At 55.1% G+C, this 230686-nt stretch carries 163 protein-coding genes, 1 tRNA gene and 1 pseudogene (2 of these 165 only partly in view); 75 read left to right on the top strand and 90 right to left on the bottom strand.

Going from position 1 to position 230686, the window contains the following annotated elements:
• The 4 genes from C4S72_RS03430 to C4S72_RS03445 all read left to right on the top strand — a co-directional run.
• Nucleotides 1-613: the 3' portion of a DsbA family protein gene (locus C4S72_RS03430; RefSeq protein WP_104001653.1), read on the top strand. 20 nt of this gene lie to the left of the window's left edge; the window shows 613 of its 633 coding nt (coding positions 21-633); its start codon lies off the left edge, out of view; its stop codon occupies nt 611-613.
• Nucleotides 614-1182: 569 nt separating this feature from the next.
• Entirely contained in the window at nt 1183-1641 is a 459-nt protein-coding gene (locus tag C4S72_RS03435; RefSeq protein WP_104001654.1) for a (2Fe-2S)-binding protein, read from the top strand.
• 34 nt (nt 1642-1675) lie between these two features.
• Nucleotides 1676-3892 (top strand): xanthine dehydrogenase family protein molybdopterin-binding subunit, encoded by a 2217-nt coding sequence (locus tag C4S72_RS03440; RefSeq protein WP_235009033.1) that lies wholly within the window; start codon nt 1676-1678, stop codon nt 3890-3892.
• 133 nt (nt 3893-4025) lie between these two features.
• Nucleotides 4026-4658, top strand: a complete 633-nt coding sequence (locus C4S72_RS03445; protein ID WP_104001655.1) for a FecR family protein — start codon at nt 4026-4028, stop codon at nt 4656-4658.
• A gap of 296 nt (nt 4659-4954) precedes the next feature.
• On the opposite strand, the gene C4S72_RS03450 is transcribed toward C4S72_RS03445, so the two are convergent.
• Complete coding sequence (locus C4S72_RS03450; protein WP_104001656.1) at nt 4955-5866, bottom strand: LysR family transcriptional regulator; 912 nt, start codon at nt 5864-5866, stop codon at nt 4955-4957.
• A 136-nt stretch (nt 5867-6002) separates the two neighbouring features.
• Here C4S72_RS03450 and ttdA point away from each other — a divergent pair, with 136 nt between their 5' ends.
• The 4 genes from ttdA (at nt 6003) to C4S72_RS03470 (ending at nt 10880) form a co-directional block, all read left to right on the top strand.
• On the top strand, nt 6003-6902 hold the full coding sequence (gene ttdA / locus C4S72_RS03455) for a L(+)-tartrate dehydratase subunit alpha (RefSeq protein ID WP_104001657.1): 900 nt from the start codon (nt 6003-6005) through the stop codon (nt 6900-6902).
• On the top strand, nt 6899-7507 hold the full coding sequence (gene ttdB / locus C4S72_RS03460; protein WP_104001658.1) for a L(+)-tartrate dehydratase subunit beta: 609 nt from the start codon (nt 6899-6901) through the stop codon (nt 7505-7507). Before ttdA ends, ttdB begins: the two co-directional genes overlap by 4 nt.
• A gap of 79 nt (nt 7508-7586) precedes the next feature.
• Nucleotides 7587-8564, top strand: coding sequence for a TAXI family TRAP transporter solute-binding subunit (locus tag C4S72_RS03465; protein WP_104001659.1), 978 nt, complete (start codon nt 7587-7589; stop codon nt 8562-8564).
• A gap of 84 nt (nt 8565-8648) precedes the next feature.
• Complete coding sequence (locus C4S72_RS03470; RefSeq protein ID WP_104001660.1) at nt 8649-10880, top strand: TRAP transporter permease; 2232 nt, start codon at nt 8649-8651, stop codon at nt 10878-10880.
• 424 nt (nt 10881-11304) lie between these two features.
• On the opposite strand, the gene C4S72_RS03475 is transcribed toward C4S72_RS03470, so the two are convergent.
• Nucleotides 11305-11628 (bottom strand): AzlD domain-containing protein, encoded by a 324-nt coding sequence (locus C4S72_RS03475; RefSeq protein WP_104001661.1) that lies wholly within the window; start codon nt 11626-11628, stop codon nt 11305-11307.
• Complete coding sequence (locus C4S72_RS03480; protein ID WP_104003036.1) at nt 11625-12353, bottom strand: AzlC family ABC transporter permease; 729 nt, start codon at nt 12351-12353, stop codon at nt 11625-11627. The genes C4S72_RS03475 and C4S72_RS03480 overlap by 4 nt, the downstream gene beginning before the upstream one ends.
• A 382-nt stretch (nt 12354-12735) precedes the next feature.
• Here C4S72_RS03480 and C4S72_RS03485 point away from each other — a divergent pair, with 382 nt between their 5' ends.
• The 8 genes from C4S72_RS03485 (at nt 12736) to C4S72_RS03520 (ending at nt 22256) form a co-directional block, all read left to right on the top strand.
• A complete protein-coding gene (locus C4S72_RS03485; protein WP_104001662.1) occupies nt 12736-13662 on the top strand; it encodes a dihydrodipicolinate synthase family protein in 927 nt (308 codons plus the stop codon).
• On the top strand, nt 13662-15158 hold the full coding sequence (locus tag C4S72_RS03490) for an aldehyde dehydrogenase (protein ID WP_104001663.1): 1497 nt from the start codon (nt 13662-13664) through the stop codon (nt 15156-15158). Before C4S72_RS03485 ends, C4S72_RS03490 begins: the two co-directional genes overlap by 1 nt.
• Before the next feature lie 123 nt (nt 15159-15281).
• Nucleotides 15282-16622 carry an NAD(P)/FAD-dependent oxidoreductase gene (locus C4S72_RS03495; protein ID WP_104001664.1) on the top strand — a complete coding sequence of 447 codons (1341 nt, stop codon included), beginning with the start codon at nt 15282-15284 and terminating at the stop codon, nt 16620-16622.
• 420 nt (nt 16623-17042) lie between these two features.
• Nucleotides 17043-18074, top strand: coding sequence for a TRAP transporter substrate-binding protein DctP (dctP, locus tag C4S72_RS03500; RefSeq protein ID WP_104001665.1), 1032 nt, complete (start codon nt 17043-17045; stop codon nt 18072-18074).
• Between the two features lie 87 nt (nt 18075-18161).
• A complete protein-coding gene (locus C4S72_RS03505; RefSeq protein ID WP_104001666.1) occupies nt 18162-18674 on the top strand; it encodes a TRAP transporter small permease in 513 nt (170 codons plus the stop codon).
• Between the two features lie 42 nt (nt 18675-18716).
• Nucleotides 18717-20015 (top strand): TRAP transporter large permease, encoded by a 1299-nt coding sequence (locus C4S72_RS03510; RefSeq protein WP_104001667.1) that lies wholly within the window; start codon nt 18717-18719, stop codon nt 20013-20015.
• 118 nt (nt 20016-20133) lie between these two features.
• Nucleotides 20134-21174 carry a GlxA family transcriptional regulator gene (locus C4S72_RS03515; RefSeq protein ID WP_104001668.1) on the top strand — a complete coding sequence of 347 codons (1041 nt, stop codon included), beginning with the start codon at nt 20134-20136 and terminating at the stop codon, nt 21172-21174.
• 107 nt (nt 21175-21281) lie between these two features.
• Entirely contained in the window at nt 21282-22256 is a 975-nt protein-coding gene (locus tag C4S72_RS03520; RefSeq protein ID WP_104001669.1) for a LysR family transcriptional regulator, read from the top strand.
• 112 nt (nt 22257-22368) lie between these two features.
• Here C4S72_RS03520 and C4S72_RS25580 read toward each other — a convergent pair whose 3' ends face one another.
• Together C4S72_RS25580 and C4S72_RS03525 are read right to left on the bottom strand one after the other, a co-directional pair.
• A complete protein-coding gene (locus tag C4S72_RS25580; RefSeq protein WP_146071853.1) occupies nt 22369-22710 on the bottom strand; it encodes a type 2 periplasmic-binding domain-containing protein in 342 nt (113 codons plus the stop codon).
• Between the two features lie 46 nt (nt 22711-22756).
• Entirely contained in the window at nt 22757-23368 is a 612-nt protein-coding gene (locus C4S72_RS03525; protein ID WP_104001670.1) for a LysE family translocator, read from the bottom strand.
• 105 nt (nt 23369-23473) lie between these two features.
• On the opposite strand from C4S72_RS03525, the gene C4S72_RS03530 reads away from it, so the two are divergent.
• Together C4S72_RS03530 and C4S72_RS03535 are read left to right on the top strand one after the other, a co-directional pair.
• Entirely contained in the window at nt 23474-24463 is a 990-nt protein-coding gene (locus C4S72_RS03530) for a GlxA family transcriptional regulator (protein ID WP_104003037.1), read from the top strand.
• Between the two features lie 238 nt (nt 24464-24701).
• Nucleotides 24702-25361, top strand: coding sequence for a trimeric intracellular cation channel family protein (locus C4S72_RS03535; RefSeq protein ID WP_235009034.1), 660 nt, complete (start codon nt 24702-24704; stop codon nt 25359-25361).
• A 353-nt stretch (nt 25362-25714) separates the two neighbouring features.
• On the opposite strand, the gene C4S72_RS03540 is transcribed toward C4S72_RS03535, so the two are convergent.
• The 3 genes from C4S72_RS03540 to C4S72_RS03550 form a co-directional block, all read right to left on the bottom strand.
• A complete protein-coding gene (locus C4S72_RS03540) occupies nt 25715-26482 on the bottom strand; it encodes a glucose 1-dehydrogenase (RefSeq protein WP_104001671.1) in 768 nt (255 codons plus the stop codon).
• 240 nt (nt 26483-26722) lie between these two features.
• Entirely contained in the window at nt 26723-27133 is a 411-nt protein-coding gene (locus C4S72_RS03545) for a hypothetical protein (RefSeq protein WP_104001672.1), read from the bottom strand.
• A 70-nt stretch (nt 27134-27203) separates the two neighbouring features.
• A complete protein-coding gene (locus C4S72_RS03550; protein ID WP_104001673.1) occupies nt 27204-28472 on the bottom strand; it encodes a multidrug effflux MFS transporter in 1269 nt (422 codons plus the stop codon).
• A 159-nt stretch (nt 28473-28631) separates the two neighbouring features.
• On the opposite strand from C4S72_RS03550, the gene C4S72_RS03555 reads away from it, so the two are divergent.
• Together C4S72_RS03555 and C4S72_RS03560 are read left to right on the top strand one after the other, a co-directional pair.
• Nucleotides 28632-29558: a LysR family transcriptional regulator gene (locus tag C4S72_RS03555; RefSeq protein ID WP_104001674.1), complete on the top strand. Its 927-nt coding sequence runs from the start codon at nt 28632-28634 to the stop codon at nt 29556-29558.
• A gap of 9 nt (nt 29559-29567) precedes the next feature.
• A complete protein-coding gene (locus tag C4S72_RS03560; RefSeq protein WP_104001675.1) occupies nt 29568-29861 on the top strand; it encodes an HNH endonuclease in 294 nt (97 codons plus the stop codon).
• Between the two features lie 18 nt (nt 29862-29879).
• Here the strand turns inward: C4S72_RS03560 and C4S72_RS03565 are convergent, their stop codons facing one another.
• On the bottom strand, nt 29880-32162 hold the full coding sequence (locus C4S72_RS03565) for an ATP-dependent DNA helicase (RefSeq protein ID WP_104001676.1): 2283 nt from the start codon (nt 32160-32162) through the stop codon (nt 29880-29882).
• A 153-nt stretch (nt 32163-32315) separates the two neighbouring features.
• Between C4S72_RS03565 and C4S72_RS03570 the strand changes: the two genes are divergently transcribed.
• A complete protein-coding gene (locus C4S72_RS03570; protein WP_104001677.1) occupies nt 32316-33320 on the top strand; it encodes an Abi family protein in 1005 nt (334 codons plus the stop codon).
• 137 nt (nt 33321-33457) lie between these two features.
• Here the strand turns inward: C4S72_RS03570 and C4S72_RS03575 are convergent, their stop codons facing one another.
• From C4S72_RS03575 to C4S72_RS03600, 6 genes are all read right to left on the bottom strand, one after another.
• Nucleotides 33458-34588, bottom strand: a complete 1131-nt coding sequence (locus C4S72_RS03575; protein ID WP_104001678.1) for a 5-methyltetrahydropteroyltriglutamate--homocysteine S-methyltransferase — start codon at nt 34586-34588, stop codon at nt 33458-33460.
• Nucleotides 34589-34771: 183 nt separating this feature from the next.
• Nucleotides 34772-35350, bottom strand: coding sequence for an ABC transporter ATP-binding protein (locus C4S72_RS03580; RefSeq protein ID WP_104001679.1), 579 nt, complete (start codon nt 35348-35350; stop codon nt 34772-34774).
• Nucleotides 35343-36188 carry an ATP-binding cassette domain-containing protein gene (locus tag C4S72_RS03585; RefSeq protein WP_104001680.1) on the bottom strand — a complete coding sequence of 282 codons (846 nt, stop codon included), beginning with the start codon at nt 36186-36188 and terminating at the stop codon, nt 35343-35345. The genes C4S72_RS03580 and C4S72_RS03585 overlap by 8 nt, the downstream gene beginning before the upstream one ends.
• Nucleotides 36185-37048, bottom strand: coding sequence for an ABC transporter permease (locus C4S72_RS03590; protein ID WP_104001681.1), 864 nt, complete (start codon nt 37046-37048; stop codon nt 36185-36187). Before C4S72_RS03590 ends, C4S72_RS03585 begins: the two co-directional genes overlap by 4 nt.
• Nucleotides 37045-38025, bottom strand: a complete 981-nt coding sequence (locus tag C4S72_RS03595; protein ID WP_104001682.1) for an ABC transporter permease — start codon at nt 38023-38025, stop codon at nt 37045-37047. Before C4S72_RS03595 ends, C4S72_RS03590 begins: the two co-directional genes overlap by 4 nt.
• A gap of 27 nt (nt 38026-38052) precedes the next feature.
• Nucleotides 38053-39648: an ABC transporter substrate-binding protein gene (locus C4S72_RS03600; protein ID WP_235009035.1), complete on the bottom strand. Its 1596-nt coding sequence runs from the start codon at nt 39646-39648 to the stop codon at nt 38053-38055.
• A 125-nt stretch (nt 39649-39773) separates the two neighbouring features.
• Between C4S72_RS03600 and nikR the strand changes: the two genes are divergently transcribed.
• From nikR to C4S72_RS03620, 4 genes are all read left to right on the top strand, one after another.
• On the top strand, nt 39774-40211 hold the full coding sequence (gene nikR, locus C4S72_RS03605) for a nickel-responsive transcriptional regulator NikR (protein ID WP_104001683.1): 438 nt from the start codon (nt 39774-39776) through the stop codon (nt 40209-40211).
• 524 nt (nt 40212-40735) lie between these two features.
• Nucleotides 40736-41194 carry a hypothetical protein gene (locus tag C4S72_RS03610; protein WP_104001684.1) on the top strand — a complete coding sequence of 153 codons (459 nt, stop codon included), beginning with the start codon at nt 40736-40738 and terminating at the stop codon, nt 41192-41194.
• 103 nt (nt 41195-41297) lie between these two features.
• Nucleotides 41298-41804 carry a superoxide dismutase, Ni gene (gene sodN / locus C4S72_RS03615; RefSeq protein ID WP_104001685.1) on the top strand — a complete coding sequence of 169 codons (507 nt, stop codon included), beginning with the start codon at nt 41298-41300 and terminating at the stop codon, nt 41802-41804.
• Entirely contained in the window at nt 41804-42097 is a 294-nt protein-coding gene (locus C4S72_RS03620; RefSeq protein ID WP_104001686.1) for a S24/S26 family peptidase, read from the top strand. Before sodN ends, C4S72_RS03620 begins: the two co-directional genes overlap by 1 nt.
• 35 nt (nt 42098-42132) lie before the next feature.
• Here C4S72_RS03620 and ilvY read toward each other — a convergent pair whose 3' ends face one another.
• A complete protein-coding gene (gene ilvY, locus C4S72_RS03625; RefSeq protein ID WP_104001687.1) occupies nt 42133-43041 on the bottom strand; it encodes an HTH-type transcriptional activator IlvY in 909 nt (302 codons plus the stop codon).
• Nucleotides 43042-43242: 201 nt separating this feature from the next.
• Between ilvY and ilvC the strand changes: the two genes are divergently transcribed.
• Both ilvC and modF read left to right on the top strand, forming a co-directional pair.
• A complete protein-coding gene (ilvC, locus tag C4S72_RS03630) occupies nt 43243-44715 on the top strand; it encodes a ketol-acid reductoisomerase (RefSeq protein WP_104001688.1) in 1473 nt (490 codons plus the stop codon).
• A 101-nt stretch (nt 44716-44816) separates the two neighbouring features.
• Nucleotides 44817-46244 carry a molybdate ABC transporter ATP-binding protein ModF gene (modF, locus tag C4S72_RS03635; protein ID WP_104001689.1) on the top strand — a complete coding sequence of 476 codons (1428 nt, stop codon included), beginning with the start codon at nt 44817-44819 and terminating at the stop codon, nt 46242-46244.
• Nucleotides 46245-46443: 199 nt separating this feature from the next.
• On the opposite strand, the gene efp is transcribed toward modF, so the two are convergent.
• The 5 genes from efp to C4S72_RS03665 all read right to left on the bottom strand — a co-directional run bounded on the left by efp (nt 46444) and on the right by C4S72_RS03665 (nt 50943).
• Nucleotides 46444-47031 carry an elongation factor P gene (gene efp / locus C4S72_RS03640; protein WP_456085537.1) on the bottom strand — a complete coding sequence of 196 codons (588 nt, stop codon included), beginning with the start codon at nt 47029-47031 and terminating at the stop codon, nt 46444-46446.
• 27 nt (nt 47032-47058) lie between these two features.
• The gene (earP, locus tag C4S72_RS03645) at nt 47059-48177 is read right to left on the bottom strand and encodes an elongation factor P maturation arginine rhamnosyltransferase EarP (RefSeq protein WP_104001691.1); all 1119 of its coding nucleotides are present in this window, start codon (nt 48175-48177) and stop codon (nt 47059-47061) included.
• Between the two features lie 313 nt (nt 48178-48490).
• On the bottom strand, nt 48491-48991 hold the full coding sequence (locus C4S72_RS03650) for a hypothetical protein (RefSeq protein WP_235009036.1): 501 nt from the start codon (nt 48989-48991) through the stop codon (nt 48491-48493).
• Nucleotides 48992-49386: 395 nt separating this feature from the next.
• Nucleotides 49387-49836: a hypothetical protein gene (locus C4S72_RS03660; protein WP_104001694.1), complete on the bottom strand. Its 450-nt coding sequence runs from the start codon at nt 49834-49836 to the stop codon at nt 49387-49389.
• Nucleotides 49837-50571: 735 nt separating this feature from the next.
• Entirely contained in the window at nt 50572-50943 is a 372-nt protein-coding gene (locus C4S72_RS03665; RefSeq protein WP_104001695.1) for a thiol-disulfide oxidoreductase DCC family protein, read from the bottom strand.
• 179 nt (nt 50944-51122) lie between these two features.
• On the opposite strand from C4S72_RS03665, the gene C4S72_RS03670 reads away from it, so the two are divergent.
• The gene (locus tag C4S72_RS03670) at nt 51123-52271 is read left to right on the top strand and encodes an exonuclease SbcCD subunit D (RefSeq protein WP_104001696.1); all 1149 of its coding nucleotides are present in this window, start codon (nt 51123-51125) and stop codon (nt 52269-52271) included.
• Nucleotides 52268-55333, top strand: coding sequence for an AAA family ATPase (locus C4S72_RS03675; RefSeq protein WP_104001697.1), 3066 nt, complete (start codon nt 52268-52270; stop codon nt 55331-55333). The genes C4S72_RS03670 and C4S72_RS03675 overlap by 4 nt, the downstream gene beginning before the upstream one ends.
• A 315-nt stretch (nt 55334-55648) precedes the next feature.
• On the opposite strand, the gene scpA is transcribed toward C4S72_RS03675, so the two are convergent.
• The 9 genes from scpA to C4S72_RS03720 all read right to left on the bottom strand — a co-directional run bounded on the left by scpA (nt 55649) and on the right by C4S72_RS03720 (nt 64470).
• Nucleotides 55649-57721, bottom strand: a complete 2073-nt coding sequence (scpA, locus tag C4S72_RS03680) for a methylmalonyl-CoA mutase (RefSeq protein ID WP_104001698.1) — start codon at nt 57719-57721, stop codon at nt 55649-55651.
• A 2-nt stretch (nt 57722-57723) separates the two neighbouring features.
• Complete coding sequence (locus tag C4S72_RS03685; RefSeq protein ID WP_104001699.1) at nt 57724-58602, bottom strand: Pnap_2097 family protein; 879 nt, start codon at nt 58600-58602, stop codon at nt 57724-57726.
• Nucleotides 58603-58618: 16 nt separating this feature from the next.
• On the bottom strand, nt 58619-59911 hold the full coding sequence (locus C4S72_RS03690; RefSeq protein WP_104001700.1) for an MSMEG_0569 family flavin-dependent oxidoreductase: 1293 nt from the start codon (nt 59909-59911) through the stop codon (nt 58619-58621).
• A 43-nt stretch (nt 59912-59954) separates the two neighbouring features.
• Nucleotides 59955-60239 (bottom strand): MSMEG_0570 family nitrogen starvation response protein, encoded by a 285-nt coding sequence (locus C4S72_RS03695; RefSeq protein ID WP_104001701.1) that lies wholly within the window; start codon nt 60237-60239, stop codon nt 59955-59957.
• A gap of 70 nt (nt 60240-60309) precedes the next feature.
• Nucleotides 60310-61293: a sll0787 family AIR synthase-like protein gene (locus C4S72_RS03700; protein ID WP_104001702.1), complete on the bottom strand. Its 984-nt coding sequence runs from the start codon at nt 61291-61293 to the stop codon at nt 60310-60312.
• Nucleotides 61290-61889, bottom strand: coding sequence for an MSMEG_0567/Sll0786 family nitrogen starvation N-acetyltransferase (locus tag C4S72_RS03705; protein WP_104001703.1), 600 nt, complete (start codon nt 61887-61889; stop codon nt 61290-61292). The genes C4S72_RS03700 and C4S72_RS03705 overlap by 4 nt, the downstream gene beginning before the upstream one ends.
• A gap of 16 nt (nt 61890-61905) precedes the next feature.
• Nucleotides 61906-63006: an MSMEG_0568 family radical SAM protein gene (locus C4S72_RS03710; protein ID WP_235009037.1), complete on the bottom strand. Its 1101-nt coding sequence runs from the start codon at nt 63004-63006 to the stop codon at nt 61906-61908.
• Nucleotides 62963-63973: a Nit6803 family nitrilase gene (locus tag C4S72_RS03715; protein ID WP_104001705.1), complete on the bottom strand. Its 1011-nt coding sequence runs from the start codon at nt 63971-63973 to the stop codon at nt 62963-62965. The genes C4S72_RS03710 and C4S72_RS03715 overlap by 44 nt, the downstream gene beginning before the upstream one ends.
• Nucleotides 63974-63987: 14 nt before the next feature.
• Nucleotides 63988-64470, bottom strand: coding sequence for an MSMEG_0572/Sll0783 family nitrogen starvation response protein (locus C4S72_RS03720; RefSeq protein ID WP_104001706.1), 483 nt, complete (start codon nt 64468-64470; stop codon nt 63988-63990).
• Between the two features lie 370 nt (nt 64471-64840).
• On the opposite strand from C4S72_RS03720, the gene C4S72_RS03725 reads away from it, so the two are divergent.
• Together C4S72_RS03725 and C4S72_RS03730 are read left to right on the top strand one after the other, a co-directional pair.
• On the top strand, nt 64841-66241 hold the full coding sequence (locus C4S72_RS03725) for an aminotransferase-like domain-containing protein (RefSeq protein ID WP_200826658.1): 1401 nt from the start codon (nt 64841-64843) through the stop codon (nt 66239-66241).
• A 13-nt stretch (nt 66242-66254) separates the two neighbouring features.
• Nucleotides 66255-67106 carry a thymidylate synthase gene (locus tag C4S72_RS03730; RefSeq protein WP_104001707.1) on the top strand — a complete coding sequence of 284 codons (852 nt, stop codon included), beginning with the start codon at nt 66255-66257 and terminating at the stop codon, nt 67104-67106.
• 3 nt (nt 67107-67109) lie between these two features.
• Here C4S72_RS03730 and C4S72_RS03735 read toward each other — a convergent pair whose 3' ends face one another.
• From C4S72_RS03735 to ccoG, 4 genes are read right to left on the bottom strand one after another with little or no spacing between them, the layout of a single operon-like run.
• Nucleotides 67110-67226: a DUF2474 family protein gene (locus C4S72_RS03735; protein WP_104001708.1), complete on the bottom strand. Its 117-nt coding sequence runs from the start codon at nt 67224-67226 to the stop codon at nt 67110-67112.
• Between the two features lie 13 nt (nt 67227-67239).
• Nucleotides 67240-68265, bottom strand: coding sequence for a cytochrome d ubiquinol oxidase subunit II (gene cydB / locus C4S72_RS03740; protein ID WP_104001709.1), 1026 nt, complete (start codon nt 68263-68265; stop codon nt 67240-67242).
• A gap of 2 nt (nt 68266-68267) precedes the next feature.
• On the bottom strand, nt 68268-69650 hold the full coding sequence (locus C4S72_RS03745; RefSeq protein WP_104001710.1) for a cytochrome ubiquinol oxidase subunit I: 1383 nt from the start codon (nt 69648-69650) through the stop codon (nt 68268-68270).
• 17 nt (nt 69651-69667) lie between these two features.
• Entirely contained in the window at nt 69668-71026 is a 1359-nt protein-coding gene (gene ccoG, locus C4S72_RS03750; protein WP_104001711.1) for a cytochrome c oxidase accessory protein CcoG, read from the bottom strand.
• A gap of 130 nt (nt 71027-71156) precedes the next feature.
• Between ccoG and C4S72_RS03755 the strand changes: the two genes are divergently transcribed.
• From C4S72_RS03755 to C4S72_RS03790, 8 genes are all read left to right on the top strand, one after another.
• Nucleotides 71157-72560, top strand: coding sequence for an aminotransferase-like domain-containing protein (locus C4S72_RS03755; RefSeq protein WP_104001712.1), 1404 nt, complete (start codon nt 71157-71159; stop codon nt 72558-72560).
• 137 nt (nt 72561-72697) lie between these two features.
• Complete coding sequence (locus tag C4S72_RS03760; RefSeq protein ID WP_104001713.1) at nt 72698-74416, top strand: nitrite/sulfite reductase; 1719 nt, start codon at nt 72698-72700, stop codon at nt 74414-74416.
• A complete protein-coding gene (locus C4S72_RS03765) occupies nt 74413-74937 on the top strand; it encodes a DUF934 domain-containing protein (RefSeq protein ID WP_104001714.1) in 525 nt (174 codons plus the stop codon). The genes C4S72_RS03760 and C4S72_RS03765 overlap by 4 nt, the downstream gene beginning before the upstream one ends.
• Before the next feature lie 158 nt (nt 74938-75095).
• Nucleotides 75096-76016, top strand: coding sequence for a DMT family transporter (locus tag C4S72_RS03770; protein WP_235009038.1), 921 nt, complete (start codon nt 75096-75098; stop codon nt 76014-76016).
• A gap of 248 nt (nt 76017-76264) precedes the next feature.
• The gene (locus C4S72_RS03775; protein ID WP_104001715.1) at nt 76265-76744 is read left to right on the top strand and encodes a YHS domain-containing (seleno)protein; all 480 of its coding nucleotides are present in this window, start codon (nt 76265-76267) and stop codon (nt 76742-76744) included.
• A 39-nt stretch (nt 76745-76783) separates the two neighbouring features.
• Nucleotides 76784-77107 (top strand): thioredoxin, encoded by a 324-nt coding sequence (gene trxA, locus C4S72_RS03780; protein WP_104001716.1) that lies wholly within the window; start codon nt 76784-76786, stop codon nt 77105-77107.
• Nucleotides 77104-77382 (top strand): BufA1 family periplasmic bufferin-type metallophore, encoded by a 279-nt coding sequence (locus C4S72_RS03785; protein WP_104001717.1) that lies wholly within the window; start codon nt 77104-77106, stop codon nt 77380-77382. The genes trxA and C4S72_RS03785 overlap by 4 nt, the downstream gene beginning before the upstream one ends.
• A 113-nt stretch (nt 77383-77495) precedes the next feature.
• On the top strand, nt 77496-77978 hold the full coding sequence (locus tag C4S72_RS03790) for a DoxX family protein (protein WP_104001718.1): 483 nt from the start codon (nt 77496-77498) through the stop codon (nt 77976-77978).
• Between the two features lie 83 nt (nt 77979-78061).
• Here C4S72_RS03790 and C4S72_RS03795 read toward each other — a convergent pair whose 3' ends face one another.
• Complete coding sequence (locus C4S72_RS03795) at nt 78062-78895, bottom strand: helix-turn-helix transcriptional regulator (protein ID WP_104001719.1); 834 nt, start codon at nt 78893-78895, stop codon at nt 78062-78064.
• 236 nt (nt 78896-79131) lie between these two features.
• Between C4S72_RS03795 and C4S72_RS03800 the strand changes: the two genes are divergently transcribed.
• Both C4S72_RS03800 and C4S72_RS03805 read left to right on the top strand, forming a co-directional pair.
• Nucleotides 79132-80037, top strand: a complete 906-nt coding sequence (locus C4S72_RS03800; protein WP_104001720.1) for a DUF692 domain-containing protein — start codon at nt 79132-79134, stop codon at nt 80035-80037.
• The gene (locus tag C4S72_RS03805) at nt 80027-80779 is read left to right on the top strand and encodes an HvfC/BufC N-terminal domain-containing protein (RefSeq protein ID WP_104001721.1); all 753 of its coding nucleotides are present in this window, start codon (nt 80027-80029) and stop codon (nt 80777-80779) included. Before C4S72_RS03800 ends, C4S72_RS03805 begins: the two co-directional genes overlap by 11 nt.
• A 17-nt stretch (nt 80780-80796) precedes the next feature.
• Here C4S72_RS03805 and C4S72_RS03810 read toward each other — a convergent pair whose 3' ends face one another.
• Nucleotides 80797-81702, bottom strand: a complete 906-nt coding sequence (locus C4S72_RS03810) for a LysR family transcriptional regulator (RefSeq protein WP_104001722.1) — start codon at nt 81700-81702, stop codon at nt 80797-80799.
• A gap of 144 nt (nt 81703-81846) precedes the next feature.
• Here C4S72_RS03810 and C4S72_RS03815 point away from each other — a divergent pair, with 144 nt between their 5' ends.
• Genes C4S72_RS03815 through C4S72_RS03825 form a run of 3 tightly spaced genes read left to right on the top strand, consistent with a single transcriptional unit; the run spans nt 81847 to nt 83545 of the window.
• Nucleotides 81847-82395: a carboxymuconolactone decarboxylase family protein gene (locus C4S72_RS03815; protein ID WP_104001723.1), complete on the top strand. Its 549-nt coding sequence runs from the start codon at nt 81847-81849 to the stop codon at nt 82393-82395.
• Between the two features lie 54 nt (nt 82396-82449).
• Nucleotides 82450-82914: a nuclear transport factor 2 family protein gene (locus C4S72_RS03820; protein ID WP_104001724.1), complete on the top strand. Its 465-nt coding sequence runs from the start codon at nt 82450-82452 to the stop codon at nt 82912-82914.
• A gap of 16 nt (nt 82915-82930) precedes the next feature.
• Entirely contained in the window at nt 82931-83545 is a 615-nt protein-coding gene (locus C4S72_RS03825; protein ID WP_104001725.1) for a pyridoxamine 5'-phosphate oxidase family protein, read from the top strand.
• On the opposite strand, the gene C4S72_RS03830 is transcribed toward C4S72_RS03825, so the two are convergent.
• Entirely contained in the window at nt 83537-84463 is a 927-nt protein-coding gene (locus C4S72_RS03830) for a LysR substrate-binding domain-containing protein (RefSeq protein ID WP_104001726.1), read from the bottom strand. The genes C4S72_RS03825 and C4S72_RS03830 overlap by 9 nt on opposite strands.
• A gap of 176 nt (nt 84464-84639) precedes the next feature.
• Here C4S72_RS03830 and C4S72_RS03835 point away from each other — a divergent pair, with 176 nt between their 5' ends.
• Both C4S72_RS03835 and C4S72_RS03840 read left to right on the top strand, forming a co-directional pair.
• Nucleotides 84640-84891: a DUF1127 domain-containing protein gene (locus C4S72_RS03835; RefSeq protein ID WP_235009039.1), complete on the top strand. Its 252-nt coding sequence runs from the start codon at nt 84640-84642 to the stop codon at nt 84889-84891.
• 29 nt (nt 84892-84920) lie between these two features.
• Nucleotides 84921-85799, top strand: a complete 879-nt coding sequence (locus C4S72_RS03840) for a PhzF family phenazine biosynthesis protein (protein WP_104001727.1) — start codon at nt 84921-84923, stop codon at nt 85797-85799.
• A 161-nt stretch (nt 85800-85960) separates the two neighbouring features.
• Here C4S72_RS03840 and C4S72_RS03845 read toward each other — a convergent pair whose 3' ends face one another.
• Nucleotides 85961-86518, bottom strand: a complete 558-nt coding sequence (locus C4S72_RS03845; RefSeq protein ID WP_104001728.1) for a carboxymuconolactone decarboxylase family protein — start codon at nt 86516-86518, stop codon at nt 85961-85963.
• Nucleotides 86519-86628: 110 nt separating this feature from the next.
• Here C4S72_RS03845 and C4S72_RS03850 point away from each other — a divergent pair, with 110 nt between their 5' ends.
• The 3 genes from C4S72_RS03850 to C4S72_RS03865 all read left to right on the top strand — a co-directional run bounded on the left by C4S72_RS03850 (nt 86629) and on the right by C4S72_RS03865 (nt 89292).
• A complete protein-coding gene (locus C4S72_RS03850; protein WP_104001729.1) occupies nt 86629-87216 on the top strand; it encodes a TetR/AcrR family transcriptional regulator in 588 nt (195 codons plus the stop codon).
• 541 nt (nt 87217-87757) lie between these two features.
• The gene (locus tag C4S72_RS03860; protein ID WP_104001730.1) at nt 87758-88018 is read left to right on the top strand and encodes a helix-turn-helix domain-containing protein; all 261 of its coding nucleotides are present in this window, start codon (nt 87758-87760) and stop codon (nt 88016-88018) included.
• Nucleotides 88015-89292 carry a HipA domain-containing protein gene (locus C4S72_RS03865; protein ID WP_104001731.1) on the top strand — a complete coding sequence of 426 codons (1278 nt, stop codon included), beginning with the start codon at nt 88015-88017 and terminating at the stop codon, nt 89290-89292. Before C4S72_RS03860 ends, C4S72_RS03865 begins: the two co-directional genes overlap by 4 nt.
• A 96-nt stretch (nt 89293-89388) precedes the next feature.
• Here the strand turns inward: C4S72_RS03865 and C4S72_RS03870 are convergent, their stop codons facing one another.
• Nucleotides 89389-90114, bottom strand: coding sequence for a sulfite exporter TauE/SafE family protein (locus C4S72_RS03870; protein ID WP_104001732.1), 726 nt, complete (start codon nt 90112-90114; stop codon nt 89389-89391).
• Nucleotides 90115-90259: 145 nt separating this feature from the next.
• On the opposite strand from C4S72_RS03870, the gene C4S72_RS03875 reads away from it, so the two are divergent.
• Nucleotides 90260-91141: a LysR family transcriptional regulator gene (locus tag C4S72_RS03875; RefSeq protein ID WP_104001733.1), complete on the top strand. Its 882-nt coding sequence runs from the start codon at nt 90260-90262 to the stop codon at nt 91139-91141.
• 74 nt (nt 91142-91215) lie between these two features.
• On the opposite strand, the gene C4S72_RS03880 is transcribed toward C4S72_RS03875, so the two are convergent.
• Together C4S72_RS03880 and C4S72_RS03885 are read right to left on the bottom strand one after the other, a co-directional pair.
• Nucleotides 91216-92922 (bottom strand): potassium/proton antiporter, encoded by a 1707-nt coding sequence (locus C4S72_RS03880; RefSeq protein WP_104001734.1) that lies wholly within the window; start codon nt 92920-92922, stop codon nt 91216-91218.
• Nucleotides 92923-93120: 198 nt separating this feature from the next.
• Complete coding sequence (locus tag C4S72_RS03885; protein ID WP_200826660.1) at nt 93121-94326, bottom strand: MFS transporter; 1206 nt, start codon at nt 94324-94326, stop codon at nt 93121-93123.
• 679 nt (nt 94327-95005) lie between these two features.
• Between C4S72_RS03885 and C4S72_RS03890 the strand changes: the two genes are divergently transcribed.
• The 6 genes and pseudogenes from C4S72_RS03890 (at nt 95006) to C4S72_RS03910 (ending at nt 103660) form a co-directional block, all read left to right on the top strand.
• The gene (locus tag C4S72_RS03890; RefSeq protein ID WP_104001735.1) at nt 95006-97309 is read left to right on the top strand and encodes a type I restriction-modification system subunit M; all 2304 of its coding nucleotides are present in this window, start codon (nt 95006-95008) and stop codon (nt 97307-97309) included.
• A gap of 127 nt (nt 97310-97436) precedes the next feature.
• Nucleotides 97437-98297 (top strand): restriction endonuclease subunit S, encoded by an 861-nt coding sequence (locus C4S72_RS03895; RefSeq protein WP_200826661.1) that lies wholly within the window; start codon nt 97437-97439, stop codon nt 98295-98297.
• A 15-nt stretch (nt 98298-98312) separates the two neighbouring features.
• A pseudogene (locus C4S72_RS25880) lies at nt 98313-98720 on the top strand (restriction endonuclease subunit S); the annotation flags it as partial.
• A gap of 126 nt (nt 98721-98846) precedes the next feature.
• A complete protein-coding gene (locus tag C4S72_RS03900) occupies nt 98847-99800 on the top strand; it encodes a DUF5655 domain-containing protein (RefSeq protein ID WP_104001736.1) in 954 nt (317 codons plus the stop codon).
• A 32-nt stretch (nt 99801-99832) separates the two neighbouring features.
• Nucleotides 99833-103084: a type I restriction endonuclease subunit R gene (locus C4S72_RS03905; RefSeq protein ID WP_104001737.1), complete on the top strand. Its 3252-nt coding sequence runs from the start codon at nt 99833-99835 to the stop codon at nt 103082-103084.
• A 24-nt stretch (nt 103085-103108) separates the two neighbouring features.
• Nucleotides 103109-103660: a DUF6933 domain-containing protein gene (locus C4S72_RS03910; protein ID WP_104001738.1), complete on the top strand. Its 552-nt coding sequence runs from the start codon at nt 103109-103111 to the stop codon at nt 103658-103660.
• Nucleotides 103661-104322: 662 nt separating this feature from the next.
• On the opposite strand, the gene C4S72_RS03915 is transcribed toward C4S72_RS03910, so the two are convergent.
• The 5 genes from C4S72_RS03915 to C4S72_RS03935 all read right to left on the bottom strand — a co-directional run bounded on the left by C4S72_RS03915 (nt 104323) and on the right by C4S72_RS03935 (nt 112932).
• Complete coding sequence (locus C4S72_RS03915) at nt 104323-105624, bottom strand: tyrosine-type recombinase/integrase (protein WP_104001739.1); 1302 nt, start codon at nt 105622-105624, stop codon at nt 104323-104325.
• A 373-nt stretch (nt 105625-105997) separates the two neighbouring features.
• Complete coding sequence (locus C4S72_RS03920) at nt 105998-108109, bottom strand: TonB-dependent siderophore receptor (protein ID WP_104001740.1); 2112 nt, start codon at nt 108107-108109, stop codon at nt 105998-106000.
• Between the two features lie 196 nt (nt 108110-108305).
• Entirely contained in the window at nt 108306-109055 is a 750-nt protein-coding gene (locus C4S72_RS03925; RefSeq protein WP_104001741.1) for an NYN domain-containing protein, read from the bottom strand.
• A 150-nt stretch (nt 109056-109205) separates the two neighbouring features.
• The gene (locus tag C4S72_RS03930) at nt 109206-111680 is read right to left on the bottom strand and encodes a heavy metal translocating P-type ATPase (RefSeq protein ID WP_104001742.1); all 2475 of its coding nucleotides are present in this window, start codon (nt 111678-111680) and stop codon (nt 109206-109208) included.
• A gap of 232 nt (nt 111681-111912) precedes the next feature.
• Nucleotides 111913-112932 (bottom strand): TRAP transporter substrate-binding protein, encoded by a 1020-nt coding sequence (locus C4S72_RS03935; protein ID WP_104003043.1) that lies wholly within the window; start codon nt 112930-112932, stop codon nt 111913-111915.
• A 348-nt stretch (nt 112933-113280) separates the two neighbouring features.
• On the opposite strand from C4S72_RS03935, the gene C4S72_RS03940 reads away from it, so the two are divergent.
• Entirely contained in the window at nt 113281-113754 is a 474-nt protein-coding gene (locus tag C4S72_RS03940) for a MerR family transcriptional regulator (protein WP_104001743.1), read from the top strand.
• A complete protein-coding gene (locus tag C4S72_RS03945) occupies nt 113744-114175 on the top strand; it encodes an NUDIX hydrolase (protein ID WP_200826662.1) in 432 nt (143 codons plus the stop codon). The genes C4S72_RS03940 and C4S72_RS03945 overlap by 11 nt, the downstream gene beginning before the upstream one ends.
• A gap of 9 nt (nt 114176-114184) precedes the next feature.
• On the opposite strand, the gene C4S72_RS03950 is transcribed toward C4S72_RS03945, so the two are convergent.
• The 15 genes from C4S72_RS03950 to C4S72_RS04020 form a co-directional block, all read right to left on the bottom strand.
• Nucleotides 114185-114472, bottom strand: coding sequence for a hypothetical protein (locus C4S72_RS03950; RefSeq protein WP_104001745.1), 288 nt, complete (start codon nt 114470-114472; stop codon nt 114185-114187).
• 100 nt (nt 114473-114572) lie between these two features.
• Nucleotides 114573-115244: a response regulator gene (locus tag C4S72_RS03955; RefSeq protein ID WP_104001746.1), complete on the bottom strand. Its 672-nt coding sequence runs from the start codon at nt 115242-115244 to the stop codon at nt 114573-114575.
• Nucleotides 115245-115307: 63 nt separating this feature from the next.
• A complete protein-coding gene (locus C4S72_RS03960; protein WP_235009041.1) occupies nt 115308-115754 on the bottom strand; it encodes a response regulator in 447 nt (148 codons plus the stop codon).
• Nucleotides 115755-115799: 45 nt separating this feature from the next.
• The gene (locus tag C4S72_RS03965) at nt 115800-116468 is read right to left on the bottom strand and encodes a DNA-binding protein (RefSeq protein WP_104001747.1); all 669 of its coding nucleotides are present in this window, start codon (nt 116466-116468) and stop codon (nt 115800-115802) included.
• A gap of 216 nt (nt 116469-116684) precedes the next feature.
• A complete protein-coding gene (locus C4S72_RS03970) occupies nt 116685-117566 on the bottom strand; it encodes an efflux RND transporter periplasmic adaptor subunit (RefSeq protein ID WP_104001748.1) in 882 nt (293 codons plus the stop codon).
• Nucleotides 117567-117568: 2 nt separating this feature from the next.
• Nucleotides 117569-117787, bottom strand: a complete 219-nt coding sequence (locus C4S72_RS03975) for a DUF1656 domain-containing protein (protein WP_104001749.1) — start codon at nt 117785-117787, stop codon at nt 117569-117571.
• Nucleotides 117777-119720 carry an FUSC family protein gene (locus tag C4S72_RS03980; RefSeq protein WP_104001750.1) on the bottom strand — a complete coding sequence of 648 codons (1944 nt, stop codon included), beginning with the start codon at nt 119718-119720 and terminating at the stop codon, nt 117777-117779. The genes C4S72_RS03975 and C4S72_RS03980 overlap by 11 nt, the downstream gene beginning before the upstream one ends.
• Nucleotides 119717-120181, bottom strand: coding sequence for a MarR family winged helix-turn-helix transcriptional regulator (locus C4S72_RS03985; RefSeq protein WP_104001751.1), 465 nt, complete (start codon nt 120179-120181; stop codon nt 119717-119719). Before C4S72_RS03985 ends, C4S72_RS03980 begins: the two co-directional genes overlap by 4 nt.
• A gap of 209 nt (nt 120182-120390) precedes the next feature.
• On the bottom strand, nt 120391-121524 hold the full coding sequence (locus C4S72_RS03990) for a response regulator (protein WP_104001752.1): 1134 nt from the start codon (nt 121522-121524) through the stop codon (nt 120391-120393).
• Between the two features lie 30 nt (nt 121525-121554).
• Nucleotides 121555-122664, bottom strand: coding sequence for a response regulator (locus tag C4S72_RS03995; RefSeq protein WP_104001753.1), 1110 nt, complete (start codon nt 122662-122664; stop codon nt 121555-121557).
• 27 nt (nt 122665-122691) lie between these two features.
• Nucleotides 122692-123090 carry a response regulator gene (locus tag C4S72_RS04000; RefSeq protein ID WP_104001754.1) on the bottom strand — a complete coding sequence of 133 codons (399 nt, stop codon included), beginning with the start codon at nt 123088-123090 and terminating at the stop codon, nt 122692-122694.
• A gap of 3 nt (nt 123091-123093) precedes the next feature.
• Complete coding sequence (locus tag C4S72_RS04005) at nt 123094-129546, bottom strand: response regulator (protein ID WP_104001755.1); 6453 nt, start codon at nt 129544-129546, stop codon at nt 123094-123096.
• Nucleotides 129543-130328 carry a substrate-binding periplasmic protein gene (locus C4S72_RS04010; protein WP_104001756.1) on the bottom strand — a complete coding sequence of 262 codons (786 nt, stop codon included), beginning with the start codon at nt 130326-130328 and terminating at the stop codon, nt 129543-129545. The genes C4S72_RS04005 and C4S72_RS04010 overlap by 4 nt, the downstream gene beginning before the upstream one ends.
• Before the next feature lie 342 nt (nt 130329-130670).
• Nucleotides 130671-158405, bottom strand: a complete 27735-nt coding sequence (locus C4S72_RS04015) for an LEPR-XLL domain-containing protein (protein ID WP_160115436.1) — start codon at nt 158403-158405, stop codon at nt 130671-130673.
• A 684-nt stretch (nt 158406-159089) separates the two neighbouring features.
• Nucleotides 159090-160034: an AsnC family protein gene (locus C4S72_RS04020; RefSeq protein ID WP_104001758.1), complete on the bottom strand. Its 945-nt coding sequence runs from the start codon at nt 160032-160034 to the stop codon at nt 159090-159092.
• Nucleotides 160035-160249: 215 nt separating this feature from the next.
• On the opposite strand from C4S72_RS04020, the gene C4S72_RS25985 reads away from it, so the two are divergent.
• The 5 genes from C4S72_RS25985 to radC all read left to right on the top strand — a co-directional run bounded on the left by C4S72_RS25985 (nt 160250) and on the right by radC (nt 164313).
• Complete coding sequence (locus C4S72_RS25985; RefSeq protein ID WP_104001759.1) at nt 160250-160582, top strand: hypothetical protein; 333 nt, start codon at nt 160250-160252, stop codon at nt 160580-160582.
• A gap of 134 nt (nt 160583-160716) precedes the next feature.
• Nucleotides 160717-161769 (top strand): YqaJ viral recombinase family nuclease, encoded by a 1053-nt coding sequence (locus C4S72_RS04030; RefSeq protein ID WP_235009042.1) that lies wholly within the window; start codon nt 160717-160719, stop codon nt 161767-161769.
• Between the two features lie 150 nt (nt 161770-161919).
• Nucleotides 161920-162903 carry a recombination directionality factor gene (locus C4S72_RS04035; RefSeq protein ID WP_200826663.1) on the top strand — a complete coding sequence of 328 codons (984 nt, stop codon included), beginning with the start codon at nt 161920-161922 and terminating at the stop codon, nt 162901-162903.
• 83 nt (nt 162904-162986) lie between these two features.
• A complete protein-coding gene (locus C4S72_RS04040) occupies nt 162987-163802 on the top strand; it encodes a DUF932 domain-containing protein (RefSeq protein ID WP_160115437.1) in 816 nt (271 codons plus the stop codon).
• Nucleotides 163803-163815: 13 nt separating this feature from the next.
• Complete coding sequence (radC, locus tag C4S72_RS04045) at nt 163816-164313, top strand: RadC family protein (RefSeq protein WP_104001762.1); 498 nt, start codon at nt 163816-163818, stop codon at nt 164311-164313.
• A gap of 145 nt (nt 164314-164458) precedes the next feature.
• Here radC and drmC read toward each other — a convergent pair whose 3' ends face one another.
• The 18 genes from drmC to C4S72_RS04135 all read right to left on the bottom strand — a co-directional run bounded on the left by drmC (nt 164459) and on the right by C4S72_RS04135 (nt 201351).
• Nucleotides 164459-165220, bottom strand: coding sequence for a DISARM system phospholipase D-like protein DrmC (drmC, locus tag C4S72_RS04050; RefSeq protein WP_104001763.1), 762 nt, complete (start codon nt 165218-165220; stop codon nt 164459-164461).
• A 1-nt stretch (nt 165221) separates the two neighbouring features.
• The gene (gene drmB / locus C4S72_RS04055) at nt 165222-167084 is read right to left on the bottom strand and encodes a DUF1998 domain-containing protein (protein WP_104001764.1); all 1863 of its coding nucleotides are present in this window, start codon (nt 167082-167084) and stop codon (nt 165222-165224) included.
• Between the two features lie 2 nt (nt 167085-167086).
• Entirely contained in the window at nt 167087-171106 is a 4020-nt protein-coding gene (drmA, locus tag C4S72_RS04060) for a DISARM system helicase DrmA (RefSeq protein WP_104001765.1), read from the bottom strand.
• Between the two features lie 12 nt (nt 171107-171118).
• On the bottom strand, nt 171119-173074 hold the full coding sequence (locus tag C4S72_RS04065) for a BbrUII/HgiDII family restriction enzyme (RefSeq protein WP_104001766.1): 1956 nt from the start codon (nt 173072-173074) through the stop codon (nt 171119-171121).
• Nucleotides 173071-177144 (bottom strand): Eco57I restriction-modification methylase domain-containing protein, encoded by a 4074-nt coding sequence (locus tag C4S72_RS25890; protein WP_200826665.1) that lies wholly within the window; start codon nt 177142-177144, stop codon nt 173071-173073. Before C4S72_RS25890 ends, C4S72_RS04065 begins: the two co-directional genes overlap by 4 nt.
• Nucleotides 177141-180281 (bottom strand): DISARM system SNF2-like helicase DrmD, encoded by a 3141-nt coding sequence (gene drmD / locus C4S72_RS04075; protein WP_104001767.1) that lies wholly within the window; start codon nt 180279-180281, stop codon nt 177141-177143. The genes C4S72_RS25890 and drmD overlap by 4 nt, the downstream gene beginning before the upstream one ends.
• 48 nt (nt 180282-180329) lie before the next feature.
• Entirely contained in the window at nt 180330-180842 is a 513-nt protein-coding gene (locus tag C4S72_RS04080) for a very short patch repair endonuclease (RefSeq protein ID WP_327332444.1), read from the bottom strand.
• Complete coding sequence (locus C4S72_RS04085) at nt 180766-181800, bottom strand: DNA cytosine methyltransferase (RefSeq protein ID WP_235009103.1); 1035 nt, start codon at nt 181798-181800, stop codon at nt 180766-180768. Before C4S72_RS04085 ends, C4S72_RS04080 begins: the two co-directional genes overlap by 77 nt.
• Before the next feature lie 75 nt (nt 181801-181875).
• Nucleotides 181876-182088, bottom strand: a complete 213-nt coding sequence (locus C4S72_RS04090) for a helix-turn-helix domain-containing protein (RefSeq protein ID WP_456085538.1) — start codon at nt 182086-182088, stop codon at nt 181876-181878.
• A gap of 295 nt (nt 182089-182383) precedes the next feature.
• Nucleotides 182384-185059 carry a DEAD/DEAH box helicase gene (locus C4S72_RS04095; protein WP_104001771.1) on the bottom strand — a complete coding sequence of 892 codons (2676 nt, stop codon included), beginning with the start codon at nt 185057-185059 and terminating at the stop codon, nt 182384-182386.
• A gap of 3 nt (nt 185060-185062) precedes the next feature.
• The gene (locus tag C4S72_RS04100) at nt 185063-192682 is read right to left on the bottom strand and encodes a sacsin N-terminal ATP-binding-like domain-containing protein (RefSeq protein WP_104001772.1); all 7620 of its coding nucleotides are present in this window, start codon (nt 192680-192682) and stop codon (nt 185063-185065) included.
• Nucleotides 192683-192763: 81 nt separating this feature from the next.
• Nucleotides 192764-193702, bottom strand: coding sequence for a phospholipase D family protein (locus C4S72_RS04105; RefSeq protein ID WP_104001773.1), 939 nt, complete (start codon nt 193700-193702; stop codon nt 192764-192766).
• Between the two features lie 264 nt (nt 193703-193966).
• Complete coding sequence (locus tag C4S72_RS04110) at nt 193967-194194, bottom strand: hypothetical protein (protein WP_104001774.1); 228 nt, start codon at nt 194192-194194, stop codon at nt 193967-193969.
• 159 nt (nt 194195-194353) lie between these two features.
• The gene (locus C4S72_RS04115; protein ID WP_104001775.1) at nt 194354-195226 is read right to left on the bottom strand and encodes a DUF7281 domain-containing protein; all 873 of its coding nucleotides are present in this window, start codon (nt 195224-195226) and stop codon (nt 194354-194356) included.
• On the bottom strand, nt 195216-196448 hold the full coding sequence (locus C4S72_RS04120; RefSeq protein ID WP_104001776.1) for a hypothetical protein: 1233 nt from the start codon (nt 196446-196448) through the stop codon (nt 195216-195218). The genes C4S72_RS04115 and C4S72_RS04120 overlap by 11 nt, the downstream gene beginning before the upstream one ends.
• Nucleotides 196448-197086, bottom strand: a complete 639-nt coding sequence (locus C4S72_RS04125) for a hypothetical protein (protein WP_104001777.1) — start codon at nt 197084-197086, stop codon at nt 196448-196450. Before C4S72_RS04125 ends, C4S72_RS04120 begins: the two co-directional genes overlap by 1 nt.
• Before the next feature lies 1 nt (nt 197087).
• Nucleotides 197088-200780 carry an ATP-binding protein gene (locus tag C4S72_RS04130; RefSeq protein WP_104001778.1) on the bottom strand — a complete coding sequence of 1231 codons (3693 nt, stop codon included), beginning with the start codon at nt 200778-200780 and terminating at the stop codon, nt 197088-197090.
• Nucleotides 200781-201081: 301 nt separating this feature from the next.
• Nucleotides 201082-201351 (bottom strand): DUF4258 domain-containing protein, encoded by a 270-nt coding sequence (locus tag C4S72_RS04135; protein ID WP_146071854.1) that lies wholly within the window; start codon nt 201349-201351, stop codon nt 201082-201084.
• Between the two features lie 128 nt (nt 201352-201479).
• Here C4S72_RS04135 and C4S72_RS04140 point away from each other — a divergent pair, with 128 nt between their 5' ends.
• On the top strand, nt 201480-202388 hold the full coding sequence (locus C4S72_RS04140; protein WP_160115438.1) for a helix-turn-helix transcriptional regulator: 909 nt from the start codon (nt 201480-201482) through the stop codon (nt 202386-202388).
• A 30-nt stretch (nt 202389-202418) separates the two neighbouring features.
• Here the strand turns inward: C4S72_RS04140 and C4S72_RS04145 are convergent, their stop codons facing one another.
• From C4S72_RS04145 to C4S72_RS04170, 6 genes are all read right to left on the bottom strand, one after another.
• Complete coding sequence (locus C4S72_RS04145) at nt 202419-203909, bottom strand: ATP-dependent DNA helicase (protein WP_146071855.1); 1491 nt, start codon at nt 203907-203909, stop codon at nt 202419-202421.
• 74 nt (nt 203910-203983) lie between these two features.
• Complete coding sequence (locus tag C4S72_RS04150) at nt 203984-204271, bottom strand: hypothetical protein (RefSeq protein ID WP_104001782.1); 288 nt, start codon at nt 204269-204271, stop codon at nt 203984-203986.
• A gap of 247 nt (nt 204272-204518) precedes the next feature.
• The gene (locus C4S72_RS04155) at nt 204519-204959 is read right to left on the bottom strand and encodes a helix-turn-helix domain-containing protein (RefSeq protein WP_327332445.1); all 441 of its coding nucleotides are present in this window, start codon (nt 204957-204959) and stop codon (nt 204519-204521) included.
• A 147-nt stretch (nt 204960-205106) separates the two neighbouring features.
• Complete coding sequence (locus tag C4S72_RS04160; protein WP_160115439.1) at nt 205107-205796, bottom strand: YagK/YfjJ domain-containing protein; 690 nt, start codon at nt 205794-205796, stop codon at nt 205107-205109.
• A 265-nt stretch (nt 205797-206061) separates the two neighbouring features.
• Nucleotides 206062-206253: a helix-turn-helix transcriptional regulator gene (locus C4S72_RS04165; protein ID WP_104001784.1), complete on the bottom strand. Its 192-nt coding sequence runs from the start codon at nt 206251-206253 to the stop codon at nt 206062-206064.
• A 50-nt stretch (nt 206254-206303) separates the two neighbouring features.
• Nucleotides 206304-207716 (bottom strand): hypothetical protein, encoded by a 1413-nt coding sequence (locus tag C4S72_RS04170; RefSeq protein WP_104001785.1) that lies wholly within the window; start codon nt 207714-207716, stop codon nt 206304-206306.
• 137 nt (nt 207717-207853) lie between these two features.
• Between C4S72_RS04170 and C4S72_RS04175 the strand changes: the two genes are divergently transcribed.
• Nucleotides 207854-208582 carry a hypothetical protein gene (locus C4S72_RS04175; protein WP_146071856.1) on the top strand — a complete coding sequence of 243 codons (729 nt, stop codon included), beginning with the start codon at nt 207854-207856 and terminating at the stop codon, nt 208580-208582.
• A gap of 33 nt (nt 208583-208615) precedes the next feature.
• Here the strand turns inward: C4S72_RS04175 and C4S72_RS04180 are convergent, their stop codons facing one another.
• The 5 genes from C4S72_RS04180 to C4S72_RS04200 form a co-directional block, all read right to left on the bottom strand.
• Complete coding sequence (locus tag C4S72_RS04180; protein WP_104001787.1) at nt 208616-209839, bottom strand: tyrosine-type recombinase/integrase; 1224 nt, start codon at nt 209837-209839, stop codon at nt 208616-208618.
• Nucleotides 209840-210023: 184 nt separating this feature from the next.
• Nucleotides 210024-210109, bottom strand: a tRNA-Leu gene (locus C4S72_RS04185).
• 185 nt (nt 210110-210294) lie between these two features.
• Nucleotides 210295-211041 carry an enoyl-CoA hydratase-related protein gene (locus C4S72_RS04190; RefSeq protein WP_104001788.1) on the bottom strand — a complete coding sequence of 249 codons (747 nt, stop codon included), beginning with the start codon at nt 211039-211041 and terminating at the stop codon, nt 210295-210297.
• Nucleotides 211038-211610, bottom strand: coding sequence for a DUF2889 domain-containing protein (locus C4S72_RS04195; protein WP_104001789.1), 573 nt, complete (start codon nt 211608-211610; stop codon nt 211038-211040). The genes C4S72_RS04190 and C4S72_RS04195 overlap by 4 nt, the downstream gene beginning before the upstream one ends.
• A gap of 234 nt (nt 211611-211844) precedes the next feature.
• Nucleotides 211845-212450: a TetR/AcrR family transcriptional regulator gene (locus C4S72_RS04200; RefSeq protein WP_104001790.1), complete on the bottom strand. Its 606-nt coding sequence runs from the start codon at nt 212448-212450 to the stop codon at nt 211845-211847.
• Nucleotides 212451-212614: 164 nt separating this feature from the next.
• Here C4S72_RS04200 and C4S72_RS04205 point away from each other — a divergent pair, with 164 nt between their 5' ends.
• The 10 genes from C4S72_RS04205 to C4S72_RS04250 all read left to right on the top strand — a co-directional run.
• On the top strand, nt 212615-214624 hold the full coding sequence (locus C4S72_RS04205) for an NADPH-dependent 2,4-dienoyl-CoA reductase (protein ID WP_104001791.1): 2010 nt from the start codon (nt 212615-212617) through the stop codon (nt 214622-214624).
• A gap of 520 nt (nt 214625-215144) precedes the next feature.
• Entirely contained in the window at nt 215145-216767 is a 1623-nt protein-coding gene (locus C4S72_RS04210; protein ID WP_104001792.1) for a DUF1302 domain-containing protein, read from the top strand.
• Nucleotides 216768-216814: 47 nt separating this feature from the next.
• Nucleotides 216815-218176, top strand: a complete 1362-nt coding sequence (locus C4S72_RS04215) for a DUF1329 domain-containing protein (protein WP_104001793.1) — start codon at nt 216815-216817, stop codon at nt 218174-218176.
• A gap of 203 nt (nt 218177-218379) precedes the next feature.
• Nucleotides 218380-219570: a WD40/YVTN/BNR-like repeat-containing protein gene (locus tag C4S72_RS04220; protein ID WP_104001794.1), complete on the top strand. Its 1191-nt coding sequence runs from the start codon at nt 218380-218382 to the stop codon at nt 219568-219570.
• Nucleotides 219563-221998, top strand: a complete 2436-nt coding sequence (locus tag C4S72_RS04225) for an efflux RND transporter permease subunit (RefSeq protein WP_104001795.1) — start codon at nt 219563-219565, stop codon at nt 221996-221998. The genes C4S72_RS04220 and C4S72_RS04225 overlap by 8 nt, the downstream gene beginning before the upstream one ends.
• On the top strand, nt 221991-222848 hold the full coding sequence (locus C4S72_RS04230) for a universal stress protein (RefSeq protein WP_104001796.1): 858 nt from the start codon (nt 221991-221993) through the stop codon (nt 222846-222848). The genes C4S72_RS04225 and C4S72_RS04230 overlap by 8 nt, the downstream gene beginning before the upstream one ends.
• Before the next feature lie 61 nt (nt 222849-222909).
• Nucleotides 222910-226419 (top strand): indolepyruvate ferredoxin oxidoreductase family protein, encoded by a 3510-nt coding sequence (locus C4S72_RS04235; protein ID WP_104001797.1) that lies wholly within the window; start codon nt 222910-222912, stop codon nt 226417-226419.
• A 183-nt stretch (nt 226420-226602) separates the two neighbouring features.
• Nucleotides 226603-228414 (top strand): DUF3604 domain-containing protein, encoded by a 1812-nt coding sequence (locus C4S72_RS04240; protein WP_104001798.1) that lies wholly within the window; start codon nt 226603-226605, stop codon nt 228412-228414.
• Nucleotides 228415-228502: 88 nt separating this feature from the next.
• The gene (locus C4S72_RS04245) at nt 228503-230377 is read left to right on the top strand and encodes a DUF3604 domain-containing protein (protein WP_104001799.1); all 1875 of its coding nucleotides are present in this window, start codon (nt 228503-228505) and stop codon (nt 230375-230377) included.
• Between the two features lie 3 nt (nt 230378-230380).
• On the top strand, nt 230381-230686 hold the start of the coding sequence (locus C4S72_RS04250) for a peptidyl-prolyl cis-trans isomerase (protein WP_104001800.1). It continues 567 nt past the right edge of the window; only the first 306 of its 873 coding nucleotides appear in the window; its start codon is at nt 230381-230383; the stop codon falls past the right edge of the window.

Consider the following 230686-nt stretch of genomic DNA (forward strand, 5'->3'; position numbering starts at 1 on the left):
TTTCGACCCCATGTGCGGCTGGTGTTACGGCGCGACCGAACTGGTCGCGCAGCTGCAGCAGAGAGCTTGGCAGGGTGAGCTGGCGCTAATGCTGCACCCCGGTGGCATGATGCCGCGCCGTGCTATCGACCCCAGCTTTCGTCAGCATATTCTGCAGGCCGACCAGCGTATCGCTGAGCTTACCGGCGCTGAGTTTGGTGAAGCCTACCAGCAGCGCGTCGCCAGTAACGGCCCGCTGGTGCTTGATTCGCTGATCACCGCGCAGGCGATTATTGCGGGCCAGACCCTGGGAATTGATGGGGTGGATCTGCTGAAATCGATTCAGCAGGCGCACTATCAGCACGGTCTTGATGTGGCCGATGAAGCAACCCTGGCAGAACTGGCAAAAGACTTGGGTGCAGACGCCACGAAGTGGAAGGATGCGATGGCCGCAGCGGCGCCAAAGCTTGACGGCGCAGTGCAACAGACCCGTGAGCTGATGGGGCGTTTCGGTGCCCAGGGTTTTCCGACGCTGCTGGTTGAGAGCGATGCCGGCTGGCAGAGCCTGGCGCACCAGTCTTACTACGGAAACCCCGCGGGCTGGTCCCGTGTGCTGGACGAACTGATCGACTAAGCCACGCTGGGCGTTTGCGGTCATACCGGCGCTTTGTAGCTAGCAACCGCGCTCAACGCGATATTTCCCCCAATACGTTGACGCTTTTTTCGCCTTTCCGGCCCCACACAGGGCTGGAAGGGCTTTTTTGTTTTCGCGTCTGGCAAGTCGCCTATCGGCAGTTGCCTCACTGCCTGAAGATCGATTTATGAATATTCCCCGGGGGCGGATCCGGCGATTCATGAATAAGAGAGATAGTCTTAATGAATCCCTGCCTCTTAATGCCTGTAAGCCGAATCTTTTATAGTTTCGCGTTCAGCGTGACGCGGCCGTTTACATAACGCTTGGATCCGGCGCGCCGAACCCACCGCCGGAAGGGTGGATTCCGGCGGTGGGCGCTGACCTGTCAAAACCGGCCTGGCGTATACGGCGTCGAAAGCGGCCCCCATCAGGGTGGCTATACTTTCTGGACCTGTCCGCCTGGCCGAACCGCATACCGCTGATGTCAATGGCGAAAGCCCGCTGCGGGAAAAACTATAACGGCGCTCTGTGAGCCGAGGGCGCCTCGATATCTCATCTGGAGGTAAGTCATGTCCGTGACACTTAACGTCAACGGGGTCGATCACACGATCGATGCGACGCCCGATACACCGCTACTCTGGGCGATCAGGGACTATCTGAATATGACCGGCACCAAGTTCGGTTGTGGCATGGCGATGTGTGGGGCCTGCACCGTACATATGGATGGTTCGCCGATTCGCTCCTGCTCGACACCGATCCAGATGGCCGAAGGCAAAAAGATCACCACCATCGAAGGGGTGGAGTCTCCGGCAGCCGTCGCGGTTAAAGAAGCCTGGACCGAGATTCAGGTGCCGCAGTGTGGCTACTGCCAGTCTGGTCAGGTGATGTCAGCGGTGGCACTGCTGGAGGGCAACCCCAACCCCAGCGATGAAGAGATCGATGCCGCCATGTCCGGCAACATCTGCCGTTGCGCCACCTACGTGCGCATTCGTTCAGCGATCAAGAGTGCGGCCAAGCAGCTTGGTTAACCCCTAACCCTACAGATTAAAAGGAGGCTGTCTCATGCGTTTCATGTCTGAACTTACGTCGAAGCTTGTTTCAGAACAACAGCCACAGGGCGGCACCAGTCGTCGCGGATTCTTAAAACTGATGGGTGGGGCCGGTGTCGGTCTGACTCTCGCGATCAACACACCTTTCTCCCTGGCAAACGCCAGCGAGTCCCCGGAGGCGCTCAACGCCGACGGCGACTTTGCGCCTAATGCGTTTGTGCGCATCGCTCCGGATAACAGCGTATCGGTGGTGATCAAGCATATCGAGATGGGCCAGGGCACCTTTACTGGCCTGTCGACCATCGTCGCGGATGAGCTGGATGCGGCCTGGAGCCAGGTGGTACCGGTTCCGGCACCGGCCGATGCCAGCCGCTACAACAACCTGGCGTTTGGCCCGATGCAGGGCACGGGCGGCAGTACCGCCATCGCCAACTCTTGGGAACAGCTGCGCTTCGCCGGCGCTACTGCGAAGGCGATGCTCGTTGCAGCAGCGGCCCAGGCGTGGAACGTGCCTGCTTCAGAGATCCGAGTTTCCGAAGGCGTACTGAGCCACGCCTCAGGTCGTGAAGCGACCTTTGGGGAAATGGCTGACCGCGCTGCCCAGCTGCCGGTGCCAGAGCCCAAGAGCATCACTCTGAAAACGCCGGATCAGTTCGTGCTTATCGGCAAGTCCGTCAGCCGTAAAGACGTGGGCAAGAACGATGGCACCGCGATCTTCACCCAGGATTTCAAACTCGATGGCATGCTAACCGCTCTGGTGCTGCATCCGCCACGCTTTGGCGCCACGCTGGTCAGCTTTGACGACAGCGAGACCCGCGCCTCCAACGGCGTTGTCGATGTGGTGCAGATCCCCAGCGGTATCGCCGTGCTGGCGAAGGATTACTGGAGCGCCCATGTGGGTCGCGGCAAGCTGAAGGCACAGTGGGACGAGTCCGGCGCCATCAGCCAGAGCAGCGACGAGATGATGGCGGAATACCGCGAGCTGTCTCAGAAAGAAGGTCTGCCCGCGCGTAACGATGGCGATGCGGCGGCTGCGATCAGCGATGCGGCCACCGTGGTTGAAGCCACCTACGAGTTTCCGTACCTGTCCCATGCACCCATGGAGCCGATGAACTGTGTCGCCCTGGTCAAACCGGACGGTTGCGAAATCTGGAACGGCGAGCAGTTTCAGACCGTGGATCAGAACAACATCGCCGCTGTACTCGGTATCAAGCCGGAGCAGGTGAAAATCAACATGCTCTACGCCGGTGGCAGCTTTGGTCGTCGTGCCAACCCGCACTCCGACTACCTGGTCGAAACGGTGCATATCGCCAAGGCGAAACCCGGTGTGCCAGTCAAACTGGTCTGGAGCCGTGAGGACGATGTTCATGCCGGCTATTACCGTCCGGCCTACGTGCACCGTCTGCGTGGCGGCTTGGATGCCGAGGGCAACATCACCGGCTGGCAGCAGCATATCGTTGGCCAGTCCATCGCCCAGGGCACCCTGTTCGAAGGCGGCATGATCAAGGACGGTGTTGATGACACCTCCGTGGAAGGTGCCTCTAACCTGCCGTATGCGATCCCGAACCTGAACGTGTCGCTGACCACCACACAGAAACAGGTGCCGGTGGTCTGGTGGCGCTCGGTAGGCAGCACCCACACTGCTTATGCCACCGAAGCGTTTCTGGATGAACTGGCGGCAAAAGCGGGCAAGGATCCAGTGGAGCTGCGTATGCAGTTGCTCAAGGGTGAACCGCGCTGGCAGGGTGTACTGAAACTGGCCGCTGAAAAAGCAGGCTGGGGCAGCGAAGTGCCGGAAGGTCGCGGACGTGGCGTTGCCGTGCACAAATCCTTCGGGACCTACGTCGCTCAGGTCGCGGAAGTATCACTGACCGATTCCGGTCAGCTCAAGGTGGAAAAGGTAGTCTGCGCCGTGGATTGCGGTGTGGCGATCAACCCGGACGTGATCCGCGCCCAGATGGAAGGCGGCATCGGTTTTGGTCTGTCACCGGCGATGATGTCTGCCATCACCCTGGACAAGGGCAAGGTAGTGGAATCCAACTTCCATAACTATCAGGTGCTGCGTATCAACCAGATGCCGGAGATCGAGGTGCATATCGTACCCTCCGCTGAAGCGCCCACCGGCGTTGGTGAACCGGGCGTACCGCCGATCGCACCGGCCGTGGCCAATGCACTGGCTGCACTGACCGGCAAGCGCTATCACCAGCTGCCGATCAAGCTGGATGCTTGATCCGATCAGCTGAAAAGTAAGCCTGGAAACGGCGGTCTCCTTCGGGAGCCGCCGTTTTTTATTGGGCTGCACTATCCTTGCAAGGGAAGCGCTTGAGAAGGAAACGGCTTACTAATGGAAAGGAGAACCACCCATGCCGATTCACCTGCACACGCTGATGTTGACGTTTTGCCTGTTTATTCTACTCCCGGCTCAGGTCCTGGCCGATGAGATAGGCAGGGTAGTGGCCGTGCTTGGAAGTGCGTTGGCGGAACGTGGAGAGCAGAGGATTAATCTCAGCCGCGACGACAGGCTATACGAGGGCGATCGGCTGGTGACCCTGGAAGGCAGTCGATTGAAAATCCTGTTGCGCGATGAAACCACACTCGCACTGGGCCAGAATACCGTGCTTGAGCTATCGAAGTATCAGTTTGATGCGCAGCAGTCAGACGTGAGTCTGAGCTTTTTGCAGGGCGCCTTTCGCTGCAATACGGGGCAGATCGGCCAGCAAAAGCATCCCAATTTCAGGATCGAAACCCGCTCCGCGCTTATCGGTGTCAGAGGTACCGACTTTTGGGGCGGATTTATCTTTGACGATGACCTGGGTGTCGCCATGCTGGAGGGGAAGGGCGTCTATGTCGAGAACGAGTATGGGCGTGTGGAGCTAACCCAGGCGGGCGAAGGCACAACGGTAGTTCAGGGCCGGTCACCCTCTAACCCTGTTCAATGGAAGCCCGCAAAAATTGAGCGGGCGATTGCAGAGACCGAGGTACCGGAGCAGCTCTAAACCGGGCTTCTGCTTGGCGCACATAGCGGACGTTATAAGGGGTGTATGGCCCACGATAACTTTCGACACAAAGTCGCCTTTCACGAAATTAATCATGAAACTGTATTCCCAGAAACACATGCGGTCACCATGTTACTCTGGAGAATCTCATTGCAACTCGACAACACGCCGCGTTTTCAGACAGCCTGGTCCCTTAGCGGACCATAGGTATATGGCGCTCTGCACGGGCTGCGCTTAGCGTCCTTGTCAGGATGTAGGTTAAAGATAGCTTCTCGAAAGATAACTTCGGTGAGGCGCTACCAATAATCACTGGTTGTTGTTTTTGTTAGAAATGACGCTTCCAGGTAGTCAAGGAATAGTGATACCCGGGTTGCGAGCCGAGCTTTCTGCAAATATACCGCGTAGATATCGGCTGGTGGTGTTTCGTATTCCGGCAGTACTAGCTCCAACTCGCCGCTCCTCAAATGTTTAGCGAGATCCCACTGAGCTCTCATCAACAGTCCGTGGCCTTCGATCGCCCACTGGAGTGCAACATGTCCATCGTTCGTGCTTAGCTTAACCGGCACGCGTACAGCCTGGGTCTGATTGTCTTTAGTTAGTCGCCAGAGATTGGCGGTTTCATCATTCTGGCGTAGTGCTATCGCCTTGTGACTACTTAGGTCCTGTGGCGCGGCAGGGCGCCCCATCTTATCCAGGTAGCGGGGACTGGCGCTGATAAAGCGCCGGTTTGGTGCGATCTTGCGGGCAATTAAGCGTGAGTCCGGTACGTCGCCGAAGCGAATCAGGATATCCACGGCATCATCTGGTGGCGAGACATGCCTGTCGCTCAGGGTGAGTCGCACAACCAGATCTGGGTGTTCTGAAACAAACTCGGATACCAGCGGCGCAATGTATTTTCTACCGAAGCCCAGCGGTGCGTGAATGTTCAGTTGACCGGTCGGGCTTTCCGACTGGTTGCGAATCACATCCTGCATCTCCTCCATCTGGGCGAGGATGTTCTGGGCATATTCAAGATAGATCTCACCTTCAGGCGTCAGTGAAATATGCCGGGTTGTCCGGTTAACCAGCTTTACTCCAATCCTATCTTCTATCTGTGCTAGGCGTTTTGTCGCAGCGGACGGGGACAGGTCCAGCTCTTGCGCGGCGCCCGACAGGGATCGCTTTTGGGCCAGACTGACAAAGAATCGCATCGAATCTTCGGCATCCATAATGCACCTTTAGGAAATTGTATATTTACTTTTAGTGCATTTTTACACGCTTTCTACCCCCTATGATAGCCACACGTTCCATCCGGTTTGTTCCTTTAAGGGGCAATCCGGGACACTAAAAGAAGAGGATACAAGCGTGGAGAAAGAAGCCGCAGTTCAGTCCCTGACTGACACTCTCGCGAAATTCACTGCCTATATCGGAAAACGTCTTCCAACGGACGTTAAAGAGAAACAGGCGGAGTTGCGTGCCAAAGAAACCAACCCCATGGCGATCGAGATCTTTGACGTGATGGCGGAAAACCAGGACGCGGCCGACAAGCTGGATCGTCCTAGCTGCCAGGATACCGGTGTCATTCAGTATTTCATCCAGGCAGGCTCATCCTTTCCGTTGCTGGGTGAACTGGAGTCGATTCTGGAAGGGGCGACCCGGGGTGCAACCGAAATTGGGCCTCTGCGCCACAACGCCGTTGAGTCGTTTGTCGAGAAGAATACCGGTACCAATACCGGCTCCAAGATCCCCTGGCTCGATTGGGAAATTCTTCCTGGCGAAGACTATGCGATCATCGATGTCTACATGGCCGGTGGCGGATGTACTCTGCCGGGCGCATCGACTGTATTGATGCCGGGACAGGGCTACGAGGGTGTGGCGGAGTTCGTTCTCGATGTAATGACCTCGCGCGGCCTCAACGCCTGCCCGCCGCTGCTGGTTGGCGTGGGTGTCTCCACCTCGGCGGAGACCGCTGCACGGCTTTCCAAGAAGGCGATTCTTAAACCGGTCAACGCCCGCAATGCTAATGAACAGGCCGCTCTGCTCGAAGATCTGTTGACTGACGGTATTAACGATCTGGGTATAGGCCCACAGGGACTCACCGGCGACAACACCGTGATGGGAGTGAATATCGAATCATCTGCGCGCCATCCTTCTACTATCGGCGTGGCCGTTTCCACCGGTTGCTGGGCGCACCGTCGTGGCCAAATCAAGGTCAATGCAGACCTCTCCTACGAAATTATCTCCCATCAGGATGTACAGCTATGAAGAAGGTACTGAAGACACCGATTTCAGCCCAGGACCTGGAAGACCTTAAAGTCGGCGACGTTGTTTACCTCGATGGAACCCTGGTGACCTGCCGGGACGTGGCGCACCGCCGTTTGATCGAATATGGCCAGGAGTTGCCCGTTGATATTGCCGGCGGCGCCATCTTTCATGCGGGCCCGATCGTGCGGGAAAAGGATGATGGCAGCTATGAGATGGTCTCCATCGGACCAACCACCAGCATGCGTATGGAAAAATTTGAGCGTGAGTTTATCGAAAAAACCGGCGTCAGACTGATCATCGGCAAGGGCGGCATGGGCCCGGAAACAGCTGCCGGCTGTCAGGAACACAAGGCAGTTCATGCAGTGTTCCCAGGCGGATGCGCTGTTGTGGCGGCCACTAAGGTGGAAGCGATAGAGGGAGCTGAGTGGAAAGATCTGGGTATGCCGGAAACGCTCTGGATAAACCGAGTAAAAGGCTTTGGTCCGTTGATAATTTCCATCGATACACATGGCAACAACATTTTCGAGATCAATAAGAAAACCTACAACGAGCGTAAATCGAGCGTATTGGAAAAGATTAGTGAGCAGGTAAAGTTTATCAAATAACGTCTGCGTGATTATTTGATCTTAATTTTCATGACCCCAAGTATTTCAATCTAAAAATAAAGTGAAGCTGGAGATACCTATGAAAATAATTAAAACCCTTGGTCTGTCTGTAGCGGTAGCGGCTGCATCCACATCCCTGATGGCGGCTGACAAAACTGGCTGGCCGGAGAGTTTTACGGTGGGTACCGGCTCCCAGGGTGGGGCCTATTTTGGATACGGTACCGCCTGGGCCAATATAGTGTCGGAAGAAACCGGTGTGCCAGGCGGCGCCGAGGTCACTGGCGGGCCGATGCAGAACATGGCGTTGGTGCATACCGGTGATAACCATTTCGGTATGACCACATTGGGTCCGGCCCGTGAGTCGATGGAGGGCAAGAACGCTATCGCGCCGGGCCTGCCGATGGACAATGCCTGCGCCATGTTCCCGATGTACCAGACGCCGTTTTCAATCACCGCGCTGACCTCATCCGGTATCACTTCTGTGGCCGAGATCCCGGCTGGGGCTAAGATCGGCTTTGGCCCGGCGGGTTCCACCTCGGATACCTATTTCCCGCGCATGCTGGAAGAGTTGGGCCTGACGTTTGAACGCCGTAACGGCGGCTGGTCGGATCTGGGTGGCCAGTTGCAGGATGGCTTGCTGGATGTAGTTGCCTTTGCGGCCGGTGTGCCGGTACCGGCGGTGAGCCAGCTCGAAGTCCAAACCGATATCAACATTATTGAATTCACCGAGGAGGAGCAGAAGAAAATTACCGGCGCCTTCCCTGTGACCAACTATGAGATAGCGCCCGGAGCTTATAAGAGCATCGATGCGCCGGTACGTTCGGTATCCATGTGGAACTTTGCCATCGCAAATTGTGACCTTCCCGAATCCTTCGTGTACGAAGCGGTAAAAGCGGTGATGGGGGACAACGCGCGAATGGTTCAGGCACATAAAGGTGCGCGTACCACGCTGCCTGAACATTGGGATAAAAATACCTTCCTGCCATGGCACCCGGGCGCAGCGCGTTGGTTCAATGAAAATGGCGGCAATATTCAAGCGGAACTGATCCATCAGTAATCAGCTTTTAGCGTGGCATCGTTAACACGATGTCACGCCTTTTTAAACATGTAATCTCGCGCTATATAAAGCGAAGGTCTAGCCATGAATAACGATAATAATCTGGCTAAAGAGCCAGACCATCTCATCGCCCACGGGGTTGATGATGAGCCTGTTGAGTCCAATCTCAGAACCTATAAAGGGCGCTCATACCAGGTTATAACGCTTATCGCAGCGGTCTACGCTGCATTTCATATGCTGGCCCTTAATGGACTGGGCTTAAAGGCATTAACCGGTGGCCTGGTTGATATCCCGTTTCTGCCGGACTTTCCTATAGAAACCTGGAACTTCCGTATTGCTCATGTGGCGGGTGCGTTGGTTCTGGGTTTCCTGATGTTCTCGGCAACAAGCTTTCCTGAAGAGGCACAGACCCGCCCGAAGGCGGTGCGTTTTCTCGCCTATCCTCTGCTGCTCAGTGCACTGTTCTCGCTGGGCATGGCGTTCTATTTTGCTTGGGAAATTGCATCCGGGACGATGTGGAACGGTATCGACAAGGGGATCCGCTTCAATGAGATCTGGTTGTACGGCGTGCCTTTATGGGTGGCAGCGACCGGTTCGATCATTCTTTCCTGGTTCGATAAGCAGAGCCGTGGCCGGTTTGCGCCCCACGACTTTGTACTGGCCGCCTGTGCACTGTCTGTGGCTGTCTATCTGATCACCATCTATGGCACCCTGATGCGAAACTCGACCGGTACTCCCTTTGCACCGGTGGGGATCTCCATGGCAGCGTTGGCCGGTACGGCCCTGATTATGGAACTGACCCGTCGGGTGGCCGGCATGGCGTTGGTCGTGATCGCCACGGTGTTCCTGATTTACGTGTTTGTCGGTGAATTCTTGCCCGGTTTCCTGAGCTCACCTGCGATTACCTGGGAGCGGTTCTTCAGCCAGGTTTACACCGATGCCGGCGTACTGGGACCGACCACGGCGGTCTCCTCAACCTATATCATCCTGTTCATCATCTTTGCGGCCTTCCTACAGGCATCCAAAGTGGGTGATTACTTCGTCAACTTTGCCTTCGCTGTTGCCGGTAAGGCACGAGGCGGTCCAGCAAAGGTGGCGATATTCGCATCTGGTCTGATGGGCATGATCAACGGTACCTCTGCCGGTAACGTTGTTGCCACAGGGTCACTGACCATACCGCTGATGAAGAAGGTCGGCTACGAGAAAAATACCGCCGGTGCCATCGAAGCGGCTGCATCGACTGGCGGCCAGATCATGCCGCCGATCATGGGGGCCGGTGCCTTCATCATGGCGGAAGTTACCGGTATTCCTTACTCGGATATAGCGATAGCGGCGATTATTCCTGCGATCCTTTATTTCGTGTCGATCTTCTTTATGGTCGATTTCGAAGCAGCCAAGATGGGCATGAAAGGGATGCGCAAGGAGGAGTTGCCGCGCGTTGCCACCATGGTGCGTCAGGTGTACCTGTTTGTGCCGATACTGATCCTGATCGTCGCGCTGTTTCTGGGCTACTCGGTTATTCGTGCAGGTACCCTGGCCACGATTGCGGCGGTTGTCGTGAGCTGGTTCACGCCCTATCGCATGAACCTTAAGCGAGTCTACAACGCATTCGAGATCGCCGGTCACATGTCGATTCAGATCATCGCAGTTTGTGCCTGTGCCGGTATTATCGTCGGTGTTATCTCGCTCACCGGTGTCGGTGCGCGCTTCTCCAACCTGCTGCTGAGCCTGGCGGATACCTCGCAACTGCTGGCGATGTTCTTTGCCATGTGTATTGCGATTCTGCTGGGTATGGGAATGCCCACCACAGCGGCCTATGCGGTTGCCGCCTCGGTGGTTGCGCCCGGTCTGGTGGATCTGGGAATTCCGCTGCTGACAGCCCACTTCTTCGTGTTCTACTTCGCGGTGGTCTCTGCCATTACGCCCCCAGTGGCCCTGGCATCGTTCGCGGCGGCGGGTATCTCGGGTGCCAACCCGCTCAAGACCTCCGTGGCATCGTTCAAGATCGGTATCGCGGCCTTTGTGGTGCCCTTCATGTTCTTCTATAACTCCACTCTGCTTATGGAAGGAGAGTTGATCGATGTGCTGCGCTCAGGGCTGACTGCGGTATTTGGTATCTTCCTGCTGGCTTCGGCGGTGCAGGGTTGGTTTATCGGTAACCGCGCCAATCTGGCGGTTCGCGTTGCGTTGACGGCTGCGGCCTTCCTGATGATCTCCGGAGGGCTGATGACCGATCTGATTGGTCTGAGTCTTGCTGTTGCGGTGTTCCTGCTTCGCAAGATGGTCGGTGCGAAGTCAGCAGTGGCTGGAGCCTGAGCAGCCATTAGCTGACGCATTAAACAAAAGGCGATTCTGTGCCCGGGGCGGGATACCCGGGTGCAGAATCACCGCTTATCCAGCCTGCCTTAACCATGGCGCGTCTTGACGACATCATTGTCCCGCTTGCCTTTATCCCGCTATTTCAGAATTTGCTATTAGCATCTGGCTTTAATACTCCACTCTTGCACCTGCGTATTAAGTGAAATTTGTATAGACAGACAATGCAGCAACCCGGGCCAGGGCGATAGGCTGCTGTGGGTAGACTTTCCCGGTCTGTACGATAACGCAGCGACGACATTCAGCATTTAAAAACAGGCGCGGTTTGCAGTCAGGCTCGCTACGAAATTCTATGGCTGGCGTTTATTAAACCTTGCGTTTTCTTATCTGAAAAGGCGGTCCTTCGCCAAGCAAGTTAATGAACTCAAATTAGTGTCTGCAAGGCCCATAGCGTGCCCATGCCGGCTAAGATCGTTAAGAGTGTGTTGTGGCTTTTCCAGGCGATCAGGGCGGCAACTGCCGCCGCAGGAATCCTCAGGTTATCCAAGGCAAAACTCTGCTCGGGCCCACTCAGGCTAACTGCTGGCAGAACTAGTGCTGCCAGGACGCTAGCTGGAACATAGACCAAGGCTCGCTTCAGCGTCGGAGGTAGATGCAAGCGACCGTGAAGTCCGATAAACGAAAACCTCAGGGCGAATGTCCCAAGGGCAACAGCAATGAATAATCCCCATAGTGTGAACTCGCTCATTTGGGCTCCTTTTCGTTTTTATCGGCGCTGGCTGCCGGCCTGCACCGCTCTGCGGTCAGCCCCGCAGCGATGCCGCAGACGGCGGCCAGGAATAAGCCCAGGTTATAGGGTGTATCCGCGGCCATAACAGCTACTACTCCGCCAACGCAGGCGGCAGCCAGGTGCGGAAAACCTCTTATCGCAGGCATAAGAATTGCGAGGAAGGACAGCGGTATCGCAAAGTCCAGTGACCAGGTTTTCGGAATACCGGTACCGAGCACGACGCCTAACACGACCGAAATGTTCCAGGCGAGCCACATGGCGATTGCAGTTCCGGCAAAAAAGAAACGGTCGGTACTCTTTGAATCGGTCGACGTGAACTTGACGATGCTGAGTGCGTAGGCCTGATCGGAAAGCATGTAAGAGAGTAGCCACTTCCACCGTCTTGGCAGGGAATGCACATAAGGTGCTATTGATGCACTGTACATCATGAATCTCAAATTGATGATCAGCGTTGTGAATAGAATCACTAAAGGGAATACGTCTTCGCTTAGCAACTGTAAAGCTACCAGCTGTGCAGATCCGGCATAAAACAACAACGTCATCCCGATGGTGGCGATGAACGAAAATCCTTGGTCTGTTGAGCTGATGCCTGTGACGAGGCCAAAGGGAATGACGCCTGGAACCAGGGGTAAAAGGGCGCGAACACCGGATAAGAAAGCATGTGATTGCGGGTTGTTACACATGGCGTCCAACTTCGGCTGATCGTCAGGGCTAGGGGACATAGGGTTCTACACAGGAAAAATGGTTCGGTTGTATTAATGAGTCTGCAGGTAAAGGGGCGAGACTCCAGCTAGCTGGGCGCTGCTTGGTCGTTGCGTTGCGTCGAAGGCAGAACAATACCTTAAACAGCTGCCACCTTCTTATAACAGCAATAGCAATAAAACAACCTGAATATTCTATCTGAGATCAGCGAATTGCTATCAATAACTTCAGGTTATTTTTAAGACTTAAAAAAGGTTGATTGTGGCTTGGGTGTCGCAATGGCTAACATCAATCTCAAGGCGGTTCCACTATTGCTGGCCAGATTAATTAAAAATTAATACCGGTAGTTAGAAGGTAAATAAAATGAATTTTGAAGGTATCTATACTCCCGTAATCACGCCGTTCAAGCAGGATGGCTCAATTGACTTTGATGCTTATGCTATCCATGTAAAATACTTACAGGAGTCTGGTGTAAATGGTTTGATGATTGGTGGTACGACGGGTGAATACTACGTTGAAAGCCATGAAGAACGCGTTGAGTTGCTGAAAATTGCCCGTCAAGCTGTGGGTAACGACCTGACGCTTATTTTCGGCACTGGTTCTGTTGATCCGCGTGCATCGGTAAAGCTGGCTGAGGCTGCGTCTACCAATGGGGCTGATGTGGTGCTGGTCGCAACTCCTCCCTATTCATTGCCTACCCAGGCAGAGCTGGCGGAACACGCGCTGACGATAGATAAAGCTTCGGGTTTGCCTGCAATGCTTTACAACTACCCTGATCGCATGGGTGTCAACATGGAGTCTGAGTTCTTTGATCGTATCGCTGAAGCCAAGAACTTTTGCGCGATTAAAGAAAGCTCTGGCGATATCAATCGTCTCCATATGCTCGCTAATGATTACCCCAATATCCAAGTGTCTTGCGGTATGGATGATCAGGCGCTTGAGTTTTTCGCATGGGGAGCTAAAAGCTGGGTCTGTGCAGGTTCCAACTTCATTCCGAAAGAGCATATCGCGCTTTATAAGGCCTGCGTTATCGAAAACGATTTCGCCAAAGGTCGTCGAATCATGTCTGCAATGATGCCTTTGATGCATGTTCTGGAACAGGGCGGCAAGTTTATTCAGAGCGTGAAACACGGAGTAACTGCCGCTGGCCGTTTCGCGGGAGAGGTGAGAGCGCCTCTGAGCGGTCTTAGCGATGCGGAAAAAGTGGCGCTGGAAGACGTAGTGGTCACGCTTAAAGCGACTATTGCCGATATTGAGCCTGAAAGTAACCAACCAAGGGGGATTAAGTAATGTCGAGCCTGCTTAAGTATGAAGAATATAAAGCGATCGCCTCTGATCTGAAACTGCCATCTCTAAGTTTTGTTGATGGTGAGTTTCGTCCCTCGGTGAGTGGTGAAACTTTTCAGTCTATTAATCCTGCAACGGGACAAGTTCTTGCGAATATCGCGTCCTGCAATGCTGACGATGTAGATTTTGCGGTCGCAAAAGCTCGCGAAGCTTTCGATGATGGCCGTTGGTCCAAGATGCACCCGGGTGAGCGTAAAGCCGTTCTGCTTCAGCTTTGCAAGCTGGTTGAGGAAAATCAACACGAGCTTGCCGTCATGGAGAGCCTGGACTCCGGTAAGCCGATTCATGACTGTGAAACGATCGACATACCTGAGTTTATACATACCCTGTCCTGGCATGCTGAGCTGATCGACAAGATCTACGATCAGACAGCTCCGGTAGGTTCAGGTGCTATTTCGATGGTGGTTCGCGAGCCGATCGGCGTTGTCGGTGCTGTTCTTCCCTGGAATTTTCCATTGTTGATGCTTGCCTGGAAGATCGCGCCTGCACTGGCTGCGGGCTGTTCCATGGTGATCAAGCCTGCTGCTCAAACCACTCTTACCGCACTCCGTATCGCCGAGCTGGCGGTCGAAGCTGGCCTGCCAAAGGGTGTATTGAACATCGTTACAGGCAGCGGCGCAGGGGTTGGCGAGCCGCTTGGTCTGCACATGGATGTCGACATGGTGACCTTTACAGGTTCTACCGTTACAGGGCGTCGCTTCCTTCGCTACTCAGCGGATTCCAACATCAAGAAAATAGTACTTGAGCTTGGCGGAAAAAATCCCTGTGTCGTATTGGATGATGCGGAAGACCTGGATTCAGTTGCCGAGCAGGTTTGTGCTGCGGCGTTCTGGAACATGGGAGAAAACTGTTCTGCGGGGTCTCGCCTTATTGTCCAGTCCGGTGTTAAAGACGAACTGATGGAACGTATCAAGGTACATGCGAAAGCCTGGACCTTGGGCGATCCTCTGGACCCTTCGAACCTTCTGGGAGCAATGATCGATAAGGGACATTTTGAGAAAGTCGCAAGCTACCTTGAGGTCGGCAAAGAGGAAGGATATGAGCTAGTTCTCGGCGGAGAAACCATCGATGGCACTTACATTCAGCCGACCATCTTCGACGGTGTTTCTAATACTGACCGTATGGCTCGCGAAGAGATCTTCGGTCCGGTTCTATCTGTAATCACGGTATCCAGCTACGAAGAAGCGATCGCGGTTGCTAACGATACCGAATATGGCCTGGCGGCTTCTGTATTCACTGCTAACGGGAAGAAAGCGCTGCGTGCTGCCCAGGCGATTAAGGCAGGAACGGTCACGGTTAACTGTTTCGGCGAAGGTGATATCACTACACCTTTTGGCGGGTACAAACAGTCAGGCTTCGGTGGGCGCGACAACTCTGTCCATGCTCATGACCAATACACAGAGTTAAAAACCATCTGGGTTGATCTCAGTACCGACTGATCCTTCATGGCCAAAAGTGGTATCGGGGAGATGTAGTGGTTTGGGCGGTGTTCTATAAGTTCGCAGACCCGCCCCTTTTTCAATGCTCCCTGATTCGGTCCCTCGCGAGAGCGCACCAAGAACATGACTAAGATAACTGTTAAGCGTTTGCCAAAAGATCCAGGGCCAGCAGCCTGGAATCGAATTCTCCCTCCAGCGCCTGAGTATTCGCCACTAACGGAAGATATCAAGGCCGATTGGGTCGTGGTGGGCGGTGGCTTTGCGGGAATTGCAGCCGCACGTCGTCTTGCTCAGCTTGTAGAGGGCGAAAGCATTGTATTGCTTGAGGCGGGACGTCTTGCTGATGGCCCAGCGGGACGCAATAGCGGCTTTATGATCGACTTGCCCCATGAGCTGAATTCAGAAACCTATGCAGGGGCAATAGACAAAGACCTTCAGCAAATTCGCTTGAATCGCACTGCTATAGACTTTGCTCGAGATATGGCGTCTGAGTACGGCATGGATGCAAAGGTGTTTGATTCCTGCGGTAAAGTGACCGCAGCGGGGACCAATAAGGGTATTGCTCATATCGCGAGTTATAAAAAGCACCTCGATGCGCTGGGAGAGCCGTACACGCTAAAAAGCGAAGAGGAGATGCAAGCTTGGACAGGCAGCGATTTCTATCGCTTTGGACTGTTCACTCCGGGAGTCGTAATGATTCAACCTGCCGCCTTCATCCGTGAGGCGGCGAGGGGACTAAGTAGTCAGGTTAAAATCTACGAAAATACGCCGGTTACTTCCATAGAAGAGGAAAGAGTCCTGGTAACCCCGAAGGGACGTATTCGTGCCGGAGGCATCATTCTGGCGGTGAATGGACATGTACAGTCGTTCGGTTATTTTCCAAGGCGACTGCTTCACGTATTCACCTATGCTTCGATGACCCGCCGGTTAACTGAGTCGGAGGTTAAAAGACTGGGCGGAGTGCCGGATTGGGGAGTTCTGCCTGCAGATCCGCTTGGTACAACAGTACGACGATGCTCGGATTACAGCGGAAGCGGTGACCGCATTGTCATCCGTAACCATGCGACCCTGAACCAGTCACTCGAGGCCAGCGATCGTAATTTGAAAAATGCGGCCGTCCTTCAGGATCGCTCCTTCGAGAATCGCTTCCCCATGCTCAAGGGGGTCGAAATGGAATATAGGTGGGGTGGACGATTATGCCTCTCGTGGAACTCAGTGCCTGCCTTTGGGGAACTAGACCACCGAATCTGGTCTGCTTGTTGCCAGAATGGGTTGGGAACGGTGAAAGGTACTCTGTCCGGAATGATGGCTGCTGAGCTCGCTGTATTAGGGGAGAGCTCGGAGATGCTTAAAGAATTTATGGATCATCAGAAGCCGCGCATGTTACCACCAGAGCCTTTCTTGTCTATGGGGGCAAACCTGACCATGCGATTAAAAGAGTGGCAAGCAGGTAAAGAGCTTTAAAAATTATCATTATAAAAAACCGGCTATATGCCGGTTTTTTATTTTTTGAATTTGTTTTTTGGTAGGAATCTATTTCATATAAAAGACTTCTGCTCGTGCATTCGAATTCCATCGATAATCCTGACCGATTGATTGGTTTTTCCTTTGTTGAAAAAAAATGTTGATTATCAATTACCTATCGATCTAATTTGCTAGTAATTATGAGAATAAATCTGCCTGATAACTTCAGGTTATGGATAGTCTGACAAATATATCATTGGATATTTTTTTATAAGTATAACTATACTCTGGTTAAGGCATCTGGCTGATTTTTTAGTTTATTACTGTTTTTTCGTGGTTTTAAATTTAAACTTAAGAAGCCAGCACTTAAACAATAAATATTTAATATTAAAATCTGATGAAGAAGGCCGGGGTGAAAGCATGCTAACAATTAAACAAAAGCTCCTGAAGTCGACTCAACTCATTGCCATTTCGACGGTGCTCGGCGTTACGGGTACTCTGGATGCAGTAGCCAGTGATGAAAGCTATAAGTTCAATCTAGCATTGGAGTCGGGAGATAGAGATTCGGCGTCGGGCAAATCGATGATGATGTGGAAGGAGCTGATCGAGAAAAACTCTGATGGCAGAATGAAAGTAAACATCTTCTACCAGGGTGAACTCGGTGGTCAGCAGGAGCTGTTCGACCAGTTGGTCAAGGGCAACATCCAGATGATGCTGACTTGGCCTCAGACCTCTTACGATGAACGACTGGCCGTGAACTATATCCCTTACCTGACCCTGGGTTGGGACGATGCTCTGAAGGCCTACGGTGAGGATGGCTGGTTGAAAAACATCCTGGGCCCTGTTTATTCAGATATTGGTCTCCACTACTTTGGTCCTTACCCTGAGGGCTTCGGAGGCATCGCTACGAAAGGTAAGTATGCGACAAGCTTCGAAGCGGCTGAAGGGATGAAAGTGCGCTCGCAGCCAGTATTCCCCTTACCTCAGACGATGAAGGCGATGGGCTTCCAGGCTGTACCGATTGACTGGGCGGAAGTTTACACGGCTATCCAGACAGGTGTGGTCGATGGCGATTCCAGTAATGTTATCTACTGGGATTACCAGTATTTCCGGGACCAGTTGGATTACTTTGTTCACTCGAAACATAACTTCTCGTCCTATGCTTTGCTGATGAACAACGAAACCTGGGAAGAGTTGGATGCAGAGGATAAGCAGATCGTTTCCGATGCTGCGCAGGCGGTAATCGATAAGCAGTTTATCGATGCGAAAGCGGAAGACGAAAAATGGATCAAGGCTGCTCAGGATTCAGGAATGGAATATATCGTTCCTACGACTGAGGAGATGGCCGGATGGGTTAAACGCGTACGCGCAGACGTATGGCCTATGGCTGAAGAAACGCTCGGTAAAGAGTTGATGGATAAAATCCGAGAAAACGCCTCCGTGCCTCAATAATAAATTATTATATTGCCCCACGATTGTGAGAGTAGATAGTCGGCTCTTGTTAGCTGGCTATCTTATTTTTAACCCCAGGAGTAGTTTATGAATGGTATACTCTCATTGATATCGAAGTTGGATGTCGTAATAGGTATTTTAATAAAGCCTATCGTTATCATCCTTAGTGCTTCAGTCGCCGTCATGATGGCGTACGGAGTCATAACTCGAGCTATTTTGGACCAACCGGTCTTCGGACTGGAAGAGATTGTCCTGATGTGTGCGATGTGGCTTTATATGTTTGGTGCTGTCTTGGCATCCCGCGAGCGTTCTCACCTGACTGCTGATTTTATCCAGGTCGTTTGTAAAAACACTTCAGTAATTAAGTTTTTCCACCTTCTTGCGACGATGATTTCTCTGGCTATGGCCGTTATGTTCTCTATATGGGCTTACGACTTGCTTGATTGGGCGCTGCGAAAAGGACAATCGACCACCGTTTTTCATCTTCCTTGGTACATATCCCAAAGCAGCCTATTCGTTGCGAGTGTGTTGTTTATTTTCTATTTGATAAGAGACTTCTTCGAAGATCTTAACAGCTTTCTGAGTAGGAAAACTGCTTAAATAATGATGATAAAAATATTGTAATAGTTTAAAGGTGTATTTATGGGTGCTTTACTCGCAATTGCTGCTGTTGTAGTGCTGATGATGATCGGTGTTCCGGTAGTATTTTCATTCGCAGCGATGACGCTGATACTGTCGATAGTCTACGATGTGGATGTGTCTTCATTGATGACTACCGGCTTCTGGTCGGTGAACTCTCTTATACTTCTAGCTCTGCCCCTTTTTGTTATGACCGGATACCTGATGCAGGCTGGTGGTTTGGCGTCACGGCTAGTCAACTTTGTAGAAGCTCTGGTTGGCAAATCCCGTAGTGGAATGGGGACTTCCATGGTAATGGCCTGTGGCGTTTTTGGCGCTATATCAGGAACCGCCTCAGCCGCTGTTGCGTCGATAGGGACCATCATGATTGGCCCGATGGAGAAACACGGTTACAAGCGTGAATATACAAGTGCACTGCTTGGTATATCATCGCTCCTGGGGTTGCTGATACCGCCAAGCATTACGATGATCCTGTATGCTGTGGTAACGCGCCAGTCTGTTGCTGCTTGTTTCCTTGCGACGATTGGGCCTGGAATTCTGTTGATCTTCATGCTGTGTTTTATGAACTGGCTGAAAATGAGAAATCATCCAGACCCTGCTGCCGAAAAATTATCCTTTAATAGCCGAATGCAAAATATAGGAAATACGGGCTGGAAAGCGTTACCGGCACTTGTATTACCAGTGATAATTCTTGGTGGAATCTATGGCGGTGTATTCACGCCGACAGAAGCAGCGGCGATCGCTGTTGTGTATTCCATCCCAGTAGGAATGTTCATCTATCGCGAGCTTAATTTGAAAGCGATGGGACGCTGCTTCATTGAGGCTGCTGCAACGACCGGCGTCATTATGGTCATATTGGTATTCTCGTTTGTAGCGAGCCGAATCTTCACCTTTGAACGAGTTCCACAAGAGCTCACAGACGTCCTGATGGATCTGTTCAAAGACAAAATTATGATCCTGCTTGTCGTGAATATATTCCTAATTCTGCTTGGCATGATCATGGATGACGTAAGTGTTGTCGCTATCATCAGTCCGCTTCTACTCCCTGTGATGGTTCATATAGGTGTTGAGCCTGTGCATTTCGCTGCGATTGTTGGTACGAGTGTCGTAATCGGATGTAATAGTCCGCCAATGGCTCCGATACTCTTCATGACCTGTCGTATCGGCAACGTAGGCATGTCTCAGGTGATCAAGCCGGCATTAAGCTTCATGTTTTTCGCTGCATTACCTGTAATGCTTGTAACCACTTACTGGTCACCTCTAGCACTGTATCTTCCTAAGCTTTTTGGCTACATCGATTAACTACTAATGAAGACAGCAGTTCGTACTATTGTGCGAGCTGTTGGTCTGTATCACGATATAATATTGATTTAAATATAGCTAAGGAGAAGCATATATAAATCAATTTTTTGGTATCTCCATGTCTAATAATTATGCTAGGCGTAATAGCCGTTTTTCTAGCCCTATAAAGCACTCCAATAGGCGTTTCACTAAAGACCTTGAGTTTGAAGGTGGGCAACGTCGAGTTGTATTTTTTCTTGTTGAAAATTTTTCTATGGCATCATTCACCAGTGCTATAGATGTTTTGGTAACAGCCAACTTACTTACAATTGAACCGATATTTAAAACAGTTACAGCAAGCAGTGATGGTGGCGTTGTAAGTAGCGATCTAGGAATTGATATATCAGTCGATACATGTTTCTCAGAAATCGATTTGGATAGGAATGATATTATTGTTGTATGTGGCGGATTAAGAGCTCCATTAATTAAATGCAAACTAATTAATAAACTAGTAAAAAGTGCTATTTCAAAAGGTCTTTGGATAGGAAGTCTATGGAATGGTGCATTTTTCTTCTGTGATGCTCTCGATTTAGATCAACAAGAATTTTCTATACACCCCGACTCTAGAGAGATTATTAAAGAATATTATCCAAATTTTAGGATATCTAAGGAATCAAATATAATCGATGGTAAATTCTTTTCATCTGTTGGCTCTAATAGTTCGATTCGCGTAATGCTTAATCTTATTGAAATACTTTTTGGTATCGATATAAAAAGAGGTGTTAATGGGATTTTGATTGGAGATAATAATCGACCTTTAAACTCGGCAGAAATAAATGGGGTTGGATTTATACCTGAAAAATTGAAAAATATAATTGAATTAATGGAAAATAATCTAGAAGAACCACTACCTATCGAAGACTTTTCTATTTATACAAGTTTGTCTAGGCGACAAGTAGAGAGACTGTTTTCAAGATATTTAAACACAAGTCCATCCCGCTATTACTTGGAGCTACGCTTAAATAAAGGGCGAGAACTATTATTGAAAACTAATTATAGCGTTGGTGATGTATCTGTAGCCTGTGGTTTTTTGACTGCTACCCATTTCAGTCATAGCTTTAAGATGGTATTTGGCGCTTCACCAACGAGTGTTCGATTTGAAGGTAAAGAGATCCATTAACCTTTATGGTCATCTCCGCGATAGAAAGTTTTACTCATCATTGGAATAGCGGCTAAACTATGCTGCTAGATAGGGAAAGTTTCAGACACTGAGTAGAAGGCGTCCGAATGGTCAAGCACGCAGATCCAGATAAGGTGTTGGTGAAAATGCCTTCACTTAGAGCGGTGAAATCTTTCGTTGCGGCTGCAAAATATTTAAATTTTACGAGAGCCGCTGAGTCGCTTTGTGTCAGCCAGGCGGCTATAAGCCGTCAGATTCGTGAACTCGAAGCTTACTTGGGGGTTTCCCTCTTTAAGAGAGTAGGACGAGCGGTCGAGCTAACGGAAGCAGGTACAATATTCTATGATGCGGCGTATCTTTCTTTCGTAAATATTGCGCAAGCTGCTGAACGCATTCAGGATGTAGGCTCAAGTAAAAAAGTTTTGACGATATGCTGTACGCCAGCGTTTTCTTCACTTTGGCTGACACGTAGACTACCCTCATTCTTTGCTGATAATCCTGACATTGATATCAATGTAGTAACGACAGAAAATTTTCTCCAGATGGAGCCTGGTGTCTATCCTGATTTGTTTATTAACAAGGTAGCTGATACACGGGAAGGATACAGTTCAATCGCACTATTCTACGATCTTATCTATCCAGTTTGTACTCCCAACTTCTTAGAGAAAAATCCGGAAGTGGCGACTTTAGACGGAATATGCCACTCGGCACTACTAAATCTCAGCCCTTATGGTCGCTCTCAAATTGCTGAACATGTCGATTGGGGTGTTTGGCTCTCGTTTTTTGACAAAGACGTAAATGATAAAAGTGACAGTAAGCCTCATATATTTAATGCTAACGACTATAATATGCTGATACAGATGGTCCTAAATGATCAGGGGGTTTCATTAGGCTGGAATCATCTGGTCTATCCTCTTATCGAGTCTGGTAGATTAGTTAAGCCAGTTGATGAGACCGTGGAGCTTAAAGAAAAACTACACTATTTAAGCTTTCTTGAGTCGAAAGCAAGTAATGAAGCATTTATCCGCTTTAAAGAGTGGATCCTCAGCGTTATAACTCTAGAGAAAACTTCTGTAGTTTAAGTTTATTATCACGGTTTCATTAGTTGCGCTGAGGTCAGTGATTAATGTCTGCTTTGTGCCGTTAGCCCGCGTGAGAACAGGACCAACCTGACGTCTGCTTTCGGCTGTGGGTTCAAGCGGTGCATTGAAGGCAGCGATACTGAATGACGAACGGAGTGGTCAATTCAGACTGCAGTACAGAAACGAACCGCGTCAGCACCGGGTAGGCGGCATCCTGAGGCGGATGAATGCGAGCGGCATAGGGATCGATAAGTCTTTTATACGGAAAAGTTGACCAGGGCGGGCGGCCCAGATTGGCGGAATTGACTATCGCCGCGCCAATTTCCGCGCAGACCAAAGAGAGGAGGGCCGCCTCTGTGGTGGCCTCTTGCACCACATTCAGTTCAATGCGGCATTGCTGGCAGGCACCGATCAACCGGTCGTAATGACTGGCATAGGTGCTGCGTGGGAGCATAACGAAAGGGCGGTCGGCCAGTAGCAGGATATCGGGCGGAAGAGATTCATCGCATCAACGGTAACGCCACTCCAATCAGTGCAAATAGACTCCCGCAGGAGCGGTTAAAGCCTTTTCCTGCACGTTGCAGCCAAGGCCTGAAGAAGTGAGCAAACTTGGCCACTTGATACTCGACCACAAATTCGATGACCGCATAGGTTATTGCCATTACGGCAAATTGCGGAACCATCGGCCTTTCAGCGTCAAGGAACTGAGGCAGAAAGGCGGCATAGAAAACCAACACTTTCGGGTTCGACAACGCCGTAAGAAGCCCTTTCCGGAACAGGGAGTGATTAGGAACAAGGCTATGTTGCCCCTCAATTCCCAGCTGGAGCACCGGAGCCCGCCAGAGTTGAATACCTAACCAAAGCAGGTAGGCAGCACCCACCCACTTCAGAATCAACAGAGTGTCAGAAGAGGTTTGGATCAGCGCCCCCAGTCCAAACATGGAAAGCGCAATCAAGCAGGTAAACCCCAGCACGCCGCCCGCCACGGTATAAACAGCTTTTCCAGAGCCATACAACGCACCATGAGTCAGTGCCAATAATCCATTGGGCCCAGGGGTTATAGCCAATCCGATAACTGCTAGGGTGTAGAGCAGCCAAGAGTGAAGATCCATTACAACCATCTCCGATTAATTTCGACTGGGCTAGTCTAGACGTACAGCAGAACAAACACGCGGTAATATTTGGACTAAATCTGGGGTTTATTGGTCATCATGCACATGTACAACACAAGTCCTAAAACCGATGTTCGGTTTCTGTTATTGCCCCTGCCAGAGTTCGCAATGCTGCCGTTCGGCGGCTTTGTAGACAAATTACGTTTTACGGCTGATGAAGAGGACTACAGCCGGCAGCACTATTGTTCCTGGCTAATTTTGGGAGACATGCCGGGCTGCATCATTTCGAGCAGTGGGGTCGCGGTGCAGGTACAAGTGACCCTGCCTGAGATCCAGTACGCCGATTTCGATTATCTAGTGGTTTTTGGCGGCCGATCCGCTATGGCCACCCAAGGGTTGGCCCCTCGATATAGATCGATCTTGAGTGCCGCCGTGCGACAAGGCGTGAAGCTGGTTAGTATCGATAATGCCTGTTTCCTGCTAGCAGCCTGTGGGCTGCTGGATGGACATAAGGTGGCGATTCATTGGCGCCACGAAGCTGAGTTTCGAGCCTGTTACCCCCGCATCGAGACTCTGGCCAATCAGATCTATTGTTTCGATGGGGATGTGATCTCTTGTTCGGGAGGGAGCTCGGCCATTGATCTGGCGGTGGAGATCCTGGCGCGCGCCTGCGGACGGAGCAAAGCCCTCAAAGGTCTCTCGGACATGCTGGTGGATGAGGCACGTAGCAGTGTGCATCTGCTTAAGTCCCAGAACAGGGAAATGACGGCAGTACCGCACCTCGGACATGCCATTGCGCTTATGCGCACCTGGATGGCCTCAAACAAGACCACCACCGAGCTATCTGAAATGGTCGGCATCAGTCGACGGCAACTGGATAGATTGTTTGTCGATTTTCACCACGTCACAGCCCGACAATACTGGACCGAAATGAAGCTTCAGCATGCGAAGTGGCGATTGCTAAACTCAAGCCACAGTATTGCGACAATCGCCGATGAAATAGGCATCGCCGATACAAGTTATTTCGGCAAACTGTTTAGCAAGCGTTTTGGCGTGCCGCCTGCGACCTTCCGACGAAATGGACTGAATGAATGATTACCAGTCTTGCACCGTCGGCTTGTACCGATAGCCGCACCTTGGTGCTGTATACCTAATCTCTGCAAAGGGGCAGTTTCCGTCCCCAGCTCAGGCTCATAAAAGTTAACGACCAGCGCTGAGCCACCATTCGTGATAGTCAAACATCGGTGATGTTCACCGATTAGCGAACTCATGGCAGCTCCGCCAATGACGACTGATTCGGCGGGCTAGAGCATCATTGGATCGGGTGATATAAATGGCGCTTCCATTCGCCTTTTATCTCTATCAGGTCTCTATGCCTTTCGATATTACCGCTGCTGTCAACATCATGGGGCTCACCGCTGTCGGTGTATTTGCCATCTCTGGCGCATTGGAGGCCGCAAGGCAGAGGATGGATATCCTTGGCTTTATGCTGATCGGCACGGTCACTGGAATCGGTGGCGGCACCCTGCGTGATCTTCTTTTGGGTAGCGTTCCGGTGTTCTGGATTCGCGAGCCGATCTGGATCATCGTCTGTCTCGTCGCGTCGGCCATAACTTACTTCGTTACACCCATGTTAGCCTCGCTCTCAAAAGCTCTGCTGTGGATGGATGCCGTAGGCCTGGCTCTCTTCGCAGTGGTCGGTACCGAGGTAACACTTAACTTCGGCGCCACACCGTTGATCGCCGTCTGCATGGGGGTGATGACCGCTTCCTTCGGAGGTATCGCTCGGGATGTGCTCTGTCGCAGCAATCTGACGTTGATGAATGATGAACTCTATATCACCACCGCGCTGGCAGGCTCTATCGTTTATCTGATGCTCGATAGCCTTGGCCTGCCATCCAGCTATGACCTGATCGGCGGCTTTTGCGTGGCCTTCCTGCTGCGTGCATTGGCAATGCGCTTCAAAATCAAACTGCCTAACCTTTACAGGTAGCGGGCCCTGGATCGACCGATCGATCGGCAGGCTCTGGGGAAGCTAGGCAGAGTGCGGACTGCTGCGATAAGTGAAAGGCTTGCCATCAGATTTTTATCGATAACCACGCCTGACTCTAACAGAGCGAATATCTGCTTCATGCCACGACCAGCCGATCACATTCAAATCCGGCTTAGCTGAATACACATGCCGCAACGGGCTGAAATAGATTGCACCGCGACGAAGAGATCCTTCACGTCTGGAAGGCTGTCGTTTAAATAACCGACGCGATCAGCGCCAGCTCAGGGGGAGGGGAATAGCAGAGAAAGGTTGGCAGGGCGGCAGAGCGAATCCGCCGTCCCGCCAGGTGCTCGTTAGTGCGCGGTGAACCCGCCGTCGACCGCCATGGCGTGGCCGACCAGGAAGGAGGAGTCCGGGCTGGAGAGCCAGAGAACCGCCTTGGCGACTTCTTCCGCTTTACCCAGACGACCGATCGGCTGAGCCGCAGCGATCATCTCTTCGGTCAGCGCGCCTTTCTTCAGCATGTCGGAGACCATCGGTGTGTCGATCGCGCCCGGGCAGACCGCATTGATGCGGATGCCGCGCGGGGCGTATTCCAGTGCAGCGCTCTTGGTCAGGCCGATAACGCCGTGTTTGGAAGCGTGATAAGCCGCCAGACGTGCCAGGCCAACCAGGCCGCCGGTGGAGGAGCAGTTGACGATGACGCCGGCGCCCTGTTCACGCATCTGCTGCAGCTCGTGCTTCTGGCAAGCCCAGACGCCACGCAGGTTGATGGCGTTGACCTTGTCGAAGTCCTCGGCGGTTTCTTCAGCCGCATCGCAGGCCGGAACCTGAATGCCAGCGTTGTTGAAGGCGATATCCAGGCTGCCGAAAGTTTCAACGGTCTGTTTTACCAGTGCCGCTACCTGAGCTTCATCGGCCACGTCGCAGGCGAAACCGGCGGCCTTGCCATCAGCGGCTTTGATCTCTTCAACAACGGCGTTCAGCGCAGTCTCGTTGATGTCCGACAGCATCACTGCGGCGCCGGCTTCGGCAAATGCTTTGGCGGTCGCGTAGCCCATGCCTGATGCGGCTCCGGTTACCAGTGCGACCTTGCCTGAAAAATCATAAGTGACACTCATTACTGAATCCTTGGAAGGGTTAAAAGTAGTGTCTCTATTATCCACGCAGGGTCGTGCTTGAGAGGGGGGCTAGGTTGATAGCAGCTATGAGCTCGTTCGATAAGTCGCGAGCTGGGACGGCATACAGGAAGCAGGCGCGGCTTAAAACAGGGCGACTGAAGAGAGTGCAGCTTAAGAGAAGGGCTGGTGCGGGGGGCGGAAAGTCAGCGGCACCCTGGTGTGACAGAGTGCCTGCGCAGGTCAGTCCCGTTTTAAAAACGGAAACATCATCGTCCAGGGCATCATTGCAGCCTGCATCAACGTATTCATCTGCTGCTGAAGCTCCTGTTGGAGGAGAAGCTGCATCCGTTCTGCCGCCTCGACAATCTGTTCGGCGGGTATGGATGCGTCTATCTGTCGGGCAGCGTGCAGGCCCCGGTCGAAGCGACCCTGTTCACCAAGAATCCGCACCTGGTCATCTTCCAGGCGCACCTCTAGTTTCAGGTATTCAAACTTCAGCCAGGGAAACATGGCTGCCCAGGGCTGCAACGGATTAAACCCGCCCAGGCTATCCAGCTCCCGGCTGCTGTTCGTGTTGTAAGACGTGCTTTGAGTGCTTTTAGCGCCGGGTAGCCACTCACCCGTTTTAACGTTCTGCGTGTGCTCGGCCATATCTCGCCTCCCGATAGATGGTTAAGGCTAAAGATAGGCCGGATTTCGTGAAAATGTATGACAGGAGTACTCAGTAAGCCTGGCGCGCCGCCTGTCGGCGGTTGGTGGATACCAGCAGGCCGTAGCAGAGCAGGGAGCCTGCGCCGGATATGGCGATCACCGTGCCCATGGCGCCGGGCGTGCCGTCGGCAAACAAGCCAACCAGGCCGGTACCGGCTATGCCGCCGCCGTACTGCAGTGAACCGACCAGCGCGGACACTGCTCCCGCCTCCTGGGGGACATCGGCCAGCGCGCCGGCGATGGAGTTACCGACGATAAAACCGGTGCAGGAGACAAAGCAAAACATCGGTACCGCCAGGCCCCACAGGCCACCCCAATCGGTCAGTGACGCCAGGTAGATCAGCAAACCGCTAATCATCGCGCCGGTGGTGCCGATGCCGAGCAGGCGGTCCACCGAGGTTTTCATCACCAGCCGGCTGTTTAGGATATTGGAGCCCATGATGCCGAAAATACCGGCGCCAAACAGCAGACCGTAATACTCCGAAGGCACGCCGTAGTAATCGATATAGGCAAAGGGCGAGCCGGACACATAGGCGAACATGCCGGCATAGAAGAATGAGCCGAGCCCCAGGTAAGCCAGAATGCGCGGCTGGACGATGATCTGTCCGTAGCGACGCAACGTGCGGCCGGCGCTCTCGTGACGGCGTACCGAGTCGGGCAGGGTTTCCGGGATGGTGGTTAGCGCGGCCATCGTCAGTACACCCACGGCGACCAGCACCCAGAAAATGCCGCGCCAGCTGCTCATCGCCTCAACCTGGGCGCCGATGATCGGCCCGAGCAGCGGGGCGGCGGTCATTACCGCCAGCAGCGTCGACATCATCTGTGCGGCCTTGGGCCCCTCATAAAGATCACGCACCATGGCGCGACCGAGTACCACACCCGCTGAAGCACCCAGCGCCTGCACGATACGCCAGCAGATGATTTCAAAGATGGTGTCAGACAGGGCACAGCCCATGGCGCCGATGATAAACAAACCGAGTCCGAGCGCGATTGGCAGCTTACGCCCGAAACGGTCGCTGATAGGCCCCCAGAACAGCTGACCGACACTGAAACCGATCAGGTAGCCGGTGATGGTGAACTCAATGGAACCGTGACCGGCACCGAAGGCTTCCTCCATGGCGGGCATCGCCGGCAGGTAGAAATCGGTGGAGATGGAGGCAAAGCCCATCAGTGCGGCGAGTACGCCGAGGATATGCCAACTGATATTGCTGTTGCGTAAACTGGCGGGTTGACCGACAACGCTGGGGTCGACGGTCAGTGTTTTACTGCTGTCTGACATCTGATTTTCGTACCTGGTGAAATAACGGTCGGGCCGGTAGAGAGGAGGATCTATTCGGTTGCGAATAGCTGGACTGCGCCCGCGGATTGTCAGTGTATTGATTTATGAGATAGATTAGAAATGCGATTTTTAAATTATATTTATGCTGGTATTTCATAAATGAAAAGGGATGAAGTGGGCGATCTGCTCACCTTTCTGGCGGTGGTCGAAGAGCGTAGCTTCACCCGTGCCGCCGCCAAGCTGGGAACCTCCCAATCCGCGGTTAGCCACACCATGCGCCGTCTTGAAGAGCGCCTCGATATCCGCCTGCTGACCCGTACAACACGCAGTGTGTCGCCCACGGAGGCGGGGCAGAAGCTGGCGGCAACCCTGGAGCCCGCGTTCGCGGATATAGCAACCCAGCTCGATCGGCTTAATGACTATCGTGACAAGGTCACCGGAACGCTGCGCATCACGGCTACCCGCACAGCGGCGGAGTTTATTCTGCTGCCTGTCTGCACCCGTCTGCTGCGCGAACATCCAGAGCTGAATATCGAGATCTCGGTGGAGGCTCGGATGGTTGATCTGGTGGCTGAGGGGTTTGATGCCGGTGTGCGTCTTGGCGAGCATGTCGAGAAAGATATGGTCGCGGTGCCTATCGGGCCCGATCTCAAAATGGTTGTGGCCGGCTCGCCGGATTATCTGGCGAGGATGGGGCGACCGCAAACCCCGCATGACCTGACCGACCATAACTGCATCAATCTGCGTATGCCGACCTCCGGCGGGCTCTATGCCTGGGAATTCGCAGAGGATGGGCGCGAGTTTAATGTGCGGGTCGAAGGGCAGTTCACCAGTAACGTGGCGAACCTGATTATCCAGTCGGCGATCAATGGCGGCGGCCTCTGCTGCCTGCCCAACGATACGATGAAAGAGGCGCTGAGTAGCGGCCAACTGTTACCGGTGCTGGAAGAGTGGTGCCCCTATTTTCCGGGTTTTCATCTCTATTATCCGAGCCGGCGTCAGCACTCCGCTGCGTTCAAGTTGTTTCTCGATGCGTTGCGTGAGAGCGGGGTTGCATCTGGGCCTTTAGAACGGGGCGAGGAGTAATTAGAGGCGATGCGAAAGAGTCCCGAGATCAAGCATTGCGAGCTTTGTCAGCGCGAGGCGCCGTTAACCTTTCATCACCTGATTCCGCGCAAGGTACACAGGCGTCCGCGCTTCAAAAAACAGTACAGCACGGAGGAGCTGCAGCAGGGCATCTGGCTTTGTTACCCCTGTCACAGGGCGGTGCACAAATTCCATGACGAGATGACACTGGGGCAGGAGCTGAACAGCCTGGAAAAGCTGCTTGCTGATCCCGAGGTCCTGCGCCATATCAGCTGGGTAAAGAAACAGAAGATCCGCCAGTAATCAGGTTATAGCGGCCGTTCAGTTCTTAAACCACCAGGTCGGCAGCAGTGCCCATATATCAGGCTTACGGAAGCGGTCATCGATCAGGTGGATAACGCCGCGATCTTCGGGTGTACGGATCAGACGGCCCGCGGCCTGAATCACCTTGCGTATCCCCGGATAGAGATAGGTGTAAGCATATCCCTGGCCAAAGCGGAGCTGCATCTGTTTCGATAGCTGCTCCTGAAATTCGTTATTGGGCGGCAGCCCGAGGGTCGCAACAAAGACACCCACCAGCGCATCGCCCGGCAGGTCTATCCCTTCGGAAAAGGCGCCACCAAGGACCGCAAAGCCCACCAGGCCGCGTTCGCTTCTGAAACGTTCGATAAAAGCCAGTCGCTCCTCTTCGCTCATGCCGGCATGCTGAACCGCCACAGGAATATCCGGGTTTTGCTGCGTAAAGCGTGCGCTGATCTGTTCCAGGTAGGCGAAGCTGCTTAGGTAGACCAGGTAGTTGCCGGGTTCGGCACGGTACTGTGTCTGGATATCCGCGCAGATGGGCGCCACGGACGCGGCGCGATCACGAAAGCGGGTGCTGATATCCAGCGTGTGCAGATCGATCTGTGAGGAGGAAAACGGACTGGCCACCGTCTGCCAAAGGCTCGTATCCGGCAGTCCCAGCAGGTCCTGGTAATAGCGCCCCGGATTCAGCGTGGCGGAAAACAGCACCGATGAGTGTGCCAGCGCGAAGCGCTCTTTGAGAAAGTCCGCCGGAATCAGGTTCTCCAGTGCCAGAGACGCAGAGAGGCGGCGTCGTTTTCCCTGCGCCTTTCCAGCGGTGACGGTTAGCGTACACAGGGAGTGATCGCCAAACTGCTCCGCCAGCTTCATAAACGCGATGGTATCGAACAGCACCCGCTGCAGCTCCGGATCGACCGGGTTATCGGTCATATACTCGGTGAGGTCACCTACAAGACGCAGCAGGCTGCCGTTCAGTTCAGTAGGTACTTCGGTCAACTGCAGGCGCCGGGGCTCCAGGCTTGGTAGCGATTCCGTATCGATATGGGCATCCACCAGCTTGCGCCAGGCGCGCTGCACGCCACGAAAGCTTTTGGTCAGCGCCTCTGGCGCATTGCGGGCGGCTTCCTTGAACAGCCACTGGCTGAGATCCGCCGAGTACATGGAGCGGGCCCGGTCGATCAGGTTGTGCGCCTCGTCGATCAGAGGCACCACCCGCCATTCGTTCTGGCGGCTAAGACCATGCAGTAACGCCTGCTGGTCGAAATAGTGGTTTACATCGCCGACTACGACATCACACCAGCGAGCCATCTCCTGCGCCAGGTAATAGGGGCAGATGCGATGCTCCGCTGCGAGACGCTGCACCGCATCGCGATCCAGCCAGCGCAGTTCTGTGGCGGCCTGGCGGGCTGCCGGGAGTCGATCAAAAAAACCATCCGCCAAAGGACAGGACTCGCCATGACAGGCTTTGTCGGGATGCTCGCAGGCTTTGTCCCGGGCGGTCAGTTCCAGGATGCGCAGCGGCAGGGAGGTGTCTCGGTTAAGCAGCTTCAGGCTATCGAGAATCAGCTGGCGCCCGGTGGTGCGGGCGGTGAGCAGGAACAGCCGGTCCAGGTCCCGCCGGGGCATGGCGGCCAGGGAGGGAAACACCACACCCAGGGTTTTACCGATACCGGTGGGCGCTTCCATCAGCAGGGTGCGGGACGTGCAGACGCCTTTGTAAACGGTTTCACTGAGCTGGCGCTGGTTCGGCCTGAAATCCGGATACGGGAACTTAAGCGAAAGCAGCGCCTGATCACGGCTGTGGCGATGTTCCTCCTCCTGCTGATGCCAGGCTCGGTAGCGAAGGCAAAGATCATTGAGGAAGCCGTTTAGATCGGCGGCGCTCCAGCACTCATCCAGTGGCGTTTCCAGGTCTTTGGCCACATCGTAGTAAACCAGCCGCAGCCGAACTGCAGGCAGATCATCACGCTGACAGAGCAGGGCGCCGTAGACCTTCAGCTGTGCCCAGTGCAGCGCCTGCTGGCCCTCGCCAACGCGGGACAGGTCGCCACGGTGGGTTTTGATTTCCTCCAGCAGCGGCGAGGGCTCTCCGGCCTGATAGCCGTCGGCGCGACCGCGCAGCTGAATCCCTTCGCATTCCCCTTCAAGCAGGTACTCAGGTTCGTAATCCGCACCGCGACGTTTTTGCAGCGTCTTGTGTCCGCGGATCCCCTCATCAGCGGTGGGCGAAGGCGTATATCGGTACTCCAGACCACCGGAGCGCGCGGCAAATTCACACAGGGACCGGACGGCCACCTTCATACGGGAATCCTTAGAGCAGGTACTTCAGTCAGACGCACAGCTTAGGGGGAAGTGGGAGTTTGATCCAGAGGCCAGGTGTTGCTTTCCTGTCACGGTCGGACATCAGTTTATTTCTCATATAGACTGACGAAAAAATGATCAAGGAAGTGTCCCATGGGTTATGGAAAACCTTGGCTCAGTATTGAGGAGCAGTTGGCAAAGCTTGAGCAGAATGGCTTGAGTGTGACGGATCACGCCAAAGCGCTGCAGTACCTCCAGCGTGTTGGATATTATCGTTTGAGTGGGTATTGGTTTCCGTTTCGTGAGCGTACGGGAAAGGCTTGTCGTTATCCCGAAAAGCCTGGCAAGCCCAGCAAACTTGAAAAGCGTGTTCAGTGTTTTCCTCTAGACAAGTTTAAGTCGGGCCTGAGTTTTCAGGATGCGGTTGATCTGTATGTGTTCGATAAACGGCTAAGGTTATTGGTAATGGATGCGCTGGAGCGCATCGAGATTGCTTTGCGTGTCGATATTTCGCACACGCTGGGGGCTAGAGACCCGTTCGCCTATCTTAATCCAGAGCATCTGGATCAGACGTTTACCCGCTTTATCGACCCTAAAACGGGGTTAAGCCATCACCACGCCTGGCTTGCCAACCATGCCCGGCTTATACAGCGTTCGAGAGAAGACTTTATCAAACACAACAAGGAGCGCTACGGATTCCCGATCGCAATTTGGGTGGCCTGTGAAGTATGGGATTTCGGCTGTATGTCGAAGCTGTTTGACGGGCTTAAGCCGGGTGATCAAGATCAGATTTCCCAACGTTATGGTATTAGCAACGGCGGTGTGTTTGCCTCTTGGCTGCGTAGTCTTAATTACCTGAGAAATGTGTGCGCCCATCACAGCCGGTTATGGAACCGAAACATCGTTGACCAGCCGAAAAAGCCAGGAGCAGAGGAAGCTTTGTACTTTGCCGTTGGATGGGAAAGTCCGCATATCCAGGCAAGGCCTTTTCTGCTGTTATGTATCGTGCAGTTTCTGTTGCAGACGGTTAATCCGGCATCAACCTGGTGGCAAAGGTTAACTGCGCACTTGATAAGCTTTCCGCTAAACAGCAGTGATCCGGCGCTAACACTTGAGGCAATGGGAGTAATAAAAGGCTGGAACGACTGGGAGTGGTGATCGGAGGGCATTAAAAAACCCCTCAGCAGCTACTTCCGCAAGCAGAAGCAGCCGATCGGGGCCGTGTTGCCGTTAACACTAGTGACAGGCGCTGGGCCTGTCAACCAAGTTATTCATCCTTGCGGCATTGTAGGCGTTTAACCCCAAACCTCTTCAGCAATAGCGCAGATCAGTTTGATCTTGTCCCACTGAGCTTCTTCGCTGACCTTGTTGCCTTCTTCGGTGGAAGCGAAGCCGCACTGTGGGCTCAGGCAGAGGTTTTCCAGCGGGATGTACTGGGTGGCTTCCTCAATGCGCGCCTTGAGCACTGCGGCATCTTCCAGTTCGGCGAACTTGGAGGTCACCAGGCCGAGAACGACCTTGCTGCCGTTGTTGGACCAGTGGCGCAGCGGGGCAAAGTCGCCGGAGCGGTCGTTGTCGTACTCCAGGAAGAAACCGTCGTAGGCGGTGGAGAACAGCTGTTCGGCCACCGGCTCGTAGCCGCCGGAGAAGAGCCAGGAAGAGGCGTGGTTACCGCGGCAGATATGGGTGGTGATCACCATATCGGCCGGCTTCTCTGCCAGGCATTCGTTGATGATGCGAGCGCAGATGGTGGCGATCTCCTGCGGATCCAGGCCCTTGTCCTTGATCTCCTGCTGCTTGGTGGCATCGGCCAGGAACGCCCAGTTGGTGTCGTCAAACTGCAGGTAGCGGCAGCCGGCGGCGTAGAACGCTTTGACCGCGTCGCGGTAGGTGGCGGCCAGGTCGGCGTAGAATTCGTCCAGTGACGGGTAGATCGCCTGCAGACTGGAGGAACCATCGTTGGCCAGCATCTCCTGGCGCAGGATCATGGTCGGGCTCGGGATCGTTGCTTTAGCCACGGAACCATCACCGTTTTCCGCCAGCTTTTGCAGAAACGCGAAGTGGTTCAGGAACGGGTGCTCAGCGTTAAAGCTGATCTTGCCGTTAACGCGGATGTTGTAAGAGGGCGCTGCCTTGCCCTTGAACTGCTGGTTGTAGCCCGCTTCCGGCACGTAACCTTCAACGCCGTTCAGGTTTTCCAGGAAGTCGATGTGCCAGAACGCACGGCGGAACTCACCATCGGTGATCACCTTGAGCCCGGCGGCCTTCTGGTTTTCGACCAGTTCGGTGATAGCGCGGTCTTCGATGGCGGTTAGTGCTGCCTTGTCTATAGCGCCGGAGGCGAAGTCGCGGCGGGCCTGATGCAGGTAGCTGGGGCGAAGGTAGCTGCCGACGATATCAGCGTGTGCAGGGAATGGCTTGGCCATGATGGGTACCTCTTGCGTCCGTTCAAAAAACGCAATGGTAACGGAAGATGAATCGTTTGTAGGCGCAAATGTTTCATTGCACCATGAATGAAATTCAGTGAAGTGCTACCTAATATTAAAATTGTTAATTTGGTGTGGTTACTAACTGCTTGGGTATGAACTAAGTGGGTACGAGTTGGACGGTTATAGCGATATCTCGTTGGACGCGATCCGCTGCAGCAGGTGACGGTCGTGACTGATCGCCAGAATCGACAGGCCCTCACGGCTGCGCTGCATCAGGAAGGACCAGATATCGGCCTGGGTGATGGGATCCAGCATGGCGGTGATCTCGTCTGCGATCAGGTAGCGAACCTCGGGTGCCAGCGCTCGCAGGATCGCCACACGCTGTAGCTCGCCGCCGGATATCTCATGGGGAAAGCGGTTATACCAATCCCTTGATACCCCAAGCGCCTCACGGGTGGCCTCGTCCGGAGCCCAGGCTTCTTCGATGATCCTGCCGATGCGCCAGCGCGGGTTCACGGCGAAGATCGGCGACTGATGCAGGTATTGAACCGGGTTTACGCCGCCTCTGGGCTCGGCCAGCTGAATAGAGCCGCTCTGGGGCTTCAATACGCCCGCCAGCAGACGGCCGAGGGTAGATTTTCCGCAGCCCGAGGGGCCGGTAAGGCCGGTAATCTCACCAGGCCTCAGGGTCAGGCTGACCCCATCGACAATGGCGGGCTGGCGCGGATAGCCAAAACTCAGGTTCTTCGCCTCAAGCATAGGCGGGCTCCTGAACAGGCTCCAGGATGGGTTCCGGGATCTGAAGCGCCGGGTTTAGATTGAAATCACGCTGCGGTAGCGAGCGCCAGAGATTTTGCGCATACGCGGAGTTAAGCCTGTCGCCGTTTTCGATAAACGCGGAGGTCGCTTCAAGGCTGACCAATCGGCCGTTGCTGAGTATCGCCACCTGGTCTGCGAAAGGCAGGCTTTCCGCCAGGTTGTGCGTGATCAGCAGCACCGCCTTGCCTTTATCCGCCAGTGCTCTCAGTTCCTGCAATACGATAGTGGCGGTTTCTGCATCCAGACCGCTGGTGGGTTCGTCTGCGACCACCAGCTCAGGCTCGCCGATGGTGGCGATGGCCAGCATCAGCCGTCGCGCCATGCCGCCGGATAGCTGGTGCGGATAAAACCTTAATACCTCTTTGCCCAAGCCGTATCTTGCCAGTGTTGCGCCGAGGGTTTGTGCGTTTGCCTTGAGACCCGCGCGCCGCGCCGCCCATTTCAGTTGCTGACCGCAGCGGGCCAGCGGGTCCAGTGAACTGATCGATTGCGGCACCAGCGAGATACTTCTGCCGCGGTGACGTTCCTGACTGCTGGCGCTGAGTGCTTCGCCGGCAAAACTGATGCGACCATTCAGCGCAATATTCGGCGGCAGTATGCCGAACACCGCGTGTGCGAGCAGGCTCTTGCCGGCACCGGAGGCGCCGATCATGGCGACGATCTCACCGGGGGCGATACTGAGTGAAATATCGTCCAGTACCGGCTTGATGCTGCGCTTAAGCGGGCTGTCGTAACGTTGAAAGCCGAGGGAGAAATTTTCAAAGGTCAGCAGGCTCATACTTCACTTAACCTCGGATCGGTGAGTTTACGGGTGCCGTTGCCGATGGCGTCAAAACTGAGCACGAGTAGCAGCAGTCCCAGGCCGGGAAACAATCCAAGCCACCAGTTGCCGGCCATCAGGTAGCGCATGGAATCGGCCAGCAGGGTGCCGATGGCGGGTTTGCCGGGTTCCAGGCCAAAGCCAAGAAAGGTCAGCGCCGCTTCATGCAGGATGGCGTGTGGGAACAAAAGCGTGAATCCCACCAGTGTCTGCGGCAGCAGATGGGGCAGCAGATGGTGCCGGCCGATATACCACCAGGATTTACCAAACTGGCGTGAGGCCTGCACATACTCAGCGCTGCGTACCTGCAGAATCTCGGCCCGCAGGATACGGGTCAGGCGCGGCCAGTGGGTCAGGGTGACAGCGATAATGACGGCAGTGGTACCGCCGCCCAGAGCGAAGGCGATCAGGATCAGCAGCATCAGATGCGGCAGCCCGAGGGTGGTGTCGATCAGAAAGGAGACCACCGCGTCAGCCCAGCGCCCGCCAGTTGCCGCCAGCATCGCCAGCACAACCGCTATCGCTGTTGAGAGTGCGGCGGTGATCAGCCCCACATTCAGGCTCAGACTCAGGCCGTGCAGCGTGCGCGCCAGCATATCGTGGCCAAACTGGTCGGTGCCGAACCAGTGCTGCCAGCTGGGCGCCAGCATCCGGGCGGAAAAGTCCATGGTGATACCCCTGTCGCCGATCAGGACAGATCCCAGAGCCACCAGCAGAATACCGCCCAGTCCCAAGGCCGTGAGCATCAGGGTACTGATGCGGTTATTGCTGCGGATAACGAGGCTATTCATGGCTTGAGGAGCGACGGCATGATTCATGGCTGCGACCACTCCAGGGTTTCGGCCTGGCGCATACGGGGATCGACAAGCCGGTAAAGCAGGTCGGCTATCATGTTGCCGCTGGATACCAGCAGCGTCATGAACAGGGTGATGGCAAGCAGCAGTGGGATATCACCCCGAATACCGGCTTCCACCGTTGCGCGGCCAAGGCCTGGGTAGGCGAACACTTGCTCGGCCAGTACCGATCCGCCGAACAGCTCGCCAATCGACGCAAAAAGCACGGTCAGTGCCGGCAGCGCCGCGTTACGGGCGCCGTGGCGCAGGGCAATATCCAAACGCGATGCGCCCTGTGCCCGGGCGTAGAGTGCATAGTCCGACTGCATGATCTCCACCATTTTCGCCCGGGTGTGCAGAGCGATCTGCGCCACACCAAGCAGTGTCAGTGTCGCCAGCGGCAGAAGCAGATGATGCAGCCGTTGCCAGAGGCTGACTTCGTCGGCCAGCATGCCAGGTGGCGCCGCGCAGCAGACCGGAGTCCACTGCAGCGAGACGGAAAACATCACCAGCAGGAGGATCGCCAGCCAGAAGGTGGGCGTGGAAGCGAGCACAAAGGAGTAAACACGAATAACGCGGTCCAGCAGCGAACCGGAATAAGCGCCTGCCAGTATGCCCAGCACAAAGCCGAGCAGTCCGGAGAGCAGCCAGGCCAGGCCCATCAGCGGCAGCGATGCGAGTACACGGCTGGCCAGCACCTCCGCCACTGGTGCGTTATAGGTCATGGAGAAACCCAGGTCGCCGCTGAGCAGGTTGCGAGCCCAGTGGCTGAACTGTTCGATGGGCGGCTGGTTAAGCCCCCATTTCTCGGCGATCAGTGCGCGCTGTTCAGGTCCGACCCGGGCGACATCCGGGCCAAGATAGGCATCCACCGGATCGATCGGCGACAGCTTGGCCAGCGAGAACGCCACAACCGCTACCGCGGCCAATACAAGCACAAGCCGCAGCAGTCGGGTTAACATATAACGAAGGGAAGAGGTCACCGGCAGTTACTCGCAGGTCCAGGTCCAGTTCTGGATCAACGAGGTGATTGGCCAGCCGTGGCCGTGAGGTTCAATCTGGGTTTCGCCCAGGTCGAGGCACTCGTTGACGTAATAGATGTGCTCCAGATTGACCAGCCAGGCCCAGCCCGCTTCGCCTTTGGCGCCATATCCGGTGGTACCGTCCCATTCCGCTGCCTGCCAGTCGGGATAGGAGGCTTCCAGGGTGGGCGCCGCCTGGGCCGCAGCGAAATGGGCGTCCACCGCAGCATCGGAAAAGTAACCCACATTGTAATAACCGGCACCCGCCCAATCGGACTGATAGAGGCTGTAAACCTCCAGCGGCGTGTGGCTGCCCCAGCCGAAGACCACCGGCTCGGAATGGAAGATCTGACCCAGGCTCTCCCAGCTTTTACCGATGGCGATTGCTTCTATTCCGAGTGCTTTCAGTTGCTCCGCCAGGGTAATCGCCAGCGCCTTGCGGGTGGAGTCTGAAGCGAGATAGTTAATCGGGAAGGCGGCGCGGACACCCTCTTTTTCACGCACACCATCTTCGCCACGCAGCCAGCCGGCCTGATCGAGTAGCGCGTTGGCGGCATCCAGATCGTATTCGACCGCTGCTTTCGGGTTGGACCAGGGCAGGCCGTCGGCGGGGCCTGAAGCGGGCGTACCGTGACCGAAGAGTGCGACCTGGACCAGCAGATCCCGATCCACGCCCAGGTTGATGGCGCGGCGTATCGCCCGGTCAGAGGTGACCGCGTTACCGAGCTTGTTTCCCTCCGCGTCGGTTTTGCCCTCATCGGCGAGAATAGGGAAGGTGATGCCGCGATTATCGACGGACTCAACGACCACCTGTTTGAAGCCGCTCGGCGCTGCATCGGCCAGGGCTGGCGGTACCGCAGCCATATCCACCTGACCGGCGCGGGCCGCCGCGAGGCTGGTGTCTTCACCGGTAAACAGGAAGGTGATCTTAGAGAACTCCGGCTGTTTGCCGTAATACTCGGTGTTGCGTTCCACGATTAACTGTTCGCCTTCGGTCCAGGAGATCAGCTTGAACGGGCCGGAACCAATAGGATGACGGCCATAATCCTGGCCATATTCGGCAGCGGGTACGATGCCCAGTGAATAGAAGTTCTCGGTAAAGGTGATCCAGGGCTTTTTAAGGTGGATCACCAGGCTGAAATCATCAACGGCTTCAGCGGATTCAAACGCGCTCAGGTCGAGGGCGCCACCGGCACTGGCCGCTTGATTAAAGGTAAACGCCACATCGTGCGCTGTCAGCGGTGTACCGTCGGAGAAAACCGCATCGTGGCGCAGCGTGATGGTCCAGGTGAGACGATCATCTGACAGTGTCCACTCGGTCGCGAGATCTGGCTGGCTCTCAAGTTTCGCGTCACGGGTCAGTAGCGTAGACTGAAACAGCGGATGGCCGTACTGTCCCCATCCCAGCAAAGGATCGAAACCCTCCTTGGGTTCGCCACCGATGGCCAGCACCAGTTCGCTGGGTGCCTTATCTGATGCGATCGCAGCGCTGAATGTCAGTGGTGCTGCCATTGAAACAGAAAGGGTGGCAAGCGCGAATGCGCGCAAGGGGGGCATTGCCATGTGACAGCTCCTTATGATGGCGAATCGTCCGTTGATTTGGCTGGTACCCGCGGGCGGTTCCGAGACAATAAAACCAAAGGGTATGATGTATAAGGCAAAACATCATACTCAAGCAGGAAGAAGATATGCAACGTGTGACGGTCACTTTGGATGATGACCTTATGGAAGAGCTCGATCATCTGATCGAGGAGCGCGGTTACCAGAACCGTTCTGAAGCGATCCGTGATCTGGCCAGGGCAGGGCTCGGGCAGGCTAAGCGTGAAACAGGCAATCAGTCGAACTGCTTCGGTGTACTCAGCTATGTGTACGACCACGCTGCCAGAGACCTGGCGCGCCGTCTGACCAGCACTTTCCATAGCCACCACGATCTCACCATTGCCAGCATGCATGTGCATCTGGATCACGATAACTGCCTGGAGATCGGTATTCTCAAAGGCCCGACCTCCGAAGTGCAGCACTTCGCCGACCACGTGATCGCCGAACGTTCGGTGCGCCACGGCTCGCTGCAGATTGTGCCCCAGGCACCGAAAGGGGACACCGAAGGCGAGTCGCACGAGCACTGAGCAGGGTGGAACCACCGGGTTTTCTGTGCATCCGCCCGTGGCTGTTGAAGCTTCAACCACGGGCGGGCGAGCCCTGCATAAGGTCTGCTTTACGGTCAGGCGAGTCTGGTGAGATGCATCGTGAACGTACGAGTGATAAAGACGATTTCCAATTCTTAATCAAATAGATAGACAACACTCTTAAACCCAGATTCCATTTCTTTTGTTAACCTTTCTTTTGTTAGCTACCCCGGTTAATCCTGCGCAGTAGCTTCCGCCTGAGGCATTTCCAACGAACGGCTGTCCGTCCGGTTCTCGACCGTCTAGGCTTCGACCATCAGTACCTGTTGTCTTACCAGCTGTCGTCTTATTAGCTGGCAGCGTTACCTGCCCCGATGCGGTAATTCGTTTTGATAATAACCTAACTGATATGTATTATCATTACTGTTACGTAATTGGTTGGTCCATTTCAGTGGATCTCGCCGGCAACGAGGCGGTGAACCAGGTTGGGTGGATAACGGCTCACTAGCGAGAGGGTTACAGGGATGAACTGGAAAGAGGCGGCTCGGCTGGGCCAGCAGGCATTTCGGGATAATCAATACCGCCAGGCGATCGCCCACCATTGCAAAGCCAGGGAGTTGGCGTTGGCTGAGTTCGAACAGCTGGCCGTTCAGCAACCGGATCCTGCGGTCGCGGCGGTGATGGTCTGTGAGATTAATCTGGCCGAGAGCTTCGTGGCGCTGGAGGAGTGGTCAGCCTGCAACGCCTGCTTCGACAGTGCCGAGCGCTTTCTGGATGATGCTACGGCGGTGCTTATGGATACGGGGCTTGAAGCCTGCCTGCGTGGCGCTGCGTTTCTCCGGCAGGAGCGTTGCCTGTTATGCCAGACCCATCCGCAGCTCACTCAGGCCTCAAAAGCCTCAGCGCTTTCCAGTACCGATCTGCTCTCGCTGCATTCCCGCCCCGGCCCAATCGCCGAACATCTAAAGAAAGGACTCCACTAAAACCGGCTTCGGGATACGCCCCGGAGGCCGTTCGCTGGCGCAAGTCGCCAAACACCGAAATAACCAAATACACGGATCCCACCGGAAAATAAGGACAGAGAAAATGCTGCATAACCTGCTTGCGAAAATGGATACCCTGGTCGGCTTTGAAGAGGCGTCGGCCCATTGCGATATCCCCTGCAAGATCTACGATCCCGCTACGGCTCAGATCGCTGCGCTGACGGTGATTCGTCTGGTCGACCTGCTCGAAGAGCTGAAGTCAGCACCGGCAGACGTCAATACCATGGCCAAGGTCAGCCGCCTGGCAAAAGAGAAGGAGGCGCACGGCCTAATCGTAAAAGAGGAGATTCGCGTCATCTGGGGTGACTACTTCAAACAGCCGCAGATCGAGAAGTTCCCGCAGATTCACGAGTTGACTCATAACATCATGCTTGCCGCGTCCAAAGCCAAGCAGGAGATCAACCGCGATGATGCCGTGAAGCTGCTGGAGCTGGTCAACCAGTTCGCCGAGATCTTCTGGGAGACCAAGGGTGTCGCCACTTTTCGCGCTAAATGCCCGTACCTGCCGGAAGAGATTACTGTCTACCCGCAGCTTACCCCTGAGGCCTGATGATCAGAATCGTCAGGGTCAGTGGATTAAGCATGTCGCCGGGTATGATGCCCGGCGATTTTGCAGCGGCTTTAAACTGGCCGGCCTCTCTTTACCGGCCCGGGCAAAGGGTGCTGGTTCAGCACCCGGCATTTGGCCTTATCATCAAGCGGCTGGATGCCGTGGAGGAGGGAGTCGTCTGGTTAAGCGGTGACTCCCCGTTAAGCAGCACGCGAGAAGCGATGGGTTGCCAGCCCCTGTCTGCGCTGCGTGGCCGGGTGATTGCTGTGGTACGTCGCCGAAGACCCGGTTAGAAGACACGACTGATCGAGCTTTTGACAGCTTCGATTCAGTGCTGCATCTCTCTTTGCTCTCGCGCGTCTATCAGGTTCCAGAACGCCTCGACCAGCGGGTTTGCCAGGTTCTTTTTCAGCGTGAACAGCCCGATATCGTAGGGTTCCAGTTCCGGCGTTACATCGAGTACGTGGATTCTGTTTGCCAGCGGGCTGTTATCCAGCACGATCTTGGGCACCACGCCGATGCCAAAGCCGAGGCTCACCATGCTGACTATCGCCTCGTTACCGGTGACCTGGGCGTAGATCTTTGGCTTGATGCCATGCTGCGCAAACCAGTCATCGACGCGGTACCGGGAAACACCACCTTCCGACAGGATCATCGGGATATCCGCCCACTCTTTTGGGTCCAGCGGCGGATTGGTCGGTACGTTGGGTACCTGCTGCTCCACCGGCGCAATAAACAGCAGTGGTGAAATAGCGATCGGCTTGAAGGCGATGCCTCTTGGAAGTTTGGAAGGGCGTGCTGCAATCGTAATGTCTTCGCTACCGTCTAGAATATGTGCGATGGCGTGCTCCGGGTCGCCGGTGCGCAGCTTGATCTCGATACCGGGGTGGGCGATACGGAAGCGGCTCAACAGGTCAAACAGAAAGCTGTAGCTGGCGGTCACCGAGCCATACAGGCTGATCTCGCCGCGCAGCTGGTCGGAGTTATCGGCCAGCTCGTAGCGGATCATGTCCCATTGATGGCAGGACTCGCGGGCATACTTGAGAAACTGCTTACCCTCCTGGGTCAGCACAACGGTGCGATTATCGCGTTTGAATAAAGGTGCACCCACGGCTTCTTCAAGCTGTCGGATGTTACGTGACAGGGCAGAGATGCTGATATTGCACTCGTCGGCGGCACGGCCGAAGTGCAGTGTTTCGGCCAATGCGAGGAAGTGTTGCAGGGCTCGGATATTCATAAAATGAAGGATAACTGAGTATTGCAGAATAAGGGACGTATCATTGCAGATATGTCAATTTACGCAAGGATCTATTTTCTATAGAGTGGCGTCACTTATCCGGGGCAGGCGTTAATACCACCTGCCCACAGGGTGCAAATTTTGAGCATCGGCAGCCCCGGCCGGCGATGCTTTAATCATGTAAATCAGGATACAAGTCACATGGCTAACTACTTCAATACACTGCCGCTTCGCGAGCAGCTGGAACAGCTCGGCAAATGCCGTTTCATGGCCCTTTCTGAATTCGCTGACGGCGTTGAAGCGCTGAAAGGCAAAAAGATGGTCGTTATCGGTTGTGGCGCCCAGGGTCTGAACCAGGGTCTGAACCTGCGTGACAGCGGTCTGGATGTATCTTACGCGCTGCGTCCGGAAGCCATCGAGCAGAAGCGTCAGTCCTGGAAAAACGCTACCGAAAACGGTTTCACCGTTGGTACCTACGAAGAGCTGATCCCGACTGCAGACGTAGTCCTGAACCTGACTCCTGATAAGCAGCACACCTCTGTTGTTAACGCTGTTATGCCGCTGATGAAAGAGGGCGCTTGCCTGTCTTACTCTCACGGTTTCAACATCGTTGAAGAAGGCATGAAAATCCGTGACGACCTGACCGTTATCATGGTTGCTCCGAAGTGCCCGGGTTCTGAAGTCCGCGCTGAATACGTGCGTGGTTTCGGTGTTCCGACCCTGATCGCTGTTCACGAAGACAACGACCCGAAAGGCGAAGGTCTGGCTCTGGCCAAGGCTTACGCTGTCGGTACCGGCGGTCACAAGGCTGGCGTTCTGATGTCTTCCTTCATCGCTGAAGTGAAGTCTGACCTGATGGGCGAGCAGACTATCCTGTGCGGTATGCTGCAGACCGGTTCTATCCTGTGCTTCGACAAAATGATCGAAGAGGGCATCGACGCTGGCTATGCTTCCAAGCTGATTCAGTACGGTTGGGAAACCATCACCGAAGCGCTGAAATACGGCGGCGTGACCAACATGCTGGACCGTCTGTCTAACCCGGCCAAGATCAAGGCATTCGACCTGGCTGAAGAGCTGAAGCAGATCATGCGTCCGCTGTACAACAAGCACCAGGACGACATCATCGACGGCACCTTCTCCCGCGTTATGATGGAAGACTGGGCTAACGACGACAAAAACCTGCTGCAGTGGCGCGCTGACACCGCTGAAACCAACTTCGAAAAGACTCCGGCTGGCGATGTAGAAATATCCGAGCAGGAATACTTCGACAACGGCATCCTCATGGTTGCCATGGTTAAAGCGGGCGTTGAGCTGGCGTTCGAAACCATGACCGCTGCCGGCATCATCGCTGAGTCTGCTTACTACGAGTCTCTGCACGAAACTCCGCTGATCGCCAACACCATCGCGCGTAAGAAACTGTACGAAATGAACGCTACCATCTCTGATACTGCAGAGTACGGTTGCTACCTGTACAACCACGCGTGCGTACCGCTGCTGGGCGACTTCATGAAAGGCATCAAGTCTGACGTTATCGGCAAAGGCCTGAGCGTAGAAGACAACGGCGTCGACAACGCTCGCCTGATCGAAGTCAACGCTGCTCTGCGTAGCCACCCGGTTGAAGCCGTTGGTTCCGTACTGCGCGGCCACATGGCTGACATGAAGAAAATCGTTTAATCGGCTTCTAGCCCGTTAAACAGAAAAAGCCGGGCCTCCTTACAGGAAGTCCGGCTTTTTTGTCTGTAAATTCTTAATACCTTTTGCCTGGATTCGTAACGATGACTGCTTCTATCTGCCTGCAAAATTTAACAGTGAACTTTGATGATCGCTTTAAACTGAGCGAGATCGACTGGAGCATCACATCCGATCAGCATTGGGTGATTACCGGCACCAACGGCGCCGGCAAATCCGCATTGGGCGCCGTACTGGCCGGTGCGGGAGAGATAGAAAGCGGCACGCTGTCCGGTGTTCCGGGCAAGGTTGGGCTGGTCTCCTTTGAGGCCCAGGCCGAGCTGATCGCCCAGGAACTTAAAAAAGATGACGCCGATATCATGGACGTTATTGCCGAGGGCACGCCTGTCCGCGAAATGATTTTTAACGACTGCGCCGATCCTGATCTGGCCAGCGAACTGGTCGAAAAATTCGGCCTCACCGGGTTGCTGGATCGAGCCTTCCGCAAGCTCTCCACCGGTGAAACCCGCAAAATGATGCTGATCCGCGCGCTCTCCAGCAAACCGGATCTGTTGATCCTGGATGAGCCGTTCGATGGCCTCGATGCCAATACCCTGGTGATGCTGCAGGAACATCTCGCCGCCATCGTCGATGACGTGCCGATGATTCTGGTACTGAACCGCTTTGACGAGATGCCTGCATTCATCACCCATGTGGCCTATGTCGACAAGGGCCGGCTGAGCCACACTGTCGATCGTCAGGATGAAACCGCCTTCAACGAGCTGTATCAGCTGCTGCACCTGAAAACCACGGACCTGGATGTGCCGGAAGCGGACCCCGCCAGCAAACTGCCGGATCTCGATCCGGCGCAGCCGCTGGTGAAGCTGAAAAATATCCGCGTTAAGTATGGTGACGATGTCATCATCGATGGCCTCGACTGGACCATCGAACGCGGCCAGCACTGGCAGCTGAGTGGCCCCAACGGCAGCGGCAAAACCTGCCTGCTGTCACTGATCACCGGTGACCACCCGCAGTGCTACGTGAACGATATCTTTGTCTTCGGCTTTCAGCGCGGTAACGGCGAGAGTATCTGGCAGATCAAGCAGTTCATCGGTTACGTCTCCACCGCGCTGCAGTGGGAGTACCGCGTCAGCACCAGCTGCAAGAACGTGATCATCTCTGGCTTCTACGACAGCATCGGCATGTACACCAAGTCCACCGACAAGCAGAAGGAGATCGCCGATCAGTGGCTGGCGCTGCTGGGTATGAGCGATCGCGCTGATCAGCCGTTCAACAAACTCTCCTACGGTGACCAGCGCCTGCTGCTGATCGCCCGCGCCATGGTCAAACACCCGCCGTTGTTGATCCTCGACGAACCCTGCCTGGGTCTGGATGATATGAACCGTCAGCTGGTGCTGGCGCTGATCGAGAAGATCTGTGAAGCGAAAAACACGACAGTTCTTTACGTGAACCATCACGCCGAAGACCAGATCGCCGGTATCGAGAACTTCCTGGCGCTCAGCAAAGCTGGTTGAGTGCCGGTGCGAGCGAAGAGCATCAACTCGACGCTGAGATACAGGTAGGCGATTGGCGAAATTGCCAGTGGGCGACTGAAACGCAGGTCGATGATCGGAAGGGCATAACGTGACAGGCCCCGCCGGAAGGGTAACCGGCGGGGCCTGAATTTGTCTGATAGCTAGAAGCTTGGGGCGACCTTTAGCGGGTCACAAGCTATCAGGCAGGGGCTTTGGCTCGTGACTTGTATTCGCCGGTACGAGTGTCAATTTCGATCCAGTCACCGACTTCACAGAAATCAGCCACTTTTACAGCGGTGCCATTGCTGAGATTGGCCGGCTTCATGACTTTACCGCTGGTGTCACCGCGAGCAGATGCTTCGGTGTAATCGATCTGACGGACAATGGTGGTCGGCAGGTCGACCGAGATCACTTTGCCCTGGAAGAATACCGCATTGCAAACATCGCTCATGCCATCAACGATGTAAGGCAATACGCTTTCGATGTCATCAGCGCTCAGCTCGTACTGGTTGTACTCTTCGTCGACGAAAACATACAAGTCATCAGACTTGTAGGAGTACGTTACTTCGATCTGGTCGAGGATGACTTGTTCCATCTTGTCGTCGAACTTGTAAACGGTTTCGGTGGTCGAGCCGCTCAGTAGGTTCTTCAACTTCATTTTCATGATGGCGCTGTTGCGACCAGACTTGGTGTATTCAGCTTTCTGAACAATCCAAGGTTCACCACCAATAAGTACGACGTTGTTTACTTTAATGTCTTGTGCTGTTTTCAAGATGGTTCTCAACAAAAGAAGAGAGGGGATTTCGCCGGCTTTTTACCAGTTTTCCGCAAATAGAACCAGTGTTTCCGCAAGACTTTTCTTGCCCGCCAGTTCACTGCACCAGTTTTCAGCATGTTGCTCCAGCTTTGCTGTCTGTTGCCGCCACAGATCCCAGCTCAGCTGTAATGGTTTTTGCCGGTTCCAGTCCATCCATAACCTCTCCACCGCGTCTGCCGCATCCCGATCCAGGCCTTGCAGGTAAAGGCGCAGGAATGCGGTGAGCTTATCCAGGTGAATGTATTCGTCCTGCTGATAGATGTGCCATAAAAAGGGCTTTCCGGCCCACTGGGCACGTACGAAAGAGTCTTCTCCACGCACGAGGTTCAGATCGCAGCACCAAAGTAGAAAGTCATATTCCTGTTGTGACAAAAAAGGTATGGCTTGAATCCTGACCTGTCCCTGAACATAGCATTCACCGGTAACGAAACTGTCGACTTTCAGCCAGCGCTTGATGTCATTTTCTATGCGCCCGGGCGGCACCAACAAATGATAACTGCGCCCGCTTTGCAGCAGGGCATCCAACCATGTGGTGATTTGCGGGTTTTCATAGGTAAAAACTGAAATCAGCATGCTATCTTCAGCGTGGCTTACTCCCAGCTTGCGCAGAAACCTGCTTTTTTCATGGGTGCCAAACTGCTGTCGACAATTCAGTAGATTGTTTTCTCTGAGCAAACCGCCTGTGTTTTCGCCGAAGCCGGGAAAGAAGAAATATTTTTCAGGGCCGCATAGTTGTGGCGATGATAAGAGGTGGCAGCTCTCCACCCAGTCTTCAGCGCTCAGATATTCAAGATTGATCCAGAGCGAAGGAGGTGTTCGTTCTGCCATTGCGGCTATAACGGCTTCAGGCAACGTGCAGGCAAAGGCCTCTATCACTATGTCGGCTGGCGCGATCTGTAGATTCGGGTGCCAGAGGACTATCTCCACACCCATCACTTCTTGCGATTCACGCGCAGGGTCAACGTCAGGGCATAGATGCTTGAAAGCCCCAAGGTCATCCACGAACAGGCGTATACGCTGATTGAATTCGATCGTGAGTTGTCGCGCCAGGCGCCAAGTCACACCGATATCACCGTAGTTATCGACTACGTGACAAAAGATATCCCAGGATTTCATTCAGCAAAACCTGCGTTATAGGTAGACCCACTATTGTAACGAATCTACGCCGCTCCTTGCCCAGCCGGTACGCAAAGCCATTCGAGAATCGACCCTGCATTCCCAGACAATTCTATAGCCCAAGGGCAAGCGTTTTTGCGAATTGCGAAGGGAGAGGCCCGTAGGTGAAGGTGCCATCTGGCAGATTGGTCTGGCCCAAATCTGCCGGCTTATCAGGAGTTGGTTCGAAGAGGACGTTAGCGGGAGTGGTCATTAACGCCTGAATTAAGACGAGCCAAGAAGCGGTGTCGGCTTGAATGAATTGTTAGCACTTTTAGAAAACCATTACATGGTCACAGCGATACTCACCGTTTTGCTGAACTAAGACCATTTCCGCTACAAACTCACCTTTTGCTTTTGTGAAGGATTGTTTCCATATAATGGCCGCAGAATCGGGGCGCTTGAAAACCGCAACTGGCGTTCTCGCTGAAAAGAACCCTTTTTCTTTTTGATATTGTTCACAAACTTTCTGAAGGTGTTCCTCGGTAACGATTGCCTTCATTCGATCAGTAAAGTCTCGCGTATGTGCTTTATGATCAATGCGAGTAGAAGCATCCATCAGGTTATCCATGATTGGATTTGCTATGTCGAGGATTTCTTTATCTGTCATTGCTTCAAAGCTCATGAATTCTCCTTTTGAGTGATAGCGCCGCACACAGAGGTCGGCAAAAAAGCGCAGCGTTTTGACGGTCCCAGCGACCAACGGGAGCGACTGCTGTGCCTTGTTATGAATCACTTCTTGCCCTTGAGAAATAATAGCCTGCGACAGAACCAATGATGGCACCACCAAATGCCAAAACCTCCGAAGAGTAGGGACTCTTTGTAAGAGTAGCAAAAGCGATTAATGCCAATATTCCAAACGTGAGCAGAAGAGCTAGAACAGGAGCTGCTCGCTTATTAAGCCGTTCTGTCATTGGTTCGGCTTTGCCTATACCGCCGCAGGAACCACACATTAGGCCATGTTGATTTCTGAGCTGCCAGAACCAGAGTTCATTCCTCTTAGCGCATGCCAGACAGGAGGCTCCATCCTTTCCATTGGCACACGTTCCTTTACCAGAGCAGTGCTTACAGTCATGTAGATTAGCGGTTACTTGCACGATATTCCCTTCGATTTATAACGATTAAGCTGTGGGGCGCGCAGCGAAGCAAGCGTCCCGCACGAGCGCCTTGTTAGCCGTTTTCTACTTCGATTCCAACTGCATTGTAACGTGCCCATACATCTTTTCTATCCCAGTTTGAAGGCATTTTTGATCTTAGACCTGAAGCATTTAGCCTTTGGTGCTCTTCCTTTGTAACTAATAAAACTCTGAAGTAGTTTTTTAGAACACTCTCAACTTCTTGTTTTGATAATGGATTCATATCCATGAGCATATTTACAATTTCCATTTGCGGCACGACATGCTCTACATCACAGTTAATTAACTCCATTCCGACTGCAGCTTTTGAACGGGGTATATTTTTCTTCTGAAACTGGCCATGCAGTCTCATAGTTTTATTTTGCCAGTATTGATGAAGGGCTGTTTTTAAATTCCGACAGCATTCATTCCTAGTGAAGCCATAATTCTCTGCTTCTTTGGCCTGCTCAATTGCAAAAACGATGAAATCTAAGTTATCTGGCATGTTCTTTTTATACGGCTAAGATTTTGATACTGAGCATGCGTGTTTTTGCTCAGCGGGTCGAAAGAATGATTCAGCATAAGTGTCTGAAATATATCTATCTTTCAATATCACAGTCTTTTCTCCTCCGTGAAAAACGAGCATACACGTTTGTATGAAGCGCTGTGCGTAGTATCACCCAGCGGCCGTTCCTTAATCCCTTGATCTAGCGCCAGTTTTTCGGGAGCTACCGCTTAAAAATGAGCACATTCAGGTTGAAAACGAGCAACTAGACCAATCTGCACTCAATATACTGTATGAAATTACAGAGAAACGAGGTGTTTTGTCCACACGGCATCGACGGCTTTGGCTCAGAGGTAGACCTTGCGCTACGCAGTCTTTTTTGCGTGGAGGGCAGTTTGCGTACAACTGCTTGATGAGGGCTATCTTCGGAGTAGACCTGGCGTGTAGGTACCCGATAACGGTGCGGATACCTGTTCAGTTATTTCCCTTGTGGCACGGATTACCGTACCGCCTCGAAGCTGCAACTCCATCGCGTGTAGCGGGCGGCAGAGCCGTATGCCAAAGCCCGGAGCAATAAAGCCTGGTTAATAGCTTCTTGAGAAATATTGTGACAGCACTATCTGATCGCTGCAGTGGCAAAGAGGTCTGTGGCTGAAAGGACAGGGGGCGGTGATCGATATTCCCAAGTGCTCGATAAGGCAGCCAGGCATATCAATGACGTAGTGCTGGCTCTGTTCAAAGACGCCCCTGCCGCCGAAGGCGCCGGGTTACCGACCAGCGGTAAATATGGCTGGCCAGCGGCCTTATCAAGGGCAAACCCATAAGCCAGCCGAGTAAACGGTAGCGGGGAATGCGGGCCATCAACACCTGATAGGCATCGAGCTCAGAGAGGATGCGACCATCGGCGGAACAGATGTGCAGCTCGGTCAGCGCTTTGCGCGGGTCGATACCCAGCGCGACGAGCTCCGGGTCACGACCGGTGATATCGAACCACTGCACATCTTTGGCCGCATCGGGATCGAGTCTCTCATAGCTCTGCCGATCTCGAATGCAGCGTGGGCAGGCGCCATCATAAAACACGGTAATTTTGTGGTCTGAATCTGCCATAGCTTTTAACAACGTAGTTTCAGTGCAGTCCAGTGCGCCGTGATCGCCCGCATCGCACTGATGAAGGTGATGTTTAAGAGAGAAGTCGCCGGCATCCAGTCTGAAAAACTGTACACTTCACTTCCCTGATATCGGCGTTCTGATTTTGATCGAACAGGTTGTACCCGCAAGGAAGGTATATGGCTAAGTTTCTTCACACCTCTGATTGGCATATTGGCCGTTTATTCCAGAATATTTCGCTTCTCGATGACCAGTTGCATGTATTAAAGCAGATCCATCGCTATGCGGCGGAACATCAGGTCGATGCCCTGGTGGTTGCCGGCGATATCTATGACCGTTCCGTGCCACCGGCGGATGCCGTGGATGCACTGAATGCCTTTCTTGCGCGTTTCACTGAAGAGCTTTCCATTCCGGTGATTATGATCTCCGGTAACCATGACAGCGCGAAACGGCTGCGTTTTGGCGCCCAGTTCATGTCCGGCGCGGGTGTGCATATCCTTGGCGATATCCGCAAGGTCGCCACACCGGTCGAGGTGCAGACACAAACCGGCGCGATCCAGTTTTTCGGTATTCCATACCACGATCCGGTGGAGGTGAGGGAAGCGTTCGACGTGGAGGTGAAAACCTACGACGAGGCGCATACCCATCTGGCCGAGCTGGCAGCGCAGGCGCGCAGCGCCGATGTTCCCGCCGTATTGATCAGCCACTGTTTTATCGATGGTGCCGAGGAGAGCGACTCTGAGCGTCGTCTCTCCATTGGCGGCGCGGACCGGGTTTCCTATCAGTCGCTTCAAAGCTTTGATTACGTGGCCCTGGGCCATCTGCACGCGCCGCAATACAAGGGGGCGGAGCATATCCGCTATAGCGGCTCGCTGCTGAAGTACTCCTTCTCTGAACATAAACAGCGCAAGGGCGTGACCCTGGTGGAGATCGGCGAGCAGGGCACCTCCTGGGAACATCTGCCGCTGATCCCCCGACGCGATATGCGCGTGATCGAAGGGACGCTTGCAGAGCTGGTTGAGCAGGGGCGCAGTGATCCTCACGCCGATGACTACATTCTTGCTCGCCTGACCGACAAACAGGATCTGCTTGAGCCCATGGCGCAGCTGCGCCAGGTGTATCCGAATACGCTGGAGCTGGAGCGCACTCAGTTCAGCGTCTCCCACGGCAGCCAATTGGTGGCTGATGTCAGTGCCAAACGCAGTGAAGACCTGGTGTTCAAGGACTTCTTCACCCAGGTGATGGGCGATGAGCTGACCGAGGAGCAGAACAAGCTGCTGCTGGAGGTGATCAATGAAGCCCAGGCCGCCATGGAAGGACAGGAATGAAACTGCACCAGTTAACATTGACCGCCTTTGGCCCGTTCGCCGGCAAGGAACAGATCGATTTTGCCCGGCTCGGCAACAACCCGCTGTTCCTGATCGACGGTCCCACGGGTGCCGGTAAGTCCTCCATTCTGCACGCGGTCTGCTACGCGCTGTATGGCGAAACCACCGATTCCGAGCGCAAGGAGCTGGGTATCCGCTGCGACTACGCCGAGCCCGAGACGCTGACCGAGATCGAACTTGAATTCAGCATCCGCGGCCAGCGCTACCGTATCCATCGTGTGCCAACGCAGATGCGCCCGGCCAAACGTGGCGGTGGTGAGACCGAGCAGAAAGCTACCGCACATCTGCTGCGTATCGCCGACGACGGCAGCGAAGAGACCCTGGTACCGAAAAAGAAAACCGATGCCGATGTTCGCATTAAAGAGATTCTTGGCCTGACGGCGGACCAGTTCCGTCAGGTGATGGTGCTGCCCCAGGGCAAATTCCGCGAGTTGCTGCTGGCCAAGTCCGACGATCGTCAGGCGATCCTGTCGACCCTGTTCCAGACCGAGATCTACCAGCGCATCGAACAGCTGCTGAAAGATCGTGCAGGGGATATCGAGCGCCAGCACAAGAAGTTCGAAGACAGCAAAACCGAAGCGCTGCTGGAGCTGCATCTGGAGGATGTGGACGCGCTGATCGAGGCGATTGCCACTGCGGGCGAAACCGTTGCGGCGAAGAATCAGGTCAAGTCCGACGCTTACACCCTCAAGAGCGTGCAAGAGCAGAAGCTGAAATCGGCTGAAACGCTGACAAAGAGCTTTGAACAGCAAAGGCTCAAGCAGCAGGAGCTGGCTGAGCGTCAGTCGCGTAAACCCGCCGTTGATAATGCGCGCGACAAACTTCGCCGCGCGGAAAAAGCGGCTGCCATAGCACCGGAGTGGAAGGCGTTACGGGTACTGGATCAGCAGATTCAGAAGCGACAGGAAGAGCACGAGCGAGCGGCAGTTACCGCCCAGCAGGCCTCAGCCGAAGCGGTATCAGCCACAGAACATCTCAAAGCCACAGAAGAGAGCTACAAACAGCGTGATGGGTTAAAAACGACAGAGGTGCGCCTGACTGGCTATCAAAAGGTGCTGGCCGGCTATGAATCCCTGAGGGATGAGGTGCGTAAGGCAAACGCAGCCCAGGCTAGTGCCGCCGCCAGAATGAGCGAGCTCGAGCAGGGTATTGCAAGGTTCGACGAGTCGTTGAAAGAGCGCAATGCCGAGATTGAAACGCTCACCGGGCAGGTCGGCCAGAAGGCCGAGCTTACCGAGCAGTTGCTGAGTGCCAGGCGCCGTTGGGAGCTGGCCGTCAAACTCGATGGCGCTCTGGCTGAGCAAACCAGGCGTGAGCAGGCGGTTACCGAGGCTCAGGCGGCGCTGGATCAGGCGAACAGGGCGCATCAACAAGCCAGCACCCAGGCGGATCGTCTGGAGATGATCTGGTTTGCCAACCAGGCGGCCGTACTGGCAAGAAAGCTGGAACTGGACCATCCCTGTCCGGTTTGCGGCAGCCTGGAACACCCCAATCCCGCGCAGTTTGCGGACGATTCCGCGCAGGTTGATCAGGATGCGGTCGAACAGGCCCGAGCCATCGCCAGTGCTCGTCTGACCGACCGTCACACTGCCGAGACGCGCGTGGCTGAGCAGCAAAGTGCCGTGCAGAACCAGCAGCAGTTGATAGCGGAGCTCCGGAATGAGCTGGAAGTCGATCTGTTCTTTTCGGCAGAAGCGTTGAAGGATGAGTATGCGCGGCTCGAGCAACAGCTCAATCAGATCGGTGCCTGCGAACAGAGACTGGATTCGCTTAAAGCTATACACAAATCGGAGGAGTCCAAGCGTGAGCTCCTCCAGGTTGAGCAAACGGAACTCAACAGGACGCTGCCGAAGCTGTCTGGCGATAAAGCCGCGTCCGAGAGTCGCCTGATCTCCGCCGAAAACGAACTGCCGGAGAACTATCGCAGCCTGAATGCGCTGAGTACGGCGATTCGCGATACTCAGCTGGCTATCGAGAAACTGGAGCAGGCCTATCAGGCGGCGCAGAAGCGCCATTCAGAAGCATCCAACCGTTTAACGGCGGCAAACTCGGCACTGGATTCGCTGACGCGACAGCTCGATGAGCTACAGGGCAACCGGGCGGGGCAACTCAAAGCCTGGCAGAACGCTCTGTCCGAGAGTGAATTTGAATCCCTGTCTGACTTTGAAGCTAGCCTGATGGACGAGGCCTCGGCCGAGACGTTGCGCGCCCGCATCGTCCAGTACGACGAAACGGTGAAGACACTGCAGGCGCAGCTGGCATTGATGGCAGAGCAGCTGAAAGATCAGCCGCCGCCGGAGCTTGAAACGCTGCAAGAGCGCTATCAGGTGGCGGAAAGCGCCTATCAGCAGGCCGAGCATAGCTGGGCCGAGGCCCAACAGCAGAAAGCACTGTTTGAGCGAACCTTGGTGAAGATCCGTTCACTGGAGGAGCAGCAGCAAGCGGTGAAGCAGCAGTACGAAGTGGTCGGCAAAATGGCGAAAGCAGCCTCAGGCAGAGGGGAAGTACGCGTCAGCCTGGAGCGCTTCGTGCTCGGCAACCTGCTGGGCTCGGTACTCAGCGTGGCCAGCCAGCGCCTCTATACCATGAGCAAGGGGCAATACCGCCTGGTGCGCCAGAACGAGACCGAGCAGAAGCGCAATGTTACCGCAGGTCTCGACCTGGCCATCGACGACGCCTACAGCGGCAAGGCGCGCCCGGTGGCGACCCTGTCCGGGGGGGAGTCGTTCATGGCCTCGTTGTCATTGGCACTGGCGCTCTCTGAAGTGGTGCAGCAGCGCTCCGGCGGTATCCAGCTGGATACACTGTTTATCGACGAAGGCTTCGGTAGCCTCGACCAGGATTCCCTGCAACTGGCCATCGATATGCTGGTGGAACTCCAGGCCACCGGCCGCACCATCGGTATTATCTCCCACGTCTCTGAGTTGAAGGAGCAGATGCCGCTGCGAATCGATGTGAAGAGCGGGCGGAACGGCAGCTACGTTTTGATGAGCCAGGCTTGATGACCTAAGCGGTGAAATACCAGCCGCCTCTATCGGTATTCGGAACAGGGCGCCTCAAGACTCCGTTTAAGGTATAGAGGCGCTGTGCCCTAAAAAGTCATCATTGAGCGAGTGGGCTCCGCGATACCTGATTGAGTAAATCTTTGCTCAAAATCCTGCGTGCATCGTTATTAATGGGCAGATATTTGCACAATACCCCCTGGAGCCCAAACCCGCTCTGCCACTGCCTGGCGGCAGGTTACAGGTGGCCATGCTGAAAGAGTGACGTGCAGGCATGCAGGGGTAGCGGAGATGCCGCTTCGGCTCCTTGAGTGATCAGCGGTAACTGACCGATTTGAAGCCCAGCGCTGAACGCTTATCGGCCAGCACAGTGATCAGCTTTCTGATAATCGCTTCCATGGAACTTCCCGGCGGAAAAACCGCATCGACGCCCATCGCGGTGAGGGCCGGGATATCCTGATCGGGAATAATACCGCCAACAAACACGCCCAGTCGGTCGCAGGATTGCGGCCCAAGTGTATTGAGCAGCTGCTCTACCAGCGGCAGGTGAGCGCCGGATAGCAGCGAGATACCCAGGGCATCGTAGGGGGCTGAATCGAGCATGCGCTGCACCTGCTCTGGCGTGCTGAATAGTGCACTGATATCCACGTCAAAACCTGCATCCTTGAGCCCTGAGGCAACCAGGCGAACGCCACGGTCGTGGCCATCGAGCCCCAGTTTTACCAGCAGGGCGCGGGGCGCTCGGCCCAACAGTTGGTGGTAGGCATCAACCTCCCGGCGGACGCTGCGCCACTGGGTATCCTGGCGACGCTCCAAGCCATAGCGGCCGGCGAGGTAATGCGCATCTGCCTGATGGCGACGCATCTGTTTCAGCAGGGCCTGGGTGCACTCGCCAAGCGTGGCGCGGGCGCGGATCGCCTCAATGGTGAATGCCAGCAGGTTGGCCGTTGGCGAAGCGGCGGCCGTGGTAAGATCGGCCAGCGCCGCTTCTACCCGCGAGGTGTCGCGCGTCTCTTTTAGCCGTTGCAGGCGCTGGCGCTGCTGATGCAGTACCTCGTCGGCATCGATAGCGCGCACAGGCGGGCGAGCCTCATCATCGCTGACAAAACGGTTAACGCCGATAATCGGCCGCTGGCCGTTGTCGATACGGCTCTGGGCTCTCAGTGCCTGGCCGTGGATCTGCTCGCTGACCCAGCCTGATTCCAGCGCGGCCAGAATGCCGCCCATGGCATCGATCTGGCGAAGGTAATCGCGCACTTTATCGGCCATCTGCTGGGTCAGGGATTCCATCATGTAGGAGCCGCCCCAGGGGTCGGCCACATCGCAGATGCCGGTTTCCTGTTGCAGAATCAGCTGGGTGTTACGTGCCAGGCGCGCGGAGTGCTCTGTCGGCAGTGACAGCGCTTCGTCGTAGGCGTTGGTGTGCAGCGACTGGGTGCCGCCAAAGACGCCGGCCATCGCTTCGATGGTAGTACGAATCAGGTTGTTGTGTGGCTCCTGCGCGGTCAATGACCAGCCGGAGGTCTGGCAGTGCATCTTCATCCGCTTGGCGCGATCCGATCTGGCGCCGCGATGTTCAACCTCTTCGCACCAGAGCAGGCGCGCCGCCCGCAGTTTGGCGATTTCATCAAAAAAGTTCATGCCAACGCCGAAGAAGAAGCTGAGCCGGTGGCAGAAATGATCCAGATCCAGACCCCGCGCGCTGATCGCATCCAGGTAGGCGCGGGCGTTCGCCAGTGTCAGTGCCAGCTCCAGCGCGGGTTCTGCTCCCGCTTCCTGAAAGTGATAACCGGAGATCGACATGCTGTTGAAGTTAGGCAGTGCGTGGCTCAGATAATCCACCACATCGGCGCAGATCCGCAGCGAAGGCTTGGGTGCAAAGATATAGGTGTTGCGCACCATGAACTCTTTGAGAATATCGTTCTGAATGGTGCCGCGCAGCTGCTCGCGGGCCACGCCGCTCTCTTCGCCGGCGACGATAAACGCGGCCATGATCGGCAGTACCGCACCGTTCATGGTCATCGACACCGACACACGGCTGAGGTCGATGCCAGCAAACAGTCGCTTCATATCCTCAACGCTGTCGATCGCTACACCGGTGCGCGCCACATCGGCCTGGGCGGCGGGGTGGTCGGAATCAAAGCCCAGGTGCGTTGCCAGGTCAAAAGCGACGGATAGCCCCTGACCACCCTCAGCCAGCGTCTGCTTGAATGCGGCGTTGGAGGCTTCAGCATTGGCAAAGCCGGTGTACTGGCGAATCGTCCAGGGCTTGTGCCGATACATCTGCGTAAACGGACCGCGCAGAAATGGCGCTTCGCCCGGGCGACTGTGTTGATACTCCAGATGGCGAATATCATCGGCACTGTAAAAAGGTTTGCGCTCTACCATGCTCACCCCCGGTTGGCCCAGCGATATTCCGCGCCGTTCAGGCGCTGTTTACGGGTCAGGATATCGGCGATCTTCTGACCGTCTGAGTCCCGGCGCACGCTGAGCCAGTGCAGCAGCGTGCGTTCATCGGATTTCAGCGTGGCGAAGCTCAGGTGCAGCGCATCGCCGATATTGATATTGCCGTAGTAGTTCAACTGCCGGTCGGCGATCTGCCACAGCTGGCGATTGCGATTCCAGCTCCACTCGGCGCGGTCGGCAGCGGCCTGGAAATTGGCGAAGTAGAGAAAGTCTGCGCCGTTAAAATCGTTATGGGGGCAGGGGTGGTGAATGATACCGGGCAGCTTGGCGCAGGTGTCGGGCCTGAGTTCCAGCCACTCCTGCCAGTGTTCGTTGCGAAAGGCTTTGGCGGAGTCCGCCAGCCTGATCGCTTGCGCGTTCAGTGTCAGTCGTGCATCGCTGGCTGAGTCAGTCGAAGTCTCAGTGGCCAGCTCGGTACGCACTACACTCTGGTTGTTGCCCGCTTCCCGCCGGCTCACCTGGGTCGAGAGCATCTCCACCCGCGCACAGGTTTGGCCATTGCAGAGCAGTTGATGGCTGCTGAAGAAACGCGCCCGGCCGATGGGGATCAGGCGGGTTTCGATGCAGAACTGATCGTTTTCGTTGATCAGCTGCAAACGGGCATCATCCAGCTTTACCGCCACAAAGGCGGCATAAACCGGTGAGCCATCCGGCGCCCTGAAATCCGGCAGGGTTTCGCCGAACTGCTTTGCCAGCACGAACCAATGCTGATTGCCGCACTCCTTGAGCAGCCAGTTCTCACTCAAGCCGCACAGGGACAGGTTGGGCATGCCGGCGATAAATTGCGCGTTACAGCTGATCATCGCGTCATCTCTCCATTCAGGCCGTGACGGCGTCCTTGGCGTTAGCGCCACTTTTCACCTGCGCCTGATAGCGCTCGATCTGATGGGCCAGATGTTCTGCGTCTTGGCGTACGCCGGAGAAGCGCCCGGAGCCCCAGGTGTGCAACCAGGGCAGGCCGATAAAGTAGAGGCCCGGTTGCTGGGTGACGCCGCGCTCATGCTTGGGATGGCCCTGGCCATTGAACACGGCGGCATCCAGCCAGGCGAAATCGGGACGGAAACCGATGCACCAGAGAATACTGGTGATGCCCGAGTCAGCCAGGTTAAGCGAGGTACGCTCCTGTTGCAGCTCCCACACCGGGGTGTAAATGGAGGGACCTTCCTCGGTTTCGATGCCCTGTTTTTCGATCCAGGCATCAATGCGGGCGTTGATGTTGTTGAGGGTGGCGTCCGCCTTGTTCAGGTTGTCCGCTAGGTTGGGCTGGAAGATCAGGTTTTCACCATCAAACTCGCTCATCAGGCCGTAGAGCTCCATCCCTTCCTTGGCGAATTCACGCAGGTCGATATCGCGACCGCCATCACGGCCGGTGACGTAGTGGTTGGTGTTGTTGCGAACGTTCTTGCCCAGCGGATGTTCGTTGACGGATATCTGGTAGTAACCCATGTCGTCCAGCCACTCCACCACATCCTTGCCACGGTAGAAGCGTGAGACGCGCGGCGCATTGCCGGTGGCGAGGAACACCTTGCGCCCGGACAGGTGCAGATCTTCGGCGATCTGCGCGCCCGACTGGCCTGAGCCCACCACCAACACGGCACCTTCGGGGAACTGGTCGGCGTTCTTGTACTGCGCCGAGTGCATCTGAAACACCGCTTGCGGCACCCGTTCCGCCATCCGCGGAATCACCGGAATGTGGTAGCCACCGGAGGCGACCACAACCTGGTCGGCACTGAAGTCGCCGTGCGAAGTACAGAGCTGGTACACGCCGTCAGCGTCGGTCTCAACGCTATTGACGCTCACGCCTTCACGCACCGGGGCGTTCACCTTCGCGGCAAAGCGCTCCAGGTAGCCGATGGTTTCATCGCGGGTCATAAACCCTTTGGGGTCATCGCCATCATAGGGGTGGCCGGGCAGGTCGCACTGCCAGTTGGGCGTTACCAGGGTGAAGGCGTCCCAGCGCTCGTTTTTCCAGCCATGCATCAGGGTGTTCTTCTCAAGCACGAGGTGGTCAATCTGCAACTGCTTAAGGAAGTAGCTGATCGACAGGCCCGCCTGGCCTGCGCCGATAACAATAACGGGGTAGTGCGGTTTGGTTGTTTGCTCGTTACTCATGTGGGTATCCATTGTCTTTACTGAGTCTTTATCGGTTGTCGGTTCAGGAGATGTGGGTGATCTCAATCTCGGGGTGCTCGCTGGCTTCAAAACGCGCGGCTTTTGCCTTGATGACAGCCAGCTGGTCCATGGAGCTGGAGCAGGCGTAGCCAAATTTCTGCTCGACGCGCTGGCTGGCGGAATCGAGCGCCACCTCGGCTTTGCTGACGAACTCGGCCAGTGGCATTGTGTCACCCGTCTTGAAGTGGTCGCGCACCACGGTCGAGGGGGAGTAGCAGCTGTCTTCGCTGCCGTCGGGCCAGCGGACGTTGAAGTTAATTGCGGGCATTTTTACTTCTCCATCAATGTCTTAGGGGCATATTCAAAGGTATTGTTTAAGGCATTGTTTAAAGGCGTCGTCAGGGCGCTGAGGCCGTGTCGCTCTCCGGGCGAAACCCCATCAGCGGTTGGCTGCCAAGGTCGCGCACCTGCACCTTTTGCGCGTCATGCCTCACCCAAAGCTGTTTGTCATCGGTGATTGTGCCGATGGCTGAGGCGCTGATATCACGGCTGTGGAATAGCCCCAGCAGCGCTGGCAGTGACGCCTGATCTGTCGTCAGCAGGTAGCCAAAGCTTGGGAAAGCGCAGAGCCAATCAGCCCAGCTGACGCCTTGTGGTTTTTCAATCGCATCCAGCTCGATGCGCGCGCCCACGCCAGAGCTCTCCAGCAGCATCAGCGCGGTGCCGATCAGCCCCGCCTGGCTGATATCCTTGGCGGCGCTGGCAAGCCCTCGCTCGGCGATTTCGGGTAGTAGTGCGATATCACCGCGCAGGCGTTGGGCCGGTGCCTGCGTGGCGGCGTTCCAGTTGAGGTAGGGCGCACGGAAAGCGCCCCGATGGTCGATGGCGGCGACCAGCACCTGCCCGGGTTGTGCCGCAAACGCACTGAGCAGCTGTTTCGCCTGGCCGAGAATAGAAACGGCCAGTTGCGCTTGATTGGCGCGCAGGTTGGTGTGGCCGCCGATAATCGGTACGCCGAATGTTTCGGCGGCGGCACTCATGCCGGCGAAAATCTGCTGGGCGTGATCGATATCGTGATTCCAAAGCGCGTTGACCACCGCCAACGGCCGCCCGCCCATGGCGGCGATATCGCTGATATTGACCATCACGCCACACCAGCCGGCAAACCAGGGGTCCTGTTCAACAAAGGCGTTCAGAAACCCCTCCATCGCCAACAGTGAGTAACCCTCGGGGCCGGGAATCGCCGCTGCGTCATCGCCGTTGGGGTGCCAGCCTTGCGGCAGCGGTGGCAGTTGTGGAGCCAGCCGGGCGATATCCTCTTTATGGGCGATGCCGGCGTACTGGCTCACCTGTGCCATCAGCGTGCGCAGCTCCATGCTCATGCCTCTGTCTCCAGGGCGCGGGTCAGCTCAAGCAGTCCCGGTGCAATCTCCGCCGTTGAGCGGCGGTTACGAGCGCGCAGTACAAAACCGCCAAAGGGGGTGTGGCAGGGCGGATAGTGGCTGAGGTCCGCCTGCATGATGACGTGGGGCAGGTCACGCACGCTCTCTTCGCCGATGCGCGCCCAGTGCAGGCGACGGAACAGGGTTTCGTTCTGCGACTGCACCCGGGCCAGAAAGCAGCGACAACCCAGTGCATGGGCACTGGACACCGCCAGCTTGATCAGCGTGGCCCCGAGATAGCCCTGGGTACGAAACGCCGGATCAACCGCCAGGCGTGAGCCGTACCAGATTCCCGGCTCCTCCTCATGGATGCGCACGGTGCCCACCACCTGCTCATGCCAGCCACCGTGACCGCCAAGCGCTACCAGCAGTTGTGCCGATTGATCGGTGAGATCCCGGTCGTCCTGCTCAAACAGCGACTGCTCGTCGCAGAACACGCGTCGGCGCAAGGCGTAGGCCTCGTTGGCCTCCCAATCGAGGCTGGCCCATTTAATGGTGTATTCGGAGTAGGCCGGATGGCGGTTTTTACTGGTCATAGCGAAACCCTCACACTCAGTGTTCGTACTCGGACAGGGTGGAGCAGGCACCGCAGCGGCCGCAGCCCGCCTTGATATCGCTGGAGCGCATGCTCGCCCGCTGCAGGCGTTTGCCCAGAGGCGCCAGGATCGACTCCATAAACTCGCTGCCGGGCGGTGTCAGATCTTCCAGCGGCGTACCGGTGATCGGCACGAACGGCACCACGAAGGGGTAAACGCCGATCTCGATCAGCTGCTCGCAGATCTCAAGAATCGCCTCCTTGCTATCCCCAAGGCCCGCCAGGATGTAGGTGCTGACCTGGCCACGACCAAAGACTGCAACCGCATCGCGAAAGGCCAGCAGATACTCCTCGATGGAAACCTCCGCCTTACCCGGCATCAGCTCCTTGCGCAGCTCAGGGGTTACCACCTCCAGATGCATACCGAGGGTGTCGATACCGGCATCCTTCATGCGCTGATACCAGATGGGATCATTGGGCGGTTCGCACTGGGCCTGCAGTGGCAGATCCACCGCCGCGCGGATCGCCTGCGCACTCTCGCAGAGAATGGCGGCACCACGATCTGCGGTCGCAGGCGTCCCGGTGGTCATCACCATGTGCTGCACGCCATCGAGTTCAACCGCGGCTTTTGCCACTTCAGCCAGTTGCTGCGGTGTTTTACGGGCGATGGTGCGACCCGCCTGCAGCGACTGACCGATCGAGCAGAACTTGCATGCCTTGCGCCGGCTCTCATAGCGGATACAGGTTTGCAGCACGGTGGTGGCGAGCACGTCCTTGCTGTGCAGCGTGGCTATCTGCGAGTAGGGGGTGCCATCCTCGGTGCTGAGATCGTAAAAACGCGGTGTCTCGGCAAAGGTGATATCCGCCAGCGGAATCGCATTCTCGACCAGCCGGTGACCGCTCTCGTCGGACTCCACTGCAAAAGGGGAGCGCCAGGCCGACTGGGTATAGATCGGTACCATCAGTGTGGTGCCATCGATGGTCACCGCCTGATGATCGGAAGGGCCGGCACCGCCACGGCGGCTAACGTGGTCCTGATCGACACTGTTCAGGCGCAGACCCCGTGTCTGCAGCTCAGTAATCAAATGCTGGCGCTGGGTTGACTTGCTTGGGCTCATCATCGGCTCCTTGGAGGCTTTCATCCGCAGTGGGGGCAAGTGGACGGCTATAGCGGGCGGGCTCGTCGTTGATCGCCAGGCTCAGCAGTTCAGGGCGCGCGTAGTGGCCAACGGAATCCATCATCCGTTTGCGCTTGGTAATGAGGCTGAAATCGAGATCGGCAATCACCAGCCCTTCACCCTCGGTCAGCGGCGTCGCCAGGTGCTTACCCTCCGGCGAGATAATGGCTGTGTTGCAGCCGTCGCGCAGGGCTTGCTGCAGCTTCTCGTCAGGGGTGATCGACTCGATCTGCTCGTCATGCAGCCAGCCGGTGGAGTTGACCACGAAACAGCCGGACTCCAGTGCGTGGTGGCGAATGGTCGCTTCGATCTGATCGGCAAACACGGGGCCGACCAGTGAGCCGGGGAACTGGCTGCAATGGATCTGCTCATGCTGGGTCATCAGTGCATAGCGGGCCAGCGGGTTGTAGTGCTCCCAACAGGCCAGTGCACCGACCCTGCCGACGGCGGTATCGGCAACCTTGAGGCCCGCGGCGTCGCCCTGGCCCCAGATCATTCGCTCATGGTAGGTGGGCGTGATCTTGCGGCGCTTAAGCAGCAGTTTGCCGTCAGCGTTAAAGATCAGCTGGGTGTTGTAGAGGCTGCCGTGATCACGTTCGTTCACGCCAAGCACGACCACCATGGCGTGCTTGTGGGCACGCTCGGCTACCGCGTCGGTGATAGGCCCCGGCACCACAACCGCTTCTTCATACAGACGCAGGTGCTCGGCGCCGCAGGCCACGGCGGGGTATACAAAAGAGAAGTAGGGATAGTAGGGGACAAAGGTCTCCGGAAAGACGATCAATTCGACGCCTTTCGCGGCCGCTTCATCCATTGCATTCAGTACATTGGCCAGCGTGCCGTTCGCGCTCCGAAGATCCGGAGCAATCTGAACGGCAGCGGCCCGTACCACTTTAGAGGTGGTCATGGCCGCTACGCTCCTTACAGGGTCCAGGTATCGAGGATGACCGCGTTGTCGCGCATGTGCAGGAGTTTCAGGTCCATCACATCCAGCGGATTGATCGGGCGGATCCCCTCAACCAGAGACGGCTCGCCGTGGCCATAGAGCGCCTGCAGGGCAAAGCGGCAGGCGTACACCTTGCCGCCTTCCGCCATGAACTTCTTCAGCTGGTTGGCGTAGTTCTGATGACCCGGGAACGCTTCATCACCGATGGTGGGGAAGCCACGCTGCAGACCCAGGGTAACGCCGGGTCCGTAAAGCAGAATGGAAGTCTCGTAGCCTTTGCGCTGCAGGCGGGTAGCCTGAAGCATGTTGACCAGGCCGATGGAGCCTTCAAAGGCAACGGTATGGAAGGTCACCAGCGCTTTTTCGCCAGGTTTCGCCTGAACATCTTCAAACACTTTCTCTTCGTAATCGACGAAGAAATCACCGGCTTTGTGCTGTGGCTGGGTTACGGTTGGCATAGTCTGTTACTCCATCTTTTTTGTCTTGAGTTGAACCAAAAGCAAAGTCGCGTTTGATTTGGTGCAATCAGGATGGAGCAATCGATATGCCAATTGATTTGGGTATGATTGCAATCAATATGCAATCAATGATTGGTGTCTAACTCAAAAATCGGATAAAAAATTCAGATGCATGCGTTTTGTATATTATGCATATTTTCTAATTTAACTGACTGATTGTGCAGTATTAGTGCGTTAAGTCTCTATATGCTCTCTGTTGGGGCGCTCTATCCAATCAATTGGTTATTGTCGGTAGATATTTTCGATATAACAAATGGAGTAGAATGCCTGGTTGCAACTATCCGATTTATATAAAGAGTTGATTGCATTAATGAGTACACACGAGCTTCAGCGTTGGCGCCATCGGTTGGAATCAGAGAAAGGGACGCCTGCTTATCGCCTGATTGCCGATCTGATAGAAGAAGACGTCGATAGCGGTCGTCTTCAAGCAAGGGACCGGCTGCCCACCCTGCGTGATCTGGCCTCGGCAGTCGGTATCAACTACACCACGGCGGCGCGAGCCTACAACGAAGCTCGGGCACGGGGATTGATCGACTCTCATCCCGGCTCTGGCACCTTTGTGAAGGGAAGGACAGTTAGCGTTCAGCCCAGCCGAGGTGACTATGAGATGACCATGAACCTGATGATCGAGCCGTCGATTCCGACGCTGGTGGAGCAGGTGCGTGACAGCGCGATTTCGGTGATGGCGCAACATGATCTGTACTCCATGCTGCGCTATCAGGCGTTTGGCGGCTCTCCACGTTCGAAAGAGGCGGCGCTTAAATGGCTGGATCAGCGACTGAGTCGTGCGGTGCCTGAGCAGGTGCTGGTCTGCCCCGGTATTCACAGCGCGCTGGTGGGGCTACTCACTAAACTGGTCGATCCCGGTAAGCTGGTATGCGTCGAAAGCCTGGCCTATCCCGGCATTAAAGCGATCGCGGCGCAGCTGGGGCTGACCCTGCACTCACTGGAGCGCGATGCCGATGGCCCGCTGGTGCGCCCGTTTGAGGAGGTGTGCAAGCAGGGTAACGTCGCCGTGCTGTATCTGAACCCGACCATTCAAAACCCGACCACCACGACGATTCCTCAGAGCCGCCGCGAGGCGCTGGCAGATGTGGCGCTGCGCTACAGCATTCCGATCATTGAAGATGATGCCTATACCTTGCTGAGCGAAGAACCGGTGACCCCGATCGCCGATCTGGCGCCGGAGCTGACCTACTACATCATGGGTACGGCGAAGTGCTTTGGGCCTGGGCTGCGCTCTGCGTTTGTGCATGCACCTTCGCGCCGTCAGGCGCAGCGCTTTGCCGGCGCCATGCGCGCGCTCTATGTGATGTCGAGCCCGCTGGTGGATGAGCTGGTGAGCAGCTGGATTCTGGATGGTACCGCGGAGGCGATGCGCAAGGCGATCCGCAACGAAGCGATCGCACGGCTGAAACTGGCCGAACAATACCTGGGGCGCCAGCGTATCGCCTCGGCCAAAGGGGCCTTTCATCTCTGGCTGAAACTGCCGAAGGCATCGAACTGGAACCCCTCGGAACTGGCCGTTCAATTGCGGGGTCACGGCGTCAGTGCGGTATCGAGCGCAGCATTCAGCACCGATAACAACCCGCCGGACGCACTGCGGCTATGCTTTGGTGGTCCGATCAGTCGCGACATATGGGAAGAGGGGCTACAGCATGTGGCCGACCTTATCGATCAGCCCGCCTACCTGTCATCACTGACAACCTGAACCGGAGCGCCTGATGAAACAGTACCTGGATTTATGTCGACGCATCATCGATGAAGGCGAATGGGTGACCAATCAGCGCACCGGCAAGCGCTGTCTGACACTGATTAACGCGGATCTCAGCTATAACGTAGCCGCCAATGAGCTGCCGCTGATCACGACCCGTAAAAGCTACTGGAAAGCGGCCATCGCAGAGCTGCTCGGTTATATCCGCGGTTATGACAATGCCGCCGACTTTCGCAAGCTGGGTACCAAAACCTGGGATGCCAATTCCAACGAGAATGCCGACTGGCTGGCGAACCCCTGCCGTAAAGGGGCGGACGATATGGGGCGGGTTTATGGTGTTCAGGGGCGTCACTGGCGCACGCCTGAGGGAAAAGAGGTCGACCAGCTGGCCAAGCTGGTAGGTAATCTGAAACGGGGCATAGACGACCGTGGCGAGATCCTGAGCTTCTATAACCCCGGTGAGTTTCATCTCGGTTGCCTGCGACCCTGCATGCACACCCATACCTTCTCGCTACTCGGCGACACGCTTTATCTGACCTCCTATCAGCGCTCCTGCGATGTGCCGCTGGGTCTGAACTTCAATCAGGTGCAGGTGTTTGCGCTGTTGCGACTGATCGCGCAGATCACCGGCCATAAGCCGGGTACCGCCTTTCACAAGATCGTCAATGCGCATATCTATGAGGACCAGCTGGAGTTGCTGCGCGATGTGCAGCTCAAACGGGAACCCTTCCCGCTACCCAGCCTCGAGATCAATCCGGATATCCGCACCCTGGATGATCTCGAAAACTGGGTCACCCTCGACGATTTCAAGGTCGAGGGTTACCAGAGTCATCCGCCGATCGCTTATCCGTTTTCGGTTTAAACCTCAGGCCGAAGGGATCAGGGCCCGCAGTATCAGTGCCGCCAGATAGGTGACACTGACACTGGCGCTCCAGATCGCAACCAGCCACAGCAGTTGATGCAGGTTTTTTGATTTCAGCATGCAGTAATACCCATCAGTGATACGCGTCTTCAGCGCTCACCTTGCCGCGGAACACATAATAGGACCAGGCGCTGTACATCAGGATGATCGGGATGATCACCAGCGCGCCGACCAGCGCAAATCCCTGGCTGGCAACGGGGGAGGAGGCTTCCCATATGTCGATGCCCGGAGGCCAGAAATTGAGGGCGGGTGGAATCACGTTGGGCCACAGGCTGATACCAAGACCGATAAACCCAAGCATCACCACCACCAGCGTCATCAGGAAGGGCGTCGCTTCGCCCTGTTTCACCGAGCACAGCAGCCACACGCAGGCGAGCAGCGTCACAATCGGCAGCGGCGCTAGCCAGTAGAGGTTGGGCAGACTAAACCAGCGCTCGGCGATTGCCGGATGTCCCAGCGGCGTCCAGATCGACACCACCAGCATAAACACCAGCAACATGATGACCAGCGGGTAGGTCAGGCGACGCATCAGGCTCTGCAACAGGCCGTCGGTTTTCATGATCAGCCAGGTACTGCCCAGCAGTGCATAGGTTGCCGATAGTGCGACACCGCAAAACAGCGAGAATGGGCTGATCCAGTCCCAGGCGGTGCCGGCAAACTGCCCATCCACAACGCGGATACCGTTGAGGTAACTACCGAGGGTGACCCCCTGAGAAAAGCTCGCCAGCAGGGAGCCGGCAAAAAACGCCTTGTTCCACAGATGGCGGCTGGCGTCGCTGGATTTAGCCCGCGCCTCAAACGCCACGCCGCGCAGTATCAGGCCGATCAACATAAACACAATGGGAAGATAGAGGGCGCTGAGCACCACCGCATAGGCCAGCGGGAACGCCGCCATCAATGCCGCGCCTCCCAGTACCAGCCAGGTTTCGTTGCCATCCCAGATGGGTGCCACGCTCGCCATCATGCGATCGCGATCTTTTTCGCCGTTAACAAAGGGGAAGAGTAGCCCCACGCCCAGGTCAAAGCCGTCGGCGATGACGTAGAGCATGACACCGACGAGGATGATGACGGCCCAGATAGCCGCAGTATCGATACCCATGGTTATTCTCCTTGCTCTGTGTTGGAAAGCGGCGCTTGGCGTACAGTCGACAGGGTGGTCTCAATGTTGTGATCCGGCCCTTGAGCGATCAGGCGCAGCATGTAACGAATGCCGGTACCAAAAATCAGCCCATAGACAATCACAAACAGCACCAGTGAGATTGTCAGCTCAAGCGCCTGATGGGGGCTTGCCGCATCCGCGGTTTTCAGCAGCCCATAAACCACCCAGGGTTGACGCCCCAGCTCCGTGGTAAACCAGCCGGCCAGCAGCGCAATCAGCCCCGTCGGCCCCATCAGCAGGGCAAAACGCAACAGTCTGCGGTTGCTAAACAGTGTCCGTCGCCACCAGGCCCAGACACCCCAAACACCCAGCAGCAGCATCAGCGTGCCAAGGCCCACCATGACGCGGAACGACCAGAACACAGCGGTAGCATTGGGGCGCTCGTCAGCGGGAAACTCCGATAACCCTTTGAAGGTTCCATCCCAGCTGTGGGTGAGGATCAAACTACCAAGATGCGGAATGCCGAAGGCAAAGTGAGTGGTTTCCGCCTCGTTATCCGGCCAGCCAAACAACAGTAGCGGTACCCCTTCGCCTGCGGACTCATTGCGCCAGTGCCCCTCCATGGCCGCCACCTTGGCGGGCTGGTGCTCCAGCGTATTGATACCGTGCGCATCGCCGGCGATGATCTGCAGTGGCGTAACAACCATCAGCATGCCGATCGCCATCATCAGCATGGTGCGAATCGCAGCGCTATCCCGTCCTTTCAACAGATGCCAGGCGGCACTCGCGCCCACCATCAAAGCGGTGCTAAGAAACGCCGCAAGGCCCATGTGCACCAGGCGATAGGGGAAGGAGGGGTTGAAGATGATTGCCAACCAATCGGTGGGGATCACTTTGCCATCCACAATCTCGTAGCCGGCCGGTGTCTGCATCCAGGAGTTGGACGCGAGAATCCATGTTGCGGAGATCAGCGTGCCAATGGCGACCATAAGGGTGGCGAAAAAGTGCAGCTTTTCGCCCACTTTACTCCAGCCAAACAGCATGACGCCGAGAAAGCCCGCTTCCAGAAAGAAAGCGGTGAGCACTTCATAGGTCAGCAATGGGCCGGTAATGCTACCGGCAAAGGCGGAGAATCCGCTCCAGTTAGTGCCAAACTCGTAGGCCATCACCAGGCCAGACACCACACCCATTCCGAAGTTAAGGGCAAAGATGCGACTCCAGAACTGGTACAGCTGCTTGAACACCGGATTACGGCTACGCAGCCAGCACCCCTCCAGCACCGCCAGATAACTGGCCAAGCCGATGGTGATCGCCGGGAAGATAATATGAAAGGACACGGTGAACCCAAACTGGATCCGCGCCAATAATAAAGCGGTTTCTTGCACGTGCGCTCCTAGGTCGATTAGATCGACTGGGTCAGGAAGGTTGTCTCTTTGGTGGCGTGAACCTGACGCCCCTGAAAATGGAAGGTGAGTGGGGATCTCGCTGGCAGGCTCTGTTGGTTGCACACCCGGAAAGGTAACCAGGTGGCGTTGTTTTCAGCGAGGTTGATCGCCTCGGGGCCAAACAGCTCAAACTGCCCCTCTCCCTGCACGGAGACACGAATCAGCGATTCGCCTGGGGCAAAACTTTCAACCTTGAGGCGGTAATGGTTGCAGACATGCTGCGCATCTAACTGGGTAAAGAGCGCGCCACGATCGCGGCGGATCTCCACCAGCAGATCGGTGGTACCGGTGAAACCGTAAACGACGGCGCTGCAGGCTGTGAGCATCACCGCAGCATATCCGGCCAGTCGCGGGCGCAGCAGCGGTGAGGGCTTCTGTTCAAGCTGGGCTTCGGAAGCAAAGCGGATCAGCCCGGTGGGGCGGTTCAGTTTGCTCATCACCGTATCGCAGGCGTCGATGCAGGCAGCGCAGTCGATGCAGGCCGCCTGCAGCCCGTCACGAATATCGATACCGGTGGGGCAGACCTGCACGCAAAGGCCGCAATCGATGCAGTCGCCACTGTTGGCATCGGCGTTGCGCCGGTTGGCGCGGGGCTCGCCGCGGACGGCATCGTAGCTGACCGTGCGGGTATCGCGGTCGAACATCACCCCCTGAAAACGGGAATAGGGGCAGGCGTGCAGGCAGATCTTCTCACGCACCAAGCCGGCATTGGCGTAGGTCAGCCCGGCCATGATCACCAGCCAGCCGGCAACGCCTGCGCCCATCTCAAGCTGCAAGACGCTCGCGACCAGTTCACGCATAGGTATGAAATAGCCGGTAAAGGTGAGCGCGGTTAAGGTGGCGAGAACTATCCAGAGCAGGTGCTTGGCGCTGCGGCGTAGCAATCGCTCTGCGTTCATTGCTTTGTTTTCGGCGCGAGCCCTGACGCTGGCGCGCCCCTCGGTCAGATCCTCGATACGGATAAACAGCCAGGTCCAGATACTCTGCGGACAGGCAAAGCCACACCAGACACGCCCCCAGGCGACGGCGAGAAAAAACAGCAGGCAGGCGCCGGCGATCATCAACCCGGCCAGCAATGGCAGGTCATGCCAGGAGAGCGCATTACCGAACAGGATCAGCTTGCGCTGCGCGAACGAGAACATCAGCCAGGGTTGCCCATCCACCTGTACCCATACCAGGCCAAAGAACAGAGCGAGCATCGGCCAGCTGCTGAGTCGGCGCAGATTCTGAAAGCGGCCTTTGGTAAGGCGGACGTGAAACTTGCCATCTCGGGCAAAGGGCGGCGTGTAATCTTGAACGACGGGTATCTTTTCCATTGCGGTTCATCCCCAGCTTTTTTAACTGGGCCCAGATTACGCTTGTGGGTTTAATAGGTTCAGGTATAAATAAATTAAACTTAATCGGTACAGATTAAGAGAAGCCACAAACTGGAAAGTAGAGAGCGAAATGGAATCTGAGTATCGCTACCAGCAACTGGAGAACTGGCTGCTGCAGGGGATTTTGGAGCAGCGCTGGCGCCTGGGAGAACGTCTGCCTTCGATTCGTACCCTGTGTCAGGAGCAGGGGCTGTCCAAGGCTACGGTGCAGCATGCGCTGCAACGGCTGGAGGCTCAGGGGCTGCTGGAGGCGCGTCCCAAGGCGGGCTATTTTGTCGCGCTCCAGCCTGACGGTGTAAAAAAGCCGCTAAGCCGCGCCCGTATCGAAGCGCCGCGCCCGGTCAGTGTCAGTGATCTACTGCTCGATATCATGCGGCGCAGTGCCGCGTTTGATCTGCTGCCGGATCTGCACAGTGGCGATCTGCCGCCCGGCATCGTGGCGCTGAACCGCTCCATCGGCCGTTCGCTGCGGCGTCAGAAGGGTGAAGACTATCAGTATTACGATGAACCGGCCGGGGATCGGCAGCTGCGCGAGCAGCTTGCGCTGCATGCCGCACGGCGCGGTTGGAGTGTTTCACCGGAGCAGCTCTGTATTACCTCAGGCTGCCAGCATGCGCTGTTTCTGGCGCTGATGGCATGCTGCGAGCGCGGTGATGTGGTTGCTGTCGAGTCTCCCGGCTTTTATGGCGTGCTGCAACTGCTGGAGCAACTGGAACTGCGTGTTGTCGAGGTGCCCACCTCGGCGGAAAGCGGCATGGATATCGATGCCCTGGAAGAGGTGCTGGAGCGCTGGAAGGTCAGGGCCTGCATCGTCTCTCCGGCGTTCGGCACCCCCGGCGGGGCGTTGATGCCGCTGGCGTCGAAGCAGCGGCTGCTGGCACTGGCGGAGCGCCATAATCTTGCCGTGATCGAGGATGATATCTACGCCGATACCGCCCAGGGTTCGGCGCCTGATCCACTCAAAGCACTGGATAGCGATAACCGCGTCATTCTGTGCAGTTCCTTCTCCAAGTGTCTGTCGCGAGATCTGCGCCTGGGATGGGTGTCCGGGGCACGCTGGCATGATCGCATTCAGCACCTGAAACTGGTGACCCAGCTGGCCAGCAGCCGTTATCTTCAACAGGGCGTTGCCGAGTTCATGGCCGATGGCGGTTTCAGTGCCCATCTGCGCCGGCAGCGCAATGAACTGCGTGTTAATCGCGACCAGCTGATCGCAGAGCTCCATGCCTGGCCGGGCGAGGTGCGCGTAACCGCGCCTCAGGGTGGGTTGGCCGTATGGGTGGAGCTACCCGAGCATGTGGATACGCTGTCCGCCTATGGCGAGGGACTTGAACAGGGCGTGGTGATTACACCGGGTCCGCTGTTCTCGGTGTCTGGGCAGTTCGCCAACTGTCTGCGCATCAGTTTTGCTCATCCGTGGAACGCCTCCCGAACCCGGGCGCTGAGACGCTTGCCAGAACTGCTGCGGGTCTGAGACTCATCACTGTACCTGTTTATAACTGTACCTATTTATAACTGTACCTATTCATATTAAATATTTTGAGCCTGATCCTTATCTGTTCCCGCCGTTAGTCTGCGAGCCTGACCACCAACTTTCAGGGGGAAGATCAGGTGTACCACTACGATTCCTACGACCGCGCCCTGGTTCAGGCGCGGGTCGAACAGTTCCGCGATCAGGTTTCACGCCGACTCAGTGGCGAGTTGAGCGAGGAGGAGTTCCTGCCGCTGCGCTTGCAGAACGGCGTCTACCTGCAGCGTCATGCCTATATGCTCAGGGTCGCCATTCCATACGGCACCCTGGCGTCCAATCAGTTGCGCACGCTGGCCAGGATTGCCGACGAGTACGACCGCGGCTATGGCCATTTCACCACGCGGCAGAATATTCAGTTCAACTGGGTTGAGCTGGAGCAGGTGCCCTATATCCTGCAGGTGCTCGCCAATAGCGATATGCACGCGATCCAGACCTCTGGTAACTGTGTGCGCAATATCACCACCGAAGCCTTTGCCGGTGTCGCCGGGGACGAGCTGATCGACCCGCGTCCGCTGGCCGAGATCATGCGCCAGTGGTCCACGGTAAACCCGGAGTTTCTGTTCCTGCCGCGTAAGTTCAAGGTCGCGATCTCCTCGTCCGATTCCGACCGGGCGGCAGTGCGTTCGCACGATATCGGCCTCTATCTATACCCAGGCGAAAGCGGTGAAATGCTGCTGAAGGTGATGGTGGGTGGCGGTTTGGGTCGCACGCCGATACTGAATGAAACCGTGCGTGAAGGTCTGTCCTGGCAGCACCTGCTGACCTATGTCGAGGCGGTTCTTCGCGTCTACAACCGCTACGGTCGCCGCGATAACAAGTACAAGGCGCGTATCAAAATTCTGGTAAAAGCACTCGGGGTCGATGCCTTTGCCCAAGAGGTAGAACGGGAATGGGAGCAGATTCGCGATGGCGTCGCGGAGCTGACCAACGAGGAATATGACCGCGTGGCGAGGGGCTTTGCGCCGCCAGCGTATGAACGCATCGATGCGCTGGATCCGGAATATGGCGCCTGGCTGGCACGTGATGCCGCCTTTGCCGTATGGGCGCAGAACAACACCCAGGCGCATAAGGTGCCGGGCTACGCTTCGGTGGTGCTATCAACCAAACCGGGCGCGGCGGCCCCGCCGGGAGATGTCACCGGTGAGCAGATGCGCACAGTGGCGGATCTTGCCGACAAGTATGGCTTCGGCGAGGTCCGTGTGGCCCATGAGCAGAACCTGGTGCTGCCTGATATCCGAAAACGCGACCTCTACCTGCTCTGGAAAGCCCTGCAGGCAAGTAACCTGGCGACGCCTAACGTGGGGTTGTTGAGCGATGTGATCTCCTGTCCGGGTGGCGATTACTGCTCGTTGGCCAGCACCCGGTCACTGCCCGTGGCGCGCGCCATCCAGCAGCGTTTCGATGATCTCGATTTCCTGCATGATCTGGGTGGGCTGAGTCTGAACATCTCCGGCTGCGTGAACGCCTGTGGCCATCACCATATCGGCAATATCGGTATCCTCGGCGTCGACAAAAAGGGGGAGGAGTTCTTCCAGATCACCATCGGTGGCTCCCAGGGCAAGGAGAGCGCCATCGGCAAAGTGCTGGGCCGGGCATTCCGCGCAGAGGAGGTGCCGGAGGCGATCGATCGCCTGCTGTCCGTGTACCTTGATTACCGCGAACTGGAGGAGCGGTTCGTGGACACGGTACGGCGCATAGGGCTCGAACCGTTCAAGGAGGGCGTTTATCGCCAGCACGATAACCAGAAGGACGGCCAGCAATCCCTGCACAAGCCGGTAAAGAAGGAGGTCAGCGCATGAATAACACGCTGGGTATGATCGACGGAGTTGCCAACCACCTGGTCGATGACGACTGGGTGCTGGTTAACGATGAGCAGGAGCTGCCAACGGGTGGCAAAGCGATTTTGTCGCTGGAGCGCTGGAAAAAGCGGGTGCTGGTCGAAGGGGAGGAAGCGCATAGCTGCGGCGTGCTGTTGGGACCGGACGACGAGCCGGAAGAGATGTTCCCCTGGATCGACAGGGTTCCTCTGATCGCGCTGCAGTTCCCCAGCTTTCGTGATGGTCGCGCTTACAGCCAGGCCAACCTGCTGAGAACCCGTTACCGGTTCCAAGGGGACCTGAGAGCGGTTGGCGATGTGTTGCGTGACCAGCTGGCGCTGATGCGCCACTGTGGCTTTACCTCCTTTGCGGTGCGTGAAGACAAATCGGTTGCCGATGCGCTCAAGGGGCTGGAAGGCTTCGATCTTATCTACGCCGGATCGGCGGCTAATCCCGAGCCTTTGTTCAGGAGGCGGGGCCGAGTTCGTAATATGCGTTCTTAACATGAGTGCGTGACATGAGCTGGTAATCAGAAGATGAGCTTTCAAGAGCGGCGTCTCTTTGAATTAACCGACTGATGCGCCGGCTCCTGCTAAGATGGCGTCGCGCATCTGCTATCTCAGATCACTCGTTGTGCTCGTCCCTATTGAAGGAACATGTTGTGACCAATTTCTCAGAGACCCAAACCCATGGCCGAGCCAACCTGATCGGCATTCTCTGGATGACGCTGGCCATGGCTTTTTTTGCGCTCGAAGACGCCCTGTTCAAGCATGTCGCTCAATCCATGGGGAGCGGGCAGGTGATGTTGTTGTCTGGCGTGGGCGGCGCGGTCATTTTCTGGCTGGGGTTGCGCTGGCGCAAAGAGCCTGTCTTGGCTGCGGTAAAATCACCGGTGATGCGCGTAAGAATGGTATTCGAAGTGACTGGTCGGATGTTCTATTTTCTCGCCCTGGCGTTAACACCCCTGTCGGCTACCACCGCGATCCTGCAGGCGACGCCGGTGGTTGTGGTGATGGGGGCGGCGCTTTTTTTTGGCGAGCGGGTCAGCCTGCTTAAGTGGCTGGCGATCGCCATCGGCCTGATCGGTGTGCTGATTATTTTGCGCCCCAGTGGCGATGACTTTTCTTTGCTCTCGCTGCTTGCGGTGATCGGACTGATCGGCTTTGCCGGGCGTGACCTGGCAAGCAGAGCGGCGCCGGTATCCTTCAGCACCTTTGCACTGGGGTTTTACGGATTTATCGCGATCATCATCGCCGGCGGGATCGTCGCGCTATGGAGCGGCACTCCATTTGTCTGGCCCGATGGCGACACTGGACTGGCGCTGGTGGGCACGATCTTCTTTGGCGTTATCGCCTATATGGCACTGATGAAGGCGATGCGTACGGGCGAAGTCTCAACGGTCACGCCCTTCAGATATTCAAGGCTTCTATTTGGTGTGGCGCTCGGTTTCTTCGTCTTTGAAGAGCCGCTGAGCCCGTCATTCTGGCTCGGCAGCGCGGTGATCGTCAGCTCGGGGCTTTTCCTGATGTGGCGCAAAAAGCCGGCTCCGGTTGTCACTCCAAAGCCGGAGGATGCTGTTTAACACCCCGCTAACATCTATCTGGCCGCTTTCTATCTGGCGCCTGTCCATTCCAGGAAGCCCGATTTCCTCCGCGTAAGGTTAATAAGGCCAGCTTTAGCTGCAATCCGGTTAAGTTTGGACGATAGGGTTCAAACTGCGGATTATCTGAACCCTATGGTCCCGGTTATCTCCTTAATATTCGTTTCAAGGCAGCACGAACTCGTCGTTGTTAGCCCCAAACACTATCAATGAGATCTGGAGACTTAACCATGAAACTGAAAACCACTTTCAAAGCACTTGCAGCGGTTGCTGCACTGACCAGCGCCAGCCTGAGCTTTGCCGCAGATATCGATATGAATGCAGACGTTAACGATGTCGCCATTCAGGGTTACGACACCGTTTCGTACTTTACCAACGGCAAGCCGATGCAGGGCAACGCTGAATATACCGCCACCTACAAGAACGCGATCTATCACTTCAGCAGTGAGAGCAACCGTGACCTCTTCCGAGCCAACCCGGCCAAGTACGCGCCCCAGTACGGCGGTTACTGTGCAATGGGCGTTGCGCTGAACAAAAAGCTGGATACCGACCCGACAGCCTGGCGCATCGTGAATGACAAGCTGTACCTCAACCTGAACCACGCGGTTCAGAAAAAGTGGCTCACCGATGTACCTGGCAATATCCAGACTGCTGAAGTGAACTGGCCGGAAATCAGCAGCAAAACCGTTGCAGAGCTCAACGCGGAGTAACTCTTTCGGAAATCCACAAGAAAGGTCGAGAGGGCCGCTATGAGACAGTTATCAGCCGATAACGACTTCGCGTCAGTTATCAGTGAGAAGGATTGGGCGCTGGTCTATTTCAGCGCTACCTGGTGCGGCCCATGTAACACCATGGGCCCGATTATGGAGCGGGTGGCCAGCGATCACCAGGAGTCGCTTACGTCGATCAAAGTCGATGTAGACGAGGTACCGGAGCTGGCGGGGCAGTTTGGTCTGCGTAGCGTGCCCACACTGCTCTTGTTTAAAGACGGCAAAGTTATTGATGGTCAGGTTGGCTCCATGCCGAAGGAGGCTGTGTCCACCTGGCTCTATGAAACGAGGAATCAAGCATGAATAAGCAACTGGTAGTCGGTGCAGCCTTAGCCGCTGTTATGGCCACAGGCGTCATGAGCCCAGCCCATGCTGCAGGCAAGGAAAAGTGCTACGGCGTGGCGGAAGCGGGGCAGAACGACTGTTCCAACCTGGCAGGTACCCACTCCTGTGCGGGCCAGTCCAGTGTCGACAACGATCCCGGTGAGTGGAAGCTAGTGGCGAAGGGCACCTGCACCGATCTTGGCGGCATGTTGAAGGCTGAAGCCAAAGCGAAGTATGAGGCAGCCCAGGGTTGAATGAGGGCTGCCGACGGGGTGGCACTGCCGCCCCTGGAAAAGCTCCAGGGCATATCCTGGAGCCGCAGCCTCAGGTTTTAAATCTTTATTAAATACACAATAGGAGTATCAAGATGAAAAGCTTGGTAAACCGGGTGGCTGGATACTACGGGTGGGTATCTCGGCTATTAAGCTTGCTACAGCCCGTCGCATTATTGGCTGCGCGACTTTATGTCGCCAAGGTGTTTTTCGCAGCGGGGCTCACTAAATTGCAGGATTGGGACACAACGCTGTTTCTGTTTGAAGAGGAGTACAGCGTTCCGCTGTTGCCATTCGAACTGGCTGCCTGGCTGGCAACTGCTGGCGAGATACTGTTGCCGCTTTTGCTCGTCTTTGGCCTGGCTACGCGAGTCGGTGCTTTGGGTCTGAGTGTCGTCAATATCGTCGCGGTGATTAGTCTCGAAGAGATTGCACCGGCGGCACTGACGCAGCATCTGCTCTGGGGTGTGTTGCTGGCCCAGATCCTTATCTGGGGAGCTGGCGCGCTTTCACTGGATCGATTGGTGAAAACCAGGCCGAAGGTTTCTGAACAGATGCGTTCGTGGACGTTTTGCTAGCCAGCTTTACGGCGTAGATACGAAGCGAGTCAGCTCGAGATGACTCCTTTCTTCCGCTACATCTGCCACTAAACCTGCGTTTATCAGCCGCTATTCCTTATTTTTTCCAGCCATTCCCGCGGTGATAACCCGGTTTTCTTGCGAAAAACCCGGGCCAGAGCCGAACCGTTTTCATAGCCCACCTCATTGGCGACCAGCCCCACCGGTTTGTTCTTCTTTAACAGCCCTTGTGCCATGGCGACGCGCCATTCGGTGATGTAGTCACCGGGTGTCTGGCCAATGACCTCACGAAACAGTTCGGCGAACTTGGAGCGTGACATGGATGCCTCGGCGGCCAGGGCTTCCAGCGTCCAATGCGCCTGTGGTTCGTGATGCATGGCGGTCAGGGCCCTGGAGAGTTGCGGGTGCGAGAGCCCCGCCATCAAACCATGGGTCACCGTGCCTTCATCGAGCACGTGGCGCAGCACCTGGATCAGGAAGATATCGGATAAGCGATCAATCATCGGCTGGCGGCCGCAGCGGTCTTCGAAAGCCTCGCTAAAGATCCACTCAGCGGACTGGCCCATTAGATTGGAGCTATCCAGCTCAAAGTAGAGAAACTTGGGTAACGCATTGGCGAGAGGGTTGGTGAGTCCGTCGCCATAGTGAATATTGGCACAGACCAGATCGGCACCCTCTGACTCGTTGGTGATTATCCGGTGCTTGAACATCCTGGGAATGAAAATGACGGAGGGGCGCTCAAGCACGATCTTATGCCCCTCATCGTTGATAAACGCCAGGGTGCCGGACTTGAGCAGGTGCAGACTGCCGCCTCCTTCCTGGTTACCTCCGAAGGCCTGAATACCGCATAAATTGCCGCTGAAGAAGACTTCTGCGTTCATCGAAAAGCGGTTCAGTATCTCTGACAGGCTATCCATATCACTCAGAACCTTTCACGGACGATCTGATTTAAGACCTGGACGATCAGCGCCCATTCCGCCTGGGGAACAGACTACATTGAGCGCCAGCATGCAGGGCAGTGTCAGCTCTGCACTATTTATTAAACGGATGCATTAAACGTATGCATTGAACGTATTCATTAAACGGCGGCAGAAATATTACCACGAAACCATTTTTTGGCTTTGAGGCAAGATTCAGCTTACAGGGAGGAAAAATGATGCAAAGTCGCTCTTCTGTTGAACAGGGTTCGGTAAAGGGCTCCAAACAAAACCTGATGATTGGGGTGGGGCTAAGACATGCCCACTTTCAGGAAGCACTGGCGAATCCTGCTGCTCTGGACTTTGTAGAGGTTCATTCTGAGAACTTCTTCGGTAACGGCGGAGCAGCCCGTGCCGTCTTGCTTGAGGTTGCCGAGCATTACCCGGTTAGCCTGCACTCGACAGCGATGGGGCTGGGGTCTGAATGCGCTATTCCCGAAGCTTACCTGCTGTCACTGTGGCAGTTAATTGAGTCGGTCTCACCTGTCCTGGTATCGGATCATGCCGCTTTTACCTGGGGGGAGTTCAACGCCAATCCAGTTCATGCTGGGGATCTGTTGCCCCTGGCCTATAACGCCCAAACCGTAGAGCTCATGGCGGGTAATATCCGCCGTTTCCAACACTCAATTAACCGGCGTCTTTTGGTGGAAAATGTGTCGACCTATCTGGCACCCGCTGGCTCGACGCTGAGTGAACCCGAATTCCTTACGGCTGTGGTGAATGAAACCGGCTGTGGCTTGCTGGTCGACCTGAACAATATTGTCGTCAATGCCCGCAACTCAGGCACAAATGATGTGCTTGGCTATGCCAGGGCCTGGTTGGATAAGATCCCCGCGGAACATGTCGGCGAATTGCACCTGGCTGGATATTCCGATGTAAAAGAGGGCGACCTAGTCATTGATGATCATGCTCGTCCAGTATCCGAGGAGGTGTGGTTGCTCTACGCCCATGCGCTGCAACGGTTCGGCGCGGTGCCGACGCTGATCGAATGGGATAACGAACTACCGACCTGGCAGGTGCTGGTATCCGAGGCGGATAAAGCCCGTAGCTTGGCGCAGGAGGTGTTAACCCATGCAGAGTGAACAACAGCGTCTGCTTGCAGCCATCTTTGCCGGTGCAGAGAGCGGTTCGTTTGATCCGCGAGGCCTGGCTGTCTATCAACGTAACTTGAAAGCCACTGCGAGAAGAGCGCTCGCGATCAGCTTTCCAACGGTGGAGAAACTGATAGGTGATGATCTGTTTGGGTACGCTACTGATCAACTCCTCGCAGTAGAGCCGCCAAGCTCTGGCGACTGGGGTGTCTGGGGAGCCGGGTTCGGCAAGCTGTTAGATCAGTTGCCGGAGCTGGACGACTATCCCTATGTGGGGGACTGTGCCCGCCTGGACTTTAACGTTCACCTTTCAAACCGGGCGATCGATTCCTATGTGGACGTTACAAGTCTACAACTGCTTGGCACTACCCCCATCGACCAACTTGGATTGCGGCTGAGCCCAGAACTGGTCTGGCTGGTCTCAGACTATCCCATTGTCGATATATGGAAGGCACATCACAGCGGAAGTAAAAGCGTCTCACGAGAAGCACTCGAGGCGGCGAAGGACAAGCTAAGCCAGGGCGTTGGGCAGACGGCATTGATATACCGTGTGGGCCACCGGGCTCTGGTCCGTGACTTGAGCCTGGCGGAGCGGCATTGGCTCAAGTACCTGCAACAGGGCCTGTCTTTGTCTAACGCCCTGGAATTAATCGGGCACACTGAGTTCAGGTTTGACGAGTGGCTGCCTGATGCGGTGCAGCAGAACCTGATTTCTGGCGTTGAGCCGTTGTGATCCAAGGTTCGCATTGTTCAATCGTGATCGATGAAGGGGCTCGCCCTTAATCGGGTGACCGCCAGGTCGATAAACGATCTGATCTTCGCATTGGCCTGCCTCCCTTCAAGATGAACGATACTGACCGGAAGGGGGGCTGGCTCGTACTCTCTTAATATCCGTACCAGGGAACCGTCGTTTAACTGCTCGCCGATCTGGTAAGACATCAGGCGGGTGATACCAAATCCCTGCTTAACTGCAGTAATCGCTGCGCCATTTTGAGTACATTGCAGACGCGGATTGAGTTTTACCGACTCCTTTCCCTTCGATGATTCAAATTGCCAGGTCGCTGAAGGCTCCACGTTCGATGCCTGGATAATCTCATGGTTAGCAAGCTCCGAAGGGTGTCGCGGTGCAGCCCTTCGCTGCAGATACTCGGGCGAAGCACACAGGACGCGCCGAACCATGCCGACCGGGATGGCATAGATATTCGAATCTCTCAGGTGACCAATCCGCACCGCTACATCCAACCCCTCATCCAGAATATTGCTGATTCGGTCGAAGAAGACCGCTTTCAGGAAAACCGACGGATTCAACTGCAGGTATTCGGTGATAATGGGCGCTATATGGATCTGCCCAAACAGTACCGGCGCGGTAACCGATAACTGCCCTTTGGGTTCCGCATAGCTCCCCGAGGCGGTGGCCATCGCTTGTTCCACCTCTTCGAGTATCCGCTTCGCATCTTCATAAAAATGCTCGCCGGATTCCGTAAGACGCACGTGCCGGGTGGTTCTGTTAAATAGCCGCACGCCCAATGCGCCCTCCAGCTGGGCGATAGAACGGGTTACCGCCGGGGCCGAAAGGTCGAGATTACGGCTGGCGCCGACAAAACTATTACATTCGGCAACCTCTATGAAAACCCGCATCGCCTCCAGTTTATCCATCAGATATCACACCAGTGTTTAGAGTAACTATTTCATTATTCGCAATAGTTAATTAACTATTAATCTAATTATAAACGTCAGGTTAAATTATATGCTGGGTTCTCCACTTAAAGATCAGATTCAAATAGAAAAGAGGAGTTACCCATGTCACGTATACCTACACCCGCATCTATTGCTGATGCCCCCGAAGCCTCCAAAGCATCGCTGGAAGCGGTCAATAACCTGCTTGGAAGCGTTCCCAACCTGTTTCGTATTGTTGCGAACAGCCCGGAAACACTGGAAGGCTACCTTGGCCTGAACGGTGCGTTAGGCAAAGGGCTGCTCGATGCTCCGACCCGTGAGCGCATCGCTCTTGCGGTGGCTCAGGTTAACGGTTGCAACTATTGCCTGGCCGCGCACCAGTATCTTGGAGCCAATCTCGCCAAGCTGAGTGTCGCTGAAATTGAAGCCAATCGCAGAGGCTCCTCCAGCGATGCAAAAGCGGCGGTAGCTGTCGAATTTGCTGTGAAAGTTGTAAAAAATCGTGGCAAGGTTTCTGACAGCGATGTGGTTGCAGTACGTGCTGCCGGTTATAGCGATGCTGAACTTGTTGAGATTGTCGGTCATGTCGCGCTGAATACGCTGACCAATTACGTCAACGAGGTGCTCGGTACCGAAGTCGATTTTCCGGCTGCTGATGGCCTTGCGGCCTGAACTCTTCTGGGGTGGTGTTCAACCACCCTTTGCCTTTTAAAAGGAGCAAGCAACATGTCCAGACCCCCTTTACCACCGTTCAATGCGCAAACCTCGGCCGAAAAAATCAGGCTTGCTGAAGATGGCTGGAACGGCCGCAACCCACAGAAAGTTGCTCAGGCCTATACAGAAGACTGCTTCTGGCGTAACCGTGCGGAGTTTGTCCAGGGGCGGGAAGAGATTGAGCAACTGCTGACACGGAAGTGGACACGCGAACTTGATTACCGACTCATTAAAGAGCTCTGGGCATTCACTGAAAATCGCATAGCGGTACGTTTTGCCTATGAGTTTCACGACGATTCTGGCCAGTGGTTCCGCGCTTACGGCAACGAAAACTGGGAGTTTGACGATGATGGCCTGATGCGACGCCGCCTTGCCAGCATCAATGAGCATCCGATCAGTGCCGAAGAGCGCAAGTTTCACTGGCCGCTGGGTCGTCGTCCTGATGACCACCCAGGCCTGAGTGAACTGGGCTTGTAATGGGAGGTATGTAAGGTTGACCTACGCAAGCGATATCGCCTTTACCGAGAGTGTCAAGGCGATTCAGTCTCGAAAGGGTTCCCGGCAGCTATATGCTCAGATCGAGCAGAAGGGCGGTTGGCAGACTGAAATCACGCCTGAGCTGGCTGATTATGTGTCTGCGCAGCGGAGCTTTCTGCTGGGAACGGCTAATGCCTTCGGTCAACCTTACATCCAGCACCGGGGAGGCCCGCCGGGCTTTGTTAAGGTGCTAGATCGCAAAACTCTCGCCTTTGCAGACTACAAGGGCAATCGGCAGTTCATCACCCAGGGTAACCTGATCGAGAACCCCAAGGCTTTTATATTTTTCATCGATTACCTCAATCAGACCCGCGTGAAAGTCTGGGGGACTGCGAAGGTTATCGAGGCTGATCCAGAGCTTTTGGCGGTGTTGGTGGGCGGCGATGATGACTACCGAGCTATGCCGGAGCAGGTGTTGGTATTTACCGTAGAGGCCTGGGACCGGAACTGTCCAAAACATATCCCTCAGCGGATAGACCGAGAAGATGTGGATGCTCTTTTGCAGCAGCGAGACCAACGCATTGAAGATCTTGAAGAACAGTTGCGTACGCTGCGTAAAAATCTATTTTGAAAATGAATCTGTAAAATCGGTCCATCTGGTCTTTGTTATCGCGAACTCCGAATCTAGCCAGCGCTCGAAATCCTGAACCTTTTTACGCTTAAAGTGAGAAGGCGGAGCGACCAGATAATAGTCAAAGTCTGATTTTATCCATACCGGCAACGGACAGATCAACTGGCCACGGTGCAGTAGTTCGTAGATAAGGCTGAAACGTAAAAGGCTTAAACCCTGCGCGGCCAAAACCGCTTCAACCAATAGGGTTGAATCGTTCACCTGCAGCTTGCTGGCATCATCATGAAAATTAATTCCAGAAATTTTTTTAAACTGATTCCATGCCTCAGCCAGATCTGGCGAGTCATCAGTCAGCAGCGACATTTTGGATATCTGTTGCTTTAGTGACACTGCATTATCAATCAAGCTTGGGTGGCAGGCAGGGATAAGGTATTCGTCAAACAGCTTAACGCTCTGTAATCCTGGGTAGTGGCCCTTTCCGAACCGTATGGCCAGATCCAGATGGTCACCTTCGAACGACGCCAGATGAAGTGCAGGCGTCAGGTTAACTGTGAGTTCCGGTGCCGAGTTTTGAAAACTGCCTAGTCGCGGCACTAACCATCGGCTGGCGAAGGAAGGTAGGGTGCTGATGTTTAACTGAGTTGGAGTTGGATCTCCAGTAAGTTGTATAACACCTTGTTCTATAATGCTAAAGCCTTGGGATATCGAAGCCAGTAACTGTCTACCCTCGGCCGTCAACGCAACCTCGCGGGGGCGGCGGTTGAATAGCGACACTCCCAATTGCTCTTCCAGCGTTTTGATCTGCTGGCTGATTGCCGCCTGGGTGACGTGCAACCGCTCTGCGGCTGCCTTGAAGCTCTCTGCTTCGCCGGCAAAGCGAAACGCCTGTAGCGCTTTCAAGTTAGGTAAGCGATCCATTTTCGCCACTCTTATAGTTAAGTATTTCTTAATTATTAGGCTGTTTTTCTCGTTTGTCACGCTGTTGGATTGAGCGCAATCTTCAAGGCCATCGAGGTCTCGAAAGTCGCATTAAATAATCGACGTTAGGCGGCCAAAGAATCTCTCAATATCCTCAGCCATTAAGGAGAAAATTCATGGAATCACAAATGACTGCGTATGACACCTGTAAGCAGGCTGCAAGCCCATTGGGTGTTTATTCAAATTTCAAACTATTGGATATTTCCGAGAAACCATATACATCGATAAAAATTTTTCTTCGTTGCTGGTATAGAAATTGGCGTACCAGAAAGCAGTTATTAGCCCTAAGTTCACAGGACCTTAAGGACATCGGTATCACGCGAGTGGATGCGTTACAGGAAGCCAAAAAACCGTTCTGGCGCTATTAACAGACTCAACTCATAACAGGAGATGAAACATGAAAATCGAGGTTCCCATAGTCAACGCTTTTATCGATGGCGAGCAGGGGGGTAATCCGGCCGGGGTGGTTATCAATGCCGAACGTTTCACCAGCGAAGAAAAGCAGAGAATTGCCGCTGCGGTAGGCCTTTCTGAAACCGCGTTCGTTTCGCCCTCAGCGAGAGCCGATTTCAAGTTGGAGTTTTTCACACCCAGCAGGCAAATCGCGCACTGCGGTCACGCTACGGTTGCGGCTTTCAGTTATCTTCACCAACTTGGCTTGCTGAGCACCGCCAACACATCCAAGGAAACCATTGATGGGTGCCGGGATATTCATCTTGAAGGAGACCAGGCCTACATGGAGCAGCTGGCGCCGCGCTATGAAGTTCTGAGCCATAGGCAGCGGGAGTTTCTTTTAGAGAGTCTGGGGCTCTCCGAGTCTGACCTTTTGCCCGGAGCTGAACCTCAGATCGTTAACACCGGTAATAGCTTTGTCGTGATCGGCGTGAAAGATGCGAAAACGCTGGCGCGACTGGCACCAGATCAGCGCCTGATCCGTGAACTCAGCGAGTCGCTCGAGCTTATCGGTCTTTACGTGTTCTGTCTCGAAACAGAGGTGGCAGGCCGCCAGGCAAGCACCCGCATGTTTGCCCCGCTCTACGGCATCGAAGAGGAAGCAGCGACCGGGATGGCGGCTGGCCCCTTGGCCTGCTACCTCTATAACCTGTCTTACAGACGGGAACGCCATTTTGAGATTGAACAGGGTTACATGATGCATCCGCCTTCACCCAGCCTGCTGAATGTAACCCTTCAGTTGAACAGCGGCGGTGATATAACAGGATTAATGGCGGGTGGTCGCGCCTTAGTGAGCGAGACACGCGCTGTTGATCTGGTTTGAGTCGAATTCCTTCTGAGCCTTGTTTGGCGCCGAACTTAACATCGCGAGCAAAGGCTGTAGCAGCTGCGCGCTTTTACTGGAGCCGTTGCATGCACTGCCGCAAGAACGTGCAGATCGTGAGTACAGCAAAGCTGCACTCACGGTGGGGTTCTTGGCGCTTGTTAAGCGCTCTTCTTTTCCCATTCATAACGCTGAAATATCGAATCCACCGGTGTTTCCGCGTAGTGGTTCACGTAGTTACTCATCACTTTCTGCGCCAGCCCCAGGTTGATCTCAAGAAGCTGCTTCGGGCCGTAGCCGGCTGCGAAAAAGGCTTCGATGGTTTCATCGCTAAGGTGACCACGGTTGCGAACCATCTCCAGGGTAGTCTCATGGAGCGCCTGTAATTTTGGGGTTGGCATCGCTTCACCGTTACGCAGCGCCTCATTCAAAGACGGGTCCACTTTCATCATATGTGCAATGCCGGTATGCGCCGGTACGCAGTAGTGGCACTCATGCTCAACGTTGATGGTCTGCCAGACAACGGTCAGTTCTTCGGCGTCAAACGATGTCTCCTGAAACAGCTTGTGCAGCAGCTGGTAGCCCTCCAGAAGCGGCGGTGACTCGGCCATAACCTGGTGTAAGCCAGGGATTCTGCCGAAAGCTTTGACTGAATTTTGCAGCAGTGACTGGCTCGCTGCAGGAGCGGTTTCGAGTGTGTGAAAGGTAAAACGGCTCATAGGAATCTCCGTATTGGGTTTGAGCTTGTGCGAAGTTGCAAGATGACATTAGCTAGATTTGAACGATCGTTCAAGACATAATTGAACAGTTGTTCAAGAGGTCGTTTGTTATGAGTGCAATTAAACAGAGTCATCAGGACGCTATTCGAAAGGCCACGGAGCTGTTTTGGGCCAAGGGATTCCATGCTACTTCCATGCGCAATATCCAGCAGGCGATGGATATGCGGCCGGGTAGTATCTACGCCAGTTTTGGCGGTAAGGAGGCGCTGTTCAAAGAGGCGTTAAACGCCTACACAGCGAATAGCCAGGCGTCGCTGCAAGCGAGCGTGGCGGCTGCCGGGTCGCCCTTGGCTGGTCTAAAACAGTTTGTCATCGATGCAGTGATAGGTGGCGCTGAGAACGCACCCAGTGGGCTGTGCATGCTGGTGAAAACGATCTCCGAGCTGACCGATGAGCATGCCGACCTTCTCGCTGAGGCCCGGCGCCTGTTAAGTGTTCTTGAAGATGACTTTGCTGTAGTCCTGCAACGGGCAAAAGAAGCAGGGGAGCTCAGCGAAAGCAGCGACTGCACAAGGCTGGCGCGGTACCTTCAAATGCAGCTCATGGGGCTGCGCGCTTATGCACGCACAAACGCCGGGGGGGATGAGCAGCTGCGGGCTCTGATCGACGATACCTTTGCCATTATCGGCAAGAGCTGAGCTGAATTGGTCGAGGCAACGCTGGGCGATTGAGGGATCATGCCACCTGGCAAAGAAAAGACCCCGGTGCGACTAGCTTAGTGGCTAATCCTGAAGCCAAGAACGGGCTCTAAGGCTCGCTATAACTCCCTGGCAATTTCTACAACCTGGTTTCTAAGCCAGGTTTGGGGAGGATCATAGTGCTGCCTTTCATACCAGATCATCGACAGTTTGAAAGATGGGACCTTTATAGGCAGTTGAAGTAGCTCAATGTGAGCTGATCTAGCCACCTGGTTAGCCAGTTTGCGCGGGATGGACAGGATCAAATCACTCTCCGCCACAGTTCGGGGAGCCACCAGGAAGTGGGGTGTTCTTACTGTGATTCTACGTGTGAGTCCCTGCTGCAAGTTAAGACGAGACTAACCTTATCAAACTAAACGAACGGTTAGTATTGCAGTGTTATCCAGCCTAACAGAGATGAAAATAACCTAACGGTTAGTCTTTGCATGACAAAGGCTGAGCCCGGGTCTAAACTAACCGTTCAGTTAGTCTGGAGTCTGCCATGATTAAAGAGATTAAGTCCGTTAAAGACCTGGGTGTCGTCGTCCGAACGATTCGGCGTGAGCAGGGGCTGCGTCAGGACGACCTTGGCTTCATGGCTTCCTGTAGCCACAAATTCATCATCGATGTGGAGAAAGGCAAACCCACGGTTCAAACTGGCAAGCTGCTAACTCTTTTAGCCGAGCTGGGCGTCAGTATTACTGTCGACATCCCCGAAAACCTGAGAGAAGCCGTGGAGCAAGCGCTGGCGGGTGACGAATGAGTGGTGGGGACAGGTCGCTTGCTGTTTGGTGCAATACCGAACTTGTCGGAATGCTCAGAGAAACAAACAACCTGTGGGCGTTTGAATACGCGCAAGACTGGTCGGCGTTCGATCTGGCGCCGGGTCTGCCGCGCACAGAGCAAGTGATTGTCGATGGCGCGAGCACCCGCCCGGTGCAGTGGTTCTTCGATAATCTGTTGCCAGAAGAGGGAGCGCGCACTCTTCTCGCCAATGATGCCAAGCTTGATGACGCGGATGCCTTCGGGCTCCTGGCCCATTTTGGCGCTGAGTCGGCGGGGGCTTTGACTCTATTGGCCCCTGCTGAACATCCATCAACAGGAACTCGAAGAGAGCTTTCTTATGAGGAGCTATCACGGCGTATACGCTACCTGCCAGATATTCCGCTGTCTCAAGGTGGCAGCAAGCGGATGTCTCTTGCCGGGGCCCAGCATAAGTTACCGGTAATTTATGAGAAGGGGGTGTTGTATGAGCCGGGCCATACGATGCCCTCCACCCATATCCTGAAACCAAATCACAGCAAGCCAGAAGATTACGGGCATACCGCGATCAATGAGTATTTCATGATGCGCCTGGCCAGGCTCTGCGGATTCGATGTGCCTGCAGTTGAGCTTATCCGAGTACCTGAGCCCGTCTATCTTGTCCGCCGCTTCGATAGAGAGGAAGCAAAGGGCGTCTTGTCGAGGCTGCATACTATCGATGCCTGCCAGTTACTGGGCATCGATCGAATTTACAAATATGTGAGGGGAGTGCCCGGTTCACTGGCATCCATCGTGGACAAATGCCGGACACCAGCCAGTACCCGTGCCGGCCTGTTCCGATGGTTGATGTTCAACCTCCTGATAGGCAACACCGACAACCATCTAAAGAACCTCTCATTCATGATGCGCCGCGATGGAATCCTGTTGGCCCCTCATTACGACTTGTTGTGTACCGCCATCTATGAAAAAGATAACCAGTGGTTGAACGCACCGCTGAGCTGGCGATTTGAACACTACGTTAGCCTTGGCGATATCGATCGGCACTATATTGAGGTGCTGGCCGGGGCTTTGAAAATCTCACCGCCGATGATCGATAGAACGATCCGGTCAATGGTGGATGCCGTTTTGAGTTCTGCGGATCGCCTTCTCGCCGAAATTGAGCAGCAGGAATATGACGGGATCACCAAGAGTGGTGACCTTCACTTTCTGCGCCGGTGTCGATATGGCGTGATGGTGGATATGGCTGACCGGCTTAAGGGAATGCTCCCCGGCTGATCAGAGCGGGTGCCAAGCAATACATCATGTGGTGTAGAAAGCCTGCTCCGGTTCTCTCTCCAAAACCGGAGAATGTCGTTTAATACTGAGATCCGGTTAACCGAATCCGAAGAGTTGAACGGCCGCCAGGGTCGACATGCCGCGGATCAGCCACTTGATATGGTTGAACTGCAGGCGGCGCAGCAACCAGAAGCCGAGAAAGCCGCCCACCGCCAGCCCCGGAAGTGCCTGCAGGCCGAGCCAGATGGTGTCTTCATGCAGCAGACCAAGATGCAGGAAGAAGGGGATCTTGAACAGGTTGATCATGAAAAAGGTCCAGACCCGCGTCGCTACATAAGTTTCCTTGTCGAGTTTCTGTTCCATCAGGTAGAGGCTGACCAATGGGCCCGCCGAGTTGGATGTAATACTGATGAAGCCGGTGACCGCCCCCATCAGGTGGCCGATGATGGGAAGCTTCATAAACTGGCTATCTTGGAAATCCAGCAGGATACCCAGTATCAACATGCCCAGAATCAGGCAGCCCAGCAAAACCTTGAAATGATCGCTGGAGAGTCCTGAAAGCAACCAGGCTCCGACGGCAACGCCGGCAAGGCAGAGAGGCAGAAGACGTGAAAGCACGCCCCAGTCGATGTGCTTACGGTAGGTTCCCGCGGCGAGAATATCGGTGAGGATATACATGGGAAGGGTTATCGCCAGAACCTCGGGGCCAGGGAAGGTGATCAGAAGAATCGGCAAAATAAGTACGCCCATCCCGCCAATCGAAAATTTTGAAAACCCGGTTACCAGGCCTGCTGCGAGCAGGCACACCAACGCTGTGTCCATCGCTTCTCCTTAATCAATTCAGATACTTAGCTTAAGCCTCTGAACGATTCAAAGATAACGCTATGTTTTTGTTAATATGATCGCCTAACTCGATCATGTTGCGGCCGGTTAACGCACGGGCCGTAGAGAAAACCATGGGGCAAGCATGACCAACGAACAGTTAAGGGCGTTTATCGCGGTGGTGGAGTGGGGCAGCTTCCGTGCGGCGGGAAGCCATCTGTTCAAGACACAGTCCAGTGTCAGTGCTTCGGTGCGGGTGCTGGAGGAGGAGTTCGGCCTGCAGCTGTTCGATCGCAGCCACTACCGGCCGCAACTGACCAGCGAGGGAAGGACCTTCTACCATCAGGCGCGCAAGCTGTTGTCCCAGGCCGATGAGCTGGAGCAGCTGGGCCACCGCCTGGCGGCAGATCCCGCGCCTACGCTATCGATCGCGCTCAGTGCCATGTGTTCGCTGCCACCGGGGCTGGATATCATTCGGCGCTTTTGCAGCGACCACCCGGAGCTGCGCCTGCATATCCAGACGGAGCATCTGTCCGGCGTACTGGAGCAGCTGCACCTCGAAACCGCTGAAATCGCCATCGGCCCGCACCGTGGCCTGGACCAGCGCTACGAGTTCGCCGAAATCTCCCGTATCCAGATGATCACTGTGGCTGCCCCGGGCTTTGTTCCCGATTTGCCGGAGGGGCTGGTGCCCCAGTCGGTATTGAGGTCGCGGCCTCATATACTGATCACCGACAGTGGTTCGCAGGCGCCTTTCGATCACGTGAACGTTATTCCCGGCGGCCATCTCTGGTACGTCACCGACTACCAGATGAAGAAGGCGCTGCTGCTGGCTGAAATGGGATGGGCCAGGATTCCGGCCCATATGGTCGAGCAGGAGCTGGCATCAGGAGAGCTTATCCAACTGCAGATCGAAAACTTCCCGTCAGAGAGTGAGGTGCCGATCTACCTGATCCGGCTGAATGAGCAGCCGTTAAGCCGTGAAGCTAATGCGCTTTGGCAGGAGCTGCTCAAACTCAGGAACTGATAACGAATACTTGGGCAGCGTAAAACCGATAGAGGTGCGGGCAGCGGCTCGATAACCGCCACCCTGAAGAGAAACTAGGCTCTGATCGACAGGCTAATGGTAGTCAGCCTTTCATCCAGCATATCGGCGATTTCCAGCTGAACGCCGCGAATGTTCACTGTCGCTCCGGTTTCTCCGCGGGATCCCAGCGCTTCTCTTGTGAGTTGCTCCAGCGTTTTTGTTCGGTCTTCAGACAACTCTATACCGTAAGCACGCAGTACGTCTTCAACCCGGGTACTGCCCTTTAAATTGAGTTTTGTCTTCAGCAGTTCACTGGCATTGCTGTCCAGTGACTCTGCAAAAATACAATCCACAAAAGGCCGCAGCTCTGGCCTGAGAACCACGAACAGATGGTCGCCGGCACACAGACGGGTGGAGCCTCGCGGAGGTATAACGTTCGAACCGCGGCTGATCATTGCGACAATGGTGCTGTCCGGCAGTGCCATCTGCGACAGCAGCAAACCATCCACCCGAGGGCTGTTGCCCAGGGTGTACTCCACGATTTCGGCATCAACATCGCCCAAGGATGTTATCTCAAGAGTGGCGGCGGAGATTGCAGGCGGTGGCTCGGTTAAGCCCAGTTTTCGAGCCAGCCAGGGCAGGGTGGAGCCCTGAATGGTGGCAGATATCAGTACGACGAAGAACACCACGTCAAAAATCAGTGGTGCATTGGGTAAGCCGAACAGCAAAGGGAAGATCGCCAGGATAATAGGGACCGCGCCCCTTAAGCCGACCCAGGAAACCAACCCTATCTCCGGCTTGCTAAAACCAAAGTACTTAAGGATTGGCACCACTGCCAAAGGTCTGGCAACCAGGATTAACACCGCCGCAATCAGCAGCCCCTGGAACCAGACGTCGAGCAGGGATTCCGGATTTATCAGCAGCCCCAAAACAACGAACATCATGATCTGGCTGAGCCATGCGAGGCCGTCGTGAAACAGGAAGGTACTGCGCTGGAAGACAAAACGCTTGTTGCCGATCATGACACCGGCAATGAAGATCGCCAGGAAGCCGCTGCCTTCGAGATTCGCGGCGATGCCAAAGGCCAGCAAGCCAAAGGCGGTGACGAGGACCAGGTAGAGGCCAGACGCTGTCAGGTCAATCCGATTGATCACCTTAACCGCCAACCATCCGATCAATAGCCCGACGGCGGCGCCAATCCCCATTTGCATCACAAACAGCTGTAGCAGGCCGATACCCGGCGTCATGTCGTTAACCAGGATATCGAGTAAGCCAACGGTGAGGAAAATCGCCATCGGATCGTTCGATGCGCTTTCGATCTCGAGCGTGGATTTCAGGCGAGGATTGAGATGAATCCCCGCATTCCTGAGCAGCGAAAACACGGCAGCGGCATCGGTTGATCCAACGATCGCCCCCAGCAACATCCCTTCCAACGGTGAGAGATCAAGAATGAGAGCGGCGGTCAGTCCGGTAATTGTGGCCGTTACCAGCACACCGATAGTGGCCAGAAGCGATGCTGGCTTCCAGACTCTCTTGATTGAAGAGAGCGACGTCTGCAGGCCACCGTCGAACAGAATCATCGCCAGCGCGAGGGTGCCCAGAGCGTGAGCGCCTTCCGCATTGTCAAAGGAGATCCCGATACCGTCTTCACCGGCCAACATGCCTACAAGCAGGAAGAGCACCAGTACTGGCAGCCCGAGCCGGGCGGATAATTTACTGGAGAAAATCCCTAGCAGAATCAGGACTGCCGCCAGCAGGATGATATGGTCGATAGCAAACATGGGTGTTTCCTTTATCGAAGCTAGAAAGCCGAAGCTAAAAAGCCGAAACTAAAACTTGATGGTACGCGGTTTACCGGGCCAGGGCAGCGACGACGAGCAACTCTACATCATCGCTTTCCATACGGAGCTCTTGCTGTTAAGCAGGCTCAAACAGCCTGTTGTTGGGTGACCAGGGCTGCTCTTTTATCGGCAGGTGAATCAATGCCGATAGCGCACCAAACCCGACGCCAATCCACCATACCAATGTATAGCTGGCGTACAGGTCGTACATGGCGCCTCCAAGCCAGACCCCGAGAAAGCCTCCGAGTTGATGGGAAAAAACACGATTCCGTACAGGGTGCCCATGTAGCGCAGTCCATAGATGTGGGCGATCAGGCCTGAAGTGAGTGGGACTGTGGCTAGCCAGAGAGAGCCCATCGCAATCGAAAAGAGCAAGACGGATTCCGGTGTGATCGGATTGAGAATAAAGGCTCCGGCTACGAGCGTGCGCAGCATGTAGATAGAGGCCAGCAGGTACTTACGCGAATACCGCTGTCCAAGCCAGCCCGCTGCCAGCGTGCCGCCAATATTGAACAGGCCGATCAGCGCAATGGAGACGGCGCCTAACATGGTCGTGGACGATATGCCGAGCGCCTGAATGACGCTACCGGGGGCTACAGCGCTGCAAAGTTCGGTTATGAACGCCGGGAAATGCGCGGTGATGAAGGCTAACTGATAGCCGCAGGAAAAGAAGCCGATAAAGATAAAGGCGAAAGTTGGATCCCTGAGCGCCTGTTTGAGCACCTCTCCCATTGAGGCGTCTTTCTCACCACGCTGTTCAGGTGGTGCCACCCGCATCAGTGGCAGAACCAGCAGTGAAAGCGCGATAAAGCCAGCGAAGAAGAGAAACACCGATTGCCAGGACATAGCACTCAACAGCAGCTGTGCGACAGGTGGCCCGACAATTTGACCTGCCGAACCGGCGGCTGTCGCTATACCCAGTGCCATCGAACGATGCTTTTCAGGGGCGGATCTGCCGACGACCGCGAGGATCACGCCGAAACCTGTCCCCGCGATACCGAAGCCGATCAACATCTCTAGGATCTGATGTTGTCCCGGTGTAATCGCGAAAGCGGACAGCATCAAACCGACAATGTAACAGGCGGCACCCGCTACGATCGCTTTTCGGTCACCGTAACGCTCGGCGATGGCACCGAACAGAGGTTGTCCAATCCCCCAAAACAGGTTCTGTAGCGCGATGGCAAAAGAAAACTCTTCACGCAGCCAGCCGAAATCCGCTGCTACGGGAATCTGAAACAAACCAAAGGTGGCTCGCACGGAAAAACTGACCAGGATGATGATGCAGCCCGCGATCAACACCGGATTTAACAGCCTATCGTTCCTGACTGGCAGGGTCTTATTCATCGTCTTCCTACTGCAGTTGGCTCAGAGGTTGTCTCAGGGAGCCAGGGTTGTCGGCGGTCAGCGCCGCCCTTGGCTATTGATCTCAAGGGGTTTGTTTGGCTTTTGGATCTGAGGTCATCGGACGCACGATTTCATCCTCTCTTTACCCGAATAAAAACTTTAGTGCAGGTTGCGGTGCTATCCAGGGGTAATCGGGAGCGAGTATCTACGCGAGGAGGAACACGCTGCTTTCCGCTAGCTGCCTGCGCCGATCTTGATGACGCTCGGAGGGCTAGATTTTAGCAGAGACTGACTACTATTCGCAGGGAAGCATGGGAAAAGGCTTAACGATCAGTGATAGCTTCATCGAACGGTTAGGGTGCGCGGGAAGTGTTCACCTGGCTCAGTGAAGATTGTTATTTGGGGGAGTGCTTCATGAGATTTTCGTTCAACTACGGCGTTCCCGAGAGTTAAAGTGGCCTGAGATTTCTTCGGTACAGTTTTAGGGCTCGAAGAAGCTGGCACCGGATCGACCTCCGACGACGTCTGGCGAGGCACAGGTGGTCTATTGGGGCCCGGTGCAATTGATTAGCCTGCCGTTGACCGTCACTGATGTAGTACACTGATTTCCAAACAGAATTACGCGGGCGATCCTTCATCCTCACATACGCCCGCCTTAATGGATTAGGCAATTACTTCCATGGAAAACTTCTCTCAAACCGCCGCGTTTATCTGGTCTGTGGCGGATCTTCTTCGTGGTGATTTCAAGCAGAGCCAGTATGGGCGTGTGATCCTGCCGTTTACGCTGCTACGCCGTCTGGAGTGTGTGCTGGAGGCCGACAAAGCAGCGGTGCTGGCCGCTCATGAGAAGGTCAAAGGCATGGGGCTGCCTGAAGATGCGGCCGAGAAGATGGTGCTTCGGGCCACCAAGCAGGCGTTCTTTAATACCTCACCGATGACGCTGGCGACCCTTGGCGAGACGGGTATCAAGGATAACCTGGAGAACTACGTGCAGTGTTTCTCTCGTGATGCACGGGAGATCTTTGAATACTTCAAGTTCGACGAATTTATCGGTCAGCTGAATGACGTAAACCTGCTCTTTAAGGTGGTGCAGAAGTTCAAGGATACCGACCTCAGTCCAGAGCACCTTTCCAACCACGAGATGGGACTGGTGTTTGAAGAGCTGATCCGTCGTTTTGCAGAAAGCTCCAATGAGACAGCGGGTGAGCACTTCACCCCGCGCGATATCGTCCACCTCACCACCTCGCTGGTGTTTATGGAGGATGATGAGGCGCTGACCAAAGAGGGGATTATTCGCACCGTGTACGACCCGACTGCGGGTACGGGCGGCTTCCTCTCCAGCGGCATGGAGTATGTGGTTCAGATGAACAACAACGCCGTGATCCGCGCCTACGGTCAGGAGCTGAACCCCGAGTCCTACGCCATCTGCAAGGCGGATATGCTGATCAAGGGACAGGAGGTCAACAACATCAAGCTGGGCAACACCCTCTCCAACGACCAGCTCTATGCCGACAAATTCGACTACATGCTCTCCAATCCGCCGTTCGGTGTGGACTGGAAAAAGGTCGAAACGGATATCAAGGACGAGCACACAATCAAAGGCTACGACGGACGCTTTGGGCCGGGTCTGCCGCGTGTATCCGATGGCTCGCTGCTGTTCCTGATGCACCTGATCAGCAAGCTGCGTGACCGCACGCCGTCCGATGGTGATTCCATCGAAGGCGGCGGCCGTATCGGGATCATCCTCAACGGCTCGCCACTGTTTACCGGCGGCGCAGGCAGCGGCGAGAGCGAGATCCGCCGTTATATTCTGGAAACCGACCTGCTGGAAACCATCGTCGCGCTGCCCACGGATATGTTCTACAACACGGGTATCGCCACCTATATCTGGGTGCTCTCCAACAAGAAGCCCGCCGAGCGCAAAGGCAAGGTGCAGCTGATCAACGGCGTGAACCTCTCCAGCAAGATGCGCAAGTCGTTGGGCTCCAAACGCAAATACCTGACCGAAGCCGATATCCGCACCATCACCCGCGAGTTCGGTGCCTTTGATGACGCCAGCGCCACCGATCCGAGCAACGACCAGCCGCTCACCAAGATCTTCGCGACCACCGACTTCGGTTACCGCCGCCTCACCATCGAGCGCCCGCTGCGCCTGTCGGTGCGAATGGATGATGCACGTCTCGAAACACTGCGCTTTGCGCCCAAACCCTTTAATGCACCGATGCAGTGGATCTGGGAGCAGTTTGGCCAGAAGTGGAATGCCGAGAACTACGGTGAGTTGTTAGCGGTCGAGAAAGAGATCAGGGTAGAGATGAAAGCCAGCTTCCCTGAACTCAAAGAGAAACAGATCAAGGATCTGCTCAGCCCCAAACTCTGGCGCGAGCAGAAAGCACTGCTGGATAGCGCCAAACAACTGCGCGATCAACTGGCACAGCAGATGGGCGAGGGTGGTATCGTCTCTGCTCAGTGCGATGACTTTAACCGGTTTGAAGATGAGCTGAAAAAGGCGCTGAAAGCTACAGGCATCAAGCTGGACGCCAAGCAGAAAAAACAGCTGCTAGACGTCATCAGCTGGAAAAACCCCGATGCAGCACGGGTGATCAAAAAGGTACTGAAAGAGGAAGCCCAGCCGAAGTACGGCGCTTTCGAAGCTACCGTTAACGGTAAACTGGCCGTGGTTGAATATCAGCCCGATGGCGATCTGCGCGATAACGAGAACGTGCCGCTTGATCCATCAAAACGGGTTGAAGCCCTTATCGAAGCGTACTTCGACCGCGAAGTGGCGCCCCATGTGCCCGACGCCTGGATCGATGCCAACAAGCGCGATGATAAGGATGGCGAGATCGGGATCGTTGGCTATGAGATTCCGTTTAATCGCCATTTTTATGTGTATCAGCCGCCGAGGAGTCTTGAAGAGATTGATGCGGATCTTGATGCCGTTAGTCGGGAAATTATGGACCTGCTGGCGGAGGTTCACTCATGACGGTCTTTTTCCGCGATCAGCGCGTTGCGGCTGTGCTCGCTCCGTCACATAGTTCACTATGCTCCGTCGCTGCGCGCAGGCGCGCCTTCTGCTCACGAAACAATCCTCGCCATGAGGAGTTCTTACGATGAATCGATATCTTTCGTACCCTAGCTATAGTGACTCGTCGAATAAACGCATAGGCCAAATTCCTGCTCAATGGCAACTTATTCGCCTCAAACATATGGCTCGAATAAAGAACGGGCAAGACTATAAACATGTAGAAGTCGATGAGACGGCTTCGGGGTATCCAGTAATTGGATCTGGTGGACAATTTACAAAAGCATCGAAATATCTTTATTCAGGCGAATCTATATTACTTGGACGTAAAGGCACTATAGATAAGCCTTTATATATCAACGCTCCTTTTTGGACCGTCGATACGATGTTTTATACAGAGATTCAGAGAAATACATATCCTCGATACTTATACTACTGTGCTTTGACCATCCCGTTTGGTTTCTACTCTACGAGTACAGCTCTGCCAAGCATGACTCAGGAAGATTTGGGATCCAATGTATTTCCCTTCCCCAGCTTTTCTGAGCAGGAGACTATAGCGAAATTCCTCGACCACGAAACCACCAAGATCGACACTCTGATCGAAAAGCAGCAGCAACTGATCAAGCTGCTGAAAGAGAAGCGTCAGGCGGTGATCAGCCATGCCGTCACCAAGGGCCTAAACCCCGATGCGCCGATGAAAGATTCAGGTGTGGAGTGGTTGGGGGAAGTGCCTGAGCATTGGGATGTTGGCTGCATCAAACAGTTCGCTAAAATTGAAAGTGGACACACACCGGATAAGAAAATAGAAGAATATTGGATCGACTGCGATATACCTTGGGTATCCCTTAACGATTCGAAAACCTTAAAGGTCGTAGATTACATAGAAGATACGAAGTATAAAGTTAACCTTCTAGGTATACAGAATTCTTCCGCGCGTTTGTTGCCTTAAAAAGCTGTTGTTTTTACACGAGATGCATCAATAGGTCTAAGTGCAATTACGACAAAGCCTATGGCTGTTTCTCAGCATATTATTGCTTGGCTCTGTCATGAGAATATTTTGCTTCCTGAGTTTTTATTACTTGTTTTTTATGCAATGACTGAAGAATTCGAGCGTTATACATTCGGAGCAACTATAAAGACCATCGGAATGGATGATGTGAAATCACTGCGTGCAGCGATTCCGCCTTTACAAGAACAAAGTAAGATTTCAGATCAGATATTCAAAAGACTTCGCTCGATTGATAAGAGCATAGAAAAGGCAGACGCCTTCGTGTCCCTTCTGCAAGAACGCCGCACCGTCCTAATCTCCGCCGCCGTCACAGGCAAGATAGACGTTCGTAACTTCAAGGCGGGTGATACGGATGCAGCATAGCGGGTACTGGTCGGCAAGCACCGCTTCTGCGCATCCATGCGCTCGTGGTATTAGCCCATCCCTGTATGTCACCGATCTACATAACTGGAAACCTGCATAGCCCTAAGCCAGCAAGGAAGCCGTAGTATGAGCGATATCAAACTCTTCTCCATCGGTGCAGACACTGCCACCGAACTGGCTGGCAGCAGCGCGCTGCTGGAAAAGGATCTACAGAACCAGATCGAAAGCCAGATGGAGACTTTTCTTGGGGTTCGCTTTCTTGCCAGCGAGTACAGCACGGGCAAGACCCATAAGGGGCGCATCGACTCACTGGGGCTGGATGAAAATAACTGCCCGGTGATAATCGAGTATAAGCGGCACAGTAACGAGAATGTGATCAATCAGGGTTTGTTCTATCTCGACTGGCTGCTGGATCATCAGGCTGAGTTTCAGTTGCTGGTGATGAAGCAGCTGGATAAGGACCTGACGGAAGCGATTGAGTGGAGCGGTACGCGGCTGATCTGTATCGCTGCTGACTTCACCCGCTACGATGAACATGCGGTGCAGCAGATCAATCGCAATATCGAGCTGATGCGTTACCGCTACTTTGGCAAGGATCTATTGCTGCTGGAACTGGTGAATGTGCAGACCGCCGACGCAGCATCGACGAAGCCTCATTCGACGCCGCTCGATGGTGCCAAAGCATCCGCCAGCGCGAACAAAAACAAGCCCACTGATAAAACCCATGAAGAGCGCCTGGCTGAATCCTCCGCCGAGCTGCTGAGTCTCTACAACCAGGTGTGCGAGTACGCCAGCGGCCTGGGCGATGAAGTGCAGCGCAAGGATCTAAAGCTCTATACCGCATTCAAACGAATCAAGAACTTCGTGAGCATCGTAGTACAACCTCAGCAAAAAGATCCGCGACTACAACTTTACCTGAGGCTAAACCCGATCGAGGAAAGTCTGGAACCGAATTTCAGCCGCGATGTAACAGAAATCGGCCACTGGGGTGGGGGAGGAAACCTTGAAGTGAACCTCCGCAACGAATCTGAATTAGAAAAAACCTTTGCACTGATCCTAAAGAGCTATCAGGCTAGTTAACGGAATAGACGCGGAGTAGGGACACTTACCCAATGAGTAGCGCAAAAGAAGTCGACTTTCAGAACGATATCATTCAAGAGATGCTGGCCAACGGCTGGTTGCTGGGCGAGCCTGCCGAGTACAACCGCGAACGGGCGCTCTACGAGCCCGACCTGCTTGGTTTTGTACAGGATACCCAGCCTGAGCAGTGGCAGAAGTACTGCAAGCTCTATCCCAACGATCCTGAAAAAGCCTTTCTGGATCGGGTGACCAGCCAGCTCAGTAAAGTCGACCCAAACGCTGCCAATAAAGAGATGCGTACCTTCGGTACCCTCGGTGTGCTGCGCCATGAGCTAAAAGACCGTGGCACCCGTTTCCGTCTTTGCCAGTTCAAACCCGATCACGACCTGAACCCCGATACGCTGGCCCGCTATCAGCAGAACCGCCTGCGCGTGGTGCCGGAGCTGGTCTACAGCCCCTATGCCAGTGCCGAGCATCTGGCACTGACCGGCACGCAGGCCAAGGCGTGGCGAATTGATCTTGTTCTGTTCCTTAATGGTCTGCCGATCGCCACGCTGGAGCTGAAGTCTGAGTTCAAACAGGCGGTCGAGCGGGCGATCAAACAGTACAAAAAGACCCGCCTGCCGAAAGACCCGGCCACCAATAAGCCGGAGCCGCTGCTGACCTTTAAGCGCGGTGCGCTGGTGCACTTTGCCGTGAGTCAGTACGAGGTGTATATGGCAACGCGGCTGGAGGGTGATAACACCTTCTTCCTGCCGTTTAACAAGGGCACGAAGGAGGGCGGCGCCGGCAACGATGTGCCCGAGAATGTGGATGAATACGCCACCGCCTATCTCTGGCAGGAGGTGCTGGCCCCCGACAATATCCTGCGCATTATGGCTCGCTTTGTTCACCTTCAGATCGAAGAGAAAGAGGACTGGCAGGGCAAGAAAACCAAGAAAGAGACGCTGATCTTCCCCCGTTATCATCAGTGGGATGTGGTCACCAAACTGGTCGGTGATGCCCGCGAGAAAGGCCCAGGCCACAAGTACCTGATTCAGCACAGCGCAGGCTCTGGCAAGTCCAACTCCATCGCCTGGACGGCGCATCAACTGGCGTCTCTCTATGAGGCCAACGGCAACAAGCGGTTTAACTCGGTGATTGTCGTCACCGACCGTACGGTGCTGGATGATCAACTGCAGGACACCATCTACCAGTTTGAACATGCCGATGGCGTGGTGGGGCGCATCAACAACAAAGAGGGCGATGGCTCCAAGTCGGAGAAGCTCGCTGCCGCGCTGGAGAGCGCCCAGCCGATTATTATCGTTACCATTCAGACCTTCCCCTTTGTGCTGAAGGCGATCGAGAACAGTGTCAGCCTGAAAGAGCGTAACTACGCGGTAATCGCCGATGAGGCGCACTCCTCGCAATCGGGCTCCACCGCCCGCCAGCTGAAAGAGGTGCTGATGCTGGAGCCTGATGACGACCAGGAGGAGCTGACCTCTGAGGATCTGCTGGATGCAACGCTGGCCGCCCGTAAAGGCAATCAGAACCTGAGCTTCTTTGCCTTTACCGCCACGCCCAAGCCGAAAACCCTGGAACTCTTTGGTCGTCGTCCCGATCCCGACAGCCCTGCATCCAGCAGCAACAAGCCCGAGGCCTGGCATGTCTACAGCATGCGCCAGGCGATTGAGGAAGGCTTTATCCTCGATGTGCTGAAGAACTACACCAGCTACAAGGTGGCCTATAACCTTGCCCAGAAAGTACGCGAGCAGGATGAAGAGGTCGATGCCAAGAAAGCCAAGGTGAAGCTGAACCAGTGGGTGCGCCTGCATGATTACAACATCGCCCAGAAGGTGCAGGTGATTGTTGAGCACTTCAGGGAAAACGTGATGGGCCTTTTGGGTGGTCAGGCCAAGGCGATGGTGGTGACCAGCTCACGTAAGGAAGCGGTGCGTTACAAAAAGGCGTTCGATAAGTACGTCGCTGATAACAAGTACGTGAAGATTCACGCCATGGTGGCGTTCTCCGGCGAAGTTGAGTTCAACGATAACGACCCGAACGTATCGGCGCTGCTGGGTGAGAAATTCACCGAGATCAACATGAACCCGGGCCTGAAAGGCCGCGACATGCGCAAGGCGTTCGATACCGATGATTACCAGGTGATGCTGGTGGCCAACAAGTTCCAGACCGGGTTTGATCAGCCCAAACTCTGCGCCATGTATGTCGATAAGAAGCTCGCAGGCGTTGAGTGCGTACAGACACTGTCACGTTTGAACCGCACCTATCCGGGTAAAGCGGAATCGGGCACCTTTGTACTGGATTTCTTCAACGATCCGCAGGAGATTCTCGACGCTTTCCAGCCGTATTACCAGACGGCTGAACTGACCGACGTTTCTGACCCTAACAAGGTCTACGACCTGTTCGAGAAGCTTAAGGCCCAGGGCATATTCACCTGGAGCGAGGTTGAGCAGTTCACCACCGCATTCTTTGTGCCCAACAAAAGCAACGCGGCGATCAGCAACATCTGCAAACCCGCGGTTGAACGCTGGCAGAAACGCTATGAACTTGCCGTCGATGCCTTTAAAACCGCCAAAGAGATGTTCGAGCGCTGCAAGGCTGCGGGCGATGCGGTGCTGATCGCCAACGCTGAAAACAGCCTCAAGGAGTGCAAGCAGGCAAAAGACGCGCTGGAGATCTTCAAGAAAGACCTCGGCACCTTTGTGCGCTTCTACGAGTTTATGTCCCAGATTGTCGATTACGACGACAAGGAGTTGGAGAAACTCAGCCTCTTCGCACGACACTTACGCCCGATGCTGCGCGAGAAAATCGAAGGTGAAGATGACGTTGACCTCAGCAATGTGATGCTCAGCCATTATCGTCTTTCCAAGATCAGGCAGCAGGATCTGAAGCTCAAAGACGGGCAGGGTGAATACGGCCTGGAACCTGGGAGTGAGATGGGCTCCGCCAAAGCTAAGGACAAGAAAGAGGAATTCCTCTCCACCATTCTCAAGCGCCTGAACGAGCTGTTTATCACCGATAACCTGACCGACGACGACATGCTCAACTACGCACGCACCGTAGCGGACAAAGTAGGGGAGAATGAAAGGGTGATGCATCAGCTCAGGAACAACACGCCTGATCAGGCGTTTCTCGGTGATTTCCCGCAGGCTGTTATCGATGCAGTCATGGATTCAGATGAGGCAAAACGCGAGATGATGATGCAGATACTCAGCAATCCGACCACGGAAAATGGATTTGTTAGAACAATTTTCGACATGCTCATTAAAGAAATAAGGGCTTAAATATCAAACTATTGAACAATAGTAATGAGAATTCACGTTACTAAGAAACTAGCCGAAAAACTAAAAAAATCGGGCTTTGAAATCTCGGATTCGACCGAAGAAAACCCCGCATTACTGGGAGAATGGCACGCCAATATCACCACAATCCAGCACCGCCAGTGCCTGGTGTTTACGCATGACCAAACACGATTCTCAGTGGTGCTGATCGGCGTGACCCAGAAAAAGCTTAAGGAGCTGACGTTCTGGTTCAGCGATATGCTGGGCAATACCATGCTCAAGCTGGGGTATCCCGCAGAGCTGATGGAGCGTGCCGTAAGTTCATTCACTGAGCTCAGCTTTGATACGCAGTGCAGCCGCTCGATCCAGGGTACGTTGAAGAACACGATTCTTGATCTTGAAGCATTCACCTGGGATGGCTGTCACATCATGGATCTGGCGCCGTATTCGGTTTCAGCCAGTCTTTGTGAATGCCCGCGTAGCGTTAAAGGTGCGGTTAAGCGGGAATATCTTATCCCAGCCAACGCGATGCGAAAGCTATTGGAGGATTTGCCAGGTCCGAACGAAACTAGGCATTGATCCGATCCAGAACCAGAATTCCTAAATTTTGAAGTGTTCGCCAGCTTGAAAAGAACGACACTCAGCCCGCGAAACTCAAATCTTCGAAGCTCTCCGCACGGTCATCAGACTCATCCTGATTACCAAAAAGGGTTCTAGCGCCTGAAGGTCATATAATTTCGCCACGATACATACTGGGTACTGCCTGATACGGAGTGGTCAGTGTTCAGCTTCAGATGGGCCGATACTGAGGACTCCAACACGATAGCCAATTTGGGTTGTGTGCCAGGTTGCATAACGTGGCACTTAACCCGCTAAAAACAATTCTTCGCAACTCTCCGCACGGTTTGGTGGCGGAAGCAATCTCATCGTTAATGTGAGAACAGAGCTTCGGGCAGGCACGCGCTGATGACGCTTAAGTTAAGCCAGGTAAACGAGAGCAGGCGAGCCTGGACACAGGCAAACCAGGATGAGATCCGATCCTTAGTGTGAAATTCCAAACGCCAATCCAGATAGGCCGTTCTCAAATACCATATTTAACATAATATACATTATACGAATTTATGTAGTTCGCTATATGGGGCTGTACGGATCAACAAGCGCTTACCAACCTTGGTGCTGTTTTGGCCTGATTTGGGCTCTAAATGGATCAACAGAGACTGCCTTGCTACCTGGTTAGGAAGTCAGTCATAGGAATCGGCAAGATGATCCATCGGTTTCCCTGCGGCAGACTCGTGACGCTCTACCCTTGAGGTGTGCAGGTACTGTGATGTGGTGTCGATGCTGTCGTGACCGGCGTCGGCTTGCACGTGTGACAGCGGTCGTTTGTTGAGGTTGATGTCATGGGATATGCCGGTATGGCGAATGCTGTGTGGTGTCATCTGGCGCATTTCGCGTGCGTCCTGATCGAAGCCGTCCTTTGCTGCGAGCTGGGCGGCTGACTCGATGACCTGGTCGATCTCTTCGCGTAGCTGCCGGATACCCAGGTTCGCGTTTAGCAGACCTGCGTCTCGACCTCGGCCAGCGGCACGGTGGCGCACGAACAGCGGCGTACTTTCGTTGGGGGTTGGCAAAGGATTGAGGCCCAGGTGGCTGCGATAACGCTTCAGCGCTTTGATCAGTGCGTTAGAGACCGCCACGGTGCGCTTTTTGCCGCCTTTACTGCGCGGGATATGAAAGCCCCAGACGCCGGTTTTGCTGTCACGGCGGAACTGGCCCATGACCGGTGAAAAGCCGGGCTTGGCTGCGGCCTCGGAGATGCGCAGATAGCAGCCGTACATAAGGCTGATCAGGAATAGCGTGCGTTCATGCTGCTCAGGGTCGTTGCGGGCGAGCTTTTCGGCGCTGGCGATTACGTAGGACCACTGTAGTTCAGTGAAGGCGCGGACCTCCTCGTCATCTTCATGCATGACAAGGTTTTGCGAAGAGGTTTTGAATCTTCCGTTTTTCATCAACATCATAGCGGGGTTTCTTTCAGTATATTCTTCATAAATCAGGTAGTTGAAGAATGCAGAAAGAATCGCCAGTTTTGTCTTCAGCGCCTTGTCGGTGATGCGGTAAGGCTGCTCCACTCCGTCCAGTTTCTTACCCAAAAAGGGCCGCCAGAGCGGATTTGGAACCCGCTCGTCGGTGTCCTTGTTGAGCATAAACTGAGCAACATTGCGGTAGGCGATCAGCTCCTTGGGCGGTGCGCCGCAGTAGTCGATGTAACGTGTGAGAATACGGCGCGTGATATCCGCCACTGAGATCTGTTCGACCTCAAACGCCCAATACAGAAAGGTGGTGAGTTCACTACGGTAGGTCTTGTAGTTGTTCTCGTTAGTTCGCTGCTCCAGCAGCCAGTCGGTAGCCAGCTCATACACCAGGGTGGCATCGGGCACCTGGCGCAGCGTCAGTGTGGCGAGGTGCTGGTTCACGGTTGGATTGCCGTCTTCAAGGTGCGCGGCAGCATCAAACAGTGGCATGGCAGGAGGCAGGTCGAGCATCGGAATACCGTTGATTTCGAAGGCTAAAATATCGCTAAAACAATAGTTTACAGCATAATGCCGATAAATAGCATTATCGGCATCGAGATCGGTTTTATGGGTTTTTCAGCAGTCTGATAACCAGTCTGTTGATACGCGTTATTGCCGCCCGAGCTCTCAGGTTAGCTCGCGGGTCTGTGCGCATTTCGCTGCGGATGATTCGGTTTGCCGGTTGGGTTTATCGAGTCAATGACGGGAGAACGTCAGCTGCCCTGCTTTTCTCTGGCAAAACCGGGAAGGTGTGGATCTGGATGCACTGATCCGCGTATCAGGCGATACGCGGACCGGGATTTAAAAGTGTTCAGCCTGTCAGAAGGCTTTGCGGATCAGGCTCTTAGTATTTCCACGTAAGAGTGCCCAGCACGCGGCGAGGTTCGCCATAGAGCACCTGCCCCCACTGCGGACTCTCAAAGTACTCCTCATTGGTGAGGTTGTTGATGTTTAAAGCCAGCGAGACGTTATCGGTGAGCTGGTGCTTGGCGAACAGATCCACCAGCGCGTAGCTGTCTTGAACTTCGACACCGTTATAGTAGATCTCATTCTGCCAGCGCACGCCGCCGCCAATCCGAAGGTTTTCCATGCTTGGGACGCGATAGGAAGTGGCTAATTTAAACTGGCGCGTCGGTATATAGGTGCGGGTTTCATGCCCATCCACATCGTCGATCTGTAGCGCGGTAAAACCGGCGCTGAGCTGCAGGTTATCGGTCACCTGCCCTGCCAGTTCGATTTCAAAGCCCTTGCTGTCGTACTCGACACCGCGGTAAATATTGAGGCCGCTGGCTTGATCCACTGATTCCCATTCACCGAAGTTATCCTGGCGTGAGCCAAAGTGTGCCAGCGTTAGTACCAGGCCTGAGTCGAACAGTTCCTGTTTGATGCCGACCTCCCAGCTATCGCCCTCCACGGCGCCAAGCGGCTCCAGCGATGAATCTACCCAGGTCTGTGGCTGGTACACCTTGCTGTAGCTGCCGTACAGCATGGTGCCCGGTAGCGCTGCATAGGTCAGGCCCGCGTAAGGTACGGTTTCATCCACCGACGCATCCTGATCGGCACCATAGCTGATGCCGCTCTGCTCGCTGTCGATGGTGCGCGCGCCCAGCAATACGGCGAGTTTATCGGTCGCCCTGAGGCGGGTTGAGAGGTAGTACGAGGTCTGGTCCTGCTCGATATCGGTGGTTTGGGTGGCCGGGTCGAACAGATCGAACTCTGGCCGCGGCGTGTTGCCTTCGGCCCAGTCGCTTCCCAGCGGGTCGTAATGCCAGGCGCTTGCGTAACGCGAGCTGGCTGTCAGGTCGATATCGGCGTAATTGGCGCCGACCACCAGCTCATGTTCCTGCCCCCAGGCATCGAAGGTGCCGGTGACATACATATCGAACACATCCTGTTTGTCCCGGGCGTCGTAGCGGCTTGCGTCGGCGCTAAGCCCAAGCCCTGTGGTCCGATCCGGAGCGCCGGTGGTGTAAAAGGTATCCCAATCCTTATCCTGCACCGCATGGGTGTAGATCAGTTTTGCCATCCAGCGGTCATTCAAGTCGTGCTCATATTCGACAAAGGATCGCGTCTGTTTGACGTCCTGGTAGGCCCAGTCAGTGGCCGTGTTGGTGGATCTATCAAAGTTGGTCACGCCACCATCGGCGTAAAACAGCGGCAGACCGCCGGAGATATTTCCGTCGCTGTGGCCGTCGTTAATGCTGTGTCCAACGGTCAATCGGCTGGCATCGGTAAGGTCGGCGGTGAGTACGCCGTAAAAGACATTTGTATCCTGTGAGTACCGGTCCATGTAGGAATCGCTGGTCTGCTTCGCCACGACCAGCCGCCCTTTCAGCCTGTTCTCTATCAGCTGGCCGGAAACATCGGCCTCGACCCGCCCGTAATCCCAGCTGCCGGCGGATGCTGCAAAGTGTGCCTGGGTTTCATCGGTGGGGCGTTTACGCACGAAGTTAATGGTGGCTGACGGATTGGCGAGGCCTGTAATCAAACCGGTGGCGCCTTTTACCACTTCAACCTGCTCGTAGATAAAGCTGTCATCGTGGCCCTGATTGAGGCCATAGGAAAACGGCACGCCGACACCGTCATACTGGAAGTTGACGATATCGAAGCCCCGAGCGGTGTAGTAGGTGCGATCGGTTTCAACCCTTTCCACCGTCACGCCCGGGGTATAGCGCAAAACCTCTTCGGCGTTTCGGAGTGAGAAATCATCCATCTGGTCTCTGGAGATGACCGATACGGTCTGCGGTGTCTCATAGATCGACAGGCCAAGCTTGGTGGCAGACTTGGTCTTTTCCGGTTCGCCATAAACAACCAGAGGGCCGAGTAGCGTGAATTCCGATTCAGCGTCCGTATTATCCGGCTCTGCAGTTCCCTCTACCGTCGATTCGGCGCTTGCGCCAGAACTGGCTAGCGCTGCGATAACCAGCGCCAGGGCCTGGTGTTTATAGGCTCTCATTGAACTCTCCCTGTTCTTACGGATGCAAAATGACTGGTCTTACAGTCATGCAGTATCGAAAATATAATGAACGGTAATGCAAATCAATATCGTTCGTGATTATTGTGTCTAGGGAGGTACGGCCTTGAGCGGCTTGCTCAACGGGCGTTTAGTGCAGCGGAGTCCATGACAGTGGAATGCGGAAATCGGCAGCTTGTCAGGCTTTTCTGGCGTCTTTGATCATTACACCCTTCTCGTCCCGTTTAATCTCGAACAGTCCGATGGCGTCGATCAGTTCAGTGAGTTTCTGATAGCCGTAGTTGCGTGGGTCGAAGTCTGGCAGCGCCTTGCTGAGATAGCTGCCGACCGCGCCGAGGTTGGCCCAGTCGCTGTCATCTGAACAGGTGTCGATACCGGTGCGGATCATCTGCAGAAGTTTGGTGTTGCCGCGAAGCTGCTTGGCGCTTTGCTTTAGCGCTGGCCCATCGGGTGCCGACGAGGTGCTTTCTGCGCTGTCGCTGGTGAAAATTTCGGTGTAGATGAAGCGGTCGCAGGCGGCGACAAAGGGCTTGGGCGTTTTCATCTCACCGAAACCATAGACCACCTTCCCCGCCTCTCTTATGCGCGCCGCCAGCCGGGTGAAGTCGCTGTCGCTGGAGACCAGGCAGAAGCCGCTGAACGGGCCGGTATAGAGCAGGTCCATGGCGTCGATAATCATGGCGCTATCGGTGGCGTTCTTGCCGGTGGTGTAACGGAACTGCTGAATGGGCTGAATCGAGTGCTCCAGCAGTACCGCCTTCCAGGAGCCCAGGTTTGGCGTGGTCCAGTCACCGTAGATCCGCTTGACGCTGGCGACACCCAGCTTCGCGACCTCATTCAACAGGCCATCGACGATGCGTGGATTGGCGTTGTCGGCATCGATCAGTACGGCCAGCGTCTGGTTGCTGTCCCTTTCTCTTCTATCCATTGCTTCTATCCATTGCTTCTACCCATAGCTTCTTTCCATCACCTGGCGCCGCTCCTTGAGTCTCTTGTTCTAAATTTCTTGTTTAAGAGCGCATGTTAAAGGTTGCTCCTGGAGTCTAGCTGGTTGAGCGAACCGTTGCCGACGCTCCGTCTATTTATGCCGAAAACCGAGCAACCTCAGAGCATTCAGCGTGACCAGCACCGTGGCCCCGGTATCCGCCATCACCGCCAGCCAGAGGCCGGTAACACCGAATATGGTGGTGATCAGGAACAGACCTTTCAGGCCCAGGGCAATCATCAGGTTCTGGCGGATATTGGCCATGGTGGCGCGTGCCAGGCGTATCTTGGCGGTGACATCATCCACGTAATTGCGCAGCAGTGCGCCATCAGCGGTTTCCATCGCCACATCGGTGCCGCCGCCCATGGCGATACCGACGTGGGCTGAAGCCAGTGCAGGTGCGTCATTGATACCGTCGCCGACCATCATGGTCGGGCCGCGGGAAGCCATCTCCTGCACCGCCTTGACCTTATCCTCCGGCATCAGCCCGGCACGAAACTCCACATCGAGCAAGCCGGCGATCGCAGCGGCCGTGCGCGGGTTATCGCCGGTGAGCATCATTGGGGTGATCCCCAGGGCCTTAAGATTACGGATCGCCAGGATGGCGTCCGGGCGTGGTTCGTCACGCAGCGCAAGAATCCCAAGCAAGCGGGTATCGTCGAACAGCGCCACGACGGTTTTACCCGCTTCTTCCAGGGCTTCGATGCTCGCCTCTGTCTCTGGCTGCAAAATACCCATATCCCGGGCGTATTGTGGTGAGCCCAGGTAGATGCGACGGTTTTCGATCTCTGCGGAAACGCCCTTGCCGGCGATAACGCGGGCGTTCTGAATCGATGGGATATCGAGTCCCTGCTCCGTTGCCCGGGCCACCAGTGCCACCGCCAACGGGTGGCTGGACTCCATCTCCACGGCAGCCGCCAGTTTCAGCAGTTCTGGCTCTGAAATATCGACCGGCTTGAGGTCTGTCAATTGCGGGCGGCCCAGCGTCAGTGTGCCGGTTTTATCAAAGGCGATCTGACGAATGGTTGCGGCGGCTTCTATCACCGATCCACCCTTCATCAGCAGTCCGCTGCGGGTGCCGGCGTACAGCGCCGATGCGATAGATGCGGGCACCGAGATCACCAGCGCGCAGGGGCAGCCGATCAGCAACAGCGCCAGGGCGCGGTAGATCCAGGTATCCCAGAGTCCGCCGAAAAATAGCGGCGGAATCACGGCAACCAGTGTCGCCAGGCCGACAATAGCGGGCATGTAATAGCGACTGAAGCGATCGATAAAGCGCTCCGTCGGCGCGCGACTGGATTCCGCCTCTTCCACCATGCGGATAATCCGCGCGATGGTGTTTTCACCGGCAGGTTTGGTGACTTTTACGCGCAGTGTCGCTTCGGTATTGATCGACGCGGCAAAGACGCTGTCGCCCGGCGCCTTGGCTACCGGCATCGACTCGCCGGTTACCGGGCTTTCATCGACGCCGGAAAAGCCTTCGGTAATCTCACCATCGGTGGGAATGCGGTCGCCGGGGCGTACCTGAACAATCTGGCCGATAGCGAGCTTATCTACATCGATGTCGCGCACGCCATCGGCTGTTTCCAGGCGTGCGGTCTTTGGCAGCAGGCGCCCAAGCGCATGAATGCCCGCCCGGGCGCGGTTGGCCGCGACACCTTCCAGCGCTTCACCCACGGCGAACAGGAATACCACCAGCGCGGCTTCGGCCGTGGCACCGATGATCAGCGCCCCGCCCGCGGCGATGGTCATCAGCATCTCGATGGTGAATGGCATACCAGAGCGCAGTGCGGCAAACGCCTGACGCGCGACCGGAACCAGGCCGGAAAGACAGGCAACACCGAACACCCAGCGCGCGGTTTCCTCACCGGCAACCAGGCGTGTGATCCAGGCGGCTGTCAGCAGCAGGCCGGTAACCATAATCAAGCGGGCCTGAGTGCTGGCGATCCAGCGTTGACGCTTGGGCTCTGCTTCGGAGGATTCGCTGACTGTGCTCTGAGAGTCGTTGCGCACCAGGCTAAAGCCCAGGCCGGATACCGTGCTCTCGATGTTCTCAGCAGTGGTTGTGCCGCCCTGCTCAAGCCGCAGGTTCAGCGTTTCCGACATAGTCGAGACCTGGATATCGCTGACGCCGGGGAGTTTCTCCAGTGCGCCGCGGATCTTGCCGGCACAGCTTCCGCAGTCCATTCCGCTGACTTTCCAGCTGATCTTTTGAGAGAGACTGTCCGTTGCTGTTGCCGCGAAAGGCGTTTCACTGTTGGCCGTGCTGCAGCTGCCTGAGCCGCTGTGTGAACAGCCACAGCTATGGCTTTCGTCAGGCGCGCTCGCTGGCGCATCAATGGCCTGAACGCCGTAGCCAAGCCGGTCGACGGCGGTTTCTATTCTCTCAACGGTAGTTTGCGATTCATCCAGCTTCAGGCGCAGGGTCTCGGTCATCATCGATACCTGAACCTCGCTGACGCCGGGCAGGCGCTCAACGGCACCGCGTACCTTGGCAGCGCAGCCGCCACAGTCCATGCCGCTGACTTTCCATGAGCGCTCTGTTGAGGTCAGGTTTGCTTCGTTCATCAATAACCTCCTCCCGTCCGGGAACCGATATTACTTTCTAGGTTTAATCCTAATAGCTATAGCGGCTAGAGGTTCAAGTGCTGTGTGGGTTGCTTAGCGCGAGTGATTGATCGTTGGGCTGTAGATGAGGAGCTGGTGGGTACGCGCGGCCTCTGTCGCGGCCGCGCTTTGTTTGTTTCGGTCCTGAGTGGCTAGGATGTTGCCGAGTGCGCCGCTCTTTGGCTTAACCAGCTTAGCTGGCGCAGCCTTGCTGGTATTCCAGGGCTTTTTGATAGATGGCGCGGGCGTTCTCAAAACCTCGGCTTTCGAGTCTCGACAGGTAGGATTCGATACCGGTTTTGAGCGGCTCAGACCATTCCGGGTCGTTCATGGGATCTTCGACTTTCCCGAAGGTGTGGCCCGCTGCGACAGCTTCCTCTCGGCCCTGTCTGTCCAGATCCTGAAACACCTCTCCGGCTGTTTTGGACCAGAGCATTCCGCTATTGGCGTCGATAACAGCCTGTAACTCCGGCGAAAGAGCGTTGTATGAGCGCTGACTCATGGTAGCCATTATGGCGCCGGTGTAATAAGGAATCTCTAAATGGTGTGATGTCAGGTCATTAATGCGGAAAACCTTCATCGCCTCCCACGGCAGACTGAGTCCTTCGACGACTCCGCGCTGAACGGCGGCGTAAAGGTCGGGTGCCGGCATGCCCACCGGCTGTGCACCCATATTGCTGAGCATTTCGCCGGCTACTTCGCTGGGTTTACGGACCTGCATGCCCGAAAGATCTGACGGGCTCTGGATTTCGGCCGTGCGTGTATGGATGTAAGCGGGTCCGGTGGTAAACAAAAACAGGGGGTGAGTGTCCTTGTACTCGGCAGCGATGGAGCCATCGTCATACAGCGACTGAAGAATGCAGGCGCCCTGAGTTGCAGAGCTGGAAATACCTGGCAGTTGAACGATTTCTGATAACGGGAAGCGCCCGGCTGTATAGCCCTGCAGCGTGGCTGAAATATCGGTGATCCCCTGCACGGTAGAGTCGTAGGCGGAACTTGATTTAACCAGCGTTTGCGACGGGTAGATCTCAACTTTGAGCTCGCCGCCAGACTGCTCCTCAACGGCTTTTGCCCAGGGTTCGAAGATTTTCATATTGACCTCCGAGCCCTGAGGCCAGAGGTGCGCAAAGCGAAGAGTTGTTTCGGCGTTTGCGGCACAGGCAAATACGCTAAGGATCGCCCCGGCGAGGCAGCTCGTGTGCTTGGGTGTCATGCGTGTGGTCCTTTTCTTATTTTTATCGCGAAAGGTGGTTGAGAACACCTTAATTTCCCGATCCTTATGCATCAAATCGATAGTATCTCTAGTGAAAATAGATTCTGTCTATTCAGGCTTGGTTGAGTGGCCTTGGGTACGTCTAAGGGAGCTCTGCGTGATTCTGCATGGGGAAACGGGTCCGACACTCCTCTCCTCTTGATCGCGCCTGAGTCTAATCTCTATAGTGGCTATAGGTTTTGTTTCACGGCTTAACTTCAGGATTTAGTTTCTGGGTTCCATTTCCGGGTTTCATCTCTAGCGTCAGGTTTTAGATTAGCGATTCCTATCAGGAATCTAAGAGGTTTTATGCTTTCCATCGGCCAGCTTTCAAAGACGACCGGCGTCAAGGTGCCGACCATCCGCTATTACGAGAAGATCGGGCTTCTGCCGGAGCCTGGGCGCAGCGAGGGCAATCAGCGCGTCTATCCCGATTCTGCGGCGGATCGGCTGGCGTTTATCTTTCACTCCCGTTCGCTGGGGTTTTCGCTGGATGCGGTGCGGGATCTGTTGCAGCTGGCCGATCACCCGGATCAGTCCTGCGCTGCGGTGGATGAGATCGCCCGTCATCAGCTGGAGGCCGTAAAGCAGCGCATTGCGCAGCTCAGCCTGCTGCGTGATGAGCTGGAGCGGATGCTGGAGCACTGCGAGATGGAGACTGTGTCGGATTGCCGGGTGATTCAGGTGCTTAGCGATCACTCCAAGTGTGCCCATGAGCACAAACTTGAATCCACTACCCTCGCTGCAACTGAAGATGCCAAGGCAAAGCCTCATGAACATTGATTTCGCTTCTCGCCCGGTCGTCGCGGTGATTGCCGTTGTTATTCACGAGGGGCATGCCCTGCTGGTTCGACGCGCCAATCCGCCGGATGCGGGGCTTTGGGGATTTCCGGGTGGCAAGATCGAACCGGGTGAGCCGCTGATGGATGCGGTGCAGCGCGAACTTTATGAAGAAACGGCCGTTAGTGCCCGGCCGATTCGGGTGTTTAATGCGGTGGATGTGTTCGACCGGGATGAATCAGGGAATCTGAAGTCGCATCATGTGCTGGTGGCGGTTAGCTGTGAGTGGATGAAGGGTGAGCCGCTGGCGGGTGATGATGCCCTGGACGCGCGCTGGGTTCGCCTGGATGAGCTGGCGTGCCAGGATTTGATGTTGAGTGCCGATGTTGAGCGGATCGCGGATCAGGCTGCGTCGCTTGTTTAGGCTAGGGTTTCAGGCGTGATGTGCCGGCTCTTCGGAGCGCTGGTAGTCGGCCACGAACCCCGGAAACAGCTCGATGACGTCACCGGTGATATCAGACTGTACGTAAAGGCAGTGGTGTGGTGCGTCCAGGGCGGATTTACCGATCACTTCGTAATACCTGTCTGAGCGCAGCTGCAGATCGCCCTCCACCGAAAGCAGGCTTGCCTCGATGCGTACCCGATCGCCGATCTCTATCAGGTGCCAGAGGGATAGCGAATCGTTGACCTGGTCATGCTGAGCTAGGTGTGTCTCGGACATGATGGACGCTCTCCGCGAAAGTCACTGGTTCTGCAGAAACTACTACCGCAGTAAAACCGCACTACATTCGCAGTATAAGCGCGAAAAGCGTCCCGGTGCATCAGGTTTGAAGGATGCCAGCGCGCATGGCGATATGGATAATCTCCGCTGATGAGGAGATGTTCAGCTTGCGCATCAGGTTGGCACGGTGGGCGTGAACCGTTTTCGGGCTCAGGTGCATCACCTCCGCGATGCTGTTCACGGTATGGCCCTCGGCGATCATGGAGAAGATCTCCAACTCCCGCGCAGTGAGTTGTGAAAGCTGGTTATCCTCGTAAGCTTCCTCTTTGCAATCAACAAGATGAGAGATTGACTTAGAGTAAAACTTATCACCCTGGGCGATGCTGAATACGGCCTGACGCAATTCTGCCGAGGCGTTTCTCTTGGTGACATAGCCCTGGACACCGGCCTGCGCGGCGCGCTGCGGATAGGGGTTTGAGTCCAGACCGCTCACTACCAGAATGCGGGCATTGTTGTCGTAGCTGCGGATGCGGCGGATCGCTTCGAGGCCACCGGCGGTGGACTGGATCTCTTCCGAATTACTGTCCATCGGCATCGAAAGATCGAGGATCACTACATCGGGGCTCAGGTTGCGGTAGGCTCGTAGCGCGTCAGCACAGTTCTCAGCCTCGGCGATTACCTCGATATCATCGGATCGGGTCAGCAGTTGCTGATATCCGAAGCGTACGATCGAGTGGTCATCTACCAGAAGTACGCGAATTGGGTTGCTCATTGTGCTCTCTTTTGCGGTTGAGCGTGCGGGCTGTCGTCCCGGACGGCCTGAAATGGATTCTAGTCACTGAGTGATCAGCGAATCAATACCCTCGGCACCCTGGTAGCATCCAGAGGTATAAACATCGACCGCGTAAGCCGACGCCAGTTCGGTTCCGGCGATACTGGTTGGCAGAGCGACCAGTTCGTCGCTATAGCCGATCAGAGAGATCCCCTCTTTCTTGCAGTGGCTGAGCACCTTCTCCAGCGCTTTGATCACGGTTAACTGGCGGTCGTTGAACATCGGCCCCTGTACCTGCGAGCGTTTTTTGCTGGAGGTCTGGCGGATCACGTAACCGTCGTCGTCAAGCAGTTGAATAGTGATGCCGACAAGGCGTGCCTCGATCAGGGCGTGCTTGCAGATTTCGAACTGCGACTCTCGATGACAGATCACTACGTCACCGTTTTCCGCCAGCTTGATAATGGCGGAAATCTCTTCCTTTTCACTGCGTATATCGATCTGATGTTCCATAATTATCAATCCGATATGAGACACATGTTAAGTAGAATGTAAGCTTCAGGCTGGCTTCTGCAGCTGCTGTCGGAGCATGGCGTTTTCGCGGTTGAGCTCGTCGTTGCGGTTGCGTAGCCGCGCAAGCTCCTCATCCTGGATGCTGAGGCGAACCCGCGCTTCGATCAGGGCTTCACCACCCTGTCCGCCGCTATGCATCTGCTCACTCTGTTTCAGCTTGGCCCTGACCTCATCCAGCTGCTGGGTGAGCCGGTAGGTCTGCTCATCTGTCTTAAGCAGCTTGTGTTCCAGTTCATGCTTCTCGTTGGCCAGCGCCTCGCAGCGATCCAGCAATCGGCCGTTCTGCGACTGCAGATCCTTGAGGGCCTGGTGCCCGCCGTGCTCGGTGCGTTCAATTTCGCCACGCAGTTCCGATTCGCGCTGCAGCAACTGCTGGCGTTGCTCCTCAAAACGGTTTTCCGCATAGGCCAGGGCGCGGTCCCACAGCTGGTTGGCGATGTTAAGCACCGGCTCCGGCAGCTCGGGATGCTGCTGCTGGCGGGTGATGCGCTCACCCAGGGTTTTCCACCAATCGTTGAGCGCTTTGTTGATGGTCGTTAAACTGCCGCTCCCAATTTGCTCGCGTACCGCCTGCTGAGTGGGGCGGATGCCCTGTTCGAGCAGCATATCGGCAGCGGTGAAGACCTTTTCTCTGGTGCCGACCGTCTGTGTCATAAATACACCATACGTATTAAATGATATGTACTATGCAGCGATATTAGCAGTTTTGGCGACACTTCCAACCCTTATTTGGTCAGATTTTGATCTCAATGCAGATAATTGGAGGGTCTGAGGGGAATCGATGGGAGGTTGTTTGTGCGGAGGTTTCGGGAAGTAGCTTCTGCTACTTCCCATAGCTGGGTCAGGCTTAGCGGGTTTCAGCGGATACTTTTAGTCGTTCTCTGCCTCTTTCAAAAGAGTGACGGTTGCGGTGCGTCCAGCAACCAGCTTTAGGTTCTCCGGAGTCTCGTCGATGGCGATACGCACAGGAATGCGCTGTGCCAGGCGAATCCAGCTGAAGGTGGGATTTACATTAGAAAGCAGCGTGCCGGTTTCCGTGCTGCGTTCACTGTCGTTGATGGCGGCTGATATCCCCTCCACATGGCCGTAGATCGGCTGATCCTCGCCCATGACCCGGATGATTGCCTTGTCCCCGGTCTTGATCTGGGCCAGCTTGGTTTCTTCAAAGTAACCGGCCATGTAGTAGCTGTGGCTGTCTACCAGGGACATCACCGGCTGGCCCGCGGTGGCATAGGCGCCGGGTCGCAGGGAGAAGTTGGTGACGGTGCCGTCCACCGGTGCGTAGAGGTCCGCACGCTCCAGGTTGATCCGGGCCAGGTCGCGGTCTGCAACGGCCTGATCCAGGTCCGCTTTCGCGTCACCGAGGGCGTCATGGGCCTCGTCCCGCTCCTGCGCCGATACGGCGTTGCTGAGTTTCTGGTAGCGGTTGTTCTCCCGTTGCGCCGACTGCATTCGCACCCGGGCTTTTGCAACCACCGCCTCGGCCCGCGCCAAAGCGTTACTGAGGCGTTCCTTGTCGAGGCTCAAAAGCAGATCGCCCTGCTCTACTCTCTCGTTGTCACGCACATAGATCTTATCCACCTTGCCGGAAACATCGGTGGCCAGCGGTACCACATCCGCACGGATCTTGCCGTCGCGGGTCTGGGGTGCATAGGTGTAGTACTGGTAAAGCTGCCAGAGCACCAGCACGGCGCCGAGCGCGGCGATAAAGGTCAGTACGGGGCGCAGGTATAGGGTCAGGTGTTTGTTCATGATTAGCTCAGCGGAGTGGTAAAGAGTTTCAGGGCGTAAAAAAATACCCCTGTCAGCAGCAGAAACAGGGAAGTGTCGAAGAGCGGTCGCTGTGCGATAAGGCGATATACTCCAACCCGCTCAAACAGCCGGGATAGCCCCAGGCGGACAAAAAAGGCCGCGACCAGGCACAGCAGCAGCGGTGATACAAAGACACCATCAATGTTTATTTCACCGATCATGGACGGGGCTCCAGGCAGGCGCTGCGGGGAAAAGCCCAAGGCGCAATTGGGTCAAAAGGCGCAAGATACCGAACTCCTCGCGGTGCCAGGCCTGCTCTAGGCACAGATCCAGCTGCTGCAGGGCTTCATCGGATGGCGACTGATGAGACTGGCTCAGCGAGTCGATCAGCCGCATCAGCGCACTGTCCCGGTTGCCGCCAGCCAGCTTGCGCAGACGGGCAAGGCCGGTCAGGGTGCTGAGCCGGTGCAGAAGCTGTTGGCTTTCATGTTGTTTTCCCAGCGCTGTCAGGCGGCTGCCCTGGGCGGCGATACGATCCAGCGCAGTTGCCTGGAAGCCATCGATGCGGGCCTCGGAGCTCAGGTGTCCGAGACGGGAAAGATCCCGGGCCTCATGGCGCTCGAGACGCTTCACTACCTGCTGGGTGCCCCAGTTTCTTGACAGTGCTGAGCAGAGAAAGGCCACGTAAACGCCGACCAGCGTGCCCACGACGCTTTCCAGGTAGAACCCCACATCGTAGGGCACGTAATGGCCCTGAAAATTCACCCCGCTCAGTGCCAGTGCAAGCACCAGGGTGGCCAGCGGATTACGGGTGACCCAAAGCCCGAGCGGCAGGAAAAACAGGGCCATCACCACCAAAAAGCCTAAATAATCGGAGGCCAACGGCAGCAAGGCATAGCTCAGCACCGCGCCAATAATCATCGAGATAAACGCAAAGCGGCCAAAATTACCGATGGTTTTGCCTGGGTCATCGGTATTGCCAAAAAAGCCGATGCCGATGATACCCAGCAGCACCATGTTGGCCCCCTGCTGCCAGCCTGTGATGTACCAAAGCGCGCAGAGCGAAATATAAGTGGCTGCAATGCCCGTAAACATCTGGAACGCCAGATCCCACTCCAGCGGTGGCTTAAAGGGTTTGGCGGCCATCATCTGGTCGCGAAGCTCTGGCTGCAGCTGTGCTTCACCATCGATAAAGCGGTCGAAATGCTGGATTTCAGCCCAGAGTGGCAGCCAGTCATTGATATGCTCCACCAGGTCATTGACCACCAGGCTATCCCAGTGTGAAAGCCGGGCACTGTCCGGCAGCATAACGGTGGCGTTGGCGGGAGTGTTCTGCCCCTCGCCTGCCTGGCGGCGCACCTCATCCAGATAGGGCGAGAGAGTCGCTTTCAGCTCTGGCGTCATGTTGCCAATACTGCTGCTGATGGTGGCAAGAAGCGGCACCAGTTTCAGTAGACGTTGTTGTATCGCCACAGCTGCCTGGCGCGTGGGCTTATCCACGTCGCGGTCATACTTCAGCGTGGTGACCAGCTGCGACATCGATGCAATATCGTTCAGCGTCGCCATACGGTCCTTGTCCGCCTTGGCTGCGATAAGTTCGCCGTTGATACTGTCTTCCTGCCAGCGCTCGATATCGGTCAGCCAGCCCTTAAGCCGCTGCCGCAGACTCGCAGCCTGCGACGAGGGAAACAGCAGGCTGTCGATGAACCCGACGCTGATAATACCGATGCAGATCTCGGTAAGCCGGTTGACGACGATATTGAACATATTGCCTGGTTGGTTCAGGTAGGCGATCGCCACCAGCATCAGAGTCACTGCGCTGAGCTGAAAAAAGTAGGAGCGCGGTGTTCGATCGAGAAAGCTGAGCGACAGCATGATGGCGGCGATGAGCCCTGAAGCCGCCACAAGTAGCATCGGGATATTGATGAACACGGCTGCCAAGGTCAGGGTGACGACGCCAGCGAAGAGCGTTCCGCAGAATCGATAGACCGACCGTGCTCGCAGAGCGCCACTGACCGGGTTGCTCAGTACGCAGCAGGTCACCATGGCCCAGTAAGGATTCAACTGCCCAAGGCTTTCTGCCACGGAGAACGCGAGCATGGCGGAGAGGAACAGCTTCACCGCGTAAATGATCTGTGAACGATTAAAACTCATACTTTTTCTTTTTTACGTTGCAGAAAGGCGACCGCCCTTTCCTCAAAAAGACGCACGGTACGTACAGCCTGCTCGATCTCTTCCTGGGAGACTCCCTGCATCAGCTCATGCCTCAACTGATCGGCGGCATCCTCCACTTTTTTTGCCAGCCTCTCTCCCTCGGGAAGGATAAACAGTGTGCGTGCCCGTCTGTCGCCCGGTAATTCTCTGCGTTCCAACAGCTTCGCCTGGGTGGCCTGGTCCAGCAGTCGAACGAGGGCGCCGGGATTGATCCCTATCTCTTCAGCCAGTGCTTTCTGAGTAATGCCCTGCGAGTTGCGATAAACCGCCACCACCATAGCGGCGAGGGTGATCGAAATATCCTCGTCGGCGAGAGCCTCGGTGGCGGCCTGCTTCCAGACCCGGCGTGCAGGTTGAAGACAGTTGGTGAGATCGTAAAGGGCTTGGCTTTTTGAAGGCATAAGAGGAAACCACTCGGGATTAGCTGGCTAATACGACAGGTAGTTTAAATTGCAATCGTTGCCTTTGCAATTATCTGGAGGGTTTAAGCCTTACGCTATCGATGTGCTTCGTCGGGGAAAGCGACGGTCCGCGCCTGCAATCATCGGTGCGGCTGAGGTGCGGGGCTAATGGTCCGGTGATGTCCAGCGCCACACCGTCCTGTGGAGATTTAGCTCTCGGTAGCGGGATGGCGAATCTTGATCAGGTCATGCAGACGTTCTTTCCAGCTCGACTTCAGTTTGCGTACAACGGTCTCGGTCAGAGTAGTGCCCTTGGGCACAATTACCGAGCCTGTGTCAGAGACTAGATCTTCGGCGAGCACCATCCCCTCCTCCAGGTCTTTCAGCGTTATCGCCGCAGCTTCCTCTGTTTGCGTGCTGGCGCTGATCTGCTGCAATGAGCTCAGCATCGGTGAGGGGAAATGGGGGCGCATCGAATCGATAACCTCGTCGGGATCAGCGCCCTGTCCGAGCTGCTCATCAAAGTAGATGGCGCCCTGCAGCAAGGCGTTACCCACCAGGGTATCGCCACGAAAATCGAACAGCTCGACGCTTTCAAAAAGCTTGAGTCGGCGGATGATTTCGGCGCTCTCTTCCAGGTGCGGGATATTCAACAATAGCTCACAGCTGCGCTGCGGGTAGGTGCGGTAGAGTGCCAGCTCGCTCTCCGACAGAGGCAGATTGTTGTTTATCTTGTGCATCAGTTCAGGAGGCAGAAACATGCAGCCCAGCTGACTCAGGCTGGCTGCGACCTCGTATTTCCAGGCATCTTTGGCTCCCAGGCGGAGCGCAAGATCATGAACGATGCTTTTCAGGCGCAGGGCGCGGGAAAACGCCTCTGGATTGGATACCGCCAGCAGGTCGGTCAGAATCCGGACGCTACCGAGCAGAGTCTTCTGCAGGGAGTCCGATAGCTTTTCCCGCGTTTCACTCAGCTCAAGATGAGTGCGAACCCTGGCGAGTACAATAGGCGGGCTGAACGGCTTGATAATGTAGTCCACGGCGCCGAGGTTCAGCCCGCGGGTTTCGTCTGCTACCTCACCCAGAGCGGTGACGAAGATGATCGGTATCTCGCGGGTCCTTGCTGCACTTTTAAGCGTTTTGCAGACGGTGTAGCCATCCATCCCGGGCATCATGATATCGAGCAGAATCAGGTCGGGCTTGGGGTTGGCGCGGGCAAGTTTCAGGGCTTTCTCGCCGGAGGTGGCGATCTTGGTTTTGAACTGTCGTTTAAGGATCTCATTCAGTAGCGAAACGTTAGCTGGAGTATCGTCAACGATCAGAACCGTCTTCTGTACTTCCATTGGGATACTCCTGTTCCTGAACTTATCCGGTTACTGCTTTTTAAGAACATCTTCCTCAGAGTCGGCGTAGGTCTCGGCTACAGCGCGGCACTCTTCAGAGATCTCCAGAAACGCATCGAGCATATCCGGATCAAAATGGGAGCCGCGACCCTCTGTCATAATCGAAACCGCTTTCTCGTGTGAAAACGGTGGCTTGTAAACGCGCCGGCTGATCAGTGCATCGTAAACATCGGCGATCGCCATCAATCGCGCGGAGAATGGAATCGCCTCCCCGGCGAGCCCTTCCGGGTAGCCCGAACCATCCCATTTTTCCTGGTGCGAATAGGCGATCTCCTTGGCGATGGTAAGAAAGTCGCTGGGCTCGGATAGCTTCTTCTCTGCGGCTACCAGGGCATCACGGCCGTAGACCGTATGCAGCTTCATCTTTTCAAACTCTTCATCGGTGAGCTTGCCGGGTTTGAGCAGAATCGCGTCGGGTACCCCCACCTTGCCGATATCGTGCAGCGGCGCCGCCTTGAACAGCAGGGTGATATGTTCCGGTGTCAGGAAATCCTTAAACCGTGGGTGGTCGCAGAGCTTCTCGGCCAGCAGTTTGACGTAGAGCTGGGTGCGACGGATATGGTTACCGGTTTCCGGATCCCGGGACTCCGCCAGGGCGCCCATCGCCTCCATGGCCACATCCTGAAGCTCGCCGAGTTTTTTGGTGCGGTCCCGCACCCTGTCTTCGAGAATCTGGTTCTGATGCTTGAGAACGTCCCGGGCTTCTTTCAGCGTGAGGTGGTTTTTCACCCGCTCCAGCACAATCGGTGGGCTGATCGGCTTGGTGATATAGTCCACTGCACCCAATGACAGGCCGCAGGTCTCGTCCTCGACGCTGACCTTCGCGGTTAAAAATACCACCGGAATATCAGCGGTCTGGGGGTCGGCCTTCAGCGTTTCACACACCTCGTAACCATCCATGTCGGGCATCATGATGTCGAGCAGAATCAGGTCCGGTGGTGTATCGGACTGAGCCAGTTTCAGCGCCTTTTCGCCGCTGGTGGCGATCTTGGTCTTGTACCGGTCCTTGAGGATGTTGTTCATCAGCGAAACGTTGGCCGGTGTGTCATCAACGATCAGGATGGTTTTCTTATCATTCATTAACCTGTCCCTTGTCTGTTGCTGTGCTTAATCTTCTGCAGGCTTGATGCTGTTGAGGTGTTCCGTAACCCAGATGCAGACCATGGTCACATCGATCGGCTTTTCCAGAAAGTCGATGGCGCCCAGGGCGAGCCCGCGGGAACGGTCACCGGGGTTGTTCTTGCCGCTGAGAAAGATTACCGGGATATCCTTGGTTTCCGGATCTGCCTTAAGCTTTTCGCACACCTCGAAGCCGTCCATGCCGGGCATCATGATATCGAGCAGGATCAGGTCGGGCTTGGGATCACGGGCTGCAATCTCCAGCGCCTTTTCACCGCTGGTGGCGACCTTGGTGCGGTACATCTCTTTTAGTGCGGTATTAAGCACCTTGATGTTGGCTGGCGCATCATCAACCAGCAGCACCGTTTTCTGGTCATTCTCGCTCATAACTCATCCTTGGGATTCTGAATCAGTTAAACAGGATTCACGGACAACCTTGGCTGCCAGTTCAAAATCAAAGTTTTCTATCGCCTCTTCCAGCTCATCGAGGATCGCTTTATCCAAGACGTTTTGCAGGCCGGGTTTCAGCTCTTCGAACTGGTCGGCGGCCTCGCCATCGTCAGACTCGAGCAGCGACAGCAGCTCGGAAAGGTCCGGCATTGAGGTCTGTTGGCCTAATTCATTATGAATCAGCGCCATCACCTGCAGGGCAGACTCAAAGTCGAAGTTCTCGATATGGTCGGCGAGTTTGGCGATATGTTCGGGCGCGAGCGACTGTTTCAGCAGTGACTGGTTGGTGATGAAGTATTCTTCTGCATCACCGTCATCCTCCTCAAGGAGGCTCTGCAGCTGAGACAGTATCTCCTGGGTTTCGGCGCGGGATACGCCGCTACCGCTGCTTTGCGTGGCTGAGGCCGCGGTTTCAGTCTCTTCGAACGCCTCAAGCCCCGCCATCATGGCACCGAGTGTGGATGCGAATCCGCTTAGCAGTGTGGCTGCCTGTGCCAGATCCTGCTTGTTAATGGCGTGTTCAAGCTGCTGGGCCGCTTCCTGCACGCCGGTGGCGCCCAGGTTGCCGGCGACGCCCTTGGTGGTGTGCGCCAGTCGTTCTGCGAGCCCGGTATCTGCGGTATCGAGCGCTTCCTGAATATCGGTGACGGCACTCTTTTGATCTTTTATAAAGCGGCGGATCAGGTCACGGTAGAGTTTCCGGTTACCGCCAAGCCGTGAGAGGCCCACCTGGGTATCCAACCCCTCGACTTCAGGAAGGCTCAACTCGGCCTCGCTTGTAGTTTCTTTTCGTTCAGCCAGTGCCACCTTACCCAGCCCTTCGCGCGGTTTTATCCAGCGTACCAGGGCGTGGTAAAGCGCAGCGGGTTCTATGGGTTTGGCCACATGATCCTGCATGCCTGCGGCGAGGCAACGTTCTTTATCGCCCGCCATGGCGTTGGCGGTCATGGCGACGATGGGCAATTCGTCGAAGCGCTGCTCTTTCCTGATTGCGCTGGAGGCTTCAAAGCCGTCCATCACCGGCATCTGCAGGTCCATCAGGACAATGTCATAGTCCCGGTCGTTGATCTTCTCAACCGCGATCTGGCCGTTATCGGCGATATCCACGGTCATACCGGCGCGTTCAAGCAGCTCGGTGGCGACCTGCTGGTTGATCTCGTTATCTTCGACCAGCAGTATCCGTGCGCCAGACACCGATATGGCGATCGACTCATCGCTGGCATCCGACTTGTCGGTGCCAGTGTTGGTTGTTTCGCGCCCCAGAGCGAGCATCGCCGCATCCAGCATTGATGAGGCAGAGACCGGTTTGGCCAGCACGCCGTCGACGCTGCTGCCCACTTTGCGCTGCATCTCGTTGGTATCGTAGGACGTAGTCATGATCACCTTGGGTGGTGACTTCAGATTCAGCTTGCGCAGCGTCTGGTTCATCTCGATGCCGTCCATGCGAGGCATCTTCCAGTCCAGGTAGACGATGCTGAACGGATAGCCGCGCTCGTCGTGCTTGCTGATCAGCTCCAGCGCCTCGGGGCCGGATGCGGCGACCACCGGGTCAAAAGTCAGGGACTCCGCCGCCTGCTTGATGATCTCACGCGCCGCCGGGCTGTCATCGACGATCAGCACCGGCAAGCCACGAAGGTCGGGGTCAGGCTCGATCTTCAGCGTATCCGCATCAGGGTTCAGCTCCATCTCGACGGTGAACAGGAAGGTGCTGCCCTCGCCGGCGACACTTTCAACCCAGATATCACCGCCCATCATCTGCGTCAGCTGTTTACAGATACTGAGTCCAAGCCCGGTGCCGCCATATTTACGCGTGGTAGAGGCGTCGGCCTGGCTGAACGACTGGAATAGGTTTCCGACCTGCTCCGGGGTCATGCCGATGCCGCTATCGGAGACGGCAAACTGCAGTATCACTTTGTCGTCATCCAGTGTTTTGTTGACGATTTTGATAACGATCTCACCCTGATCGGTGAATTTAACCGCGTTATTCACCAGGTTTATCAATATCTGACCCAGTCGCAGAGGGTCGCCATTAAGGCCTCGGGGTACATCGGCCTCGGTGGCGATCAGCAGCTCAAGGCCTTTCTCCTGAACCTTGACGTTCATCAGGCTGGTGAGGTTGTTGATCGTCTCGTCCAGGTTGAACGGAATGTTCTCAAGCTCAAGTTTGCCCGCCTCGATTTTGGAGAAGTCGAGGATGTCGTTGATGATTCCCAGCAGCGCATTGGCCGCGGAGTTGATCTTGTTGAGATAGTCCTCCTGGCGCGGCGTAAGTTCGGTCTGAAGCGCCAGGTAACTCATACCGATGATGGCGTTCATCGGTGTACGGATCTCGTGGGACATGTTCGCCAGGAACTCGCTTTTCGCACGGTTGGCGTCGTTGGCCTGCTCCCTGACCCTGACCAGTTCAGTGATATCGGTAGAGATACCGCCGAGCGCGAACAGTTCGCCATCCGCATCGAACACCGGAAACTTGAATGACATGTAGGTGCTCACGCTGCCATCCGGGTTGCGGATAGTTTCCTCGAGCTGAACCGTATCGCCCTGCTCGATCGCCTGCTGGTCGGTCTTCTTGAATCGATCCGCCACATCCTTGGCGAGAATATCGTAATCGGTTTTGCCGAGCGCAGCGCCTTCCTTGCACTGGGCAACCTGCTCCCACACCTTGTTGACCAGCACGTAGCGCGCCTCAGGATCCTTCATGTAGATCAGCGCCGGGGAGTTATCGAGCACGGATTTCAGCAGCTTGCGTGACTCTGCCAGGGCCCTTTCGGCTTTTCTGCGTTCAGAAATATCCCGCAGCGAGGTGGCGATCAGCGTGCCTTCTTCGGACTCTATGGGGCTGAGGCTGATCTCGACGGGAATCTTCTGCCCCTGCTTGGTCAGTGCGATCAGCTCGTTGCCTGCCGCGAGGCCTGGCCGCACGGATGACGCCACGGATAAGCGGCAGTAGTCGCGGTAGCCTTTGCGGAATTCGGCCGCGACCAGCATCTCTACGGGCTGACCGTAAAGTTCACGCCAAGCATAGCCGAACAGCTCCTCCGCACGCTTATTGACCATCACTACGCCGCCCTCGTCGTTGGCAACCACCATCGGGTCTGGCGCGGACTCGAGCAGCTTCTTGAACTGATCCTTGCTCTTACTGAGCTCCAGGGTGCGCTCTTCCACCTTGTCTTCGAGCTCATCACGGGCACGAACCAGGGAGCGAGTGGCACGGTCGCCGATCCAGGTATTGATACCCATCAGGCTCAATGACAGAAACAGGGTCACACCGAGCAGACCGTAAAGTGTATTGCGCGAAATGATATGTGCTTCGAGCGCTTCGGATTCATCGATTTCGGTGATCAGGCCCATGCCCAGTTCCGGCACCCAGTGCCAGGCGCTGAGCACCCTGTCATTGCGGTAATCGAGAAAGCCCTGAACATCGATGCCGCTTTCACCCCGGCTGATGCCGAGCGCGGCTGGCGTCAGTGAAGACCTGTCGAAGGGGGCCTCGGCGGATGTCACCCGTTGCGGTGGATTGGAGACCCTGATTGCCAGTGCTGTTCTGCCGTCCTCCGGCAGTACACCCTGCTCCACCAGTTCATCGGTAAAACGGCTTTCACTCAGCATAATGCCCGATGCATCGACCGCGTACGTTTCTCCGGTTTGACCGGTGATACCCCGTGACAGGATATCGGAGAAAACATGGGCCGGGTCGGCGGTGGCGATTACCGCACCTACAGGTCGTCCGACATAGTCGAGAACCGGTGCGGCGAAATAGATCTCAACCTGTTTGCTCACTGGGTTGAAAGTGGGCGGTATGAATGCCACCTCGCCCTGGAATACGCGCTTTTCGAGTATATCCCTGAGGTGCTGGACGGAGGGCGCTGCCTGGTAAACCGGAGTGCCGTCGGTGAGCACCATGGAAAACTTCCAGTTACTGTCACCGAGATTGTGTTGATCCAGCAGTGCCTGAAGCCCCTTGCTGGAGTTGCTTTGAGTGCTTGAACCGCCCTCGTGCGCCTCCAAATCCCAGGTGGCCAGGAGCGTTTCGAGCCCCTCTTCCCTGGCGATCAGAGTAATCAGCCTGAGCCGCCCGTTCACCCAGAACTGCAGCATTTCCTGGGTGGCAGAGAGCATAGTGTTTAGAGACTGACCTGCCCGCTGGCGGGCGATCTGTTCCTCGCGCTCCAGCGAGTTCCAGGTCAAGCCAAGCACAACCACCAGTATCGATGACAGTGCGAGTATGCCGAACAGGCGTAAGCGGCTGGACTGGTAAAGCGACAGAGCGCCCTCTGCCTTGCGGGCCAGGTACCAGACGATACCAATTAGAATGATGGCAAGGCCGATGGTTATCGCGACGAACTGCAGCACCGGTAGTTGCTGGTTCTGGATGCCGGTGGTGGATGGGGTCTGGTCTCCCAGATCGATATTGAGCCAGCGGTTACGGATCGCATCGCGTTGGGCCGGCGTGATGGTATCGATCGACTTGTTAAGAATACTGACGAGCTGCGGCCAGTCTTTGCGCACGGCGATGCTGAGCTCGTATTGGTAGTCGGTGCGGAACGCCACCTGCAGGTCAGACAGCGCGTAGTCACTGACCAGGTTAAGCGCCGAATACTGGTTGGCGAGCATTGCATCCAGCTCGCCTTCAGACACGGCCAGCAGGCCGTCTTTCAGCGACGGAACCTCGACAAAGTCGATATCGGGGTAACGGTTCTGCGCCCATTCGGTGCTGGCGTAGCCAGCCACAACCCCCATCTTTGCACCCGCCAGTGCCGCCATATTGGTTAAGGAGCCGGCATTGTCTTCGTGGCTGATCACCACGGATGGAATGCGCAGGTAAGTGTCGGTGAAATTGAAAAACTCCCGGCGGCTTTCGGTCTGCGCCATGCCCGGCAGAATATCGATCTCCCTCTGCTTGGCCTTTTCAACCACATCGGCCCAGACCGCTCCCGGTACCAGGTTAAGCTTGATACCCAGCTGGTTGCTGATCAGGCCAACGTAGTCGGCTACGATGCCGGAGTAGTTACCCTCAGAGTCGATAAACTCGAAAGGTGCCCAGTCCGGGTCGGAACCGAAGTTGATCGTCGGGTGCTCCAGCAACCAGCTGCGCTCTTCCGAGGTCAGATCCAGTTGCGCCAGCACCTCTGTCCTGTTTAGCTCCTCCTCGGGGTCAAGCCAGGTGGAGAGAACCTCCATCCGCTCATCCTGGGTGATGGCGGCGATACCCTTGGTGAGGATGCTATGGAGCAGAGGCTTTTCACCGGTAACCAGCATCCGTAGCGGATTGTTACCGAAGTTGCTGGGGAAGGAGGTGAATCCTGACAGCGCGTTTTCCCGCAGGAAATACTCGACAACGCTCTGGGAATCCATGGTGGCATCGGCCTGGCCCGCCAGCACCATTTCTATGGCATCGAGTATCGAATCCGCCTCGATAACCTGTATTCCGGGCATCCGCTCCTTGACGATATCGATGGTGGCGTAGCCGGACGGGATAACCAGCCTTTTACCGTTGAGATCCTCCATGTTGCGGATGTTGGAGGCTTCCTTGGCGTAAACAAACTCCTTCAGTACCAGGTAGCTGGGCGTGTGGAGCGCATACTGGCTGCGGTCGGCAGAGAAATAGGTGGCGGCTACCAGGTCGATCTGCCCTTCTTTGAGCTGGGTGTGCAGCTCGTTATAACTGGCGGGCTCGGAATATTCGAAATGTAGCCCGGTTTTTTGCTCGATCAATTTCAGGAAATCGACGGTGATGCCGACGTAATCTCCCTGGCGATCGATATAGTTAAAGGGTGGCCAGCTATCTTCCTTGCCGACAACGACTGTTGGGTTCGACTCGATCCAGGCTTTTTCATCGGCGGTTAAATTAACCGTCTTGTCATTGGCGAGTTCCTGCGAGAGCACGCTGACAATCTGCGTATCTTCCAGCTGTGCAACGATATCGCTCAGCAGGTTGATCGAGTCGATCAGCGACTGTTTGTTTCGCTGGTAGTCCGGAGACTCAAACACCGCCTTGGCCTGCTCGATATTGCCCGCTGCCATGTAGGCTTCGGCGCGCAGCTCCAGGTCCACGAGCGATTCGTTAAAGGCGTTGATCAGGTCAAGCTGGGGATCGGCTTCTTCCGGCGCCTGGGAGCGGATCTGGCTGAGGGTATCGTCAAACCGGGTGACCGCACTTCTATACCTGTTCAGCCAGTCAGGGTTATTCGAGTAGATATAAGTGGTCATCGCGCCGGTCAGGATCTCATCCTGAAGCAGCAGCGAGTCGGTAAGCTGTGTGAGGTTGGTCGCTGCGTGTTCTTCCTGTACCGGCTCGTCAGTGGCGATAACCACCTCCTGCGAGAGAACGGCAAACAGCACAGCAAAAATAAACAGCGGTAGCAGACTGCTTTTGATAACGCGTTTGATCATTGCGCAGTCTCCGCTTGCGGTTTGAAGCCGTATTTACTCAGGATCAGGAGATACTCAGGTGTGGTGATAAATCGTGCGACCTCACGCTCCAACTGGTCTCTGAACGCCTCGGCCCCCTGCATTCTGCGGGAAACGGCAAGGTTGACCGGAAGCACGTAAACAGAGGGAGTCAGCACCTTGAACGCGTTTTTAACCCCGAGCTTCTCGGCGCTGCTGAGAAAGTACTGCTGGTTGTTGATGGCGAGATCAAAGGTCCCCGATAACAACCCTTTCAGCTGAGCCATCGAGTCGAGCACCGGGGCTTTGGTGAGGTAATGGGTTGAGTCGAACTCAGGGCCGTAGGTCCAGCCGTAGTTTACGCCGATCTTGAACTGGGCGACGCTGAGCAGCCGACCATTATATTCAATGGGACTGTCTGCCCGTGCGATAAAATCCTGGGTTTCGTAGATGTGCGGTGTGGAGGTAAACAGGGCCAGCTTGTCGCGATCGGGCGTTGAGGTGAGGTTGACCATTATGTCCTGGCTGCCCGCTGCCATAGACTGCAGTGCGCCGCGCATATCCGAATACTGGGTCACCTGCGGTTCATAGCCCAGCTTTTCAAGCACCGCTGCGGCTATCTCGTAGGAGGCCCCGGTGGGTGTACCGTCCCTTTCTACGGCGTAGAAAGGATAGAAGTCTTCCGGCATCGCGATCCGGATAAGCTGTTTATCAGCGGCGGAGAGGTGTAACGAGAACATCGCCAGTATTGAGGCGAGGAATAACCTGACAGCTAATTGGGCCATTTGAGCTCCGTTACGGGGGGCTTGTCGGCCAATCAGAAAGGTTCTGCTGTCCGTTTTAAGCCACTGCCCGAGTTAGAAATGCACTGATACATCTATCCCGGATGCTCAACAGGGCATTTTCCCTGGTAGTCCTACTACCCTCATGGTCTTATAGCATTAGCCTGTTAAATCAACAAGCTGCTGAAATCAGGCTCCCTTCTGACTGCGCTTTGCAGCGCTCCGCTGTGTGGAATCTTCCGGCTTCGAACTGAAGCCGGTTCTCCTTATAGGTAAGCCCCCGGAAAAGCCTTGATAGGATGACCTACCGGGCATATCCGGGGGCTGGGTTTATGCACCAGGTTTTCAGCTTTTGCCTGTCCAGCTCCTTAAGCCTGCAGAGATCGAAGAGTGGTTTTTCGATAGCCAGGCATCCAGCTGCTCCTCCACCATCGATTGCTCCAGGCTCTTGAGACTGACTTCTTCCCCGTCGCTATCATCGAAAATCTGATAATCCCTCAGTGGAACAGCGCTGGCGCTCAGCAGATAGTTGTAGGCCAGCGAGTCATCCGCCTGCATACCGTTGCTTAATTGGACGGTCTGATGGTCGCTCTCCAATGGTTGCGTATCGCCTTCCAGGGTTGCGGTGATCCTTACGCCGGCAGAGAGCGTTTCGGTCATCACTCCGCTGTCATGCTCAAAACCAAGCAGGTGTCCCAACTCATGGGTTAGTACACTGAGCAGGTCCATCTGGCCTTCGGCCTGCGGTGTAGAGGCAATGGCTACGATTCCATCGGAGAGCGCAAACTCGCTGTCATCGTCAGGGGTAGCGTCGACAAACCAGCCCCAGCCCGCTGCATTGGTGTCCAGCGTGATGGTGTTGGTTGCAGTGTCGGCGGTGCCCAGGGTCAAGCCAGACAGGTCGCTGATCTCGATGTTGACCTGCTTCAGAATCAGCCGGTACTTGGCGTCCAACTGCTGCTGATTCAACCAGTACTCCTTGGCTTGAGCCAGGATGAGGTTCACATCTTCGATCTGCAGAATCGAGCCGGTGTCAGCTTCGCTCGGCGCAGCCTCCGCCATCATTGCGGATATCGCTTTATTCTCCGGGTGGGCCTGCTGATCGCCACGGGTCAGATTGCCGCTGACGAACAGCACGACCTTGCCAGCGCTGTCGATGATCTCGATCTGGGCAAAGTCGTTGAAGCCAGGCTCACCGGCATCGGTAAAGATAAAGCGTACGATGTAGCCATCCACGTTGTTAAAGCGACCTATGCCTTCACCAATCAGTGTATCCGCCGGGGCGCTGCGCGGCAGATGGTTGATGCTGGGGTCGTCGTAGGCAGTTATCGCCGTCAGCGTCTCAAGGTGGAAACTGTTCCCATCGAAGTTGACCTGCAGATTATTCGGCCCGATCAGGGGATCTGAATGTAGTTCAAAGCCATGGGTTACCCGCATGCCCGCGTCAGTGAAAATACTTCCGCCACCGGTCATGCGAACGCCGCCCTGTTCCGTTTCAGTGGCACGGTAATGAGCCGGATCACTGCTCCAGACCAGGTCTCCCGTTAACGGATCGGTGCCGTTCACCGTGGCCAGGTTGACGTGGAAACCAACCCGAACCGCATCGTTATATACGCCCTCTGAGGTGAAGACCCAGGTCTCGCCCGGATCGAGCAGCCCGTTACGGTTAACGTCGCCCTCAATGAACTTGCCCTGAGTCACTGCGATCGGGGTGAAATCATCACTCAGATCGTTGGTTGCCGCATCGTCCAGCAGTTGGATATCGGCCAGTGAGTCGGTACCGGTGTTGGTCACCAGGTAGGTGAATACCGGAATGCTACCCGCCTCGACCTGAGCCGGGTTGGCCGCATCGTTGGCGTCTTTACCGTTAATCAGTTTGACCAGTGATATACCCGGTTCGGTGCCGTAGTAATGCGCCAGATCCTCATCGCTGTGCTGCTCATCGAACTCGTCGATCGCCACAACTTCAACGGTGTTCATCTGCTGGCCCTGTTCAGCCTTGGCATCGATCACCGGCTCGGAGGTGTAAATCCACACCTCGTCAGGATCGAGCCGGCGATCGCCATCCTTATCACCGGATAGATAGACCGGGGTAAATCCATCTGAATCCTGAATACTGATGATTTCCAACTCAGTATCGCCCTGGTTGAACACCTGGTAGGTCCAGACGATATCGGTGCCGATCTGCAGTATCGGCCCAGTCGGCGTATCTGCATCCTCGGCACGGGTTGGATTCTCTTTGTCTACCGCATTGATCGCCTTTTCTACCCTGATGGCAGAAACCAGACCCTTGTAGCTGGCAGAATCGTTGTCTGCTGCGAATTGTCCGGTTTCCGGCTCGGTGGCGATAACACGCACCTGGTTGGTATGCAGGCCGGCCTTGGCTGTCGCACCCTCCAGCGGCGTTCCCTCAGTGGTGTATTGCCATACCTCATCCAGATCCAGCAGTCCGTCCTGGTTGAGGTCGCCGATATTAAAGCCGTCGACCGTTACCGCCGTGGGCGTGAAATCATCGCTGGGATCGTCCGGGGTATGAGCATCATCCACCAGAGAACTGACAACCAGTGCCATGTTGCCGGTATTGCGCACCAGGTAGGTCCAGGTCAGCTCGGCGCCTTCGCTCAGCTCCAAAGGAGCATTCGGATCGTCGGCATCTTCAGCAACGGTCGGCTGCAGCGGATCGACAGCGTTGATCGCCTTCTCCACATCGATACCGGCCACTGCGCCGAAGATATTAGCCGGGTCGTCGTCGTACAGCGTAACCCCGGTCCGGGTGTTGGTTGCACTGGCCAGCGCCCAGTTGGTGTAAGCGCCTGCGCTGACCACGTCGGTATACTGGAAGATCCAGGTCTCGTTATGATCCAGGCGGCCATCGCCGTTTCTATCACCACTGATGTAGATGGGTACGAAGTCATCCGAAGGATCACCCGGCGTACCGGCATCGTCGATGAGGCTCACATTATAAAGCGGGTCACGTCCGTTGGTGCTGAGCTCATAACTGAACACCACCTCGGAACCCACAGCCAATATAACCGGATCCCCGGGATCATTTGCATCTTCTGAGTTGGCGTACTTAACCAGTTTAAGTCCATCAAAACTGCCGTAGTAGTGCGCCAGATCGGTATCGCTATCCGGGGTGCCGGTCAACTGGTCGCTGACCTCTACACTGGCCAGGTTAACGTACTGCCCCTCTACGACGATTCCTTCAGTGCTGAACAGCCAGACCTCGCCCGGATTGACCAGACCATCAGCATTCAGATCGCCAATGTTAATGCCGTCGATTTCCACGGCTATCGGTTCAAAGTCATCAGTTGTATCGGCATCGGTCCCGGCGTCATCCCAGAGTGCATCGATGACGAATGCCTGTTGACCTTCATTGATTACACGGTAGGTCCAGGTGACCGTATCGCCGATGGTCAGAATGGGGCCTGTGGGTGAATCCGCATCCTCAGCGGCTGTTGGCGCCAGGGCATCGGCCGCATTGACCGCTTTCTCCAGACGAACTTCGGGGGGCACATCTATAGTGCTGTAGTAGCTCGCCGCGTCCCTGTCGGTATAGATTTCCCCGGTCACAACGTCGGTCGCTTGCGCCATTACCCAGTTGGTGTAGTAGATCGGCTCGGCCACATAGTCATCGAACTCTGTACCTGCAGAGGTGAACATCCAGGTCTCGCCCGGATCGATCAGCTCATTCTGGTTGATATCGCCAATATTGAACCCGCTCAGATCCACCTGGGCATTAGGCGTGAAGTCGTCGCTGAGGTCGTTCGGGGTGCCTGCATCGTCAGTGATTGAGGTCAGCTCGAAGGCAGTATCACCGTCATTGATCACCTGGTAGGTCCAGGTGATCGGAGTCCCGGGCGCCAGGTAAATGCCCGGCTGTTGGTCGGCATCCTCACCATTTATCGCTTTCTCTACACGCAGTTTGGGATCCTGATCGATGATGCCGCCATAGTAGTAGGCCGGATCCTCGTCACTGTAGGTTGTGCCGGTCTCCCGGTCGATCACCTCAACCCGGGCAATATTGACGTACTGTCCGGCGGTGGCGATGCCAACGGCGCGATAGACCCAGATCTCATTACTATCGATCAGGTGGTCGCGGTCGGTATCGCCGATGTTGTAATCGATGCCGTCAACGGTCAGGGTCACCGCCTCCGGTTCGAAATCGTCGCCGCTGAAACCGGCAGTACCCGCATCATCGATCAGCGACAGCAGCTCGACTTCCACATCGGAATTATTGGTTACCAGGTAGGTCCAGGTGACTTCAGTGCCTGGATCCACGTTAACACCCGGAGCGGTATTAGCATCCTGCCCGTTGACCAGTTTCTGCAGCACCACACCGCTAATTGTCACCACATCACAGACGCAACCACAGTGTGGCGGATTGTCCATATCCTCTTTGCCACCTTGGGTATCACGCTGAACGCCGCCGATATTGCCCGGCTGAGGATCACGTGGGCCGCCGGTCTGGTCGTTCCACTCCGCATCGTCCTGGTCCACCAGACCGAGCTCGCCGTTTGGCTCAGTGAGGGTCGCATCCGCGCCCTCGCGAAGACCCAGGTCAGCTATAAATGCCTTGGTATCGGGCATCAACAGACGGTTCACGGTAGGTGCGCCAAAGGGACCGAAAGGCACGATGAAGGTGTTGAACTCGCCGGTCCAGTCAAACAGACGGTCCCCGCCGGTATTGGCCATCAATACATCCAGACCGGCACCGCCGTAGGCGAAGTCAGCATCGGCAAAGATCGGATCATCCGGGCGGTTGTTGAGACCTGCGTTGGTATCCATGTTGTCATCGGCGTTCAGGTAGTCATCACCACGACCACCAAACATGCGGTCTGCATTGGTACCTCCGACAATCCAGTCGTTGCCCAGGTCGCCGAATAGGCGGTCGATGCCGTCGTCACTTTTAACCGGGGCTCCGTCGACCAACAGGAGTTCTCCGGTGCTCTCGTCGACCCAGTAGCTGTCGAAGTTGAGCAGGAAGCCTTCGATGCGAGTGCGCGGATTGTCGGCGTCATAGGCGGCGAACTTGCGCGTTACGCTGTCATAACCCAGCGGGTTGGTTGGGTCATATCCCAGTGCGACCTCGGTTTGAGGCGCCTCAGTGTAGAACTCGCGCAGAGCCTCAGCTCCGGAGATGGCATCATCACCGGCACCACCGTGAATGTAGTCACAACCCAGACCGCCGTAGATGACATCGTTTCCGCCCTGATCAAAGGCGGTCAGGTCGACCGCCTTGAACAGCGTACCGGTTATATTCACAACGGCGCCGATAAAGGGTCCGCGAGTTTCGAGCAGTGTCTGCTGGTTGGCCACGAACAGGCCGTTCAGCGACTCGGTCAGGCCGTTGCGACTGGTCAGAATCTTGCCATCGTCGCCGAGGATGCCGTCGTCGCCGGCACCGCCATAGAGACGGTCATGGCCGCTACCACCGTAGATGTCATCGTTCTGAGCTTCGCCGAAGATCACATCGTTACCGGTCATGCCGTGCAGGATGTCATCGCCGGATTCGCCGTGGATCAGATCGTCCTCACCCCGATCAGCGCTGGCGCGCTCTCCCTCGGTGTAATCCAGCAGGGTGAAAGCACGCGGGATCACCTTATGCCCCGCGCCGGAAAGGTCATAGTTGAAGATCAGGAATGCCGGCTCCGCAGCGGGCTCTCCGTTGGTACCGACGAGACGATAGATATTGCCGTTATCGCCAAGGATTACGTCCGCATCACGGGAGTGCGCATCATCACTGGGCATGCAGTCACACTTAACGAGCCCGGTATTGTTACGATCCAGACGGCTGCCCGCCCCGCCAAACAGGGTATCGCTACCGGTAGGTCGCAGGGACGGGGCCACCAGACTGAACAGGTTTGAGCTGTCGCCAATCAGGTCGTCCTGACCCAGGTTGCCAAAGATCAGGTCGTTGCCACCGTTACCTTCGATGTAGTCGTCGCCATCGCTGCCGACACCGCCAAAATCCTCCACCGAGGCCCGTGTAGAGCGTGCATTGACGGTGAGGTTGCCGTAGATGTCGATGACAGAGCCATCACCCTGCAGATCGTCATCACCCAATTGGCCGAAGATCACATCGTCACCTGCACCGCCGGCGATTGAGTCGTTGCCGAAGGTATTAATCAGCGGAGTATCGTTATGGTCATACAGGCGTATATAGCGCTCCACCGTACCGGTCGGGTTGACCTGCGCTTCGCCAGTAATCTGAGCGACGCCATCTCCGTTATAGATGATTTGGCCGGCGAGCACCTGCATACGCACGCTGATGGGTGCTCCTGTGCGCAGAATGTCGGCGTTGTCCCCGGCGATGGTATCGTTGCCGGTACCGCCCTCGATCAGGTCGTCGCCATCCTGGCCACCCAGGTTGTTGTCAGAGGTTGCGTCGGTTGCAGCCAGGTTGCCGTTATGACCGCCGATGATGTCATCGTCGCCTGCGCCGCCCAGGAGCTTGTCCCCCGCCTGGCCGCCAAGCAGGATGTCATCACCCTCGCCTCCGCGAATCAGGTCCACACCGCCACCATCAGTGTTCAGCGTATCGATGGAGGTCCAGGTGAACGGATGCAGCGGACGCACATTCGGGGTTAGAGACAGGGCGGAATCCAGATTCATGTCCAGCGGCAGCAGCGCCAGATCAAGCAGCCCTTCATTACCGTACTTGTCTCTGGCCTCAATCTTGCCGTGATCACCGAAGATCAGGTCATTGCCGCTCAGGCCGTCAATCACATCGCCGGCAGTGCCGCCAAGCAGAATATCGTTGCCGCTGCCGCCGGAGATGCGATCGGCGCCACCGAGGTTTGGATCAGAGGTGCTGATGATGTCGATATCGCTACGATCCAGATCGCCGAAGGTCGTTGCCGGATCCCGCTTGGCCAGGACATAGTCGATAAAGCCATGGTCGCCGAGAACGATATCCAGACCATTGCCTGCACGGATCCTGTCACCGCCGTTACCGCCGAGGATGCGGTCGTTGCCGATACCGCCGTAGATGAGATCATCGGCACCGTTGGTTGGCGCGGCTGTTTCGATGCGCTCGATACGACCCACGGTCTGCAGGGTCTGTGGGCGGGAGTCAACGGCCGGTGGTGTGTTGAGCTGGCCGGGCGTCCAGGTGATACGGGCACCCGCCACGTCCTGGCTAATTACGCCGTGATCACCGAAGATCACGTCAGCAAAATCACTGATTTGGCTGCTGCTCAGACTACCCGCACCTTCGCCAATCAGGGTGTCTTCGCCAGCCAGTAGATGGTCGATCACATCGAAGGTGCCGACCGGAACAGCTCCCTGCTGGGTCACCATGCTCAGTTCGCGGGTGATTACATCAACATTGAAGCCCGAGTCGCCGTAGATCAGGTCGGCGCCGCGCTGTCCTTCAATGTGGTCATCCCCACTGCCGCCGGCAAGGCGATCGCCGGTCTGGCTGCCATAAATGGTATCGTCGCCGGCACCGCCGTAGGCGTTGATGCCAATGGTCTGCAGGCTTCCACTGGCATCAGTGCCGGACAGCAGGCGAGCATCGATAACATCATTACCGAACCAGTTGAAGAATCCTGCCAGCGGGAAGGTGTAGAACGGCGTGCCATTGCCGACCAGCGTTCCCCAGGGCTTGGTACCGAAGTCGGCGGTAGACATCACGGTCGGATCGCCCTGATACCAGGTGCCGTCCTGGGATGTATCGCCATAAACCACCAGCGGAGAGTCTTCTCCGCCACCACCGGTAATGATGATGGTGTCACCACCCACACGGGTCATGTCGGTGTCGACAGTCTGTATGCTGCTGTAGGGGTCGGGAACCTGGTTACGTGAATGTCCCTTGGGATCGTAAACGCCAAGCAAGTGCTCGTCTCCATCCGCAAGAGCTACGGAGGTGCCCGCCACCTTCATGACGTTGCCGCTGAGGTTGGTGATTTGACCGGCCTGCACGCCGTCATAAAGAATCGTCTGACCAACCTCGAATCCGTAATCGGACCATGAGAGGCCATCGGTACGGATAATCGTTGTGTTTGTTCCTCCATCGACGCGAGCCACCGCGAATGCGGCTTCAACCTGCAACAGGGAGTTACCGCCGCCGTGGATGGTGGTAATACCGCCATGCAGCGCCGCCACACCGGTGGACAGGTCGATACCCGGATTGAGGGTGCCGCTGACGGTAAAGGTATCGTTACCTTCGCCGAGCAGTACGTTGACCACCTCGATGGTGCTGTAGCCGCCATCGGTCACCACATTGCCGTCGTCATCGAGAGTGAGAGTACCGAAGGAGATACCGCCGTCTACCTTCATCGGCTCGCCGAACGCTGTTTCAGCAAAACCCTGCTGGGTGAAGTCGAGACCCGCAGACATGTTCAGGCCGGTGATGCTGGTGGAGGTCATCTCACCTACCAGGTTCTCAATGCTGGAATCCGCGTAGACGTTGAGCACATCGACCTGGGTCGCCTCGGATGGCTGTTGCGGAATGGCAAAGAACGGGCCGTTGGTTTCGCCCGGTAACATAAGCGCCGGCTGCAGCGACCGATCCGCACCGGTGGTGCCGCCTTCGACCTGTAGAGGTCCCTGCAAGCCACCCAGCAGGTGCGGCTGCTTGGCGAAGTTTATGACGCTCTCAGCTCCTTCCTGCAGCTGGTAATCCGGGTCCGCTGCCAGGTTGACGGTAACCGGCAGATACCAGTTATCGGCAGTAAAGGTCACCTGCGGTGCCCACTGGGTGACGGTGATCTGCCCGCTGGACAGGCTCGGAGTATAAGTAGCAGTGAGCGTGAGCTGGTCGAGCTTATCGCTGCTGGTCCCGTGGATCAGCTGAATCTTGTAGACAGCGCCCGTTGTCGCGTTGTTGAAACGCACCAGCTGCCCTTCCAGGAAACCATCATCGAGCCAGCTTGATCCATCCGTGCGGGTGAGAGTACGACTCGCGGCGTCCCAGCTGATGTTACCGGTGTACAGGCCGTGCAGCGGCGTACCGATAGCGGCCAGTTGAACGCGGCTGTCGGTCAGAACATTAGTCTGGCCATCGGACAAAACGGAAATTTTTACTTCGGCTTTCGGCGCCTTGGTCAGGCGCAGGCTGTACTCATCGGTCTGTGAGGTATCACTGGCATTGACCAGGGTAGAGCCGTCTTTCGGAACAACCACCACACCGGCGGAATCGTTATCCAGCACTTTGACATAGAGACTTTCAGGTGTTGCTCCAGTACTGGCATCGTCGTAGCGGCTGTCGCTGGTCAGCGCGGCATTGATGCTGTGGGTGATAACCGTGGTGTGCGGGTCTTGTCGCGCTGAGTCATCAAAGGCGTTAAGGGTAATCAGGACATCGCTGGAGTCGGTCGCCGTGAAGGTCACGCGATACACACCGGGCGTGGTACCGCTCTGCGGTGTAACCGTGATAAAGCGCAAGTCTGTGCTCGACAGCCATACCCGCGCATTGCCGGTGCTGATATCCACCGTTACCGTTTGGCCGGCAGCAGGCGGGATCGCCAGGTGGATTTTGTATTGATCGGTAATGCCGGTGGTTGCATCACCCTCCAGCACAATCGACTGGTTATCTTCATTGCCGGTTGCCGGGTCCACCGCAATCAGGTTGATGGCGGCTTGATCGATATCGTACACATCAACCTCGACATTGCGCACGCTGGCGTTGTCGAAAATGGGATCCGCACTTATCACGCTGTGGCTTATGGCCACCGTACGGTCGCCCTCAGGGAGGCCATCGGTCGGCGCCAGCACATAGACGGTCTTGGCTTCGGTTTCACCCGGCGCAAAGTGCAGCACTATGGCTCTTTTCTCAACCTGCGTCGGTTGCGTTCCCGGAACGTAGTTGTCGACGAAGTGCCGATAGAAATCGCTCGGGTCCTCCGATACCCAGATGGAATCCCCACCCAGGAGCTGTTCATCAAATGAAGACCGCCCAGCACTGATGGTCACGTAGACATCCTCGGAGGATGCCTGGGCCAGGGACACGGTGTAGGTATCGTAACCGACTCCCTCGGTGACCGAAGTAAAACCAGCACTTTCAGTGATGATCACGGCGCCCTGGGTCGGGCGTGCAACGCTCAGGTTGATGCCGTCGATGACCATGCCGTTGTAATCGAAATCGTCAGAGGTCACCAGGTGGTTGATGGCGCCGCTGGTACCTTCCACATCCTGGGCGAACACGCTGCCGATAACATCACCACCAACATTGATGGTGTCACTGCCCAGGCCACCGATTACGCGCGTTACCACACCCGCCGGTGTCGAAAGGACGTCGAAGGAGTCGTTACCCTCTAGTCCGTCGATCTCTACGACCTCGATATTTTCGTAGCTCACATTCAGGCCGGCGCCGTAGATCGCTTCGTCAGTGATTACGATGTGATCGGCATACTCAGTACCGAGTACCACCAGCTTGTCGAAGCCCGACCCGCCATCGACGGAGACCGGCGCATTGATGTTGTACTGCACCTGGTTCTGGCCGGCGCCGGTACGGATATCGGTTTGTGCCGCAGTAGAGAAACTGCTGGTCAGTGCCGGCAGCGCGACATTGGTCTCTGGATGCCCGGCATCATAATTCTGCCACCAGATACCATCGTGGTAGGTGGCTATCTTGGTCTCACCGCCATCCTCATAAGTTTTTGTATCCCCTTCTTTGTCGTTGCCATCGCCGGTATCGGCCAGGGCCAGGGCACGGACGGTAAACAGGTCGTTGCCGGCATCGCCTTCCAGGCGAAGCACTGCCTGGTTGGAGTAGACGCTGAAAGAGTCGTTTCCTGAGCCGCCCTGGGCAACCAGGGCCGAGCTGTTGCCTTTGGAGAGCCAACCCCGGGTAGTCGCTACGGTGGCGAACACATCGTTTTCTGCCAGCTGCGCTGCGGTATCACGCTTGGTGCCATACAGCTGTCCAATCTGAAAGCTGTCATCACCGGCACCCCCGTCCAGCGTGGTGATAGCGCTGTTGTCGTCAGTGGCAAAGTAATCGTTGCCGCCCAGGCCAAATACGTTGAGGCGGCCGTTGATGGCCGAATCATAGTTGATGCGTTCAACGGCGCTGGATGATCCCGCCCGTGCATCTGCCACACTGCCGTGCAGCAGGGCAACAAACGCCGGCCGATCGGCAATCTCATCGCCACCCAGACCACCGATGGCGGTCAGCCCGCGCAACAGGAAAATATCGTCGGTGGCGTACGGCAGCCCCTGATTATCGGGGTCACTGCCATTCAGCGTGGAGTCAAAGCCATAGATCGACAGTTCATCCACCCCGTCATCGGGCGCACCGGTGTCCAGCACGTTGATGATGTAGTTGCGGTCTTCGTTCTGGCTACCCTGGGTTAGGATGATGTATTGGTCAGCAGCGGACTGGCCATCCAGGGTCAGAGTACCTACCGTCATGGATTGCAGTTTGTAGACGGTGAAAATGTCTTCGCCGTCACCACTTGGCGCGGTAGTGTTGGCCGGTGTCTTGAGGTTGCTGCCGTAGACTCGCGTATAACCGCCGAGCGTGGTTTGATCGAAGGTAATGCGGTCCACGTCGGTAAAACCGAAGATACTGGTAACCTTGCCGGTTCCTGGTGTCAGCGTGCCCACCAGGGTGGTGTTGGTGCCATAGCCAAAATCGCCATTGCCGGTACCGTTGTTCAGGTCATCCAGGTAGATATCGATGCTGCCACCGGCGCTGATGGTAGTGTTCACGTGGTCGATCAGGTCGTCACCGATCCGCAATACCACCCAACCACCAGCGCGGATGTAACCGTCACTGACCGTGCGAGGGGAGTCCTCGGCAAACAGCACGCTGCCACTGGCCAGCAGATCAAGATCCTCGTTCAGAGAGTTCGCATTTGTGCTCTCACGTACGGTGAGATGGATGTTGCCGCCCCCGAAAGTGGCTGGATGGATCGGAGTCCGTGCCTGCACCAGACGCAGGGTGCCAGCTACCTCGGTGACATAGATGTCGTTGCTAGCCTCCAGGCCCACATCACCGACACCTCTGCGGCGGGAGTTGATGTCGATGTCACCACCGTTGCCGGATGCCTGACCGATGCTGCCGCCATTGGCCTGCATATCGATAGAGTTTGCGATCACCACTGCACCATCGGTCACCAGGCCCGCGCCAGCACGTGCGTCGATAATTGAACCCGAAAGCGTTACCAGCGCTGCATTGCCACGGCTGGAATCAACACGATTCAGACGCAGATCACTGCTGGTCTCGGTGAGGTAGATGCCACCATATGCGACTGCGGTCAAAGTGCCGTTGGTTGGGTTGGAGGAATCGATCTCGAGGAAGTTTTTCGATGTGCCGATGCTGCCGCCTATGCCTGTATTCTCCCCCTTGGCACTATCAATACTGATGATTTCGGTTGGGTCGACCGAGGTCACCAGGCTGTTTGGGTTCTTGGCCGCGAGCAAGACAAGGGTTTCACCCATCACGTCGTTGCCAATAGCGTCGTCACCGTCGAGGATGGAATCGGGCGCTACCAGCAATACATCGCCGGTACGCGAGCGAATCAAACCAGAGCGCAGATCGCCGGAGGTCTCCAGCACGGCAACGTCGCCATCCACATTGACGTCGATATAGCCAGAGCCGTTGTTGGCCAGATTGGTGAAGGCCAAAAGTTCGATGCTCGGTGTACTGCCCTTATCGGCCGCGACGCTGGTCGTGTCGGCCTTTCCTTCGTCATCACGCACCAGGATGTTGCCACCGGCGATCAGACCTGGCGCCACTGCGCTGAGAACTGCTCCTATACGTGTATCCCCATCCGCAAATACATCAAACCAGCTTGCATTAACCTGACGAAGGCCGGTTTCGTTCGGTGCGAACTCTCGGGTATTGGCAAATATATAGTTGCTGCTAAGGGTGGCATCATCGGTATTTGCGAAGGCGGCAGGGTCACGGCTGTCGTTATAGTAGCCAATAAACTCCCAATTACCGCCGGTAGCGTAGTTCTGGTTGTAGAGCACCAGCGTGGCGTCACTACCTATATAGCGGTACACGCCATTGGGTTCGCCGTTACCGGTGAAGTCATCGGTCAGACTCACCAGGTCCCCGTTCGCCAGTTCAACGCCAGTGGTGGACGAATCACTGACGCTGGCCTGGATATCCCAGTTGTCGTTACGGAAATGGACTTCATGCTGACCGTCGTAGGGGGTGTTCGTCACATATACATGTACCTTACCAACACTGCCCGCCCCGCTCTGGTGCTTGCTATCGTGCAGCACGATATCCAGATCACCCCCGGCCTCGACAGACTGCACATGAATTTCGAGCGGGTCGGTGCTACGAATTACACGATCGAGGCCACGCAGGCCGAGATAGATATCGTCGTCGGCGTCACTGCCAGCGAGCACAAGCAGCTCGATCTCGCGGATCGTTCCGGTGGACAGGTTGGTACTGCGTACCAGCTCGACTTCTACGCGGGTATTGTCGCCGTCACCGATACCTCCCTCACTGGCTTCAATATCCAGCTGGTTGGTGCGGATTATCCCGTTGGTACTGCCGAAGATACTGCCTGATTCAGAGTCCGGGTTGGATACCGTCTCGGCATTGATAATCCGTGTCCAGCCTCCCGGGTTATTGATCGTGCCGTCGATATAGATGTTTGCAGTGCTATCCAGCTTTTGCACATCGACGAGACTGCCGGTAGAGGATAGTTGGCGCGCGATGAAAAACTCAAATGTTGCATCGGCCACTGCAAAGAGTGAATTGCCGGACTCAAGCTGCACCAGTGGCTGATCGGATGGGGAGGCCTTCGAGTGGTCATAGATGACGTCGATGTCGACCAGGTGCAGTTGCTTGTTCGAATAGTCAAGGATACGTACATTCGGCAGGTCATCGTTGAAGGTAAAAATAGGTCCTTCCGACTTCGGCACGTTCTGGATAGAGTCACCCGCCCTGAACAGCACGTCCGCGTAACCGTCGTTTTTCACTGTGACATAGTAGTCGCTGTCTGTGCTGCTACTCCCCTGCACAATTTCGTTACCGCTGGCGTCTGTTACCGAGATGTTCTTCTTGCGCAGGATGACGCCGTTCTCGTCGATCACAAGTTCAGGTGCTCCGCCCTGCCCCCCGAGGATCTCTACATCCGCATCCCAGTTGATATCAGCTCGATCGGTATACGAACGAAGTCCGGTATCTGCGCCGGTGCGTGCCCAGCCATCAGCGGGTGGACTGCGGTGGTCCCAGTTCAGCTGCGCTGATCCGGTTGCGTTGGCATAAAGTGCCAATGCCGGTGGCTGATCAACCAACCCCTGCGAGTCGCCATCGATCAGCCCCGTCTCTTCGCTGCGTCCGTTGTCGCGGGCGCCGGCCACGATGGTAGCGCCATCACTGGTAACTACCTCAGTGATCAGTTCCACCTTTCCCTTGAGAAATGCATTCTGCGCAGGAATCGGGAAGGCAACCGCCAGGTGTCGGGCTGCACGATGTATGTCAACGTTCTCTGGTAGCTGTATCGCTTCCAGGTCGACACCTTCCCGCCCGATCACCAGGGTGCCGTTACCGGCGATAGTGACCTTGACGTTGGAGATCACATCGGTCTCTGCCTCAGCGAAGGCGAAGGCTGCACCGAACAGCACTGGGCTCCAGGCCTTGGCCTCGGCCAATGCATAGGCCTCGAGGCTGACAACCTCGGCTTTCAAGTCGACCGAGCGTGCATCGAGCAGCACACCAGTGCCGACATTTACCAGGGTATTGGCGATGATATCGATGCCGTCGTCACCGTTTTCACCCTGGGCCAGATCTGCTCCTACATTGCTATCCACATTGTCGGTCAGATCGCCGTCTACAGCGTCCGCCAGGGCGGTGACAACGACGGCGCCAGCTTCTGCGAAAGCGTCGCTCTTTACCTTCGCGGTCGTTGTGGCATGCGCCAGCAACGCATCCCCCACGATAAGGGTCGCACCGTCCTTGATGTCGACGATGGTGTCGTTGCCCAGGTCAACGCCGTTGCTGGCACGGGCACCGCCGATGATTCCGCCGCTGGCCGCCTTGGCTTTGGCTGTGGCGGTATGGTCAGCCCTGGCATCAAGATATAAGTCGTCACCGGCAGAAAGTACTGCCCCTTCACCGACCGCAGCCGTGGTGTGCGCCTTGTCCACATCGGTCAGCGCCAGTACGACGCCTACCCGGATAACACCGCCACCACCCGAGTCCGCCTTGCTCGATACATCAGTGCTGGCGTCTGCTGCAATAATCAGGTCACGGGCAACGGTCAGTGTGGTTTGATCTCCACTGGTTGTTGCACTCTTCACTTCCGCCGTAACCAGAAACTCACCTTTCAACCTGGCCTCGGAGGCGTTGACGTCGATCAGTCCGCCGGAGCCGCCCAGGACAGTAGCGCTTGATTTTCCATCGCCTGTAAGGGTGAAACTCTCTGCCAGTGCTGCGCCGCCAACATCAACGAAACGGTGTTCCCCGGCAGGTTTGGAACCAAGGTCGAAGCGCAGGGCCTGAGTATTACCCGATGCGCCAGCAACCAGGTCCAGCCCCAGAGTACCAATTCGGTGGGTACCGCCACGAGTCATTACATCGATTGTTTCGACCAGTGCACCGTCACTCTGATAGGTCGATATGCTGTCGGTAGCGTAGATATTAATGGCCTCACCATCGCGCGTGGCGGCCAGACCAAAGGTGCCATTATCCTGGTCGGCATCGACCACGTAATAGGTCACACCATCGTTAAGTCCGCCAATCACTCTCGCCAAAGAGTGTGAAGTGGCCTGCTCTGCATCGACAAGTGAAGGTGTCAGATCGAGGGCTTCCTGGGCGATTGCCAGAATATCGTTGTCCGGATCCTCGTCTCCTCTATCGTCGAACTCGCGTCCGACGGCCTTGATATAGCTCTCGGCAAGCTTGATCTGATTTTTATCTACCTTAATCACGTAGTAGGTAGCGCCATCGGTCAGATCGCCTATGGCCTCGCCGTCACCCAGTTTGCGATACACCACCGCATCGCCGGTTTCAAATCCATGGTCAGCCAGATAAATATTGTTGTTGTCTGCATGGATAACCGGGCCGCTTTCGCCATCCCTTTTCACCGTCTTGATAGTCTGGGTTTTGCCCTTACCATCCTTGAACGTGTAATCCACCAGTGTCACATCCACCGACTCGGTCAGGAACTCGACACTCTCGGACGCTTTATAGGTGACCGCCTGGCCATTCTCAAAGTTGTGGCCATCGATATGGATAGTGCTGTTAGCGACATCCACCATCGCTGCATCGAAATCTGAGAGCAGATCATCATCACTCTGTATTGCCAGTAGCGGATCATCCACCAGGCGGATACTGTCCCGGTCATAGACCGGGTTGCCGTCCTCATCGACGGCCACTTCAATCAGGCGTACGTAAAGGGGGCTGGAAAGATCGGTATCCTGCCAGGGAGCGATAATGGAGGTTCCATCCTGACGGTCGTACATCACCGCATCGCCGTTCTGGAAATTGTGAGCGCTGGCGAAGTTGATAATGTCGAATTCGCCGTCAACGCCCCCGCCAGCATCGAAAATATTGCCCAGTGCGATGACCAGCTCCCAGTCCCCGCTCTCGTAATTCTGGGTGCTCAGCGTAAGGTTTGCGGAGCTACCGGTGTAGCGATAAACCGAGTCGGTTGCCGGGACTCGAATCAGGTCCCCCTTCGCGACAGCGACGGCCTCTTCGGCCCACAGCTCCCAGTCGCCGTTGGTGTCGTTATAGTCCTCGGTTGTAAGCAGCAGGTCCGCATCAGCGCCGGTATAGCGGTAAACCTGTCCTGGTGTGCCCTTGCCACTGAAATCTCCGGCCAGACGGACAAGGAACCCCTCAGTGACTGCAACCGGCTGTTCATCCGCCAGTGCCCAGTCTCCGCTTGAGAAATCCTGGCCGCTGAGCAAAAGCTCAGTGTCTTCACCTGTATAGCGATACAGCACACCGTCCGTATCACCTGGTTCGATGTAATCGCCCGCTATAGCAAAATCTCCGGCCAACCGAACCAGGTCGCCTTTTTTCACCGCCTGTTTATCGCCTTCTGCATCGGTAAAGACGGTTACCCGTTCCCAGTCTCCGGTAGCGTCCTCATAGTCCTCAAGGCTAAGCTTTAAATCGGCCCCGGTTCCGGTGTAGCGATAGATACCACCGGCCTCGCCGTCTCCAGAAAAATCGTTGGCCAGACGCACCAGATCCCCTTCCGACAGGCTGGTCGCTGTTTCCTCTGTACCTGCAGGTACATTTTGTACAGTGGCCACTAGCTCGACCGGTATGCGGTATAGCGTGAACTTCGGAGCTATCGCATTGCTCACCCTGGCATCCTCTGCCACGGTACCTACTGTGTAGGTTACCGGCAGCACGCCAGTGATGACGTTGTACTCCCTGCCGTCATCAAGCCCGCTAATATCGCTGCCGGAGCTTTCATACTGAAGGGTTGTGCCGTTGTAGACCGGGAACTCAAAAGCCAGGGTGTCGGTATCTGCATCCACATCTCCTATGAGATCACTGGGCGGCTGTGCTGCCGTCCCCTTGTCGAGCAGAGCGTAAACCGCGAGATTACCCCCGGCTGTGATAGTCGAGCCCTGCCCCACATAGGCATCGATGCTAGGTTTGACGGTGGATGTGGCATTTGGAACCCCTACACTGACACCGCCGCCTCCGGAGGCCTGTGCCAGGGAATCAGCCTCAGCCCGTCCTTCTGCACGCACCAGAACATCGCCGTCGAAAACACCATCGGGATCCGGCAGTTCGGCGGTCGGTGTCCCCGACCTGCCGATGGTGTTGACCGTTGCCGTAACGTCATCACCGATAAAAGCCTTAACCTTGGGCTCTGCCTTGGCGGTGACCTTGGTGACCCCGACCGAAACGATACCGCCCGTGCCAACAATGGCTTCACCACGGGCACGCGATTCATTCACTCTGGCGACTACCGACAGGTTGTTGGCAGAACGGATGTTGGTAGCGGCACCGACCAGTGCCGCCGTTGTACCCAGTGCCGCCGCATCAACAATGAGGTTCCCTCCCCCCGCGATGACTCCACCACCCCCGCCATCGATGTCGGCATCGGCGACGTGGGTGGAGGTCGCTTCAACAACGACATCTCCGTCTACGTCCACTACTGTGGGGCTGGCCAAGCTGTTCGCATCACCTTCTGGACCTATAAATGCCTTCACGTCCTGATCGGTTCGTGCGTTGCCCTTACCCTCAGCGCCGCCGCCCAGCAGGCTGAATCCAAAGGTGGACAGCGCCCCGCTGGCGCTGCTCTGTGAGTTGGCTTTGACTGAGAGACTAGCTGCTTTTACTGAGCTGCCTTCACCCAGGTAGGCCTGAATCCTGACATCCGAACCCGTATCAACGGCACCGACCCGTGCTGACGCTTCGAGCAGAGAAACGGATATACCCAGACTACCGGCGCCGCCGTTAACCTCGGCATGGGCGTCTGCAGCAGACAGGGCACTCAGGGTAACTGCGCCGGAAACAGTAATTTCAGCGCCTGTGCCGATGTAGGCCTCGATATCGCCTTCAATCGTCGCAAAGGCGTCGCCATTAACGCCGCTGCCAATGAGCCCCACACCACCAACGGTCATATAGGTCTCGGCTATACGATTAAGCGGCGAGTTGGTTCCAGCATTGGGGTTCAGAACATTGACGGAGAGTGATCCGGCAGTAACGGTAACCTTGGCATCGTTGCCGATATAGGCGCGGCCAGAGCTGCCCACATAGGCTTCACCGCGATACTCACCACCACCAATACCTACGGCACCAAAACCACCGTCCAGATCGGCATACGCTTTGCCTTCGAGGGTACTCTCTACTGCCACATTACCTGTGGTATCGACAGTGATTTTTTCACCCAGATAGGATTCCACTTCCGCATCAACCCGCGCCAGGCCGGTGAGGTTGCCACCGCCGCCGAGCAGGCCGATGTCAACGCCCAGCATCTGGGTGCGGGCTTCACTGCGGCCATCCGCTGTGACGGAAAGGCTGCCTGCATCCACATCGCTACTGGAGCCTACGTAGGCACGAGTGACGCCAAGGCCTGTGTCGTTCTCGCCGTTACCAACGGTCGCTTCTGTTTTGAACAGGCTTACCGCGATACCCACCGAGCCGTCACCACCATCGGACTTGGCGCGGGCGAATGAGCGCGCATCGGCGTCGACTTCGACCAGGCCCGTAGCATCAATATCGGCAGAACTGCCAATGTAGGCTTCAACGACGCCGGTGATCCTGGCAATGGTTTCAGCCGCGTCATCCTCTCCTGGCTCGCCGCCGGTACCACTACCCAACAACCCGACACCACCGACGGTCAGGTACGCCTTAGCCGTGCGTGTGTCGGCATCAACGCTGTTCTCAGGGTCTTTATCGCTGGTGTAACGGGTTGAGTTAAGCGCCTTGGCCTCAACGGTCAGATTAGCGGCGTTTACCGTTGTGTTATCACCAACGAAGGCACGCGTATCTGCAGCGAGGGTTGCGGTGCTCTTCATCAGGTTGATGGCGATGAATATCGAGCCGGACCCGCCATCCACATCGCTAACGGCTCCATGGGCGGTACGTGAACTGATGATTACGTCGCCGGAGGTTGCCTGCAAGTTGGCTGAGCCTTTCAGCCCCGCTTCGACGTGCCCCAGAATCTCCGATTTCGCGACCACCTGTGCTGCAGCGGCACTGATACCCACTGATACCGATGCCCCTACCGCCTTACTACTGATGAAGGCATCGGAATCGGCTTTGATCTCAATACCTCCCGTGGTGGATTCCACCCTTACATCAGTCACATAAGCATCGACGGTGTTCTGCGCCGTATTGGTTGCGTCTACGATTGCGACACTGGCCCCCAACAACCCGACCGACACAGCGACGCCGAAGATATCTGCTTCCAGTTCAGTCCGCGTATTCTCTGCTAACACCCTGACATCCCCGGCCGCATAAACGCTGCCACCGTCGATATAGGCGTTAAGACCTCCACTGATCGTATTGGCAACTGAGATCTCGGCCAGGGAGAAGGATATAGAGATAGGTTCCTTGGAGATTTGCAGCGCAACGGAGACCGAGACCGAGCCGCCTTGAGCAACGATGCTGCGATCGTTGAAGGCCTCGATCACCACATCCCCGCCAGACGATATAACGGTATCTTCGACAAAGGCACTGGTGGTGCCATCGACCGTGTTTTCCGCCAACGCTATGGAGATTGCCGCGGAGGCTGCGGCCCCTTTACCTATGCCGATGGATACACCTAGAGCACCACTACCCCAGTCTGCGGTAACCGTGGTCTGATCGCTCGCTGTTACGCTGATCCCGCCGGCACCCGCTTCGGCAGCGTTTGTCGCTCCGGACGGGACTACCCCGTCACGGATATAAGCATTGATCGTATTGGTGACCCTGTTCTTAGCCCCGGCATAGCCGATACCTACAGCACCATTGACGCCTTTGCCCACGGTGACTGTGATAGAGCCACCGATACCTAGCGAAAACGCCTCAATCTTGGTAAGTGAATCAGCGCTGACGCTGAGAGCGTCGCCCGCGATCGCCGTGGACCCGTCGATAACCGCTTCGGTGGTGTTCTGGACCCTGTTCTCCGCCACTGCTACGCCGGCACTGATTGCGGCCCCACTGCCGCCGCCGGCCCTAATCACAGCCACTATTGCAACACCACCCGCATCAGCGTGCACCAGTGAACGATCAACCGTTTCGACCTGTATGCTGCCGGAATCAGCCGTTACGGAGCCTGCACTTATCCCCGCCCGCACCGTGTTGGTGACAGTGTTGATTGATACGGCGACACCAGCGCCAAGATCCAGACCATTGCTTTCGCCCGAACTGATATTAATGCCCAGTGCGCCCCCTATGGCGAGGGCGTCTATGACAGCCGTCGAGTAGGCATCGACAACCACAGCATCGGCGGTGACAGTGCTTTGATCGACTAACGCCTGGACCAGATTACTGACATCGTTCAGAGATACACCGACACCGATCGACAGGTTGAGACCAGAGCCTTCGCCAATCTTGATGCCAACTCCGACGCCGCCGGCATCCGCAACGATGGTCGAGGCGTCAGTTGCCAGCAGGGAAACCGTTCCGCTGCTGGAGTCCACTACGCTTTGATCAACAATTGCCGCCTGTACCACATTGTTGATCGTATTCCGTGTACCCGCGCCTCCGCCGGCGAGGTTCAGGCCGCTGGAATCACCAATCAGTGCATCCAGGGCGCCGCCAAAGGTGAGTGCGTCGATAGTGGCGAAGGAGCGCGCCTGCAATTCCACATCCTGAATGGAATTGATTGTTGAACCGTCGATACCGGCATAGTAGTGGTTACCGATTTCGTTAATCGCGACCCCGATGCCGACTGCACCTGTAACGCCGTTGCCGGTACCAATCTTGGCGGTAAGACCGATGCCCCCTGCATCCGAAGTGATACGTGTAGTGGCCGAAACTTCAACGGTGTTGCCGTCAACAGCAAGGAGATAAGTACGACCGTTCCACTGGTCGTGCAGCAGCCATTCGTTATCGCCAGAAGCACGCACCTGAAGATCATCGGACAGGACAATGTTGTTACTGCTGAATGCATTGCGCAGGTCATCGGTGATGTCTGTGACGATCTTGGTTGTATCGGTGGAAAAGCCGAGCGAAGCCGACGTGGTATTAAAGCTGAACAGTGAATGCGTATCGGAGGCGTGCACACGCACCGAATCCGCGTCGATGATACTGCCACTCCCGGTCGCATCGTAAATCCGCAACACACCGAGTTCGAACTCTGCGAGATAAATCTTGCCCCCAGAGAGCAGCGCCCAGCGCTCTCCTTCGGTCAAGGTCGCGATGAAAGTAGAGCCAAGCGCATATCCCGCTGCTTCAAAGGCGCTACGCAGCTCATCTGAAACCGTACCGGCATCAAGATCTGCCGTTAATCCCTCATCCGCCGAGAAAAGGTAACTGCGATCGACAAAAGCCTCGACGGTGTTATGTACGTAGTTGCCGGTACCTGCGCCGGCTCCGGAGAAGGACAAACCACCCGAGTTTGAAATAGTGCCGGTGGCCGCAATACTGAGTGCAAAGGTGTCGATCACCGATGGTGAGGTGGCCTGTACGCTAACCTCACCGCCTGCGGAAAGGTGGGAGTTCGCGATGAATGCACGTGTGGTATTGCTGATCTCGTTGACCGATACCGCCACGCCAATCGAGCCGTTCAAACTTGCCCGATTGCCGAAAGCGAGGGCGATGCCCACGCCACCAGCATCGGCGATGATCGTGGTATCGTCGCTCGCCTCAACCCACAGGTGTCCATCCACCGCCACCACGCCGGCTTCATTGCCCAGGCGGCTGTCGCGCACGAACGCCTCAACGGTATTGGCTACGCCGTTACCACTGCCCATTCCCGCCCCGCCAACACCGAGCGCGCCGCTGATCGAGAGCGCATCGATGGTCGCTTTAGAGGTCGCGAGAACCTCAACATCCTGTTGCGCCTTGACCGTCGCGCCATCGATGTAGGCCAGAGTTACATTGGCTACGTCGTTGCGCGATGCCGATACGCCGAAAGACAGGTTGGTGAACCCGCCGCTGCCCCAGGAGAGGGCGAAGCTGAAGCCGCCTGCATCCGCCTGAATACGGGCTTTATCCTCGGCGAGGACGCGAACCGAGCCTTCAACAGCCTGCACTGAGGGTTCGGATGAGCTTGTGTTGTCGTAAATACCGGCAATCGCAGAACTGCGGATTGAGTTACCCGATCCTGCCCCCGCACCGCTCAGGGTGAATGACCTGCCGAAACTGTAGCTGCCGCCACTGACCGAAATGGCACCGGCAAGCGTCAGGGCCTCTATCTTCGGCGATGAAGTGGCACTTACGACGATATCACCCTGCTCGGCCTTCAGCGTGGAGCGTTCCACAAGTGCGGATACGGTGCTGTCTATCTGGTTAACAGCAACGGAGGCGGCAACCGTTACGCTGACAGCTTTTTGCCCCTGTACCTGGTCACCTTTGTTAAGGGCGAACGCCAGGCCGCCCGCATCGGCACGGATGTTGGAGTCGTCAGACGCCAGAATCGATACACCATTATCGCCGAGCGTGGTAATACCTGCATTGCGTACAAGCGCAGAAACCTCGTTGCCGGTGTAGTTAACCGCAACCGCACCGCCAACAGAGATCTCGATACTGCGGTTGCGCAACTGAACGTTACCTGCAGAATTTGTCTGCGCGGCGAACGCTGCACCGATCATGATGGCGTGGATGTTCAGTTTGGAAATATCCGCCTGCACAACGACGCTGTCTGCCGTAATTTCGACCTCGTCTACCCATGCACTCACGTTGTTGTGCACATCGTTGACCGATACCGAGATACCGGCGGCGATACCCAGACCATTGCCGGAATTACCCGGCTGTCCGGCCGTCGGGGGTGGCTGGTCGTTGGCAATACCGCTGGTGGCGCCTCCAATACCCAGGGAAAACAGATCCCCCTCGGCCGTGGCGCTCACGGTCACTGGACCGCTGACATCGATAACGCCTCGGGCGGAGCCGTCCGCAGCCGCGTAAGGATCCGCATTACCGATATAGGCCAGGGTATCGCGGGTATTAATGACGTTAACCGCCACCGCGATACCCACACCGATCTGGTCACCCTTAACGTAGCCGCCGGCGATGGAGTAGCGGCCAAGTTTGTCTTCTGCCGATACCGTTACCGCTCCGCCAGTGATATCTACATCATCGTCTATGCTGGCGCGCACAAGGGTGTCGTAACTGCTCCCCGTTGCACTGGCCGAAATGCCCAGGTCGGAGGCTTTACCGCCGGACTGGGCAATCGCTATGGAAAGTACATCCTGGCTCGCATGGACCTGGAGTCCATCGCCCTCTTCACCGGTATGAATCTTGGTTCGCTTAGTCGCACTGCCCTGTATCTCGGCAATTGAGTCGTTTGCAACCGTGGTCACCAGAACCACCGGGCCGATCGCATTCTGCCCCGAGATACCGAAGGGGTTGATAAAGCTGCGGAAGAAATCCTTGACGCCACTGCCAGCACTGGCGCCACGGCCGACGGACTCAAGCGCATCAGGCCCTGCTTCCAGCAATGTGGGAATATTGATGTTAAAGGCCGCAATCTGGCCCATATCCACCGTCTGCATGGTGATTGAGGAATCCACCCGAACGGATTGTTCGGGATCACGCCAGTCGGTGTCCTGGTTGATCTGCGCACCTGCGCCGATCCAGGACTTAGCCTCGTTATCGAATACGTTGACCCCAACTGCAGCACCAATAACAAAGGGATCGGCCCCGGACGATCCCGGGTCGCCGGCCAAGGCGCTCACCTGGGTGTTGAGCAGGCTGGCAGCCCCGAGGGTTCCGTCCATCAGGTACTCAAACCCTTCGAGGCCGTTGTCCGCCATGGTGTTAGCAGGGTTGTAGATTGCATCGGCGCTATCTTTCAGCAGCGGATAGTCGACCCCGGACTCCACCGCGATCTCGCCGAGGGCATCGACCTCTGCGTCTCCGGCGATCGAGGCATGAGCAGTATTCGTATACAAACCAAGAGCGAACCCAATGGCGACCTCGACATCACCAGGGTCCTGGCCCAACGGCGGCTGCACATTGCTGGCATCGGCGGCATCGAAGCCGTTACGTGTTGCCTCAGCGGCAGCACCAAGTTTCACCTGATCCTCGATGGTGGCGGAGACAACAATATCCTTGGCGGACTTCAATACTGCCGTTGATCCGACAGTGGCTTTGACGGTGTGTTTCTGCGCGTTAATCGACACCGTGGCAGCCAACTCGAACGGCACGTGGGTGTCGTTGGGATTATCTGCAGGCTGGGGTTGAGGCCCATACATGGGAGTCAGGCCAAACCGGGTGGTTATCTGCTCGCGCAGAGCTGACACCAACCCCCTCGCGTTAACAGCCCCCGCCGCGAGCGAAAGTGCATCGCCCTGCAGGCCGTTAAGCACCACGTCAGATAGCGGCTGTTCGCCGTCGCTGAGCTCCACCCCCGTGGCCACCTTGTTCCCGGCGGAGAGTTCGGCGGTGATACTGATTCCCGTCGTGTCGTCAGGTGGCAAAAGACTCTGAGTACCGCTTCCCACACTGGTAAGATCGATCACCTCGGCACTGCGGGCTGCAACGGGATTTTCGGTGAGAAGAATATGGTTAGCGTCCAAACGGGTCACAAAGTAGGCATTACCGCTGGCCAAACCATCTATGGGCGCATCAGGCATCGATACCGTGCCCATGTTGATGGCCACAGTCGGAGCGCTGCTTTGGAAACCAGTGAGCTGGAGATTCTGTTGCTGGCTGTGATCAGTTGAATAGGTAAGCAGGTCACCGGTCTGCAAGCCGTGGTTTGTCAGCCTGATGGCATCGGCATCAGAGTCGACAGCGGTTGCCGGCGCAAACTCGAAGGGAGCGCTACTGTGCCATACCGCAAATCCCTGCAAGCCTGCTCCACCGTCGATAAAACTGACATAGACGCCGGTTTGCGCATCCTTGAGCTGAATCCCTCCGCCGGATAATACAACGACCTCATATTCCCTGGTCTGATCAAGTCCGCCGATAAGGGCGGGGGCAACCGGATCGCTGACCGAGAAACCCTGTACAGATTCTGTGGCTACGGTCTCGGCTACAATCAGCGTTGAGTCGTCATCCTTGAACCCCTGGATGGTAAATACGTTGTTGTTTTGTGCCGTTCCGCTAAGTTGTATTCTCTGTCCGACATGGAGCCCAAGAACCTCCCAGGCGCCATCATCGGTTCGCTGGATCTGGTTCTCGCCGTTCACCCTGGCAAAGTCGGCAGCCACTTCACCGATGTCGATCGGAGCAGCAGGCCCCAGATAGCGAACGATGTCACCATCTGACAGCCCGGTGAGGTTAATCTTCAGCCTGCCTGCGTCATTGGAAACGGCACTGGAATCAAAAGTCTGAAGGTCTACCTGAGTCAAGCTATGGGTCGAAGCGGAGTTGGTCTGAGCGGCGTCCAGCTCAAGAGACATGGATTGAGAGAGCTTGATGCGGTATTTACCGCCGCCGAGATCTTCTGCGCCTGCAACTTTGTAGCTTTGTCCGTCGACAAGGCCGCCAATCTCCGTACCGCCCTGAGCCTGGTAAACCAGATCGTCGCCACGCTGAATCGGCGAGCTGATCCCAGTCAGCGTAATCGTATTATTAACGATATCCACTGCGGCAACTGACGCAGCATCGAAGTCATAGCTCAGGGATGATGGGTCGGAAGCGATGATCGTACCGTCAACAGTGGTAGTGACGTTGGCTGTATTGACCGAAACAGCGACGGCAATGCCGGCAATTCCGTCCTGAAAAAGTACGGTTTCCGCTTCTACTTCACTTTCGGACTCGCCAGCCGCAGCAACCACCACATTGCCACTGGCGCTTTCTATACGGGCATTTTCGCCCATCTTCACATGTGATTCCTGGTTCGTGACCGAGATGGCAAGAGAGACTGCGAAATCTACGCTATCGCTATTAGATAACAGAGAGTTACCGGTAGAACCTGAACTGATTTCTGCACCTGATGCGACACTGGTTGTTACCTCGACATTACCCTCGGCAATGAGTGAAGCCGAGCCATTCAGATTGACGTTGGCCGAAGCCAGTGTCTCGCCATAACCGATAGAGGCGAGAAATCTCTGTATGGTCGGGTTGGGCAGCATGTTATTGATGGCTATCGTCGAGAATGACGCATCCGCTTCCGACTCCGCACCCACGCTGATATCGCCAGCACTGTTGATTCGGGTATCGGTCAGGGTGATGTTGGAGGTGGCCTTCTGAATCTTTACCTGCCCGGTAATCGGACTGATCAGGCTGAGCAGAAGGTCTGGAAACTCCGTAAGCGATGAAAAAAGCCCGTTGATGATACCGTCTGCCACATCCCCCAACTCATCCCAGCGTGTCTGAGTAGCCGATTGGCTCGACAGCGTCACGTTGCCGCCACTCAGCTCAGCGGCTCCTGCCGTGATGCTGGCCTTGTTGTCTGCGACAAGTACGGGAGATAGAAGGTCCCCAACTATCGACTCCGCCGCAGTAGGCGCTTTGACCGCGGTAAGCTCGATATCACCGGACTGATAGCCGGAGCCGGCAAGGGCCAGCAGCTTGGAACCCGAATTGAGGGTGATGTTTTCGGCGTTAAACGCGATTGCGCCCGCATCTCCACCGCTATTGCTCGTAGAAACGGTGACGCCTGAGTTGACAGTTACCGTCTCTGCGTCAATTGAAATATCGCCGCCATAGGTCGCTATGTCACCGGCGAAATTCAGGCTATCTTTACCGCCCTCACCTTTGACCGTCAGCTTTGCAGAAAAGCCTGTGCCGAGCGCATTAATGTTGGCTGTATCATCGCCCGCGCCCAGATCGATGACCAACTCGTCGATCGGGTTTATAAATTCGGTGTTCTGACCGGCGCCATTGATTTTGGTGCGGCCAGCGGTAGACCCGGCCGAGACGTTAATAGTGTCCGCGCTGGACGTGCCGGAAAAGGTTGTAGTGCCGGCGCCTGCGTCGATAAACCCGCTGATACTTCCAGAGGTGATACTGTAGGCATCATCAGCCTGGCCACCGACCAGGTACTCCACGTCAGTGAACAGATTGCCGTTAAGAGTCCCGGAGTTTGCGCCGTTCACTTGCCAGGTGTTGTCGATATTGTCGCCGTGTAGAGCGTCACTCCCCCCCCTGCCGTCAAAACTGAAGCTACCGCTCCAATCGGTAAGCACCAGTGAGTTATCTGAAGCTCCACCTTCGACCAGTGCATTTTCGAAACTCTTCTGGCTGGCGGAGGGATCCAGCAGAGAGAACATCTGATCGCCGGCACTGATGCCTGAGTCTGAAAGCTGGAAATTGGTATCACCAACCAGCTTGACCGTATCAGATCCCCCGCCCAAAAAGGTCAGGGTCAGTGAATCGAGGCTGCTCAGATCAATTTCGAGGACATCATCCGCGGTGGTACCGGTAACGACAACACCCCCGAGCTCTGCACCACCGGCCGCGGCGGCGGAAACGATGTTATTGCCGCTATCAAGCAGGCGGTATTCAGCGGCAACGGCGTCGTAGGTGAGTAACAGGGAATCTTCGGTATTACCGTTGTCGAGGTAGGAAAGGTCTGCCGAGAGCAGCAGCCGCGGCTCCATATGCTCGAAGGTGATCCGGGATCTATCCCGCGCAATGGCATCGGTTCTTGCCATATCCCGCAGGACACCGAGGACACGTCGCCAGAGCGTTGTTGGCGGGGATACTTCCTTAGCTGCTGAGATATTCTGTTTCGAGAACCCGAACGGAACGGCCATAAATCTCCCTCGCCAACATCATCATTGTTGTTTTATTGCAGTATCCGGTTGCAACACGAGGACTCGATCAGCGACAGCAAAACGTGCCGGGCCGCTCGGTTTAATTGGTTAATAAAAGACCATTAGGAGAAGGACAGCAAGACAAAGATGCAAGAGAGTTGCTGATTTTAAACATTAGTATGAAAAGCCGGCACACAAGGCGGCTCAGGATTAATTAGAAAGTCTGCAAGAATGAGTTTTGACGGTTAACGCAGGTTGGTTCAGGGGTGAGTAGCGAAGGGAATACCAACTCAAGGTGCCACCCTATCGTCTGTCTAAATCACAGCGTATCGAGTAGAAATCTGGAAAGCGAAAGAAGCGAACGGAAAGGAAGCTGAAAACGTTGGAGTGTTGCGGAAGTGGTGCCCCGGACCGGAATCTTAAACCAATAGTATTGTTTTGTTTTTAATAAGTTTTCCATCTTGTGCATTTCAAATATACCCCATTAGGTACCCCCATAGGAAATTGGCTTAGGTTTTTGACATTTTTCTATGTTTCGGTTCTTACTGTCGTCGATTCATCTGTGCTTATCCTCTCCTCGTGCTACATGGAACCCTTACCCGACGAGTCGCGGTGAACGACCACCCAACCCCCCGCTCTTGTTGAGCCATTTCTAACGAGAACACCCAGGGATTGAAGCCTTTGTGCGCACCGCTGGGATCCTCGCTCACTCTTTCCAAGCCGCGAGCCCAATTCCTTGTGCGTCATCCGAGGATTCTCTTTCAGAAGCTCCAGCATACGTTGTTCATCGCTGGACAGATGGCTTGGTGTACCCTCATTCCTTTCGGCTGGTAAACCTTGAGCCGCGCTCAGCTCTCCGGCTTGTCTTATTCCATCCGCTATCAATGCACCAAGCATAAACCGCCCCACTTGCATATATACCCGGTCATTCTGATAACCGATGTGAATTGTATGAAGCTCTTTGGCCTTGCTGAAGAACTCTTCCTCAAAACAGCCTCCACTCAAAAACCAGTCATCGCGGACCAAGATTCTCACACCCAACACAGACAATAGCAGTCGCGTTTCTATAGGAATGGATGGCACGGCCCAGATGCAACTGAACCAATAAACACATTGCAACGACTCACACTGACTGAATTCAGGAACTGTCCTCCATAAATTGGACAACTGACCGTTTACTCCTGGGGGGAGTGTAACCTTACAATTTGACTGGAAATTCTTCGTCTCGTATGGGGCACCGCTATAAAATAAATCGAGTGGCGTTTGTGAACCGCCGTTGTAGATCAACGCGTAATATTCCTTTAACAGCTCACGCATTCCCGTTTCCTGCGAACCTTGCATATCTGCAAGCAGCTTTATCAACCAGCTGACGCATTGCTCCTGCATTTGGACATTGGTTTCTCCCAACCTGTGGTCAGTAATTGAAGCTGAAATCACGCCTTTCAAGGTCGCGAGCTGTGTCAGTTCAGGGAGTAAGTAATGAGTCAGTCTCTCGGCTTCTTCCTGACGCCAGCCGTATTCATTCATACACTATCCCCCAATACCGCCGTCCAATACCGCCAACCTTACATGGCGGCATTTACACCACTCAAAAAAATACCGCCACATTACCGCCAAATCAAATGTAATTATCTGTTTTTAAATAAACATATTTCAGATATATATCACCTACCTGAGAACAGCCAGCAGTTGTCCTTCCAGGCGCAAGCCTGGTTCTTTGCTTACTCTCAGGAGAATTACCAATGCCTTATTCATGTCCAGCCTGTGGGGCTGAATCGATCATTACCCGTCATGTTGGCCGCAACGTTGGCGGGGTAGCCGGAGGTGTCGCAGGGACAGCCAGCGGCGTCGCTGGCGCCAGCTCAGGTGCCAGTGCAGGCATGGCTATCGGTGCCGTGGGTGGTCCTGTTGGTATCGCTATCGGAGGACTTGCCGGCGCGCTGCTTGGCGGGCTCGTTGGTGGCGTTACCGGCACAGTCGCTGGTTCGAAAATCGGAGAAAAGCTGGACGAAGAAGTCCTGGATGATCTCGAGTGTGCCGAATGTGGCCACACCTTCCGCAGCGACGATATCTGACTACTCCCCAGCATCTATTCACCACTGTTGACGAAGTTCAGCAGCCTACCTTCCTTTGCCTTACAACACCCACCTGTATCAGCAGCCCGGCTTTTGGCCGGGTTTATGCCGGTCTGTTGGGTAAGGAGCTGATCATGGCTACACCTATGCGTATTCCACCTGTTGAGACAGGTCGCCCGATTAAACGAGTGCCGCAGTCACAGCACCGCAACCGACGTCACGGCCAGGCCCATCGATTGGCAGACACGCGTCCTTTGGATCGAGCATCCTGGCTCTCGGTACGTCAGTCCGGTATCGGCAGTTCAGACGCTGCGGCAGCCGTTGGCCTTAACCCCTACAAGTCTCGACTGGAACTCTGGATGGAAAATACCGGACGGGGCATAGAGACAGAGGATCCTCTGGCCTCTGCCAGTGACAGCCCGATTTACTGGGGTACCGTCTTGGAGCCGATCGTGGCGGCGTACTACGCTAAACGCACAGGCCACCAGGTGCGTCGTGTGAACGCTGTGCTGCAGCATCCCGAGCATCCCTGGATGCTGGCCAACCTGGACCGTGAGGTTCGGGGAGCCGATGAGGTCCAAGTACTCGAGTGTAAAACCGCCGGAATCAATGGCGCCAAGCTCTGGCGAGACGGTGTACCGGAATACGTGCAACTGCAGGTGATGCACCAACTGGCAGTGACTGGTCTGCAAGTGGCAGATGTCGCGGTACTGGTGGGCGGACAGGAGCTGCGCATTTTCCGGTTGGATCGCGATGATGAACTGATAGAACAACTCATCACTTTAGAACGGGAGTTTTGGCAGTTCGTTGAGGAAAACACTCCGCCCCCGGCGGATGAATCAGACTCGGCCGACCGCGCCCTGCGTGCACTCTACCCAAAGGATAACCATGAGACTCTCGATTTTACAGAGGATAGCGAACGGTCAGATCAGTTTGTTCAGCTGCAGGAGGTACGCTCAGCGCTGGATCAGGCCAAGAAAAACGAGGCCAGACTGAAGCACCACCTCCAGCAAGCCATGGGTGAATACGGCGAAGCCGTCTTTCGAACAGGCCGTCTGACCTGGAAGAAAAGCACCGATACCCGCGTAGTTGACCTCAACCGGCTTAAGGCCGAGCAACCCGACCCGGTACAGCAGTACCTCACCATCAAACCCGGTAGCCGCCGGCTTCTGGTGCATCAAAGCTAAGCCCTTCGGCTGCACTTCGATTGCCCGCCACAACCGGGCTCTTCCTCACGCGCCCTGGCTCGCCGCGACTACGACGGTGAGCAGGGCATTTTTATTCCGCTGATCCCTGGTCCGCCACTAGAAGTGGTCATACCGGGAAGGAGTAGCATCATGTTAAAAGGTTTAGCGATCACGCCACCGATCTTGGGTCGTATAGCGATCGGCAAAGTCGTCGAGCGCGAGGGTAAGCGCCTCCCGCAGAAAGACGATCAATTCACTATCACGACCCAGATCCAGTCGAAACAGGGCTGGCTGGTGCATCCGTTGGATGAGGAGTTCCGACAGGCACAGGGTGGCAAGCTAAGACGCATACCTGTCAGGTTGCTGTTCAATGATCCGGCGTTGAACCTGCGCGCAGAGTACGCACTGTTCGACCGGGATACGGCACGTCCAATCTGTGTCGGGGACGGAGAGCAGTGCAGACGGCGCTCACGGGACGGGATGGCCACACACACCTGCCCTTCACCCGATAGCTGCGCATTAGCAGAAGGTGGACGCTGTAAACCCTATGGCCGGCTCAATGTGATCATTGGCGACGATGATCCATTAGGCAGTTTTATCTTCCGCACTACCGGCTTCAACAGCATCCGAACACTAGCCGCACGGCTCGAGTATTTCCGGGCGATCTCAGGTGATCGCCTGGCTTATCTGCCACTGGAACTGCGCTTACGGGGCAAATCCACCCGGCAAAGCCGCGGAGCGCCAATCTACTACGTGGACCTGACCTTACGTGACGGGATGTCTCTGCCAGAGACCTTGGCCGAGGCCCTGGCGATTGAAGAGGCTTGGAACAACGCCGGTCTGGATCAGGCGGAATTGGATCAAGCGGCAAGGCAAGGTTTTGCCAATGGGGCCTTCGAAGATCAGGAGGAGGATAGCATCGACATTGTCGAGGAGTTTTATCCACCCGAACCCAACGAGCCGGCCCCGGCTGTTGCCGATCAAACGCTCAGTGAAAAGTTGGCAAACCAAAGCAGCCGTCAGCAACGGCGCAAACTAGCGCAAGCCACAGAGCTGCCACAACAACCCACTAACTCAGCAACAACCGTACCTTCACCCAGTCAAGCCTCCACAGCAGCTAATCACAGCCACTAACCAAACCACTTTCGATGTCATGGCCCGCCAGGGAAACGCCCCTTGCCGGGGCGCCCCTGTGGCCAGTATTCAGGAGCACTTTCATGACTATGCAAATACTTTCTCAGGATCAACTTTATCGCCAGGCACCCGCTATCTTCGCCGACATGCCTGATAGCAACGTGTCAGACCGTTACGGCTTCGTTCCCACCATCGACGTTGTGAACGCTCTTCAGGCTGAGGGATGGCACCCCGTCCGAGCACAGCAGACACAAAGTCGTTTACCGGAACGTCGATCTGTTGCACGCCATATGGTGCGCTTTCGTCAGGATCCTGACCGTCAAATCCAGGTCGGTGATTCAGTAGCCGAGCTGGTGTTGTGTAACAGCCATGACCGGACCAGTGCCTACCAGCTGGATCTGGGCTTATTCCGGCTGGTGTGCAGTAACGGGATGGTCACGCCGGTCGGTGACGTTGGCGGTATCCGTGTTCGCCATGGTCGTCACGTAGTGGACGAGATACTGGAAGGCTCAATCGCATTGATCGATGAAGCGCCGGAGATCGCGTCTGCTGTAGATCGTTTTCGTTCGTTGCGGCTATCACCGGATGAGGCAAAGCTATTTGCCCAATCCGCCCTCACTCTTCGGTACGGAGAAGACTGGGTCAATACGAGCCCCGTTCCTCCAGACAGGCTGCTCCACGCCCGACGTCGAGAAGACCTGGAAACAGATCTCTGGCACGTCTTCAATCGCACCCAGGAAAACCTGCTTAAAGGTGGGCTGCGCGGACGCTCTGCCAAAGGCCGCCATACCCAAACCCGCCCTATCCGTTCTGTCACCGAAGATGTCCGACTCAACCGAGCCCTCTGGCAACTGACTGAACACTTCGCCGCCCTCAAGGGCGATAGCATCGCGGCATAAAAGGAGAAAAAACATGGCAACCGCTAAATTGATAGCGGGTGAGGAACCAGGTACCTACGTGGTACCCGATGCCGTCACTGAGGCGGATCTCCTGCACCTGGCAAAGATGATCGCTCGCCGTCGCCTCGCCAAGGGGCGCCCACTAAGCAACCCGGAGGAAGTTCGCAGGGCACTGCAAACCTTACTCATCGACTATCAGCATGAAGTGTTCGGAATCCTGATGCTGGATAACCGGCACAGGATCCTAAAGTTTGTAGAGCTGTTCAGGGGAACCATTAATGGAGCTACCGTCTACCCTAGAGAGGTAGTCAAAGAATCCCTGGCGCTGAATGCTGCAGCAGTCGTTCTAGTCCATAACCACCCATCCGGTGAGCTGGAACCCAGTCAAGCTGACAAGACCATTACCCAACGTCTATGCCATGCGCTAAGCACAGTGGAAATTCGGGTGCTGGATCACCTGATCGTCGGCACAGATGGCTATTGTTCGATGGCAGAACTGGGGTTGATTTGAGGGGCCCATTGAGTAACAGGCGATATAACCACGCAGTCACCTTCGGGCGCTGCGTGGTTTCAAATTGCTACCGATATTTTTTCTTTGACTACAAGGGAGCTGCAATCCATTAAGATCAGCCACCCGCCAAATGAATGTCCTTTTATTAAACTTGCGATACCAGCTTTGTATCTACCAAAGAACGCAAATGGGCTGCTAGCAGCTTAGGAATATGCCCACCAGTGATGAGCACACCAGCTTCCATGTTTTTCTCCATCGCATAGCCGGTAAGGTTCGCGCTGGTTATAAAACAAACCTTGCTATCGGCGACAGCAACTTTGGCATGTACCCGTCCATCAGTAAACGGATCAGCCTTGTCACGCCAAGCATAAAGGGTTGATGCGGGAACCAATGTACTCATCTTGCCGATCGCATCCATCGTGATACTGCCGCCTTCCTCCTGGGATAACTCGAGCAACATTGATATAGCCACTCCACGATCACTCGCCGCATTCAGAGCATTGACGACAGACGAGACGTCATACGCCACGAAACTAGTTATGAACAGCGTCCGCTCGGCCGCGTTGATAACCTGTAGCAGAGCTTGCTCGGTTCTACGAGTCGAGACAAAGGGGGTCGTTGGCCCCGTCCAAACAAGTTCGGTTGATTGCTGACCGTTACTCTTGGCAATGACATGGCCTGCAGCAATCAGCATTGATGCGAGTTCCTCAGCGCTGACGGAAGTCGCTCGCCATGCATCGATGAGCTGCCCAACGACACCATTGGCTGCAGGTGTACCGACCACGCCCGAAAGTACTGCTGACGCTTTGATGGGATCTGTCTGGCGAATCCGGCGGGCTATCGCTTGAACCTTCTCAGGAGAAACCAAACAGACCACTGCTGCAACGGCATCTAGGATCTTCTCCATGTCACAAACCCTTGAAGAACGCAGCATCGGCACGTTCCAGGGTCGGCACTAGCAATGAACGATCCAGATATCGATTGCCCCGTTCACAGGAAGTCTCGGCGACCAGACTACACGCATGACAGGCTGCAGCATGAAGAGAGCGATCATCCTCGGGATCATGTTCAGAGCAGAGAGGGTCTGAGGAACAAACCTTCGAGCGATTCAATGCTTGCTCCAACAGGCGACCAAGGTTCTCTGGTTTGCCGAGATCGACGAGGCCACCCAACGTCCCGTCAGAGTCCGCGGCAGCCGTGTAAATGAGGATGCCCGCCTGCGAACTCTCGCCCGAGGTATCCGCATAGATTCGCTCGCGAATACTTGCGGCGTTGTATCCACACTCAAGCGCCAATTCACGAATCAACAGATGTGAAAGCGTGTGGAGCATAGCGTAGCGAATGCCGGGATATCCCTCACTGGGGTCGAGATGCCGCGAATTACGCCATCCTTTATGGCCTCCCTGGAGCATCTTGTCGACCAGTGCGACGGCAGGTAATGCTTCCCAAGTGACAAGAGTCTGTTCATCGAATTGGATAAAGATACCCTCACCATGCACTTGGTTAGCAGGAACCCAGTCTGGTTTACCTCGAGAGAGACTAGCCATCTGAGGCCGTTCATCTGGGTCGCCTGATTCTTCGGGCGCTTCTACCCGAGTAAATCCCAGCAAGGCATTAACCTCGCGCAGTCGTTCAAGAAGTAGAACTCTGCAGATGTGCCTTGAAAATCCTTTCGGCGTTCCGACCTTCTTACTCATAAAGTGCGGGTAGTCCGTGGGGGGATTCGCCTCTGTCAGCACCTCCCACTCGGGCCCCTTGATATCAGCCTCTCCGACATCCTCTTGTCCCTCGCCCTTCCGGTGCGCTTCAATGGCCGCCCAGACAGCCTTTGGCTCATGCTTTTCTATACCCTGAGCTTCGCCCCTTTTCTTGAGCGCCTTAAGCGTTCCTTTCAGCTCGGATACATCCTCGACATCAGAGAAGTCATCCCAATAATCGATAATGATCTGATGTAAAGGTGAGATATTCTTCTGGGGAATCGCAAGCGCCGAGAGTGTGATCGGGAACCAGCTATTTGTAGCCCCTAGCAGAACCGCGCGAGCCTCCTCGTCACATTCCTTCTCGAAATGATCAAGGTGCGGATGGCGTCCTCGACAAGCCGGCAAGTTCTCTTTTCCAGCCTTACCAAAGGCGTGCGCCATGCTCCTTGATGCTTCGCAAGCATCACACTTGACCCACAAATTTTCAGTTTGTAACGACGCCCCACTTTCAAAGAAACGTAGCGTTCCTTTACATGTACTGTTGCCACCGTGGACGAAGTAGTGCCAAGGGAAGTCATCCAAGTGTCCATCGCGGCAAGCCAATAGGAAACGTGCTGGGACAGCATCAGCATCCTTAGGCGGTTGATCACCTTTGGACCCCCGACATCCCGTATGAACGAACCTCGTTCGTTCGGGCCTGTAGCGGTTTTCCTTGATGTCGAAAAGTCCCGCGTCGAATGGGGATAGGAGCCCGCATTTCACACATCGCATCCATCGCGGAAATGGCCTAACGGGAACTCCAATGTTTGCCTCGGCAGACCAAACATCGAAGAGTTCACTTTTCTGGAACGGAGGCATCCTCAGGTTCTCAACCTGAGCTCCCAAAACTTTCCTCACAGCAGCCAGCAGCCGAGCTTCCTGGATTGGTTGACAACGATCCTGTTCCCAACGGTCAATACCAAGCGTCACTACAGAAAGGCTCGGCAAATCGATCAATGCCCCTGGCCCATAGGTCCAGAGTAACTGACTGGGTCTCACTTCTCCGACTGGAGTCTTGTTACTCATCGTCATATTCAATCCTCACCCTTCGTCGCAGGACGAGGCTTCCAGTCATAGTCGTCCGTGATATGGCTAGTATTCATGATCAAGCGCACACCTGGTTCCACCTCACGCATGGACATAGGCACAGTCCAGTTATCCCAAGCCTGTATGCCCGGTGACCTGATCAATGCAACTGTTTTATCTTTTTCGGGGCCACGTTTCTCATAGCCCAGGATACGACCACCTTTGCTAACTTCTTTCGCCCATTCATCTGCACGCTCCTTGAGCTCCTGTTCAGCAAGATCTCTCGTAGTGGGCAATTCGCTTACATTCCATGCACGCTTGACCAACATATCGATAGCATCGGTCATCTCGCTCTGGTTCGACTTGTCCAACTGACCGGCACCCTCATTAGGGCTGAAAACATCGTTCTCCAGTCGCATCAGACTCAGAAGCGATCCGGTCAAACCTCGGTCCATCGCGCGTGGTGAGAAAGGCGTCACCGATTGCGCTTCGACGTGCTTATAGAAAGTGGCGTGATAGTGCTCAAATGTCTCGTAGTGTGAGAGGTCTCTAGGGCGTGCCCAGGTGAGCACGGTGCAGACCAAACCGGGGAACGAACGGCCCACTCGGCTGGTAGCCTGGATGTACTCAGCCGTGCCTTTAGGTTGGCCGTTCACGGCCATCAACCCTAGCCGATTGACGTCCACCCCCACTGACAGCATATTGGTGGCCAAAACCACGTCGATCGCCCGAGCGTCTCCATCTTGCCATTTGGTCACGTACTTGCCGGTGGGCACGTCAAACGCGGCCTTGAACTTCACCTCGAGGTTATCGAGATACTTAGGAATATCCTGGCTAGAAACGCGTGAAGTCAGCTCACGGATGTTGCTTACGCTACGTTGCGCCAACGCGGGGCGCTCGACCATGCTCATCTGCACCCGATAAGAACGAGTCTGTACATCGTCCTCAGCCAACCGTTTCATACCTCCAAGCTCTCGCAAAGAGTTGAAATAGCCCACCATGGTCATATACGGATCCGCGGGCTCACCAAAACGATCGAACAGCGCCTGTGCAGCGGTCAAGAATGCCGTATAGACACGAATCAACATCGCCGGCCGCGAACTCCCTGGGGAACAAACCCCTAAGTAACGACGTCCTGGCTTTTCCTCGATCTGTCGTTGAACTGAGAAATAGTTGTCCTCGACATCCAAACCATGCGGCGGGAATACAGATACACGGCGCATGAAGACATTATTCACCTGCTCTCGAGCCTTGCGCACCGTAGCGGTCGACGCAACGATCTTTGGCTTGACCCTATGTTCACCGAGCTTCCAACTGCATAGCTCATCCACAGCCGTCTCATACAGGCCAACCATAGTACCAAGGGGGCCACTGATCAGGTGAAACTCATCCTGGATGATCAGATCCGGAGGCCGAATCGGGCTGATATTCTTGACCTTAGTCGCATCAAGCCCCTTTCCTTTTGAGTGATTGCCATTGCAGTCTGCCCCCTGCCATAGGAAGCCATGTCGCTCGCACTCCTGACCAACTCGACCAAATAATGTACGTACTTGGCCACGCCACGCCATCATGGCGAACTTATCCACGGTAGCAATCATCATCGTCGGAGGGCGGTGGTAGATCTCCTCGTCCACGACAAGAACCGGTATGCCCGCGTGGGGAAGCTTGCTTGTCTTGCCTTTAGAGAAGTCGCAGCGGCCCTTCTTATCACCGCAGTAGACGAAGGTACGCCCTCGGACTTTGTCGACCTCCACATCACGCCCTGGCGCCACCTCAGATCCACACCAGGGGCAACTGGTCAGCTGCGCAGGAGACGCAGCGCCGGCGTTGTACTTCCCTGGGTTACGGATATCCTCGATGGCTCGGTGACTTTCTTCAGTCGTACCGGGCGTCACCTTATTACCCACCCACAACCCTATGGTGAAGGGTTCCGTACCAAGCGACTCATCCCCTTTGGCTGCTGCCTCGCGCCGCAGGACCTCCATCGCACAGATCAGTGCCGTAGCACGCTGAAACTGCTGAAGCGTGAGGAGACGTAGTGTGTAACGCATGATGACCGCCAAACCGCGCGAACCGTCGTATCCACCCAGTTTGCCTTGCATGCGTCGAATAGCCATGGTGAAGGCCGCAACACCTAAGTAAGCCTCAGTCTTACCACCGCCAGTAGGGAACCAAAGCAAGTCGGCGTAGGCTTCAACGGGCTGTACACGATCCGGATGCATGGGATCAGCTAGGGATGGGATCGACAGCAGGAGAAACGCCAACTGGAACGGGCGCCAACTGCGGTTCTTCAAAACATCGAACTGCTCAACGTTGACGTCCTTACCCCGGCGGACTTCAAGGGCGTACTGACTTCGCACGCGCTGCGTAGCCATCGCCCGGTTGGCGAAGCGGAAAGCCGCTAGGGCTTTGTCATCACTCTTCAGCGTGTCGATACCCTGCTGCAGACGCGTCTGAATCTCTTCGCACTGATCCATCGACTGCTGAGCCTGTATATCGTAGCCGACTACGTCGACACCGACCCGCTCACGCTGCTCCTCGATCCACGCAGCATAATCTTTCGTAAGAAGACTTAGAGCATCGACCAGTTGATCCACCTCTAGGGTAGCCAGTCGCTGCATATCCAGCAGTCCACTGCTCACCATTTCCTTCATCGCTTTACGGTCTTCGCGGTCCAATCCGGGCGTCTCCGTGACCGGCACCTCGAACTGCGGCATAACGACCGTGCGTACCTCAGTGGCGAGTGTCTTGTCCTCCGATGTTTCAGCGTGTATAGCAACGCCATGACCCACCGCGAACTCCACTCGGTTGCGGTAGATCATCTCCAGGGATTCTCGCTCCGGGTCCATACCGTCAGCATCCAGTACGGGTCGCCGACGGAAGATGGCGCGTTTGGGAGCATCGGCTTCCGATCGAACGATCAACTCAGGCTGGAAAACCCAGGCAGTATCGCGGTTTGTGTCAGGCTCCTCCTGCGCATTAACCAAGAATAGGGTTACCAAGCGATCACCATTTGCATTCTTGGCGCGAACAGAACCTTGCACCCTGACGTCGGGATAGCTTTTATCCGGTGCCCGATGAGAAATTACGCCTTCTGTGAGCGGCAGAACCAACTTGCCGCCACAGGGTATACGCTGCCATACCTTGGCCTTGACCTGCTCTTCAGCGCCGGTTTCCCTATTGATACGGGTGCGGTAAATCTCATGCTCGTTATTGCGCTCGTAGCGCCCCCAGGACACCTCGATTTCAATCCGCTCAGCATCGCCCTCAACACAGAAGGTCATACCAAGGCTGCTGGGTACCAATGATTGATTACTCGCGGTGTCGATCTCATCGGAAGAATCAGATTCGGGCTCTACACGCCCCGTCGCAGTACCAAATTCCGCACCTGGCTCGTGCTGGCCAGGCGCTTTGGGATCACTCGGTTCCTCGGACTGATCGTCTGCCAACGGCCCCTTTAATCCTTCGATACCACCTTGTGCCGTATCGCATGGAGCAAGTTTTCCCACCAGATAACGATCTCGCACACCCATGTCGACGATACGCTCGTAAGGACCGGCGGCTGGACCGAGCAAATCATCCATCACAGCTAGTTGCAGTAGTTCACGAATGTAGGAGAGTTCCTGCTGATAGCGAGGTGATTTGGCGTCAGCCCCTATGGAAGGAATGTCGGCAATGGTTTTGTTCAATGCCTTTGGTAGGGCTTCTACAAAATCAGCCCACTGAACGCGACCGACCGTGCCTGAAGAGGGCGGCCGGAGGGAGGTGCTACCTACAGAAACCGCTTCTGCGATCGGCAGCATCCGGTCTAAATAGAGCGTGGTGCAGTCAAGATCAGAGCGAACCCTCACGATACGACCGACGCGGGTGATGGTTCCTGCGGGACTCAGGACCAATAGCCAGTCGTCCTCCTGAATTGCATGGTAGAGTGCCCCCTCCCCCTTCAGGACCAGGATGTAAGGTGCAAGCCGGTGGTCGGTACCTAAACCATGATCAATGGCAATCCATGCGTTAGAACTCTTCGTCATACCTCGGCCTCCTCAAATCCTATCCACGATTTTTTCGAGTTTATCGAGTACTGCGCTCTTTTCGATGTATGCCGAATACGCTTCCTCTGCGCCTCGAATAAGAGTGTCGTAATGGACGATGCGGCTTCCCGGCGAGATTGAGGCCATTGATGATTTAAGGCGATCTGGATTCGACGCTTCTTCGTCGACTGTCTTACCTAGGACGAAAATCACCTCGATATCAGGGTTAGGCTCGTTTTGTTCACGCAAGATTTTCGTCAGTTTGTCTACATAGGTCTGCCCTTGCTCGACCAATTCGAGCAGGCTCATCTTGCGACCGACCTTCTTCAATTCGACGATAACGTGCCGACCTGCATTTGTCCGATAGGCAATGTCCACGCGGCCCAGACGCTCCTTCTCGGTCATGTCATCTATTAGTACGCCGGCCTTCATCAGCCGCGACTCCATGATCGGGCTGCCTGTGGCACGTTCCCACGCTGGATCCAGCAGCCAAAGGTGGTCAAACAGATACTTCTGGAGTACCCGCTCTTTGGCGTCTTCATCGATGATGGTCTGGAAGTCACGGATCGCGTCCAGACGCGATTTCACGATGTCCCGGTAGAGTGACGCTTCCAGCGAATCCCGGTCAGCGAGCACAGCCAGCAGCCGGTCGGCGCTCTCCAAGTTCGTCACAAACTCATCTATCGACCCACGTAGTTTCATGCGTTCGAAGGCCAAAATGCCATGCCGGTACATAAGTTTTCGATCCTCTTCCTCATCAACCGGCAGTGCGCTCAGCTTGGCAATCAGTGTTTCCGCGCTCTTCTTGTATCCTTCGGCCAGGGTATCGAGCCATTCCGCCAAGGCGGGTGAGGTCTCTTTCGCCTTTTCGACCTCATGTTTCTTGCGCCACTCTGTCCAGCGCTTCTCGACCTGGGTCAAACGCGCCTTCAAAAATGCTATGAGCTGACCATAGCGCGGATCATCTTCCTGAACACGTTGCCGGTCGCTAGTTGCGATATCAGCCGCATCGTCCGCATCAAGGAAATCAGCTTCGATCTGCCCCGTGAGGTACTTCGTGTAGAGCCGACCGTCATTCAGCTGATCAAGGATGTTTTCTTGAAAAAGCCGGCCCCGAGCGAATACGACGATACCATTAAGGTTGCCGGCATCCTCGCTGTCGAGCTGCTTAGGAAGCCTGGCAGTGCCAATCCAACCGCTGACCTTCCAGCGGGGCTCCCATGCATCAAAGCGATTCGGCAGTGCTTCCTGCTCCAAAAGCTGTGTGGCAGGCGTCAAGTCGAGTGCATCGTCACCGAACTGCCAAAGGAACTGTACCGTTGGTAGATCCCCACGGTCGGAGGGGGTTATAGACTGACCGTCCAGTTCGATCTTGAATCCATAAGCCTCGCCAATCACAGAAAAGCGACGGGCCAGGCGCTTACGTAGGGCCAACGCTCCGCGACCAAGCCGCTGGCGCTTGATCCCTCGTAAGACGATTCGGGTACCCTTGGTGACCGTGATTCGATCGGAAGACAGTGCCTCGGGGCTGTAGAAGGGCTCACGTTTTTCAACGGATTCGTTGATCCCGTCCACAGTCATACGAAGGCCATGAGCTGAACCATCCTTGGCCGACTCCACTTCAATGACATTAGCAATTGAGAACAGGGAAAGTTTACCAAGCCCTTTACGACCCATCACCGCTCTCCCTTTAGCAGTGATCTTGCCATGCTCAGAATCTTCATTGCGTCTCCGATAACCAACCCGGAGATACTTTTCGTTCATGTCTTCGACCGACATACCGATACCGTCATCAACGATTTCGATCCAATTGCCTTCCGGATCAATCTTGATGTCGACAATTTGTGCATCTGCATCCCACGCATTCGCGACGGCTTCGGTAAGGACGGCAGCAATGTTGCTGTAGAGGTTGATCCCAAGGTGATCTAACACATTTAGGTCGACTGTCATTCTGTATTTGTCGCTCACAGCTCCCCCTCATCGAACAGCCCTTTGGTGATGATGGAAGAAGTAACCTTCGAGCGACGCCCGTGTTTACCCCTCTTTGCTGTGGGTATTTTGCTGCTTTTACTTGAAGCTTCTTCTATTCGTTTGCGATTAAGCGAAGATAGCCTTTCTAATAGGTCACTCACGACATCATCTGATAATGCCCACCGCCAAGGATCATTAGCTGAAGCACTATCAAACTCCCGAAAGTCGTACGCGACTTCAATGTCATTCCACCCATACGCGGCGATTAACTCAGTATCGATATCTGACATCAGTTGTCGCAGTTCAATGATTGTCGTATTGACCGAAGACGGCGAATGAATAGCGTTCATGATGTCAGTCAACCCAACATCGTTTGCAGAACTGAATTCAACGACCAAATCGTTGAACCGATTTGCGGCATTGATTCCATCCTGGGAGACACTCTGCACTGGAACTGGATAACGGGAAAGTGACTTCGAAATAGAAATATTCAAGCCGGCTCCGAGTTTTCCACCGCTATAAAGCTCAATCCAAGCACGAAACCCAGAACTTAGCGTAATTGCATAAAGGTCCTTTCTGGTCATTCCGATCAAGAGAACCTTATTCGTGTAAATCCAACCGGAAGGGGCGAGCATGCCAACTGGGTGCTTGGTATTTTTGGAAAATCCGATGAATTTTTCACTCTGCCGTATTTTCCGCATCATGTCAGCTCGAGGTCTCCAGAACTGCCACCAGCGATCAATCAACCCTTCGTAGCTTTTGAGAGTAGAGACCGTACGAGTTGGTCGCACCTCCTCCATGAGGAATCGGTAGGCAATAGGCCAATGTCTGGCTACATCTTCCAAATCATGGTCGCCGATATCCAATGCCCATCGACCGATGCGATTTAGTGCCGAACCTGTAATATCATCTCCAGAAATGTAAGGGCGAAGAAGGCTATCTCGCTCTTGTTGGAGTTGCCCGAACCAGTGGCTATCGGGGGCGATAACGAAAGCTAAGCCCTTACTATTATTCACGCCCTCAAAAGCAAATAGTGCGTCGGGCAAGATTTGCGGTATCCAGACACCCGATGCCTCAGGCTCTAATCGCGGCCCAATACGAACACATTTGCGACTATCGGCAATACAATCAGCTCGCCATTCGCCTTTGATGAAACCAACGATGGCAACCACTACAGCTGCCTTTCCTGGCCAATGCATGCCTTTTTTTGCGAAATAAATGGTGCCACTCTGAACCACTACACCAAGACCTACCTCAATCGCACTACCCTCGGCGATATTACTAGTAGCAAGCAGGCCATAGCATCCTCCGCGTCTCAGGAGATCAACAGCGCGTCGATGAAAGACTACGCACAAATCTACTTTCCCAGGAGAAGAACCCAGCACCATTTGACACTGCCATTGAAATTTATCGCCCATGGCGTTTTTCCACAGCCGGTTACCGAGAAATGGTGGGTTACCAACAACTGCGTCGAACCCACAGCGATTCCGGGAAAAAATCTCTGGAAATTCAAGAGGCCAGTGAAACGGCTTGCGCTGACGTTTATCAGCAGCCAAGTCTACTGACAAGCTCATCTGCGCTCGCCTATTGACGATTTCGATCGCATCACTCTCGCCATCAATGGCCAGTCCTGCCTGGATGGCAAGGGATGTAGTCGCATTATCCAAATCGCTACTGCTTCTCCCAGACGCGAAGACCTCCCCAATAAACGCGTCGGCGATGCGTTCGGGTACTTCGAGCTTGCGACGCACACTGGAATCAAGCCGTTCCATGGCGTGGACATCATAGATATCTCGGATCGGCATCTCGCGTAACTGCTGACGTAACTCAATCGCATCAAGAACTGCCTGCTCAATATTCTGACCGAACAAACATTTTTGTCCCTGATCCGAGGGATTCATTGAAAGCTGGGTCAGTTGGTCCAAGCGATGAATTCCCAACAAGCTGTCGCCACAGCGCAAGTTATGGTCGAGGAAGCCAAATGGACGTCCTTTGGCCAACGTCACCAGCCAGATGGAGAGCTTGGCGAGCTCGACCGCCAGAGGGTTCAGATCAATCCCATAAAGACAGCGCTCAGCTATGAGGCGGCGTGCTATCACCTTACGTGCTTCGCTGTCGCTGGGTAGAGGTTCTTTAACTATTTCAGCACCTAGAAGTTCACCATCCACACTCAACTGATGTCCATTATTCTCAGCCAGAGACCAGGACTCCTCTAAGCGATCCGCCAGCCAGCGGCATACCTGGACAAGAAAGGCTCCTGAACCCATTGCCGGGTCGCAAACCTTGAGATCCAGCAGTTCGGCAGGCGACTTCAACGTCCACTGTTCTCGTGGTTTCCCCTCTGCAGGCCCCACGTAAGCAATCGGTGTGAGTATCTCGGTGACGATTGTTTCCGTGAGCGATTTCGGGGTGTAGTGTGTACCCGTCTCACGGCGGTCGGAGCCGGTAGTGACGATAAACGCACGGGCCGGATAGACCAGCGGATAGCCCCATGGATCAGTGCGCAGCAGATGGGCATAGGGCCTGATGCGATCACGCAGTTTTGTGTCACCCAGACATGCGGTTAACAGGCGGTCAGCAAGGGTGTCGTCTATGGGTTTGACTAAAGCTGTTTTGATTTTGCTTGCTTTACTTCCTGAGCGTTCTTGCAGCAACTCAGCGAGTCTCTTTCCACCATCCAAACGTGCTGAATCCAGCTCAGCAAGCTTGACCCATGGTGTTTTGGCGTTCTTGGTTGCATCCAGCTCCAACGTGACTTCATCAGTGCGCTTGACGGTGCGCTCTAGCAAGCCTTCGTAGACATGGCCGATCTGTTCGACGTCTAGTGCGCGATAGGAAAGTGTGCGCCCTTGATATTGCTGAATGGCCTCCAGCAACAGCAGCACGGTGCGGTTGTCGATGGGTAACGGCTTGGCGGCATCGTGCCGCCAGTTCGAGCCCTTGTCCCGACCTTCGAGGAAAGGGAATCGATCCGGATCGAATAGTGACCCGCCCAGCGCCGGTAGTCGCAGATTTTCGTGCTCAATGCCGCCAAACACCGCGCGGAAAATCGCTAGCAGACGCGACCAAGCATCCCAGCGGCGCTCCAAAATCTCCTCAGACTCCTTGCGCAACTGCATGCGCAAGGTAGAAAGCGCGTAGTTGGCCTCATAGCGCTCGTCGCCCATCAACAGCAGGCCGCGCTCCTCGGCAGAGAGCAGGAACACCAAGCGCATCATCACCGTCAGCGCGGCCTCATACAACTCGGGCTCCTTGACGTCGTGCAGGAGTTCTCGGCTGCGATCCTGGTCGGCTTTGTCGAGGGCTTGAATCAAGACTTCGACGGCGCGGCGAACCTGTTCGCCAAGCGCATCGGTAACTTCATCCTGAAATTTCAGGGAGCGATCAAACAGCGCAGGCAGTTGTTCAGATTCATCAACAAAGTAACGACGAATGCCGAGCAAGTGCACGAAGGCCTGCAGAGTGGTGGGCTCTTGGCTCCAGATTCGCGCATACCAACTCGCAAAGGTGGTCACCGCACCAACAGGTGCATCCACTAGCATCCAGCGCTCACCATTGGTAACTAGCCCGAGGCGACACCCTACAGAGCGGCACAGCTGCACCATGCTATCTGCGGGTGTGGTGGCCCAGCGGTCTTGCTTTTGCGTGGCCTCCAGATCAACACTCTGAGGATAGGTCTGAATCATCAGCAGTGGCTTATTGGCACTCTGTTCATCAACAACGGCAAAATCGGGTATCAGTGTTACACCGTGTTCGGGCAAGCTTGCTTTTAGATTGGATGCGCACCAATCCGCACGTTTGAGCACGTCGCCTTTATCATCTTCATCAAGATCAAGGCAACGCGATAGCACCTCATCAATCCAGGCAGCGTGTAACTCAGGGAACTGTGGGTCGTCCAACTCCTGTGCCTCATGCCATTCGTCATAGGCTTGGCGCAGACGTTTGCGCTTGATGCCATCAAGCTCTTCCAGCCCTTGAGGAAAGGCCTCTTTCAGAACAGGAACCGCAAGGAAAGGACCAGAGATTTCGATCAGCGATAGCCATTCGTGATGGTTGTCGTAACTCATGCGGCACCTCCCTGAGCAGAAGATTCTGGTACCAGAAAAATCACAGCAACCGGGAAAGTACGATCATTGAGTTTGGCGTAGCGGGTTTCGATGGCTTCAGCCTCCTGCTGGCGCTCAGATGGTATGCGAGCTAGACGCGCCTCCAATGCAGCGGTGTCTCGTCTGAGCTGAATTCGTTCGTCTTCCGTAAACAACGATAGCTGTGACGGCTCTTGGTCTTTTTTAAGCTCTGCCTCAATGGCGCGTTCAAGTTCATCCAGAACAGTATTGATATCTTCTACTTCTTGCTGCTTTCGTGACTGTAAAGTATTGGCCAGAAACTTAAGACGCTCTTTAGATCGAGCATCGACCGTTTGCAGGACCGCGTTTTGCGCGTGATCGAAACGCACTCGAATGGCATCAAGTAAAGAATCTGTAGCTGTAATTGGCTGGGCCTGATTCAGCCACTGCTGAACTTTGGTGACGCCTTCTTCTCGGCGGAAAGATTTGTCACCCAGGTAGCCACCAGCGTACGTCAGCTCTTCGTGAAGGCGATGATGGTTGCCACCAGTGACGACTAGACGTGAGATGACGACCACAGCAGGGCCGTCGAGTAGACCATCTGGCACCGCTCGCACAGTGACACGATGCAACTTCTTAACATCGTCCTGCGCCCAGACCTCGGCGCGGAGCAATCGCAGACACATCTGTACCAACCGGTGGTTCAGGTGAACCAGCACCACGTCGTCACGACCGGTAGCGACAGCGTGATCAAAGGTGATGGGTCGAATTTGCTGTGTATAAGGGTGGCGCAGCCCTTCAAGGCATCGAGCCCACGAACCCGACAAGGCGGGCATCTTGAAGACAGTACCCGCCGGGGCATCAGCCAATGCAAAGGGCTCAAGTGGCGGACGGCTTGCCAGCAAAAGACCTGTCTTCACCGCCATGAGGATGTGCTCTGGCGTAAGGTGGAAATCCTGCTGCGTGGTCAGGAGCCGCTCGTGCAGTTTGGCGACTCGATCTTTTAGCTGGCGCTCGGCACGCACAAACCGTCTGGCCTTGGCGATTTTGGCTTCCGCGAGGCGGGTGTCGAGGTCTTTGAGTGAACCCTCAATCAGCCCCGACATCTGCGGCGCGATAACTGGGTTGACGCTGCCCATGTCAGCCCGCATTGATTCGAGCTTGCGCAACGCGCGGATGATGTCGTCGCCGTGGCCGCCAATGGTGGCTTTGCCTGGTTCACCGCCATCGACGGGGTGCCAGATCAACACCTCCTTCTGACGCTGACCGTGTCGGTCGATACGACCGTTGCGCTGCTCCATCACATTAGGATTGTACGGTATCTCCAGGTGGATGAGGTAGTTACAGTAGTTCTGCAAGTCGATACCTTCAGATGCAGCATCAGTGGCTAACAGGATGCGCACCGCTGAATCCTTGGGAGCAGTTTGGAAGGCCGCTTTGACCTTCTCGCGGTCTTCCTGCTGCATGCCGCCATGAAGGATGGCTAGTCGATCACCACCGAAGCCGTGGCTGGCAAGGATCTCGTGCATCCACTGATGGGTGGTGCGGTATTCAGTGAATAAGATGACCCGGCGATCATTCCACTGACCATTAGACTTGAGATTAGACGTGAGCCAATCGAGGACTGACTTGGCTTTGGCATCGACCTGGTTCTTGGCTGTCTGTGCCCAAGAACGCAGTTCGTTCAGTATCTGTCGCTGCTCTACCGTCAGCGGTTGTACGTGACGTGAGGCCTCTTCGACGGCCTCGGACTGTGCGTTTTCGACCTCCTGATCATCAGCGTAATCCTCTTCGACTCGAAGAATGGCCTTGCGCAAAATGCGGTCGGCCATGCCATGTTTTTCCTTGCGAGGACTGCCATTGGTCAGGCTGTCGATGTGCTTCTCAAGCGTGGATGCGAATGCGGCAGGAGATGAGAATAAACGCTTCTTGAGCAATTGGTTTACGAACGTTGTACCAAATGTAACACCGCTCTTTTCGGCATCCTTCTCACGGCTCTCGCAGTAATCGTTCAGCATTTGGTGAATGGCGCGCTCGTGTGCTGAATATGGTGCAGCCAGCGCTTGTAGCTTGCGCTGCGCATAAAGCGGCTTGCCTTCCGCATCTACTAGGTCGCTCTTGAGGCGACGAATCATCACCTGACTCAACTGCTTTTCATCTGGCAGGATGTTTCGGGCGAACCGCTGGTCATCAAGTAACTCCAGCAGCGATGTGAAGGATTCGGTGTAACCGTTGTGGGGTGTGGCCGTCAGGAACAAACGATGCTGGAAGTGGGGGCTGATGGAACGAATGAAGCGCGTCCGCTGACTCTCGAGGGCGTAGTGTGCGCCGGCAGCAGGGGCGATATTGTGCGCCTCGTCGACGACGAGCATATCGAACTTGCGTGGATAATTGGTGTGCGCAGGGAGAACATCACGCATGGCACGCAATCCTTCACCGCTTTTAACCCAATCCATCGAGGCAATCAGCCTTGGATGTGATGTCCAAGGATTGGCGTGGATTCCACGCTCTCGACGCAACTGCTTGATATAGGCTGTATCGACGATACGAAAATCAAGGCCAAACTTCTCCAGCATTTCTACGCGCCACTTTTCTTGCAGTGATGCCGGGCAAATAATCAGGACGGTACGGGCACGGTGTCGCAGAAGCATCTCCTGAACGACTAGACCAGCCTCAATGGTCTTACCCAAGCCGACGTCATCAGCAATGAGTAGATTCACACGAGCCATATCAATGGCCCGCACTAGAGGGTCGAGCTGAAAATCCTCGATGCTGACGCCGCTGCGGAACGGCGCTTGCAGAAAGCCTCTGTCCGCATTGGTAGCGGCTCCCCAGCGTACTGCGTCAAGGAAGGCTTCTAGTGTATCTGAGTCATCCTGCCCGGTGATGGAAGGCAAACCCGCACGCTCGATGATTTGGGCACCAGGTTCAATTTCCCAAATGACCTCCAACTCTTCGCCAAGACCATCCTCATCTATGGATGAAAGCGTCACGTAGTGTTGTAAGGCTGAAGCTGATTCTAGTTTTGAGGAGGCGACGTCTGCGACGATCCATTGTCGCCGGCGAACTTCGACCAGTTGGCCCGGCTCTGGACGAGCGCTATAGGTATGGTTTTGCTGTTCGTTTGAAATTTCCATTTCTCAGCCATAATCCTGTTATTTTCTTTTTCCAGCGCCAGGCAAAGCTTAGCGCTTCGACCTGGCCAGTGCGACCGCCCGCATGACAGTTTCAGCAGCATCGATGGGCGACTCATGTGCCCAAAATCTCAGGACGGTCCATCCCATCTGGCGGAGGCGTTCGTTCGTATCTGCGTCCCTGAGGCGGTTCGTCTCGATTTTTTGTCGCCAGAACTCTGCATTCTGCTTCGGCCATGACGCATGCTCAGGACAACCGTGCCAAAAGCATCCATCGACGAAAATCGCGATTCTGAGTCCCGGAAATACCACGTCTGCGACGCGCCGAGGTTTCTTGATAACCTCATGGTCGACCCGGTAACGCAAACCTCTTCGGTAGAGTTCTTTCCGCAAAGCAATCTCGGCATCAGTCCCTTTATGCCTCACCTTCGCCATTCGGCGACTAGCCGCTGATGACGAAGGCTGAATGGGCGACATTACCCGCTCATCATTGGGCAGAAAACGATGCGATATGTACGCTGATGCTGCGCGCGATGGCGCGGCCAAGATCGACGGGAACTGCATTGCCTATGAGTCGTCCTAAAACCTTGAAGCTCACCTCTCCATCTTTTGGCACGAAGGCATAGTCACGGGGGAAGCTCTGGAGAATCGCCGCCTCTCTCAAGGATATGGCTCTATTTTGCTCTGGGTGCCCGAAACGACCATTACCGAAGCCATAGCACTGCGTTGTCATGGTTGGGGCTGGTTTGTCCCACTCCATACGGCCATACACGCCCGGATAGGTTCGTCCACTCTCGGCACGGTGACAGTCTGCAACGAGGTATTCCGGCCAATCACGCCAAGTACCACCTGGTTTCGAGACCTTGATCCGTTGAAGATTTTTCTCTGACAGCTTTGAGGTTACGTGTAATTTGTCCCTAGGAGCCGACTCGCCGGCAGACAGTGGGCGTAAACGACCAATGGCTTGGCGAACCGACTTCGGCTTCTCAATGGTGGGCTCAATCATTTTGATATCGCCGTGCCTGGATGCCAGTAGCACCATACGTCGCCGAGTTTGAGGTACACCGTAACGGGAGCTATCGACCACATCAAACCAAACCTTGTAACCAAGCCGCTTTAACGTATCCACGAAATCATGGAACACCGCGTGTTTCGCGACTGTAGGCACGTTCTCCATCGTGATGACATCTGGTCTGGCGCCTTTAGCTAGTCGAGCAAACTCGTATAACAGCCCCCATTTCCCATCCTTGCCATCAAGCTCGTAACGCTGGGCATAGGTCGAAAACGGCTGACATGGAGCGCAACCTGCAAGAATCGTTAGATCAGCGTCACCGAACAGTGCTTTGAGTTCATCCGTGGTAATTTTGCTTACGTCACGCTCAATGAATCGTGCATTGTTATTGGCTTCGTAGGGAAAACGGCAGGCCGGGTCCAGATCTATACCCGCCACCACCGGCAGCCCTTCCAAGACAAAGCCATGCGTCAGTCCGCCCGCGCCACAGAATAAATCCACACATGACATTGTTGTCACGCTACATCTCCTCATTAAAGCTTCAAGCGTAGGTAGGCGAAAACAATCCTGCCTCTGGTAAACCGATCACTGGTCACCTCGACTTTCGTCTTCTGCAGCCCCACCTGACCGCACCCATGTATCGACATCCACTGTTTTGAACTTCCATAGCCTGCCGATTCGATGAGCGGGCATGCTTCTCTTGTTTATCCAAGCGTAAACAGTGTCCTTGCTCACGCCGAGGTACTCGGCGATCTCCTCTACCGACAACCAGCGCTCAGACATAACATCGATATCCATTGAAGAAGTCGAATTACGGGTAATTTGGAGATAATCGCACAAATCACCACTCTTAATAAATCACAATTAATAGGATTAAAGCTGATTTGGAGGGAATTAAGCGAATTGCACAGGAACAGCAGAGCCCTGAGCCGAGCCCTGTCCCCATCGTGAGCCCAGTCAAAACACATAGAACGAGTGACCGATCCTTGAGTCATGCCGCATGTATAGATGAGCCGTGCCTTCCAAAAGAATCCAGCGACGGAGTATCCCTTGGTTCTGCATAACAACAACAGTCACTCACACTAAACTGTTTTCAAACAGAAATTATTGCTGCAATTGCACGATAGGTTGGCACCCTAAACGGTAAATTTGCTGTCTTAATCCAATCATCAACGCAACTGAAGGCAAGACCCAGTTGGCTTTTCGCTGTTTCGTTTACAACGCTTAACTCGGCCGTGTCAGCGTCTACCAGCTCTATACCGTTAAGTCGTTCGAGAACCTTCCAATCTCGAATAACCTCACACTTTCCGGATTTAAAGCATTCAGCACCTATGATCGATCGTCTTATATGCCCCGACTGATCAGTGATACTGTCCATTACCTGAAAAACGATTAAAGAGTGTTCAATGCTCTTACTGCCCGCCAAGCTCACTGGGTATTCAGCGGCCATCTTCAATGCTTTGTCGAATACTTTATGACCTACACCAAGAACCTTTTCAGCGTTGCCAGTCGGTACATTGCGATCAAAAACCATCTCATCGTACTTCCGCCGTATTCCTGGCTCATCAAGCCATTCTTCAGGCGTCTTGAAGGTTAGACCGTTATTTACCCGCGCCACCCGGCGCCGACAGGCTATCAACATAGCTTCAAAGAACGGCTGCAGGTGGGGCAAGTCGACATTGGGGACCTCTTTCAAACCGCTCAAATCGAACTTGTCTGCATTACCCACCATGGATTTCACCGCATCGATGACTGACTCTCCTCCAAGCGTTTCTGTTTTTTCGTCAAACCATTGATCTAAACGCACGCCGTTTTGTAGCGCAGCATCACTAAAGACTTCGGTCAGGATGTTCGTTGACGACATCCCTAGCACGAGTTGGAGGAGATCCTCTGGGTCATCCATGGCAACAGATAAGGCTGATGTAATGCGCTCCAGTTTGGCGTTTAAAAGATCCCATATTCGCGACTCCACCGTCTCTGGATTACGCAAAGTAATAACCTCAACCGGATGTTTCTGTCCGTATCGGTTCAGACGCCCAACCCGTTGATGAAGCCTCATCGGATTCCAGGGTAGATCGACATGAATTAGGGAGTGGCATCGGTGCTGCAGGTCGATGCCTTCACCACCAGCCTCAGTAGAGATCAGAAAACGCACTTTGCCACTGTTGAACAAGTCCGCCGCGTCTTCTCTCCGTATCCGCCGAGTAACTAATGAACCGTCCGGCAACAGCAAGTCTTGAAGGCCCTCGTCTCCGTTGATGAAAGTAACGGAGTATTCTCCATATTGGTTCATCAACGCAGTCATGAGCAGCGATTGGGTTGCCTTGTACTCAGTGAAGAAAAGAACCTGTCGCTCCTTGTAAGGGCCCTCAAGCACATCAAGAATTTTTTCGATTTTTGTTTCAGACTCAACTTGAGAAGCCGCTTGAACCAATGACTCAAGATTGGGGATCTCCTCCTCCATGAGGGTCAACGTTGCTTCCACCAGCATCAGGTCCAAATCACCTTCCTGATCAGCCAATAGAGATGAACTGTCTTCCGCAGCAGAAAGAGCTCTTTTGTCTATTGCCGATAATCTAATCGCCTCCTGCAGTTCTGTTCTTGTCTTAATCAGTCGTCCTAAACGTCCCTGCAATGCCTTTCGAATAGCGGCAACTGAGCTAGACGCCAACTTCTGCATCGCGATGAGTACCAACATCACCTGCCTCCCTTCCTTGGCAGAAAGAGATGAAGCGTAAGCTTTACCGCCAGCGATGAATTCGGTCAAAAGCTTATAAAAATATTCCTCCTCGGGTTTATAACGGTATGTTTCAGAGCGCACCGAGACTGGCTTAAATAGCTTTTCCCCTTTCATGTTCGTAACAAGGCTTTTGTTGTTTCTGATCATCACCTCTTTCAGAGCTGCAATCTGCTTATGATCAGGCTGTTTTGGGTCAAAGAGGTCGGGTCTCAGCAGTTTCATAAGTGACCAAAACCCATAGGCCTTTCCACGGTGTGGGGTTCCCGAGAAGAACACACAAGATTCGACTTTCTTTTTCTCCAGCAGGTCTTCGACGAACTTGTAACCGAGAGTAGAGCCTGAGGACTCATCTGCGTTTAGGTGGTGAGCTTCATCGACGATTAGCAGATCCCAAGGTTCGGCATCCAGCATTCGATCGTGGCGACCATTTCGATCGGATCGTAGGGTGGGTAGCGAAGCAACAACCTGATGATGAGTGTTCCAAAAATCTCCTTTATTACTGTCTAACTCTGTCGAATATCGAGATAGCCGGATGTCAAACATCTCACGAAGTCGATACTGCCATTGCTCGACCAGCGATGCTGGGCATAAAACCAACAATCGACGAACCAGCCCTTTAGACAATAGGGGCCAGAGAATAAGCCCTGCTTCTATGGTTTTACCTAAGCCAACATCGTCAGCTACCAAATACCGAACTGGCCACCTATGGGAGACTCGGTGGCATACCCATAACTGGTGAGGCAAAAGAGCAATTCGAGACCGCGAAAAAACTCCCCAAGAATCATTAACAGATTGGATAGCCGCCGCTTGACACTTACTTACTACCTCCCGAATCGAGTGCCAGTCGTTTGAGCTAAGTGCTGATTCAAGTCCGACTAGTTTTTTAAGCACCTGTGCATCGCACTCCTCAAGCCCATGCTCAAAGCGCACAATAGCTGTCGTTCCCTTAGGAAACTCGATTACCCCGGGACCAAACCGTTGATGAATGACTTCATCACCGGGGCTGAGAGGTGCCTGGTTCCTAGTCATTTATTAATCCTCCACTGACTTCAGTTCGCGCCCCAACAATTCTTGTTGTAGTTGCCAGTCCTCTGCAACGTGCCGTAGCGGGATGTCAAAGTCCCCGCAAAAACACGATTTTTCCTCACCAAGATACCCTACTAAAAAGGACGATATTGTGGGTGAAGTCTTTAGCTGAGACTCAAACTCAGGTTCACTCCAGCCTAGCTCAGTTAACAGTTGTCTAACCTTTAGCGTTGGCACATAGGCGTGTTTCCTTAAGTACTGACTATCAATAAGGCCAAATCTAATCAGCTCTCGAACGACGAAATTCGCGCCAATCCCAAGGCTTCTTGCTAAAGCAGGTGCAGAAATTCCGCCCCCCTGCTGAGCGGAATCAGCCTTCGAGTTCAGCGTATTCGCCAAGTCAAAGTCAGCTGAATACCGTTCGAGTCCCACAAACAGTTCAGCATAGTCTTCAAGATAGCGAGAAAGTTTGTAGATGATAGGGAAGCGAAGCATCCATTGCTCGTACTCCTGTTGATCAACTTGCTTATCTAGGTACTGGTCTAGGACCTTCATCCAGTCATCAAACCGTTGTGAGTGGTTGGGATCAGTGAACACATCCCACCATCCCTGTCGATAGCAGGTCTCAACAAATTGCCGGTGTTGAACAGACTTCGTCCTACCCATCGTATGGAAGCCACCCAGTAACAAAAGTGTTAGCCAAGATGAACGATCAATGCGGCCAAATTCATCTTCGTGCAAAATTAAAGTTCGTCCGTCGGGATAGGTATCACGGCCGTACTTTTCAAGCTTTTCTTCTCTAGCCTTCAACCACCACTTATGGATGTTTTGCAGGGCTTTCAATGGGTCGATAGGAACAGTCTCCGGGCGGGCGTCGGTTGTAAAATGTAGCCACGCTCCCCTACTTTGATCTGGGGTTTTCAATACCTGGTATACGAGCTTTGAACGCTGCGTCTCACTCCAGCCATGTAAGTACGCCGATTCCTCATCTACTGCAGCTAACCAAGTCCCTCCTATACCAGACTTGAGTAGAGAGTCAGTTACTTCACGCGCCAACTCCCCTTCCACTAGGTAGTGGAGTGCGGCAATACGCTTATTGGTATCCTCTGCTAACAGCACCCACTCTCTAAGCTTTTCTGAAGGCGCGTCCATCTTGTCACGACACCAATAGAAAAACTCAACCCCACTTCCCTGGTATTCACCTCCTAATCGATAACGGCTGGGAGCAAAGCCCCAGCGAAGAGACTCTTCGTCACTACCACCGCACGAAAGGAGCACTTTTGCTCTTTCTTCAGTTCCGCATTCAGAGATGAATTTCAATGAGTTTGCGTGAGAGGCCGCGGACTTAAGATCAGCGATGTAGTCAGATGGGGTCTCTTCATTGCTCTGCTCCCATCGTTTAAAGACATTTTGATTGAAGGTGCCTCCCAGCAGTGCAGCGTCGTTAGCCACGATCGCTTTCTGATGGTCCAGTTTTGCAAACAGTGATGAAAGGCTCTCTGATTGCCACTGTGTTTTGCTAGAAGTAAATGCCGGGACAAGAATCTTAAGCCATGTAGATACCTCAGAGGTCACAGCAGCCCGTGCATTTATTAGATCCTGAAAGCATCTAGCCTCTGACACTGCTTTTAATATTTCTGGGTCATGCAATGCGCTTCTAAGTACAGTCTTGATCTCCGCGCTAGAAAGCAGTTGACTTAGGTGACCTCTAAGACCGTTGGGTATAAGCGCATGCTTACACGACAACTCTTTCAATCCTTCGCAGAGCAACGCTTCAGCGATAATCCTAGTACCTGACTCACGCGGTAAACCAGGCAAACGCCCCATAAGAGTCTGCCAGAGTGATGACCAAAAACTGTAAGGAGACGCAGAAGGCCCTAACTGCATTAGTTCTACTAGCGCATCCCAATGAATCTCTACTGCGGTTTTCAGCTCTCCAAGCGCTCGTGCTAACTGCCTACCTAGCTCTTGGGCCAGATGGGGGTTTTCGTTTAAAGAGGCTGATAACCGGGATCGACCGGCATCCACTTCAAACATCGCATTGACCGCGAAGCCTAACCTCTCCTGCTCCCGAATAGGTGCGGTAACCCAAATACTGGGGATGTCTTTGGGCAATAGCATAAAGCCTTCTGGTCCAACTCCAATCAACATAGCACCTGACGGGAGCGTTATTTTCATAATCAGAAGATCGGTTTTCTCATGGCGCATTCCTCCGATGCGTATAGTGTCACTTCCAGGAACCTTCTCCTCAGACCAACTTACAGAGAGCGGCGGACAAGCCTTGCGAACGATATCGATCCTTCGCAGATGTCTGGAAAACGCGACCATCACCCCCGCAACACCTGAAAAAGAGTCGAGTATCTCGTTTTCAGTAACTCCAACGAGTGGAAGCGCTATTGCAGTCCCGGGCCAGTGGCTATCTGGCAGTAATGACTTCATGCGCTGCCGCAAAGGTTTTACGTCTGTGCTTGATGCAGGAACTGGGAGTAGCCCCCCTACTATTTCGGTTTGCAATCGACCACTGACAAGCACAGGACGATTAGTCGCCAACCACACACTCTTGAACCCCAAACCAAACTTACCAGTTACATCATCAGTTTTGTCTGATGCAGACAGAATCAAGATATTCTCAAGGTCTCTATCGTAGCCGCGTTCTCGTCCAGGGAATCCGTTGTTCCCAAACTGATTAATAGCCCGTCCCCAATGCATAAACACCACACGGTGCCTATCAGCCTCAATACTGAATCTACAGATCGAAGCAGGTAACGGTTCGACATCAAGCCCGCCAGGCTCAGAAGGGTATGCATCAATTAGTGCGAGGTGTTGGACGGCATCATCAGCGTTTTGAAATAACTCAAACGGTATGCTGCCCGCCTGATATTGGAAGTCCTGTATTTTGCGACGAACTGATTCAAGGATCGCCTCTTGTACACTGTTGTCAGTTTCTATTGTCCTTTGCAGTTCTTTGAGAGCGCCCTCTTTCTGTTTGCGATAACGATCCTCCTTTGAAGTCCCCTTATGTTCTTGCTCTTTCCGTTCTTCGTCACGAAATCGATTTAATCCCGAGATCAAACTAGGGTGTTTGTGTGCCCCGAGCTGTTTTAGATAGAAAGGGATGTTGCGCAGAATTAACGAACGCGCAAGCTCAATATCTACTTGATCAGCAGTATCCAACTCGCCCCAAAGCCCATCAAGCCCCGCCCCTTTTTGTCCATAAACCTCTGTCAACAGGTAGGTCATTGATGACTTAAGTAGATCGGAAAGCACTTTATCTGAGCATTGGTCTACATCGAGTTTTCGAAGTACCAAATCGACACGATAACCTCGGTTGCCGCCAAATGAGTAGTAACTTGGCTTCCCTATAAAGATTGAATCCAACTCCTTTTCCACTTCTACAGAAGCAGGCGTTCCAATGATCGAGCAGACTGTGAGCCTCTCCGTATCATGGATACGGACAGTCATACTGAAGTAGTCTAATGCGCGCTCAAGAGTGAAACCGTTAAGCCAAGTGAGGGCACCGCCTTGATCTACTCCCTGCGCTATCCGCCATGGCAGCTTCTCTATCAACCACTCTCGAGAATGCTGCCCCAGTAGATCCTGACAAAATGATTTAACTGAATCTTCACCTCCACATAACAACACCAAAGCGCCGGTAAGTGCTGGCGCCACCCTCCCAGACCAATCCTGAAAATAATCTCTCAATATCCCTGCAGCAGCCGACGGCTCAGCAGCAACATCTGTTAAACGAGAGGATTCAGTCGCGACGATAGAGTCGTTTCTATTCTCAAATAGGTGTCTAAGAATGTCAGCTTGTCGCTTATGTAAAACGTAAGGCTTAGCTATACCAACGACATCACTAACCAGTTTTCCGCTTTCGGCCCAGTCCTCGTTTTTACTCAAAAGCTTTAGTCGGGGTAATTCACCTGCAGCCCCGTTGGAATCGGCAAATTGTTTAAGGTAGCGATTAAATGTGGAAACGGCCTCTTCGTCTGTAGCCCCTCTATCCGCAATCCAAATCAGTAATTTGGTGATTGCCTCCAATTGCATCGGATGACGCATACTCGAAACCATTGGTAACAAGTCGATTTCCGGGCCCATGAGCCCATCCAGACTAGCCAGTACACGCCAACCCAGGTGCGGAGCGGAGGAAAGAGATCTGGCGACCGCAGCCACGTCAGCGCTGCTATTAAAGTTACTGTTACCTATCTGGTAATTTTCTAGGTCCTCGACGGCAAGTGCTAGCCGATCAACTCCAGCTTGACCTATTGAAAAGTAGCCTTTACCAAATTCAGCAAAGAACGGGTGCTGTCGCAGTTCAATTTCAAGATGTTCAACGGTTACAAAAGCCCCAGGTGACTGAGCTAGTATCCGGCCCAAACCGACATCCCCATCGAAATCGATTACATCTTCTGGGCTAAACAGCGTTCCAGTTTCCGACGTTAACCACCTTGTGCTTCTCAGCCGTTTTGCGACATTTAGGCTGAGCTCTTCCCCCTCTTGGGTAAGAGACTGGAGTCGATCTAGTATCTCTCGCCAAATACCAGGGCTTGATGGCTGCTCCAAAGCCAGCTCAATGAATGCTCCATGATCCAATATGGGCAACAACTTGTTTTGCCGTAAGCGGTTTTCCGCACGGTTGCTCGGCACTATCAGCGTTACGCCGCTTAAGAGAAGCTCATCAAGCGCGTAATCATCAGGCACTTGAAATACATGACTCGACTGAGCCGAAACAGGCAGGTCGTCTACAGTCCAATGAAATGGCAAGATGCGCCATAGTTCATCATCCTGGACTTCACTCAATATTTCTTCGCACTCTTCTTGATCGAATCCGTTGGGATCAATCGATTGCACACCTCTCCTGATTAATTCCTCAATCACCGAGTCCGATCGAATTCCCTTGACACTGATAGTACGTAAAACCCCTCGTGATATATGGTCAGCTATCTCTTCTTGTACTAAATTCCATGGATCCTCATCCACCAATTGGGCCCATAACTTGAGCCATACCGGATGCTGATCGTCGCCCAGAATCCAGAGTGGATCTGATGCATCAAAGTGAGTATCCCGTGCGTGGAGCAAATATCTCAGTCCTCTAACCGCTATCTGATCCGCTGGTTTTCCTAACTGACCAGCCAGCCTCATTCTTTCAGCAGAGTCGGCAAGCACCCTTGCCTTTAGCCCTAACGCGTGTAAAGCACGATGCCCATCACAGGGAGGCTGTGAGCGCTCTATACCGAGAGCAAGTTTTGAGGTGTCTGCGCTTATGATAAGAATTCGATCATGGGGAAGAACACGCTGTAACAGAGGAGCCAACGCTAGTCGATCATTAAGTTTGGTTCCTTGTGCATAGCCAAACAAAAGACCCTCTATACGTGCAGCATCTATCTCTTTAGGAGAAGCCGCTCGTACCCTATCTGCCTGGCAATCGTAGGAGCGCAAAACGTAAAGCTCTGAACAACGGCGCAATAACGATGACCTCGAATCCGGGGCTACACTCTTAATTAAAAGTTCTGCGATTTTAAGGGCGCCTTCGTAAAGTGCTTTTCCTGCTTTACTCTGAGGTGAAAGGGGTTGCTGTAATGCCTTCAATAGTGGGACAGCTTCGTCAACGGATACACCGGTATCCTGTTTCCATTCTCTGGGCCAAAAGCGAGTGGGAATGACCAAGATGTTGGAGCTGGCGCTGAGGAGCTCTTGGAGCAAAGTTACAGGGAGCTGATTGTCGACTGGTAAGCAACGACTCTGTTCTAAATAACTAACAACTTGTCGAACACGTGATTCATTTTGACCAAGCAAGGCCTCACCAACACTACTCAAACCTTCTCGAACAAGGCGTTCCAGCGACTGTTTTACGGTTCCTATATTCAAAAATGGCCTAACTGTATCTCGTAAAAAAGTCAGGAAATAATCAAGTAGGGTTGTTTCTACAAATAGCGATTTTGCTTCTACAGAGCCGAGCAACTGATTGAGACTTTGCTCATCCCAATCAGTGTTTCGCTTTACGCTAAGTATATTCGGAGCACCATCGACCACTAGCAAAACTTGTTGGGCTAATTGGCTAAGCGATGGGAAGAGTCTCCAAGGTCGGCCAGAATCGGATTCTGGCGTCGAGGGCAACCGAAGTACTTTTTTATCATTGGGTTTAAGTACCCAACGAGCACCATCAACAGTGATTTCTCGAATCCAACTGTGGGATTGAGTGATCTCGTGACGGAACTGCTTAAATAGATCCGTTTCGGTTAGTGCCTGAGTGAGATTTGATTTAACCTTATCTGCTAGTTTGAGATCGGAGCAAAAGCTATTAAGTGCTGGCAGCACCAACGGTAATACCACTGACTGCAGCAGTTCATGATTCCAAGCTCTGCGAAGTGCTTCTTCGCTTTCAAATGAGTCTCGCTGATGCTCGTGCATCTCCTTCATTCCATGCACACCCTGCCGACCTGCATCCACAAAGAAATAGCCATGGAGAGTTAATCTGAAGTCGAAGTTGCCATCACATCGAATAGTCTGGGATGCGCTATTTTCGTCTAGTGGCAAGAATACGGACCAGTTGGTGATCAGCCGGCCCGAGCCCGGCGCTCGAGAGAAGAACACCGCCCCATGCGGTTGCGCTTTATCCTTGGCTTCTCTCGAGTGGCCCAACTCATCCCGTATATAACTGCTTGGCCAAAGATCATGAGCATGCAGTGCGTTAAGCCTTGGGTTCCAGTCTAAATATTCGAGCCCGGTAAATTCTAACTTTGACCGCCCATCACCTTTTTCCACCTGAGTCCGACCACTCAATATCTGAGGTGCCTCTCGCCTCCCACTTCGTTCTTCGGGTTCAGCTCCGATCAAAGAAGTCCGCCGTCCCCCCGCCGTTAACTGCACATCAAAGACTGGAGCAAGCTTTTCCTGGGCGTCATTTAACGTCCAAAAAGAGACTCTCTGGAGGTGCCTTAACATAGGCATTAGAGCTGCGATTCGAATGCCCAGTTCGGCCTCGTACATGAAAGAGAGCAGATCTGTATCATCACCAGGGAATTCGGAAACAATCGCTCCGGTTTGCTCACCAAAGGGTTGTTTTAAGTGGGCCTTTTGCCGCAATGGCAACCAGAGAATAAAACATTGATCAGCTTCTGAGGAAAGCGAGGATGTTACTGCTTCCAAATGGTTTCGAATTAGCGCTGCGTCCTCAACACCAAAACTGTTCCAGTCAACATGGAGAGTCTGATCGGGATCCGGCCCACTCCAGGGGTTAAGGATTTCCGAATATTCCCGCTCTCCATCATGAGCAAGGAAAAAAAACGCCTCACAAAAGTGGAAAACGCTTTTCATTCCCAGGCCGAACTTTCCAATACTTCCCTGGTCTGCGGCCTTTGAGTTCTGTCCGAAAGAACGAATACCACGCGCATCAGATGATTTAAATGCACCGTTGTTAATGAGGAAGATCCCTGGCCCCTTCAGCAAGGGATGAATTGCGCCGACCAAGCCTGGTGACAAGCCATAGTGAAGCTCCGTTGCAGGAGCATCGTCGCTATTCTGAATTAACTCCTTCAGTACCGGGAAACCAGTTTGATACCGATCACGCAAGTTGTCAGCGATCAGATTGATGAATTGAATCGGGTCTTGCGTGAATCCGAACATCTATAACTTCTCCCTGTATGCTAGATGCTAGCAAACTTGTCTTTCTTTATCTCAGGTGCCAACTGTAAGAAATACCGCAGCCTATCCGTTCACATAGTCATTCCAACCGGTCTCCAAAAGATCATCAGCAACCTCACCGATACTAGGTGAAGCGTTACCAGGTTTTGCAAGCCAAGAAAGGAACGCTGCAACCTCATCATCTTTAATTGTGTTGACGTCCCGCCATCGGTTAACTACTTGGCGAGGTAAAACAAAAATTCCGTTATGCCAGCTCATGCTGTTACCAATATGAGTCCACATGAGATTGGCAGCATAAGCACAGATCAGCCCTTCTTTGCCATCACCGCTTCGGCACACCATCGCTCGATAGCTGGCTAACAATGCACTACTGCCTCTTTTGAGGGGGTATTTTTGATTGGGAGCAGCATGTGAGAAGATCTCATTTTCATCAAGTTGCGGTAATGATGCCCCTGCACTCGGTAATAGAGGTTTATTATCCTGCAGACTGTCTTCCGATTGACTGACATTTTGATGACTCGCGTAAGCGGCTTTTGCTGCTCGAAGAACTGCGGAATCTACTTCTGCTGCATCTAGCCAAATCTCCCAAGCCCAATTCCTTACCGAACAATAGGCGTCTGATCCCTCGGGAATAAAAGTACCAGCTTCCAGGTTGCCTTCTTCGTCGTTTATACAAAGACCATTAGTGGAGAAGTTAGCAGATGAAACAATTGTACCTGACTGAGAAACGACTACCTTCGCATGCAGTCGTGGATGGTGACGCAACTCGATATTACACTCACGGCTTACCATCAGTGATTCGATCACAGCAGGATTAGTCCCCCCATCAGTCAGATTGCAGACCACCTTGTAACTCTTTCCTTCTCTAAGTAAAGCCTCTGCACCACGCCCCCAATAAGCAACGACTAAAAGCACAGGCGCGTCCTGTGGCTGCCGTTCAATTAACATATTGAGCTCGTCAGTTATCGCTTGCCGACCATTAAGAAACTTTACATCTGCCATCACCCTTTCTCCTTGGAGTCATCCCTTTAGTTATATAGCCCGAGCAATCGTGAGAACCATTACAAGTAACGAACCTCATGTAGCTAGAAGCGCTCTATCTAAATAATAGAAGTTGATACAGTACTGCCAGCCCGCTCGTTCCTAACTTCAATTCTTAGCGGCGGCTGCTTTTTCAGTTCTGGCACATGGGAGATGATACCGATGGTCCTGCCTGTTGCCTGAAGTTCAACCAACATATTGGTCGCCAGCTGAAGTGACTCCTGGTCAAGGCTGCCGAAGCTTATCATTGATAACGAGGGTACCGAGCTGGATACCGCCGGAGCGTTGTTGAACCACTTCCGGCAGTTCCAGTGCCAACGACAGCGAGGCCGTAAAGGAGTCGCCACCCGACAGGATCGCTACTGGGCGGGTTTTTCCGCTGTAGGCATCGTCAATCGCCAGATCCAGAGCTGTGGTCACGTTCCGCTTCTGGTCTGCTTCGTTCTGAGGCATCAGTTTGTCTTGTCCTTTGTTATCGCATACTGGCGTTGGCTTGCAACGCTGAGTACGTAGTCCAGCAGGCCGCCAGGACGAATCTCTACAGACAGACACGCAGAGCCCCTTAATCCTACCTTTTTTGAAATTTGAGCCACGGTATAACTCCCAAAAAAGTTATGTTTCCTCGCCTGGGAAATTAGGTGAAAACCTGAGAATGCACAGCGGTATCTCATGACTCACCAAATGTTCCTGTGTGAGTGCCAGCAGATGCTCCCTGATATGCTCGATAATCGGTTTCAAGGTTTCCGGTGCTTGCCGGTCCAGGTACCGTAGATTTCCGCCTTGCTGCCAAAACGCAGATGGCTTGTTGAAGTCTCTGACCCAGGGAGAGTCATCGGTGAAAGACTTCCAGTGTGCAGGGATCAGTAGCGCATCGACCGGCGCCGTCAATCCCATCTGCAGTCCTGCAGGGTCAAAATCAAAAAAACCGATCTTATTAGACGCCCCGCCCTCACTAAGCACCTTCAATACATCGGCCGCATTTTCACCATGGCCCCGGTAGATCAGTAAGGCAGACTGCAAACTATCGGGAAGATGAAGTCTGTGCCAGTCCCGCATGACCGCGCCATTTTCCACCAGGATAATCGTCTCACGCGTGACCTTAAGATGATCTGGATCCACGCTCAACAATGAGCCTGGTGGCACCGTAGCTGATCCGGTCGTCAGATCTATCGCTCCTCCATTGGCTCGTGCGACTTGAATCATGCTGCCAAAAACCGATCCCGAGGCAAGCTTCTCATCCCGCCCCTGCAGAGCCACATCCATCCGGCTGTCGCCCAGGTTGTCATTCGATAATGGATCAATACCCGCGTTGTTTTTTACCCAGTCCCTGAGCAGATCCCGATCTGTCGTAGAGAGAATCAGCGACGCACCCACTATTTCACCAACGCCGAGGGTGTTGTGCATATTGATCCACGTTTTAGTGAGTTTGACCTTTCGGTCCGCCCGTTGAAGTGCCTTTTGAATAACGGAGATCTCACGCCGCATGAGTCTTTGCCTTTGTCCGTTTGAGGGTAATATCTGACACCCAGCGATTACCTCTGAGCACAGTGTCATGGACCTCGTTAAAACCGAGTTCAATCAGCCGGCGTTGCTTCTCCGGCAGGGAGTTCACGGTGTTCACCAAGGTCAGTAGCCACAGTTCAGGGTCACAGTCCACCGGGAACGTCCGGTGCACCTTCATGGCAGATACCGGCTGCTCACTTTCAAGCGCCAGCTCGATAAACAGGTCTGCTGCATACTGAACCGGATCGGGCTCAACCGTTTCGGTTTGCTGGACCACACTGTCCTGGACAGCCACCGGAACATACTCTTCATCCTCCAATGGCTCCATCGCGGGCAGATTTTGGACAATGTCCTCAAGATCTTCTTCATGCTCCGGATTGCGAGGATCTATGCGAGAATGCGCCAGCAACGGTTCTGCACGATTTAACGCCGGCGGTAACTGCTCAAGACTGTCGATGGAAGGTTCATAACCATGATCAGCCTGGTAGAGATTGGCAACCGCATCGATCAGCCGGGATTGGCGATGCTGGCGCGTGAGCGTGTGCAGCATCTCTGTCAGCCGGGCGATCGCGTGAACCAGTTCTTTACCGCAAAGCTCGAGTGCCTTGGGTAAGGCGCGAAGGAGCAGGCGCCGTAGTTGACGGTCTCCACCGGCCATCTGTTGCAGCGCATCATGATCAAACGTCTCCAGCACGTCGTTAAGCTGGCTGGCGCGTTGAATGACACGACGGTTTTCACGCGCCCGAAGTTCGAGGTCGTGGATATAGGTAAATCCACTGCTGATGTGATGGCTGAATTGAGCCACGCCCTCTCGCAGGTTTTCAATCAACTGGTGCCCGAGGTCGTAGATGGTCCCAAGGTAGGTCTCCGCATCATTGTGAGCATTCCGGTGCCTCGCTTCCCGGTAACCCTCAATCGCCTCCCGGATCTCGCCCCAAAGATACGAAATCGACTGGTCGGCCGTCGTCATCTTGTAGTTGCGGGTAACCGCGGCCAGTGTTGGCGTCAGAGCATTGCTTATCTGGACCGGTTCGTCTTCTTCAAGGCGCCAACCGAGGTGGTGCTTCAGCAAAGCCCGGATAAGGGACTTGTTTTCCTCCGTATCCAGAATCGCACCCCGATGGTTAATGTAAGCGTCCAGCAGCTCCTCTCGGTGCTGGCCTATCGCTCGCAGGCCATCAGAGGCATCATCGAGTCGAGCCATTACAGAAGATCTCCCTGTGTGCTTAACTCCTCATCCTGATCAAGGTCGAGGTTTTCCATCGCTCGGATCGTTTCCAGTACGTCGTAGAGGTAGCTCCAGCGGCCAGTGGCTTTGAAGCGCGACCCGGTAGAGTCGAGTTTGGTCAGGTATCCCTGCTCCACCAACTTATCGAGTATCAGGCGCATCCGGCCTTTGCCATCCTGTGCCGTCGACTTGAATACCTTGCTCTTGGTCAGTTCCGTCAGTTCATCGCTGAGAATGGGCGAGCGCTCTATATACTCCAGCATCTCGCTGCCGGTCAGTAAGTCGCCGGCTTCCAACGGCCGACCGGCCGGGTGGCATTCACGGGCAATCCGCAACCATTTAACCAGCGGCTCGATGTCGCGAACGAAGTCCCTGAACTGCCCTTTCACGGACTTTTTCGCCCCGGGCTCACTGATGTCCAGGTAAGCACAGAAAAAGGCCTTCCCGTCGTCTGTGGCGCGTACAGAACGCTCAATGCGGACCAGGTAGTCACGTACCGCTTCAAGGTTGGACTCGGACTGCAGAAACCGGTATGGGCCAGGGGAAGATGTCTCGCAGATCACCGCGCCCTCAAGCAGCGCTCGAGTAGTCTGTGCAAATACAGCGGTATCCATATCAGTTCTCCGTAACGTGCAGGGCTAGTTTCATCCGTTCCCGTGCCTGGTCATGTTCTATGTTGGCACTGACGGCAATACGCCTGATCCCGGTATTCCGGTGAATCAGTGTGCGGTACTTGAAGAACTTGAGCAGGTTGGGATCTGTGCTGGGGAAAGCAGAGAAGAAGTAGAGCCCTGCTTCATCAAACATTTCGAACAGCTTCGCCACGTTTTCTGGCGAGAGGTTGGCGAGTTCATCCACCGGCCAGTGAAGGGCAATATTCGGATTAGGGCAGAGGTACCGGGCCATGCCGATAAAGATCACAATGATCGCTAGGTAAGATAGGCCATTGGAGCTCAGTGCGTCGAATTCCTTTGAGTTGGTCACCATCGCTGTCCGGCCATTTTCGACCACCGATATTTTCAGCCCAATCAGAGACTTGAGATCCTTCTTGATATCAGCACTCTGCAAGGCGTCATTGGCATCCGTCAGCGCCAGCATCAATTGGTCAGATGGTAGTTGTTGATCACGCTGCTCACGCCAGGCGATCCACTGCTGGTTGAAGAAGGTCAACCTGTCCCAGTAGTCCCCTTCCACCACCTTTGAGGTGATGTGCAACTGGATGTCACTGAGACTGTCGATTCGCTGGTTGGTGTTGATCTTGTCGCGCAGGTGCCGGGAAACTTTGGTCACCTCATCGTTGAGTAACTTGAGGGAACCATGATATCGGGAGAGGCTATCCCCAATCGATCGGATCTCCTCAAACAGCGAACTGCGAATATCGGGCAACAGTTCGTCTATGAGGTTCCCAAAATCAACTGGCTGCTGCAGTTTGAAGTCGTTTTCAAACTGGTCAAGGCCTGTTTGAGCTCGCCGCTGTTCAAGCAGAAGCACCCAGGCCTTATGTATTTTCGATTCACTGTATTCCCGGAGAACATTGCTGATCCTGTCCACGTTTGACAGGAGCTTGCGCTTCAGTGCGCGCTCTTCGTTTAACAATCCTTGCAAGAGTTCGGTCAGATGGCTCAGGTCACCATCGTTCGGATCAGTGACGGCCCCGCCGGGCAATTGCTCGATGAGAGTGCTGGCGCGTACCAACTCGTCGGAAAGGGTTTTATGGGCCGTTTTTTTCTGGCCAAGGGTCTCTTTCAGCGACTTAGATTCAGCCTTGAACCGCTCTTCAAGATCCTTGACCGCTTGCCTGGCCTTGGAAAGCGCCAGTTGATCCAGATGCAGTCGCTCCTGTTTCTCACGCAGGGTGCTCCACTGATCTTTAAACCAGGCATCGTACTGTGCCAGTAATGGGCTATACCCTTGCACGTCCTCTACAAATGCCGCCTGCTTCTCGAAAGCTGTTCGTGCCGCTTTGATGCGAGTACTGTCCACACCTTCCCGCTGGCACTGTTCGCTGAATCGTTCCTCAATACCACTGAGTCGATCGTCGTAATCTTTCTGAGCGTCATCCAGTTGCTGCTTAACCCGGCCAAGCTGCTCCAGCAGTTCGCCTTGAGCTGTTTGGGCAAGAGCCGCTATTTCCATCTGCTGCTGATCGAACTGATCTTCGATCTCCCGCTTGCCGTTGGCGATCGATTCTTCAAGGTTGCGGACTGCCTGTTCGGCTTGAGCCAACTCCCGCTTGGCCTCCTGTTGGCGTGTCAGCGCCGCATTGCGGTTCTGCCGCCGGCAATCGTCATACCGGGTCTGAAGAACGCCCGCTTCACGTCCAAGTCGCTGATACATGTGGTCGGCTGAAGAATACAGCTCATTCAGTTCCCGATTCTTAGCGTCGTGCTGATCGCAGGCCTGCTTTTTCTTGGTCACCTCTTCTAGGGCATTGCGTAACGTAGACTCGGCGCGGTCCAGGCGCTCCCTGATCACCGCTTCTGTAGCCGCGGCTTCAACCGGCTCGAGTTTCGATAGCGCCAGCGACCAACCGTAGAGGGTGTCCTGCCCCGGCTCGAAGTCAGGTTCGAGATCTTTCCTTTTCAACAGCTCTGGATTGATGATGCGACCAATGGTCTGCGCCCACTCCGGGTTTAACTGCCGCAGCTCTGCCAATAGGCTGCCGTCTTCCGGGTTCAGCTGTGAGACCAGCCTGTCCTGTGCCTCTCTGGCCCTTTCTTCATTTTTGCGGGCTTGCTCCCACGCTTCCAATCCTTTGTCTACAGTGAGCTGGTGGGCGTCAACACGGTCTTGTGCCGCCTTTCGCTTGTCCTTTGCGATCGCCTCCTGATCCCTTAACTGCTGGACTTCACTGTCAAGATGGCTGAGTTTGTCATTCTCTTCCTGGGTCGGAATCGGGGCTTGGGATTTTGCTCTCAGTTCTCCGACTCGCTCGGTTAGCGGCCCCAGTTTTTGACTAAGATTGCCCTCAGCAAAAGCGTCCAACGCCTTGGCTCGGTCTACCGACAACTGCTGGGATCTGGCGTGTTGTTCCTCTTGGAGATTGTACTTTTTCTCTTTCAGTTCAGACTGCTGGCGCTCCAGCGCTTTCTCCCGGCGCGTGTGTGCTTTTTCCGCTTCAGCAATCGCGTCTTTACGCTCCTGGTCCAGATTTGCGACCTTACTAGTCAGCAGAGCGTGGGTTTTGCCCAGTTCGTCTCTGCGTTCAATGTGCTGATCAAGACTGCCGTAATCGGCCTTCTTCTGGGTAATGTCCTGTTCGATCCAATCATTATGCTGGGTGTGGATCCTATCGATAGTCTTGTCGAGTTGTTCAACCTGCGTTTCAAGATCGTTGGCGTCACGCAGCAGTAGCCGATGTTCTTCTTCGTTGGCGTCGATTAGCACCGTGAGCTGCGTTTGTACTTGCGTGATTTCTCCTGAGAGCTGTTCCTGTCGACGTTTGCCCTGAAGGATCGCACCCGACAGCAAGGCGGCATTTTGGTCTATATCGTCCAGTAGATGCTGCCGATGCCCATGTTGGCCGACACATTCACGGATATCTTTTTCGGCCGCACTGAAGCTGCGAAGACTGGCGATATCGTCAATGAGAGATTTATCGCGCAGATATGCTGGTTTATCTTCGATATGGATATCGCCGAACTGGGTCTCAGCGATCATTTGCTGAAGTCGGTTAAACATATCGTCACGTTTCAGGACGGAATAGCTCATCCGATCAAGGTGACACATGTGGGAGTCGGGGCCGCCAATGCAGTATTCTCGGGCCATTGCGGTATCGCGGCGTTGGTTGCCACCTGGGCGGCGAAGCAGACGCTTGTCGTTCTGAATGATGGCCCGGTATTCCGTAATGTTTTCTATCTGGCGACTGACGTCAATACCGCGCTTACTCAGGGCGGTGAATATCTCTATCATCGGCCGCCCCTCATTCAGAAGGCGCCGGATATCCTCATGGAGGAAGGTTTCGGCCAGTGAACCTTTGACGAAGCGATAAATGGAACGGGCGCCGGTGACATAGCGGGTAATGACCACGACGCGATAACCGTCTTCCCGCCGGTGTTCGAATATCAAGGCGCTGCTCTGGTGGGGCAGGTAATAATCGACAAACGAGAGCTTCCCGCTCACTTTGCTGACCAACGAATTTGGCTCGGCCCCGTAGAAGATGGGTATGAGCGTAAGGGCAGAAGTCTTGCCAGCACCGTTACCGCCACTGGCATTTGAGTGGCCCTCGGTTTCGAAGCCAACTGTTATGGCCTTCATGTATGAGTTGTGCAGAACGATACGGGTCAGACCGTAGTATGTGTCCCTCATTGAACCTGCTTCCTTGTGCTATTTTGTTATCCTAACCACGCTCTTATTTGGCATAAATACTGCCGAAAGTCTTCTGGCGGGCGCGTCATTGGGATCGTAGTGACAACTTTGGTTGTGCGATTCCCAAGTACAGTAACTCACGCATGAAAAAGTTTTCGAAGAGCCGGGTTCTACCAAAGCTTTCCAGTTTCGAGTAGTTCGATTGCATCGTTATATCTCCTAACCCTCTCGCCCCCTAAGACCTGCACTATTCAAGTACATGCTACGGTGCGGATGTCTCGTTCCTTAATCAATCGGGGCGTCAGTGACGGTTGGTTTTGAAGTGGGTGGTCTTATGTCCAACGGTAACGACTATCCCGTCAGCTAACACGAGATAGCAGTTACGTAGCTTGTCCAGCATTTGCTTAGGGCAAGGCATATCATCACAGAGCCTGCACCAGGATCGTTTATCCAGGCAGATCACCTCAGCACCACGATGGTAGTCGACTGCGCCATAGTCGATCAGAAGATCGACCATCTGGCCTGATACACCGCGCTGCTGCATTCGTAGAATTGCATGTGTTGAGTACATGGCATCCTCCAGTCGCATCAGCGTTGTTGTAGGAGGAAGCATAGTGTATCGTTTCAATACATGTAATATTTGTATACATATACACGTATGATTCAGCGTACATGTATCGTTGGAGGGACAGATACCCGATGAGCGAGCCAAACGAAGATCTGAAATGGGAAGTGCTGCTGCGCTACCGCTATATCGAGATCATTGTGTTGTGGGAAGGACGGCTGACGACCAACCACCTGTGCAATACGTTCGGTATCAAACGCCAGCAAGCGTCACGGGACATTAATCAATATAAGACCCTAGCACCCGACAACCTCGCCTATGATACCAGTCTGAAGGGCTACACCCCCGCCCCTAGCTTTCGGCCGATATTTACGACCGGCTATGTGGACGAGTATCTGAACCTGCTTGATTCACACAGCCTGCTCGATGGCTTTGTCCAGCGAATTGAACTACCAAGCGCGAACACCTTTGTGATCCGGGCACCGCAAAGACGAGCAGAACCAGAAATCGTGCGCATGGTGGTAGAAGCTTGCCGCACCAAACAACGCCTTGAGCTCACCTACGCATCAATGACCAATCCCCTGGGAGAAGACAGAATCATTGCGCCCCATGCGCTCGTCTCCAGCGGCTACCGATGGCATGTGAGAGCCTACTGCGAAAAGAATCGGGATTATCGCGATTTTGTGCTCGGTCGCATCCTTGAATGCGGCGATCTAATGGGCGACGTGGAGTACGAACTTCCTGAGGATCAGCTTTGGCAGGAATGTATAGAGCTCACACTGATCCCTAACCCTCATCTGACGCCGGAGCAACAAGCTCTCGTCCGTCATGAGCGTTGTTTTAACGGCCCAACATTGACGCTGGAGACGAGAAAGGCGACTGCTATTTATATGCTTCAGTTACTGCAGGTACCGACCTCCGCGCCGGCTTCTGACAGCCCAGATAACGTGAATGCGAATCCTTTGGTGCTAGAAGACTACAAGCTAATAGAAGAACTGAAGTTCGAACAAACGAGAGCTGGCCGTGCGAATACCCGGCATTAAGTTTCTCCGATTAAAGACCCCTGCTTTGTTTCAGCTGGCTCGTTGATTTGCTTCTACCCAGTTACACGCTGAAAGATTGACTAACGACAGAGCCTCTTTTGACCGCGTAACCGCGGTATAGAACCATCGCCAATCGTTCTGCGTCATTAGTGGTTTGCCCTCCAAATCAACGATAACATGTGACCACTCTCCTCCCTGGGCTTTGTGGCAGGTCAATGCGTACCCAAACTTCACTTGCAGTGCGTTGTAGAAGGGATCGGTTGCGAGCAACGCTTTAAACGCCTCACTTTCTTTACTTATGTAACGGTGCCGCTTATGTACAAGCTCCACAAGTGCCCAACGCTCAGCTTGGCTTAAGTTCGTTCGATTGTTGTAGAGCAGATTTTCTAAAACCAGAATGGGCCGGAATTCGGTTCCGCCGTCTGCGTTAGAAATCTCTATCGTAATTCCTCTAAAATTCAGCTGAACCTCACACCCATTGTGCCCAACCAGCCGCTCTCGCTGTTGCTTCAGATTAGCACCAACGACCTGCACTAATTCACCATTGGGCAAGTCTAATAAAGGGTTATTTTTCACTACCAGCAATGTATCGCCTTGCATGATATTCATACAGTGACGGCCCCATAGATACCTACGCACCGTCATGTTGTAACGACTGACTTGAGCATTAGTGCGCACGACAGCCATAACCGACTTACCTTGATTAATACCGCTAACAATGTCGATGGCCGCCTGACGAAAATTGCTGACATAGACCTGACCTCCAAAGGAGTCGGCGATGGGTTTGATTTCCGGTGCTGAAATGCGCTGCCGAGCCTCATATGCGAGGTTTAGAACATCGCCACCCTCCGTTTGTCTTACCACAGTAGTCAATTCATAGCGTTGGACCCTGATGTCGTATTGCGATTGCAGGAATTCGAGCGATAACGCAGGCGATTCGCTACCACGCACTGGCGGCAGCTGTGCCATGTCGCCAACAAACATCAGCTTAACTCTGCGGGATCGCTCCTCTTTAGGTCTGTCGAGACCAAGATAGCGCATCAGATCATTAAGCAATTGGCCGGAGCCGTACCGCGTATCACCGTCATTACTAGATCCATTACCGATCATGGATGCCTCGTCGACAACAACTACATCGAAATCGCCTGCATTTTGCTTCAAGGCAAAATACATCGAGACGAGCGGTAGGCCTTCCGCTTCGGCTGATTCATCGAAAGTAATATCAGCCAAGTAGAAGATTGACCCGTGTATAGTCGACACCTTCACGACTTCTGGGGTTTCTGACAATGACCGCTCAACCTTTAAACGCGCAATTCTTACTGCTCTGCCTGTTGGAGCGAGTAATAAAGGCCGTAAACCGGAGCTTATAGCCATCTCCAGCACACAAGACAGCAACGTCGTTTTCCCAGTCCCGGCACTTCCACACAGGATGAATACGTCCTGCCCAGGATCCTCAAAAAAGCAGTTAACCTTTGCCAGCGCTTGGCTCTGATCCTCATTCATTACTAGCGTTTCTGCCATAATCTTCCCCACGTAAAACACACCTACAGACGGGTAACTGAAGCAATGCCGTCTAACGGCAGACTGAGTTGAAATCAGATCGATTTAGCTTCAATGGCCTCGATTAACCGCTTAACGCCAAACCGCTCCCGTTGCTCTGAGCGTACGATCCATTTCCCAGGACCCGGCCAGAAGTCGATCAGTCCGTTAACGCCCTGCAGAATCAGGTGAGCTCCGCCGTTTTTCGATTCGAACTCAATCCCATGCTGGGCAAGCATCACAGCGCTTGACTGACGATTGTTGGAGCGTTTCTGTTGCCCTCGCTTGGAGCGTGCGATAATTATTGCGAGTTCATGTCTATCTACCTGTTGGTGAGTTGGCATGATTTTTCCTCCGCCAAATGTACAAAAAGGAACCCGCCAGGTGCCTCAGGCTAAGCGATAAGCTTTAGCGTTACGGCTATCTGAACGGTGATATTTCTTCTATATCATTACGGCAGCCCAGTATTTATTTACTGAGCGAGGAAGATCATTTAGCGGTGGCGAGACTCATGGAAAAATGAGGGCATAAAACGAAGAGAAGGCAGCTACCCCACTCCTGGGGATAGCGCCTCTCATCAGATGCATCTCGTTATTGTCTATCGGGACGTTGTCGTGCTTTGCTGGCTCGGTGGAGCTCCCGTACGAATTCAGGCTGAAGCGATGCCCAGGCCAACAGAGTAACTGCTGCGCCGCTAGGGTGCCTACGCCCCTGCTCCCAATCTCTCAGTGTTTTTGCACTAATTCCCAAGCAGCGAGAGAAGCTCTCCTGAGTGAGCTTCAGTGCCTTCCTTGTTTGAATAGCGGACTCAACCACAGGATCGAGTTCCGTGGCCAGACCAGGAATATCGTTCCAAAGACACGCAGAACCCGGGTTATTTGACTGCATTGCCGGAGATAGCCCGGCTCGAATAGTCTGCCGGTCTGGGAATTGCTGGCCGTACTGTTGATGTGTAGGTCGTGAGACATTCTGATGTTCCCGCTCGTAGTTCAACATCCAGCGATCTGCATACGAAAGGTGTTTATCTGACATGGTGGGATTCTCCAGATCAAGTTACGTGGGGGCAACGCCGTACATAACATCTGATATGAACTGCGATTAGTATCGCCGTTAACTGCCCTACTTGAAGTATTTCTCTGATTTTATCGTGAGTGCCTACAGCTCCCCTCACGCTGCTGCTCACGGATACTTATGCGGAGCACATCGAAATGGATGCACCTTACCGAGGAACGGCTTTGTCCACGCCTTACAGAGATAGCTAAGCGCTTCAAAACATCGATCCTTCGCATCCAAATCATTCGGATTAAACCGGTACTGGCCCGACACATTCACTAAACCCATTTGTCGCACCTCATCTGTAGCAGAGGGAAGCGCAAGCGCACTGGCCCATGCCGCCTGTATTCGACCCATGAGGTTGTTAGACGTGTCGTCGAATGACCCCAACGCACCATAGGTATCACCGTTGACTAAGAGCATCAGGTGAAAGTGGGGATTGCCCTGCTCGTGACCTATTTCGTAAGCCCTGATCCAGTGCACCCTTGTTGGTGAAACGCGATGGCCAGCTCTCGCTCGGTTCCGGCAGTCCGTATTGATCCTCCCTTCCAATGAGGCAATAAATTTTTCTATTAGAGACCTGTCATTAACTTCTTGCAGATACGGACAATCGGCTGCCAGTGCCCAGCTCGGAAGGTACAAATCTAGCCTTACCGCATAGACACGGCGATAAAGCGACTCTACAAAGTCGAGTTGGTTGAGAGCTTGTAACAGGTACTCTTGGATTAACGGGCCTTTTTTCGTTTGGACCGTAAGCCCCATGAAAGAGCTATCGGTGTAACGGGTTAGGTGTGCAGGAATGAATACATCGTTCATTACTATTTTCCTGTATCTGATATGGTCTTGCTGGCAGCTAGACCGGGTTGACACTCCTCCACTCCCCATAGATTGCATATTCTGGTTATTACCATTTCATATATAAATGGAACACATATATTACTAACCACAACGCCGTTGCCGAAAAATACGGTAACTGTTGAGTTTTTTATCGAGAGTTATCGTGCCAAAGTGAAGGCACTGCTCTGGGGAATTTTGGGAGAGGAGTTGTTTCGGTGAGTAAACTTGAAGGGTGCTGAAGTCCTCAGTTAGCGAGGTCGTCCCGTTCCGCGATACGGGCTTCAATCCATTCGTTGATTTCTTCTTCAACCCAGGCGACCGAGCGGCCTCCTATAGAGACTGACTTGGGAAATCTTCCTTCGTCGATTTGACGGTAGATGCTGGCACGGGACAGGCCCGTGAGCTTTGATACTTCTGATTGTCTGATTAATCGCATGATCATGACTCCATATTGTTGGTCATGTCATGTGGCAGATCTGTAAGAATTTATTGGGTCACGATTTCATAGCCATTCTTGCCTAGAGCTATTAGCTCCGGCGATTTCCTAATTTGCCATCCTTTTCCGCTTGCGTTCGAGCATACCCATAGCCTTTCGCTTACGCTTTCGGTATTTGTCGGGAACACATCAATCCTTAATGATTTCGCCCTCACGCGCGTAGGGCCTATAAATGGTTCTGCTGGCAATATAGAAAACCGGAAGTCGCTTAAGGCTTGTCCATCGAGGTCATTAGTACAATGCTTGAGTAGGTCGCGGATGATTCGTGCCTGACTACTAGCATCGATGGTCATCTGCTCAAGGAATGCATCGTATGTCAGCGATGGCCACGCTTCTATACTTTCTTTATCCATACAAGCAGACTGCATACGAACGAAACCTTCTATCGTCAATTCCACCTGCTCCTTACGTTTACGGCTCTGATGGTATCTTTTAGTCATTTTGCCAACTCGTTCTGCACTACCGTCGAACGGACCAAAAAAACCTTTATAGCGTGAAAGCATCTCCGAAACATTGTAGTCCAATACCGATTGGACACGCTTCCTCACCGCCTCCTGAGCAAGGTCTTGTAAGTAAAGTTTCACAAAAACTCCATCACTGTCATCTGTTCGACCTTCTAGCCACCTTTCAGGGTGTCCTTGATCATATGTACATCGGTGAATGACTAGATGAAACCCTGAAATACGAGAAGCCCCGAAGAAAGGGTGAAATAAATTTAAATGATAAACGGTATTAGCCTTTCGGCAAAACACATGGCCGTTTGCTCCTGGTACTACGGCTCGGATAAATCCATGTTTCATGAGTGTTCGTATTTGGCTTCGCAACCTTTCCGAAGTCATGCCTGTTAGGTCCCTGATATCACTGTGACTTAACGCATCTAGACGACCTTTTTCATCGGCGTGCTCCAACATTACCGCCAATAACCAGGAGCTTGCGCGACCAATTTTATCACCGGCATTATTCTCTGATTTAGCCGATATTAAAAATTTCTGCAATTTGCGAATCGGGATGTATTCTCTCCTATCGAACCTATTGCTTATAGGGTCACTAAATTTTGGCGTGAATATGTAAGACTTCTTAGGTCGTCCCCCGGTTGCCGCGAACAGATCACTAACCAGTGATTCACTATTCTTTAAAAGCTGCAAGACGTAAGAAGTTACTCCCGACGTGGAGTGAGTCTCGGCTGCTAGCTTCCGCACAGTCCAGGTCAGAGATTGTGCTCCCTTCCTCTGGTAGAGCTCGCAGAGCCGAAAAAGAAATAACCGCTCTTCCGGAGAAAGAAGCGTCCGAGCACGGAGAGCCTGAAGCTTGCTTTGGCGTTCGAGCCTGGAGTCTTTATCTGCCGGGAAGCACTCCGGAAAGATCTCCTTTGTTCTGGTTCTTAACAGCAAGTAGGGATTCATCAGTCACTGTCCCTTGGAAAGAGCGTAGTTTAGCATAAATAATACCCTATATATGCAATACGTTATTTTAACGTTACACTAACGTTAGGATAACCCTACGAATTGTCGTTATTTAGGTTGAATTAAAGGGTAAAATCGTGCGCACATATAGAGACAACAAGGCAGAGGAGCTAGAAGAGTCTCTTCGCAAGTGGCTTGCCAGTGACAGTAGTGAACAAGTGCAAGTGTCCTGGGCCTGCAAGTATCTAAGACGCCATCCCCTAGAAGGAGTAACGTCCCCCCTGCTCTCAGATACTGCTGAAGCACTTATTCAGCACGTATGCGCAGCCCCAGTAAGCTTCATCAATCAGGACAGGATTCGGAAAATGCGCGGGAGCTGGCGTGTCGCCAAGTTGAAGTTCAATAATAAGCTGGCATCTCATACTTTTATGCTATCGCACGATGCTGAGTGGATATTAAATAAACGTTCAAAATCTATAGCGAGAAGTCGGAATGGGCAGGGACCAAAAAGCATGGTTATAGAAGATTTATTGATTGAAGAAAAAGATATAAATAAAAAAATAAAATCAGAGATAACAAAAGCAAAAAAAGATGCAGTAGAAAAAATTAATAATTTAAAAACGACGCTTGACTCTATAAGTTACAAGCTTAAAGAAAAAGAAGAGAAAATAGCGGAGGAAGAAAGGAATAACGAAATCTTAATCTCAACCATAGAGGAAATAAACCATCTGATAATGGAAGTAATTACACATCCTAATAAAGCCCTCGAGGATTTTGAACAGAATTATGAAGATGGATTTACACACATATTGGAGAAGCTACCGGATAACATAAAGAAAAAAATAAATAAATTAAAGTTATTTTAATATATAAAAGTTCTTTATCAATTAATTTTCAAATTAGTCATAGTTTCGCTCCACTTTTATTCCATTTTTTGCCTTGAACTTTAATTCATCCAAGAAATCCGCCCAGCTTTGCATCATTCCCTTGCGCTGGTTTAAATGGGTAGTCCTGTTGTAAGCTCTCCCATTGGTATCTTTAACGGCATGTGCTAGCTGATGCTCAATCCAGTCAACTGGGAACTGAAGCTCTTCATCCAAAAGTGTACGGGCCATCGCTCTGAACCCATGTGCAGTCATCTGATTCTTTGTATAGCCCAAGGTTCGTAGCGCCGTACGAACAGCGTTCTCCGACATATTCCTGCTAGCCCCTCTAGCCGATGGAAAAATGTACTTTGAACGTCGGGTAATCGGCTCTAAAGACTTCAGAGCATCAATGGCCTGGGAGGCTAGAGGAATAATGTGATCCCTTCCCATTTTCATTCTTGAGCCAGGTATGACGATTTGGGCGTTATCGTAGTCGACATCCGCCCATTCCAGTGACCGAAGCTCGCCTGGCCGGCAGAAAAATAATGCAGACAAGTAGAGCGCTGCTTTAACGACAAAAGTCCCGTCAAAATCATCTATTGCTACCATTAAACGTGCAACGTTCTCCGGATCAGTGATGGCGGCATAATTTGATTCAGGCTGGGCTTGTAGCGCACCTACCAGGTCCCTGGCAGGGTCTCGCTCACATCGCTCAGTAATGATTGCATATCGAAACACTTGGCTAATCGTAGAGCGCAGACGCCGGGCTACTTCATGCTTTTTCTGGCTTTCTGCCTTTTTGAGTAGAATGAGGACCTCTTTCGCCCCTATTTCGGTAATGGGTAAATCACCAAACTCGGGATAGATCCAGTTCTCAAACAATCCGTGGCTGCGCGTTATCGTATCCTCTGCCCAGCCGTTTTTCTTGGTTGCAAACCACTCTTCGCTGATCAGCTTGAAGGTGTTTGCCTGAGAGTCCGTGGTAGCCTGCTTACGGACCTTTCGATCCAGTACCGGGTCGATACCCTTACGGATCTGCCTCCTGGCTTCTGTGGCTACTTCCCGCGCCTCTTTAAGGGATACTTCGGGATATACCCCTATAGCCATCAATTTCTCTTTGTTAGCAATGCGGTACTTTAGACGCCAGTACTTCGCCCCTGCTTTAGTCACAAGCAGATAGAGCCCGTTTCCATCGCTGGTTTTATAGTTTTTCTCTTTCGCTTCCAGCGAATCGATTGCTTTAACAGTCAATGCCATCTAGCGCCTCCAACGAGACTAGGGGGTATCTATGTGAGTAGCATTGACCATATACCCCCAGCCATACCCCCGCAAGGCCTGAGCTTCAGCGGACGACATGAGACATATTGATACGATAAGTTATTGAATAATCTAGAAAAGATGGGGGATACGAGACTTTGTGAGACGTTACGATACAAGCGGATGGTGCCCCGGACCGGAATCGAACCGGTACAGCCAAAGGCCGAGGGATTTTAAATCCCTTGTGTCTACCAATTTCACCACCGGGGCGTAGGGGTCGATGCCAGATCGACTGCTGAAGACTGGGTTTATGTCCGGGATCGCAGCGTGGAAGATCACGCTTTAAACTGGCTATATTCCCTTTCAGCTCAAAGGTTTGAGCCGCTATTCTCCGAATCTGGCCTGAGAAGTCAACCCATATTTGAAACCGCCCCGTAATGGTAAATGATCCGCCTCTAGCGCGTCAGGTAGTTCTGCAGAATCTGCTGCGCTTCGCTCTCGTTGAGGCGGGCCATAAACTCGCGGATTTCCGAGACGATCACCTGCTCTAGCGGCTGGTCGATATTCTGTTTCAGCATCGATTTTGCCTGACACATCGCGGCGGCAGGCTTGCGCGCGAGGCGTTCCGCCAATGCGGAGCTCTCAGCCAGAAGGCTCCCCGCCGGGAAGACGCGGTTGATGATACCGTAACGCTCCGCCTGGTCGGAATTGAATGGCTCGCAGGCCAGCAACAGCTCCGCCGCTTTGCGGTGGCCCAGCATCTGCGGCAACAACGCGCTGCTGCCGCCTTCGGGCACCAGGGCAAGATCAACGAACGGCAGCTTGAAGCTGATCCCTTTGGCCGCGTAAACCAGGTCGCAATGGAGCAACATAGTGACGCCGATGCCGATCGCCGTGCCGTTTACCGCGGCGACGACGGGCTTCTGCTGTCGATGAAGCTGCAGCAGGAATGCCTGTCCCGGGGGCACTGTCTGCCCTGCCCGGCTCGCTTCGAGGAAGTCGGCAATATCATTGCCGGCACAGAAGCTGTCGCCGCTGCCGGTGAGGTGGATCGCCTTGATCTCGGGGTCTTTATCCGCGTCGGCCAACATTCGCGTTAAAGTCTCGTACATACCCTGAGTCAGCGCGTTTTTCTTATCCGCCCGGTTAAGGGTCAGGTAAAGCACGCTGCTTCGAACTTCGTTCAGTATCGGCTCGCTCATGCGCCAAACTCCCGTTTGTTATTGTCTGTAGTCAGGCTGTCACCCTCAGGTAACAGCGGTGCCATCACATCGCCATCGCGGGCCAGGGTGTGGCAGCTGTCTGCCAACCCATGGAGGATGGAGGGATCGTTGCCGTTATAGCCGTTCTCTGTCTGCCAGAGGGTCTGGTAGGCGGTGGTCGAGATCGGGCCGAGCAGCTCGATCAGGTGGGTACAGCCTTTTACGCCCCCCAGGATTTCGCGCACCTTGCGCGTAAAGCCCGATTCAAGGCGCAGCCCCTCAAGCCTCTTGAAGGCGCCGGTAATGCCTGAGCACTGGTTGAACGGCGCCGCATCGATGACCGCCTTGGCATGGTGAATCTTCAATGTGCGGTCGATGGTCAGTGTCAGGCCGATATCGTGCAGCGGTTCGCCCACATCGATCAGGCCGCCCCGGTCGCGGTTTTCCATCGGGAAAGACTTTACATCGGACATGCGCCCTTCAATTTCCCAAAGGCCGTTATCGAGTTCATAGCCTCTGCACACCACCTGTCGTGTATGCAGCAGCTTGCGCTTACCGGATTCAGACATCGTTATTCCTCTGTACTCGCGGGCTCCGGGGCTGGTGATTGCGCCCACAGGGATGCTGCGGCCCGGAAACTAGACGCTGTCAAAATAAAAACCAATCTTAACGGTGTCAAGTTTTAGTTTGTGCGAAATGAGAGGCAGTCGTGGCGGTGCGATGCAGAAGACTTGATAAGAAATTGATAGGACCAGTATTGAGAGGGCCAGTAAGGAAATATCACTGGCCCCTGCGATAACGGACTAAGCGTTGCGGAACATTCTGACGGCGAGGTTGATCAGGTCGTCCAGATGTTTCAGATCGATGTAGATGCCATCAAGCAGCAGGCGCGCCAGGCCATGCAGAGTGCTCCAGCTTACCTGGGCGAAGTGCAGCGGCTCGACCTGCTCGGAAAGCAGCCCCTGCTGCTGCCAGTCGGTTACGTGTTCCACGTAGCGGCGAAAACAGTGATAGGCCTCGGTTTTGAGCTGCTCGGTGGGTATGCCGGCCTTCCAGACGCTCTGGCCGAACATCAGGTTGTAGGTTTCCGGGTAGGCCTGTGCAAATTCCAGGTAGGAGCGGGCAAAGCGGAACAACAGCTCATCCTCGCTGGTGGCACCGGCCAGCGCTTCTTCCACCGCCTTTTCGTAGGACTTGAACCCCTCTTCCGCCAGCGCAGAAAGCAAGGCGTGCTTATCGGTGAAGTGATGATAAGGCGCGGTACGCGAAACGCCGACGCGATCGGCGAGTTTGCGCATGCTGAGCGCATCGACGCCCCCTTCGGCAATCAGGTCGGTGGCGGCTTGAAGCAGGCTGCTGCGCAGGTCGCCGTGATGGTAGGCGCTTTTTACTTGGTTTGTGGAGGTCATTAGATCCGAAGGCGTTATCTGGTTAATAGCCGCAGTGTACTGCAAATCTGGACGCCGTCCAAAATAACTTGACGGTGTCAAAATTGCGCATTAACTTGACGCTGTCTAGTTTTCGATCAAGCGCTGAGCGATACAGCGTAGATAAATAAAAAAAGAGGTAAACCATGTCCACCTACCCCAAGATGCTGACCCCGCTCGACCTGGGTTTCACTACACTCAAAAACCGCGTGCTCATGGGGTCGATGCATACCGGTCTGGAAGAGATGCCCAAGGGTTATGAGCGCATGGCCGCGTTCTATGCCGAGCGCGCCCGCGGCGGTGTCGGCCTGATCGTCACCGGTGGCATCGCCCCCAATGAGTCCGGCTTGACCATGGAAGGTGCGGCATCGATGACCCGCGCCGAGGATGCGCAGCACCACCGCCTCGTAACCGACGCGGTGCATGCTGAGGGCGGCAAGATCTGCATGCAGATCCTGCATACCGGCCGTTACTCCTACACCAAAAAACTGGTTGCGCCCTCCGCTATTCAGGCGCCGATCAATACGCGGGTTCCGCATGAGGTAACCGCCGAAGAGATCGAGCAGCAGATCGAGGACTTTGTGCGCTGCGCCGCTCTGGCAAAAGAGGCGAACTACGACGGCGTCGAGGTGATGGGCTCCGAGGGCTACTTCATCAACCAGTTTATAGTCACCCGCACCAACAAGCGTGAAGATGCCTGGGGCGGTGCGTATGAAAACCGTACCCGCTTCGCCATCGAAGTGGTGCGCCGTATCCGCGAACGGGTGGGTGAAAACTTCATCATCATCTATCGCCTGTCGATGCTCGACCTGGTGGAGGATGGCAGCAACCTGGAAGAGATTATCGCGCTGGGTCAGCAGATCGAAAAAGCCGGCGCAACGCTGATCAATACCGGTATCGGCTGGCACGAAGCCCGGGTGCCCACCATCGTTACCAAGGTGCCAAGGGCCGCGTTCACCTGGGTCACCGCCCGCGTGCGCGAGGCGCTGAGCGTGCCGGTGATCACCTCCAACCGTATCAACAGCCCCGAGGTGATAGAGGAGGTACTGAACCGCGGCGATGCGGATATGGTTTCCATGGCGCGCCCTTTTCTGGCCGATCCCGAGTTTGTTCTCAAGGCCCAGGAAGCTCGCGCCGACGAGATCAACACCTGCATCGGCTGCAACCAGGCCTGTCTGGACCATATCTTCAACGGCAAGCTCACCAGCTGTCTGGTTAACCCCCGCGCCTGCCATGAAACGGAACTGGTGCTAACCCCTGCTACCAGCAAGAAGAAGCTGGCCGTGGTGGGTGCAGGACCTGCCGGTCTCGCTTTTTCAACCACAGCAGCGCGCCGCGGCCACGATGTGACACTGTTCGATAGCCGAAGCGAGATCGGCGGCCAGTTCAATATCGCCAAACGGATTCCCGGCAAGGGCGAGTTCTACGAGACGCTGCGCTATTTCTCCCGTCAGATCGAACTTACCGGCGTGCGGCTGGCGCTGAACACCCGCGTCACTGCTGATGAGCTCAACAGCGGCGACTTCGACGAGGTGATTCTCGCCACCGGTATCGTACCGCGTATGCCGGCTATTGAAGGGGTCGATCACCCTAAAGTGCTCAGTTATATCGATGTGATGAACGGTGCCGAGGTGGGCAGCAAAGTGGCCGTTATCGGTGCCGGCGGCATAGGTTTCGATATCAGTGAAAAGCTCACCCACGGTGAGTCTGATCCGAGCCAGGATATCGCCAGCTTTATGGCCGCCTGGGGCGTTGATATGACGTTCGAGCAGCGTGGCGGCCTGACCAAACCGCAGGTGGAACCTTCGCCACGGGATGTTTGGCTGCTGCAGCGCAAACAATCCCGTGTTGGCGCAGGGCTTGGAAAAACCTCCGGCTGGGTTCACCGGGCCGGATTGCTCGCCAAGGGCGTGCATATGCTCTCTGGCTGCGACTACCAGCGTATCGATGATCAGGGCCTGCATCTGAGCGTGAATGGCGAGGCGCAGCTGCTGCCGGTCGACAACGTGATTATCTGCGCCGGACAAACGCCGCTGCGTGAACTTCTTGATGGCTTGCAGAAGCCGAGTCATCTGATCGGTGGTGCCGATGAGGCGGCCGAACTGGATGCCAAACGCGCCATCGATCAGGGCACTCGCCTGGCGCTGAGCATGTAAGAAAAGCCTCATGCTTCGCGGCTTTCCCGCCGCTTTTTGCAGGCTCTCCAATGAGTCCCCAAGCCTCTGGCAACGGGGCAGGTTTCGCACGCCTGCCCCGTTCTTTTTTTGCACCTAAGGCATTCGTGACGAGCGCATAAAATGTCAAGCCGGGTTCGCCTTTTATCAAGCGCCCCCTGGCAGCGAGCCAGTAGAGTCAACGTCAGTCGCAAAAGATCCGGAGCTCAATTGAACTCCGTGATCCGCAACCAAAACGGGATGGCGCAGTACCGGAATCCAGTGGGATTAACTGCCGCCAAAACGTTTTACAAAAAAATAATAAAACGTGACCGCTGATGATGATTGCCACTTCAACTCCTGGGAACCTCTGCGTCCCCACCCGGATTTCAACCAAGAAGGCGCTGCGCTGTTCCCCATCGCGCTGTGCTCTTTTATCGCTAGTAGTGAAACCTCAGGCCTCCTTCACCCAGCCTGTTCTCAACCCTCTTCCTTTATAAAAACAACATCCGAGGAAACAACGATGAGAACCCCGCAAACCGTCCTAACGCAAAGCAGATTCAAGCGCAAAACGCTTAGTCGCATGATCTCACGCGCAACGCTGACCGGCTCTTTTGCCGGGATGCTGGCGCTGACCGCAGGTCAGGCCCATGCACTGAACTACGAACTGGAAAATGGTATTACCGTCGATCTGGATACCACCGTTGGCTACAACGCCCAGTGGCGTGGTGAAAACCGTGACCCGAATATTGAAAGCTTCGGTGGCCTCGGCTTTCTGACTGATGATGGCAACCGTAACTTCGATAAGGGCGACATGACCCAGAACCAGGTCAATTTCAGCTCTGACCTGGATATCAACTACGGTGATGGCGGCGTTTTTGCGCGTGCCCGCGGTTGGTATGACAGGGCGTACTCGGGCGATTTTTACGGCTACACCTTCGATAACAGATTCGACGCCCCCTATCTGCAGGACGGCATCGATGAGCACAAATCCAAGATCGAGCTACAGGATCTGTTCTGGTACCACGGTTTCGATCTGGGCGATCAGTACCTGAGTCTGCGCGTTGGCGAGCAGGTGGTTAACTGGGGTGAGAGCCTGTTTATCCAGGGCGGCATCTCCACCGCCATGGGCCCGCTGGATGCGACCAAGTCCAACGCGCCGGGTACCGCGCTGAAAGATATCTTCATGCCGATCGGCCAGGTGTATGGCGAGCTTGCGGTCACCGACCTCTTCTCCATCGGTGCTTACTACCAGTACGACTGGGAAGCGACTCGCATCGATGCCCCCGGCACCTATTTCAACGTCCTTGACGGTGTTGGCCAGAAATCCCCCGGTGACCCCTTTGGTCCGTTTGGCACTCCCATCGAGCGGGATGAGCCGGATAAAGGTCAGTACGGTATTGCCCTGCGCTACCTGGCGGAAAACCTGAACAGTACCGAGTTTGGCTTCTACTACATCAACTACAACGATTTCACGCCGGCGCTGCAGTTTCTCTCCCCTGCATCACCGACCGGCCTGACCCAGCAGCATTTCGAGGATATCGACCTCTACGGCATCAGCTTCGGCACCGTGTTTGGCGATATGAATGTCAGCGGTGAGATCTCCTATCGCGATGGCGTCCCGGTCAGCGTGAACTACGGCCCCAATGGTGGCCCCGGTCCGGGCTTCTCTTTCGCCCGTGGTGAGGCGATCCAGACCCAACTGTCAGGGATCTATATCTTCCCGCAGAACCCGCTGGCCGACACCCTCACATTCACCGGCGAGATTGCCTACAACCGCATCATGGATGTGGACTACCCCGGTGGTGTCGACAGCCTCAAAAAAGACCGCGGCGCAGCCAGCACCGTGCTTAGCCTCAAGGCCAGCTATCTGAACCTGATCGGTGGCCTGGATATGGACGTGACCGGTACCTACCGCAACGACTTCAACGGCTGGTCCTCCATGGAGTTCAGCTTTGCCGAAGGCGTTGAACAGTTCGGTCTGAAAACGGACTTCACCTATCTCGGCAGCCACAAGTTTGGCGCCAGTTACGTCTGGTATCTCACCGATACCGACCAGGTTCTCAAGGACCGTGGCGCGCTTAACTTCGGCCACCTGAACGCCGACCGTGACTACTTCGCAGCTTACTACAAGTACACATTCTAAGTCATAGATCTATAAGAAAAATCGGGCCAGCCCCGAGGAGACGAAAGATGAATTTGAAACGCACTGTACTCGCCAGCAGCATCGCCCTTTTTGCGCTGAATGCCACCTCGGCCCTGGCCGCTGTCACCGAGGAAGAAGCCGCCAAACTGGGTAAGGAGCTGACCCCCTTCGGCGCCGAGCGTGCCGGTAACGGCAGCGACATTCCGGAGTGGACCGGTGGTCTCACCAGCGCACCGGCCGGTTACACCGCCGGCGGTCAGCTGGTCGATCCCTTTGCCGATGAAAAGCCGCTCTACACGGTAACGGCCGAGAACTACAAGGAATACGGCGATCTTCTCTCCGACGGCCAGAAGGCGCTGTTCGAGAAGAAGCCGACGTTCAAGATGAATGTCTATCCGACCCACCGTACCGCGCCGATCCCTGACTGGATCGCCAAGAACACCTACAGCAATGCGCTGAATGCGCAGCTAACACCTGACGGTAACGGTGTAACCGACGCCTACGGCGGCATCCCCTTCCCGATCCCGCAGAACGGCAAGGAAGCGATCTGGAACCACACCCTGCGCTGGTACGGTGAAGGTAAGGATGCGACCTATGAGAGCGCCACGATCTACGCCAACGGCTCGCGCACCATCACCGCCGGTCAGCTGATCGAAACCTATCCGTACTATTACAAAGAGGGTGATCTCAACACCTTTAACGGCAACATCATCCACCTGATGCTGGAGTACTCGCTGCCCACCCGACGCAAGGGTGAAGTCACCCTGGTACGCGACCCGGTGAACGCCAATGAAGAGCCGCGCCAGGCCTGGCAGTACATCCCTGGGCAGCGCCGTGTACGCCGTGCACCGACCATCGCGTTCGATACGCCGGATCCGGGCTCCAACGGCCTGACCACCTATGACCAGGCATTCATGTTCAACGGCTCACCGGAGCGCTTTAACTGGGAGCTGATCGGCAAGAAAGAGATGCTGGTGCCCTACAACTCCTACAAGTTCCTGACCGCGCACAGCAAGGGCACGCCGATGGAGGAGATCGCCCAGGCCGAGCATACCAACACCGATCTGGAGCGCTGGGAGAAGCACCGTGTCTGGGTGGTTGAAGCCACTCTGCGAGAAGACAGCCGCCACATCTACGGCAAGCGCCGTTTCTACCTGGACGAAGACTCCTGGTTCGCGCTGATGGCCGACATGTATGACGGTCGCGGTGAGCTGTGGCGCTACGGCCACTCCCACCCGGTAGCGCTCTATGCCGATGGCAATATCATCGCCCGTGCACTCACCAACTACGATCTGCAGTCCGGTGACTATGCGATGCAGGAGTACGACGTCATTCCTTACTCCACCGTCGCCACCAAGGACGACAGCTTCTATACCCCGCAGCAGGTGCGTCAGATGGCGCGTCGCTAACGGATGCCGGGGGCGGCGCAGATGCGCACGCCCCCTCTTCATCATTCCGAGAACAGGTTTCAAAAGCAGCTTTACTGCCAGCCTGTTGCCGTAATGGTGGCCGCTTGTGTGAGTTAAAAAAGTTTGAGCTTTAAAAGTCCGAGCTTCGAAAGACCCTCAACAGCGACAGCCAGTTTCATACTCCCGATAAGAAGAATAAGGCTATGAACACGCAGATTCAGTCCCGAAACGGGTGCAAAACCCGCCTAACAAGATCCAGCCTGAGCCTGCTGATCGGCCTGGCCATTTCAGGCAGTGGCATCGCCGGCGATGCGCTGGAAGAGCCTGCGCTGAAGTCCGACCTGGCCGCGAGCCGCATGCTTCTGGATATCGAACGAGCCGGCAGCAAGCTGGTGGCGGTCGGTGAGCGCGGCCATATCCTCATCTCTTCCGACGAGGCCGACACCTGGCAGCAGGCGCCGGCGCCGGTGCGCGTCACGCTGACCAACACCTTCTTTGTCGACGAGAGTTTCGGCTGGGCTGTGGGCCACGATGGTGTAGTACTCAAAACCGAAGATGGTGGCCGCAACTGGCGCAAGGTGATGGATGGCGAGCGCGCCAACAAGCTGATGCTGGCCCACGCGGAGGCACGCCTGGCCGAGCTGGAGGATGAGCTCGAAGCCGCCGCTGATGAACAGCAGCGTGAAGAGCTGGAGTTCGAGCTTGAAAACCGCACCTACATGGCGGAAGACGCCGCAGCCTTCGCCGACGAAGGGCCAAGCCGCCCCTTCCTCGATCTTTGGTTTAAGGATCGTAACGAAGGCCTGGTGATCGGCGCTTTCGGCCTGATTCTGCACACCAACGATGGCGGCGAAACCTGGTCTGCCTGGTTTGACCGTCTCGATAACCCCACTCAGTTTCACCTCAACGCCATCAGCCACATCGGCGATCAGCTCTATATCGCTGCCGAGGCGGGCAATCTGTATCGCTCCGCGGATTGGGGGCAGCACTGGGAACTGCTCGACAGCCCCTACGACGGCTCTTTCTTCGGCATTACCGGCAACGACCGGGGCCGCATTATCGCCTTTGGTCTGCGCGGCAACGCCTTCCAGTCAGATGACTGGGGCGATTCCTGGGAGACCATCGAAACCGGTGTCGATTCCACGCTGTTCAGCGGCGCCATGCTCGCGGACGGTTCGGCAGTACTGGTGGGCGCGGCCGGCGTTTCCCTGCATCTCGATGCCGAGGGTCAGGTGATTGCTACCGACAGGGATCCGGCGCGTCTGCCACAAAGCAAGGTTCTGGTCAGCGAACAGAAAGAGTTGCTGATTGCAGGTGCTCACGGCGTTCATGCAGCCGTTCCTGCACCCTTTCATGTAACAACGACAGTCAGCGGAGGTAATGCAGATGAATAACTATCAGCCGATTTCCGACCGGCGTCCGACGCCAAAAGGCGGGCTGTCTGGCAGCGAGTCGATTATCGAACGTATCTTCTTCCACCATCGTCCGCTGGTGATCCTGCTGATGCTGGTGGCGACGGTATTTTTTGGCTATCAGGCCAGCAGCATCAAGCCGGAAGCCAGCTTCGATAAGATGATTCCCGCATCGCACCCCTATATCGCCAACTACATCCAGCACAAGGATGATATGGCGGGTCTGGGCAATGCCATCCGTATTTCGGTGGAAAATACCCAGGGCGATATCTTCGATAAAGGTTTTCAGGAAACCCTGCAGAAGATCCACGACGAGGTGTTCTACATCCCCGGCGTTGACCGCGCCAAACTGATGTCGATCTGGGCCTCGGGCGTACGCTGGTCGGAAGTCACAGAAGATGGTCTCACCGGCGGTCCTGTCATTTCAGATACCTATGACGGCTCGGCGGCCGAGCTGGAAAAGCTGAAGACCAACATCCTCAAATCGGGCCGTATCGGCTCCCTGGTAGCCAACGACTTCAGGTCGGCGATCATCTATGCCCCGCTGATGGACTTCAACCCGGAGACCGGCGAGCTGATCGACTACCAGCAGTTCTCCAGCCAGCTAGAAGAGCTGATCCGCGACAAGTACGAAAACGACAGCATCAAGATCCATATCACCGGCTTTGCCAAGGTGGTGGGCGATCTGATCGACGGTGCAAGCCAGGTTGCGATCTTCTTTGCTGTGGCGCTGGCGATCACCCTGGTGCTGCTCTACCTTTACTCGCGCTGCCTGCGCAGCTCGATCATTCCGCTGATGTGCTCGGTGATCGCCGTTATCTGGCAGCTGGGCCTGCTGAAAACCCTGGGCTACGGTCTCGACCCCTACTCCATGCTGGTGCCCTTCCTGGTGTTCGCCATCGGTGTCAGCCACGGAGTGCAGATCATCAACGCCATCGCCCATGAGAGCGCCCGTGGGTCCAGCAAGGAGCTGGCCGCGCGCCTGGCGTTCCGTTCCCTGTATATCCCGGGGATTATCGCGCTGATCAGTGATGGCGTCGGTTTTGCCACCCTGATGGTGATCGATATTGCGGTGATCCAGGACCTGGCGGTCGCGGCCAGTATCGGCGTGGCGGTGATCATTCTCACCAACCTGATTTTGTTGCCGATCCTGATGTCTTACGCCGGCGTCAGCCGCACTTCGGTGAAGAAACAGCAGCAGATCGAAGAACACGGCAAACACCCGATCTGGAACCTGCTCTCCAGCTTTACCCAGCGCCCCCGTGCGGCGGTAATGATCATTCTGGCGCTGGGCCTTGTGGGTCTGGGCCTGTACCAGAGTCAGGGCCTGAAGGTGGGTGATCTGGACGCCGGCGCGCCGGAGCTGCGCCCGGACTCGCGTTACAACCTGGATAACGCCTTCATCAACCAGAACTACTCCACCAGCACCGATATCTTCGTGATCATGGTGCAGACCGCCAAGGATATGTGCTCCGACTACCACACCCTGGATGTGGTCGATCAGCTGCAGTGGCGCTTGCAGCAGCTGCCGGGCGTCCAGTCCGCCAACTCCATGGTGAACGTGGCGAAGCAGGCGATGACCGGCTACAACGAGGGCAACGTCAAGTGGATGGCGCTGAACCGCAACCAGGCGCTGCTGAACCAGGCATCGATCACCGCACCGCGCGGCAGCTTCAACGCCGATTGCAGCCTGATGCCGGTGTTTGTCTACCTGAACGATCACAAGGCGGAAACCCTCGCTTCCGTAGTGCAGGAAACCGAAGCCTTCGCCGCGCAGTACAACAGCGACGCCATCACCATCAAACTGGCGGCGGGTAACGCCGGTATCGAGGCGGCCACCAATATCGTGATCGAGAAAGCCCAGTACGAGATGCTGATCTGGGTGTACTCGGTGGTGGGTTTCCTCTGCCTGCTGACATTCCGCTCCATCCGCACCGTGGCCTGCATCCTGCTGCCGCTGGCGTTGACCTCCCTGCTTTGCCAGGCGTTGATGGCGCGCCTCGGTATCGGCGTCAAGGTCGCTACCCTGCCGGTTATCGCGCTGGGCGTCGGTATCGGCGTGGACTACGGCATCTATATCTACAGCAAGCTGGAAACCTACCTGAAGGCGGGCCAGAGCCTGCAGCAGGCCTACTTCAATACGTTGAAGACCACTGGCAAGGCGGTTGCCTTCACCGGTCTGACCCTGGGTATAGGTGTGGGCACCTGGTACTGGTCACCGATCAAGTTCCAGGCCGATATGGGGATTCTGCTCACCTTCATGTTCGTCTGGAACATGATCGGCGCCCTGGTGTTCCTGCCGGCCCTGGCCAGCTTCCTGATCAAGCGCTCGCCGGTGACCGAACAGCAGCCGCTCAAGTCCAGTACCGAGCAGCGTGAACAGCAGGTCCGCGAGGTGTCTCATGCCTGAGTCCAAGAACCTGCTGGTGGTGATCAATCCCGGCGCCAAGACACAGATCGCGCTGGAAAAGGCGGCCAGAATTGCGGCCGGCGGCGACCGCATCACCGCTCTGTTGCCGGCAGGGCCGGTGGCTGAGCGCTGCCGTGAATCCCTCGAAGCGCAGCTGGAAAATCTGCGTGTGCTGGGCCTGAAGGCCTGCCTGGAAACCACCACGGAAACCAACCTGCAGCGTGCGGTGCTGGTAGCCCAGCATCAGCACGACACCAGTCTTCTGCTGAAGGAGCCCCAGGCCTCCAGCCTCACCGACTCCCTGTTTACGCCGCTGGACTGGAAGATCCTGCGCACCAGCCAGACCCCGGTGTTGATGGTAAGGCAAAGCGAATACAGCGCCGATGCACCGGTGCTGGCGGCGATCGAGGCGCAGCCTGCTGATGCCGAACACCAGGCGCTGAGTCACCGCATTCTGCAGCTGGCGCGGGATATGAGCCACCGCCTGAGCGCCGAGCTCTGCCTGTTCAGCGCTGAGCCTGCCCCAATGCAAGATGCTCTTCATGAATCTGGGAACCCGATTCTTTTTCCGGGAAATGCTGCCGATGAGTACCGCCAGAGCAGCCTCGCGCTGGCACACCGCTACGACGTTCCGGTCAGCCGTGTGCATATCGCCCAGGGGCCGGCGGAAGTGCTGATCCCTGAGCAGGCAAAAAGACTTAATGCGGGGTTGGTGGTGCTTGGCACCGTTGCCCGCGCAGGGCTGAGCGGTGTGCTGCTGGGTAATACCGGCGAGCAGATCCTGGAACGTGTCAGCACCGATGTGCTGGTGATTCCGCCCTTACCGGAAAAAAGAGCGGAAACAGCCTGAACCAGACTAAGCCGCCAAGGCGGGAACCGAATAAAAAGAACCCAACGAGTGAGTACAGACCATGACGCTTAAACAGGTTTCTCTCGACGACAAGTACACCAAAGAGCGCGGTACGGTCTACATGACCGGCAACCAGGCACTGGTTCGGCTGCCGCTGCTGCAGAAACAGCGAGACCTGTCCCAGGGTCTTAACACCGCGGGCTATATCACCGGTTATCGCGGCTCGCCCATCGGCACCTACGACATGGAGCTAAGCCGCAACAAGAAGCTGCTCGACGCTCATGACATCGTGTTTCAGCCAGGCGTCAATGAAGACCTTGCGGCCACATCCGTATGGGGCACCCAGCAGATCGAGGCGGAAGCCGAGAAAAAATATGACGGTGTTTTTGCCATCTGGTACGGCAAGGGCCCCGGAGTATTCCGCTCCGGTGATGCGATCAAACATGGCAGCTTCTTTGGCGCCTCTCACAAGGGCGGCGTACTGCTGATCGCCGGTGATGACCACGTGGCCAAGTCATCAACCATCGCGCATTACTCCGAGCCCGAAATGATCGCTCACGGCAGCCCGGTGCTCTACCCCTCCACGGTGCAGGAGGTGATCGACTACGGCCTGATCGGCTGGGCACTGTCGCGTTATTCCGGCGCCTGGGTCACGCTGAAGGTGGTTAATGAAACCATCGAGGGTACCGCCACCGTTGAGCTGGACCCGGAGAAATCACAGACCAAGGACCCGCAGGGGCTGGAGATCCCTCCCGAAGCGCACTTCGTACCGCCCACCGGCGGCCTTGGCCCGGCGGCCACCGCCGAGCGTATGGCTTACTCCGCGCGCATTCCGCTGGTGAAAGCCTTTGCCCGCTTGAACAAACTGGATCGCATCACCCTGGAAGCGCCGCAGCGCAAGCTGGGTATCGTCAGTAGCGGCAAGGTGTACCAGGATATCCTGCGCGCCTTCCAGCTGATGGGGATCGATGAAGAGAAGGCCCGCGCGCTGGGCATCAGCCTGTATAAGGTGGCGATGATCTGGCCGCTGGAGGATCAGGGTCTGGCGGAGTTTGCCGAGGGGCATGAAGAGCTGCTGGTGATTGAAGAGAAGCAGCCGGTCATGGAGCCGCAGATCGCCGATCAGCTGTTCAACTGGCCGGATGCGCGTCGCCCTCGTCTGATCGGCAAGCGCGATGAGCAGGGCCAGCCGATCCAGAAAACCTATGGCGGCATGTCACCCCATGAGATCGTCGCGCTGCTGCGCGACCGACTGGCGGCCAACGGCATGCTGGATGACGCTACGCGCCAGAGCTGTGACGAGTATCTTGCCAGCATCACCGGCGGATGTGGCGCTATCATCCCCCAACTGGTGCGTATCCCCTATTTCTGCTCCGGTTGCCCGCACAACAGCTCCACCAAGGTGCCCGAGGGCTCCCAGGCGATGGCGGGTATCGGCTGCCACGCCATGGCCGGGTTTATGAACCGCAACACCAGCTTCCCGACACAGATGGGCGGCGAGGGTCATAACTGGGTGGGCCTGTCCCACTTTGTCGATACCAAGCACCGCTTCCAGAACCTGGGCGATGGCACCTACACCCACTCCGGCCTGCTCGCGGTACACGCGGCCGCGGTGCAGAAAACCAATATCACCTACAAGATCCTCTACAACGATGCCGTCGCGATGACCGGCGGGCAGCCGGCGGAAGGCCAGCTGACGCCCCAGCAGATCAGCGAACAGGTCACCGCCTTGGGCGCCAAGCGCGTGGTGATCACCACCGATGATCCGGATAAATACCGCGACCAGCCGGCCTTCGCCAAGGGCGCCGAGATCCACCACCGCCGCGAGCTGGACCGCATCCAGCGTGAGCTGCGCGAGGTGCCGGGTGTGACCGTGCTGATCCATGATCAGACCTGTGCCGCCGAGAAGCGCCGTCGCCGCAAACGTGGCCAGTTCCCCGATCCGCAAAAGCGCATGTTCATCAACGAACAGGTGTGCGAAGCCTGCGGCGACTGCTCGGTACAGGCCAACTGCGTCAGCCTGCAGACGCGCAAGACCGAGTTCGGCAACAAGCGCGTTATTGACCAGTCCAACTGCAACAAGGATTACCGCTGCGTGGATGGATTCTGCCCCTCCTTCGTCACCGTGCTCGGTGGCAAGCTGCGCAAGGCGGAAACCGCGAGCCTGGGTGAGTCGCTGTTTGATGGCATCCCGCAACCGGTGCGTCCGGAGTTTGACGGCTGCTACACGGTGATGATCAACGGCATCGGTGGCACCGGCGTGGTAACCATCGGCGCGGTGCTGGGGATGGCCGCTCACCTGGAAGACAAGTCGATCTCTATCTATGACATGACCGGTTTCGCCCAGAAAGGCGGCGCCGTGCAGAGCCATCTGCGTATCGGTCACAGCCAGAGTGATATCACCAGCCTGCCGATAGGCCCCGCCGATGCGGACCTGATTATCGGCTGCGATCTGGTGGTGACCGCCAGCGAAAGCTCCATGCGCTCCATTCGCCCGAACCGCACCAAGTGCGTGGTCAACAGCGATCCGGTGGCCACCTCGGTGCTGCAGCTGATGCGTGACTTTGAACTGCCGACCCAGCCGCTGCTGGCCGGGTTAAAAAAAGCGTTGCAGGACGACCTCTGCAGCATCGACGCCACCAAGATCGCCAACGCCCTCACCGGTAACAGCATCGCCGCCAACATGTTCCTGGTCGGCTTTGCTTTCCAGAAGGGCTGGCTGCCCCTCAGCGAGGAAGCGATCCTGAAGGCGATCGAGATCAACAAGGTCTCCATCGAATTCAACCAGAACGCCTTCCGCCTGGGGCGTGTTGCAGCCCACGACATCAGCCGCATTCTGCCGCTGATCGCGAAACAGCTGGACGCCAGCAAGCCTGATGTGGCGGAAACCGCGGAGCAGGCGCTGCAGCGCCGTATCGATCACCTCACCGCTTACCAGAATGCCGCCTACGCCGCTCAGTATGTCGAACTGGTGGAACAGGTGCGCAAGGATGAACAGCGCAAGATGCCAGGTCGCACAGAGCTCTCCGATGCGGTGGTGCGCAACTACTTCAAGCTGATGGCCTACAAGGATGAGTACGAGGTAGCGCGCCTCTACACCGACGGCAAGTTCAGGGAACGTCTGGAACAGCAGTTCGAGGGCGACTTCAAACTGCGTTTCAACCTGGCGCCGCCGATCCTCAATCGTCGCGATCCGCAAACCGGTCATCTGCGTAAGCAGGAGTTCGGCCCCTGGGTGCTGAAGGCGTTCGGCCTGATGGCGAAGCTCAAAGGCCTGCGTGGCACCGCGTTCGATCCTTTCGGTTACACCGCCGAACGCCGTCAGGAGCGTCAGATGATCGCCGATTACCGGAAGACCATCACTGAACTGCTCGAGCAGATCACCGCCTCTAACTACGACCTCGCGGTAAAAATTGCCGAGCTGCCTGGTGGTATACGCGGCTATGGCCACGTCAAGGAAACCGCCATCAAACAGGCCGAGGGTCAGCGCAAGGTACTGCTGGCGGACTTCAAAAGCGCCCGTGAGGTGATCGCCTCGGACAAACAGGAACTGTTCTACGAAGCGACCTGATTGGCCGCGCAGCCGGACTCTTTAATCAAAGGGCCGGCAGCGCCTACCGCTATTTGCTGTCGTGTTATGTCAAGCGGATCGCAGATTCGGTCAAATCCCGCTGTCCGGGATTCCTTACCCTAAAACAAAATAAAAACAGGTGCCTTTGAGCGCCTATCAACCCGTAAAGGGGAGCTCGTTTCAATGAAGAAAACCCTGCTCGCATCAGTAATAGCCGCCCTGGCGGGCGCTGCGTCCCATAGCGTGATGGCAAACCCGACCCAGGTGTTCTGGGGCGATACTCATCTGCACACCGCCTATTCCGGCGATGCCTTCGCCATGGGTAACGAGTCGGTAGACCCCGATACCGCTTACCGTTTCGCCCGCGGCCTGCCGGTGATCCACCCCTACAACCGTACCCGTGTTCAGCTGAACCGGCCGCTGGATTTCCTGGTGGTGGCGGATCACGCCGAGTACATGGGGCTGATGCAACTGGTGCGCGATAAGAGCTCGCTGCTGGATGGAGCGGAGAACGGCCAGAACCTGATCAAACTTTGGGATACCAAGGGCTCCAAATCCGTTTACTACGATGCGGCCGGTGCGCTGGTGAAAGGCGCGCCCTACCAGGACCTGCTGACCAAGGCGATCCGTCAGCCGATCTGGGACAAGATCATCAAAGCGGCGGAAGAGAACAACAAGCCTGGCGAGTTCACCACCTTTATCGGCTGGGAATGGTCCTCCATGCCGGGCGGCGCCAACCTGCACCGTATCGTCTTCACCGACAAGGGCGGCGAGGTTGCCGAGAAGTTTCTGCCCTACTCTTCGGCGGACAGCGACCGTCCGGAGGATTTCTGGAACTGGCTCGATCAGACCTCCAGTGATACCGGTGCCGATTTCGTGGCGATTCCGCACAACTCCAATATCAGTAATGGCCTGATGTTCAACGACGTGGACAGCGATGGCCACCCGATCAGCGCCAGTTACGCCCGTACCCGCATGCGTTGGGAGCCGGTGGCGGAGGTCACCCAGATCAAGGGCGACTCCGAAACCCATCCAAGCGTATCGCCCGAAGATCCCTTCGCCGATTTCGAAACCTTCGAGCATGTGATGAACTTCGGTGCCGGCGATGAAGAAGCTGAGGTGGATCAGGTCAGTAACTACGCCCGTAGCGCCCTGAAACGGGGCCTGGAGATCGACGCCAAGGTCGGCGCCAACCCCTATAAATTCGGCATGGCCGGCTCTACCGACTCGCATACCGGCCTGACCACCGCATCCGAGCCCAACTTCTGGGGCAAGTTCGGCATCGACTCCATCCCCGAAAACCTGGATATGGAAACCACGCCGCACGCGGATGGCTGGAGCATGTCCGCAGCCGGCATGGTCGCGGTCTGGGCCGAGCAGAACACCCGCGAAGAGATCTTCGCCGCGTTCAAGCGTAAGGAGGTTTACGCCACCACCGGCCCGCGTATGCAGGTGCGTTTGTTTGGCGGCTTCGACTTCGCTGCTGAAGACGCGAGCAACAACGATCTGGCGGGCGTCGGTTACAGCAAGGGCGTGGCCATGGGCGGCGATCTGAGTAACGCGCCGGAAGGTAAGGCCCCCTCCTTCCTGATCCAGGCGGTCAAAGACCCGGATGGCGCCAACCTGGACCGGGTACAGCTGGTTAAGGGCTGGCTGGACGCCGAGGGCAAGAGCCACGAGCAGGTGTTCAATGTGGCGCTCTCCGATGAGCGCGAAGACCGCGGCGCAGACACCCAGCCGGTCGGTAACACCGTCAACCTGGAGACCGGCCACTACAGCAACAGCATCGGCGATACCGAGCTGGTGACCGTCTGGCAGGACCCGGATTTCGATGCCAGTCAGCGTGCCTTCTATTACCTGCGGGTGATGCAGATCCCCACGCCGCGCCACACCATGCTGGACGCCGTGGCGCTGGGACGCTCCCAGGATGAGGTGCACTTTCCGGCCACGATTCAGGAGCGCGCCTACTCCTCACCCATCTGGTACACGCCCTGAGGGATAGCCGTTGGTAAACAAAAGAGCAGCGGTCTGACCGCTGCTCTCTCATGGCTCTACTCTCACAAAATCATCACCGAGTCATCCAATGATAAAAACAACACTCTCGGTCCTCATCTCAGCCACGCTGCTCTCTTCCGTCGCCCAGGCCGAGGAGATCTCCTACTCGCCGATGGCAGGCAAGGATCATCCGCAGCAGGTGTTCTGGGGCGATACCCATCTGCACACCTCCTACTCCTTCGATGCCGCCATGATGGGCAACAAGGGTTTGGCACCGGCAGATGCCTACCGCTTCGCCCGTGGCGAGGAGATCCGCGCGCATAATGGCATGATCGCGAAACTGAACCGTCCGCTGGACTTCCTGATGGTGTCCGATCATGCCGAGTACCTTGGTCTGATCCCGATGGTATCCGCCGGCAACGAGGAGATCCTCAGCGACCCTGTCGGTGCGCGCTGGGCTGAGCTCTTAAATGGCGGGCCCGATGAGCAGCTCAAGGCGCTGCTCGAAATGAACATCGATATCGCTAAAAACCACAAAAGCATGGTCAACGCCTCAGTCGAACGTACCGCCTGGGATGAGATTACCCGCGCCGCGGACGAATACAACGATCCCGGCAAATTCACCGCGCTTATCGGTTACGAATGGACCACTATGCCCGGCGGCGACAATCTGCATCGGGTAGTGATGTTCGCCGACGACGCCAGCAAGGCCGGCCAGGTGATCCCCTTTTCCGCCTTCGACAGTGAAGACCCGGAAGATCTCTGGAACTATCTGCAGGCGTACGAGGAGAAAACCGGTGGTCGGGTGCTGGCAATTCCCCATAACGGCAACGTCAGCAATGGCCAGATGTTTGCGCTCACCGATCGCAAAGGCCAGCCGCTGACTCGTGCCTATGCCGAAACCCGCAGTCGCTGGGAGCCGGTGGCAGAGGTTACCCAGATCAAGGGCGATGGCGAGACCCATCCCAGGCTGTCTCCGGATGACGAGTTTGCCGACTTCGAGCGATGGGATAAGGGCAACCTCACCGCCACCGCGGTTAAAACCGACGCTATGCTGCCGTTCGAGTACGCCCGCTCGGCGCTGAAGCTCGGCCTGGAGCAGGAAGCAAAACTGGGCGTTAACCCGTTCAAGTTCGGCATGATCGGCAGTACCGATGCCCACACCAGCCTCTCCGCCGTTGAAGAGAACAACTTCTGGGGCAAGTTCAGCCTGTTTGAACCTAGCGCCAAACGCGGCGAGATCGCCGGCTATACCGTCGGTAAACAGGGCAAGGTGTATGGCCTGACCATCGATGAATCGGTGGCCTCCGGCTATGCCGCCGTCTGGGCCACGGAGAATACCCGCGAAGCTCTGTTCGATGCGATCAAACGCAAGGAAACCTACGCCACCACGGGCCCGCGCATCAGCGTGCGGTTTTTCGGCGGCTGGGATTTCGCCACCGACGAGGTGGATTACCCGGATTACGTCAGCCGCGGCTATGCCAAGGGTGTGCCGATGGGCGGTGATCTGACCCAGGCACCGACTGGGCAGGCTCCCTCCTTCATGGCGGCGGCCTCCCGCGATCCTGAAGGCGCAAACCTGGACCGGGTTCAGATCGTCAAAGGCTGGCATGACAGGAACGGCAGCCTGCAGGAAAAAGTGTTCGACATCGCCTGGAGCGATAACCGCGTTGCTGATGCCAGCGGCAAGCTGCCTGCGGTTGGCAGCACCGTTGATAGCGATGCCGCCACCTGGACCAACAGCATCGGCTCGGCGGAGCTGAGCAGCGTCTGGAGCGACCCGGAGTTCGATCCGTCTGAGCGTGCCTTCTACTACGTCCGAGTGCTGCAGATCCCCACGCCGCGCTGGACCGCTTACGACGAAAAGCACTTCGACACCCAACTGAACAGCGATATGCCGGGCGCCATTCAGGAGCGCGCCTACACCTCGCCCATCTGGTACACACCCAGCGCGGAGAACTGAGAGATGATAAGCAAACTGATCAGAGATCCTCTGGTCCACTTCAGCCTGATCGGTGCCGCGCTGTTCGGCGTCTATGAACAGCTCAAAGCACCGGAAGCAGCATCTGACCCGCACACCATCCTGGTTGATCGCGACGCCCTGCTGACCTTTATGCAGTACCGCTCAACGCGCTTTGAGCCAGAGCAGGCGAGCCAGCGCCTCGACAATATGCCCGAGCCTGAACGCGAGCAGCTGATCCACGATTTCGTGCGTGAAGAGGCGCTTTACCGCCAGGCAGAGGCGCTGGGTATGACCGAGAACGACTACATC

The sequence above is a fragment of the Marinobacterium lutimaris genome, from assembly GCF_900108065.1.
GTDB classification, from domain to species: Bacteria; Pseudomonadota; Gammaproteobacteria; order Pseudomonadales; family Balneatricaceae; genus Marinobacterium_D; species Marinobacterium_D lutimaris.

Bases quoted from the DNA above. Each gene is read 5' to 3' on its own strand.
- drmA (WP_104001765.1), bottom strand. From the start codon at position 171,106: ATGACGAAGAGTTCTAACGCATGGATTGCCATTGATCATGGTTTAGGT.
- C4S72_RS03550 (WP_104001673.1), bottom strand. From the start codon at position 28,472: ATGTCAGACAGCAGTAAAACACTGACCGTCGACCCCAGCGTTGTCGGT.
- C4S72_RS03815 (WP_104001723.1), top strand. From the start codon at position 81,847: ATGTCACGTATACCTACACCCGCATCTATTGCTGATGCCCCCGAAGCC.
- C4S72_RS03595 (WP_104001682.1), bottom strand. From the start codon at position 38,025: ATGTTAACCCGACTGCTGCGGCTTGTGCTTGTATTGGCCGCGGTAGCG.
- C4S72_RS04000 (WP_104001754.1), bottom strand. From the start codon at position 123,090: ATGAGCGAGAATGACCAGAAAACGGTGCTGCTGGTTGATGATGCGCCA.
- C4S72_RS03950 (WP_104001745.1), bottom strand. From the start codon at position 114,472: ATGTCCGAGACACACCTAGCTCAGCATGACCAGGTCAACGATTCGCTA.
- C4S72_RS04145 (WP_146071855.1), bottom strand. From the start codon at position 203,909: ATGGCAGAAACGCTAGTAATGAATGAGGATCAGAGCCAAGCGCTGGCA.
- C4S72_RS03510 (WP_104001667.1), top strand. From the start codon at position 18,717: ATGGGTGCTTTACTCGCAATTGCTGCTGTTGTAGTGCTGATGATGATC.
- C4S72_RS03835 (WP_235009039.1), top strand. From the start codon at position 84,640: ATGGAATCACAAATGACTGCGTATGACACCTGTAAGCAGGCTGCAAGC.
- C4S72_RS03515 (WP_104001668.1), top strand. From the start codon at position 20,134: ATGTCTAATAATTATGCTAGGCGTAATAGCCGTTTTTCTAGCCCTATA.
- C4S72_RS03675 (WP_104001697.1), top strand. From the start codon at position 52,268: ATGAAACTGCACCAGTTAACATTGACCGCCTTTGGCCCGTTCGCCGGC.
- C4S72_RS25580 (WP_146071853.1), bottom strand. From the start codon at position 22,710: ATGCTCCCACGCAGCACCTATGCCAGTCATTACGACCGGTTGATCGGT.
- C4S72_RS04150 (WP_104001782.1), bottom strand. From the start codon at position 204,271: ATGCCAACTCACCAACAGGTAGATAGACATGAACTCGCAATAATTATC.
- C4S72_RS03915 (WP_104001739.1), bottom strand. From the start codon at position 105,624: ATGCTCGACCTGCCTCCTGCCATGCCACTGTTTGATGCTGCCGCGCAC.
- C4S72_RS04080 (WP_327332444.1), bottom strand. From the start codon at position 180,842: ATGCAGTTCCCGTCGATCTTGGCCGCGCCATCGCGCGCAGCATCAGCG.
- C4S72_RS03620 (WP_104001686.1), top strand. From the start codon at position 41,804: ATGATCAGAATCGTCAGGGTCAGTGGATTAAGCATGTCGCCGGGTATG.
- C4S72_RS03715 (WP_104001705.1), bottom strand. From the start codon at position 63,973: ATGACCACCTCTAAAGTGGTACGGGCCGCTGCCGTTCAGATTGCTCCG.
- C4S72_RS03810 (WP_104001722.1), bottom strand. From the start codon at position 81,702: ATGGATAAACTGGAGGCGATGCGGGTTTTCATAGAGGTTGCCGAATGT.
- C4S72_RS04170 (WP_104001785.1), bottom strand. From the start codon at position 207,716: ATGAATCCCTACTTGCTGTTAAGAACCAGAACAAAGGAGATCTTTCCG.
- C4S72_RS03990 (WP_104001752.1), bottom strand. From the start codon at position 121,524: ATGGAAGTACAGAAGACGGTTCTGATCGTTGACGATACTCCAGCTAAC.
- C4S72_RS25985 (WP_104001759.1), top strand. From the start codon at position 160,250: ATGCCTTATTCATGTCCAGCCTGTGGGGCTGAATCGATCATTACCCGT.
- ttdB (WP_104001658.1), top strand. From the start codon at position 6,899: ATGAAGAAGGTACTGAAGACACCGATTTCAGCCCAGGACCTGGAAGAC.
- C4S72_RS04115 (WP_104001775.1), bottom strand. From the start codon at position 195,226: ATGCGGCGTGAGATCTCCGTTATTCAAAAGGCACTTCAACGGGCGGAC.
- C4S72_RS25890 (WP_200826665.1), bottom strand. From the start codon at position 177,144: ATGAGTTACGACAACCATCACGAATGGCTATCGCTGATCGAAATCTCT.
- C4S72_RS03505 (WP_104001666.1), top strand. From the start codon at position 18,162: ATGAATGGTATACTCTCATTGATATCGAAGTTGGATGTCGTAATAGGT.
- C4S72_RS03590 (WP_104001681.1), bottom strand. From the start codon at position 37,048: ATGAATCATGCCGTCGCTCCTCAAGCCATGAATAGCCTCGTTATCCGC.
- C4S72_RS03775 (WP_104001715.1), top strand. From the start codon at position 76,265: ATGAAACTGAAAACCACTTTCAAAGCACTTGCAGCGGTTGCTGCACTG.
- C4S72_RS03945 (WP_200826662.1), top strand. From the start codon at position 113,744: ATGAACATTGATTTCGCTTCTCGCCCGGTCGTCGCGGTGATTGCCGTT.
- C4S72_RS03765 (WP_104001714.1), top strand. From the start codon at position 74,413: ATGAATAACACGCTGGGTATGATCGACGGAGTTGCCAACCACCTGGTC.
- ilvY (WP_104001687.1), bottom strand. From the start codon at position 43,041: ATGAATATCCGAGCCCTGCAACACTTCCTCGCATTGGCCGAAACACTG.
- C4S72_RS04220 (WP_104001794.1), top strand. From the start codon at position 218,380: ATGAACACGCAGATTCAGTCCCGAAACGGGTGCAAAACCCGCCTAACA.
- C4S72_RS04020 (WP_104001758.1), bottom strand. From the start codon at position 160,034: ATGAATGAATACGGCTGGCGTCAGGAAGAAGCCGAGAGACTGACTCAT.
- C4S72_RS04215 (WP_104001793.1), top strand. From the start codon at position 216,815: ATGAATTTGAAACGCACTGTACTCGCCAGCAGCATCGCCCTTTTTGCG.
- C4S72_RS03840 (WP_104001727.1), top strand. From the start codon at position 84,921: ATGAAAATCGAGGTTCCCATAGTCAACGCTTTTATCGATGGCGAGCAG.
- C4S72_RS03885 (WP_200826660.1), bottom strand. From the start codon at position 94,326: ATGAATAAGACCCTGCCAGTCAGGAACGATAGGCTGTTAAATCCGGTG.
- C4S72_RS03900 (WP_104001736.1), top strand. From the start codon at position 98,847: ATGAGCGATATCAAACTCTTCTCCATCGGTGCAGACACTGCCACCGAA.
- C4S72_RS03890 (WP_104001735.1), top strand. From the start codon at position 95,006: ATGGAAAACTTCTCTCAAACCGCCGCGTTTATCTGGTCTGTGGCGGAT.
- radC (WP_104001762.1), top strand. From the start codon at position 163,816: ATGGCAACCGCTAAATTGATAGCGGGTGAGGAACCAGGTACCTACGTG.
- C4S72_RS04105 (WP_104001773.1), bottom strand. From the start codon at position 193,702: ATGGCAGATGTAAAGTTTCTTAATGGTCGGCAAGCGATAACTGACGAG.
- sodN (WP_104001685.1), top strand. From the start codon at position 41,298: ATGCTGCATAACCTGCTTGCGAAAATGGATACCCTGGTCGGCTTTGAA.
- C4S72_RS04040 (WP_160115437.1), top strand. From the start codon at position 162,987: ATGACTATGCAAATACTTTCTCAGGATCAACTTTATCGCCAGGCACCC.
- C4S72_RS03560 (WP_104001675.1), top strand. From the start codon at position 29,568: ATGCGAAAGAGTCCCGAGATCAAGCATTGCGAGCTTTGTCAGCGCGAG.
- C4S72_RS03805 (WP_104001721.1), top strand. From the start codon at position 80,027: ATGCAGAGTGAACAACAGCGTCTGCTTGCAGCCATCTTTGCCGGTGCA.
- cydB (WP_104001709.1), bottom strand. From the start codon at position 68,265: ATGGGTATCGATACTGCGGCTATCTGGGCCGTCATCATCCTCGTCGGT.
- scpA (WP_104001698.1), bottom strand. From the start codon at position 57,721: ATGGTAGAGCGCAAACCTTTTTACAGTGCCGATGATATTCGCCATCTG.
- trxA (WP_104001716.1), top strand. From the start codon at position 76,784: ATGAGACAGTTATCAGCCGATAACGACTTCGCGTCAGTTATCAGTGAG.
- C4S72_RS03495 (WP_104001664.1), top strand. From the start codon at position 15,282: ATGACTAAGATAACTGTTAAGCGTTTGCCAAAAGATCCAGGGCCAGCA.
- C4S72_RS04160 (WP_160115439.1), bottom strand. From the start codon at position 205,796: ATGAACGATGTATTCATTCCTGCACACCTAACCCGTTACACCGATAGC.
- C4S72_RS03960 (WP_235009041.1), bottom strand. From the start codon at position 115,754: ATGGAACATCAGATCGATATACGCAGTGAAAAGGAAGAGATTTCCGCC.
- C4S72_RS04225 (WP_104001795.1), top strand. From the start codon at position 219,563: ATGAATAACTATCAGCCGATTTCCGACCGGCGTCCGACGCCAAAAGGC.
- C4S72_RS03440 (WP_235009033.1), top strand. From the start codon at position 1,676: ATGCGTTTCATGTCTGAACTTACGTCGAAGCTTGTTTCAGAACAACAG.
- C4S72_RS03435 (WP_104001654.1), top strand. From the start codon at position 1,183: ATGTCCGTGACACTTAACGTCAACGGGGTCGATCACACGATCGATGCG.
- C4S72_RS03575 (WP_104001678.1), bottom strand. From the start codon at position 34,588: ATGGCCAAGCCATTCCCTGCACACGCTGATATCGTCGGCAGCTACCTT.
- C4S72_RS03905 (WP_104001737.1), top strand. From the start codon at position 99,833: ATGAGTAGCGCAAAAGAAGTCGACTTTCAGAACGATATCATTCAAGAG.
- C4S72_RS04135 (WP_146071854.1), bottom strand. From the start codon at position 201,351: ATGTACTCAACACATGCAATTCTACGAATGCAGCAGCGCGGTGTATCA.
- C4S72_RS03930 (WP_104001742.1), bottom strand. From the start codon at position 111,680: ATGAACGAAGCAAACCTGACCTCAACAGAGCGCTCATGGAAAGTCAGC.
- C4S72_RS04195 (WP_104001789.1), bottom strand. From the start codon at position 211,610: ATGTCTGAATCCGGTAAGCGCAAGCTGCTGCATACACGACAGGTGGTG.
- C4S72_RS04100 (WP_104001772.1), bottom strand. From the start codon at position 192,682: ATGTTCGGATTCACGCAAGACCCGATTCAATTCATCAATCTGATCGCT.
- earP (WP_104001691.1), bottom strand. From the start codon at position 48,177: ATGAAATCCTGGGATATCTTTTGTCACGTAGTCGATAACTACGGTGAT.
- C4S72_RS03965 (WP_104001747.1), bottom strand. From the start codon at position 116,468: ATGACACAGACGGTCGGCACCAGAGAAAAGGTCTTCACCGCTGCCGAT.
- dctP (WP_104001665.1), top strand. From the start codon at position 17,043: ATGCTAACAATTAAACAAAAGCTCCTGAAGTCGACTCAACTCATTGCC.
- C4S72_RS04035 (WP_200826663.1), top strand. From the start codon at position 161,920: ATGTTAAAAGGTTTAGCGATCACGCCACCGATCTTGGGTCGTATAGCG.
- C4S72_RS03535 (WP_235009034.1), top strand. From the start codon at position 24,702: ATGGCGCTTCCATTCGCCTTTTATCTCTATCAGGTCTCTATGCCTTTC.
- C4S72_RS03690 (WP_104001700.1), bottom strand. From the start codon at position 59,911: ATGAGTAACGAGCAAACAACCAAACCGCACTACCCCGTTATTGTTATC.
- C4S72_RS03580 (WP_104001679.1), bottom strand. From the start codon at position 35,350: ATGCTTGAGGCGAAGAACCTGAGTTTTGGCTATCCGCGCCAGCCCGCC.
- C4S72_RS03895 (WP_200826661.1), top strand. From the start codon at position 97,437: ATGAATCGATATCTTTCGTACCCTAGCTATAGTGACTCGTCGAATAAA.
- C4S72_RS03730 (WP_104001707.1), top strand. From the start codon at position 66,255: ATGAAACAGTACCTGGATTTATGTCGACGCATCATCGATGAAGGCGAA.
- C4S72_RS03450 (WP_104001656.1), bottom strand. From the start codon at position 5,866: ATGGATGCCGAAGATTCGATGCGATTCTTTGTCAGTCTGGCCCAAAAG.
- C4S72_RS03670 (WP_104001696.1), top strand. From the start codon at position 51,123: ATGGCTAAGTTTCTTCACACCTCTGATTGGCATATTGGCCGTTTATTC.
- C4S72_RS03555 (WP_104001674.1), top strand. From the start codon at position 28,632: ATGAAAAGGGATGAAGTGGGCGATCTGCTCACCTTTCTGGCGGTGGTC.
- C4S72_RS04240 (WP_104001798.1), top strand. From the start codon at position 226,603: ATGAAGAAAACCCTGCTCGCATCAGTAATAGCCGCCCTGGCGGGCGCT.
- C4S72_RS04140 (WP_160115438.1), top strand. From the start codon at position 201,480: ATGAGCGAGCCAAACGAAGATCTGAAATGGGAAGTGCTGCTGCGCTAC.
- C4S72_RS03565 (WP_104001676.1), bottom strand. From the start codon at position 32,162: ATGAAGGTGGCCGTCCGGTCCCTGTGTGAATTTGCCGCGCGCTCCGGT.
- C4S72_RS04085 (WP_235009103.1), bottom strand. From the start codon at position 181,800: ATGTCATGTGTGGATTTATTCTGTGGCGCGGGCGGACTGACGCATGGC.
- C4S72_RS03585 (WP_104001680.1), bottom strand. From the start codon at position 36,188: ATGAGCCTGCTGACCTTTGAAAATTTCTCCCTCGGCTTTCAACGTTAC.
- C4S72_RS04200 (WP_104001790.1), bottom strand. From the start codon at position 212,450: ATGACCTCCACAAACCAAGTAAAAAGCGCCTACCATCACGGCGACCTG.
- C4S72_RS03820 (WP_104001724.1), top strand. From the start codon at position 82,450: ATGTCCAGACCCCCTTTACCACCGTTCAATGCGCAAACCTCGGCCGAA.
- C4S72_RS03600 (WP_235009035.1), bottom strand. From the start codon at position 39,648: ATGGCAATGCCCCCCTTGCGCGCATTCGCGCTTGCCACCCTTTCTGTT.
- C4S72_RS03880 (WP_104001734.1), bottom strand. From the start codon at position 92,922: ATGTTTGCTATCGACCATATCATCCTGCTGGCGGCAGTCCTGATTCTG.
- C4S72_RS04190 (WP_104001788.1), bottom strand. From the start codon at position 211,041: ATGAGCGAGCCGATACTGAACGAAGTTCGAAGCAGCGTGCTTTACCTG.
- C4S72_RS03490 (WP_104001663.1), top strand. From the start codon at position 13,662: ATGTCGAGCCTGCTTAAGTATGAAGAATATAAAGCGATCGCCTCTGAT.
- C4S72_RS04125 (WP_104001777.1), bottom strand. From the start codon at position 197,086: ATGGATACCGCTGTATTTGCACAGACTACTCGAGCGCTGCTTGAGGGC.
- C4S72_RS03475 (WP_104001661.1), bottom strand. From the start codon at position 11,628: ATGAGCGAGTTCACACTATGGGGATTATTCATTGCTGTTGCCCTTGGG.
- C4S72_RS03480 (WP_104003036.1), bottom strand. From the start codon at position 12,353: ATGTGTAACAACCCGCAATCACATGCTTTCTTATCCGGTGTTCGCGCC.
- C4S72_RS04015 (WP_160115436.1), bottom strand. From the start codon at position 158,405: ATGGCAAGAACCGATGCCATTGCGCGGGATAGATCCCGGATCACCTTC.
- C4S72_RS03995 (WP_104001753.1), bottom strand. From the start codon at position 122,664: ATGAATGATAAGAAAACCATCCTGATCGTTGATGACACACCGGCCAAC.
- C4S72_RS03920 (WP_104001740.1), bottom strand. From the start codon at position 108,109: ATGAGAGCCTATAAACACCAGGCCCTGGCGCTGGTTATCGCAGCGCTA.
- C4S72_RS04155 (WP_327332445.1), bottom strand. From the start codon at position 204,959: ATGTCAGATAAACACCTTTCGTATGCAGATCGCTGGATGTTGAACTAC.
- C4S72_RS04130 (WP_104001778.1), bottom strand. From the start codon at position 200,780: ATGAGGGACACATACTACGGTCTGACCCGTATCGTTCTGCACAACTCA.
- C4S72_RS03735 (WP_104001708.1), bottom strand. From the start codon at position 67,226: ATGCTGAAATCAAAAAACCTGCATCAACTGCTGTGGCTGGTTGCGATC.
- C4S72_RS03570 (WP_104001677.1), top strand. From the start codon at position 32,316: ATGGGTTATGGAAAACCTTGGCTCAGTATTGAGGAGCAGTTGGCAAAG.
- C4S72_RS03845 (WP_104001728.1), bottom strand. From the start codon at position 86,518: ATGAGCCGTTTTACCTTTCACACACTCGAAACCGCTCCTGCAGCGAGC.
- drmC (WP_104001763.1), bottom strand. From the start codon at position 165,220: ATGGAGAAGATCCTAGATGCCGTTGCAGCAGTGGTCTGTTTGGTTTCT.
- C4S72_RS03975 (WP_104001749.1), bottom strand. From the start codon at position 117,787: ATGATCGGTGAAATAAACATTGATGGTGTCTTTGTATCACCGCTGCTG.
- C4S72_RS03875 (WP_104001733.1), top strand. From the start codon at position 90,260: ATGACCAACGAACAGTTAAGGGCGTTTATCGCGGTGGTGGAGTGGGGC.
- C4S72_RS04210 (WP_104001792.1), top strand. From the start codon at position 215,145: ATGAGAACCCCGCAAACCGTCCTAACGCAAAGCAGATTCAAGCGCAAA.
- C4S72_RS03970 (WP_104001748.1), bottom strand. From the start codon at position 117,566: ATGAACAAACACCTGACCCTATACCTGCGCCCCGTACTGACCTTTATC.
- C4S72_RS03665 (WP_104001695.1), bottom strand. From the start codon at position 50,943: ATGGCAGATTCAGACCACAAAATTACCGTGTTTTATGATGGCGCCTGC.
- C4S72_RS03870 (WP_104001732.1), bottom strand. From the start codon at position 90,114: ATGGACACAGCGTTGGTGTGCCTGCTCGCAGCAGGCCTGGTAACCGGG.
- C4S72_RS03710 (WP_235009037.1), bottom strand. From the start codon at position 63,006: ATGAGCCCAAGCAAGTCAACCCAGCGCCAGCATTTGATTACTGAGCTG.
- modF (WP_104001689.1), top strand. From the start codon at position 44,817: ATGACTGCTTCTATCTGCCTGCAAAATTTAACAGTGAACTTTGATGAT.
- C4S72_RS03795 (WP_104001719.1), bottom strand. From the start codon at position 78,895: ATGGATAGCCTGTCAGAGATACTGAACCGCTTTTCGATGAACGCAGAA.
- C4S72_RS03720 (WP_104001706.1), bottom strand. From the start codon at position 64,470: ATGCCAACCGTAACCCAGCCACAGCACAAAGCCGGTGATTTCTTCGTC.
- C4S72_RS03955 (WP_104001746.1), bottom strand. From the start codon at position 115,244: ATGAGCAACCCAATTCGCGTACTTCTGGTAGATGACCACTCGATCGTA.
- C4S72_RS03800 (WP_104001720.1), top strand. From the start codon at position 79,132: ATGATGCAAAGTCGCTCTTCTGTTGAACAGGGTTCGGTAAAGGGCTCC.
- C4S72_RS03545 (WP_104001672.1), bottom strand. From the start codon at position 27,133: ATGGCCGAGCACACGCAGAACGTTAAAACGGGTGAGTGGCTACCCGGC.
- C4S72_RS03705 (WP_104001703.1), bottom strand. From the start codon at position 61,889: ATGACCAGTAAAAACCGCCATCCGGCCTACTCCGAATACACCATTAAA.
- C4S72_RS03530 (WP_104003037.1), top strand. From the start codon at position 23,474: ATGTACAACACAAGTCCTAAAACCGATGTTCGGTTTCTGTTATTGCCC.
- C4S72_RS03540 (WP_104001671.1), bottom strand. From the start codon at position 26,482: ATGAGTGTCACTTATGATTTTTCAGGCAAGGTCGCACTGGTAACCGGA.
- nikR (WP_104001683.1), top strand. From the start codon at position 39,774: ATGCAACGTGTGACGGTCACTTTGGATGATGACCTTATGGAAGAGCTC.
- C4S72_RS03980 (WP_104001750.1), bottom strand. From the start codon at position 119,720: ATGAGTTTTAATCGTTCACAGATCATTTACGCGGTGAAGCTGTTCCTC.
- C4S72_RS04090 (WP_456085538.1), bottom strand. From the start codon at position 182,088: ATGGATATCGATGTTATGTCTGAGCGCTGGTTGTCGGTAGAGGAGATC.
- C4S72_RS03610 (WP_104001684.1), top strand. From the start codon at position 40,736: ATGAACTGGAAAGAGGCGGCTCGGCTGGGCCAGCAGGCATTTCGGGAT.
- C4S72_RS03695 (WP_104001701.1), bottom strand. From the start codon at position 60,239: ATGCCCGCAATTAACTTCAACGTCCGCTGGCCCGACGGCAGCGAAGAC.
- C4S72_RS03830 (WP_104001726.1), bottom strand. From the start codon at position 84,463: ATGGATCGCTTACCTAACTTGAAAGCGCTACAGGCGTTTCGCTTTGCC.
- ilvC (WP_104001688.1), top strand. From the start codon at position 43,243: ATGGCTAACTACTTCAATACACTGCCGCTTCGCGAGCAGCTGGAACAG.
- ccoG (WP_104001711.1), bottom strand. From the start codon at position 71,026: ATGGAAAAGATACCCGTCGTTCAAGATTACACGCCGCCCTTTGCCCGA.
- C4S72_RS03785 (WP_104001717.1), top strand. From the start codon at position 77,104: ATGAATAAGCAACTGGTAGTCGGTGCAGCCTTAGCCGCTGTTATGGCC.
- C4S72_RS03725 (WP_200826658.1), top strand. From the start codon at position 64,841: ATGAGTACACACGAGCTTCAGCGTTGGCGCCATCGGTTGGAATCAGAG.
- drmB (WP_104001764.1), bottom strand. From the start codon at position 167,084: ATGACGATGAGTAACAAGACTCCAGTCGGAGAAGTGAGACCCAGTCAG.
- C4S72_RS03685 (WP_104001699.1), bottom strand. From the start codon at position 58,602: ATGATCAGCTGTAACGCGCAATTTATCGCCGGCATGCCCAACCTGTCC.
- C4S72_RS03525 (WP_104001670.1), bottom strand. From the start codon at position 23,368: ATGGATCTTCACTCTTGGCTGCTCTACACCCTAGCAGTTATCGGATTG.
- C4S72_RS03700 (WP_104001702.1), bottom strand. From the start codon at position 61,293: ATGAGCATGGAGCTGCGCACGCTGATGGCACAGGTGAGCCAGTACGCC.
- C4S72_RS04010 (WP_104001756.1), bottom strand. From the start codon at position 130,328: ATGGCCCAATTAGCTGTCAGGTTATTCCTCGCCTCAATACTGGCGATG.
- C4S72_RS03660 (WP_104001694.1), bottom strand. From the start codon at position 49,836: ATGCCAGATAACTTAGATTTCATCGTTTTTGCAATTGAGCAGGCCAAA.
- C4S72_RS03485 (WP_104001662.1), top strand. From the start codon at position 12,736: ATGAATTTTGAAGGTATCTATACTCCCGTAATCACGCCGTTCAAGCAG.
- C4S72_RS03850 (WP_104001729.1), top strand. From the start codon at position 86,629: ATGAGTGCAATTAAACAGAGTCATCAGGACGCTATTCGAAAGGCCACG.
- C4S72_RS04110 (WP_104001774.1), bottom strand. From the start codon at position 194,194: ATGCCTCAGAACGAAGCAGACCAGAAGCGGAACGTGACCACAGCTCTG.
- C4S72_RS04245 (WP_104001799.1), top strand. From the start codon at position 228,503: ATGATAAAAACAACACTCTCGGTCCTCATCTCAGCCACGCTGCTCTCT.
- C4S72_RS03470 (WP_104001660.1), top strand. From the start codon at position 8,649: ATGAATAACGATAATAATCTGGCTAAAGAGCCAGACCATCTCATCGCC.
- C4S72_RS04165 (WP_104001784.1), bottom strand. From the start codon at position 206,253: ATGCGATTAATCAGACAATCAGAAGTATCAAAGCTCACGGGCCTGTCC.
- C4S72_RS03940 (WP_104001743.1), top strand. From the start codon at position 113,281: ATGCTTTCCATCGGCCAGCTTTCAAAGACGACCGGCGTCAAGGTGCCG.
- C4S72_RS04005 (WP_104001755.1), bottom strand. From the start codon at position 129,546: ATGATCAAACGCGTTATCAAAAGCAGTCTGCTACCGCTGTTTATTTTT.
- C4S72_RS03985 (WP_104001751.1), bottom strand. From the start codon at position 120,181: ATGCCTTCAAAAAGCCAAGCCCTTTACGATCTCACCAACTGTCTTCAA.
- C4S72_RS03445 (WP_104001655.1), top strand. From the start codon at position 4,026: ATGCCGATTCACCTGCACACGCTGATGTTGACGTTTTGCCTGTTTATT.
- C4S72_RS03520 (WP_104001669.1), top strand. From the start codon at position 21,282: ATGGTCAAGCACGCAGATCCAGATAAGGTGTTGGTGAAAATGCCTTCA.
- C4S72_RS03755 (WP_104001712.1), top strand. From the start codon at position 71,157: ATGGAATCTGAGTATCGCTACCAGCAACTGGAGAACTGGCTGCTGCAG.
- C4S72_RS04230 (WP_104001796.1), top strand. From the start codon at position 221,991: ATGCCTGAGTCCAAGAACCTGCTGGTGGTGATCAATCCCGGCGCCAAG.
- C4S72_RS03925 (WP_104001741.1), bottom strand. From the start codon at position 109,055: ATGGATAGAAGAGAAAGGGACAGCAACCAGACGCTGGCCGTACTGATC.
- C4S72_RS04030 (WP_235009042.1), top strand. From the start codon at position 160,717: ATGGCTACACCTATGCGTATTCCACCTGTTGAGACAGGTCGCCCGATT.
- drmD (WP_104001767.1), bottom strand. From the start codon at position 180,281: ATGGAAATTTCAAACGAACAGCAAAACCATACCTATAGCGCTCGTCCA.
- C4S72_RS03860 (WP_104001730.1), top strand. From the start codon at position 87,758: ATGATTAAAGAGATTAAGTCCGTTAAAGACCTGGGTGTCGTCGTCCGA.
- C4S72_RS03790 (WP_104001718.1), top strand. From the start codon at position 77,496: ATGAAAAGCTTGGTAAACCGGGTGGCTGGATACTACGGGTGGGTATCT.
- C4S72_RS03465 (WP_104001659.1), top strand. From the start codon at position 7,587: ATGAAAATAATTAAAACCCTTGGTCTGTCTGTAGCGGTAGCGGCTGCA.
- C4S72_RS04120 (WP_104001776.1), bottom strand. From the start codon at position 196,448: ATGGCTCGACTCGATGATGCCTCTGATGGCCTGCGAGCGATAGGCCAG.
- C4S72_RS03935 (WP_104003043.1), bottom strand. From the start codon at position 112,932: ATGACACCCAAGCACACGAGCTGCCTCGCCGGGGCGATCCTTAGCGTA.
- C4S72_RS04205 (WP_104001791.1), top strand. From the start codon at position 212,615: ATGTCCACCTACCCCAAGATGCTGACCCCGCTCGACCTGGGTTTCACT.
- C4S72_RS04180 (WP_104001787.1), bottom strand. From the start codon at position 209,839: ATGGCATTGACTGTTAAAGCAATCGATTCGCTGGAAGCGAAAGAGAAA.
- C4S72_RS03910 (WP_104001738.1), top strand. From the start codon at position 103,109: ATGAGAATTCACGTTACTAAGAAACTAGCCGAAAAACTAAAAAAATCG.
- C4S72_RS04235 (WP_104001797.1), top strand. From the start codon at position 222,910: ATGACGCTTAAACAGGTTTCTCTCGACGACAAGTACACCAAAGAGCGC.
- C4S72_RS03865 (WP_104001731.1), top strand. From the start codon at position 88,015: ATGAGTGGTGGGGACAGGTCGCTTGCTGTTTGGTGCAATACCGAACTT.
- C4S72_RS04095 (WP_104001771.1), bottom strand. From the start codon at position 185,059: ATGACTAGGAACCAGGCACCTCTCAGCCCCGGTGATGAAGTCATTCAT.